Source organism: Mycobacterium sp. PTI7, from assembly GCF_056679845.1.
In genome coordinates this window covers 115343-342106 of sequence record NZ_CM155252.1, presented here as the reverse complement: position 1 = coordinate 342106, position 226764 = coordinate 115343, and the positions used below count along the sequence as shown (strand labels likewise).

At 70.0% G+C, this 226764-nt stretch carries 225 protein-coding genes, 2 pseudogenes and 1 riboswitch (1 of these 228 running past the window's edge); of the genes and pseudogenes, 87 read left to right on the top strand and 140 right to left on the bottom strand.

Annotated features, from left to right (window positions below; genetic code table 11):
- Both AC1MEY_RS01635 and nei2 read left to right on the top strand, forming a co-directional pair.
- Positions 1 to 560, top strand: partial view of an NAD(P)H-dependent flavin oxidoreductase gene (locus tag AC1MEY_RS01635; RefSeq protein ID WP_480229012.1) — the 3' portion only. 403 nt of this gene lie to the left of the window's left edge; the window shows 560 of its 963 coding nt (coding positions 404-963); the start codon falls outside the window, past its left edge; it ends in the stop codon at positions 558 to 560.
- 36 nt (positions 561 to 596) lie between these two features.
- Positions 597 to 1367, top strand: a complete 771-nt coding sequence (gene nei2, locus AC1MEY_RS01630) for an endonuclease VIII Nei2 (RefSeq protein ID WP_480229011.1) — start codon at positions 597 to 599, stop codon at positions 1365 to 1367.
- A 78-nt stretch (positions 1368 to 1445) separates the two neighbouring features.
- Here the strand turns inward: nei2 and AC1MEY_RS01625 are convergent, their stop codons facing one another.
- Positions 1446 to 2615, bottom strand: coding sequence for a fatty acid desaturase family protein (locus AC1MEY_RS01625; protein WP_480229010.1), 1170 nt, complete (start codon positions 2613 to 2615; stop codon positions 1446 to 1448).
- 47 nt (positions 2616 to 2662) lie between these two features.
- Positions 2663 to 3751 carry a flavin reductase family protein gene (locus AC1MEY_RS01620; protein WP_480229009.1) on the bottom strand — a complete coding sequence of 363 codons (1089 nt, stop codon included), beginning with the start codon at positions 3749 to 3751 and terminating at the stop codon, positions 2663 to 2665.
- 71 nt (positions 3752 to 3822) lie between these two features.
- Between AC1MEY_RS01620 and AC1MEY_RS01615 the strand changes: the two genes are divergently transcribed.
- Both AC1MEY_RS01615 and AC1MEY_RS01610 read left to right on the top strand, forming a co-directional pair.
- Positions 3823 to 4488: a TetR family transcriptional regulator gene (locus AC1MEY_RS01615; protein ID WP_480229008.1), complete on the top strand. Its 666-nt coding sequence runs from the start codon at positions 3823 to 3825 to the stop codon at positions 4486 to 4488.
- A gap of 20 nt (positions 4489 to 4508) precedes the next feature.
- Positions 4509 to 5294 carry an enoyl-CoA hydratase/isomerase family protein gene (locus AC1MEY_RS01610; RefSeq protein WP_480229007.1) on the top strand — a complete coding sequence of 262 codons (786 nt, stop codon included), beginning with the start codon at positions 4509 to 4511 and terminating at the stop codon, positions 5292 to 5294.
- On the opposite strand, the gene AC1MEY_RS01605 is transcribed toward AC1MEY_RS01610, so the two are convergent.
- Complete coding sequence (locus AC1MEY_RS01605) at positions 5291 to 6061, bottom strand: SDR family NAD(P)-dependent oxidoreductase (RefSeq protein WP_480229006.1); 771 nt, start codon at positions 6059 to 6061, stop codon at positions 5291 to 5293. The genes AC1MEY_RS01610 and AC1MEY_RS01605 overlap by 4 nt on opposite strands.
- Positions 6062 to 6360: 299 nt before the next feature.
- On the opposite strand from AC1MEY_RS01605, the gene AC1MEY_RS01600 reads away from it, so the two are divergent.
- The gene (locus AC1MEY_RS01600) at positions 6361 to 13761 is read left to right on the top strand and encodes an Ig-like domain-containing protein (RefSeq protein WP_480229005.1); all 7401 of its coding nucleotides are present in this window, start codon (positions 6361 to 6363) and stop codon (positions 13759 to 13761) included.
- Here the strand turns inward: AC1MEY_RS01600 and AC1MEY_RS01595 are convergent.
- Positions 13684 to 14433, bottom strand: a pseudogene (locus AC1MEY_RS01595) (Ig-like domain-containing protein); the annotation flags it as partial. The gene AC1MEY_RS01600 and the pseudogene AC1MEY_RS01595 overlap by 78 nt on opposite strands.
- On the opposite strand from AC1MEY_RS01595, the gene AC1MEY_RS01590 reads away from it, so the two are divergent.
- Positions 14424 to 17069 (top strand): beta strand repeat-containing protein, encoded by a 2646-nt coding sequence (locus tag AC1MEY_RS01590; protein ID WP_480229004.1) that lies wholly within the window; start codon positions 14424 to 14426, stop codon positions 17067 to 17069. The pseudogene AC1MEY_RS01595 and the gene AC1MEY_RS01590 sit on opposite strands and share 10 nt — an antisense overlap.
- A gap of 2 nt (positions 17070 to 17071) precedes the next feature.
- Here AC1MEY_RS01590 and AC1MEY_RS01585 read toward each other — a convergent pair whose 3' ends face one another.
- Genes AC1MEY_RS01585 through AC1MEY_RS01565 form a run of 5 tightly spaced genes read right to left on the bottom strand, consistent with a single transcriptional unit; the run spans position 17072 to position 21849 of the window.
- Entirely contained in the window at positions 17072 to 17458 is a 387-nt protein-coding gene (locus AC1MEY_RS01585) for a DUF1330 domain-containing protein (RefSeq protein WP_480229003.1), read from the bottom strand.
- The gene (locus AC1MEY_RS01580) at positions 17449 to 17748 is read right to left on the bottom strand and encodes an RNA-binding protein (protein ID WP_480229002.1); all 300 of its coding nucleotides are present in this window, start codon (positions 17746 to 17748) and stop codon (positions 17449 to 17451) included. The genes AC1MEY_RS01585 and AC1MEY_RS01580 overlap by 10 nt, the downstream gene beginning before the upstream one ends.
- 49 nt (positions 17749 to 17797) lie before the next feature.
- Positions 17798 to 18643 (bottom strand): pseudouridine synthase, encoded by an 846-nt coding sequence (locus AC1MEY_RS01575; RefSeq protein ID WP_480229001.1) that lies wholly within the window; start codon positions 18641 to 18643, stop codon positions 17798 to 17800.
- The gene (locus AC1MEY_RS01570; protein WP_480229000.1) at positions 18640 to 20385 is read right to left on the bottom strand and encodes a glycerol-3-phosphate dehydrogenase/oxidase; all 1746 of its coding nucleotides are present in this window, start codon (positions 20383 to 20385) and stop codon (positions 18640 to 18642) included. Before AC1MEY_RS01570 ends, AC1MEY_RS01575 begins: the two co-directional genes overlap by 4 nt.
- Positions 20386 to 20433: 48 nt before the next feature.
- A complete protein-coding gene (locus tag AC1MEY_RS01565) occupies positions 20434 to 21849 on the bottom strand; it encodes an NAD(P)H-quinone dehydrogenase (protein ID WP_480228999.1) in 1416 nt (471 codons plus the stop codon).
- Between the two features lie 59 nt (positions 21850 to 21908).
- Between AC1MEY_RS01565 and AC1MEY_RS01560 the strand changes: the two genes are divergently transcribed.
- Positions 21909 to 22391: a gamma-glutamylcyclotransferase family protein gene (locus AC1MEY_RS01560; RefSeq protein WP_480228998.1), complete on the top strand. Its 483-nt coding sequence runs from the start codon at positions 21909 to 21911 to the stop codon at positions 22389 to 22391.
- A 34-nt stretch (positions 22392 to 22425) separates the two neighbouring features.
- Here the strand turns inward: AC1MEY_RS01560 and AC1MEY_RS01555 are convergent, their stop codons facing one another.
- Positions 22426 to 23598 carry an amidohydrolase gene (locus AC1MEY_RS01555; protein ID WP_480228997.1) on the bottom strand — a complete coding sequence of 391 codons (1173 nt, stop codon included), beginning with the start codon at positions 23596 to 23598 and terminating at the stop codon, positions 22426 to 22428.
- Positions 23595 to 24779 (bottom strand): M20 family metallopeptidase, encoded by a 1185-nt coding sequence (locus AC1MEY_RS01550; protein ID WP_480228996.1) that lies wholly within the window; start codon positions 24777 to 24779, stop codon positions 23595 to 23597. The genes AC1MEY_RS01555 and AC1MEY_RS01550 overlap by 4 nt, the downstream gene beginning before the upstream one ends.
- Before the next feature lie 58 nt (positions 24780 to 24837).
- Between AC1MEY_RS01550 and AC1MEY_RS01545 the strand changes: the two genes are divergently transcribed.
- Positions 24838 to 25641 carry a purine-nucleoside phosphorylase gene (locus AC1MEY_RS01545; RefSeq protein WP_480228995.1) on the top strand — a complete coding sequence of 268 codons (804 nt, stop codon included), beginning with the start codon at positions 24838 to 24840 and terminating at the stop codon, positions 25639 to 25641.
- On the opposite strand, the gene AC1MEY_RS01540 is transcribed toward AC1MEY_RS01545, so the two are convergent.
- Entirely contained in the window at positions 25587 to 26687 is a 1101-nt protein-coding gene (locus tag AC1MEY_RS01540; protein ID WP_480228994.1) for an AbrB family transcriptional regulator, read from the bottom strand. The two genes, AC1MEY_RS01545 and AC1MEY_RS01540, sit on opposite strands and share 55 nt — an antisense overlap.
- 88 nt (positions 26688 to 26775) lie before the next feature.
- Between AC1MEY_RS01540 and AC1MEY_RS01535 the strand changes: the two genes are divergently transcribed.
- Both AC1MEY_RS01535 and AC1MEY_RS01530 read left to right on the top strand, forming a co-directional pair.
- A complete protein-coding gene (locus AC1MEY_RS01535; RefSeq protein WP_480228993.1) occupies positions 26776 to 27237 on the top strand; it encodes a MarR family winged helix-turn-helix transcriptional regulator in 462 nt (153 codons plus the stop codon).
- 4 nt (positions 27238 to 27241) lie between these two features.
- Positions 27242 to 28762 carry a phospho-sugar mutase gene (locus AC1MEY_RS01530; protein ID WP_480228992.1) on the top strand — a complete coding sequence of 507 codons (1521 nt, stop codon included), beginning with the start codon at positions 27242 to 27244 and terminating at the stop codon, positions 28760 to 28762.
- 761 nt (positions 28763 to 29523) lie between these two features.
- On the opposite strand, the gene AC1MEY_RS01525 is transcribed toward AC1MEY_RS01530, so the two are convergent.
- Together AC1MEY_RS01525 and upp are read right to left on the bottom strand one after the other, a co-directional pair.
- Complete coding sequence (locus tag AC1MEY_RS01525) at positions 29524 to 29865, bottom strand: hypothetical protein (RefSeq protein WP_480228991.1); 342 nt, start codon at positions 29863 to 29865, stop codon at positions 29524 to 29526.
- Between the two features lie 40 nt (positions 29866 to 29905).
- Positions 29906 to 30529, bottom strand: coding sequence for a uracil phosphoribosyltransferase (upp, locus tag AC1MEY_RS01520; protein WP_480228990.1), 624 nt, complete (start codon positions 30527 to 30529; stop codon positions 29906 to 29908).
- Between the two features lie 50 nt (positions 30530 to 30579).
- Between upp and AC1MEY_RS01515 the strand changes: the two genes are divergently transcribed.
- Positions 30580 to 30876, top strand: coding sequence for a type VII secretion target (locus AC1MEY_RS01515; protein WP_480228989.1), 297 nt, complete (start codon positions 30580 to 30582; stop codon positions 30874 to 30876).
- A gap of 2 nt (positions 30877 to 30878) precedes the next feature.
- A complete protein-coding gene (locus AC1MEY_RS01510; protein WP_480228988.1) occupies positions 30879 to 31964 on the top strand; it encodes a C40 family peptidase in 1086 nt (361 codons plus the stop codon).
- 5 nt (positions 31965 to 31969) lie between these two features.
- Here the strand turns inward: AC1MEY_RS01510 and AC1MEY_RS01505 are convergent, their stop codons facing one another.
- Entirely contained in the window at positions 31970 to 32968 is a 999-nt protein-coding gene (locus AC1MEY_RS01505; protein WP_480228987.1) for a zinc-binding alcohol dehydrogenase family protein, read from the bottom strand.
- A 214-nt stretch (positions 32969 to 33182) separates the two neighbouring features.
- Here AC1MEY_RS01505 and AC1MEY_RS01500 point away from each other — a divergent pair, with 214 nt between their 5' ends.
- From AC1MEY_RS01500 to AC1MEY_RS01490, 3 genes are all read left to right on the top strand, one after another.
- On the top strand, positions 33183 to 33575 hold the full coding sequence (locus tag AC1MEY_RS01500) for a winged helix-turn-helix transcriptional regulator (RefSeq protein ID WP_480228986.1): 393 nt from the start codon (positions 33183 to 33185) through the stop codon (positions 33573 to 33575).
- 291 nt (positions 33576 to 33866) lie between these two features.
- Entirely contained in the window at positions 33867 to 35120 is a 1254-nt protein-coding gene (satS, locus tag AC1MEY_RS01495) for a protein export chaperone SatS (protein ID WP_480228985.1), read from the top strand.
- A 58-nt stretch (positions 35121 to 35178) separates the two neighbouring features.
- Positions 35179 to 36003 (top strand): alpha/beta fold hydrolase, encoded by an 825-nt coding sequence (locus tag AC1MEY_RS01490; RefSeq protein WP_480228984.1) that lies wholly within the window; start codon positions 35179 to 35181, stop codon positions 36001 to 36003.
- On the opposite strand, the gene AC1MEY_RS01485 is transcribed toward AC1MEY_RS01490, so the two are convergent.
- From AC1MEY_RS01485 to AC1MEY_RS01475, 3 genes are read right to left on the bottom strand one after another with little or no spacing between them, the layout of a single operon-like run.
- A complete protein-coding gene (locus AC1MEY_RS01485) occupies positions 36000 to 37088 on the bottom strand; it encodes an adenosine deaminase (protein ID WP_480228983.1) in 1089 nt (362 codons plus the stop codon). The two genes, AC1MEY_RS01490 and AC1MEY_RS01485, sit on opposite strands and share 4 nt — an antisense overlap.
- Complete coding sequence (locus AC1MEY_RS01480) at positions 37085 to 38404, bottom strand: thymidine phosphorylase (RefSeq protein WP_480228982.1); 1320 nt, start codon at positions 38402 to 38404, stop codon at positions 37085 to 37087. Before AC1MEY_RS01480 ends, AC1MEY_RS01485 begins: the two co-directional genes overlap by 4 nt.
- Positions 38401 to 38850 (bottom strand): cytidine deaminase, encoded by a 450-nt coding sequence (locus AC1MEY_RS01475; protein ID WP_480228981.1) that lies wholly within the window; start codon positions 38848 to 38850, stop codon positions 38401 to 38403. The genes AC1MEY_RS01480 and AC1MEY_RS01475 overlap by 4 nt, the downstream gene beginning before the upstream one ends.
- Before the next feature lie 211 nt (positions 38851 to 39061).
- Here AC1MEY_RS01475 and sdhC point away from each other — a divergent pair, with 211 nt between their 5' ends.
- From sdhC to AC1MEY_RS01455, 4 genes are read left to right on the top strand one after another with little or no spacing between them, the layout of a single operon-like run.
- Entirely contained in the window at positions 39062 to 39490 is a 429-nt protein-coding gene (gene sdhC / locus AC1MEY_RS01470; RefSeq protein ID WP_480228980.1) for a succinate dehydrogenase, cytochrome b556 subunit, read from the top strand.
- A 59-nt stretch (positions 39491 to 39549) separates the two neighbouring features.
- A complete protein-coding gene (locus AC1MEY_RS01465; protein ID WP_480231253.1) occupies positions 39550 to 39969 on the top strand; it encodes a succinate dehydrogenase hydrophobic membrane anchor subunit in 420 nt (139 codons plus the stop codon).
- A 36-nt stretch (positions 39970 to 40005) separates the two neighbouring features.
- Positions 40006 to 41784 (top strand): succinate dehydrogenase flavoprotein subunit, encoded by a 1779-nt coding sequence (gene sdhA / locus AC1MEY_RS01460; protein WP_480228979.1) that lies wholly within the window; start codon positions 40006 to 40008, stop codon positions 41782 to 41784.
- A 5-nt stretch (positions 41785 to 41789) separates the two neighbouring features.
- Positions 41790 to 42566 (top strand): succinate dehydrogenase iron-sulfur subunit, encoded by a 777-nt coding sequence (locus AC1MEY_RS01455; RefSeq protein WP_480228978.1) that lies wholly within the window; start codon positions 41790 to 41792, stop codon positions 42564 to 42566.
- A 109-nt stretch (positions 42567 to 42675) separates the two neighbouring features.
- Here the strand turns inward: AC1MEY_RS01455 and AC1MEY_RS01450 are convergent, their stop codons facing one another.
- Positions 42676 to 42813, bottom strand: coding sequence for a hypothetical protein (locus tag AC1MEY_RS01450; RefSeq protein WP_480228977.1), 138 nt, complete (start codon positions 42811 to 42813; stop codon positions 42676 to 42678).
- Positions 42814 to 43217: 404 nt separating this feature from the next.
- Here AC1MEY_RS01450 and AC1MEY_RS01445 point away from each other — a divergent pair, with 404 nt between their 5' ends.
- The gene (locus tag AC1MEY_RS01445) at positions 43218 to 43784 is read left to right on the top strand and encodes a carboxymuconolactone decarboxylase family protein (RefSeq protein ID WP_480228976.1); all 567 of its coding nucleotides are present in this window, start codon (positions 43218 to 43220) and stop codon (positions 43782 to 43784) included.
- Here AC1MEY_RS01445 and AC1MEY_RS01440 read toward each other — a convergent pair.
- Positions 43735 to 44661: a sigma-70 family RNA polymerase sigma factor gene (locus tag AC1MEY_RS01440; RefSeq protein ID WP_480228975.1), complete on the bottom strand. Its 927-nt coding sequence runs from the start codon at positions 44659 to 44661 to the stop codon at positions 43735 to 43737. The genes AC1MEY_RS01445 and AC1MEY_RS01440 overlap by 50 nt on opposite strands.
- Positions 44662 to 44781: 120 nt before the next feature.
- Here AC1MEY_RS01440 and AC1MEY_RS01435 point away from each other — a divergent pair, with 120 nt between their 5' ends.
- From AC1MEY_RS01435 to AC1MEY_RS01425, 3 genes are read left to right on the top strand one after another with little or no spacing between them, the layout of a single operon-like run.
- The gene (locus AC1MEY_RS01435; RefSeq protein ID WP_480228974.1) at positions 44782 to 46299 is read left to right on the top strand and encodes an APC family permease; all 1518 of its coding nucleotides are present in this window, start codon (positions 44782 to 44784) and stop codon (positions 46297 to 46299) included.
- A 16-nt stretch (positions 46300 to 46315) separates the two neighbouring features.
- Positions 46316 to 47176 carry a universal stress protein gene (locus AC1MEY_RS01430; protein WP_480228973.1) on the top strand — a complete coding sequence of 287 codons (861 nt, stop codon included), beginning with the start codon at positions 46316 to 46318 and terminating at the stop codon, positions 47174 to 47176.
- Positions 47177 to 47236: 60 nt separating this feature from the next.
- On the top strand, positions 47237 to 48586 hold the full coding sequence (locus AC1MEY_RS01425; protein ID WP_480228972.1) for an NAD-dependent succinate-semialdehyde dehydrogenase: 1350 nt from the start codon (positions 47237 to 47239) through the stop codon (positions 48584 to 48586).
- Positions 48587 to 48592: 6 nt separating this feature from the next.
- Here the strand turns inward: AC1MEY_RS01425 and AC1MEY_RS01420 are convergent, their stop codons facing one another.
- The 9 genes from AC1MEY_RS01420 to AC1MEY_RS01380 all read right to left on the bottom strand — a co-directional run bounded on the left by AC1MEY_RS01420 (position 48593) and on the right by AC1MEY_RS01380 (position 57983).
- Entirely contained in the window at positions 48593 to 49264 is a 672-nt protein-coding gene (locus AC1MEY_RS01420) for a YoaK family protein (RefSeq protein WP_480228971.1), read from the bottom strand.
- Complete coding sequence (locus tag AC1MEY_RS01415; protein ID WP_480228970.1) at positions 49261 to 50862, bottom strand: gamma-glutamyltransferase family protein; 1602 nt, start codon at positions 50860 to 50862, stop codon at positions 49261 to 49263. The genes AC1MEY_RS01420 and AC1MEY_RS01415 overlap by 4 nt, the downstream gene beginning before the upstream one ends.
- A gap of 29 nt (positions 50863 to 50891) precedes the next feature.
- Positions 50892 to 51656: an amino acid ABC transporter ATP-binding protein gene (locus AC1MEY_RS01410; RefSeq protein ID WP_480228969.1), complete on the bottom strand. Its 765-nt coding sequence runs from the start codon at positions 51654 to 51656 to the stop codon at positions 50892 to 50894.
- A gap of 10 nt (positions 51657 to 51666) precedes the next feature.
- Positions 51667 to 52461, bottom strand: a complete 795-nt coding sequence (locus AC1MEY_RS01405; RefSeq protein WP_480228968.1) for an amino acid ABC transporter permease — start codon at positions 52459 to 52461, stop codon at positions 51667 to 51669.
- A gap of 28 nt (positions 52462 to 52489) precedes the next feature.
- On the bottom strand, positions 52490 to 53338 hold the full coding sequence (locus AC1MEY_RS01400; RefSeq protein WP_480228967.1) for an ABC transporter substrate-binding protein: 849 nt from the start codon (positions 53336 to 53338) through the stop codon (positions 52490 to 52492).
- A 115-nt stretch (positions 53339 to 53453) separates the two neighbouring features.
- Positions 53454 to 54131, bottom strand: coding sequence for a TetR/AcrR family transcriptional regulator (locus tag AC1MEY_RS01395; RefSeq protein WP_480228966.1), 678 nt, complete (start codon positions 54129 to 54131; stop codon positions 53454 to 53456).
- Positions 54132 to 54172: 41 nt separating this feature from the next.
- Positions 54173 to 55309 carry an FAD-dependent oxidoreductase gene (locus tag AC1MEY_RS01390; protein WP_480228965.1) on the bottom strand — a complete coding sequence of 379 codons (1137 nt, stop codon included), beginning with the start codon at positions 55307 to 55309 and terminating at the stop codon, positions 54173 to 54175.
- Between the two features lie 11 nt (positions 55310 to 55320).
- Positions 55321 to 56505 (bottom strand): enhanced intracellular survival protein Eis, encoded by a 1185-nt coding sequence (locus tag AC1MEY_RS01385; RefSeq protein WP_480228964.1) that lies wholly within the window; start codon positions 56503 to 56505, stop codon positions 55321 to 55323.
- Complete coding sequence (locus AC1MEY_RS01380) at positions 56502 to 57983, bottom strand: gamma-aminobutyraldehyde dehydrogenase (protein WP_480228963.1); 1482 nt, start codon at positions 57981 to 57983, stop codon at positions 56502 to 56504. Before AC1MEY_RS01380 ends, AC1MEY_RS01385 begins: the two co-directional genes overlap by 4 nt.
- A 136-nt stretch (positions 57984 to 58119) precedes the next feature.
- Here AC1MEY_RS01380 and AC1MEY_RS01375 point away from each other — a divergent pair, with 136 nt between their 5' ends.
- The 4 genes from AC1MEY_RS01375 to AC1MEY_RS01360 all read left to right on the top strand — a co-directional run bounded on the left by AC1MEY_RS01375 (position 58120) and on the right by AC1MEY_RS01360 (position 62372).
- The gene (locus tag AC1MEY_RS01375) at positions 58120 to 58632 is read left to right on the top strand and encodes an Lrp/AsnC family transcriptional regulator (RefSeq protein ID WP_163797377.1); all 513 of its coding nucleotides are present in this window, start codon (positions 58120 to 58122) and stop codon (positions 58630 to 58632) included.
- Positions 58629 to 60017: an aspartate aminotransferase family protein gene (locus AC1MEY_RS01370; protein ID WP_480228962.1), complete on the top strand. Its 1389-nt coding sequence runs from the start codon at positions 58629 to 58631 to the stop codon at positions 60015 to 60017. Before AC1MEY_RS01375 ends, AC1MEY_RS01370 begins: the two co-directional genes overlap by 4 nt.
- A complete protein-coding gene (locus AC1MEY_RS01365) occupies positions 60018 to 61007 on the top strand; it encodes an SMP-30/gluconolactonase/LRE family protein (protein ID WP_480228961.1) in 990 nt (329 codons plus the stop codon).
- 159 nt (positions 61008 to 61166) lie between these two features.
- A complete protein-coding gene (locus AC1MEY_RS01360; RefSeq protein WP_480228960.1) occupies positions 61167 to 62372 on the top strand; it encodes a D-alanyl-D-alanine carboxypeptidase family protein in 1206 nt (401 codons plus the stop codon).
- Positions 62373 to 62378: 6 nt separating this feature from the next.
- Here the strand turns inward: AC1MEY_RS01360 and yhjD are convergent, their stop codons facing one another.
- From yhjD to AC1MEY_RS01345, 3 genes are read right to left on the bottom strand one after another with little or no spacing between them, the layout of a single operon-like run.
- Positions 62379 to 63404 (bottom strand): inner membrane protein YhjD, encoded by a 1026-nt coding sequence (gene yhjD / locus AC1MEY_RS01355; protein ID WP_480228959.1) that lies wholly within the window; start codon positions 63402 to 63404, stop codon positions 62379 to 62381.
- A gap of 36 nt (positions 63405 to 63440) precedes the next feature.
- Positions 63441 to 64451 (bottom strand): tryptophan--tRNA ligase, encoded by a 1011-nt coding sequence (gene trpS, locus AC1MEY_RS01350; RefSeq protein WP_480228958.1) that lies wholly within the window; start codon positions 64449 to 64451, stop codon positions 63441 to 63443.
- 25 nt (positions 64452 to 64476) lie between these two features.
- The gene (locus AC1MEY_RS01345) at positions 64477 to 64872 is read right to left on the bottom strand and encodes a MarR family winged helix-turn-helix transcriptional regulator (RefSeq protein WP_480231252.1); all 396 of its coding nucleotides are present in this window, start codon (positions 64870 to 64872) and stop codon (positions 64477 to 64479) included.
- 87 nt (positions 64873 to 64959) lie between these two features.
- Here AC1MEY_RS01345 and AC1MEY_RS01340 point away from each other — a divergent pair, with 87 nt between their 5' ends.
- Positions 64960 to 65586, top strand: coding sequence for a TIGR03086 family metal-binding protein (locus AC1MEY_RS01340; protein WP_480228957.1), 627 nt, complete (start codon positions 64960 to 64962; stop codon positions 65584 to 65586).
- On the opposite strand, the gene AC1MEY_RS01335 is transcribed toward AC1MEY_RS01340, so the two are convergent.
- Together AC1MEY_RS01335 and AC1MEY_RS01330 are read right to left on the bottom strand one after the other, a co-directional pair.
- Positions 65556 to 66356, bottom strand: a complete 801-nt coding sequence (locus AC1MEY_RS01335) for an exodeoxyribonuclease III (protein WP_480231251.1) — start codon at positions 66354 to 66356, stop codon at positions 65556 to 65558. The genes AC1MEY_RS01340 and AC1MEY_RS01335 overlap by 31 nt on opposite strands.
- A gap of 31 nt (positions 66357 to 66387) precedes the next feature.
- The gene (locus AC1MEY_RS01330) at positions 66388 to 66702 is read right to left on the bottom strand and encodes a hypothetical protein (protein ID WP_480228956.1); all 315 of its coding nucleotides are present in this window, start codon (positions 66700 to 66702) and stop codon (positions 66388 to 66390) included.
- Positions 66703 to 67218: 516 nt separating this feature from the next.
- Between AC1MEY_RS01330 and AC1MEY_RS01325 the strand changes: the two genes are divergently transcribed.
- Positions 67219 to 68058, top strand: coding sequence for an alpha/beta fold hydrolase (locus tag AC1MEY_RS01325; protein ID WP_480228955.1), 840 nt, complete (start codon positions 67219 to 67221; stop codon positions 68056 to 68058).
- A gap of 3 nt (positions 68059 to 68061) precedes the next feature.
- Here AC1MEY_RS01325 and AC1MEY_RS01320 read toward each other — a convergent pair whose 3' ends face one another.
- Complete coding sequence (locus AC1MEY_RS01320; protein ID WP_480228954.1) at positions 68062 to 70299, bottom strand: NADP-dependent isocitrate dehydrogenase; 2238 nt, start codon at positions 70297 to 70299, stop codon at positions 68062 to 68064.
- A gap of 201 nt (positions 70300 to 70500) precedes the next feature.
- Positions 70501 to 70633, top strand: a riboswitch (SAM riboswitch).
- A 127-nt stretch (positions 70634 to 70760) separates the two neighbouring features.
- On the opposite strand from AC1MEY_RS01320, the gene AC1MEY_RS01315 reads away from it, so the two are divergent.
- Genes AC1MEY_RS01315 through AC1MEY_RS01305 form a run of 3 tightly spaced genes read left to right on the top strand, consistent with a single transcriptional unit; the run spans position 70761 to position 73959 of the window.
- Positions 70761 to 72098: a bifunctional o-acetylhomoserine/o-acetylserine sulfhydrylase gene (locus tag AC1MEY_RS01315; protein ID WP_480228953.1), complete on the top strand. Its 1338-nt coding sequence runs from the start codon at positions 70761 to 70763 to the stop codon at positions 72096 to 72098.
- 2 nt (positions 72099 to 72100) lie between these two features.
- Positions 72101 to 73222 carry a homoserine O-acetyltransferase MetX gene (gene metX / locus AC1MEY_RS01310; protein ID WP_480231738.1) on the top strand — a complete coding sequence of 374 codons (1122 nt, stop codon included), beginning with the start codon at positions 72101 to 72103 and terminating at the stop codon, positions 73220 to 73222.
- Between the two features lie 11 nt (positions 73223 to 73233).
- Entirely contained in the window at positions 73234 to 73959 is a 726-nt protein-coding gene (locus AC1MEY_RS01305) for a class I SAM-dependent methyltransferase (protein ID WP_480231737.1), read from the top strand.
- 8 nt (positions 73960 to 73967) lie between these two features.
- On the opposite strand, the gene AC1MEY_RS01300 is transcribed toward AC1MEY_RS01305, so the two are convergent.
- Both AC1MEY_RS01300 and AC1MEY_RS01295 read right to left on the bottom strand, forming a co-directional pair.
- Positions 73968 to 74261 carry a DUF3017 domain-containing protein gene (locus AC1MEY_RS01300; RefSeq protein WP_480228952.1) on the bottom strand — a complete coding sequence of 98 codons (294 nt, stop codon included), beginning with the start codon at positions 74259 to 74261 and terminating at the stop codon, positions 73968 to 73970.
- Positions 74258 to 75112: a bifunctional methylenetetrahydrofolate dehydrogenase/methenyltetrahydrofolate cyclohydrolase gene (locus AC1MEY_RS01295; protein ID WP_480228951.1), complete on the bottom strand. Its 855-nt coding sequence runs from the start codon at positions 75110 to 75112 to the stop codon at positions 74258 to 74260. Before AC1MEY_RS01295 ends, AC1MEY_RS01300 begins: the two co-directional genes overlap by 4 nt.
- A gap of 26 nt (positions 75113 to 75138) precedes the next feature.
- Here AC1MEY_RS01295 and AC1MEY_RS01290 point away from each other — a divergent pair, with 26 nt between their 5' ends.
- The gene (locus AC1MEY_RS01290) at positions 75139 to 76338 is read left to right on the top strand and encodes an NADH:flavin oxidoreductase (RefSeq protein WP_480228950.1); all 1200 of its coding nucleotides are present in this window, start codon (positions 75139 to 75141) and stop codon (positions 76336 to 76338) included.
- Here the strand turns inward: AC1MEY_RS01290 and AC1MEY_RS01285 are convergent.
- Positions 76335 to 76832, bottom strand: coding sequence for a hypothetical protein (locus tag AC1MEY_RS01285; protein ID WP_480228949.1), 498 nt, complete (start codon positions 76830 to 76832; stop codon positions 76335 to 76337). The genes AC1MEY_RS01290 and AC1MEY_RS01285 overlap by 4 nt on opposite strands.
- A 233-nt stretch (positions 76833 to 77065) precedes the next feature.
- Between AC1MEY_RS01285 and AC1MEY_RS01280 the strand changes: the two genes are divergently transcribed.
- Positions 77066 to 79720, top strand: coding sequence for an ATP-binding cassette domain-containing protein (locus tag AC1MEY_RS01280; RefSeq protein ID WP_480228948.1), 2655 nt, complete (start codon positions 77066 to 77068; stop codon positions 79718 to 79720).
- Positions 79721 to 79733: 13 nt separating this feature from the next.
- Here the strand turns inward: AC1MEY_RS01280 and AC1MEY_RS01275 are convergent, their stop codons facing one another.
- Genes AC1MEY_RS01275 through AC1MEY_RS01255 form a run of 5 tightly spaced genes read right to left on the bottom strand, consistent with a single transcriptional unit; the run spans position 79734 to position 84429 of the window.
- Positions 79734 to 80300: a pentapeptide repeat-containing protein gene (locus AC1MEY_RS01275; RefSeq protein ID WP_480228947.1), complete on the bottom strand. Its 567-nt coding sequence runs from the start codon at positions 80298 to 80300 to the stop codon at positions 79734 to 79736.
- A 1-nt stretch (position 80301) separates the two neighbouring features.
- On the bottom strand, positions 80302 to 80877 hold the full coding sequence (locus AC1MEY_RS01270) for a GTP-binding protein (RefSeq protein WP_480228946.1): 576 nt from the start codon (positions 80875 to 80877) through the stop codon (positions 80302 to 80304).
- Positions 80858 to 81244: a DUF742 domain-containing protein gene (locus AC1MEY_RS01265; protein WP_480228945.1), complete on the bottom strand. Its 387-nt coding sequence runs from the start codon at positions 81242 to 81244 to the stop codon at positions 80858 to 80860. Before AC1MEY_RS01265 ends, AC1MEY_RS01270 begins: the two co-directional genes overlap by 20 nt.
- 6 nt (positions 81245 to 81250) lie before the next feature.
- A complete protein-coding gene (locus AC1MEY_RS01260; RefSeq protein ID WP_480228944.1) occupies positions 81251 to 81658 on the bottom strand; it encodes a roadblock/LC7 domain-containing protein in 408 nt (135 codons plus the stop codon).
- A complete protein-coding gene (locus tag AC1MEY_RS01255) occupies positions 81655 to 84429 on the bottom strand; it encodes a sensor histidine kinase (protein WP_480228943.1) in 2775 nt (924 codons plus the stop codon). Before AC1MEY_RS01255 ends, AC1MEY_RS01260 begins: the two co-directional genes overlap by 4 nt.
- Before the next feature lie 274 nt (positions 84430 to 84703).
- Here AC1MEY_RS01255 and AC1MEY_RS01250 point away from each other — a divergent pair, with 274 nt between their 5' ends.
- Positions 84704 to 85168, top strand: a complete 465-nt coding sequence (locus AC1MEY_RS01250; protein WP_480228942.1) for a tRNA (cytidine(34)-2'-O)-methyltransferase — start codon at positions 84704 to 84706, stop codon at positions 85166 to 85168.
- Here the strand turns inward: AC1MEY_RS01250 and AC1MEY_RS01245 are convergent, their stop codons facing one another.
- Genes AC1MEY_RS01245 through AC1MEY_RS01235 form a run of 3 tightly spaced genes read right to left on the bottom strand, consistent with a single transcriptional unit; the run spans position 85169 to position 89765 of the window.
- The gene (locus AC1MEY_RS01245; RefSeq protein WP_480228941.1) at positions 85169 to 85819 is read right to left on the bottom strand and encodes a nitroreductase family protein; all 651 of its coding nucleotides are present in this window, start codon (positions 85817 to 85819) and stop codon (positions 85169 to 85171) included.
- Positions 85820 to 85866: 47 nt separating this feature from the next.
- Entirely contained in the window at positions 85867 to 89160 is a 3294-nt protein-coding gene (locus tag AC1MEY_RS01240; protein ID WP_480228940.1) for an error-prone DNA polymerase, read from the bottom strand.
- A gap of 32 nt (positions 89161 to 89192) precedes the next feature.
- Positions 89193 to 89765 (bottom strand): dihydrofolate reductase family protein, encoded by a 573-nt coding sequence (locus AC1MEY_RS01235; RefSeq protein ID WP_480228939.1) that lies wholly within the window; start codon positions 89763 to 89765, stop codon positions 89193 to 89195.
- 207 nt (positions 89766 to 89972) lie between these two features.
- Between AC1MEY_RS01235 and AC1MEY_RS01230 the strand changes: the two genes are divergently transcribed.
- From AC1MEY_RS01230 to AC1MEY_RS01200, 7 genes and pseudogenes are all read left to right on the top strand, one after another.
- Complete coding sequence (locus AC1MEY_RS01230; protein ID WP_480228938.1) at positions 89973 to 90065, top strand: twin-arginine translocation signal domain-containing protein; 93 nt, start codon at positions 89973 to 89975, stop codon at positions 90063 to 90065.
- Positions 90062 to 90676, top strand: coding sequence for a histidine phosphatase family protein (locus AC1MEY_RS01225; RefSeq protein ID WP_480228937.1), 615 nt, complete (start codon positions 90062 to 90064; stop codon positions 90674 to 90676). The genes AC1MEY_RS01230 and AC1MEY_RS01225 overlap by 4 nt, the downstream gene beginning before the upstream one ends.
- A gap of 61 nt (positions 90677 to 90737) precedes the next feature.
- Entirely contained in the window at positions 90738 to 91448 is a 711-nt protein-coding gene (locus tag AC1MEY_RS01220) for a DUF899 domain-containing protein (RefSeq protein ID WP_480228936.1), read from the top strand.
- Positions 91445 to 91915, top strand: a complete 471-nt coding sequence (locus AC1MEY_RS01215; RefSeq protein WP_480228935.1) for an SRPBCC family protein — start codon at positions 91445 to 91447, stop codon at positions 91913 to 91915. The genes AC1MEY_RS01220 and AC1MEY_RS01215 overlap by 4 nt, the downstream gene beginning before the upstream one ends.
- A 17-nt stretch (positions 91916 to 91932) precedes the next feature.
- On the top strand, positions 91933 to 92697 hold the full coding sequence (locus AC1MEY_RS01210; protein WP_480228934.1) for an SDR family NAD(P)-dependent oxidoreductase: 765 nt from the start codon (positions 91933 to 91935) through the stop codon (positions 92695 to 92697).
- Positions 92691 to 93332: pseudogene (locus AC1MEY_RS01205) on the top strand (phosphoribosyltransferase); the annotation flags it as partial. The gene AC1MEY_RS01210 and the pseudogene AC1MEY_RS01205, both read left to right, overlap by 7 nt.
- A gap of 49 nt (positions 93333 to 93381) precedes the next feature.
- A complete protein-coding gene (locus AC1MEY_RS01200) occupies positions 93382 to 94626 on the top strand; it encodes an HNH endonuclease signature motif containing protein (protein ID WP_480228933.1) in 1245 nt (414 codons plus the stop codon).
- Here AC1MEY_RS01200 and AC1MEY_RS01195 read toward each other — a convergent pair.
- Complete coding sequence (locus AC1MEY_RS01195; protein WP_480228932.1) at positions 94623 to 95489, bottom strand: MaoC family dehydratase; 867 nt, start codon at positions 95487 to 95489, stop codon at positions 94623 to 94625. The two genes, AC1MEY_RS01200 and AC1MEY_RS01195, sit on opposite strands and share 4 nt — an antisense overlap.
- A 94-nt stretch (positions 95490 to 95583) precedes the next feature.
- Here AC1MEY_RS01195 and AC1MEY_RS01190 point away from each other — a divergent pair, with 94 nt between their 5' ends.
- Together AC1MEY_RS01190 and AC1MEY_RS01185 are read left to right on the top strand one after the other, a co-directional pair.
- Positions 95584 to 97596 (top strand): SDR family oxidoreductase, encoded by a 2013-nt coding sequence (locus AC1MEY_RS01190; RefSeq protein WP_480228931.1) that lies wholly within the window; start codon positions 95584 to 95586, stop codon positions 97594 to 97596.
- Between the two features lie 88 nt (positions 97597 to 97684).
- On the top strand, positions 97685 to 98674 hold the full coding sequence (locus AC1MEY_RS01185; RefSeq protein WP_480231736.1) for a nucleoside hydrolase: 990 nt from the start codon (positions 97685 to 97687) through the stop codon (positions 98672 to 98674).
- A 12-nt stretch (positions 98675 to 98686) separates the two neighbouring features.
- Here the strand turns inward: AC1MEY_RS01185 and AC1MEY_RS01180 are convergent, their stop codons facing one another.
- The 4 genes from AC1MEY_RS01180 to AC1MEY_RS01165 are packed head-to-tail and all read right to left on the bottom strand — an operon-like array spanning position 98687 to position 101926.
- A complete protein-coding gene (locus AC1MEY_RS01180; RefSeq protein ID WP_480228930.1) occupies positions 98687 to 99109 on the bottom strand; it encodes an organic hydroperoxide resistance protein in 423 nt (140 codons plus the stop codon).
- Positions 99106 to 99567: a MarR family winged helix-turn-helix transcriptional regulator gene (locus AC1MEY_RS01175; RefSeq protein WP_480228929.1), complete on the bottom strand. Its 462-nt coding sequence runs from the start codon at positions 99565 to 99567 to the stop codon at positions 99106 to 99108. The genes AC1MEY_RS01180 and AC1MEY_RS01175 overlap by 4 nt, the downstream gene beginning before the upstream one ends.
- A 54-nt stretch (positions 99568 to 99621) precedes the next feature.
- Positions 99622 to 101187 carry a DNA polymerase Y family protein gene (locus tag AC1MEY_RS01170; RefSeq protein WP_480231735.1) on the bottom strand — a complete coding sequence of 522 codons (1566 nt, stop codon included), beginning with the start codon at positions 101185 to 101187 and terminating at the stop codon, positions 99622 to 99624.
- A gap of 31 nt (positions 101188 to 101218) precedes the next feature.
- The gene (locus AC1MEY_RS01165; protein ID WP_480228928.1) at positions 101219 to 101926 is read right to left on the bottom strand and encodes a hypothetical protein; all 708 of its coding nucleotides are present in this window, start codon (positions 101924 to 101926) and stop codon (positions 101219 to 101221) included.
- A 341-nt stretch (positions 101927 to 102267) separates the two neighbouring features.
- On the opposite strand from AC1MEY_RS01165, the gene AC1MEY_RS01160 reads away from it, so the two are divergent.
- The 9 genes from AC1MEY_RS01160 (at position 102268) to AC1MEY_RS01120 (ending at position 111552) form a co-directional block, all read left to right on the top strand.
- Positions 102268 to 102519: a hypothetical protein gene (locus tag AC1MEY_RS01160; RefSeq protein WP_480228927.1), complete on the top strand. Its 252-nt coding sequence runs from the start codon at positions 102268 to 102270 to the stop codon at positions 102517 to 102519.
- A 68-nt stretch (positions 102520 to 102587) separates the two neighbouring features.
- On the top strand, positions 102588 to 104195 hold the full coding sequence (locus AC1MEY_RS01155; RefSeq protein WP_480228926.1) for a S53 family peptidase: 1608 nt from the start codon (positions 102588 to 102590) through the stop codon (positions 104193 to 104195).
- The gene (locus tag AC1MEY_RS01150) at positions 104192 to 105406 is read left to right on the top strand and encodes a zinc ribbon domain-containing protein (protein WP_480228925.1); all 1215 of its coding nucleotides are present in this window, start codon (positions 104192 to 104194) and stop codon (positions 105404 to 105406) included. The genes AC1MEY_RS01155 and AC1MEY_RS01150 overlap by 4 nt, the downstream gene beginning before the upstream one ends.
- A complete protein-coding gene (locus tag AC1MEY_RS01145; protein WP_480228924.1) occupies positions 105403 to 106122 on the top strand; it encodes a hypothetical protein in 720 nt (239 codons plus the stop codon). The genes AC1MEY_RS01150 and AC1MEY_RS01145 overlap by 4 nt, the downstream gene beginning before the upstream one ends.
- Before the next feature lie 194 nt (positions 106123 to 106316).
- Positions 106317 to 107333, top strand: a complete 1017-nt coding sequence (locus AC1MEY_RS01140) for an alpha/beta hydrolase (RefSeq protein WP_480228923.1) — start codon at positions 106317 to 106319, stop codon at positions 107331 to 107333.
- Positions 107330 to 108184, top strand: a complete 855-nt coding sequence (locus AC1MEY_RS01135; RefSeq protein WP_480228922.1) for an SDR family NAD(P)-dependent oxidoreductase — start codon at positions 107330 to 107332, stop codon at positions 108182 to 108184. The genes AC1MEY_RS01140 and AC1MEY_RS01135 overlap by 4 nt, the downstream gene beginning before the upstream one ends.
- Positions 108185 to 108195: 11 nt before the next feature.
- A complete protein-coding gene (locus tag AC1MEY_RS01130) occupies positions 108196 to 109116 on the top strand; it encodes a ferritin-like domain-containing protein (RefSeq protein ID WP_480228921.1) in 921 nt (306 codons plus the stop codon).
- Positions 109113 to 110624 (top strand): flavin-containing monooxygenase, encoded by a 1512-nt coding sequence (locus AC1MEY_RS01125; protein ID WP_480228920.1) that lies wholly within the window; start codon positions 109113 to 109115, stop codon positions 110622 to 110624. The genes AC1MEY_RS01130 and AC1MEY_RS01125 overlap by 4 nt, the downstream gene beginning before the upstream one ends.
- 1 nt (position 110625) lies before the next feature.
- Positions 110626 to 111552, top strand: a complete 927-nt coding sequence (locus AC1MEY_RS01120) for a MerR family transcriptional regulator (protein ID WP_480228919.1) — start codon at positions 110626 to 110628, stop codon at positions 111550 to 111552.
- A gap of 2 nt (positions 111553 to 111554) precedes the next feature.
- On the opposite strand, the gene guaA is transcribed toward AC1MEY_RS01120, so the two are convergent.
- The 5 genes from guaA to guaB form a co-directional block, all read right to left on the bottom strand.
- Complete coding sequence (gene guaA, locus AC1MEY_RS01115; RefSeq protein WP_480228918.1) at positions 111555 to 113114, bottom strand: glutamine-hydrolyzing GMP synthase; 1560 nt, start codon at positions 113112 to 113114, stop codon at positions 111555 to 111557.
- A 20-nt stretch (positions 113115 to 113134) separates the two neighbouring features.
- Positions 113135 to 113815: a hypothetical protein gene (locus AC1MEY_RS01110; protein WP_480228917.1), complete on the bottom strand. Its 681-nt coding sequence runs from the start codon at positions 113813 to 113815 to the stop codon at positions 113135 to 113137.
- A 61-nt stretch (positions 113816 to 113876) separates the two neighbouring features.
- A complete protein-coding gene (locus tag AC1MEY_RS01105; RefSeq protein WP_480228916.1) occupies positions 113877 to 115613 on the bottom strand; it encodes an FAD-dependent oxidoreductase in 1737 nt (578 codons plus the stop codon).
- An 82-nt stretch (positions 115614 to 115695) separates the two neighbouring features.
- On the bottom strand, positions 115696 to 116823 hold the full coding sequence (locus AC1MEY_RS01100; RefSeq protein ID WP_480231734.1) for a GuaB3 family IMP dehydrogenase-related protein: 1128 nt from the start codon (positions 116821 to 116823) through the stop codon (positions 115696 to 115698).
- Between the two features lie 30 nt (positions 116824 to 116853).
- Entirely contained in the window at positions 116854 to 118395 is a 1542-nt protein-coding gene (gene guaB, locus AC1MEY_RS01095) for an IMP dehydrogenase (protein ID WP_480228915.1), read from the bottom strand.
- A 188-nt stretch (positions 118396 to 118583) separates the two neighbouring features.
- Between guaB and AC1MEY_RS01090 the strand changes: the two genes are divergently transcribed.
- Complete coding sequence (locus AC1MEY_RS01090; RefSeq protein WP_163797301.1) at positions 118584 to 118991, top strand: DUF5319 domain-containing protein; 408 nt, start codon at positions 118584 to 118586, stop codon at positions 118989 to 118991.
- A 23-nt stretch (positions 118992 to 119014) separates the two neighbouring features.
- Here AC1MEY_RS01090 and AC1MEY_RS01085 read toward each other — a convergent pair whose 3' ends face one another.
- From AC1MEY_RS01085 to AC1MEY_RS01075, 3 genes are all read right to left on the bottom strand, one after another.
- On the bottom strand, positions 119015 to 120193 hold the full coding sequence (locus tag AC1MEY_RS01085; protein ID WP_480228914.1) for an anti-sigma-D factor RsdA: 1179 nt from the start codon (positions 120191 to 120193) through the stop codon (positions 119015 to 119017).
- Positions 120186 to 120764 carry a sigma-70 family RNA polymerase sigma factor gene (locus AC1MEY_RS01080; protein WP_480228913.1) on the bottom strand — a complete coding sequence of 193 codons (579 nt, stop codon included), beginning with the start codon at positions 120762 to 120764 and terminating at the stop codon, positions 120186 to 120188. Before AC1MEY_RS01080 ends, AC1MEY_RS01085 begins: the two co-directional genes overlap by 8 nt.
- A gap of 89 nt (positions 120765 to 120853) precedes the next feature.
- Complete coding sequence (locus AC1MEY_RS01075; RefSeq protein WP_480228912.1) at positions 120854 to 121642, bottom strand: hypothetical protein; 789 nt, start codon at positions 121640 to 121642, stop codon at positions 120854 to 120856.
- A gap of 441 nt (positions 121643 to 122083) precedes the next feature.
- Between AC1MEY_RS01075 and AC1MEY_RS01070 the strand changes: the two genes are divergently transcribed.
- Positions 122084 to 122374 (top strand): WhiB family transcriptional regulator, encoded by a 291-nt coding sequence (locus AC1MEY_RS01070; protein WP_480228911.1) that lies wholly within the window; start codon positions 122084 to 122086, stop codon positions 122372 to 122374.
- Positions 122375 to 122441: 67 nt separating this feature from the next.
- Here AC1MEY_RS01070 and AC1MEY_RS01065 read toward each other — a convergent pair whose 3' ends face one another.
- The 3 genes from AC1MEY_RS01065 to AC1MEY_RS01055 all read right to left on the bottom strand — a co-directional run bounded on the left by AC1MEY_RS01065 (position 122442) and on the right by AC1MEY_RS01055 (position 124527).
- Entirely contained in the window at positions 122442 to 122834 is a 393-nt protein-coding gene (locus AC1MEY_RS01065) for a hypothetical protein (protein WP_480228910.1), read from the bottom strand.
- Positions 122835 to 122981: 147 nt separating this feature from the next.
- Positions 122982 to 123647, bottom strand: coding sequence for a pyridoxamine 5'-phosphate oxidase family protein (locus AC1MEY_RS01060; protein ID WP_480228909.1), 666 nt, complete (start codon positions 123645 to 123647; stop codon positions 122982 to 122984).
- Positions 123648 to 123660: 13 nt separating this feature from the next.
- Positions 123661 to 124527 (bottom strand): alpha/beta fold hydrolase, encoded by an 867-nt coding sequence (locus AC1MEY_RS01055; RefSeq protein ID WP_480228908.1) that lies wholly within the window; start codon positions 124525 to 124527, stop codon positions 123661 to 123663.
- A gap of 136 nt (positions 124528 to 124663) precedes the next feature.
- Here AC1MEY_RS01055 and AC1MEY_RS01050 point away from each other — a divergent pair, with 136 nt between their 5' ends.
- The gene (locus tag AC1MEY_RS01050) at positions 124664 to 125596 is read left to right on the top strand and encodes a LysR family transcriptional regulator (protein ID WP_480228907.1); all 933 of its coding nucleotides are present in this window, start codon (positions 124664 to 124666) and stop codon (positions 125594 to 125596) included.
- Here AC1MEY_RS01050 and AC1MEY_RS01045 read toward each other — a convergent pair.
- The 9 genes from AC1MEY_RS01045 to alr form a co-directional block, all read right to left on the bottom strand.
- On the bottom strand, positions 125593 to 125769 hold the full coding sequence (locus AC1MEY_RS01045; RefSeq protein WP_480228906.1) for a hypothetical protein: 177 nt from the start codon (positions 125767 to 125769) through the stop codon (positions 125593 to 125595). The genes AC1MEY_RS01050 and AC1MEY_RS01045 overlap by 4 nt on opposite strands.
- Before the next feature lie 343 nt (positions 125770 to 126112).
- On the bottom strand, positions 126113 to 127738 hold the full coding sequence (gene groL / locus AC1MEY_RS01040) for a chaperonin GroEL (RefSeq protein WP_480228905.1): 1626 nt from the start codon (positions 127736 to 127738) through the stop codon (positions 126113 to 126115).
- A gap of 92 nt (positions 127739 to 127830) precedes the next feature.
- Entirely contained in the window at positions 127831 to 128133 is a 303-nt protein-coding gene (gene groES, locus AC1MEY_RS01035; RefSeq protein ID WP_070356489.1) for a co-chaperone GroES, read from the bottom strand.
- 212 nt (positions 128134 to 128345) lie between these two features.
- Positions 128346 to 129371 (bottom strand): tRNA (adenosine(37)-N6)-threonylcarbamoyltransferase complex transferase subunit TsaD, encoded by a 1026-nt coding sequence (tsaD, locus tag AC1MEY_RS01030; RefSeq protein ID WP_480228904.1) that lies wholly within the window; start codon positions 129369 to 129371, stop codon positions 128346 to 128348.
- Complete coding sequence (gene rimI / locus AC1MEY_RS01025) at positions 129368 to 129844, bottom strand: ribosomal protein S18-alanine N-acetyltransferase (protein ID WP_480228903.1); 477 nt, start codon at positions 129842 to 129844, stop codon at positions 129368 to 129370. Before rimI ends, tsaD begins: the two co-directional genes overlap by 4 nt.
- Complete coding sequence (gene tsaB / locus AC1MEY_RS01020; protein ID WP_480228902.1) at positions 129841 to 130470, bottom strand: tRNA (adenosine(37)-N6)-threonylcarbamoyltransferase complex dimerization subunit type 1 TsaB; 630 nt, start codon at positions 130468 to 130470, stop codon at positions 129841 to 129843. Before tsaB ends, rimI begins: the two co-directional genes overlap by 4 nt.
- Complete coding sequence (tsaE, locus tag AC1MEY_RS01015; protein ID WP_480228901.1) at positions 130467 to 130949, bottom strand: tRNA (adenosine(37)-N6)-threonylcarbamoyltransferase complex ATPase subunit type 1 TsaE; 483 nt, start codon at positions 130947 to 130949, stop codon at positions 130467 to 130469. Before tsaE ends, tsaB begins: the two co-directional genes overlap by 4 nt.
- Positions 130942 to 132036, bottom strand: coding sequence for an alpha/beta fold hydrolase (locus tag AC1MEY_RS01010; RefSeq protein WP_480228900.1), 1095 nt, complete (start codon positions 132034 to 132036; stop codon positions 130942 to 130944). Before AC1MEY_RS01010 ends, tsaE begins: the two co-directional genes overlap by 8 nt.
- Entirely contained in the window at positions 132033 to 133208 is a 1176-nt protein-coding gene (gene alr / locus AC1MEY_RS01005) for an alanine racemase (RefSeq protein ID WP_480228899.1), read from the bottom strand. Before alr ends, AC1MEY_RS01010 begins: the two co-directional genes overlap by 4 nt.
- A 67-nt stretch (positions 133209 to 133275) precedes the next feature.
- Here alr and AC1MEY_RS01000 point away from each other — a divergent pair, with 67 nt between their 5' ends.
- Positions 133276 to 134403: a hypothetical protein gene (locus AC1MEY_RS01000; RefSeq protein ID WP_480228898.1), complete on the top strand. Its 1128-nt coding sequence runs from the start codon at positions 133276 to 133278 to the stop codon at positions 134401 to 134403.
- A 6-nt stretch (positions 134404 to 134409) separates the two neighbouring features.
- Here AC1MEY_RS01000 and gad read toward each other — a convergent pair whose 3' ends face one another.
- The 4 genes from gad to AC1MEY_RS00980 form a co-directional block, all read right to left on the bottom strand.
- Positions 134410 to 135804, bottom strand: coding sequence for a glutamate decarboxylase (gad, locus tag AC1MEY_RS00995; RefSeq protein WP_480228897.1), 1395 nt, complete (start codon positions 135802 to 135804; stop codon positions 134410 to 134412).
- A gap of 23 nt (positions 135805 to 135827) precedes the next feature.
- The gene (locus AC1MEY_RS00990; RefSeq protein ID WP_480228896.1) at positions 135828 to 137240 is read right to left on the bottom strand and encodes an NAD(P)H-hydrate dehydratase; all 1413 of its coding nucleotides are present in this window, start codon (positions 137238 to 137240) and stop codon (positions 135828 to 135830) included.
- Between the two features lie 64 nt (positions 137241 to 137304).
- Positions 137305 to 137628, bottom strand: coding sequence for a DUF2795 domain-containing protein (locus AC1MEY_RS00985; protein ID WP_480228895.1), 324 nt, complete (start codon positions 137626 to 137628; stop codon positions 137305 to 137307).
- 69 nt (positions 137629 to 137697) lie between these two features.
- Positions 137698 to 138081, bottom strand: a complete 384-nt coding sequence (locus AC1MEY_RS00980; RefSeq protein WP_480231733.1) for a VOC family protein — start codon at positions 138079 to 138081, stop codon at positions 137698 to 137700.
- A gap of 110 nt (positions 138082 to 138191) precedes the next feature.
- Between AC1MEY_RS00980 and AC1MEY_RS00975 the strand changes: the two genes are divergently transcribed.
- Entirely contained in the window at positions 138192 to 138647 is a 456-nt protein-coding gene (locus AC1MEY_RS00975; RefSeq protein ID WP_480228894.1) for a MarR family transcriptional regulator, read from the top strand.
- A gap of 3 nt (positions 138648 to 138650) precedes the next feature.
- On the opposite strand, the gene AC1MEY_RS00970 is transcribed toward AC1MEY_RS00975, so the two are convergent.
- A complete protein-coding gene (locus AC1MEY_RS00970) occupies positions 138651 to 139118 on the bottom strand; it encodes a CGNR zinc finger domain-containing protein (RefSeq protein ID WP_480228893.1) in 468 nt (155 codons plus the stop codon).
- A gap of 83 nt (positions 139119 to 139201) precedes the next feature.
- Here AC1MEY_RS00970 and AC1MEY_RS00965 point away from each other — a divergent pair, with 83 nt between their 5' ends.
- Entirely contained in the window at positions 139202 to 140065 is an 864-nt protein-coding gene (locus tag AC1MEY_RS00965; protein ID WP_480228892.1) for an alpha/beta fold hydrolase, read from the top strand.
- On the opposite strand, the gene AC1MEY_RS00960 is transcribed toward AC1MEY_RS00965, so the two are convergent.
- Positions 140062 to 140940: an alpha/beta fold hydrolase gene (locus AC1MEY_RS00960; protein WP_480228891.1), complete on the bottom strand. Its 879-nt coding sequence runs from the start codon at positions 140938 to 140940 to the stop codon at positions 140062 to 140064. The two genes, AC1MEY_RS00965 and AC1MEY_RS00960, sit on opposite strands and share 4 nt — an antisense overlap.
- A 7-nt stretch (positions 140941 to 140947) precedes the next feature.
- Positions 140948 to 142816: a glutamine--fructose-6-phosphate transaminase (isomerizing) gene (gene glmS / locus AC1MEY_RS00955; protein ID WP_480228890.1), complete on the bottom strand. Its 1869-nt coding sequence runs from the start codon at positions 142814 to 142816 to the stop codon at positions 140948 to 140950.
- A gap of 65 nt (positions 142817 to 142881) precedes the next feature.
- On the opposite strand from glmS, the gene AC1MEY_RS00950 reads away from it, so the two are divergent.
- From AC1MEY_RS00950 to AC1MEY_RS00940, 3 genes are all read left to right on the top strand, one after another.
- On the top strand, positions 142882 to 143727 hold the full coding sequence (locus AC1MEY_RS00950; RefSeq protein WP_480228889.1) for a dienelactone hydrolase family protein: 846 nt from the start codon (positions 142882 to 142884) through the stop codon (positions 143725 to 143727).
- A gap of 18 nt (positions 143728 to 143745) precedes the next feature.
- Positions 143746 to 144786: an LLM class F420-dependent oxidoreductase gene (locus tag AC1MEY_RS00945; RefSeq protein WP_480228888.1), complete on the top strand. Its 1041-nt coding sequence runs from the start codon at positions 143746 to 143748 to the stop codon at positions 144784 to 144786.
- Between the two features lie 188 nt (positions 144787 to 144974).
- Entirely contained in the window at positions 144975 to 146369 is a 1395-nt protein-coding gene (locus AC1MEY_RS00940) for a DEAD/DEAH box helicase (protein WP_480228887.1), read from the top strand.
- 91 nt (positions 146370 to 146460) lie between these two features.
- Here the strand turns inward: AC1MEY_RS00940 and AC1MEY_RS00935 are convergent, their stop codons facing one another.
- From AC1MEY_RS00935 to rplM, 5 genes are all read right to left on the bottom strand, one after another.
- Positions 146461 to 147639 (bottom strand): hypothetical protein, encoded by a 1179-nt coding sequence (locus AC1MEY_RS00935; protein WP_480228886.1) that lies wholly within the window; start codon positions 147637 to 147639, stop codon positions 146461 to 146463.
- A 3-nt stretch (positions 147640 to 147642) separates the two neighbouring features.
- Positions 147643 to 147945, bottom strand: a complete 303-nt coding sequence (locus AC1MEY_RS00930; RefSeq protein ID WP_480228885.1) for a type VII secretion target — start codon at positions 147943 to 147945, stop codon at positions 147643 to 147645.
- 42 nt (positions 147946 to 147987) lie between these two features.
- A complete protein-coding gene (gene glmM, locus AC1MEY_RS00925) occupies positions 147988 to 149319 on the bottom strand; it encodes a phosphoglucosamine mutase (RefSeq protein WP_480228884.1) in 1332 nt (443 codons plus the stop codon).
- A 112-nt stretch (positions 149320 to 149431) separates the two neighbouring features.
- Positions 149432 to 149899 (bottom strand): 30S ribosomal protein S9, encoded by a 468-nt coding sequence (gene rpsI, locus AC1MEY_RS00920; RefSeq protein WP_480231732.1) that lies wholly within the window; start codon positions 149897 to 149899, stop codon positions 149432 to 149434.
- Between the two features lie 65 nt (positions 149900 to 149964).
- Positions 149965 to 150408, bottom strand: coding sequence for a 50S ribosomal protein L13 (gene rplM, locus AC1MEY_RS00915; RefSeq protein WP_480228883.1), 444 nt, complete (start codon positions 150406 to 150408; stop codon positions 149965 to 149967).
- A 198-nt stretch (positions 150409 to 150606) separates the two neighbouring features.
- Here rplM and AC1MEY_RS00910 point away from each other — a divergent pair, with 198 nt between their 5' ends.
- Positions 150607 to 151977, top strand: coding sequence for a cobyrinic acid a,c-diamide synthase CobB (locus AC1MEY_RS00910; protein ID WP_480228882.1), 1371 nt, complete (start codon positions 150607 to 150609; stop codon positions 151975 to 151977).
- Here the strand turns inward: AC1MEY_RS00910 and AC1MEY_RS00905 are convergent.
- From AC1MEY_RS00905 to AC1MEY_RS00870, 8 genes are all read right to left on the bottom strand, one after another.
- Positions 151963 to 153483: a cobyric acid synthase gene (locus AC1MEY_RS00905; RefSeq protein ID WP_480228881.1), complete on the bottom strand. Its 1521-nt coding sequence runs from the start codon at positions 153481 to 153483 to the stop codon at positions 151963 to 151965. The genes AC1MEY_RS00910 and AC1MEY_RS00905 overlap by 15 nt on opposite strands.
- Positions 153480 to 154262, bottom strand: coding sequence for a precorrin-6A synthase (deacetylating) (gene cobF / locus AC1MEY_RS00900; RefSeq protein ID WP_480228880.1), 783 nt, complete (start codon positions 154260 to 154262; stop codon positions 153480 to 153482). Before cobF ends, AC1MEY_RS00905 begins: the two co-directional genes overlap by 4 nt.
- Positions 154262 to 155779 carry a glycerol kinase GlpK gene (gene glpK, locus AC1MEY_RS00895; protein ID WP_480228879.1) on the bottom strand — a complete coding sequence of 506 codons (1518 nt, stop codon included), beginning with the start codon at positions 155777 to 155779 and terminating at the stop codon, positions 154262 to 154264. Before glpK ends, cobF begins: the two co-directional genes overlap by 1 nt.
- Positions 155780 to 155796: 17 nt before the next feature.
- Positions 155797 to 156603 carry an ethanolamine ammonia-lyase subunit EutC gene (gene eutC, locus AC1MEY_RS00890; protein ID WP_480228878.1) on the bottom strand — a complete coding sequence of 269 codons (807 nt, stop codon included), beginning with the start codon at positions 156601 to 156603 and terminating at the stop codon, positions 155797 to 155799.
- Complete coding sequence (locus AC1MEY_RS00885) at positions 156600 to 157952, bottom strand: ethanolamine ammonia-lyase subunit EutB (RefSeq protein ID WP_480231731.1); 1353 nt, start codon at positions 157950 to 157952, stop codon at positions 156600 to 156602. The genes eutC and AC1MEY_RS00885 overlap by 4 nt, the downstream gene beginning before the upstream one ends.
- Positions 157953 to 158008: 56 nt before the next feature.
- Positions 158009 to 159436: an ethanolamine permease gene (gene eat / locus AC1MEY_RS00880; protein WP_480228877.1), complete on the bottom strand. Its 1428-nt coding sequence runs from the start codon at positions 159434 to 159436 to the stop codon at positions 158009 to 158011.
- Between the two features lie 145 nt (positions 159437 to 159581).
- The gene (gene adh / locus AC1MEY_RS00875) at positions 159582 to 161105 is read right to left on the bottom strand and encodes an aldehyde dehydrogenase (protein WP_480228876.1); all 1524 of its coding nucleotides are present in this window, start codon (positions 161103 to 161105) and stop codon (positions 159582 to 159584) included.
- A gap of 119 nt (positions 161106 to 161224) precedes the next feature.
- On the bottom strand, positions 161225 to 162526 hold the full coding sequence (locus tag AC1MEY_RS00870; RefSeq protein WP_480228875.1) for a helix-turn-helix domain-containing protein: 1302 nt from the start codon (positions 162524 to 162526) through the stop codon (positions 161225 to 161227).
- Between the two features lie 134 nt (positions 162527 to 162660).
- Between AC1MEY_RS00870 and AC1MEY_RS00865 the strand changes: the two genes are divergently transcribed.
- Positions 162661 to 164142: an HNH endonuclease signature motif containing protein gene (locus AC1MEY_RS00865; RefSeq protein ID WP_480228874.1), complete on the top strand. Its 1482-nt coding sequence runs from the start codon at positions 162661 to 162663 to the stop codon at positions 164140 to 164142.
- A gap of 83 nt (positions 164143 to 164225) precedes the next feature.
- On the opposite strand, the gene AC1MEY_RS00860 is transcribed toward AC1MEY_RS00865, so the two are convergent.
- The 4 genes from AC1MEY_RS00860 to eccCb all read right to left on the bottom strand — a co-directional run bounded on the left by AC1MEY_RS00860 (position 164226) and on the right by eccCb (position 169653).
- Complete coding sequence (locus tag AC1MEY_RS00860) at positions 164226 to 164522, bottom strand: WXG100 family type VII secretion target (protein WP_480228873.1); 297 nt, start codon at positions 164520 to 164522, stop codon at positions 164226 to 164228.
- Positions 164523 to 164556: 34 nt separating this feature from the next.
- On the bottom strand, positions 164557 to 164880 hold the full coding sequence (locus AC1MEY_RS00855; protein ID WP_480228872.1) for a WXG100 family type VII secretion target: 324 nt from the start codon (positions 164878 to 164880) through the stop codon (positions 164557 to 164559).
- A gap of 76 nt (positions 164881 to 164956) precedes the next feature.
- The gene (locus AC1MEY_RS00850) at positions 164957 to 166060 is read right to left on the bottom strand and encodes a type VII secretion-associated protein (protein ID WP_480228871.1); all 1104 of its coding nucleotides are present in this window, start codon (positions 166058 to 166060) and stop codon (positions 164957 to 164959) included.
- Complete coding sequence (gene eccCb, locus AC1MEY_RS00845; RefSeq protein ID WP_480231730.1) at positions 166057 to 169653, bottom strand: type VII secretion protein EccCb; 3597 nt, start codon at positions 169651 to 169653, stop codon at positions 166057 to 166059. The genes AC1MEY_RS00850 and eccCb overlap by 4 nt, the downstream gene beginning before the upstream one ends.
- Before the next feature lie 124 nt (positions 169654 to 169777).
- On the opposite strand from eccCb, the gene AC1MEY_RS00840 reads away from it, so the two are divergent.
- Positions 169778 to 170962, top strand: coding sequence for an EsaB/YukD family protein (locus AC1MEY_RS00840; RefSeq protein ID WP_480228870.1), 1185 nt, complete (start codon positions 169778 to 169780; stop codon positions 170960 to 170962).
- Complete coding sequence (gene mycP, locus AC1MEY_RS00835) at positions 170959 to 172290, top strand: type VII secretion-associated serine protease mycosin (RefSeq protein ID WP_480228869.1); 1332 nt, start codon at positions 170959 to 170961, stop codon at positions 172288 to 172290. The genes AC1MEY_RS00840 and mycP overlap by 4 nt, the downstream gene beginning before the upstream one ends.
- Here mycP and eccB read toward each other — a convergent pair.
- On the bottom strand, positions 172243 to 173526 hold the full coding sequence (eccB, locus tag AC1MEY_RS00830; RefSeq protein WP_480228868.1) for a type VII secretion protein EccB: 1284 nt from the start codon (positions 173524 to 173526) through the stop codon (positions 172243 to 172245). The genes mycP and eccB overlap by 48 nt on opposite strands.
- 79 nt (positions 173527 to 173605) lie before the next feature.
- Positions 173606 to 174187, bottom strand: a complete 582-nt coding sequence (locus AC1MEY_RS00825) for a CGNR zinc finger domain-containing protein (protein WP_480231729.1) — start codon at positions 174185 to 174187, stop codon at positions 173606 to 173608.
- Positions 174188 to 174276: 89 nt separating this feature from the next.
- Here AC1MEY_RS00825 and AC1MEY_RS00820 point away from each other — a divergent pair, with 89 nt between their 5' ends.
- From AC1MEY_RS00820 to AC1MEY_RS00805, 4 genes are read left to right on the top strand one after another with little or no spacing between them, the layout of a single operon-like run.
- The gene (locus tag AC1MEY_RS00820) at positions 174277 to 175305 is read left to right on the top strand and encodes an EamA family transporter (protein ID WP_480228867.1); all 1029 of its coding nucleotides are present in this window, start codon (positions 174277 to 174279) and stop codon (positions 175303 to 175305) included.
- 26 nt (positions 175306 to 175331) lie between these two features.
- Positions 175332 to 175991 carry a cutinase family protein gene (locus tag AC1MEY_RS00815; RefSeq protein ID WP_480231728.1) on the top strand — a complete coding sequence of 220 codons (660 nt, stop codon included), beginning with the start codon at positions 175332 to 175334 and terminating at the stop codon, positions 175989 to 175991.
- 43 nt (positions 175992 to 176034) lie between these two features.
- Positions 176035 to 176682, top strand: coding sequence for a cutinase family protein (locus tag AC1MEY_RS00810; RefSeq protein ID WP_480228866.1), 648 nt, complete (start codon positions 176035 to 176037; stop codon positions 176680 to 176682).
- 44 nt (positions 176683 to 176726) lie between these two features.
- A complete protein-coding gene (locus tag AC1MEY_RS00805) occupies positions 176727 to 177395 on the top strand; it encodes a cutinase family protein (RefSeq protein WP_480228865.1) in 669 nt (222 codons plus the stop codon).
- On the opposite strand, the gene truA is transcribed toward AC1MEY_RS00805, so the two are convergent.
- The 8 genes from truA to infA all read right to left on the bottom strand — a co-directional run bounded on the left by truA (position 177392) and on the right by infA (position 182108).
- Positions 177392 to 178285, bottom strand: a complete 894-nt coding sequence (truA, locus tag AC1MEY_RS00800) for a tRNA pseudouridine(38-40) synthase TruA (RefSeq protein ID WP_480228864.1) — start codon at positions 178283 to 178285, stop codon at positions 177392 to 177394. The two genes, AC1MEY_RS00805 and truA, sit on opposite strands and share 4 nt — an antisense overlap.
- 7 nt (positions 178286 to 178292) lie before the next feature.
- Positions 178293 to 178871: a 50S ribosomal protein L17 gene (rplQ, locus tag AC1MEY_RS00795; RefSeq protein ID WP_480228863.1), complete on the bottom strand. Its 579-nt coding sequence runs from the start codon at positions 178869 to 178871 to the stop codon at positions 178293 to 178295.
- A gap of 74 nt (positions 178872 to 178945) precedes the next feature.
- Positions 178946 to 179998: a DNA-directed RNA polymerase subunit alpha gene (locus AC1MEY_RS00790; protein ID WP_480228862.1), complete on the bottom strand. Its 1053-nt coding sequence runs from the start codon at positions 179996 to 179998 to the stop codon at positions 178946 to 178948.
- A gap of 85 nt (positions 179999 to 180083) precedes the next feature.
- Entirely contained in the window at positions 180084 to 180689 is a 606-nt protein-coding gene (gene rpsD / locus AC1MEY_RS00785) for a 30S ribosomal protein S4 (RefSeq protein ID WP_480228861.1), read from the bottom strand.
- Between the two features lie 17 nt (positions 180690 to 180706).
- Entirely contained in the window at positions 180707 to 181120 is a 414-nt protein-coding gene (gene rpsK, locus AC1MEY_RS00780) for a 30S ribosomal protein S11 (RefSeq protein ID WP_163797196.1), read from the bottom strand.
- A 6-nt stretch (positions 181121 to 181126) separates the two neighbouring features.
- Positions 181127 to 181507 carry a 30S ribosomal protein S13 gene (gene rpsM / locus AC1MEY_RS00775; protein WP_480228860.1) on the bottom strand — a complete coding sequence of 127 codons (381 nt, stop codon included), beginning with the start codon at positions 181505 to 181507 and terminating at the stop codon, positions 181127 to 181129.
- Between the two features lie 186 nt (positions 181508 to 181693).
- Positions 181694 to 181807, bottom strand: coding sequence for a 50S ribosomal protein L36 (gene rpmJ / locus AC1MEY_RS00770; RefSeq protein WP_003879483.1), 114 nt, complete (start codon positions 181805 to 181807; stop codon positions 181694 to 181696).
- Between the two features lie 79 nt (positions 181808 to 181886).
- Complete coding sequence (gene infA / locus AC1MEY_RS00765) at positions 181887 to 182108, bottom strand: translation initiation factor IF-1 (protein WP_003418601.1); 222 nt, start codon at positions 182106 to 182108, stop codon at positions 181887 to 181889.
- Between the two features lie 319 nt (positions 182109 to 182427).
- Here infA and AC1MEY_RS00760 point away from each other — a divergent pair, with 319 nt between their 5' ends.
- Together AC1MEY_RS00760 and AC1MEY_RS00755 are read left to right on the top strand one after the other, a co-directional pair.
- Entirely contained in the window at positions 182428 to 182988 is a 561-nt protein-coding gene (locus AC1MEY_RS00760) for a hypothetical protein (protein ID WP_480228859.1), read from the top strand.
- Positions 182989 to 182991: 3 nt separating this feature from the next.
- On the top strand, positions 182992 to 184518 hold the full coding sequence (locus AC1MEY_RS00755) for a flotillin family protein (RefSeq protein ID WP_480228858.1): 1527 nt from the start codon (positions 182992 to 182994) through the stop codon (positions 184516 to 184518).
- On the opposite strand, the gene AC1MEY_RS00750 is transcribed toward AC1MEY_RS00755, so the two are convergent.
- Entirely contained in the window at positions 184515 to 184982 is a 468-nt protein-coding gene (locus AC1MEY_RS00750) for an SRPBCC family protein (protein ID WP_480228857.1), read from the bottom strand. The two genes, AC1MEY_RS00755 and AC1MEY_RS00750, sit on opposite strands and share 4 nt — an antisense overlap.
- Positions 184983 to 185082: 100 nt before the next feature.
- Here AC1MEY_RS00750 and AC1MEY_RS00745 point away from each other — a divergent pair, with 100 nt between their 5' ends.
- The 7 genes from AC1MEY_RS00745 (at position 185083) to AC1MEY_RS00715 (ending at position 192603) form a co-directional block, all read left to right on the top strand.
- Entirely contained in the window at positions 185083 to 186783 is a 1701-nt protein-coding gene (locus tag AC1MEY_RS00745; RefSeq protein WP_480228856.1) for an FAD-dependent oxidoreductase, read from the top strand.
- Positions 186784 to 186809: 26 nt separating this feature from the next.
- Entirely contained in the window at positions 186810 to 188303 is a 1494-nt protein-coding gene (locus AC1MEY_RS00740) for an ATP-binding protein (protein WP_480228855.1), read from the top strand.
- 29 nt (positions 188304 to 188332) lie between these two features.
- Positions 188333 to 189187: an LLM class F420-dependent oxidoreductase gene (locus AC1MEY_RS00735; RefSeq protein WP_480228854.1), complete on the top strand. Its 855-nt coding sequence runs from the start codon at positions 188333 to 188335 to the stop codon at positions 189185 to 189187.
- A gap of 18 nt (positions 189188 to 189205) precedes the next feature.
- A complete protein-coding gene (locus AC1MEY_RS00730) occupies positions 189206 to 190057 on the top strand; it encodes an LLM class F420-dependent oxidoreductase (protein ID WP_480228853.1) in 852 nt (283 codons plus the stop codon).
- 26 nt (positions 190058 to 190083) lie between these two features.
- Positions 190084 to 191079 carry a dTDP-glucose 4,6-dehydratase gene (gene rfbB, locus AC1MEY_RS00725; protein ID WP_480228852.1) on the top strand — a complete coding sequence of 332 codons (996 nt, stop codon included), beginning with the start codon at positions 190084 to 190086 and terminating at the stop codon, positions 191077 to 191079.
- Entirely contained in the window at positions 191076 to 191669 is a 594-nt protein-coding gene (rfbC, locus tag AC1MEY_RS00720) for a dTDP-4-dehydrorhamnose 3,5-epimerase (protein ID WP_480228851.1), read from the top strand. The genes rfbB and rfbC overlap by 4 nt, the downstream gene beginning before the upstream one ends.
- Positions 191670 to 191796: 127 nt before the next feature.
- Positions 191797 to 192603, top strand: coding sequence for a glycoside hydrolase family 16 protein (locus tag AC1MEY_RS00715; RefSeq protein WP_480228850.1), 807 nt, complete (start codon positions 191797 to 191799; stop codon positions 192601 to 192603).
- Positions 192604 to 192680: 77 nt separating this feature from the next.
- On the opposite strand, the gene AC1MEY_RS00710 is transcribed toward AC1MEY_RS00715, so the two are convergent.
- Entirely contained in the window at positions 192681 to 193055 is a 375-nt protein-coding gene (locus AC1MEY_RS00710) for a VOC family protein (protein ID WP_480228849.1), read from the bottom strand.
- A gap of 343 nt (positions 193056 to 193398) precedes the next feature.
- On the opposite strand from AC1MEY_RS00710, the gene AC1MEY_RS00705 reads away from it, so the two are divergent.
- Genes AC1MEY_RS00705 through mmsB form a run of 3 tightly spaced genes read left to right on the top strand, consistent with a single transcriptional unit; the run spans position 193399 to position 196996 of the window.
- On the top strand, positions 193399 to 194931 hold the full coding sequence (locus tag AC1MEY_RS00705; RefSeq protein WP_480228848.1) for a CoA-acylating methylmalonate-semialdehyde dehydrogenase: 1533 nt from the start codon (positions 193399 to 193401) through the stop codon (positions 194929 to 194931).
- Positions 194932 to 194935: 4 nt separating this feature from the next.
- Complete coding sequence (locus tag AC1MEY_RS00700; protein ID WP_480228847.1) at positions 194936 to 196102, top strand: acyl-CoA dehydrogenase family protein; 1167 nt, start codon at positions 194936 to 194938, stop codon at positions 196100 to 196102.
- A gap of 18 nt (positions 196103 to 196120) precedes the next feature.
- On the top strand, positions 196121 to 196996 hold the full coding sequence (mmsB, locus tag AC1MEY_RS00695) for a 3-hydroxyisobutyrate dehydrogenase (protein ID WP_480228846.1): 876 nt from the start codon (positions 196121 to 196123) through the stop codon (positions 196994 to 196996).
- Here the strand turns inward: mmsB and AC1MEY_RS00690 are convergent.
- Positions 196993 to 197760 (bottom strand): HAD family hydrolase, encoded by a 768-nt coding sequence (locus AC1MEY_RS00690; RefSeq protein WP_480228845.1) that lies wholly within the window; start codon positions 197758 to 197760, stop codon positions 196993 to 196995. The genes mmsB and AC1MEY_RS00690 overlap by 4 nt on opposite strands.
- Before the next feature lie 128 nt (positions 197761 to 197888).
- Between AC1MEY_RS00690 and AC1MEY_RS00685 the strand changes: the two genes are divergently transcribed.
- Both AC1MEY_RS00685 and AC1MEY_RS00680 read left to right on the top strand, forming a co-directional pair.
- Complete coding sequence (locus AC1MEY_RS00685) at positions 197889 to 198548, top strand: response regulator (protein WP_480228844.1); 660 nt, start codon at positions 197889 to 197891, stop codon at positions 198546 to 198548.
- A complete protein-coding gene (locus tag AC1MEY_RS00680; RefSeq protein ID WP_480228843.1) occupies positions 198545 to 199744 on the top strand; it encodes a GAF domain-containing sensor histidine kinase in 1200 nt (399 codons plus the stop codon). Before AC1MEY_RS00685 ends, AC1MEY_RS00680 begins: the two co-directional genes overlap by 4 nt.
- On the opposite strand, the gene AC1MEY_RS00675 is transcribed toward AC1MEY_RS00680, so the two are convergent.
- Genes AC1MEY_RS00675 through secY form a run of 4 tightly spaced genes read right to left on the bottom strand, consistent with a single transcriptional unit; the run spans position 199741 to position 202927 of the window.
- Positions 199741 to 200250 (bottom strand): MarR family transcriptional regulator, encoded by a 510-nt coding sequence (locus AC1MEY_RS00675; protein ID WP_480228842.1) that lies wholly within the window; start codon positions 200248 to 200250, stop codon positions 199741 to 199743. The two genes, AC1MEY_RS00680 and AC1MEY_RS00675, sit on opposite strands and share 4 nt — an antisense overlap.
- Positions 200251 to 200258: 8 nt before the next feature.
- On the bottom strand, positions 200259 to 201062 hold the full coding sequence (gene map, locus AC1MEY_RS00670; RefSeq protein WP_480228841.1) for a type I methionyl aminopeptidase: 804 nt from the start codon (positions 201060 to 201062) through the stop codon (positions 200259 to 200261).
- A 3-nt stretch (positions 201063 to 201065) separates the two neighbouring features.
- Complete coding sequence (locus AC1MEY_RS00665) at positions 201066 to 201611, bottom strand: adenylate kinase (RefSeq protein ID WP_480228840.1); 546 nt, start codon at positions 201609 to 201611, stop codon at positions 201066 to 201068.
- Positions 201608 to 202927: a preprotein translocase subunit SecY gene (gene secY, locus AC1MEY_RS00660; RefSeq protein ID WP_480228839.1), complete on the bottom strand. Its 1320-nt coding sequence runs from the start codon at positions 202925 to 202927 to the stop codon at positions 201608 to 201610. Before secY ends, AC1MEY_RS00665 begins: the two co-directional genes overlap by 4 nt.
- Before the next feature lie 271 nt (positions 202928 to 203198).
- Here secY and AC1MEY_RS00655 point away from each other — a divergent pair, with 271 nt between their 5' ends.
- The 3 genes from AC1MEY_RS00655 to AC1MEY_RS00645 are packed head-to-tail and all read left to right on the top strand — an operon-like array spanning position 203199 to position 205977.
- Complete coding sequence (locus AC1MEY_RS00655) at positions 203199 to 204104, top strand: class I SAM-dependent methyltransferase (protein WP_480228838.1); 906 nt, start codon at positions 203199 to 203201, stop codon at positions 204102 to 204104.
- 37 nt (positions 204105 to 204141) lie between these two features.
- Positions 204142 to 205053 (top strand): SAM-dependent methyltransferase, encoded by a 912-nt coding sequence (locus tag AC1MEY_RS00650; protein WP_480228837.1) that lies wholly within the window; start codon positions 204142 to 204144, stop codon positions 205051 to 205053.
- 12 nt (positions 205054 to 205065) lie between these two features.
- The gene (locus tag AC1MEY_RS00645) at positions 205066 to 205977 is read left to right on the top strand and encodes a class I SAM-dependent methyltransferase (protein WP_480228836.1); all 912 of its coding nucleotides are present in this window, start codon (positions 205066 to 205068) and stop codon (positions 205975 to 205977) included.
- A 192-nt stretch (positions 205978 to 206169) separates the two neighbouring features.
- Here the strand turns inward: AC1MEY_RS00645 and sppA are convergent, their stop codons facing one another.
- From sppA to rpsJ, 28 genes are all read right to left on the bottom strand, one after another.
- Positions 206170 to 207957, bottom strand: coding sequence for a signal peptide peptidase SppA (sppA, locus tag AC1MEY_RS00640; protein ID WP_480228835.1), 1788 nt, complete (start codon positions 207955 to 207957; stop codon positions 206170 to 206172).
- Positions 207958 to 208056: 99 nt separating this feature from the next.
- Positions 208057 to 208491, bottom strand: a complete 435-nt coding sequence (gene rplO, locus AC1MEY_RS00635) for a 50S ribosomal protein L15 (RefSeq protein ID WP_480231727.1) — start codon at positions 208489 to 208491, stop codon at positions 208057 to 208059.
- A gap of 15 nt (positions 208492 to 208506) precedes the next feature.
- Positions 208507 to 208686 (bottom strand): 50S ribosomal protein L30, encoded by a 180-nt coding sequence (rpmD, locus tag AC1MEY_RS00630; RefSeq protein ID WP_163797152.1) that lies wholly within the window; start codon positions 208684 to 208686, stop codon positions 208507 to 208509.
- Positions 208687 to 208688: 2 nt separating this feature from the next.
- Positions 208689 to 209387, bottom strand: a complete 699-nt coding sequence (gene rpsE, locus AC1MEY_RS00625; RefSeq protein WP_480228834.1) for a 30S ribosomal protein S5 — start codon at positions 209385 to 209387, stop codon at positions 208689 to 208691.
- 28 nt (positions 209388 to 209415) lie between these two features.
- Positions 209416 to 209829 (bottom strand): 50S ribosomal protein L18, encoded by a 414-nt coding sequence (rplR, locus tag AC1MEY_RS00620; protein ID WP_480228833.1) that lies wholly within the window; start codon positions 209827 to 209829, stop codon positions 209416 to 209418.
- A gap of 3 nt (positions 209830 to 209832) precedes the next feature.
- The gene (gene rplF / locus AC1MEY_RS00615; protein WP_480228832.1) at positions 209833 to 210372 is read right to left on the bottom strand and encodes a 50S ribosomal protein L6; all 540 of its coding nucleotides are present in this window, start codon (positions 210370 to 210372) and stop codon (positions 209833 to 209835) included.
- An 11-nt stretch (positions 210373 to 210383) separates the two neighbouring features.
- Complete coding sequence (gene rpsH / locus AC1MEY_RS00610) at positions 210384 to 210782, bottom strand: 30S ribosomal protein S8 (protein WP_163797144.1); 399 nt, start codon at positions 210780 to 210782, stop codon at positions 210384 to 210386.
- Positions 210783 to 210909: 127 nt separating this feature from the next.
- Positions 210910 to 211095 (bottom strand): type Z 30S ribosomal protein S14, encoded by a 186-nt coding sequence (locus AC1MEY_RS00605; protein ID WP_011778599.1) that lies wholly within the window; start codon positions 211093 to 211095, stop codon positions 210910 to 210912.
- Positions 211096 to 211097: 2 nt separating this feature from the next.
- On the bottom strand, positions 211098 to 211670 hold the full coding sequence (gene rplE / locus AC1MEY_RS00600) for a 50S ribosomal protein L5 (RefSeq protein WP_480228831.1): 573 nt from the start codon (positions 211668 to 211670) through the stop codon (positions 211098 to 211100).
- A gap of 2 nt (positions 211671 to 211672) precedes the next feature.
- Positions 211673 to 211990: a 50S ribosomal protein L24 gene (gene rplX, locus AC1MEY_RS00595; RefSeq protein WP_480228830.1), complete on the bottom strand. Its 318-nt coding sequence runs from the start codon at positions 211988 to 211990 to the stop codon at positions 211673 to 211675.
- Entirely contained in the window at positions 211991 to 212359 is a 369-nt protein-coding gene (gene rplN, locus AC1MEY_RS00590) for a 50S ribosomal protein L14 (protein WP_480228829.1), read from the bottom strand.
- Positions 212360 to 212656: 297 nt separating this feature from the next.
- Positions 212657 to 213538: a formylglycine-generating enzyme family protein gene (locus tag AC1MEY_RS00585; protein WP_480231726.1), complete on the bottom strand. Its 882-nt coding sequence runs from the start codon at positions 213536 to 213538 to the stop codon at positions 212657 to 212659.
- An 8-nt stretch (positions 213539 to 213546) separates the two neighbouring features.
- A complete protein-coding gene (locus AC1MEY_RS00580) occupies positions 213547 to 214227 on the bottom strand; it encodes a hypothetical protein (RefSeq protein WP_480228828.1) in 681 nt (226 codons plus the stop codon).
- A gap of 76 nt (positions 214228 to 214303) precedes the next feature.
- Complete coding sequence (locus tag AC1MEY_RS00575; protein ID WP_480228827.1) at positions 214304 to 215989, bottom strand: ArnT family glycosyltransferase; 1686 nt, start codon at positions 215987 to 215989, stop codon at positions 214304 to 214306.
- The gene (locus AC1MEY_RS00570) at positions 215986 to 217452 is read right to left on the bottom strand and encodes a glycosyltransferase (protein ID WP_480228826.1); all 1467 of its coding nucleotides are present in this window, start codon (positions 217450 to 217452) and stop codon (positions 215986 to 215988) included. Before AC1MEY_RS00570 ends, AC1MEY_RS00575 begins: the two co-directional genes overlap by 4 nt.
- Complete coding sequence (locus AC1MEY_RS00565) at positions 217449 to 218972, bottom strand: hypothetical protein (RefSeq protein WP_480228825.1); 1524 nt, start codon at positions 218970 to 218972, stop codon at positions 217449 to 217451. Before AC1MEY_RS00565 ends, AC1MEY_RS00570 begins: the two co-directional genes overlap by 4 nt.
- Before the next feature lie 9 nt (positions 218973 to 218981).
- Entirely contained in the window at positions 218982 to 220910 is a 1929-nt protein-coding gene (locus tag AC1MEY_RS00560; RefSeq protein ID WP_480228824.1) for a hypothetical protein, read from the bottom strand.
- Positions 220911 to 221076: 166 nt separating this feature from the next.
- A complete protein-coding gene (gene rpsQ, locus AC1MEY_RS00555; protein ID WP_480228823.1) occupies positions 221077 to 221382 on the bottom strand; it encodes a 30S ribosomal protein S17 in 306 nt (101 codons plus the stop codon).
- Entirely contained in the window at positions 221382 to 221615 is a 234-nt protein-coding gene (gene rpmC / locus AC1MEY_RS00550; RefSeq protein ID WP_163797128.1) for a 50S ribosomal protein L29, read from the bottom strand. The genes rpsQ and rpmC overlap by 1 nt, the downstream gene beginning before the upstream one ends.
- Positions 221615 to 222031, bottom strand: a complete 417-nt coding sequence (gene rplP / locus AC1MEY_RS00545) for a 50S ribosomal protein L16 (RefSeq protein ID WP_163797127.1) — start codon at positions 222029 to 222031, stop codon at positions 221615 to 221617. Before rplP ends, rpmC begins: the two co-directional genes overlap by 1 nt.
- Positions 222032 to 222033: 2 nt before the next feature.
- Positions 222034 to 222888, bottom strand: a complete 855-nt coding sequence (gene rpsC, locus AC1MEY_RS00540) for a 30S ribosomal protein S3 (protein ID WP_480228822.1) — start codon at positions 222886 to 222888, stop codon at positions 222034 to 222036.
- A complete protein-coding gene (gene rplV / locus AC1MEY_RS00535; protein WP_480228821.1) occupies positions 222888 to 223406 on the bottom strand; it encodes a 50S ribosomal protein L22 in 519 nt (172 codons plus the stop codon). Before rplV ends, rpsC begins: the two co-directional genes overlap by 1 nt.
- A complete protein-coding gene (gene rpsS, locus AC1MEY_RS00530) occupies positions 223403 to 223684 on the bottom strand; it encodes a 30S ribosomal protein S19 (RefSeq protein ID WP_011558433.1) in 282 nt (93 codons plus the stop codon). The genes rplV and rpsS overlap by 4 nt, the downstream gene beginning before the upstream one ends.
- A gap of 12 nt (positions 223685 to 223696) precedes the next feature.
- The gene (gene rplB, locus AC1MEY_RS00525; RefSeq protein ID WP_480228820.1) at positions 223697 to 224533 is read right to left on the bottom strand and encodes a 50S ribosomal protein L2; all 837 of its coding nucleotides are present in this window, start codon (positions 224531 to 224533) and stop codon (positions 223697 to 223699) included.
- A 37-nt stretch (positions 224534 to 224570) separates the two neighbouring features.
- Positions 224571 to 224873 (bottom strand): 50S ribosomal protein L23, encoded by a 303-nt coding sequence (rplW, locus tag AC1MEY_RS00520; protein ID WP_163797117.1) that lies wholly within the window; start codon positions 224871 to 224873, stop codon positions 224571 to 224573.
- Complete coding sequence (gene rplD, locus AC1MEY_RS00515) at positions 224873 to 225529, bottom strand: 50S ribosomal protein L4 (protein WP_480228819.1); 657 nt, start codon at positions 225527 to 225529, stop codon at positions 224873 to 224875. Before rplD ends, rplW begins: the two co-directional genes overlap by 1 nt.
- Complete coding sequence (gene rplC, locus AC1MEY_RS00510; protein ID WP_480228818.1) at positions 225529 to 226182, bottom strand: 50S ribosomal protein L3; 654 nt, start codon at positions 226180 to 226182, stop codon at positions 225529 to 225531. The genes rplD and rplC overlap by 1 nt, the downstream gene beginning before the upstream one ends.
- A 14-nt stretch (positions 226183 to 226196) precedes the next feature.
- Entirely contained in the window at positions 226197 to 226502 is a 306-nt protein-coding gene (gene rpsJ / locus AC1MEY_RS00505) for a 30S ribosomal protein S10 (RefSeq protein WP_163797111.1), read from the bottom strand.
- Positions 226503 to 226764: the final 262 nt, after the last annotated feature.

Below are 226764 nucleotides of genomic sequence, written 5' to 3'. Positions count from 1 at the left end.
CCCAGGGCTCCGAGGCGGGCGGCCACGGCGAGGGTCGCGGCACCCTCGCGTTCGTCCCCGCGGTGGTCGACGTCGCCGGTGCCACGCCGGTGCTCGCCGCCGGCGGCATCGCCGACGGGCGGGGGCTGGCGGCCGCACTCGTCCTGGGCGCGGCGGGGGCCGTCATCGGGACGCGCTTCGAGGCCACCCACGACGCAGTGCTGACCGCCGCGGAGGCCGACGCCATCGTCGCCGCGACGGCCGCCGACACGACGCGCGACCGGGTGCTGGACGTGGTGCGGGACTCGCCGTGGCCGCATCGTTTCACCGCCCGCACGTTGCGCAACCGCTTCACCGACGCGTGGCAGGGCCGCGAGGACGCGCTGCGCTTCGATGCCGGGGCCAAGGCCGAGTACGCCGCCGGCGTCGAGCGCGGCGACCCCGACTACCTCCCCGTCTGGGCGGGCGAGGCCGTCGACCTCGTCAGCGGGGTGGAGGACGCCGCCCCGCTGGTCGGGCGGATCGTCGACGAGGCGGTGCGCGCACTCGCCCGTCCCGGTGTCGGAACTCCCCGCCTGTAGCGTCCTTCGAAAGCGGCAGAGACGAACGGGGACTGAATGCCGGAAGGCGACACCGTCTATCGCACGGCGACCAAGTTGCGCGAGGCACTCGAGGGCAAGACGCTGACCCGCTGCGACGTGCGGGTGCCGAAGTTCGCGACCGTCGACCTCACCGGCTGCGTCGTCGACGAGGTACTCAGCCGCGGCAAGCATCTGTTCATCCGGGCCGGCGACGCGAGCATCCACTCGCACCTGAAGATGGACGGCTCCTGGCTGGTCGGCGGTCAGATCCGCCGGGTGCCCGAGTACAAGGTCCGCATCCTGTTGGAGACGGCCGACTCCCGCGCCGCCGGCGTCGACCTGGGCGTGCTGGAGATCCTCAAGCGCGCCGACGACATGGAATCCGTGGCGCACCTCGGCCCCGACCTGCTCGGCCCCGACTGGGAACCCCAGGTGGCCTCGGCCAACCTCGCCGCCGACCCGGAGCGGCCGCTTGCCGAGGCGCTCCTCGACCAGCGCGTGATGGCGGGCGTCGGCAACGTCTACGCCAACGAGCTGTGCTTCGTGATGGGCCGGCTGCCGACCACCCCGGTCGGCGAGCTGAAGGATCCGCTGCGGATGGTCCAGCGCGCGCGGGACATGCTGTGGCTGAACCGCTCCCGGGTCAATCGCACCACCACCGGAGACACCAGACCCGGCCGAGATCTGTGGATCTACGGCCGGGTCGGGCGTCCGTGTCGACGCTGCGGGACGACGGTCCTGTCGGATCGGGCAGAGGTCACCGGAAGTGAACGGATCTCCTTCTGGTGTCCGGTCTGTCAGACCTGACGGTCACCGACGCCGAAACTACGGTTGTTGACGGATTCTCGGCGAGAAGCGTCAACAACCGTAGTGTCGCGGTCACTCTCAGAACGGCTTGCGGGCCAGCGTGAAGATCTTGTTGACCACGGTGGCGAACTGCTTGGGCAGCGGTCCCTTGTTGTAGGGCAGGCCGTACCGCTCGCAGATCTCCTGGACCTCGGGCGCCAGCTCGGCGTGCCGGTGGGCCGGGATGTCCGGGAACAGGTGGTGCTCGATCTGGAACGACAGGTTGCCGCTCATCAGGTGGAACAGCTTGCCGCCGGTCAGGTTCGCCGAGCCCAGCAGCTGGCGGAAGTACCACTGTCCGCGGGACTCGCTCTTGGTCTCCTCGACCGAGAACTCCTGCACGCCCTCGGGGAAGTGTCCGCAGAAGATGATCGCGTAGGACCACACGTTGCGGATCAGGTTCGCGGTCGCGTTGCCGGCGAGGGTGAACGGCGCGAACGGGCCGGACAGCAGCGGGAAGGCCACGTAGTCCTTGAGCGTCTGGCGCTTGACCTTGTTCCAGATGCCCGCCGCGATCTCGCGCTTGTCGACGATCGAGATCTCACCGGAGCGGATGCGCTCGGTCTCGAGTTCGTGCAGCGCGACGCCGTACTGGAAGAACACCATCAGGACGAAGGCGTAGATCGGGTTGCCGCGGTAGTAGGGCACCCACTTCTGGTCCTCGCTCATGCGCAGGATGCCGTAGCCCACGTCGCGGTCCATGCCGACGATGTTGGTGTAAGTGTGGTGCATGTAGTTGTGCGAGTGGCGCCACTGCTCGCTCGGGCAGGCCGAGTCCCATTCGAAGTTGCGGCTCGCGAGCGCCGGGTCGCCGGTCCAGTCGTACTGGCCGTGCATGATGTTGTGCCCGATCTCCATGTTGTCGAGGATCTTCGACACGGCGAGCATGGCGGTGCCGGCCAGCCATGCCGGCGGCAGCACGCCCGCCCACAGCAGTGCACGGCCACCGGCCTCGAGGCCACGCTGGGCCTTGATGACGTTGCGGATGTAGGTGAGGTCGCGCTCGCCGAGATCGTCGATCACGCGCTCGCGGATCGCGTCGAGTTCCTTGCCGAACGCCTCGACCTGCTCGGGCGTGAGGCTGACGGTCTCGCCGTTCACGGTCTTGCTGACGCCGCCCCTGCGGGTCACCTCGGGGGTGGCCTCGGCGACGTCCTCGGTGGTCTCGTCGGTGGTCTTGCCGGTGGTCCTGTCGAGCATGGCAGTCATGGCTGATCCTTTCTCGTAGGTCTTCGGTCGTCGTCGGGAAGCGTTGTCTACAGCGCGAGTTCGACGTCTCCGACGGGAGCCGTGACGCAGATCTGCACGTCCTCCTCGTCGGCCGTCGACACCGCGCCGGTGATCAGGTTGCGCACGGCGCCGCTGGTCTTGCGGCGCGTGCAGGTGTGGCAGATGCCCATCCGGCACCCGCTCTCGGGCGTGAGGCCCGCAGCCTCGGCCTGCTCGAGCAGCGACCGGCCGTCGTCGGTGACGTCGACGTCGCTGTCGGCGAAGGTGACCTGTCCGCCGGACACCTCGGTCGGCACGGCGAACACCGGCGGCACGAAGCTCTCCCACATCGCGTCCGGGCAGATCTCCCGCACGGCGTCGACCAGCGCGGGCGGACCGCAGACGAACACCGCGTCGGCGTCGGGAAGCGCCGCCGCCAGGTGGTCGGCACCGAAGCGGCCGGTGAGGTCGCCGGCGTCGTCGCTGCGGGTGTAGCCGTGCAGCACCCGCACTCCGTGCAGGCCCGCCAGCTCGTCGCGGTAGCACGCCTCGTTCGCGGAACGGGCGTAGTGCACGAACGCGATCTCGGCTCCGGGCTGCTCGGCATGCCCCTCGGCGATCAGCGTCCGCAGCATCGACATCACCGGGGTGATGCCACTGCCGCCGGAGACGAGGAGGATCCGCTTCGGCCGCACGGCCGGGAGCACGAAGTCGCCGCCGGAACCCTCCAGCCCGACCACCATGCCCGGCCGCGCGCTGCGGTAGAGGTGCTGGGAGACGATGCCGCCGTCGTGCACGCCGACCGTCAGCTCGAGGAGCCGGCGGTTCTCGCCGCTCGCGGGTGAGTAGCAGCGGGTGTACCGGCGGCCGTCGACCTCGACGGTCAGGTTGACGTGCTGGCCGGCGAGCAGCGCCGGGCCGGCGGTGAATACCGCGTTCGGTTCGAGCGTCAGCGTGACGCTGCGCGGGGTGTCGCGACGAACGGCGACCACCTTGGCGCGGGCGTCGCCGACGGTCCAGGTGGGTTCGACCAGCTCGGTGTAGCGGTCGACGCCGTGGGGTCCGGTCAGGAGGTCCACCAGCGACGAGCGCAGCACTCGATCGCGGAGGCGCAGCTTCGGGGTTTGAGTGAACATGTGTATACCGTGCGCCTCATCAGTGCTGATGCGCAAGGGGTTTCTCCAGGTTGTGGTAGGGTTCACAACCGGTGAACAGTCGTACTCCTAAGTCACACTCGTCCCGCACACCGCGGGACGGCACCTCGCGTGAAGAACGCAAGGAAGCCACCCGCCGCGCGATCATCGCCGGCGCACTGCGACTCCTCGAGGAACGCAGCTTCAGCGCACTGAGCCTTCGCGAGGTCACCCGCGAGGCCGGGATCGTTCCCGCCGCGTTCTACCGCCACTTCGAATCGATGGACGCCCTCGGCCTCGTCCTCATCGACGAGTCGTTCCGCGCGCTGCGCGACATGCTGAGGGGCGCACGCGCAGGGAAGCTGGATCCGAACCGGGTCATCGAGTCGTCGGTCGACATCCTGATCGCCGGCGTCAACGAGCGCCGCGAGCACTGGCGCTTCATCGGACGCGAACGCAACAGCGGCGTCACCGTGCTGCGCTACGCCATCCGCACCGAGATCAGACTGATCACGTCCGAGCTGGCGATCGACCTCGCCCGCTTCCCCGGGCTCAACACCTGGAGCAGCGAGGACCTCAACATCCTCTCGACGCTGTTCGTCAACGCCATGATCTCGATCGCCGAATCCGTCGACGACGCGCACGACGCCGCCGCACTCGAGGACATCCGCGGCACCGCGGTCAAGCAGCTCCGCCTGATCGTCGTCGGCATCTCGGGGTGGAACAGCACCACGGCGTGACCCGCGAATAGGGTCGCGACATGGCGAACCTCCAAGTCACCCGCCCGCGTCCCGACGTCGTCTTGATAACGCTGGACCGCCCCGACAAGCTGAACGCCCTGAGCCACGGCCTGGTCGAGAATCTGCACCGGGTGCTCGACGACCTCCGAGCCGACGACGAGTGCCGGGTGGTGGTGCTGACCGGCGCCGGACGCGGCTTCTGCTCGGGGCTCGACCTCACCGAACCCCTCCCCGAGGATGCGTCGGCCGGTCTGGAGTTCCCGCGGTCCAGCATGCGGTGGCAGGAGCGCATCGCCGAACTCACCACCAAGCTGAGCCATCTCCGGCAGCCGGTGATCGCCGCCGTGAACGGGCCGGCCTACGGCGGCGGGTTCGCCTTGGCGCTGGCGTCGGACATCCGGCTGGCGTCCGACTCCGCGCGGTTCTGCACCCAGTTCATCAAGCTCGGACTTGGCGGCTGCGACATCGGCGTCAGCTACACCTTGCCCCGCATCGTCGGCGCCGGCCACGCATTCGACCTCATCCTGACCGCCCGCACCGTCGACGCCGCCGAGGCGCTTCGGTTGGGCCTGGTGTCGCGCGTTTCCGACGGGTCCGTGGTGGACGACGCCCTCGCGATCGCCGAAACCCTCTGCGGCTACGGCCGTTTCGGTCTCGAATCCACCAAGCAGGTGCTGTGGGCGAACCTCGACGCGTCCAGCCTGGAGGCCGCGTTGCAGGTGGAGAACCGCAGTCAGATCCTCGCGTCGACGAGCGGTGAACTGCGCGAGGCCGCGGCGGCCTTCGCCGCCCGCAAGAAGTCCTAGCGCGGGGTACCGCCGCCATCGACGATGATGACCGTGCCCGTCATGTAGCTGCCGGCATCCGAACACAACAGCAGCGCAGCGCCCACCATCTCGTCGGGCGAGGCCAGACGCTTGACGAGCGTCCCTCCCACCATGTGGTCGATGGCCTGCTGCGGATTGTTGCGCATCATGTCGGTGTCGACGGGACCGGGCGCAATGGCGTTGACGCGGATGCCATCTGATACGAACTCCGCAGCCATGGCGCGGGTGAAGGCCATCATCGCGGCCTTGCCCGACGCGTACAGCGACATCGTCGGGGCGAAGTTGAACGCCCCCACCGAGACCATGTTCAGCACGGCGGCGTGCCCGCTCTTCTTCAGATGCGGCAACGCCCGCTGCGTCAGGAACACCGGCCCGCGCACGTTGACGTCGTTGGACTTCGCCCACGCCTCGGTCGTCATGTCGCCGAGAGGCTGCGCGAGCGCGTTCGCCGCGTTGTTCACCAGGACGTCGAGACCGCCGAACTCCGCGACCGTCCGGTCGACGAGGGCGTCGAGATCCTCGATGCTGCCCGCGTGAGCGGCGACCCCGATCGCCTCTCCGCCGAGCCCGCGCAGGTGCTCCGCCGCCGCCTCGCACGCATCCGCCTTGCGGCTGGCGACGACGACGCGCGCGCCGGCGAGCACGAAGCCCTCCGCCAGAGCGAGGCCGATCCCGCGGGTACCGCCCGTGACGAGAACGGTGCGATCGGTCATGTCGAAGAGGCGGTCGAACGAGCTGCGATCCACGATCGCAAGTAGAACACGGTGCAGCGGGACTTCCGAGGACGAGGCCCGACAGCCCGACACGATGAAGATTTGCGGACACGAAGAACGCGCGCGTCAATTTGCTGACGAACTTTCTGTCAGCGGCGTAAATTACCGTCAGCGCACTCCCCCAGTTGCGACCGGATCGACTCGCTCGACGACGTTCGAGCGTCTGGTTCGCCGCGATCACGGGCGTGAGCTACACGGCATCGTGGCCCACGTTGGACGAGCGTCGCGTCAAACGCACTGCTAGCTCGGGTCCTCAGCAGCAGAGGTGACCCATGAACCCGTCCGCACGCCGCGCCTCGAGTGGCACGAAGCCACGCCATCGCAGAGCCAAGGGGTCCACCGGCGGGCAGGCCATCTACCCCGACTTCCGGCTCGACCTGAACGCCGCGATGCCGATCGGGCTGCCGGTGACAGTTTGCGCTGCGGCGAACGCCGGTAAATACGTCGGCCGGGTGGGAGCATTAGCCGTCGCGCTCGGGGTCGGGGTCGCGATGGCCACCGGCCAGGGGCTCGGGCTGGGATTCGGCTTCGCGGAGGCGCACGCCGAACCGGAGTCCGACGGATCGGATTCGTCGAGTGGCGACACCGGGTCCGACCCTCGACCCGGCGCCGAATCGACCACGCAGTCATCGGCCACGGCGAGCGGCGACGCGGATCCAGCGACCGAGCCGGGCCCGCCGACGACGGCCCCGTCTGGCCAAAACGCGTCGGCGAGCACCTCGAGCGAACCCGCCTCCTCCCCACCTGCGATGAACGTGGCCAGTTCCGGCGGCCTCGACGATTCGACGAACGACGAGGGTCAGGCCACGGATGCCACGGTGCCCACGCCGACGCCGACACCGGTCGACGCCGTCGACCCCACGATCCCGGAGACGCCGACACCCGGCGTTGCCGTCCCTTCACCGACCGACACCGAGCAATCGCCCGCCGGTGCCGTCGAGGACCCCGCCGCCACGGATTCGCCCCAGACGGACCCGTCACCGCCCAGCATCGGCGCCGACTCCGAGACCTCACCGCCGAACCCGGTGCGCATCCAGGTGCAGGTGGCAGACACCCTCGGCGTGTCGTCGGACGGCGGTGCCTCGTCCGACGGGGATGAGCCCGCAGCCTCCGCCCTGGACTCGTCGTCCCTCGCATCCGAGCCGTCCGAGCCGTCCGAGCCGTCCGAGCCGTCCGAGTCAGAGGACACGACGTCGTCCGAGATGATCGACGTCGCGAGCATGCTGGTGTCGGTCATCCTGTCGCCGATCGTCAATCCGGCGGCGCCGACCGCCCCCATGCAACCCAACCTGGTGTGGGCGGTGCTGGCCTGGGTCCGCAGACAGATCCAGTACACGTTCTTCAACAGCGAGCCGCACGTACGCCCGCAGGACATCACCCTGGAACTCGCTCCCGGCCAGATCAGCGACCCGATCCCGTTCTACGGATACGACTCGGACGGCGATCACGTCAGGTATCGGGTACCGAGCCGAGGAGACCTCGGCGGACCCATGCACGGCACCGTCGCCGTCGACCAGGCGACGGGGACGTTCACCTACCAGGCGGACCTCGGATACAGCGGCCCCGATGAGTTCACGGTGATCGTCAGCGACGTGGTCAACTGCTTCCACCTCCACGGGCTGCTCAGTTTCCTCCGCCCCAACTTCGGCCACACCGACCGCGCCGTGATCAGCCTGACGTCGGTCCCCACGAACGCCGTACCCGTCGCCCTCGACGACGCGTACGCGATCGACGAGGACGGTGGACTCGCGGTGACGGCTGCCGCCGGTGTGCTGGCCAACGACGCCGACGCCGACGGCGAACCGCTGACGATCGTCAACACGGGCGTGTTCGCCACGACCCACGGTTCGGTGGACCTGGCCGCCGACGGATCGTTCGTCTACACGCCGACACCCGACTTCGACGGCACCGACTCCTTCACCTACACCGCCACCGACGGAACGGCGACGAGTGCCACGGCCAGCGTCACCATCACCGTCGTCTCCGTCAACGACGCCCCGGTCGCGGTGGACGACGCTTTCACCGTGGCCGAGGACACCGCCTTGGCAGGCCACGTGCTCGGCAACGACGTCGACGTCGACGATTCGCTCCTCACAACGGTTCTCGCGGGCGGTGCGGCCCACGGCACCGTGGCGCTCGGTCTCGACGGCTCGTTCATCTACGCCCCCGACGACGACTACACCGGCACCGACTCGTTCACCTACACCGTGAGCGACGGCTGGTCCGTCAGCGCTCCGGCCACGGTCACGATCACCGTCACCGCCGTCAACGATGCTCCGGTCGCAGTGGGCGACGCCGTCGCCACCGCCGAGGACACCCCCGTCTCGGGAAACGTCCTCGGCAACGACGTCGACCTCGACGACGCGACGCTCTCGACGACGCTGGTGAGCGGGCCGACGCACGGCACCGTCATCCTCGGCCTCAACGGATCGTTCATCTACACCCCCGACGACGACTACACCGGCTACGACTCGTTCAGCTACGCCGTCAGCGACGGAACGGCCACCAGCACACCGGCGATCGTCACCATCACGATCTCGGCTGCCAACGACACCCCCATCGCCGTCGACGATGCCTTCGCCACCGATGAGGACTCCGCACTCGCCGGGTTCGTGCTCGGCAACGACATCGACGTCGACAGTGCGACCGTAACAACGACTCTCGGAACGGGGCCCAGCCACGGCACCGTCATCCTCGGCCCGGGCGGCTCCTTCATCTACACCCCCGACGACGACTACGCGGGCACCGACTCCTTCACCTACACCGTCTCCGACGGGACGACCACCAGCACGCCGGCGACGGTCACCATCACCGTCACCGCCGTCAACGACACACCCATCGCGGTCGGTGACACCGTGACCACCGCCGAGGACTCGGCCGTCACGGGCAACGTGCTCGGCAACGACGTCGACATCGACAACCCCTCGCTGTCAGTGACTCTCGTGAGTGGACCCACTCGCGGCACCGTCATCCTCGGCCTGGACGGCTCCTTCATCTACACGCCCAACGACGACTACCGGGGCGTCGACTCCTTCACCTACACCGCCAACGACGGCACGGCCACTTCCACCCCGGCGACCGTCACGATCACGATCACCGCCGTCAACGACGCGCCAATCGCGAACGGCGACGCCTTCACCACCGACGAAGACTCCACTCTCACGGGCAACGTGCTCGGCAACGACGTGGACGTCGACAGTCCCTCCCTGTCGACGACGCTGACGAGTGGCGCTTCGCACGGGACGGTGGTGCTCGGCGCCGACGGATCGTTCGTCTACACCCCGGACGACGACCACTTCGGCACCGACTCCTTCACCTACACCGCCTCCGACGGGACAGCGATCAGCACGCCGGCCACCGTCACGATCACCATCACCGCCGTCAACGACGCACCGGTCGCGGTGGCCGACGGCTATGCCGTCGCCGAGAACGGCGCCTTGATCGTCACGGCCGCCACCGGCCTTCTCGCCAACGACTCGGACGTCGATGGCGGTTCACTGGTCGTGTCTCTCGCGAGCGCACCGACTCGCGGCACCGTGACCCTCGCCCCCGACGGCTCATTCGTCTACACCCCGAATACGAGCTACTTCGGGACGGACTTGTTCACCTACACGGTGAGCGACGGGACGGCCACCAGTGCGCCCGCGACGGTCACCATCTCCGTCGGCGCCGTGAACGACGTCCCCGTCGCGGTCGGAGACAGCTTCACCGTGGCCGAGGACGGCACGCTCAACGGCGCGGGGCTACTGGCCAACGACACCGACGTCGAGGGCTCGGTACTCACCGTCGCGAACCCCGGCACCATCACCACCGCGCACGGCAGCGTGGTGCTGGCGAGTGACGGGTCCTTCACCTACACTCCGGTGGCCGACTTCAACGGCACCGACTCCTTCACCTACACCGTCACCGACGGTACGGCCACCAGTTCGCCTGCGACGGTGACGATCACCATCACGGCCGTCAACGACGTGCCCGTCGCCGTTGGTGAGTCGTTCAGCACCAACGAAGACGTCCAGTTGACCGGCAACGTCCTGGGCAACGACAGTGATGTCGAAGGATCAACGCTCACCACCACCGTCGTCACCGGGCCGGCCAACGGCACCCTCGTCTTGGCCGCCAACGGGTCCTTCACCTACACCCCGGCTGCCAACTTCAACGGCACGGACTCGTTCACCTACACCGTCACCGACGCCACGGCCACGAGTTCGCCCGCCACCGTGACGATCACCATCACCGCCGTCAACGACGTCCCCGTCGCCGTTGGTGACTCGTTCACCACCAACGAAGACGTCCAACTGGTCGGGAACGTCCTGGGCAACGACAGCGATGTCGAAGGATCTGCGCTCACGACCACCGTCGTCACGGGACCGGCCAACGGCACCCTCACCCTCACCGCCGACGGATCCTTCACCTACACCCCGGCTGCCAACTACAACGGCACCGACTCCTTCACCTACACCGTCACCGACGCCACGGCCACGAGTTCGCCCGCCACCGTGACGATCACCATCACCGCGGTCAACGACGTGCCCGTCGCCGTTGGTGATTCGTTCACCACCGACGAAGACACCCAGTTGACCGGGAACGTCCTGGACAACGACACCGACGTCGAAGGATCTGCGCTCACGACCACCGTCGTCACGGGACCGGCCAACGGCACCCTCACCCTCAACGCCGACGGATCCTTCACCTACACCCCGGCTGCCAACTACAACGGCACCGACTCCTTCACCTACACCGTCACCGACGCCACGGCCACAAGTTCGCCCGCCACCGTGACGATCACCATCACCGCCGTCAACGACGTGCCCGTCGCCGTTGGTGACTCGTTCACCACCAACGAAGACGTCCAACTCGTCGGGAACGTCCTGGGCAACGACAGCGATGTCGAAGGATCTGCGCTCACGACCACCGTCGTCACGGGACCGGCCAACGGCACCCTCGCCCTGGCCGCCGACGGATCCTTCACCTACACACCCGCCGCCAACTTCAACGGCACCGACTCCTTCACCTACACCATCTCCGACGGGACCGCCACCAGCACACCCGCGACGGTCACCATCACCATCACCGCGGTCAACGACACACCCACCGCCGTCGACGACACCTTCACCACGAACGAAGACGTTCAGTTGAATGGCAGCGTCTTGGGCAATGACGTTGACGTCGAAGGCTCGACACTTACCGTCGTCAACGCGGGCACCATCACCACAACCCACGGCAGCGTGGTGCTCAACGGCGACGGATCCTTTACCTACACGCCCACCGCGAACTACAACGGGACTGACAGCTTCACCTACACCGTCACCGACGGGGCGGCGACGAGCACACCTGCCACGGTCACCATCACGATCACCGCCGTCAACGACGTGCCCGTCGCCGTTGGGGACTCGTTCACTACCAACGAGGACACTCAACTCGTCGGGAACGTCCTGGGCAACGACAGCGATGTCGAAGGATCTGCGCTTACGACCACCGTCGTCACGGGCCCGGCCAACGGCACCCTCACCCTCGCCGCCGACGGATCCTTCACCTACACACCAGCCGCCAACTACAACGGCACCGACAGCTTCACCTACACCGCCACCGATGGCACCGCGACCAGCACACCCACCACAGTGACCATCACGATCACGGCCGTCAACGACACACCAGTCGCGAACGGCGACACCTTCACCACCAACGAGGACACCGAACTCGTCGGGAACGTCTTGGGCAATGACGGCGACGTGGAAGGTTCAACGCTTTCGGTCGTCAATGCGGGCACCATCACCACCAACCACGGCAGCGTTGTGCTCAGCAGCGACGGGTCCTTCACCTACACCCCCACCGCGAACTTCAACGGCACCGACTCGTTCACCTACTCCGTCTCCGACGGCACTGACGTAAGCAGCGCGGCCACGGTGACGATCACCATTACCGCGGTCAACGACACCCCGGTCGCGAACGGCGACACCTTCACGACCAACGAAGACACCCAACTCACCGGAAACGTCCTCGGCAACGACACCGACGTCGAGGGGACTACTCTCACGGCGACCGTGGCGACCGGCCCGACGCGGGGCACCCTGGTCCTCAACGGCGACGGCTCCTTCACCTACACCCCGAACGCCAACTACAACGGCGCCGATTCCTTTACCTACACCGTCTCCGACGGCACCGACGTAAGCAGCCCCGCGACAGTCACCATCACGATCACCGCCGTCAACGACACACCAGTCGCGAACGGCGACACCTTCACCACCAACGAAGACACCCAACTCACCGGGAACGTTCTGGGCAACGACACCGACGTCGAGAACAGCAGCCTCACAACCGCACTCGTCACAGGACCGGCCAACGGCACACTCACCCTCGCCGCCGACGGCTCCTTCACCTACACCCCCGCCGCCAACTACAACGGCACCGACAGCTTCACCTACACCGTCACCGACGGCACCGACGTAAGCAGCCCCGCGACAGTCACCATCACGATCACCGCCGTCAACGACGCACCAGTCGCGAACGGCGACACCTTCACCACCAACGAAGACACCCAACTCACCGGGAACGTCCTGGGCAACGACACCGACGTCGAGAACAGCAGCCTCACAACCGCACTCGTCACAGGACCGGCCAACGGCACACTCACCCTCGCCGCCGACGGATCCTTCACCTACACCCCCGCCGCCAACTACAACGGCACCGACAGCTTCACCTACACCGTCACCGACGGCACCGACGTAAGCAGTGCGGCCACGGTGACGATCACCATCACCGCGGTGAACGACACACCAGTGGCGAACGGCGACATGTTCACCACCAACGAGGACACCGAACTCGTCGGGAACGTCTTGGGCAATGACGGCGACGTGGAAGGTTCAACGCTCTCGGTCGTCAATGCGGGCACCATCACCACAACCCACGGCATCGTCGTGCTCAATACCGACGGATCCTTCACCTACACACCCGCCGCGAACTACAACGGCACCGACTCGTTCACCTACACCGTCTCCGACGGCACCGACGTAAGCAGTGCGGCCACCGTGACGATCACCATCACTGCCGTCAACGACACCCCGGTCGCGATCGGCGACACGTTCACCACCAACGAAGACACCCAACTCACGGGCAACGTCCTCGACAACGACACCGACGTCGAAGGTTCGACCCTTACGACGACAGTCGTGGCTGGGCCGGCCAACGGCAGCGTCGTGCTCAACGGCGACGGGTCCTTCACCTACACACCCGCATCCAACTACAACGGCACCGACTCCTTCACCTACACCGTCACCGACGGCACGGCGACAAGCACACCTGCCACGGTCACCATCACGATCACCGCAATCAACGACACACCAGTCGCGAACGGCGACACCTTCACCACCAACGAGGACACCCAACTCGTCGGGAATGTCCTCGGCAACGACACCGACGTCGACAACTCGACTCTCACAACCACTGTCGTCACCGGCCCCGCCAACGGCACCCTCACCCTGGCCGCTGACGGATCCTTCACCTACACCCCGGCCGCCAACTTCAACGGCACCGACAGCTTCACCTACACCGTCACTGACGGCACCGACGTAAGCAGCGCGGCCACGGTGACTATCACCATTACCGCGGTCAACGACGTAGGTGAACGATCCGTTGGTGTTCAGGACGAGGGTGCCGTTGGCGGGTCCGGTGACTAGTGCGGTTGTGAGTGTGCCGCTGTCGATGTCGGTGTCGTTGGTGAGGACGTTTCCGGTGAGTTGGGTGTCTTCGTTGGTGGTGAAGGTGTCGCCGTTTGCGACCGGTGTGTCGTTGACGGCGGTGATGGTGATGGTGACCGTGGCAGGTGCGCTGGTGGCGGTGCCGTCGGTGACGGTGTAGGTGAAGCTGTCGGTGCCGTTGAAGTTGGCGGCGGGGGTGTAGGTGAAGGACCCGTCCGCGGCCAGGGTGAGGGTGCCGTTGGCGGGTCCGGTGACGACGGTCGTTGTGAGAGTGGAGTTGTCGACGTCGGTGTCGTTGCCGAGGACGTTGCCCGTGAGTTGGGTGTCTTCGTTGGTGGTGAAGGTGTCGCCGTTTGCGACCGGTGTGTCGTTGATTGCGGTGATCGTGATGGTGACCGTCGCGGGTGTGCTGGTCGCGGTGCCGTCGGTGACGGTGTAGGTGAAGCTGTCGGTGCCGTTGTAGTTGGCAGCCGGGGTGTAGGTGAACGATCCTTCGGTGTTGAGGGTGAGTGTGCCGTTGGCCGGCCCTGTGACCAGTGCGGTTGTGAGGCTGCTGTTCTCGACGTCGGTGTCGTTGCCGAGGACGTTGCCGGTGAGTTGGGTGTCTTCGTTGGTGGTGAAGGTGTCGCCGTTCGCGGCGGGTGTGCACACCGGCCGCCAACTTCAACGGCACCGACTCCTTCACCTACACCGTCACCGACGGGACAGCCACCAGCGCACCCGCGACGGTCACCATCACCATCACCGCCGTCAACGACACACCAGTCGCCGTCGATGACAGCGTCACCACCAACGAGGACACCCCACTCACCGGGAACGTCCTGGGCAACGACACCGACGTCGAGGGGACCACTCTCACGGCGACGGTGGGGACCGGGCCGACGCGGGGCACCCTGGTCCTCAACGGCGACGGGTCATTCACCTACACCCCGAACGCCAACTACAACGGCGCCGATTCCTTTACCTACACCGTCAGCGATGGCGCCGAGGTCAGTTCACCGGCCACGGTGAACATCACCGTCACGGCGGTCAACGACACACCGGTCACCGTCAACGACACCTACACCGTCGCCGAAGACGGCTCCCTCACCCAAATCGCCGGCACCGGCGTCCTCGCCAACGACACCGACGTCGAGAACAGCACCCTCACAGCCACACTCGTCACCGGACCCACCCACGGCACCCTCACCCTCAACGCCAACGGATCCTTCACCTACACCCCCACCGCCAACTACAACGGCACCGACACCTTCACCTACACCGCCACCGACGGCACCACCACCAGCACCGCAGCCACCGTGACGATCACCATCACCGCCGTCAACGACGCCCCCGTCGCGGTCAACGACAACGTCACCACCAACGAGGACACCCAACTCACCGGCAACGTCCTGGGCAACGACACCGACATCGACAGCGGCACACTCACCGCCGCCGTCGTCACCGGCCCCAGCCACGGCACCCTGGTCCTCAACGCCAACGGAACGTTCACCTACACCCCCACCGCCAACTACAACGGCGCCGACACCTTCACCTATCGGGCCTCCGACGGCACCACCACCAGCAACCTCGCCACCGTCTCCATCACCGTCACCGCCGTCAACGACACACCCGTCACCGTCAACGACACCTACACCGTCGCCGAAGACGGCTCCCTCACCCAAACCGCCGGCACCGGCGTCCTCGCCAACGACACCGACGTCGAGAACACCACCCTCACAGCCACACTCGTCACCGGACCCACCCACGGCACCCTCACCCTCAACGCCAACGGATCCTTCACCTACACCCCCACCGCCAACTACAACGGCACCGACACCTTCACCTACACCGCCACCGACGGCACCAACGTAAGCAGTGCGGCCACCGTCACCATCACCATCACCGCCGTCAACGACGCCCCCGTCGCGAACGGCGACAACGTCACCACCAACGAGGACACCCAACTCACCGGCAACGTCCTGGGCAACGACACCGACATCGACAGCGGCACACTCACCGCCGCCGTCGTCACCGGCCCCAGCCACGGCACCCTGGTCCTCAACGCCAACGGAACGTTCACCTACACCCCCACCGCCAACTACAACGGCGCCGACACCTTCACCTACCGCGCCTCCGACGGCACCACCACCAGCAACCTCGCCACCGTCTCCATCACGGTCACCGCCGTCAACGACACACCCGTCACCGTCAACGACACCTACACCGTCGCCGAAGACGGCTCCCTCACCCAAACCGCCGGCACCGGCGTCCTCGCCAACGACACCGACGTCGAGAACACCACTCTCACAGCCACACTCGTCACCGGACCCACCCACGGCACCCTCACCCTCAACGCCAACGGATCCTTCACCTACACCCCCACCGCCAACTACAACGGCACCGACACCTTCACCTACACCGCCACCGACGGCACCGCGACCAGCACAGCGGCGACGGTCACCATCACCATCACCGCCGTCAACGACGCCCCCGTCGCGGTCAACGACAACGTCACCACCAACCAGGACGTCCAACTCAGCGGGAACGTCCTCACCAACGACACCGACATCGACAGCGGCACACTCACCGCCACACTCGTCACCGGTCCCACTCGCGGCACGCTAACCCTGAACGCCAACGGAACGTTCACGTACACCCCCACGGCGGGCTCCAACGGCGCCGACAGCTTCACCTACCGTGCCTCCGACGGCACCACCACCAGCAACCTCGCCACCGTCTCCATCACCGTGGTCGACAACGTCGCGCCGACGGCAGTCGGGGTGCAGACCACCAACGGCGGCGGCACCAACGGGAGGCCGGAACAGAACGACACGATCGTCTACACCTTCAGCGAGCCCATCGACCCGAGGACCATCCTGGCCGGATGGAACGGCAGTGCGACCAGCGTCGTCGTCCGGATGTACGACGGCGACGTCCTCCTCGGATTACTGGGCGGCAACGACTCGCTGCAGATCTTCGACGCGACGAACTCCACGCAACTCGTGCCCCTGGGGACGGTCAGCCTGGGCCGCACGGATTACGTCACCGGACTGCTCGGTGGCGCGCTCGGATCCAACATCAGATTCGGCGCCACCGGAACGTCCTCGACCATGACGATGAACGGCAACACGATCACGATCACGTTGGGCAGCTATAGCCCGAACGGCCTCCTGGTCGGCCAGGGCACGGCGGGTGGAACCGGATCGATGACCTGGACACCCGGCGCCGGACTGCAGGACCTCGCAGCCAACCCGCTGACGCCGACGCCAGTCACCGAGACCGGTGGGGCCGACCGGGACTTCTGAGGTCAGTCGGCGAGCGACCACACCGACGTCGCGACGAGGTCGCCGTACTCCAGCGCAGCGGAGCGGTGTGCGTGCACGTCGGCGTAGCCAGGCCCGGCGATCATGTCGAGAAAGGCGGCGGGCGATGGGTATTCGACGACGAGTATCGCGTCCCAGCCCGGTCGCTCGCCGTGGCCGATCACCGTCGTCGGCGACGTTCCGGCGTACTTCACCGTCGCACCGACCCGCTCGATGTGCGGCACCACCTCGCGGGCGTACTGCAGATAGCGTTCCCTGCCGCCGTCGACGTGGAACGTCAGCAGATTCACCATGACGACGGGTTCGTCGGCCGGCCGCCGCGCCAGGACCTCGAGCTGCTCGCGCGTGGGTTCCAGCCGGCTCACACGCACCCGCTGACGCTGATCCGCCTGCCGACGTTGGCGCACACGCTGACGTTCGGTGCCGGCGGCACGTACACCGGCGGGGGCGGTGGTGGCGGCGGCGCTTCACCCGGCGGAGGGGGCGGAGGCGGCGGCGCCAGCGCGTCGTTCAGTTCGTACAGCGGATCCGAACAGCCGCTGACGTCGACGTGGCGACCGCCGATGGAGCCGCAGACCGCCTCGGCATCAGGCGCCAACGCCACCGGCAGGCCCGCGGCGAACAGCACGGCACACGCGGCGATTCCCAGCTTTGCATTCACCCGTCCATCGTGCGCTCGAAAGCGACCTCCGCACGCGTGATTGGCCGATCTAGATCGATCTTCCGGTCGTGAAGGTGCGCAACTCGCCCGTCACCGGGTCGTCGAATTCGAGGCGCTGCGCCAGCAGCGCAAGTGGCCGGGAGAAGTCGTCGGCCGCCACGTCGAGCACGTCCGGATACAGCGGGTCGCCCTGGATCGGCAGTCCCAGCGACGCCATGTGCACTCGCAACTGATGCGTGCGACCCGTCCGCGGCGCGAGCCGGTAGAGACCGTCGCCGAGATGCTCGACGAACGTCTCGGCATTGGGTTCGCCGGGTTCCTCGTAGGCTTGGAGCACGCTGCGCTCCTTGACGATCCGGCTCCGCAGCGTCATCGGGAAGTCGACCTTCGGGACGGCCGCCCGGGCGAGGTAGGCCTTGCGCGCCACGCCGCGCGCGAACATCGTCTGGTAGGCGCCGCGCACCTCGCGGCGCGCCGTGAACAGCAGGACGCCGGCCGTCAGTCGGTCCAACCGGTGCGCGGGACTCAGCTCGGGCGCGTCGAGTGCTCGCCGCAACCGCACTAGTGCGGTCTGCGCGACGTGCGACCCGCGCGGCATCGTCGCCAAGAAGTGCGGCTTGTCCACCACCACGATGTCGTCGTCGCGGTGCAGGATCGGCATGTCGAACGGGACCTCGACCTCGTCGGGCAGGTCCCGGTAGAGGTAGACGTGAGCCCCCGCGGGAAGCACGCTGTGCTCGTCGAGCACCTCACCGCCGACCGAGAACACCTCGCCCGCGCGGACTTTGGCGCCGGAGGCGAACCGTCGCTCGAACTCGTCGACCAGGAGGCCACCGTGGACCCGCACCCGCGCGGGTCCTATGCCGTTGCGCACGGGCAGCGGCGCAGGCCTCACGTCAGCGGCACCGGTTCCAGGATCTCGGCACGTGCCTCGGGTGCCGCGGCACGCAGAGCATCGGCCGCTTCGTCGTCGGGCTCCTGCTGCGACTTGACCTCGGCGTCGACCCGCGCGAGGTAGGTCTCCACCTCGCGGTCGACGTCGTCTGCGCTCCAACCCAGCACGGGCGCAACCACTTCGGCGACCTCGCGGGCACAGTCGACGCCGCGGTGCGGGTACTCGATCGAGATGCGCATGCGACGCGCCAAAATGTCCTCGAGGTGCAGCGCACCCTCGGCCGCAGCGGCGTAGTAGGCCTCGACCTTCAGGTACACCGGCGCCTCGGTGATCGGCGCGAGCAGGTCCGGCTTGCCCTCCGCCATCGCGAGCACCTCGCCGATCAGCGAGCCGTACCGGTCCAGCAGGTGCCGCACCCGGTACGGATGCAGGCCGTAGTGCGACCCCACGTGCTCGGTCTGGTTGATCAGCGCGAAGTACCCGTCGGCACCCATGAGCGGCACCTTCTCGGTGATCGACGGCGCGACGCGCGTCGGCACGAACTCCGCCGCCGCGTCGATCGCGTCCTCGCCCATCACGCGGTAGGTGGTGTACTTGCCGCCCGCAATCGCGACCAGGCCCGGCGAGGGCACCGCCACGGCGTGTTCGCGCGACAGCTTCGACGTCTCCTCGCTCTCACCCGCCAGCAGCGGGCGCAGGCCCGCGTACACGCCGTCGATGTCGTCGTGGGTCAGCGGCGTGGCGAGCACGGTGTTGACCGTGCCGAGGATGTAGTCGATGTCGGCCTTCGTCGCGGCCGGGTGGGCCAGGTCGAGGTTCCAGTCGGTGTCGGTGGTCCCGATGATCCAGTGCGTGCCCCACGGGATGATGAACAGCACCGACTTCTCGGTACGCAGGATGATCGCGACCTCGCTGACGATCCGGTCGCGGGGCACCACGATGTGCACCCCCTTGGACGCACGCACCCGGAACCGCCCGCGCTGCTTGGACAGTGCCTGGATCTCGTCGGTCCACACGCCGGTGGCATTGACGACGACGTGTCCGCGGACGTTGGTGACCTCACCGCTCTCGGAGTCGCGGACCCGCACGCCGGTGACCCGGTCGCCCTCGCGCAGCAGCGACACGACCTGCGTCGACGTCCGCACCACCGCACCGTAGTGCGCCGCCGTGCGCGCCACCATCATGGTGTGCCGGGCGTCGTCGACCACGGTGTCGTAGTAGCGGATCCCGCCGATCAGCGAGTTGCGCTTCAGGCCGGGCGCCAGCCGCAACGCGCCACCCTTGAGCAGATGCTTCTGCGCGGGAACGGATTTCGCGCCCCCGAGCTGGTCGTAGAGGAAGATGCCCGCGGCGATGTAGGGCCGCTCCCACAGTCGCTTGGTCAGCGGGAACAGGAAGGGCAGCGGCTTGACGAGGTGCGGCGCGAGCGTGGTCAGCGACAACTCGCGCTCGTGCAGCGCCTCGCGGACGAGTCCGAACTCCAGCTGTTCGAGGTAGCGGAGCCCGCCGTGGAACATCTTCGAGCTTCGGCTCGAGGTGCCCGACGCGAAGTCGCGGGCCTCCACGAGCGCCACCCGCAGGCCGCGCGTCGCCGCGTCGAGGGCCGCGCCGGCGCCCACCACGCCACCGCCGATGACGACGACGTCGAACTGCTCGTCGCCCAGCCGCTCCCAGGCGCGGGCGCGCTGCTCGGGGCCGAGCAGGGTTTGCCCGTTTCCGGGTCCTGGGATCGGATCACTCACGTCAGAGGCTCCTAGTTACTCGTCAGTACGACACCCAGGCTAGCCGCATCAGTCCAGATCGTCGTGTGACATCAATCGGCGGGCCGTCTCGACCATCGACCCCGACAGCGACGGATACACCGACAGCGTCTGCGCCAGGTCCGTCACCGACAGGTTGTTCTGCACCGCGAGCGCGATCGGCAGGATCAGCTCCGACGCGATCGGCGCCACGACGACACCGCCGATCACCACGCCGGTGGCGGGCCGGCAGAAGATCTTCACGAAGCCGCGGCGCAGCAGCGACATCTTCGCTCGCGCGTTTGTGGTCAGCGGCAGCATCAGCGTGCGGGCCGGCACCGTGCCGTCGTCGATCTTGGTCTGCGGCACCCCGACCGCCGCGATCTCGGGACGGGTGAACACCGCCGCGGCGACTGTGCGCAACCGGATCGGCGAGACGCCCTCGCCGAGCGCGTGGTACATCGCGATGCGGCCCTGCATGGCCGCCACCGACGCGAGCGGCAGCAGCCCGGTGCAGTCACCCGCGGCGTAGATGCCGGACGCCGTGGTGCGCGACACGCGATCCACCGACAGATAGTTGCCCCGGCCCAGTTCGATTCCGACGCGCTCCAACCCCAAACCGCTGGTGTTGGGCACGGAACCGACGGTCATCAGGGCGTGGCTGCCCTCGACGGTGCGGCCGTCGGCGATCGACACCTTCACTCCGTCCGCCGTCCGGGTCACCGACTCGGCGCGGGCGTTCTTGACCAGGCGCACCCCGCGCTCGGCGAACGCCTCCTCGAGCACGGCAGCGGCGTCGGAGTCCTCGTGCGGCAGGATCTGGTCCCGGCTGGCGACCACCGTCACCTTCACGCCGAGTTCGGTGTAGGCGCTGCAGAACTCCGCACCCGTCACACCCGAGCCCACGATGATGAGGTGTTCGGGCAGCTCGGTGAGGTCGTAGAGCTGCCGCCAGTTGAGGATGCGTTCGCCGTCGGGCACGGCATTCGGCAGCACGCGGGGGCTCGCGCCCGTCGCGATCAGCACGACGTCGGCCTTGAGCGTGCCGACCTTGCCGTCGCGCGTCGTCACCTTGACCCGGTGGTGCGCCATGCCGGGGACGTCGTCGACGAGTTCGCCGCGGCCCTGGACCACCGAGACGCCGTCGCGCAGCAGGTTCGACCCGATGTCGGCCGACTGCGACCGGGCGAGAGTCTTCACGCGGTTGTGGATCTGCGACAGCGAGATCTTCGCGTCGTCGATGTCGATGTCGAAGCCCAGGCCGTTGGCGCGTCGCAGCTCGGTCCGCACGCCGGTCGACGCGATGAACGTCTTCGACGGCACGCAGTCCCACAGCACGCACGCACCGCCGATGCCGTCCGAGTCGACCACGGTGACCTGCGCAACCTCGGGGCCTCGGGCCGCCGCGACGAGCGCTGCTTCGTAGCCGGCGGGGCCTCCGCCGATGATTGCTATGCGGGTAACCACGCCCACCATCTAACCCCGTGTCGCCACAGCTCTCCCCGCGAACCCTTAGGCTTGCCCCCGTGCCGCTCTATGCCGCTTACGGATCGAACATGCATCCGGAGCAGATGCTTCAGCGCGCCCCGCATTCGCCGGTGGCGGGTACCGGCTGGCTGAACGGCTGGCGACTGACCTTCGGCGGCGCCGACATCGGCTGGGAGGGCGCGCTCGCGACCCTCGTCGAGGATCCCGAATCCAAGGTGTTCGTCGTGCTCTACGACATGACCAAGGAGGACGAGGAGAACCTCGACCGCTGGGAGGGCTCCGAACTCGGCTTCCACAAGAAGATCCGCTGCCGGGTGCACCGGCTGTCGTCCGACACCGACAGCACCGATCCCGTGCTGGCGTGGCTCTACGTCGTCGACGCGTGGGAGGGCGGCATCCCGTCGGCCCGCTACCTCGGCGTCATGGCCGAGGCCGCGGAGATCGCCGGCGCACCCGAGGCCTACGTCCGCGACCTGCGGACCCGCCCGTCCAGCAACGTCGGGCCCGGCACTCCGTCCTGAGCGCCACCTACGTGACGGTTGCGCTGCGCTCCACCTACGTGACGGTTGCGCTGCGCTCCACGATGTTGGCGAGCACCCGCACGCCCACGGCCAACGCACGCTCGTCGAGATCGAACGTCGGCTGGTGCAGGTCGAGCTGCGGACCCTGCCCGGACCACACCCCGAGACGCGCCATCGCACCCGGCACCTCCTCGAGGTACCAGGAGAAGTCCTCCCCGCCGCCCGACTGCCGGGTGTCGGCGAGCGCATCCGCACCCACGTCCTCGATCGCATGGGTGAGGATGCGCGTCGACACCTCCTCGTTCACCACCGGCGGGACGCCGCGGCGGTAGTTCACCGCGTACTGCACCTGCAACGGCGCGAGGAGCGACGCGACGATCTCGCCGACGAGGTCCTCCATGCCCACCCAGGCCTCGCGGCTCGCGGTGCGGATGGTGCCCGCCACCGAGCCGGACTGCGGGATGGCGTTGGCGGCGACGCCCGCGTTGACCGCGCCCCACACCATGACCGTGCTGTTGCGGGGATCGGCACGGCGCGACAGCACGCCGGGCACGCCGGTGATCAGGGTGCCGAGCGCGTACACCAGGTCACCCGTCAGGTGCGGTCGGGACGTGTGCCCGCCGGGTGACTGCAGCGTGATCTCGATCTGGTCGGCGGCCGACGTGATCGGACCGGCGATGGTCGCGACCTTGCCCACCGCGAGCCGCGGGTCGCAGTGCAGCGCGAAGATCCGCGTGACGCCGTTGAGGGCGCCGGCGGCGACCGCGTCGATGGCGCCGCCGGGCATCAGTTCCTCGGCGGGCTGGAAGATCAGCCGGACGCCGATCGGCAGCTCCGGCGCGGACGCCAGCGCCAGCGCCGTGCCCAGCAGTACCGACGTGTGACCGTCGTGCCCGCAGGCGTGCGCCACCCCCGGCACCAGCGACGAGAACGGCAGCTCGGTGCGCTCGGCCATCGGCAACGCGTCCATGTCGGCGCGCAGCGCGACCCGTTGTCCGCCCTCGGGGCCGAAGTCGCACGTCAGTCCGGTGCCGCCCGGCAGCACCTTCGGGTTGAGGCCCGCGTCGGCGAGGCGCGAGGCGACGAACTGCGTCGTCCCGAACTCCTGCCGGCCCAGCTCGGGGTTGGCGTGGATGTGCCTGCGCCAGGCGATCAGCTCGGCCTCGTGCTCGGCCAGCCAGGCGTCGACGTAGGGGCGCAGCGTCATGACGCCACCCGCCGTGCCTGCCGCGCCAGCACCCGGTCGCGCTCCTTCGGCGACTCGGCGAGGCGGACCACCGTGCGGGCCAGCATGACGGCGCCCTCGATGACGGCCTCGTCGGCGCTCGGTCCCGCGGCGGCCGCGGCGAACGCGGGTTGATGCACCGACGCTCCTCCCGCGTCGATGCCGACGATCGGGTGGATGCCCGGCAGCACCTGCGTCACGTTGCCCATGTCGGTGCTGCCCAGCGGGAAGGCGGCCTCGACGTCGGCGCCGACCGGGGTGCGGCCCACGCGGACCATCTCCTCGCGGAAGACGTCGGCGAGCCACCGGTCGGGATTCAGTTCGTGATAGGCGGGTTCGGTCGGCTCCACGCCGTGCTCGCAACCGGTCGCGATCGCACCGGCGAGGAAGCAGTCGGCGATCCGGCTCTGCAGTTCCCGCAGGGATTCGGCGTCGTTCGCGCGCATCGTGTACTCCATCTCGGCACGGCCGGGGATGACGTTGGTGGCCTGCCCGCCGACGGTGACGATGCCGTGCGCCATCTGGCCGGGCGCCATCTGTTGACGCAGCAGTCCGATCGCCACCTGCGCGACGGTGATCGCGTCCGCGGCGTTGAGACCGAGGTACGGCGCGACGGCGGCGTGCGCCTCGCGGCCGAGGTAGGTGACCGCGACCTGGGACAGCGCGAGCGAGCGGGCGCGGGCGATGTCGAGCGGACCGGGATGCAGCATCACCGACGCGGCGACGTCGTCGAACACGCCGGCCTCGAGCATCAGCACCTTGCCGCCGCCGGCCTCCTCGGCGGGCGTGCCGAGCAGCACGACCTTGATGCCCAGTTCGCCTGCCACGTCCGCCAGTGCGAGCGCGGTGCCGACGGCCGACGCGGCGATCACGTTGTGGCCGCAGGCATGACCGATCCCGGGCAGCGCGTCGTACTCGGCGCAGACACCGATCACCAGGGGGCCGTCGCCGAACTCCGCGCGGAACGCCGTGTCCAGGCCCGCGGGCGCCGCGGTCACCTCGAACCCGCGCTCCGCGACGAGCGTCTGCGTCTTCGCGCAGCTGCGGTGTTCGGCGAATGCGAGTTCCGGTTCGGCGTGGATCGAGTGCGACAGCTCGATGAGATCACTGCGACGGTGCCGAACGGTCTCCTCCACGGTCGTCGACGCGCTGGCAGTGGACATGTCTCGCAGTATCTCACCGCGGGCCCGATCGCCTCGGTGGCGGTTAGGCTCCTCCCCTGTGAGCGACCTTCGATCCGCCCCGGACGCCTCGGCGGCAGCCGCCGAGGAACTGCTGCGGCGGACGGGTGTGGACGCCTTCGACGTGGCAGTCGTACTCGGGTCCGGGTGGGCGCCCGCGGCCGCGGAACTCGGCGAGCCGCACGCGGTGGTGCCGATGGCCGAGCTGCCCGGCTTCACGCCGCCCACCGCGGTCGGCCACGGCGGCGAGGTGCGGGCGCTGACGGTCGGCGACACGCGGGTGCTGGTGTTACTCGGCCGCATCCACGCCTACGAGGGGCACGACCTGCGCCACGTCGTCCATCCCGTGCGCACGGCCTGCGCGGCGGGGGCCTCCGTCGTCGTGCTGACCAACGCCGCCGGTGGGCTGCGTTCCGAGTACGGCGTGGGGCAGCCGGTGCTGATCAGCGACCACCTCAACCTGACCGCCCGGTCTCCGCTGGTGGGGGCACAGTTCGTGGACATGGTCGACGCGTACTCCCCCCGGCTGCGCGCGCTCGCGGCCTCCGTCGATCCGACGCTGACCGAAGGCGTCTACGCGGGTCTGCCGGGTCCGCACTACGAAACGCCCGCCGAGATCCGGGCGCTGCGCACGCTCGGCGCCGACCTGGTCGGCATGTCGACGGTGCACGAGACGATCGCCGCACGTGCCGCGGGCGCCGAGGTACTGGGCGTGTCGCTGGTGACGAACCTCGCGGCGGGGATGACGGGACTGCCGCTGTCGCACGACGAGGTGCTCGAGGCCGGGCGTCAGTCGGCGACTCGGATGGGTTCCCTGCTGTCCGAGGTGCTGGCCGGGCTGTAGCGCAACCGCCGGGTCGCAGCGACGAAACCGCGCGCCAGCAGGGGCGCCGCGAACAGCATTAGCAGGACGCGAACCACCTGCGCGGCCACGATGAACGTGACGTTCGAGCCCGTCTCTACGGCCGTGGCGAGAACGGCGTAGATGCCGCCGGGGCTGGTGGACAGATAGCCCTCCAGCGGGCTGATCCCAGCGACGTGGGCGAGCAGGATGCCCAGCCCCGCGCAGGCCACGTTGAGGAAGACGATGAGACCGAGCGCGGCGGGCAGGGCGCGCCCGATCGACTTGACCGACTCCCGGGTGAAGGACACGCCGGCCTGCCAGCCGATGACGGCGTAGCCGATCTGCACCAGCGCCAGCGGTACCGCCAGGCCGAGCGACGTGCCGGTCAGTTCGAGCGCGATGGTGATCGCCATCGGGCCCAGCAGGCCGGCGCCCGGCAGTCGGACGAGCCGACCCGCGGTGGCGCCCACCAGGACGATCACGACCATCAGGCCGATGCTCAAATACCAAGGCAGCGCGTCGGATTGGACCGGCGGCGCGGCGTCCGCGGTCTTCTCGGCGTGGTAGACGAACGTGACGACCAGCGGCATCGACGCGGTGATCAGCGCGACCCGCAGGTACTGGACGACCGCGACCACCCGGTCGTCGCCACCGAGTTCCCGTGCGATCGCGACGAGACCGGACGCTCCACCCGCGACGAGGGCGAGCGCGCCCGTCAGTGGGGTGACGTCGCGGTGCAGGCCGAGCAGTGCGCCGGCGATGATGCTCAGGGCCAGGGTGGCGACGGCGACGCCGAGCACGATGCCCCAGTCGGAGCCCAGTGCGTCGATGGCGTCGCGGTGCACCATCGTGCCGATGTAGACGCCGAGCACGCCCTGCGCCGCGAGACCGGCGCGGCGGGGCACGGCCTTCGGGGCCAGCGACGTCAGCGCCAGCACGATGCCGACCAGCAGTGCGGCGAAGAGCGCTGCCGACGGGACGCCGACCAGCGTCAGCGGCACGGTCACGGCGACCGTGACGACCATCAGCAGAATCCATCGCAGCATGATGCCAAGTATGCGCTCCGCTTTTCACGATCGCAATCCGCGTGTTGGCTGTTCACTTTCTCGCAATACCAAGGCTAAACTTGGCATCATGGAGACACCGTCGGCCACCGAACTTCGCGAATCGGTCGTGGCACTCACCCGTCAGCTACGCAGGCACCGGTCGGACAACGGCCTCACCCTCAGCCAGATGCAGACCCTCGGCGATGCCAGCCGGTTGGGCGTCACCACGCCCGCCGAGCTGGCCGCGCGGCTGGGGGTGCGCGTGCAGTCGCTGACCGACGGGCTCAACGAACTGGAGACGCGCGGACTGATTTCGCGGCGGGCAGACTCGCAGGACCGGCGACGGCAGCTCGTCGAACTCACCGACGAGGGGCGCACGCTGCTCGCCGCCGACCGCGCCGAGCGCGACGCCTGGCTGCAGGACGCCATGGCGCGGACGCTGACCGATCTCGAGGCCAACCTGCTGATGCTCGTCGCGCCGGTGCTCCGCAAGCTGGCCGATGAGGGCCCGCGCGAAGAGCAAGGAATCCGCGCCGACACCGCACAATGAGTCCATGACCGACGAGCCCCTGGTGTTCGGCACCGCAGGACTGCGCGGCCCCATGCGCGACGGGCCCGGCGGCATGAATGTCGAGACGGTGATGCGTGCCACGTGGGCGCTGGCCAAGGTGCTGCACGACCGCTGCCTCGGTGGGTCGACCGTGATCGTGGGCCGCGACGCCCGGCACCACTCCGACGACTTCGCATTGGCCGCCGCCGAAGTGCTTGCTGCCGAGGGGTTCTCGGTTGAGCTGCTGCCGGATCCGACGCCGACGCCGGTGGTCGCCTACGCCGTCCGCGAGCGGGGCGCCGCGGCGGGTGTGCAGATCACCGCGTCGCACAACCCGGCCGCCGACAACGGATACAAGGTGTTCGGCGAAGGCGGCATGCAGATCATCAGTCCGACCGATCGCGAGATCGAGGCCGCGATGGCCCTGGCGCCTGGCGACGTCGAGCGCGCCGAGGTCACGCCGGTCGGCACCGACCTGATCCATGCCTACGTCCGACGGGCCGCGACCGTGCGACGGGCCGACGGCGACGTGCGGGTGGCACTGACCGCGATGCACGGTGTCGGCGGCGAGGTGGCGCTTCAGGTGTTGCGCGCGGCGGACGTCACCGACGTGCACGTGGTGGCCGAGCAGTTCGCGCCCGACCCCGACTTCCCCACCGTCGCGTTCCCGAATCCCGAGGAGCCCGGCGCGACCGATCTGCTGCTCGCGCTGGCGGCGGAGGTGGACGCCGACGTCGCGATCGCCCTGGACCCCGACGCCGACCGATGCGCGGTGGGCATCCCGACCGCGACCGGCTGGCGGATGCTGTCGGGCGACGAGACCGGTTGGCTTCTCGGTGATTACGTTCTCTCGCAGCTGGACTCGGGGTTGGCCGCCGACTGCGTGGTGGCGAGCACCGTGGTGTCGTCGCGCATGCTGGCCGCCATCGCGGCCGCGCACGGCGCACGGCACGTCGAGACACTGACGGGCTTCAAGTGGTTGGCGCGAGCGGACTCGGCACTGCCCGGCGCGACCCTGGTCTACGCGTACGAGGAAGCGATCGGCCACTGCGTCGATCCGTCGGCGGTGCGAGACAAGGACGGCATCACCGCGGCGGTGCTGACGTGCGACATGATCGCTGCGCTGCGCCGCGACGGGCGGACGGTCACTGATGCGCTGGAGCTGCTGTTCCGCCGGCACGGCGTGTACGCGACCGGCGCGGTCTCGCGGCGCTTCGACGACGTGGACGAGGCGCGGTCCGTGATGGCGCGGCTGCGTGAGTCGCCGCCGCGGGAGTTGGTCGGGTTCGCGGCGACGGTAGACGACCTGGCGCAGCGGCGTGGGCAGCAGCAGACCGATGCGCTGATTCTCACGGGCGGCGACGCCGCGACGTCGGTGCGCGTCGTGGTCCGGCCATCGGGCACCGAGCCGAAATTGAAGTCCTACATCGAGGTTCGCCTCACACCCCGGGACGACGTGGCGGCCGCCACCGCCGCGGCCGACCGCGTGCTCGCCGAGCTGACCGAGGCCGTTCGCGGTTGGTGATGGTGGGAGCTGTCCCGCGCCCCGGACCCAGGGGTGCCGCTCCCCCACGCGTCAACGAATGATGACGCCCCCAGGAGCGGGCATGCTCCGGCGCCGGAACGACCACCGCTCAGATAGCACTCAGCGCCACCACTCGCACTTCCGTCACGTCAGCGCTACCCCAACGCACCGGACCCAGGAGTGTCGCTCCCCCACGCGTCAACGTTTGATGACGCCCCCAGGAGCGGGCATGCTCCGGCGCCGGAACGACCGTTCGCATAGCGCCCCGGACTCAGGGGTGCCGCTCCCCCACGCGTCAACGAATGATGACGCCCCCAGGAGACACCACCGTCCGGTCCGGCGCCCCAACGTCGAGATAGCAGTGGGCGCCACCGCCACTCGCATTTCCGCCTCGTCAGCGCTATCTCAACGCCCCGGACCCAGGAGTGTCGCTCCTCCACGCGTAAACAAATGATGACGCGCCCAGGAGACACCATCGTCCGGTGCCGGAACGACCGTTCGCATAGCGCCCTGGACCCAGGGGTGTCGCTCCCCCACGCGTCAACAAATGATGACGCCCCCAGGAGGGGGCATGCTCCGGCGCCGGATCGACCACCGCTCAGATAGCGCTCAGCGCCACCATTACTCGCACTTCCGTCACGTCAGCGCTACCCCAACGCACCGGACCCAGGAGTGTCGCTCCCCCACGCGTCAACGTTTGATGACGCCCCCAGGAGCGGGCATGCTCCGGCGCCGCAACGAGCAGTCCAGCCGCGAAGCGCTCAGATCATGCCGGGCGTCCCGATGCCGCCGCCGATCATCGGTGGCGGCGCGGGTGGGCTCCCCGCCGCAGTGCCGTCGGCGTTGATGCTTCCCGGGAGGCCGCTGCCGACGGCCGGGGGTGCCGGCGGGGCGTACGGCCCTCCGCCGCAGACCGCGTCCGCCGGCGACATCGCACATTGCGGATCCGCGGGACTCGTCGGAATCCCGAACGGCCCACCCTGGCAGGACGCCAGATACGGCTCCACGAAGCAGTTGGAGTCATCGGCGCCGGCCGGGGCCGCCGTCGACACGACCGCAGCGGCGATCGCACAGCACGTCATCATCAGCCGTCCACCGATCACCACTCGATGGTTGCACGGGTCGAGCCGCGACGGGCCCGGTTCAGCGCGGCCCGAATTGCCGATCGCCGGCGTCGCCGAGCCCCGGCAGAATGTAGGCGACGTCGTTGAGCCCCTGGTCTATCGACGCCGTCACGAGCTTGAGATCCGGCACCACCCGCTCCAGCGCCGCGATGCCCTCCGGCGCGCACACCACGCACACGGCCGTGATGTCGACGGCTCGCCGGGCCTTCAACAGCCCCAACGTGTAGGCCATCGACCCGCCCGTCGCCAGCATCGGGTCGAGCACCATCACCGGCCGCGAACTCAGATCGTCGGGCAGCGACTCGAGATACGGCGTCGGCTGCGCCGTCTTCTCGTCACGCGCCACCCCGACGAACCCGACCCGCGCCTCGGGGATCAGCGCATGCGCCTGGTCCACCATGCCCAGTCCCGCGCGCAGCACCGGCACGAGCAGCGGCGGCGCCGCCAGCCGAGAACCGGTGGTCTCGGTCAACGGGGTGCGCACGGAGATCGTCTCCGCGGCCGCATCCCGCGTCGCCTCGTACACGAGCATCAACGTGAGGTCCCGCAACGCCGCCCGGAAGCCCGCGTTGTCGGTGCGCTCGTCGCGCAACGTGGTGAGGCGCGCAGCGGCAAGGGGGTGGTCGATGACCCGGACGTCCATGCCCGGGAACCCTAATGGAACCGATCGCAGCCGGCCCGCGTCCTAACGACGTGCACGCAGACATTCCCGCGCTTCGCGAACTCGCCTCTGCCCATGCGCGCCATGCCGCCGACCTCCAGGACGTTGCGGCGCGCCTGACCGCGGTCGCGCCGCAACCGGAGGCGTTCGGCCCGATCGGGGCCCGCTTCCTCGCAGCCCTCGTCGACGCAGTCGAACGCGACTCCCGGACCGCCGCGGCCCTCGCAACCCGCCTCGTGGACGGGTCGGCGGCGGCGACGTCGACCGCCACGGCCTTCGACGACGCGGACCGGCGCGTCGACCGGGCCGTCGGATCCATCGGGGTCTGACGATGCCCAGCACGATGGCGTCGGCCCTCGCGGCGCCGCTGCACGACCTACGGGCGAGGCTCGGCACCGGCTCGGCGACGGACACCGGTCCGGCACTCGGCGCCACGCGCGACGCGCTCGCCGCGATCTCGCGCGCGACGGCCACCACGTCGACGAACGTGCCGTGGGCGGGCGCCGCCGCCGACGCGGCCCGCGACGTCACCCACGCCACCGTGGCCGGGATCGAGGCGTTGGCAGAACGCGCCGGCCACCTGGGCGCCGCGGCGACGGCCGCCTCCGACGCGGTGGCCCGCGCCCGGGCCCGCATCGACGCGATCATCGAGGAGTTCGAGGCCACCGCGGCGGCAGTCGATCCGGAGGACCCGGGTGCGCTGGAGAAGCTCGTCGCCGACGCGCGCCAGGCCCACGACGAGGCCCGTTCGGTGGTGGCGGAACTGACCGCCGAACTGGACGCGCGCGAGGCGGCCGTGCAGGCGGGCACAGCGCCGGCCCCGGCCGCATCCGGCGCGCAGGCCCCGGAACCCACCGCGACGAGTCCGGCGTCGACGACCGGCGGCGGATGGTCCGGCCTCGGGTCGGGCGCCGGGGCCGCCGCACCGCTGGCGTCGGCCGCGGCAGCCGGCCTCCGACCGGGCGCGAACGCGACGACGGCGGGCCCGAGGCGGCCCACGCCGAGCCCCGACGCGTTCGGCAGCGAGATGGGCGTCCAACTACCCGGCGGCGCGACCGCCTCCGCCCCCAACGCCGTCGCCGCCGACGCGGTGCGGCACGCCCTGACGCAGCTCGGCGTGCCCTACGACTGGGGTGGCACGACACCGGGCGTAGGCCTCGACTGCAGCGGGCTCACCCAGTGGGCGTACGGGCAGGCCGGCCTGGACCTGCCGCGGTTGGCGCAGGAGCAGGACGTCGGGGCCGCGGTCAGTCGCGACGCCCTGCGCCCCGGGGATCTCGCGGTGTGGGACGGCCACGTCGCGATGATCGTGGGCGACGGCCTGATGGTCGAGGCCGGCGATCCGGTCCAACTCTCCCCCATCCGAACCACCAACGCCGGGCAGGGTTTTCAGGGCTTCTGGCGACCGACGGCGTGAGCGTGTCAGCGGTGGACGACCACCTTGCCGACCATCCGCCCGGATTCGACGAGCCGGTGCGCCTCCCGCAGCCCGTCCGCGTCGAAGCCCGCGATGGCGGTGGTCAGGGTGGTCCTGAGGGCACCGGCATCGACCATCGCCGCCGCATCGGCGAGCAGCCGGCCCTGCGCCTCCATGTCGACGCCGAACATCGGCCGGGTGAACATCAGCTCCCAGTGCCACGCGATGCTCTTCGGCTTGAGCACCACCAGCTCCAGGCCCTCGGGCTCGTCGATGGCGGTGATGTGGCCGAAGGGCCGGACGACGTCCGCGTAGACGTCGACGTTGCCCGCGGAGTGCGGAGAGAACAGGTAGTCGACGCCGTCGGGCGCGACCTCGAGGGTCTGGTCGCGGAGGTCGTGGTGGTCGACCACGGCGTCGGCGCCCATCTCGAGCGCCCACGAACGGGAGTCGTCGCGACTGGCAGTGCCGATCACCCGCACGCCGGTGCGCTGCTTGGCCAGCTGGATCATGACGGACCCCACACCACCGGCCGCGCCCACCACCAGCAGGTCGCCGGTGGTCTCCGCCGTCATGCGGAACCGCTCGAACAGCGTCTCCCACGCGGTGATCGTGGTGAGTGGGAGCGCGGCCGCCTCGGCGAAGCTCAGCGAGGACGGCTTGCGGGCGACGATCCGCTCGTCGACGGCGTGGAACTCGCCGTTGCTCCCCTGGCGGGTGACGTCGCCGGCGTACCAGACCTCGTCGCCGACGGAGAACGTCGTCGCGTCCGAGCCGACCGCGTGCACGACGCCTGCCGCGTCGAAGCCGAGGATCGTCGGTTCACTGGACGGCTGCATGCCGGTACGCCGTTTCACGTCAACGGGATTCACCGAGACGGCCTCGACCCGGACGAGGACGTCGCGGGGCCGGAGTTCGGGGATCGGGACCACGACGTCCTGCAGCGCGTCGGGCGAGTCGATCGGCAGGCCGGCGTAGGCGCCGACCGCAGTCATCGTGGTCATGTCGTGTCGTCCTGTATCTCGTCTGGTGCCATCGGTCGTCGGTCGGGAACCCGACCGCGATCGGATGCTATGCCCGTGACGCCGGTGTCCTGCAAGGTCGGTTGCTTCCCCTGCGGGAAGCCATGCAGGTCAGCGCCAGGGACCCCCTTCGACGTTCGTGGAGCACTACGATCCAATCGAAAGCAATACTGGTCACGGGCCCGAGGGGGACGAAATGGCACGCCCATGTCCGAGCGGTGGTCACGACCACCACGACGTCTATTCCGCCACCTGCCCGTGCCGGGCGCTGCTCGATCTGCTCGCCAACAAGTGGTCGGCACTCATCATCGGCCTCCTCGACGAACACGGGCCGATGCGCTTCACTGCCGTGCAGACCGCGCTACCCGGGGTCGGCGCGAGGATGCTCACGCAGACCCTGCGTCGACTCGAGGCCGCATCCCTGGTGACGCGGACCATCTACGCCGAGGTGCCGCCGCGAGTCGAGTACGAGCTGACCGGACTCGGCGTCAGCGTCTCCGAGCCGATCGCCGCACTGCGGGCGTGGGCCGAGGACAACGTCGACCACATCGAGACGCTCAACGGAGCGTGGCTGCAGGGGCCGTCGTGACGAGCGTCACCGCCGCATCCCAAAGAACTTAAGTTCCTCTAACGACTTTCCCCACGCAACTCTCAGGTTGGCTGCGAACGATGGTGGAACACCCCGACCGCACGACACGAACATTGGAGCAACGCATGGTTCTCGGCACGAACTACCGATTCGGCGTCGGCGCGTACCTCCTGCTCGTCAGCGTCGCAGGCTGGATGTCGTCGGTGAACCGGCCCGACTCGAACGGCTCGGCGGAACGCTAGTCGCGGAGGCCGTCACCCGTGCACGAGCGACGTCGTTAGGCTGTGCCGCATGGCTGCGGAAATCGTGCCGGTTCGGCTCGGGCTGACCAAGGGCGACCTCTACACACTGTGGGCTCCGTCGTGGCGCGACGAAGACGACGAATGGCAGGGCTTCCTCGGTAAGGACGAGGACCTCTACGCCTTCGAGTCGGTCGCCGACCTGGTGGCGTTCGTCCGCACCGACACCGACAACGACCTCGTCGACCACCCCGCGTGGCCCGCGCTCGTCGAGGCGAACGCGCACCTCTGCGATCCCGAAGAGGACCACCAGTACGACCTGATCGGCGTCATCGACACCGCCGCCGAGAAGCCGACGGAGGAATCCGTCCGGTCACTGCTGCGCTCGCTGTCGATCGTCCAGGCGATCGGCTCGGTCTGCGACCTGGTGGCGGTCGCCAAGTTCTTCAACGGCAACCCGGTCCTGGGCTCGCTGGGCGGCGGCATCGAGGCGTTCGAGGGACGCCCCGGCAAGAAGCGCTGGTCCGAGATCGGCGCCGTGGTCGCCCGCGGATGGGAGTCCGTCATCGACTCCATCGACGAACTCATCAGCACGCCCGACGTCGACGCGAAGGCCGTCGGCAAGGCCGAGGTGGAACTCGCCGAGGCGGCGCCGGAACGCGAGGACGCCGACGAGCCGGTGATCGACGACGTCGTCGACACCCCCGAGGAAGAGGACGAACTCGCGGCGGTCGCGCAGGACCAGGTGCTCGGTGGCGACGAGGACTTCTGGACGCAGGTCGGCATCGATCCCGTCCGGATCATGAGCCGCGGCGGCACCTACTACACACTGCGCTGCTACCTCGGCGACAGGCCCGTGTTCCTCGGCCGCAACGGCCGCATCAGCGTCTTCGGTTCCGAGCGGGCCCTGGCCCGGTACCTCGCCGACGAGCACGAGAGCGACCTGTCCGAGCTGTCGACCTACGACGACGTCCGCACCGCGGCCACCGACGGCTCGCTGGAGATCGAGGTGACCGACGAGAACGTCTACGTGCTCACCGGTCTCGCCGACGACATCGCCGACGGGCCCGACACGATCGACCGCGAGCAGCTCGAACTCGTCGTGGAACTCCTGCGCGACGTCAGCGACTACGCCGACGACACCACCGTCGACGCCGCGCTGGACGCCGACGAGCCTCTCGGCCGCTTCGTCGCCTACGCGCTGGACCCCTCCTCGGTCACCAAGCCCGCCGGCCCGTACGCCAAGGCCGTCGCCCAGTGGGAGAAGCTCGAGAACTTCGTCGAGTCCCGGCTCCGCGCCGAGTAGTCCCGGAGCCGTCGCCCGTCGGCGATGAGTTTCGCGCCGACGGCCGGTCTGCACGGACATGACCATCACCGACGACCTCGTCTCCCGCACCCTCGACGTCCCCGGCGCACGCCTGCACTACGAGGTGCGGGGCAGCGGACCACTGCTGTTCGTGATCGGCTCCCCCATGGCCGCCGCCGAATTCGCCACGATCGCCCGCGCCATGGCCGCTGACCGCACCGTCGTGACCTACGACCCGCGCGGCTACGCGGGCAGCCCGATGGACGATCCGGACGGCCCGTCCACGGCCGAGATCCGCGCCGACGACGTCGCCGCGATCATCGACGCGATGGGCGGCGGACCCGTGGACGTGTTCGGCAGCAGCGGCGGCGCCGTCACCGGCCTGGCCCTGGTCACCCGCCACCCCGGCACGGTCCGGACCCTCATCGCGCACGAGCCGCCGCTGACGGAGCTGCTGCCCGATGCCGCCGAGCAGCGCGCCGCGACGGCGGAGATCGTCGCGACCTACCACCGCGACGGCTTCCAGGCGGCGTGGGGTCACTTCATGGCCAACGCCGGCTTCGACCTCCCCGACGGCGACGGTCCCGGCGATCAGGGCGCCCCGGAACCCTCGGGCGACCAGGCCGCCGAGTCGGCCCGGTTCTTCCTGCACGACCTGGTCTCGACGACGCAGTACGTCCCCGACGCCGAGGCGTTCCGGTCGACGTCGACCCGCGTCGTGATCGGCCTGGGCGTCGACTCGGGCCCACTGCTGACGACGCCGACGTCGCGCGCCACGGCCGAGGCGATCGGTGCCGAGCTGGCCGAGTTCCCCGGCGACCACGGTGGTTTCATGGGCATGCCGGACGCCTTCGCCGCCCGCCTGCGCGAGGTGCTGGGCTAGCCGACGAGCACGGCGTAGCGCGGCTTTATCACGTCGTCGATGATCGCCAACCGCTCGTCGAACGGGATGAAGGCCGACTTCATCGCGTTGATCGTGAACCGCTGCAGATCGGTCCAGCCGTAGCCGAACGCGTCGACGAGGTGCAGCATCTCGTGGCTCATCGTGGTGTCGCTCATCAGCCGGTTGTCGGTGTTGACGGTGACGCGGAAGCGCAGCCGGGCCAGCCGGTCGAAGGGGTGCTCCTCGATGCTCGGCGCCGCGCCGGTCTGCACGTTGCTGCTCGGGCACATCTCCAGGGGGATGCGCTTGTCCCGCAGCAGCGACGCCAGCCTGCCCAGTTCGACGGTGCCGTCGGGGTGCTCCGTCACGTCGTCGACGATCCGTACGCCGTGCCCCAGCCGGTCGGCCCCGCAGAACGCGATCGCCTCGTGGATGGACGGCAGGCCGAACGCCTCGCCGGCGTGAATCGTAAAGCGCGCGTTGTTGCCTCGCATGTACTCGAATGCGTCGAGATGGCGGGTCGGGGGGTAGCCGGCCTCGGCGCCCGCGATGTCGAAGCCCACGACGCCCCGGTCGCGGAACCTGACCGCCAGCTCGGCGATCTCCCGCGACCGCGCCGCGTGCCGCATCGCGGTGACCAGGCAGCGCACCGTGATCGGCCGGCCCTCGGCGGCCGCCGCCTTCTCGCCGTCGGCGAACCCGGCGAGCACCGCCTCGACGACGGCGTCCAGGGACAGCCCCCCGTCGATGTGCAGTTCGGGCGCGAAGCGGATCTCGGCGTAGACCACCGCGTCGGCGGCGAGGTCCTCGGCGGCCTCGCGCGCGACGCGGTGCAGCGCCTCGGGCGTCTGCATGACGCCGACGGTGTGCGCGAACGGCTCGAGGTAGCGGACCAGGGAGCCGCTGTGGGCGCGGGTGCGGAACCAGGTCGCGAGTTCCTCGACGTCGGTGGCGGGCAGGTCGTCGTAGCCGGTCTCGGCGGCGAGTTCGACGACCGTCGCGGGGCGCAGGCCACCGTCGAGGTGGTCGTGCAGCAGCGCCTTGGGTGCCTGCTGGATGGTCTCGAGTGTCAGCGGTGTGGTCACGACGGGATCCGATCGATGATGAGGGGGCCGATGTCGGGGCCCGGCTGGCCGGGGGCGACGACGTCGTAGCCGCCGTCGAGTTCGGCGACGGCGCCGCCGAACCTCTCGGGAGTATCGGTGTACAAGGTGAACAGCGCCTCCCCCGCCGCGACCGGTTCACCGGGCCTGCGGTGGACGATGACGCCCGCCCCGAACTGCACCCGGCCGCCCGGGGTCGAACGGCCCGCTCCGAGCCGCCACACCGCCAGACCCACCGCCATCGCGTCGATGTCACCCATCGTCCCACCGCGGGCGGCGGTGATGGTCTCGGAGTGGGCACCCGTCGGCAACGGTCGGGTCAGGTCGCCGCCCTGGGCGGACATTAGGGCGCGGAAGGCGTCCATCGCCGTCCCGTCGGTCAACGTGGCGGCCGGGTCCTTGCCGTCGACGCCGGCGGCCGCGAGCATCTCGCGGGCCAGGGCGACGGTGAGTTCGACGACGTCGTCGGGTCCGCCGCCCGCCAGCACGTCGAGCGACTCGGTGACCTCCACCGCGTTGCCCACCGCACGCCCCAGCGGCCGGTTCATGTCGGTGAGCAGCGCCCGCGTCGGCACCCCGTACGCGTTGCCCAGGTCGACCATCGTGCGGGCGAGTTCGCGGGCCTCCGCCTCGGTCTTGAGGAACGCGCCCCGACCGACCTTGGTGTCGAGCACCAGCGACCGGGCGCCCTCGGCGAGCTTCTTGCTCATCACCGAACTGGCGATCAGCGGTAGCGACTCGGTGGTGCCGGTGACGTCGCGCAGCGCGTAGATCTTGCGGTCGGCGGGTGCGAGGTCACCGGCGGCGAAGATCGCCGCGCCGACGTCCTGAAGCTGTTGGCGGATCCGATCTTTGGAGATCTCGGCGGTGAATCCCTCGATGGCCTCCAGCTTGTCGAGCGTGCCGCCGGTGTGGCCGAGGCCGCGTCCGGCGGCCTGCGGGACGGCGGCGCCGCAGGCCATCACCACGGGCACCAGCGGGATGGTGATCTTGTCCCCCACCCCGCCGGTGGAGTGCTTGTCGACCAACGCCAGCGGCTTGCCGTCGCGCCGCAGATCGCCGAAGTCGAACCGGGCGCCGGAGTCGATCATGGCCGACGTCCAGCGGGTGATCTCGCCGGTGGTCATGCCCTTGAGGAAGATCGCCATCAGCAGTGCCGACATCTGCTCGTCGTGCACCGCGCCGCGGGTGTAGCCGTCGATCACCCAGTCGATCTGGCCGTCCGAGAGCACTCCGCCGTCGCGCTTCGTGCGGATGACGGTGGGGGCGTCGTGCGCCTCGAACGCGAACTCGGTCATGGTGTTTGATCTTCGCGCAGCACGCGCTCGAGGTCGTGCGGGCCGAACGCGTCGGGCAGCAGTTCGCGCAGCGCCCGGGGGCCTGCGGGATGGTCGATCAGCATGTCCGGTCCGCCGTGTTCCAGCAGCAGTTGTCGGCACCGTCCACACGGCATCAGCGGGGTGCCCCTCGCGTCGACGCACGCCAGCGCCAGCAGGCGGCCACCACCCCCGGAGTGCAGGGCCGAGACCACTGCGCACTCGGCGCAGAGACCCAGACCATATGAGACATTCTCCACATTGCATCCGACGACGATCCGGCCATCGGCGGTGAGGGCGGCCGCGCCGACCGGAAAGCGGGAGTAGGGCGCATAGGCCGACCGTGACACCTCGACGGCGTTGTCGCGCAACGACTTCCAGTCGATCTGCAGGTCACTGCCAGCCGTTTGGCTGCGTTCTGAATCCATTCCGAAGCCCCCGTCTCGCGTGCCGAACGGTCAGATAGGCAACCCTAACTCGGCGTTCATCAGGACTATCCGGCCGTTCACGCTAGTTCTAAGAGAAGGACTTTTGGGATTAGAGTCGCGAACAGGTAAGGGCTGGTGTCGCAGCCGATTGAAGCACCCGATCGGCCGCCTCGCAGCACACACGTCCACCGATGGCGTTGGAGGTCTTCAGATGAGTACAGCAACAACCGCGGATTCGGCCATCGAGGCACCGCGGTCGTCGCCGCCAAAGCGGCGCACGCTCTATCGCGGCGACCCCGGCATGTGGTCCTGGGTCCTGCACCGGATCACCGGCGCGACGATCTTCTTCTTCCTCTTCGTGCACGTGCTCGACACCGCCCTGGTGCGGGTCAGCCCGGAGGCCTACAACCAGATCATCGAGACCTACAAGACGCCGATCATCGGACTGATGGAGGCCGGTCTCGTCGTCGCGGTGCTCTATCACGCACTGAACGGCATCCGCGTCATCCTCATCGACTTCTGGCAGCACGGACCCAAGTACCAGCGCAAGATGCTGTGGGTCGTCCTCGCCATCTGGATCGCGGGCATCATCGGCTCGCTCGGAGTGATCGGCATGCACATGGCGGAGCGTTTCCTGTGAGCCCCTCGGTGGAGAACCCCTACGACCACGTGACCGAGCGCGGCGGCGAGGCGCCGGTCATGCAGCGCAGCTTCGACCGTCCCGCCGGACTGGACAACCCGCGCGCACCGCGGACGCGCGGCGCCATGCCGAACTTCGAGAAGTACACCTGGCTGTTCATGCGGTTCTCCGGCCTGGTGCTGGTGTTCCTGGCGCTCGGCCACCTCTTCATCATGTTGATGTGGGAGAACGGCGTGTACCGGATCGACTTCAACTACGTCGCCGAGCGCTGGGCCTCCCCGTTCTGGCAGACCTGGGACCTGCTGCTGCTGTGGCTGGCCCAGTTGCACGGCGGCAACGGGATGCGCACGATCATCGCCGACTACACCCGCAAGGACTCAACCAAGTTCTGGCTCAACAGCCTGCTGGCGCTGTCGATGATCTTCACGCTGGTGCTCGGCACGTACGTGCTGTTGACGTTCGACGCGAACATCGCCTAGCAGGACGACGGAAATGCAACGGATGGAGTCGAGAACATGTTGATCGAACACCGCTACGACGTCGTCATCGTGGGTGCGGGTGGCGCAGGAATGCGCGCCGCCGTCGAAGCCGGCCCCCGGGCCCGCACGGCCGTGCTGACCAAGCTGTACCCCACGCGCAGCCACACCGGCGCGGCGCAGGGCGGCATGTGCGCCGCACTGGCCAACGTCGAGGACGACAACTGGGAGTGGCACACCTTCGACACCGTCAAGGGCGGCGACTACCTCGCCGACCAGGACGCAGTCGAGATCATGTGCAAGGAAGCCATCGACGCCGTCTACGACCTCGAGAAGATGGGCATGCCGTTCAACCGGACGCCCGAGGGTCGCATCGACCAGCGCCGCTTCGGCGGGCACACCCGTGACCACGGCAAGGCCCCCGTCCGACGTGCCTGCTACGCCGCCGACCGCACCGGCCACATGATCCTGCAGACGCTGTACCAAAACTGCGTCAAGCACGACGTCGAGTTCTTCAACGAGTTCTACGCCCTGGACCTCGTCCTGTCCGAGACGCCGGGTGGCCCCGTCGCCACCGGCATCGTCGCCTACGAGCTGGCGACCGGTGACATCCACGTCTTCCACGCCAAGGCGATCGTCTTCGCCACCGGCGGGTCGGGCCGGATGTACAAGACCACCTCCAACGCGCACACCCTGACCGGTGACGGCCTGGGCATCGTGTTCCGCAAGGGACTTCCGCTGGAGGACATGGAGTTCCACCAGTTCCATCCGACGGGTCTGGCCGGCCTGGGCATCCTGATCTCCGAGGCCGTGCGCGGCGAGGGCGGTCGGCTGCTCAACGCCGACGGCGAACGGTTCATGGAGCGCTATGCGCCGACCATCGTCGACCTCGCGCCCCGCGACATCGTGGCCCGGTCGATGGTGCTCGAGGTCCTCGAAGGCCGCGGCGCCGGACCCAACAAGGACTACGTCTACATCGACGTGCGTCACCTCGGCGCCGACGTGCTCGAGGCGAAGCTGCCCGACATCACCGAGTTCGCCCGCACCTACCTGGGCGTCGACCCCGTCACCGAACTGGTGCCGGTGTACCCGACGTGTCACTACGTCATGGGTGGCATCCCGACCACCGTCCACGGCCAGGTGCTGCGCGACAACAACTCGGTGGTGCCCGGTCTGTACGCCGCCGGTGAGTGCGCGTGCGTCTCGGTGCACGGCTCCAACCGCCTGGGCACCAACTCGCTGCTGGACATCAACGTGTTCGGCAGGCGTGCGGGCATCGCCGCCGCCGACTACGCGGCGGGACACGACTTCGTCGACATGCCGGAGACGCCCGCGAACATGGTGACGTCCTGGGTGGGCGACATCCTGTCCGAGCACGGCAACGAGCGCGTCGCCGACATCCGCGGTGCGCTGCAGCAGTCGATGGACAACAACGCCGCGGTGTTCCGCACCGAGGAGACCCTCAAGCAGGCGATGACCGACATCCACTCCCTCAAGGAGCGGTACGCGCGAATCACCGTGCAGGACAAGGGCAAGCGCTACAACAGCGACCTGCTCGAGGCCATCGAACTCGGGTTCCTGCTGGAGCTGGCCGAGGTCACCGTTGCCGGTGCGCTGAACCGCAAGGAGTCCCGCGGCGGTCACGCCCGCGAGGACTACCCGAACCGCGACGACACCAACTACATGCGCCACACCATGGCGTACAAGGTGATCGAGAAGACCGACTCCGACGGAGCCACCGACCTCCTGTCCGACATCCGCCTGGACTACAAGCCCGTGGTGCAGACGCGATACGAGCCGATGGAACGGAAGTACTGACCCACATGAGCGCACCCGTCATGGACAAGGTCGATCAGGCGGAGCCGCCCGTGCCCGAGGGCGCGGTGATGGTCACGCTGAAGATCGCGCGGTTCAACCCGGACGATCCGGACGGCGCCGGCTTCCAGAGCTTCCGCGTGCCGTGCCTGCCGACCGACCGGCTGCTCAACCTGCTGCACTACGCCAAGTGGTACCTCGACGGCACGCTGACGTTCCGCCGGTCGTGCGCGCACGGCGTCTGCGGGTCCGACGCGATGCGCATTAACGGTGTGAACCGGTTGGCGTGCAAGGTGCTCATGCGCGACCTGCTGCCCAAGAAGGCCGGAAAGCAGCTCACCATCACGATCGAGCCGATCCGCGGCCTGCCCGTGGAGAAGGACCTCGTGGTCGACATGGAGCCCTTCTTCGACGCGTACCGCGCCGTGAAGCCGTTCCTGATCACCAGCGGCAACGAGCCGACGCGTGAACGGGTGCAGAGCCAGACCGACCGCGCCCGCTTCGACGACACCACCAAGTGCATCCTCTGTGCGTGCTGTACGACGAGCTGCCCGGTGTTCTGGAGCGAGGGTTCGTACTTCGGCCCCGCGGCGATCGTCAACGCGCACCGGTTCATCTTCGACAGCCGTGACGAGGCCGCCGCCGAACGTCTCGACATCCTCAACGAGGTCGACGGGGTGTGGCGCTGCCGCACGACGTTCAACTGCACCGAGTCCTGCCCCCGCGGCATCCAGGTGACCAAGGCGATCCAGGAAGTCAAGCGCGCGCTGCTCTTCGCCCGCTAGTTCCTCCTCCGGCGAGCGTGTGGTGCGGGGCATCTCCTCCGGCGAGCGTGCGTGTCTGCGGGCGACACGCCGGACGCAGACCTGACATCGCGCACGCTCGCGGGCTCGGTCAGAAGGCCAGCTGCCACGTGACGAGTTCGAGGATCGCATAGGGTCCCGCCGCGAGCACGCCCAGCACCGCCACGACGCCGACGGTCTTCGTCGTGCGGAAGGTGAGCGCACCGACGAGCGTGACGAGGGCGACCACCGCGGCGACGACGCTGGTACCCGCGGCCAGTTGCCCGGCCGACCGTCGAAGCCGGCGGGCAGCTCACCGTTCTCGAACTTCGACGCGTAGTTGGTGTCGCCGAGCACGGCGAAGATCTGCAGGTAGGCGATGGCGATGGACGCCAACGCGACGAGCGCCAGCACGTTCGCCACCGCGCCACGCGAGTCCTTTGTCGTCCAGGCACGTGGTCGTTCTTCGAGGTCCATCCGTCGAGATTCGCGTAGCCGCACGGCATCCACATCCGTAGGAATACTCGGCGCCGTCGCGCGAGCGTGCGTGAACTCGGGTTCGCGACCGGCGTGTTGCCCGCAGACACGCACGCTCGCGAAAGAAGCCCACCCACGCCGCTGTCACGGATCGGGGGGCTGCCTCGTCATCGCTACATGACACCGAGAATCCCTCCCCTGCCCCGCACCGACGCTCCCCTGCGCACCCGCCTGATGTGGTGGTACGCGCGGCGGCGGTTCGGCGAGGTGCCCGAACCGTTCGCGATCACCGCCCGGCACCGCGGCCTGCTGCTCGCGGGCGCCGTCCACGAGGGACTGCTGGAGCGGGCGTCGACGGCGCTGCCCGCAAACGTGCGCGAGATCGCCGTCTACTGGACCGCACGCACCGTCGGCTGCTCGTGGTGCGTGGACTTCGGCACCATGCTGATCCGCCTCGACGGCCTCGACGTCGAGCGGCTGTCGCACATCGACGACTACGCCACCTCGCCCGCGTACTCCGACGACGAGCGCGCTGCGATCGCCTACGCCGACGCGATGACCACCGACCCGCGCGGGATCACCGACGAGCAGGTCGCCGATCTGCGCCGGCGGTTCGGCGACGACGGCGTGATCGAACTGACCTACCAGATCGGCGTCGAGAACATGCGGGCCCGCACGAACAGCGCGCTCGGCATCACCGAGCAGGGCTTCGCGACGGGCGACGCCTGTCGGGTGCCGTGGTGAACTTGTCCGGGTTGGCGACGTCCCAGATGGCGGACACCAATCCGTCGCGCACCGTCAGCGCCTGGATGCGGGGCGTCACGGCGGGCCACTCCTCGGTGGCGCCGACGCCGCGGGTGTAGAGCCCGAGATCGCCGTTGACGCGCACCAGTTCGGCCGCCTCGAACAGCCGCGGGCCGTAGCGCGCCACCAGCCCGAGGACGAAGCGCCCCACCTTGTCGGGACCGTGGATGACGCGGGCGGCCGTGGGTGCCCTGCGGTTCGAGTCGCCGGTGAACGTGACGTCCGGGTGCAGCAGCGCGACGACCGCGGCGAGGTCGCCCGACGCCATCGCCGCCATCAGCCGGCCGACCACCTCGTCGTGCGTGCCGTCGCGGGCGGGCACCTCGGCGCCGGCCACCGCACGGCGCGCACGGGACGCAAGCTGGCGGGCGGCGGCGTCGCTCACCTCGAGGACGGCGGCCACGTCGGCGAACGGAACGCCGAAGCCGTCGTGCAGCACGAACGCGACCCGTTGATCCGGGGTGAGCCGGTCCAGGACGACCATCGCGGCGAACCGGGCGTCCTCGTCGGCGACGACCGTCGTCAGCGGATCCGACCCGCGGAGCGGTGTCACCACCGGTTCGGGCAGCCACTGCCCGACGTACGCCTCCCGGCGGCGCGCGGCCGACTTGAGCCGGTCCAGGCCGAGCCGGCTGACGACGGTGGTGAGCCACGCACCGAGGTCGGCGATGCCGTCGCGGCAGTCGCCCAGGCCGTGCCACCGCAGCCAGGCGTCCTGCACGGCGTCCTCGGCGTCGGCGTAGGTGCCCGTCAGCCGGTAGGCGACGGCGAGCAGGTGCGGCCGCCATCGTTCGAAGTCGTCGACCCGGGTGGTCACCTCACCAGAATAATGTCAGCAAACATCCCGCACAACGGATTCCGTCGCCGGGTTACCCCTGAGAAAACAAATCAGTGGTATCGACCCACGAAAACGGCCCAAACCGTATATTCAGCGACCATGGCAATCGCTGAACCGCCGGTGCCGCCCGTCACGGCCGTCACCGGCAAGGGTCTTCAGGCAGGGGCGCTGGGACTCGTCGGGAACGTCGTCATCGGCCTCGCCGCCGTCGCGCCCGCCTACAGCCTCGCCGCGACGCTCGGCTACGTGGTGCTGGCCGTCGGCGAGAAGGCGCCGTCGATGTTCCTGCTGGCGTTCATCCCGATGCTCCTGGTGGCTTTCGCCTACAAGGAGCTGTCGCAGGACACGCCGGACTGCGGCACCACCTTCACCTGGGGCACCAAGGCGTTCGGCCCGTGGATCGGATGGATCGGCGGCTGGGGTCTGGCCGTCTCGGCGATCATCGTGCTCGCCAACGTCGCCGAGGTCGCGGCGATCTACCTGTTCAAGTTCCTCGGTCAGGACGCACTCGCCGAGAACCTGTGGGCCAAGGTCGCGCTCGGCTCGTTCTTCATCATCTCGATGACGTTGGTGAGCGCGCGCGGCGTCGCGGTCTCGGAGAAGATGCAGAACGTCCTCATCGCGATCCAGTTCGGCGTGCTGGTCATCGCGAGCATCATCGCGCTCGTCCGCGTGTTCACCGGTACCGCAGGGGCGCAGGCGGTCTCGCCGCAGCTGTCGTGGCTGTGGCCGTCGGGACTGGACATGTCGTCGATCGCCGCCGCGATCATCCTGTGCATCTTCATCTACTGGGGCTGGGACGCCTGTCTTGCCGTCGGCGAGGAGACCAAGGACCCCGGCAAGACACCGGGCATCGCCGCGGTCGTCACGACGCTGATCCTGGTGTGCACCTACGTCCTGGTCGCCTACGCGATCCAGTCCTTCGCCGGCTTCGGCGAGGTCGGCATCGGGCTCAACAACCCCAACAACACCGACGACGTGCTGACGGTGCTCGGCCGTCCCGTGGCGGGCCCGATCCTCGCGTCGCTGCTGCTGCTGACGGTGTCGGTGTCGGCGCTGTCGTCCACGCAGACCACGATCCTGCCGACCGCCCGCGGCACGCTGTCGATGGCCGTCTACGAGGCCCTGCCCAAGCGGTTCGCCAGCGTGCACCCCAAGTACATGACGCCTGCGTTCGGCACGATCGTGATGGGGTGTGCGGCACTGTTCTTCTACCTGGTGCTGACGTTCCTGTCGGAGAACGCACTGGCGGATTCCGTCGCTTCGCTGGGCCTGGCCGTCGCCTTCTACTACGGCGTCACCGCCTACGCCTGCGTGTGGTACTTCCGCAGGACGCTGTTCACCTCGGTGCGAAACCTCTTCTTCCGCGGCATCTTCCCGCTGCTGGGTGCGATCGCGATGACGCTGGCGTTCGGCAAGAGCGCCTACGACATGATGGCGCCCGACTACGGCTTCACCGCCTTCGGGCCGCTCGGCGGGGTCTTCGTGCTCGGCGTGGGCATGCTGGTGCTCGGCATCCCGCTGATGCTCGCCTGCTTCGCGTTCGGCACGAAGCGGTTCTTCCGTGGCGAGACGCTGAACGCCTCGACCGAGGTCAAGGTCCCGGACACCTACTGATCCCTTGGGAGAGAAGATGCATCTGACCGTTGGCTACCTGGCCACCCCGACCGGCGACGACGGCGTCGCGCTGGCGACCGCGCTGGCCAAGACCTTCGACGCCACCGTGGACGTCCTGCTGGTGGTGCGCGAGGAACTGCCCGACGGCCACCCTGGCCGCGGCGAGTACCAGCAGCTGCTCGTCGACCGTGGCAATACCTGGGCGGCTCAGGCGGTCTCGACGCTTCAGGCGTCGGGCGTCACGGCGGCGGGCACGGTCACCGTCGGCGAGTCGTTCGCGCAGTCGCTCATCGGGTTCGCCGAGGAGAAGTCCTCCGACCTGATCGTCGTCGGCGGTGCCCGCGACGGCTTCTTCGGCGGCCACACCGTCGGACCGGTCACCGGTGCGCTGCTGCACTCCTCGCCCATCCCCGTCGCGCTGGCACCCCGCGGCTACGCCGACGATCCCGACGACGCGTTCACGTCGGTCACCGCGGCCGTGCCCACCCGGCCGGGCGACGACAACCCGCTGCCGTTCGCGCTGACCCTCGCAAGTGCCGGCGGCATCGGCATCCGCATGCTGTCGCTGGTGTCGGCGGAGAACCTGGCCGAGGCCGACAGCGCGCGCGCCGTCCGGCAGCTGCAGGTGACCGCGGCCGAGGAGAACCTCGCGGTGGCGGCCCGCACGCTGCCCGACGCCCCCGAGATCGAATCACTGGTCGCCGACGGCATGACGCTGGAATCGGCGCTGAAGAAGCTCAACTGGGACGACGGCGACCTACTCGTCGTCGGGTCCAGCAGGTTCGCCGCGCCGCGGCGGATCTTCCTGGGATCGACGGCGGCGCGAATCCTCGCCGGCGTCGACGTCCCGGTCATCGTCATCCCCAAGGGCGAGTAGACAGGAGGGACGGGGCGCCCCGCGCGGCCCGTCCGACACGACACGAGGAGTGAATTCGCAATGAGCACGTCCCTGTACGCGGTGGTCGACCCATCGACGGGCGAGTTGGTCCAGGAGTACCCGACTGCCACCGACGAGCAGATCGAGCAGGCCGTCGCCGCCGCCGCGAAGGCGCACCGCGAGTGGTCGCGCCCCTCGACGGTCGCCGACCGCGCCGCGCTGATCCGCAAGGTGGCGCAGCTGCACACCGAGCGCAAGGAGGAGCTGGCCAAGATCATCCAGCGCGAGATGGGCAAGCCGCTCGACCAGTCGATCGGCGAGGTCGAGTTCAGCGCCGCCATCTACGAGTACTACGCCGACCACGCGGAGAAGTTCCTCGCCGACGAGCCGATCGACCTGCTCGAGGGCGAGGGCTCGGCGCTGATCCGCCGCAGCTCCGTCGGCGTGCTGCTGGGCATCATGCCGTGGAACTACCCGTACTACCAGGTGGCGCGGTTCGCCGGGCCGAACCTGGTGCTGGGCAACACGATCGTGCTCAAGCACGCGCCGCAGTGCCCCGAGTCGTCGGCCGCACTGGAGCAGATCTTCCGCGACGCCGGCTACCCCGAGGGCGCATACGTCAACGTGTACGCGACCAACGAGCAGATCGCCGAGGTGATCGCCGACCCACGCGTGCAGGGCGTCTCGCTGACAGGCTCGGAGCGCGCCGGTGCCGCCGTCGCCGAGATCGCCGGCCGCAACCTGAAGAAGGTGGTGCTCGAACTCGGCGGCTCCGATCCGTTCATCGTGCTCTCCGCCGCCGACCTCGACGAGACCGTCGACGCGGCGATCGACGGCCGGTTCGAGAACACCGGGCAGGCGTGCAACGCGGCCAAGCGCATCATCGTCGCCGAGGACATCTACGACGACTTCCTCGACAGGTTCACCAAGAAGGTGCTGCAGAAGGCCGACGGCCTGGCGCCGCTGTCCTCGGTGGCGGCCGCGGACCGGCTCGACGAGCAGGTGAAGCGTGCCGTCGACGACGGTGCGACGCTGGTGTCCGACGGACAGCGCAACGGCGCGTTCTTCCCGCCCGGCGTGCTGACCGGCGTGTCCCCCGACTCGCCGAGCTACCGCGAGGAGCTGTTCGGCCCCGTGGCGACGGTGTTCAAGGTGGCCGACGAGGCGCAGGCCGTCGAACTGGCCAACGACACCCCGTTCGGCCTGGGCTCCTACGTGTACACCACCGACGACGAGCAGGCCAAGCGCGTCGCCGACAAGATCGAGGCGGGCATGGTGTTCGTCAACGCCGTCGGCGCCGAGGGCGTCGAGTTGCCGTTCGGCGGGGTGAAGCGGTCCGGCTTCGGTCGTGAACTGGGTCGCTTCGGCATCGACGAATTCGTGAACAAGAAGCTCATCCGCATCGCCTAGGTGTTCTCACGTGGCGGCTGCGGCGCGCTCCCACAGGACGTGCCCCAGCACCCCGCAGGCGAGCGTCACCGCAGCCGCCACGTACACCGGAACACTGATGTGCAACTTCATCATCAGGCCGCCCGCCAGCGCGCCGGCGAAGATGGCGACGACCGCCCACAGTCGGCGGTGGGTGACCCAGGCGAGCCCGCCCATGAACAGCGTCTCGCTCGCGTAGGACGTGATGGTCGACGTGACCACCACGGTGGTCAGGTCGGTGACCGCGAGGAACCGTGCGATCGACGCCTGCGCTCCCATCACCAGCGCGATGGTCGCCGCGGCCGCGACGCCGCCCAGCGACTGACCCGGCACCGGAACGAGCAGCAGCACCGTCGCGACCGCCGCGAGGATCACGGCGTTCACGCAGATGGTCGCCGTCACGACCGGGGTCCACGCGCGCACGCGACCGCGGATCAGGCCGCCGACGATCGCGGCGCCCATCACGTACCCGATCAGCGCGATCAGCGGGCCGGCGACGGGTAACCCCTCCTCAGCGGCGATGCCCATGCCGAGGATGACGACGTTGCCGGTCATGTTGCCGGTGAAGACGCGGTCCAGTCCGAGGTAGCCGACGGCGTCCAGCGCGCCCGTCACGACGGTGAGCGCCATCATCAGCCACACGTGCAGATGACGGATCACTCTGTCGCCATGCCACTTTCGGGCCGCGCGTACTGCGCGACGGTGCCCGAGCCGTCGGCCCGGGGATCGGCCGCGGCGGTGAACGCACCGTTGGCGTCGACGGCCACCACGTTGGCCTGGCCGAGACCCTCGGTGTGAGGGGCTACCTCGCGGATCGAGAGGCCCGAGTCGCGCAGCGCGTCGATCGCCGCGCGGTCGGCGTCGGACTCGACGACGACGGAGTCTCCCGTCGCGCCGACCACCTGCCGGCCCACGACCGCCCGGGGAGCGGCGACCGCGTCGGCGGCCGACGCGCCGGCCACCATCCGGAGGAACACCTGGGTGAGGATCTGCGGCTGTCCCTGCCCGCCCATCGTCGCCAGCACGTATCGGAGATCACCGCGGTCGGTCACGAGCATCGGCATGAGCGTGTGCAGCGGACGCTTGCGCGGCGCCAACAGGTTCGGCGACTCGGATTGCAGCGAGAAGCTGGTCCCGCGGTCGTGGAACAGGATGCCGGTCACCGGGTCGATCAGCCCCGAACCGAAGGCGTGATAGACGCTCTGGATGAGTGAGACCGCCGTGCCGTCGCTGTCCGCGGCGGCGACGCCCACGGTGTCGCCGCCCGGCACCGATCCGACCGATGCCGTCACGTCCACCAGCGAGGTGGCGGCGCGCAGGTCGCCGTGGACGAGCGCGTCCACGTCGACCGGGCTCAGACGCGGGTCGGCCACGAAGTCCGTCCGAAGTCGGTTGGCGTGGTGGAAGACCCGCATCAGCGTGCCGATTCCCGCACCGAGCGGAGCCTCGGTGCCAAGTTCCTCCAGTGCCCGTAGCGCGCGCAGCATGACGACGCCGTGGGTGTTCGGGGGGCTGGTCAGCACGGTCAGTCCGCCGTAGTCGACCGCGATGGGGTCGGTGACTTCCGGCGCGAAGTCGGCGAAGTCGGCGGCGTCGAGAACCGAGCCCCGGGAGCGCAGGTACTCCACGGTGCGGTCGGCCAGGGCGCCCGCGTAGAAGTCGTCGGGACCACCGCGGGCCAGGGCTGCGAAGGTGTCCGCCAACTCGGGCTGCCGGAAGTTCTCGCCGAGTCTCAGCAGCCGCCCGCCGGGACGGAACACCCGGTCGAAGTCCTCGAGGCCGTGCAGATCGTCGTTCTCCGGGTCGATCAGGTGCGCGTGCAGCGACGCCGCGACCGGCACCCCGTCGCGGGCCACCCGTTCGGCGGGCTCGAGCAGGCGGGCCCAGGGCAGTCGGCTTCCGAAGCGGCGCAACGCGTCCCACCCGCGGACGCCACCCGGAACCGTGACGGTGTCCGCGCCGCGGTCGGGCAGGGCGGCACCGTACCTGTCCTGGATCGCGGCCACGTCGGTGGCGGCGCCCGACCATCCCGAGGCGTTGATGCAGCGCACGTCGCCGTCGGGGGTGCGGACGAGGGCGATCAGGTCACCACCGAGTGCCACGTTGTGCGGGTACACCACCGTGAGGACGGCGGCAGCGGTGATCGCGGCGTCGACGGCGCTGCCACCGTCGCGCAGGACTGCAACGGCGGCATCGGTGGCGGCGACGTGCGGTGTGGCGATCGCGCCGGTGAAGGCACCAGGCCGGGACGTGGGCACGGGTGATCTGCTCCCCTCAGGAGGTGGTGTCAGTGGATCGTCGACAGGAACGCCCGGGTGCGTTCGTTCTTCGGGCCGGCGAACAGCTCGCTCGGTGGCGCGTCCTCGATGATGCGGCCGCCGTCCATGACGACGATCCGATCGGCGACCTCGCGGGCGAAGCGCATCTCGTGGGTGACGGCCACCATCGTCATCTGCTCGCGGGCCAGCTCGCGCATGACCTCGAGGACCTCGCCGACCATCTCGACGTCGAGCGCACTGGTGGGCTCGTCGAAGAGCATCACCTTCGGCCGCATGGCCAGCGCGCGGGCGATGGCCACGCGCTGCTGCTGACCGCCGGACAGTTGACTCGGGCGGGATTCGCCCTTGTCCCCCAGCCCGACTCGCTCCAGCAGCGCCCTCGCGTCCTCGCGCGCCTTGGCCTTCGGCTGACCGAGGACCCGCACCGGGCCGTTCCACACGTTCTCCAGTGCGGTCATGTGCGGGAACAGGTTGAAGTGCTGGAAGACGAAGCCGATCTCGCGCCGGCGGCGGGCCAACTCCGCGACGCCCACCTTGCGGTCCGACCCGATCTCCCGGTGCGCGATCGACACGCCGCCGATCAGTACCTCGCCGGAGTCCAGCGTCTCGAGGTGGTTGAGCGACCGCAGCAGCGTGGTCTTGCCCGCGCCCGACGGCCCGATGAGCACGACGACCTGGCCTCGCTGAACGTCGAGGTTGACGTCGTTGAGCACCCGTCGTCCGCCCAGTGTGCAGCACGCGTTGCGCACTGATACGACCGGTGATTCGCTCATGGCTTCCCCTCTACCCGTGCGGTTGCAGGGTCGCTGTGACCGGACCGGCGGTGCGGCGGGCGCCCAGCAACCGTTGAGTGATCGTGACGCGCTGTTCGATGCCGAGCTGACGGGTCAGCCGGTTCTCGATGGCGGCCTGGATGAACGTCCACACCGTGGTGAGCGCGAGATAGTAGATCGCCGCGACGATGAAGATCTCGAAGGTGTGGAACGTGGCCGAACTGATCTGCTGCGTGACGAGGAACATCTCGCTCACGCCGATCACCGACAGCACCGACGTGGTCTTCATCATGCCGTTGAAGGAGTTGCCCATCGGCGGCACCATCACCCGCAGCGACTGCGGGACGATGATGAACCGCATCAGCCGCGCCGGCGTCATGCCCAGGGACGCGGCCGCCTCGAACTGGCCCTTGGGCACGGAATCCAGTCCGGCGCGGATGATCTCGGCGATGAAGGCGCTCTCGTTGATCGTCAGCCCGATGATCGCGGCCTGCACCGCGGCCTTGACCGACAGGCCGAGCACCGACGCGTCGTGGAACTGGTAGAGGCCGATGGCCGCGAACCCGGTGTAGATGATGACCAGCTGGACCAGCAGCGGAGTGCCCCGGATCACCCAGATGTACGACCCGGCACACCAGCGGACGACGGCGACCCGCGACCGCCGCATCAGCGCGACGGCCAGGCCGACGAGCGTGGCCAGGACCATCGCGATCGCGGAGATCGCGATCGTGAGGACGAGACCGTCGAGGAACGAGTCAGTCGGGGTGACCAGCGACTTCCAGAAGAACGCCCAGTCGAATTGCACGGCAGGTCCTTTCGGTGGGCTCAGGCGATCACTTGGTGATGGAGAGGTCGCCCATGCCCCACTCGTCGAGGATCTTGGCGTAGGTGCCGTTGGACTCCAGTTCGCCGAGCGCCTTCGCGATCGCGTCGTGCAGTGTCGGGTCGTTCTTCAGGGTCGCCGCGCCGATCTGGATGGTGCCGAACGGTTCGCCCACCGGCGTGATCTTCGCGCCGGTCTTGGTGGCGTAGTAGCCCAGGGTCTCGGCGGTGTCCATGTAGGCGTCGACCTGACCGTTCTGCACCTGCTGGATCGACACGTCGGCCTGGTTGCTGCGGGTGATGTCGACCGGCGGCTTGCCTGCGGCCGTGCACTTCTCGGACTGTTCCTGGGCGAGCGACTCCGCCGTGGTGGCGACGGCGAGGACCACCTTCTTGCCGCACAGGCTGTCGTCGAGGCCCGTGATGTCGGCGGGCTTGTCCTCCGAGACCGCGATGCCGGTGCCGGAGAGGGCGTAGGGGACGAAGTCGACGACCGCCTCACGTTCGGGCTTGATGTACAGCTGCGCCATGATCACGTCGCACTGCTTGGCCTGCAGCGTGGGAATGACCGTGGCGAAGGATGATTCGTGGAACTTCGCGGTCAGGCCCAGCTGGGCGGCGAGCGCCTCCCCGAGGTCGACCTCACTGCCGACCAGCTTGCCGGACTCGTCGTGGTAGACGTTGGGCGGCGTGCCGTCGTTGGGTGCGCAGATCGTCAGGGTGTCGGCCTGCAGGATCGCCGGTGGCGACACCTTGGCCGGGCCGGTCGGGCTCGGGGCGGCCTCCTCCGACGACGACGAGCAGCCCACCAGGCTGAAGAGGGCAACGCCGGCCAGGCCCGCGATCAACGTCGTCTTCATGGTTTCCTCCAGAGGTCAGCAGTGCTTCCCTATCGGACGATAGGGCACCTCCGGCCGTGCAGACACCGTTTGACGGAACTCGTAACACGGTTTACCCAGTCGTCACGAGACGAGGTCAGGCGACGGGGCTCGATTCGAGTTCGCCGAGACGTCCCCGGGTCGCCTCCCGGACGTCGGGCAATCGGGACTGGTCCACCAGCAGGGACCGCACCACGAAGTCGGCTGCCTGCAGCGGCCGCTCGTGCCGCACGCGTCCCGACGGGCCACCCTGTTCGCGCAGCGTCTCGAACAGCACGCCGTTGATGGCGCGCTGCACGAAACTCGGCTCGAAGGCCACGAATTCACCCGCCCGGTACCCACCGTCGACCACGCTCTCGACCTGCCGGTGGAACAGGGCGATGCCCTCGCGCTCGGCCTCGAAGTCGTCGAGCCCGAGGACGGCGTCCTGGTACAGACCCCGCGCGTCGAACGGCTGGACCAGGATCTCGCGGATGTCGCACGCGATCGCGAGGTGCAGCTTCTCGGCCCAACTCGACTGCTCGGCGAGCCGCTGGTCCATCCGGGCGATGGAGGGACCGAGGTCGAGTTCGACCAGGGCACGGAAGATCTCGTGCTTGGCACCGAAGTGGTGGAACAGCGAGGGCTGCCGGATCGCGACGGCCTCGGCGATGTCGCGCGTGGACGTGCCGAAGTACCCGCGCTGGGCGAACAGCTCCGACGCCGACAGCAGGATGCGACCGCGCGTCGAACTCCAGTCGACGACCCTCGGTTCCCAGCCCTGCCCGTACTTCACCCGACCACTGTGGCACACGCCCGCCCCAGTCGCGTTGACCCTCAGTGCCGTCCGAGGACGTGCGGACCCAGTCGCTCCGGCATGCCCGTGGCGAAGCGCGCCATCGAGAACGCCCGCACGTCGTCGTCGGGCGTGCGACCCTCGGCGAGGTCGGCGAGCACCTCGCCCATCAGCGCCGAGTACTTGAAGCCCTCGCCGCAGTCGCCGCAGGCGTACACGATGCCGCCGTCGAGCCGGTCCACCACGAAGCGGCCGTCGGGCGAGTCCGTCCACGAGCAGATCTGCTCGTCGAGGACCGTCGGCGCCACCGACCGGAGGTCGCTGCATACCCGGTCCCGAATCAGACTCGTGCGGCGGGCGTCCGGTGTGCGATCGTCGTCGTCCGCGCGGTGGTCGCGCAGCGGGGTGTCGAGCCCGACCTTGTAGCCGACACCCGGCGAGGGCATCGCGTAGATGCCGGGTCGGTCGCCGCGGGGACCGTCGAACAGGCACGGATGCCCGTCGGTCGCCGACGGATGCGACGGGTCGCCGAAGTGGACGACCTGCTCCAGGTAGGGGTGCAGCGCGACGCGCACCCCGAGCGACTCCAGCAGCCGGCCGGCTCCGGCGCCCGCGGCGATCACCACGGCGTCGGCGTGGATCGCGTCGCCGCCGGCGACGTCGACGCGCACTCCGGTGGCGGTGGTCTCAACGCCCGTGACGTGGCGTTCCACGACCGCTGTGCCACCGTGACTTTCGAACACCCGCAGCTGCGCACGCAGCGATGCCTCCGCGAGGACCACACCGGCCTCCGGCTGCCACACGGCGTCGCGGCCGTCGTCGCGCAGGCCGGCGAAGAACCGGCCGACGTCGCGTGCGGCCACCACCTCGTGCCGGACCGACTCCTGCCGCATGGTCGACGTCAGCACCGGCAGTGACACGTCGTCGCGCCACAGCAGGCCGCGGGTGAGGAACACCTCGTGGCCGGCACGGTCGGACAGACGACGCATCGACTCGAGTCCGCGCCGGGCCAGCCGTACCCGTCCCGGATCGGGGTCGGCGAGCCGCCACAGCCGCGTCGGGCCCGAGGAGGACGACAGCTGGTTGAAGGCGCCGTGGCGGTCGACGAGCGTCACCTGGTGACCACGACGGGCGAGTTCGGCGGCCGCCGGGAGCCCCCAGGCACCCGCTCCGATCACGACGCACCGCATCAGAAGTGGAAGCCCAGCCGGGCGGGCACCTCGCTGCGGAAGGCCGCGTCGAGGCGGGCGACATCGTCACCGCGGATGCGGTTGGCCGCCGCCAGCAGCGCCGCCGAGTGCCCACCGAGGTACAGGCTGCCCAGCACGTCGAGGCCGAGAGTGAAGTCCGCGGGAGCGTCGGTGGGCGCGCACTCGGCCCGGCCCGAGCGGATCGACAGCGCGAAACGTCCTCCGTCGGAACGGAAGCCGTCGTCGACCTGCAGGACCGTGTCGAGGTCGGCCGCGTAGGTCCGTGCCGCCAGCGCGGTGGGCACGTCCATCAGCCGCAGCCACAGCCCATCCTCCGAGCCGGTGGTGCGGACCAGCCGGGAATCATCGAGCAGGTAGGGCAGCGGGTCGCCGGGATGGCTGACCACCGTGATGGTCTCGACGAGGTCGAGGCCCATCAGCGCCCGCCAGAGCGCGGCGTGCGCCTCGGGCGTCACGGCCGTGAACTCCTCCACCCGAACGGTTCTCGCCGATCCCCGGAACAACCGGTAGAGCAGGTAGCCGTCCTCGTGGAGGAAGCAGAACCACGCGGTGCCGCCGCCTCGCGAGCCCTCCCAGTCGGCGAGCAGGTCGTCCCACAGCGGTGTCGGACGGGCCAGCCCGCCGGGCGTGATCCGCCGGTACCGGTCGTAGATCGCGGCGAGGTCGTCGCGGTGCTCCCCGGGCCGCACGATCCGGACGCCACCGGGATCGGGTGCGTCGCGGTGGAACCGGGCGAAGCGCCGGTCGAGGCTGAACTCGGTGTCGACCGTCGCGGGGCCGTACCCGAAGCGGCCGTAGATGCCGCCCTCGGTCGCCGTCAACGCGGCCAGCGGATACCCGTTCTCGGCGAACCGCTCGTGCAGGTCGGTGTACATCGCGCGCAGCAGACCGCGACGGCGGTGCGTCGGCGCCACCCCCACCCACGTGATGCCGGCGACGGGCAGTACCGCGCCGCCGGGCACCGTCAGCTCGAAGTCCAGGTAGTGCGCCTGACCAACAAGGTCGTCGCCGTCGACCACCACGACCGAACTTCGCGGCGGCATGGCCGTCCGCCACGCGGCGAACGTCTCGGGACGCCAGGTCGAACCGAAGCTGGTGGCCGTCAGCAGCGGGACGTCGCGCCACTGCGCCTCGGTGATGTCGCTCGGGACGAGGGTGGTCATCGCTTGCTGAAGATGATCCGGTGCCAATCCTTTTCGGCCACCGCGGTGATGTCGCTCATCACGTGCTTGATCGTCAGGTACTCCTCGAAGGAGTAGTCGCTCATGTCCTTGCCGAAGCCGGAGGCACCGACGCCGCCGTGCGGCATCTCGCTGATGATCGGGATGTGGTCGTTGATCCACACGCAGCCCGCATGGATCTCGCGCGACGCCCGCTGCGCGCGGTAGACGTCGCGCGTCCACGCCGAGGCGGCCAGACCGTACTGCGTGTCGTTGGCCTGCCGGATGGCGTCGTCGTCGTCGGTGAAGGGACGCGCGACGAGGACCGGCCCGAAGATCTCGTCGCGGTAGACCTCGGAGCACTCGTCGACGTCGGCGATGAGCGTCGGCCGGTAGAACGAGCCGGGCAGATCCGGTGCGCTGCCACCGGTGACGATCCGCCCGCCCTCGCCGGACGCGCGAGCCACCATGCCGGCGACCTTGTCGCGGTGCGCCATCGTGATCAGGGGGCCGAGGTCGGTGTCGGGGTCCTGCGGGTCGCCGACGACAATCTTGGCCATCAGTTCGCCCACGCCCGCGACGAAGTCGTCGTACAGCGAGCGGGCCACGATCGCCCGGGTCGCCGCGGTGCAGTCCTGCCCGCTGTTGATCAGCGACGCCGCGACCGCACCGTGGATGGCGGCGTCCAGGTCGGCGTCGTCGAACACGACGAACGGCGCCTTGCCACCGAGTTCCAGCTGGGTGCGATGCCCGTGGGTGGCGGCGGCGGCCATCACCTTGCGGCCGACGGGCGTCGATCCGGTGAACGTCACCAGGTCGACGTCGGCGTGGCCGGCCAGCGCCGTTCCCACGTCGTGGCCCGCGCCGGTGACGACGTTGAGCACGCCGTCGGGCAGGCCCGCCTCGGTCGCGAGCCGCGCGAGCGTCAGCGTGGTGAGCGGGGTGATCTCGGCCGGCTTGATCACCACCGAGCAGCCTGCGGCCAACGCGGGCAACACCTTCCACACCGCCATCTGCAGCGGGTAGTTCCACGGGGTGATGGTGGCGACGACGCCGATCGCGTCGCGGCGGATGCTCGACGTGTGGTCGCCCGAGTACTCGGCGGTGGCCTTGCCCTCGAGGTGGCGGGCGGCGCCGGCGAAGAAGTCGATGTTGTCGACGCTGCCCGGCACGTCGAACTCGGCTGCCAGGCGGACGGGCTTGCCGGTCTGCGAGACCTCCTCGGCGACCAGCTCGTCGGCGGCGGCGCCGGCCAGCGCCGCGAGCTTGGCCAGCACGGCCGAGCGGTCCGCCGGGGTGGCCGTCGACCAGCCGGTCAGCGCGGCGCGGGCCGAGGCGACCGCGGTGTCGACGTCGGCGGTCGTGGCCAGCGCATATTCGGTGACCAAGGCGCCGTTCGCAGGGTTGATCACCGCGAACGTCTCACCACCCGTCCGAACCGATTTGCCGTCCACGTACGTCCCCGACACCGTCTCAGCCATGGCGTTCACGCTAGCGGTTGGGCAACGTCGGCGGCTAGAGGAGTCACGACGCATTCCCGCTCTCTCGACCAGTCCGAACGAGCGATTTCGTCGGTCTGGTTGCTTGTGGTGACGGATTCCGTGCACAATCGTGAGCATGGTCACGCCCGACGCCCAGGCTGGGACGCCTGCCGTCTCGCTGCGAATTCGCCCCGGGGCGGCCTACCAGCTCGACGAGTTGTCCAAGGCCATCATCGAGAAGCTGCAGCAGGACGGCCGCCGCTCGTACGCGGGCATCGGCAAGGCCGTGGGCCTGTCGGAGGCCGCCGTGCGCCAGCGCGTCCAACGCATGGTCGACGCCGGTGTGATGCAGATCGTCGCCGTCACCGATCCCATGCAGCTCGGCTTCGCCCGGCAGGCGATGATCGGCATCCGCTGCACGGGCGACACCACGAAGGTGGCCGAGAAGTTGGCCGCACTGGAGTCGGTGGACTACGTGGTGCTCACCGCGGGTTCGTTCGACGCCATCGTCGAAGTCGTCTGCGAGGACGACGGCGACCTCCTCGACCTGCTCAACACCAAGATCCGCGCCGTGCCGGGAGTGATATCCACCGAAACCTTGGTTTACCTCAAACTCGTTAAACAGCAATACAATTGGGGCACACGATGACAATCATCTCTGAAACCGACACCGCCACGTCCAGCGAACTGGGCGCGAAGGCGAACCGCCACCTGTGGGGCCACTTCGCCCGTCACGGCGAGGGCATCACCCCCACGATCATCACCCGGGGCGAGGGCGTCAACATCTGGGACAGCGAGGGCAACCAGTACATCGACGGCCTGTCCGGGCTGTTCGTGGTGCAGGCCGGACACGGTCGCGCCGAGCTGGCCGAAGCGGCGGCCAAGCAGGCCGAGTCGCTGGCCTTCTTCCCGCTGTGGTCCTTCGCCACTCCTCCCGCCATCGAGCTGGCCGAGCGCCTCGCCGGCTACACCCCGGGCGACCTCAACCGCGTCTTCTTCACCACCGGTGGCGGCGAGGCCGTCGAGAGCGCCTGGAAGCTGGCCAAGCAGTACTACAAGCTGACCGGCAAGCCCGGCAAGTACAAGGTGATGTCGCGGTCCATCGCCTATCACGGCACGCCGCAGGGAGCGCTGGCCATCACCGGCATCCCCACGTTCAAGGCACCGTTCGATCCGCCGACCCCCGGCGGCTTCCGCGTCCCGAACACCAACTTCTACCGCGCTCCCGAGATGTTCAGCAACGACCCGAAGGCGTTCGGCCGTTACTGCGCCGACCGCATCGCCGAGGCCATCGAGTTCGAGGGCCCCGACACCGTCGCCGCAGTGTTCCTGGAGCCGGTGCAGAACGCCGGCGGGTGCTTTCCGCCGCCGCCGGGATACTTCGAGCGGGTCCGCGAGATCTGCGACGAGTACGACGTGCTGCTGGTCTCCGACGAGGTCATCTGTGCCTACGGCCGCATCGGATCGATGTTCGCCTGCACGGACTTCGGCTACACCCCCGACATCATCACGTGCGCCAAGGGCCTGACGTCGGGCTACTCCCCGATCGGCGCGATGATCGCCAGCGACCGGCTGTTCGAGCCGTTCAACGACGGGCAGACGGTGTTCGGGCACGGCTACACGTTCGGCGGCCACCCCGTGTCGTCGGCCGTGGCGCTGGCCAACCTCGACATCTTCGAGCGCGAGGGCCTCAACGACCGGGTCAAGGAGAACGCCCCCGCGTTCCGCGCGACGCTGGAGAAGCTGCTGGACCTCCCGATCGTCGGCGACGTCCGCGGCGAGGGGTACTTCTACGGAATCGAACTCGTCAAGGACAAGGCCACCAAGGAGACCTTCGACGACGCCGAGTGCGAGCGGCTGCTGCGCGGATTCCTGACGCCCGCGCTGTTCGAGGCGGGGCTGTACTGCCGCGCCGACGACCGCGGCGACCCGGTGGTGCAGCTCGCGCCGCCGCTGATCTGCGGACAGCGCGAGTTCGACGCGATCTACGACATCCTCAGCGACGTCCTCGGCCGTGCCAGCGAGATGATGTAGTTGCCGCGTAAGCCCTCGATCCATCCCGTCCGCTGGCAGCCGCCACCGGTCGATCCGCTCCCCGGGCAGCCCGCACCACCGGTCACGGTCGTGCCGATGCCCGGGGACGGGCCGGAGGACGTCGTCGTCGACGCCGAGGGCAGGCTGTGGACCGGCCTGGTCGACGGCCGCATCGTGCGGGCGTCGCCGGACGGGTCGAACCCCGTGGTCGTCGCCGACACCGGCGGCCGGCCGCTGGGGATGCACGTCGCCCGGGACGGCCGGGTGCTGGTGTGCGACAGCCACCGCGGCCTGCTGGCGCTCGACCCGGCGAGCGGCCGGCTCGACGTGTTGGTGGCCGACGTGGCGGGCAGGCCACTTCGGTTCTGCTCCAACGTCACCGAGACCGCGGACGGCACGATCTACTTCACCGAGTCCACCAGCGAGTTCCACTTCGAGCACTTCCTCGGGGCGATCCTCGAGGCACGGGGTACCGGCAGTCTGTTCCGGCTCGCGACCGACGGCACGGTCACCACACTGCTGAGCGGGCTGTACTTCGCCAACGGGCTGACGGTCACGGCGGACGGGTCGGCACTGGTGTACGCCGAGACCCTCGCGCGCAGGCTGTCGAAGTACTGGCTGACCGGTGAACGCGCCGGCACCGTCACCCCGCTCGCCGTGCACCTGCCCGCTATGCCGGACAACATCTCGACCGGATCCGACGGCCGGATCTGGACGGCATTCGTCACGCCGGCGAACCCGTCGGCGGAGAAGCTGATGCCGCTCGGGCCGTGGATCCGGCAGATCATCTGGCGACTGCCCAAGCGACTGCAGCCGAAGGTGGTCCCCGAGGTGTGGGTGGTGGGCTTCGACGCCGACAGCGGCGACGTCGTCGGTGGCGTTCGGACCACCCGGCCCGACTTCGGCGGCGTCACCGGCGTCGTGGAGTCGGCGGGCCGGCTGTGGATGTCGACCATCGAGTTCCCCGCGCTGGCCTACGTCGACGTGTAGCGGCGCCGTCTCTCCCCGCGAGCAGACGCGAACTCCCCTGACTCGCCGTGAAACAGGGGACTTAGCGTCTGCTCGCGAGTAACAGCCGCAGCATTGGTCACACCCGTCACAGCGTGCCTCCCGGAGAACGGCCCCCGAATCTCCTACCCTGCACAGACGATGGGTACCACCGGATCGATGTCGCGCCGCCTCGCCTGCCTGGCCGCGGCACTCACCTTCGTCGCCGCCCCCGCGTTCGTCGGCGCTCCCCTCGCGGGCGCCGAACCGGACCCCTGCCCGTACCGGGTGGTGACGCCGCCGGCCGTCGACGACTCCGAGGTGCCGACCGCGGGCCCCGCCCCCGAACCGCTGCCGGTGCCGGCGTCCCCGCTCGGTGGCGACGCGCTGTCCGGATGCGGCATCATCACCGCGCCCGGCACGCCGCCGGTACCCGAGGACGTCTCGGCCGAGTCATGGCTGGTCGCGGACCTCGACAGCGGTGACGTGATCGCCGCGCGTGACCCGCACGGGCGCCACCGGCCCGCGAGCATCATCAAGGTGCTGGTCGCCATGCAGTCGATCAAGGACCTGCCGATCAACAAGCAGGTGGTGGGCACCCCCGACGACGCCGCCGCCGAGGGCACGAAGATCGGTGTCAAGGACGGCAGCGTCTACACCGTCAACGACCTGCTGCACGGGCTGCTGATGCACTCCGGCAACGACGCCGCGCACGCGCTCGCGGGGCAGTTGGGCGGCATGGACACCGCGCTGCGCAAGATCAACGAACTCGCGGGCAAGCTCGGCGGCCGCGACACCCGGGCGGCGACGCCGTCGGGGCTGGACGGGCCGGGCATGAGCACGTCGGCCTACGACATCGGCCTGTTCTACCGGTACGCCTGGCAGAACGCGATCTTCAGCGACATCGTGGCCACCAAGACCTACGAACTCCCCGAGTACGAACTCGAGAACGACAACAAGCTGCTCGTCAACTACCCCGGCGCGCTGGGCGGCAAGACCGGCTACACCGACGACGCCGGGCAGACGTTCGTCGGCGCGGCCGACCGCGACGGTCGCAGGCTGGTGGCGGTGCTGCTGCGCGGCACCCGCCAGCCGATCGCCCCGTGGGAGCAGGCGGCGCGGCTGCTCGACTACGGCTTCGCGACCCCGCCGGGTACCAGTGTCGGCTCGCTCATCGACCCCGACCCGTCGCTGACGGCCAGGAACCCGTCCCCGCTGTCGGCGCTGGACGCCGCGCAGGACCTGGCGTCGGTGCTGCCGCCGGAGGACGCGACCCCCGTGCGCGTGGGCGTGGGCGTGGTCGGTTCGCTCATCGTGTTCGCGCTCATCATGTGCGCGCGGTCGCTGAACCGCCGCAAGGTCTCCTAGAGGCCGTCAGCGCCGGCGCAGCAGGCGGGAGAGCCCGAGCGCACCGACGGCCCCCGCCGCAGCGGCGGTGACGGCGACGCCCGGCGCGACGCCCTCGCGCACCTGCACCCTCGTCGTGATCTGAGCGCCCGCCTCCGGCGGCTCGACCGGTGCGGCAGCCAGGTTCTCGGCCGACGTGGCCGCCCACGCGGTCGCGAACAGGATCAGCCGCGCCGTCACGTAGGCGAACACCATCAGACCCAGCACCGGGCCGAACGTCGCGCCCGCCGGTCCGTTGGTGACCGACGACAGGTACACCGACGCCACCTGCTTGAAGATCTCGAACGCCACCGCCGCGAGCAGGCCGGCCCGGATCGAGCTGCGGAAGCTCACCGACTCGCGGGGCAGCCGGGCGATGATCCACGTGAACAGCAGCCAGGAGACGACGAGCGACAGCACCAGCGATCCGACGAACAGCGCGACGCCCGCGCCCGGCACGTCCTCCAGGCCGAGCAGCGACTGGATGCTGCGCAGCAGACCCGAATTGCTCACCGCCGTCAGTGCGATGGTCACGGCCAGTGCCACGAACGTCGACACCAGCGCCAGCAGGTCCGACAGCTTGGTCGCGACGAAGTTGCCCGGTTCGCGCCGCTGCAGCCACATCTCGGACAGCGCCTCGCGCAGGTTGGCCATCCAGCCCAGCCCCGCCCACGCCGCCGTGGCGAGACCGATGACGCCGACCGAGGTGCGCGACTTGATCGCCGAGTCCATCAGCTCGACGAGCTGGTTGCCGAGATCGCCCGACACGGCGCCGCGGATCTTGTCCTCCGCCTGCGCCAGCAGTCCGGCGTCGTTGGCGAGGACGAAGCCCGCGGCGGCGAACGACACCATCGCGAGCGGGAAGATCGCGAACACCGTGAAGTACGTGATGCCCGCGGCGAAGAAGTCGCCCTTGCAGTCCTGGTAGCGCCCCTGCGCGCGCAACGTGCGGTCGAGCCACCCGAAACGCGCTCGCAGGCGGTCCAGAAAGCCGGGTTCGGCCGTCTCGGTCATCCCGGTCTCCTTGACGTCTGAGGAGGCGTTCGCGGACTATCGGCGGCGCTGCAGGAACCCTAACCGGTCGTAGACCCGTTGGAGCGTCGCCGCCGTCACCTCGTTCGCCCGGTCGGCGCCCGCGGCGAGGATCGCCTCCAGTTCGCTCGGGTCGGCCATCATCTCGTCGACGCGGGTCTTGATCGGCGTGACGAACTCGACGACGGCGTCGGCGGTGTCGGACTTCAGGTCGCCGTAGCCGCGGCCGGCGTACCCGTCGACCAGCGTCTGGACGTCGGTCCCGGTGACGGCGGACTGGATGGTCAGCAGGTTCGAGACGCCGGGCTTCGCCACCGGGTCGAAGCGGATCTCGCGCTCGCTGTCGGTGACGGCCGAGCGGATCTTCTTCGCCGTCTTCTTCGGGTCGTCGAGCAGGCCGATCAGGCCGGCGTCGGTCGCGGCGGACTTGCTCATCTTGGCCGTCGGGTCCTGCAGGTCGTAGATCTTGGCCGTCGCCTTCTGGATCATCGGCTCGGGGATGACGAACGTGTCGGGGAACCGCGCGTTGAACCGCTGCGCGACGTCGCGCGACAGTTCGAGGTGCTGGCGCTGGTCCTCCCCGACGGGAACCTGGTTGGTGTCGTAGAGCAGGACGTCGGCGGCCATCAGCACCGGGTAGGTGAACAGGCCCACCGTCGTGGCGTCGGCACCCTCCTTCTGCGACTTGTCCTTGAACTGCGTCATCCGCGACGCCTGCCCGAACCCGGTGAAACAGCCCAGCACCCAGGCCAATTCGGCATGCGCGGGGACGTGGCTCTGCACCAGGATCGTCGAGCGGGCCGGGTCGATGCCGAGTGCGAGGTACTGCGCGGCGGTGACCAGCGTGCGACGACGCAGCGTCGCCGGGTCCTGCGCGACGGTGATGGCGTGCAGGTCGACGACGCAGAAGTACGTGTCGTAGTCGTCCTGCAGGCCCACCCACTGCTTGACCGCACCGAGCGCGTTGCCGAGATGCAGGGAATCGGAGGTGGGCTGGACGCCGGAGAAGACGACGGGCTGAGTGCTCATGATGGGTCCGATCTTCTCACTGGCGTCATCCCGGGTGGTCGGGGGCCAGTAGACGTAGGACACGCAGGAAGACCCGGCGCTCGTCGGCGCTCAACTGTCCCAGCCAGCGTTCCTCGCCGCGCTGGATGTCCGCCTGCGCGGCGTCCTTGACCTTCCGCCCGGCCGCCGTGATCGCCAGCAGTCGGACCCGGCGGTCGTCGGGGTCGGGGTTTCGCTCGATGTATCCGTCGGCCTGCAGGTCGTCGAGGGTGCGGATGATGCGCGTCTTGTCCGCGTTGATCGCCTCCGCGAGTGCGGACTGGGTGCGCATGGCGCCGCGGTCGAGCGCCGACAGCACGACGTAGCCCCACATGGTGAGGCCGTGCGCCGCGAGGACGGGCCCCTCGGCGGCGACGAGGTCGCGCACCAGGGGGCCCAGCATCGCCGCGAGGTCCGGGCGTCCGGAGGTACCAGTCACCCGACGAGCGTAGGCGTTGCCATATCGTATGCCTGAGCATACGATATGCAGATGCCTACATTCTCGACGCAGCACCGCACCGCCGTTCTCTCGTCCATCGACGTCGTCGCCACCGTTCGGCCGTCGGACCTGCGGCTCCCCACCCCGTGCTCGGCGTGGAATCTGCGAGACCTGCTCGCGCACATGACCGCACAGCACCGCGGTTTCGCCGCTGCCGCGCGCGGTCACGGCGCCGATCCCGCGGCGTGGAACGCCGACGCACTCCTCGACGCGGTGACGCGCGACCCGTCCGGCACCTACGCCGCGGCCGCGCACGACGTCCTCGAGGCGTTCGCGGCCGACGGCGTGGACGAGGCGCCGTTCGCCCTCCCGGAGTTCGGTCCCGACGCCGTGGCGCCGGGTGCGACGGCGATGGGCTTCCACTTCGTCGACTACGTGGTGCACGGCTGGGACGTCGCCGTGACGATCGGTACGCCGTTCACGCTGCCCGACGACGTCCTCGACGCCGTGCTGCCGATCGCCATGGACGTGCCGGACGGCGACTTCCGAAGTGCACCGGCGTCACCGTTCGGACGCACCATCGAGGCAGCCGCAGGCGGCACGCTCGACCGCGTGCTGCGCCACCTCGGGCGGGCGCCGGAGTGGACTCAGCCGTATTCGACGGTCACCGGGGCGTGATCGGACCAGCGCAGCGCGTACGCCTCGGCGCGCTCCACCCGGGCCGACACCACGCGGTCGGCGAGCCGCTGGTTGGCGAGTTGATAGTCGATGCGCCAGCCGGCGTCGTTGTCGAACGCCTTGCCGCGCCAGGACCACCAGCTGTACGGGCCGGGGACCTCCGGATGCAGCACGCGCACGACGTCCACCCAGCCCGTCGCGAGCAGGTCGGTGAGCCACTGCCGCTCGCTGGGCAGGAAGCCGGACTTCTTGCGGTTGGCCTTCCACGCCTTGATGTCGAGTTCGGTGTGCCCGATGTTCCAGTCGCCGCAGATGACCGCGTCGCGCTGGTCGTGGCGTAGCTCCGCCATCCGCTCGGCGACGGTCGCCATGAACCGCTCCTTCTCGAGCTGGCGGTCGGTCTCGGCCTCGCCGGTCGGGACGTAGATGCTCGCGACGGTGAGGTCGCCGGTGTCGACCTCCAGATAGCGTCCGTGCGCGGCGAACTCGTCACCGCCGGGGCCGATCTGGATCCGCGTGATCGGATGCCGGCTGAGCACGGCGACGCCGTTGCGGCCCTTGACGTGCGGGTCCGCGGAGGCGAGGTGCCAGCCGTCGGCGAGGGCGGGGGCGAGTGCCTCCGCGAGCTGCTCGTCGTCCGCGCGGGTCTCCTGCAGGCAGACGACGTCGGCGCGGGTGGCCTTCAGCCACGGCAGCAGGCCGAGGTTGTCCTCGGACCGCTCCTTGACGGCGGCGCGGATGCCATTGACGTTGACGGTGCTCACGATCATCGAATTCATGTCCCGCGGGAGCCTAGTGGCGCTACTCGACGGCGCCGAAGCGGCGGTGCAGCGACTGCTTCGACTCGCCGAGGAGTCGGCCGATCTCGCCCCAGGAGAACCCCACCGCCCGCGCGGCCCGGATGGCGTCGACGTATCGGCGGCCGGCTGCGATGCGCTCGTCGCGTGCGGCGGCGAGTTCGCGCTTGACTCCCCCGGTGACCAACTCGGTGACGAAGGGGTCCGGTGCATCCGGGAGCGGCTCGCGGTCCGGAGCCTGCTCGATGTCCTCGACGGCGCGCCGCGTGGCCGCCAGAATCGCCGGGTCGTCCTTCCACCACGGCCTGTCGCCTGCCATCCCGCCCCGTCCCCTCGCCCGCTTGTGACTCGCCCTCGATGATGTCGCGGTGGTCCGACAGGGGGTGGCCCCGTGCTCCGTCCCAACCACCACCGCTCCCCCGCGCGTCAACGAATGATGACGCGCCCAGGGGACATACCACCCGCCTGCGGCCAACCCCAGCCCCGCACCGACCACCCGAGCCCCCACCCCAACCACCACCGCACCCCCACGCGTCAACGAATGATGACGCCCCCCAGGAGACACACCGCCCGCCTGCGGCCGACCCAAGCCCGACACCGACCACCCGAGTTCCGTCCCAACCACCACCGCACCCCCACACGTCAACGAATGATGACGCGCCCAGGAGACACACCGCCCGCCTGCGGCCAACCCAACCCCGCACCGCGACCCGAGCCCCGCCCCAACCACCACCGCACCCCCACACGTCAACGAATGATGACGCCTCCGGGACACACACCGCGTGCCTGCGGGTCCGCCTTGCGGTACCGGCGGTATCACCTTTAGTGTCGCCGCATGCCAGAACGCGAACCCATCCACGTCGGCGAGGGTGAGCCGATCGTGATGCTCCACCCGTTCCTCTGCTCGCAGAACGTGTGGCGCACGGTCGCCGACCAGCTCGCCGACACCGGTCGCTTCGAGGCGTTCGCTCCGACCATGCCGGGCCACAACGGCGGCCGGCGTTCGGGGAACTGGCTCCTGGACACCGCAGCGCTCGTCGACGACGTCGAACGCCGCATGGACGACTTGGGCTGGGAGACTGCGCACGTCGTGGGCAACTCGCTGGGCGGCTGGGTGGCGTTCGAACTGGAGCGCCGTGGCCGCGCCCGCACGCTGACCGCCATCGCGCCCGCCGGCGGATGGGGTCAGCACTCGCTGACCAAGTACGAGACCGTGCTGAAGTTCCTCCTCGGCGGACCGGCCCTGGCGGCGGCGAGGTTGATCGGCCCGCGGATCCTGGACTTCCCCGGCGGCCGACGCATCGCCACCCTGGCCGTCAGCGGACCGGCCGACGGACCCAGCCACCCCGACCTCGTCGCCCTCATCGACGACGCAACGCACTGCACGGCCTACTTCCAGCTGCTGGTGAAGACATTGCGCCTGCCCGGCCTGCTGGAGCTGGCCGACGTCGCAGCACCGACCCAGTTGGTGCTGTGTGAGAAGGACCGGGTCTTCCCCAGCCCCCGAGGCAACAGGTACCTCGTGGACAACCTTCCGCCCAACACCCGGGTCACCCGCCTCGAGGGCCTCGGACACATCCCGATGCTCGAGGCACCGGGACGCGTCACCGAGCTGATCGTCGACTTCGTCGACGCCAACACCGAGCCGCAGCGGCAGGCACCGCCCGCCGGATAGCGGCTACTTGCGGGCCGACTCCAGCGCCTCGTTGAAGGTCTTGCTCGGCCGCATGACGTCGGCCGCCTTCTCCGGGTCGGGGTAGTAGTAGCCGCCGATCTCGGCGTGCTTGCCCTGCACCGCGTTCATCTCGGAGACGATGGTCTCCTCGTTCTCGGCCAGCGTCTTGGCCAGCGGCGCGAAGTGATCGGCGAGCCCGGAATCGTCGGTCTGGGCGGCGAGTTCCTGCGCCCAGTACATGGCGAGGTAGAACTGGCTGCCCCGGTTGTCGAGTTCACCGGTCTTGCGTGACGGGTTCTTGTTCTCGTTCAGCAACTTGCCGGTCGCGGCGTCGAGCGTCTTGGCCAGGATCTTGGCCCGGTCGTCACCGGTCTTGCTGCCGAGGTCCTCGAGGCTGACCGCCAGCGCCAGGAACTCACCGAGCGAATCCCACCGCAGGTGGTTCTCCTCGACGAGCTGGCTGACGTGCTTGGGCGCCGATCCGCCGGCACCGGTCTCGTAGAGCCCGCCGCCCGCCATCAGCGGCACGATCGACAGCATCTTCGCGCTGGTGCCCAGCTCCAGGATCGGGAACAGGTCGGTCAGGTAGTCGCGCAGGATGTTGCCGGTCGCGGCGATCGTGTCCTCGCCGCGGCTCGCCCGCTCGATCGTGTGCCGCATGGCGCGCACCTGCGACATGACCTCGATGTCGAGGCCCTCGGTGTCGTGGTCGGGCAGGTACTTGGCGACCTTCTTGCGGATCTCGTTCTCGTGCGGCCGCTCCGAGTCGAGCCAGAACACCACCGGCATGCCGGAGTCGCGGGCACGGTTCACGGCGAGCTTGACCCAGTCGCGGATCGGCGCGTCCTTGACGATCGGCATGCGCCAGATGTCGCCGGTCTCGACGTTCTGCGTGAGCAGCACCTCGCCGGTGTCGTTGTCGACGATGTTCGCGACGCCGTCCTGAGGAATCTCGAACGTCTTGTCGTGGCTGCCGTACTCCTCGGCCTTCTGCGCCATCAGGCCGACGTTCGGGACGGTGCCCATGGTCGTCGGGTCGAACTGCCCGTTGGTCTTGCAGAAGTTGATGATCTCCTGGTAGATCCGCGAGAACGTCGACTCGGGGTTGACGGCCTTGGTGTCCTTGGTGCGGCCGTCGGCGCCGTACATCTTGCCGCCGAGACGGATCATCGCGGGCATCGAGGCGTCGACGATCACGTCGCTGGGCGAGTGGAAGTTCGAGATGCCCTTGGCCGAGTCGACCATCGCCAGCTCGGGACGGTGCTCGTGGCACGCGTGCAGATCGCGGACGATCTCCTCGTGTTGCGACGCGGGCAGCGACTCGATCTTGTCGTACAGATCGGACAGCCCGTTGTTGACGTTGACGCCCAGCTCGTCGAACAGCTTCTGGTGCTTGGCGAACGCGTCCTTGTAGAAGACCTTCACCGCATGGCCGAAGACGATGGGGTGGCTGACCTTCATCATCGTCGCCTTGACGTGCAGCGAGAACATCACGCCCGTCTCGTAGGCGTCCTGCATCTGCTCTTCGTAGAAGTCGCAGAGGGCCTTCTTGCTCATGAACATGCTGTCGATGACGTCGCCCTCGTCGAGCTTGACCTCGGGCTTGAGCACGATCGTCTCGCCGCCGGTGGTCACCAGCTCCATCCGCACCGAGTGCGCCTTGTCCAGCGTCATCGACTTCTCGCCGTGGTAGAAGTCGCCGTGCCGCATGGTCGCCACGTGGGTGCGCGACGCCATCGACCACTGGCCCATGCTGTGCGGGTGCCTGCGCGCGTACTCCTTGACCGCCTTGGGGGCGCGGCGGTCCGAGTTGCCCTCGCGCAGAACCGGGTTGACCGCGCTGCCGAGACAGGTCGCGTACCGCGCCTTGATCTCGCGCTCCTCGTCGGTCTTCGGCTCGCCCGGGTAGTCGGGCAGTGCGTAGCCCTTGGCCTTGAGTTCCTTGATCGCGGCCAGCAGCTGCGGCACCGAGGCGCTGATGTTCGGCAGCTTGATGATGTTGGTGTCGGGATCCTGCGTCAGCTTGCCCAGCTCGGCCAGGTTGTTCGGCACCCGCTGGTCCTCGGGCAGGTAGTCGCTGAACTCGGCGAGGATGCGCGCGGCCACGGAGATGTCGGAACTCTTGACCTCGATGCCCGCCGCGTCGGCGAACGCACGGATGACCGGTAGGAACGCATACGTCGCGAGTAGCGGCGCCTCGTCGGTCAGCGTGTAGATGATCGTTGGCTGCTCGGCACTCATGTGAGGCATTCTCCCGGCGTCGTGGTCGGATGTTTCTGCGCAGCCCCGCATCGGCTTCGACCCGCGGCCACCTGTATCGCGTCGGTTACGAACCTACGCGTTGAGCGCGTCCGGGGCGACGGCTCCCCCGCGATCGGTGGCGGGCATTCGGGCCAGCAACCCGCTGGCACCCATACGTGGTGGTGAGTTAGGCTTTGTTTCGGTCATGAGTGCCAGCGTCAAGCCCCGGCTCGCTGGCCGGCAACCCTCCAACCGCGGTGGGGTGCCCCGGGTGATTGACCAGGTTGAGTAGCCAACCGAGACGTTTCGGCTGGCCGCGAGGCAAGCGCGGGTCCGCACCACGGGCCCCGAGAGACAGGGACACCCGGAGGCTCATCATGTGTCGTCGTTCGTGAATCCCACGGGCGCGGTACTTGCCGTGCCTCCGGCATCCGACTTCCCCACCCCGTAGGAGCACCACCGTGACCACACCCGAAGAAGACCCGACCGCAAACTGGGCGTTCGAGACCAAGCAGGTCCACGCCGGCCAGACCCCCGACAGCGCGACCCACGCCCGCGCGCTGCCGATCTACCAGACCACGTCGTACACGTTCGACAACGTCGCGCACGCCGCGGCGCTGTTCGGGCTGCAGGAGCCGGGCAACATCTACACCCGCATCGGCAACCCGACCCAGGACGTCGTCGAGCAGCGCATCGCCGCGCTCGAGGGCGGCGTCGCGGCCCTGCTGCTGTCGTCGGGACAGGCCGCCGAGACCTTCGCGATCCTCAACCTGGCCGCCAACGGCGACCACATCGTGTCGAGCCCGCGCCTCTACGGCGGCACGTACAACCTCTTCCACTACACGCTGCCGCGGCTGGGCATCGAGGTGAGCTTCGTGGAGAACCCCGACGACCTCGACTCGTGGCGCGCCGCCGTCCAGCCGAACACGAAGGCGTTCTTCGCCGAGACCATCTCCAACCCGCAGATCGACGTGCTGGACATCCCCGGCGTCTCCGGCGTCGCCCACGAGAACGGCGTGCCGCTGATCGTGGACAACACGATCCCGACGCCGTACCTGATCCGGCCGATCGAACACGGCGCCGACATCGTGGTGCACTCGGCCACCAAGTACCTCGGCGGCCACGGGTCCGCGATCGCGGGCGCGATCGTCGACAGCGGCAACTTCGACTGGACCCAGGGCCGCCACCCAGGTTTCACCACCCCCGATCCGAGCTATCACGGTGTCGTGTTCGCCGAACTGGGCCCGCCCGCCTATGCGCTCAAGGCCCGCGTGCAGCTGCTGCGCGACCTCGGCTCGGCGGCGGCGCCGTTCAACGCGTTCCTGATCGCCCAGGGCCTCGAGACGCTGAGCCTGCGCATGGAGCGGCACGTCGCGAACGCCCAGCGGGTGGCCGAGTTCCTCGAGGGCCGCGACGAGGTGGTGTCGGTCAACTACGCCGGCCTACCCAGCTCGCCCTGGCACGATCTCGGGAAGTCGCTGGCGCCGAAGGGAACCGGCGCCGTTTTGGCGTTCGAACTCACCGGCGGCATCGAGGCGGGCAAGGCGTTCGTCAACGCGCTGAGCCTGCACAGCCACGTGGCCAACATCGGTGACGTGCGCTCGCTGGTGATCCACCCCGCGTCGACGACCCATGCCCAGCTGACCCCCGAGGAGCAGCTCGCGACCGGTGTCACGCCGGGCCTGGTGCGCCTCGCGGTCGGCATCGAGGGCATCGACGACATCCTCGCCGATCTGGAGCAGGGCTTCGCCGCCGCACGCGCGTTCGCCGGCTCCTCGCACACGGTGGCGTCGGTGTGACGCTGGCCGACATCGTGGCGGCCACCGCCGAACTCCCCGCCGAGGGCGAGATCGGCGTCGTGGACGTCGGAACCCTCACCCTGGAGAGCGGCGCCGTCCTCGACGACGTGACGATCGCCGTGCAGCGGTGGGGCGAGCTGTCGCCGACGCGGGACAACGTGGTCGTCGTGCTGCACGCCCTCACCGGCGACTCGCACATCACCGGCCCGGCCGGTGACGACCATCCGACGCCGGGGTGGTGGGACGGCGTCGCCGGACCCGGCGCGCCGATCGACACCGACCGCTGGTGTGCGATCGCGACCAACGTGCTCGGCGGCTGCCGCGGTTCGACCGGCCCGAGTTCTCCTGCGCCGGACGGCAAGCCGTGGGGCTCGCGCTTCCCCGCGATCACGGTGCGCGACCAGGTGGACGCCGACCTCGCCGCCCTCGCCGCGCTCGGCATCACGCGCGTCGCGGCCGTCGTCGGCGGATCGATGGGTGGCGCCCGCGCACTCGAGTGGATCGTCGGCCATCCCGACACCGTCCGTGCCGCACTGATACTGGCGGTGGGTGCACGCGCGACCGCCGATCAGATCGGCACCCAGAGCACCCAGGTGTCGGCCATCAAGGCCGATCCCGACTGGCAGAACGGCGACTATCACGGCACGGGCCGCGAGCCCACCGCCGGCATCGAGATCGCGCGGCGCTTCGCGCACCTCACCTATCGCGGCGAGGAGGAACTCGACGAACGGTTCCGCAACGACGCCCAGGGCGACGAATCACCCACCGACGGTGGGCGGTACGCGGTGCAGAGTTACCTCGAGCACCAGGGCGGCAAGCTCGCGGCGCGCTTCGACGCGGGCACCTACGTCACGCTGACCGACGCGCTGAGCAGTCACGACGTCGGCCGCGGTCGCGGGGGCGTGCGGGCGGCACTGGCCGGCTGCGACGTGCCGGTGGTCGTCGGCGGCATCACGACGGACCGGCTGTACCCGCTGCGCCTGCAGCAGGAACTCGCCGACCTGCTACCCGGCTGCGTCGAGCTGAACGTCGTCGAATCGGCCTACGGGCACGACGGCTTCCTGGTGGAGACCGACGTCGTCGGCGCACTGATCCGACGGACCTTGGAGCTGGCGTCGAGGTGACCACGAATGACGTGTCCCGGCAGGAGAAGTCGCTGTCGTTCGGATCGGCTGCCTCGGCGTACGAGCGGGGCCGACCGTCGTACCCGCCGGAGGCCATCGACTGGCTGCTCCCCCCGGGTGCGCGCACGGTCCTCGACCTCGGCGCGGGCACCGGCAAGCTGACGGCGCGACTCGTCGAGCGGGGCCTCGACGTGACCGCGGTCGATCCCATCCCCGAGATGCTCGAGGTGCTGAAGGGCTCGCTGCCCGGCACCCCCGCGCTGCTCGGGACGGCGGAGGAGATCCCGCTGCCCGACGACAGCGTCGACTCGGTGCTGGTGGCTCAGGCGTGGCACTGGTTCGACCCGCAGCGGGCTATCAGCGAGGTGGCCCGCGTGCTGCGACCGGGCGGCCGGCTGGGCCTGGTGTGGAACAACCGCGACGAACGCCTCGGCTGGGTCAAGGATCTGGGCCGCATCATCGGCCACGAGGTCGATCCGTTCACCCAGACGGTCACGCTGCCCCAGCCGTTCGCGGACTTGGAGCGGCATCAGGTGGAGTGGACGAGTTACGTGACGCCGCAGGCACTCATCGACCTGGTGGCGTCCCGCAGCTACTGCATCACCTCGCCCGACGAGGTGCGCACCCGGACCCTGGAGCGGGTGCGGGAACTGCTCGGCACCCATCCGGCGCTGGTGAACACGTCCGGGCTGGCGCTCCCCTACGTCACGGTGTGCGTGCGGGCGACGCTGAGCTGAGTCCGGGGCTAGCTGGTGCCCAATGGGTCGATGGTCCACGCGATGTAGAGCATCGCCGCGCTCACGGATGCGGTGGTGGCGAAGTCGATGGTCCGCGACCGGATCACCAGCAGACCCGCACGGTCCTCGGAGAGGGCGAGTCGCATCGCTGCGGCGACGCCCACGCCGATCGCCAGCACCAGGGCGCCGCGTCGCCAGTAGCCCGCCACTACGAGGACGAAGGCCACGACGAAGAGCAGGCCGACCGTCAGGATCGGCCACTGTCCGGCGAACACCTTGCGGGCGAACTCCTTGGCGGTCAACGCACTTTCGCCTCGTCGGCTTCCACGACGTTGGTGAGCAGGAACGCCCGCGTCAGCGGTCCGACGCCGCCCGGATTCGGCGAGACGTGCCCGGCGACGTCCCACACGTCGGGCGCCACGTCGCCGACGAGCTTGCCGGCGTCGTCGCGGCTCACCCCGACGTCGATGACCGCCGCGCCGCGCTTCACCATCTCCGCGGTGACCATGTGCGGCACGCCCGCGGCCGCGATGACGATGTCCGCCTCGAGGGTCAGCTGCGGCAGGTGCCGGGTCGCCGTGTGGCACAGCGTGACCGTCGCGTTCTCCGACCGGCGGGTCAGCAGCAGGCCCATCGGCCGCCCGACCGTCACGCCGCGCCCGATGACCACCACGTGGGCGCCGGCGATCTCCACCTCGTAGCGGCGCAGCAGGTGCACGATGCCGCGCGGCGTGCAGGGCAGCGCGGCGGGCTCGTTGAGCACCAGCCGGCCCAGGTTGGTCGGATGCAGGCCGTCGGCGTCCTTGGCGGGGTCGATGCGCTCGAGCGCCGCGTTCTCGTCGAGGTGCTTGGGCAGCGGCAGTTGGACGATGTAGCCCGTGCACTCCGGGTTGGCGTTCAGCTCGTCGATGGTCTCCTCGAGCGTCGCCTGGCTGATGTCGGCGGGCAGGTCCCGGCGGATCGAGGTGATGCCGACCTTTGCGCAGTCGGCGTGCTTGCCCCGCACGTAGGCGTGCGATCCGGGGTCGTCGCCGACCAGGACCGTGCCGAGACCGGGGGTACGGCCCGCCTCGATGAGGGCCGCGACCCTCGTCTTCAGATCCTCGAAGATCTCGTCGCGCGTGGCCTTGCCGTCCAGAGTGATCGCTCCCACCCGGTCATTGTGGCAGGCTCCGGTGAATGAACACTCAGCCCAATGTGTTCACCGATGTCTTCAGCCCGGCTCGGCTGGGTCCGGTGACGCTGCGCAACCGCATCATCAAGGCCGCGACGTTCGAGGCGTCGACCCCGGACGCGCTGGTCACCGACGATCTCGTGAACTACCACCGGCTGCCTGCGGCGGGCGGCGTGGGCATGACGACCGTCGCCTACTGCGCGGTGGCGCCGGGCGGCCGCACCGACGGCTGGCAGATCTGGATGCGCCCCGAGGCCGTGCCGGGACTGCGCTGGCTGACGGAGGCCGTGCACGCCGAGGGCGCCGCCATCAGTGCGCAGATCGGCCACGCCGGGCCGGTCGCGAACGCCCGCACCAACAAGGCTCCCGCACTCGCGCCGGTGCGGTTCTTCAACCCGCTGTCGATGCGGTTCGCCAGGAAGGCCACCCGCGAGGACATCGCCGAGGTGACGCGGGCGCACGCCAACGCGGCGCGGCTGGCCGTCGACTCCGGCTTCGACGCCGTCGAGGTGCACCTGGGCCACAACTACCTCGCCAGCTCCTTCCTCAGCCCCCTGCTCAACCGCCGCAAGGACGAGTTCGGCGGGTCGCTGGAGAACCGCGCCAAGGTGGCGCGCGGCGTGGTGCGCGCCGTCCGCGACGCGGTGGGCGATCAGATCGCCGTGACGGCGAAGCTCAACATGACCGACGGTGTGCGCGCCGGCATCCCGATGGACGAGTCACTGCAGACCGCCAGGTGGCTGCAGGAGGACGGCGGCCTCGACGCCCTGGAACTCACCGCGGGCAGCTCGCTGGTGAACCCGCTATACCTGTTCCACGGCGACGCCCCCATCAAGGAGTTCGCCGGTGCGTTCAAGCCGCCGCTGAGCTGGGGCATCCGGATGACCGGCAAGAAGTTCTTCCGCGAGTACCCCTACCGCGAGGCGTTCCTGCTGGACAAGGCCCGCCGCTTCCGCGCCGAACTCACGATGCCGCTGATCCTGCTGGGCGGCATCACCAACCGCGAGACCATGGACCTGGCCATGGCGGAGGGGTTCGAGTTCGTCGCGATGGGACGCGCGCTGCTGGCCGAACCCGACCTGATCAACCGGATCAGGGACGACGGCGACGCGAAGTCGGTCCGCTCGGCGTGCACCCACTGCAACAAGTGCATGGCCACCATCTACAGCCACACCCACTGCGTCGTGACGGGAATGCCGGGCTAGCCGCCGCCCGACGTCTTCGAGATCGGTGCGACCTCCGGCGGGCGCAGATCCTCGAACTGCAGCATCGGCTCGTCCCGGATGACCCGCAGACCCGACGTGAGCAGGAGCTTCGTCGACGACACCGTGTAGGCGACGCCGTCCCCGCGAATCCCGAAGCAGCCGTTGGCCAACGGCGTCGCGGGGAGTCGCAGCGGAGCGCGGTCGCGTAGCCGCACGCCGCGGTACTCGAACCGGCCGCGCGGATCGGAGCACATGGCGACCAGCGACAGCGGCGTGCGCCCCACGGCCACGGGCTTCCAGGGGGCGTCGCACCGCGCCGTCGTGCCGACGAAGCCGCGGGCGTCGGTCGGTAGGTCGCCCGTCGCCGCCACGGCCGAGGGCAAAGCCGCACCCGTAGCCACGGCACCGGTCACCGCAGCGCCGGCGAGGAGCACCGCAATCATGGAGCGACCTGCGGCGCGGAGGCGTCCCGCCTGCGAGTTCTTGGCTGCCATGCCGACAACGACACCACGTCTGCGCAGCGCAGCGGCGGTAATCGCCCGTACCTCGACCGAATCGTCACCCGGTTGCAATCAACGCCGTGCGCAACCACGACCGGCTGGCGTTAAAAGCTCTTGCCCGCGTTTGCCGCGCTACGGGCTCAGGCCGGACCCCCACGTAACGGTACGGCCGCCATCGGGTCGCGGACCGGCCGGAGCGGACGGCCCTACCGTTAGAGTCGGTTCCGATGACGCGACCAGTACCGCCCGCTCTTACCGTTCGATACGACGGGTCGGCCCGGACCTTCGCGGCTGGCAACGACGTGGTGATCGGCCGAGACCTCCGGGCCGACATACGCATCGCCCACCCGTTGACGTCACGGGCCCACCTCATCCTCCGGTTCGACCAGGGCCGGTGGCTCGCGATCGACAACGGCTCCCTCAACGGGATGTACGTCAACGGTCAGCGCGTCCCCGTCGTCGACATCACCGACGGGCTGAACGTCAACATCGGCAACCCCGACGGACCGCGGCTGTCCTTCGACGTCGGCAGGCACCAGGGTGCGGTCGGCTCGCCGCCGCCCACCGCCGCGGTGCCCGTCGCCGGGCGCCCGAGCGCGTCCTGGCAGACGCAGCCCCCCGGAACCATGCCGCCGGGGATGCCCCCGCGCCAGCCGTTCCCGTCCGGCCAGCAGCCGCGCTACCCGTCGGGCCCCACCGGCGCACCTCCGGCCAGCGGCAGGCAGGCCTACCCGAGCGGGCCGCAGACCGGCCACCCCGGTGCACCGCAGGGCTACCCCAGCGCGCAGCAGCGGTACGCGCCACCACCTCCGTCGCAGCCCATCTCGGCACCGTCCGCGGAGCCGGTCACGCGGCTCGGTCCGACCGCCGCGCCGCGGCAGAGCGAGGGCAACCTCGCGACCAGCATGATGAAGATCCTGCGGCCCGGACGCGCCCCCGAAGCGCCCACGGGCGCGGTGAAGATCGGTCGCGCGACCGACAACGACATCGTCATCCCCGACGTGCTGGCCGGGCGCCACCACGCCAGCCTGGTGCTCACGCCCGCCGGCACCGAGATCGTCGACAACCGCAGCATCAACGGCACGTTCGTCAACGGCACCCGGGTCGACGCGGCACTGCTGCGCGACGGTGACGTGGTCACGATCGGCAACGTCGACCTGGTGTTCTCCGGCGGCAGCCTCGCCCGCCGCACCCAGACCGAGGCCTCCGCCACCAAGACCGGCGGCCTCGAGGTCAACGGCGTCACGTGGACCATCGAGGGCAACAAGACGCTGCTGAACAACATCTCGCTGGCCGCGCGCACGGGCACGCTGACCGCGGTGATCGGCCCGTCCGGCGCCGGCAAGTCGACGTTCGCGAAGCTCGTCGCCGGCTACACCCACCCGACCAGCGGCACCGTGACCTTCGAGGGCCACGACATCCACTCCGAGTACGCCTCGCTCCGGTCCCGAATCGGCATGGTCCCCCAGGACGACGTGGTGCACGGCCAGCTGACGGTGAAGCAGGCCCTGATGTACGCCGCGGAACTCCGCCTGCCCCCGGACACGACCAAGGAAGACCGCGAGCACGTGGTCATGCAGGTCCTCGAGGAACTCGAGATGACCAAGCACCTCGAGACCCGCGTCGACAAGCTCTCCGGCGGCCAGCGCAAGCGCGCGTCCGTGGCGCTGGAACTCCTGACCGGCCCGTCGCTGCTGATCCTCGACGAGCCGACCTCCGGTCTGGATCCCGCCCTCGACCGCCAGGTCATGACGATGCTGCGTCAGCTCGCCGACGCGGGCCGCGTGGTGCTGGTGGTCACGCACTCTCTGACCTACCTCGACGTGTGCGACCAGGTGCTGCTGCTCGCCCCGGGCGGCAAGACGGCGTTCTGCGGGCCACCCGACCAGATCGGCGCCCAGCTGGGCACCACCAACTGGGCCGACATCTTCAGCACGGTCGCCGGCGATCCGGACGCCGCCAGCAGGCGCTACCTCGAGATCAACGGTCCGCCACCGCCCGCGCCACCGGCGGAGGAACCCGCCGACCTCGGCAGCCCCGCCGCCACCAGCGTGATCCGTCAGTTCTCGACGATCGGTCGACGGCAGATGCGGCTCATCGTCTCCGACCGCGGGTACTTCATCTTCCTGGCGGTGCTCCCGTTCATCATGGGCGTGTTGTCCCTGTCGGTGCCCGGTAGCACCGGCTTCGGTCAGCCGTCCCCGGTCGGCGACGCGCCCAACCAGCCGGGCCAGGTGCTGGTGCTGCTCAACGTGGGCGCGATCTTCATGGGCACGGCGCTGACCGTTCGCGATCTGATCGGCGAGCGTGCGATCTTCCTGCGCGAGCAGGCGGTAGGCCTGTCCACGTCGGCCTACCTGCTGGCGAAGGTCTGCATCTACTCGGTGTTCGCGATCGTGCAGTCCGGCATCGTCACCGGGATCACGCTGATCGGCGTCGGGCTCCCCCAGAACGGCGCCGTCGTCCTCGGCAGCAGTGAGACCGCGGCCGCGATCGAGCTGTTCTTCGGCATGGCCGCCACCACCATCTGCGCGGCGACGGTCGGCCTCGCGCTGTCGGCGCTGGCGAAGACCAGCGATCAGATCATGCCGCTGCTCGTCGTGGCGGTCATGTCGCAGCTGGTGTTCTCGGGCGGCCTGATCCCGGTCACCGGACGGGCCCCGCTCGACCAGATGTCGTGGGTGACACCGGCGCGCTGGGGTTTCGCGGCGACGGCGTCGACCGTCGGCGTCACCGACATGGTGAAGCCGCCGATCATGCCCGACGACTCGCACTGGAAGCACGAGTCGGGCGCCTGGATCCTCGACATGGCGATGCTGGGCGCGCTGTCGGTCTTCTACCTGTGCTTCGTGCGGTTCAAGATCCGGCTCAAGTCCGGCTAGCCCGTCGGCGGTGTCAGTCGCCGATGACCAGGGCGTGCGCCACGGCGTAGGCGATCGCCTGGTCGACGTCGACCTTGGCCCCGCGGATCCGGGCCGTCGTCCAGAACGTCGCATCGACGCGGGCGCCGCGCAGGTCGGCCTCGTCGAACTTCGCGTCCTGCGTACGCGCTCCGGTGAGGTCGGCGCGGCGCAGCACCGCCTTGCGCAGGTCGGCGCCCACCAGGCTGGCCTCGCGCAGCCGGCAGTCGCTGAGGTCCACCTTCTGCAGATCGCACCCGCCGAGGACCGTCAGCGTCAGGTCCACCTCGACGAGCGTGATCGGGCGGAACCGGCAGTCGGTGAAGACCGAGCCGAGCAGCGAGCACTGGCGGAAGACGCCGTGCAGCAGCGACGCCCGGCGGAAGTCGCAGTTGCGGAACGCCGAACCGAGGTGCTCGGACTCGGTGAGGTCGACGCCGCTGAACGTGCAGTCGGTGAAGACGACGCGTTCGGTGCGGATCCGGCTCAGGTCCTCGCCGCGGAAGTCGTGCCCGACGAACTCGCGGTCCACCCACGTCTCGTCGGCGTAGGACTCCGGCACGTCAGCGGGACGGCGAGCCGAGGCTCGCCAGCGAGTACTCGGTGATCGCGATCAGCGCGGCCCGCGCCGACTGCCGGTCGCGCGCGTCGACGCCGAGGACGGGGATGTGGTCGGGAAGCGCCAGCGCCGCACGCACGGCCTCCTCGGGATGCCGAGGGGCGCCGTCGAACTGGTTGACGGCGACCAGGAACGGCAGGTTGCGCGCCTCGAAGAAGTCGACGGCGGCGAAGCTGTCCTGCAGGCGGCGGACGTCGACGAGGATGATCGCTCCGATCGCGCCGCGGACCAGGTCGTCCCACATGAACCAGAAGCGCCGCTGACCGGGCGTGCCGAACAGGTAGAGGACGAGGTCGTCGGCGAGGGTGATCCGACCGAAGTCCATCGCGACGGTGGTGGTGCTCTTGTCGGGCGTGCCGTCCAGCCCGTCGACACCCGACGAGGCGGTGGTGACGATGGCCTCGGTGCGCAGCGGCATGATCTCCGAGACGGCCCCGACGAAGGTCGTCTTCCCGGCACCGAAGCCGCCAGAGATGACGATCTTGGTGGCGGCTGAGCGCTCAGAGTGCCCGTAGGCCACGCAACGTCCTCCCCAGGAGTTCTCGGCGTTCGTCCGCGGTCGCCGTGTCCGACAGCGTCGCGTGCACCCGAAGATACCCCTGCAGCACGAGATCGGAGATCAGCACGCGCGCGACACCGAGCGGAATCGCCAGATGCGCCGCGATCTCCGCGACCGACGGCCCGTCGGCGGCCAACCGGAGGATCCGGGCGCTGACGTCGGTGGCGGGCCAGCGCGGCGCGGGGCCGGCGTCGACGGTCCGGACGGGCGCCTCGAGCGGCAGGTCGACGTGGGCGCTGGTGCGCCCCGCGGTCAGGATGTACGGCCGGACGAGACTGGCCTCAGGCTGCCGTTCGCCGGACTCCCACCCCTCGCGACGACGGTCCATGCCGGCTCACGAACGACGAGCGGAGCGGCGGGCCGACTGGATGACCGTCCCGACCCGCTCGACGAGGATCGCCATCTCGTAGCCGATCTGCCCGATGTCGCAGGAGCGAGTGGCGAGCGTCGCGAGATGCGATCCGTCGCCGACCCGCATCAGCAGCAGGTAGCCGTTCTCCATCTCGACCACGGACTGCAGCACGTACCCGCCCTCGAACAGTTGCGCCGCACCCGCGGACAGGCTCGCCAGACCCGATGACACCGCGGCCAACTGGTCGGCGCGCTCGGTCGGCATGTGCGCGCTGGACGCCATGAGCAGGCCGTCGGCCGAGACCAGGATGGCGTGCGAGACGCCGGACACCTCGTCGGCGAAGCGGGCCACCAACCAGTCGAGTGAGTCGCGCTGGGTGGAACGGGTCATTCGCGGTCTGTCTCCCTGCTCTCGCGGGCGTGGGCCCGTCCGGCGTGCACACCACCGAAGTGGTTGCTGATGCTGGCACGGACGGCTTCGGGGTCACGGGCCGGTTGCGGATGGTCGGCCGGGTGGTCGGCACCGTTGACGAATCCGTTGGCGTGCCTGCCGTTGTGCTCGTCGTCGCCCTCGGCGGCGCCGGGGACCAGTCGGACGCCGGGCTGCCGGACCGGCAGTCCCTCGGCGGTGTGTTCGGCGACCGGCGCCTGCTCGGCGGCCTCGGCGGCGGACCAGCCCTTGTCCCACACCGTCGCCCAGTCCAGGTCGGTGCTCTGCGCCAAATCGTTGGGATCGTCGATGAGCCACTCGGAGAGCATCTTCGAGAAGATGCTGCCGTCGCCGTCGTCGTCGGGCTGCTCGGTTGCTGCCGGCATGGGCGGCTCGGTGGGCCGAACCGGGGGGTCCGCATAGCGGTCCTCGGCCTGCGCGCGCGAGGCGAAGAACGCCGACGTGTCGGTCGGCGCCTGACGCGGTGGCGCGGCCGCGGGCTCGTCGGGCCAGTCGTCGTCGGCCCACTCGTCCCGGGGCTCGGGAGTGCGTGTCAGTTCGGTGAACTGGGGCGGACCGGTCGGGATGTCGGAGATACCGCTCGCTCCGGGGTTGCGCTGCGGCAGGAACGACACCGGCACCTCGGCGGGCCGGGACTCGGGCACCGGCGGCGTGTGATCGGGATAGTCGGAGAAGTCGTCGGTGAACTGGCTGAACTCGTCCTCGACCGGCTCGTCCCGGACCACCGCAGGAGGAGGCGCAGGCGCGGCCTGGACCGGGATGTCCTCGGTCACCGAGCCGTCGCCTGGCGGTTCCGCCACGACGGGGACGCCGCCGCGCAGGAGCAGCTCGGCGGGGACGTACACCCCGGCCGTCGTGCCCGAACCCTGGTCGCCCGCAACGGTGCTGCGCAGCCGCACCACCAGACCGTGCTGGGCGGCGAGCCGGCCGACCACGAACAGTCCCATGTGGCGTGCGGTGTACGGGTTGACCTCGCCGCCGGACTGCAGGCGGGTGTTGGCGACGCGCAGGTCCGCCTCGGCCATGCCGAGGCCGTCGTCGGCGATCTCGACGACCAGTCCGCCGTTGCCCGTGTGCACCGCCGACACCCGCACCTCGGACTGCGGCGGCGAGTAGCGCAGCGCGTTGTCGAGCAGCTCGGCGAGCAGGTGGACCAGGTCACCGGCGACGGCACCGGCGACCTCGCTCTCCGGGACCTCCGCGGTGACGACCCGGGTGTAGTCCTCTACCTCCGACGCGGCGGCGCCGACGAGCGCGGCGACGGGTACCGGTTCGGCCTGCTCGCGCGGGACCTGGGCGCCCGAGAGCACCAGCAGGTTGGCGCCGTTGCGGCGCATCCGTGCGGCGAGGTGGTCGAGGCGGAACAGGCTCTCGAGGCGCTCGGGGTCGTCCTCGTTGCGTTCGAGGCGGTCGATGAGCGACAGCTGCTGGTCGACCAGGGACCGGCTGCGGCGCGACAGCGTCTCGAACATGTCGCCGATCTGGACCTGCAGCCGCGACTGCTCACCGGCCAGCAGCAGCGTCTGCTCGTGCAGTTCGTCGACGGCGTGCGCGACCTGCCCGATCTCCTCGGTGGTGTACACCGGCAGCGGCCTGAGGGCGCCGGGGTCCTGGCCCGCACGCACGCGTTCCAGTTCGCGGACCAGGTCCTCGTGGGCGACCTTCAGGGCGCCGTCACGCAGCCGGCGCAGCGGCAGCACCAGCGTGCGCGCCACCAAAGCGACCAGTAGCAGCGCGATCATCATCGCGACGCCGACGATCACGGAGTCCCGGATGGCCGCGCTGCGCTGCGTGGCGGCCTGATCGTCGACGGCCGTGGTGACCTCGGAGGTCGACCGGTCGATCACCTGCAGCGCGATCTGATTGGTCGCGTCGATCGACTGGGTGATCTCGGGGTTGTTGACCAGCGGCACCGCGGGATCGGACATCAGCGCCATCCGCCGGACCATCTCGTCCTGCAGGCGCTGCGCATCCGACGATCCGACGCCGAGCACCTGGACCATGCCGAACAGCGTCGACGGCTCCGTGCCCGCGAGCGTGATCATCGACGTCCGCAGTTCGGGATCGGGGATCTCGCCGCCGAGGTTGACCAGCAGCTGCTGCATCATCATCTGGCCGCGTGCGCCCATCGCCCGGGACAGCCCGAGCGTCTCGGCGCGGATCCGTTCGTCGTCCACGCGGACCGACCCGTTCACCGCGTCCTCGGCGGTCAGCAGGATGGGCGCGTAGGTGGTGACGCGGTCGCGGAGGCCGATGCTGTTGGCCGTGACCTGATCGAGCAGCGCCTGCCCACCGTCGAGCAGCGAGTCGACGCCCGTCGCGACGTCCGGCACGACGTCGGTGGCGTCGAGCTGACGCCGCAGGTTCTGCTTGCCGGCGTCGAACGCACTGAGCGCGGACTGCGCGTCGCCACCGGTCGAATTGGCGAGCAGGGCCGCCTCGAGCGTGCCCATGTAGTCGACGATCGCGGGCACCATGTCGGCGCGGTCGGCGGCCAGGCGGAGGCCGTTCGCCTCGCTCCACCCGGAGTGGATGCGCAGGCCGCCGAAGACGCCGGCGAGGACCAGCGGCACCAGGACGATCGCGAAGACCTTCCATCCAACGGGCCAGTTGCCGACCGAATACCGGGACGGTCGCTTGGCCGGCTGCGCGAGGTTGTTCTCGAATTCCGCTGCTGCGCTCGACTGCGGCTGCCGGCCGAACGCCGTCATCGCGGACCGGTCGTCGAGCCGGCCGGTCGGCCGTGTGATCGCATGTCGCTCATAGGACTTCCTGCAGCTCTTCGCCCTCGAATGGGGCAGGCGTGATCCGCCCGGCAATGCCTGTGAGTATGACAGCGATGCGCAGGTGAATCCACAATTCCTGGTCAACGGACGCAGTCGTGACCCGGCCGTTGTCAGTTCGTGTGCTATGTGAGCAGGTGTCGTTGCGCAGTCGAGACAACCCCCGTTCGCGTCGCTCGTCGCGCCGATGGATCATCACCGAATGTTCCGCGTGCTGTTCTACTCACCGCGCATTGCGCCCAACACCGGCAATGCCATCCGCATGGTCGCCGCCACCGGGTGCGAACTGCATCTCGTCGAACCGCTCGGCTTCGACCTGTCCGAGCCGAAACTGCGGCGGGCCGGGCTGGACTACCACGACCTCGCGTCGGTGACCGTGCACGCCGACCTCGACGCCGCGTGGGGGCTACTGATGCCGGCGCGGGTGTTCGCGTTCACCGCGCACGCGACGACGTCGTTCGCCGACGTGCGGTACCAACCCGGCGACGTCCTGATGTTCGGGCCGGAACCCACGGGACTCGAGCCGGAGACGCTGGCCGACCCGCACGTCACCGAGCGCGTCCGCATCCCGATGCTGGACGGCCGACGGTCGCTGAACCTGTCCAACGCCGCGGCCGTCGCCGCCTACGAGGCGTGGCGCCAGCAGGGGTTCACCGGCGCGGTGTGACTACCAGGTGTCCCAGTGGCTGAGCTGCTCGGCGGGCAGGCGCTTGGCCTTCTTGAAGTCGGTGCCCTTGGTGTAGGCGACCGGGAACAGCCCGCCCTGGGCGTACTCGTCGAACGGGATGCCCAGCAGGTCGGCGACCTTCTTCTCGCCGTCGCCGACGAGGTGCAGTGACGTCCACGCCGAGCCGAGTCCGCGCGACCGCAGCGCCAGCATGAAGCTCCACGCCGCGGGCATCAGCGAGCCCCAGAATCCGGCACTCGCGCCGGCGGGCGCGCCGTCCGGGCGGCCCTGCAGGCACGGGATCATCAGGACCGGCACCTCGTGCAGGTGGTCGCTGAGGTACTTCGCGGAGTCGATCACCAGCGGCGTGCGCTCGTCGCGGCTGTCGCCGTACTCGGGCTTGGGTGCGGCGAGGTAGGGATTCGCGGCGGTCCGGTAGACCTCGGCGATCGCCTGCTTCTTCTCGGGGTCCTCGACGAACATCCACTGCCAGCCCTGCGAGTTCGATCCGGTGGGCGCCTGCAGCGCGAGGTCGAGGCACTCGAGGAGCACCTCGCGCGGCACCGGCTTCTCCAGATCCAGACGCTTGCGCACCGAGCGGGTGGTGGTCAGGAGTTCGTCGAGGGTGAGGTCCAGGGGCTGCGAGGTCATGTTTCGGAGACTACCGACGAGCGCGGAGTGGCTGATCAGGTGTGGAGCTACTGGAAGTCGCGGGACCTCGAGATCACGCGCAGGTCGACGGGCCGCAACTGGTCGGCGACCACGGTGACCGCCCCGGTCGCGTTCTGCACGATGCCGCGGATGATCAGCGCCGACGCCGTCTGCGCCAACCGGCGTTGCCGGGCCCACACGCCCCGCGAGCACACCACGTTGACCATGCCGGTCTCGTCCTCGAGGTTGAGGAACGTCACGCCCTGGGCGGTCGCCGGGCGCTGCCGGTGCGTCACCGCGCCCGCCACCAGCACCCGGGTGCCGTCGGGCACCGACAGCAGGCGGTCGGCCTGGACGACGCCCAGCTCCCCCAGCCGCTCCCGCAGGAACTGCACGGGGTGGCTGTCGGGCGAGACGCCGGTGGCCCACACGTCGGCCGCCGTGAGTTCGAGGTGCGTCATGCCGGGCAGCGACGGCACGTGCGACGACGACCCGACGCCGGGCAACCGGTCCGGCCGCTGACTGGCCGCCGCGCCCGCCGCCCACAGCGCCTCGCGGCGATCGACGCCGAAGCACCCCAGCGCCCCCGCGGTCGCCAGCGCCTCGGTCTGCGGGACGGACAGCTGCACCCGGTTGGTCAGATCCACCAGGGAGGTGAACGGGCCGTTGGCATCTCGGTCGTCGACGATCTGCTCGGCCAGCTCGGTACCGATGTGCCGGACGCTGCCCAACCCCATCCGCACCTCGAGGCCGGCGTTCTCCAGCGTCGGGTGCGCGAGGCTGGCGTTGACGTCGGGACCGTGGACCAGGACGCCGTGCCGTCGGGCGTCGGCCACCAGCGACTGCGGCGAGTAGAAACCCATCGGTTGCGCCCGCAGCAGGGCGGCGCAGAACACCGCCGGGTGGTGCAGCTTGAACCACGACGAGTAGAACACCAGCGAGGCGAAGCTCAGCGAATGACTCTCGGGGAAGCCGAAGTTGGCGAACGCCTCCAGCTTCTCGTAGATCCGGTCGGCCACCGGACCGGTGATGCCGTGCTTGGTGCGCATGCCGTCGTAGAACCGGTCGCGCAGCCGGCGCATCTTCTCGGTGGACCGTTTGGACCCCATCGCCCGGCGCAGCTGGTCGGCCTCGGAGCCGGAGAATCCCGCGCAGTCGACCGCCAGTTGCATGAGTTGCTCCTGGAACAGCGGCACGCCCAGCGTCTTGTGCAGCGCGGGTTCCATCGACGGGTGGTCGTAGGTGACCTCCTCTTCGCCGTTGCGCCGCTTGATGTACGGGTGCACCGACCCGCCCTGGATGGGGCCAGGCCGGATCAGCGCGACCTCGACCACCAGGTCGTAGAACAGCCGCGGCTTCAGCCTGGGCAGGGTGGCCATCTGCGCGCGGGACTCGACCTGGAACACGCCCACCGAATCGGCCCGCTGCAGCATCTCGTAGACGGCCGGCTCGGAGAGATCCAGCTGGGACAGGTCGACCTCGATGCCCTTGTGCTCGGCGACCAGGTCGATGCAGTAGTGCAGCGCCGACAGCATGCCGAGGCCAAGCATGTCGAACTTCACCAAACCGATTGCGGCACAGTCGTCCTTGTCCCACTGCAGGACGCTGCGGTTCGCCATCCGGGCCCACTCCACCGGGCACACGTCGGCGATCGGCCGGTCGCAGATCACCATGCCGCCGGAGTGGATGCCCATGTGCCGCGGCAGGTTCTTCACCTGCAGCGCCAGGTCGATCACCGACTCCGGGATGTCCTCGACGTCGGGCGAATCGGGCAGCCCGTTCCACCGGCTGATGTGCTTGCTCCACGCGTCCTGCTGGCCCTGGGAGTAGCCGAGCGCGCGGGCCATGTCGCGCACCGCGCTGCGGCCGCGGTAGGTGATGACGTTGGCCACCTGCGCGGCGTAGTCGCGGCCGTAGCGGTCGTAGACGTACTGGATGGCCTGCTCCCGCAGATCCGACTCGATGTCGATGTCGATGTCCGGCGGCCCGTCGCGCGCCGGCGACAGGAACCGTTCGAACAGCAGGCCGTTGGCCACCGGGTCGACGTTGGTGACGCCCAGGGCGTAACAGACCGCCGAGTTGGCCGCCGACCCCCGGCCCTGGCAGAGGATGCCGTTGTTCCGGCAGAACCGGGTGATGTCGTCGACCACCAGGAAGTAGCCCGGAAAGTTCAGCCGCGCGATCACCTTCAGCTCGTGTTCGATCTGCGCGTAGGCCTGGGGTGCACGCTCCCGCGGGCCGTACCGCCGCTCGGCGCCCGTCATGGTCAGCTGCCGCAGCCAGCTGTCCTCGGTGTGTCCCTCGGGCACGTCGAACGGCGGCAGTTGCGGCGCGATCAGCGACAGCCCGAACGAGCACTGCTCGCCCAGATCGGCTGCTGCCGAGACGATCTCGGGACAGTGCGAGAACAACCGGGCCATCTCCTCGCCCGACCGCAGGTGCGCACCGCCCAGCGGCGCCAGCCAGCCGGCTGCCTCGTCCATCGAGTTGCGTGCGCGGATGGCGCCCATCGCCATGGCGAGCCTGCCGCGTGACGGCTCGGCGAAGTGCGCGGCGGTGGTGGCGACGACGTTCACCCCGAAGCGTGGCGCGAGCCCGGCCAGCACGGCGTTCTGCTCGTCGTCGAGCGGATGGCCGTGCCTGGTCAACTCGACGCTGATGCGGTCCGCGCCGAACCTGTCCACCAGGTCGGCCAGCGCCGCGTCGGCGGCGTCGGGACCACCGGTCGACAGCGCCTGCCGGACGTGCCCCTTGCGACATCCGGTGAGGACGTGCCAGTGCCCACCCGCGGCCTCGGACAGCGTGTCGTAGTCGTAGCGCGGCTTGCCCTTCTCACCGCCGGCCAGATGGGCCTTGGCGATCTCCCGCGACAGCCTGCGGTACCCCTCGGGGCCGCGCGCCAGCACCAGCAGGTGCGGGCCGGGCGGGTCGGGATCCTCGGTGCGGGGCACGTTGCCCAGCGACAGCTCCGCGCCGAACACCGTCGACACGTCGAGTTCCTTGGCCGCCTCGGCGAACCGGACCACTCCGTACAGGCCGTCGTGGTCGGTGAGCGCGATCGCACGCAGGTCCAGCCGGGCGGCCTCCTCGACCAGTTCCTCCGGCGTACTGGCACCGTCCAGGAAGCTGTACGCCGAGTGGGCGTGCAGCTCGGCGTATCGGACCGACGAGGTCTGCCGCTTCTCCCCCACCGGCTCGTAGGCGTCACGCTTGCGCGACCAGGCCGGACTGTCGCCACCGTCGCCCGTGGGCTCGGCCATGGGCAGCCCGGCGCGCCGTGGCTTGCTGGTGAGGACGCGGTTCATCTCCGTCCACGTCGACGGCCCGTCGTTCCAACCCACCCCTCGAACCTAGTCGAACATGCGTTCGATCGCTAGGTCGAGTACGTCGCGATCACGACACCGGTGCTCGTCGAGGTGCAGTCGAGCAGCGTCAGCGAGGCGCGTGCCCCGTCACCGAACAGGCGCCGACCCCGGCCCACCGCGATCGGCGCGATCATCAGCACGTACTCGTCGATCAGGTTCGCCGCCGCCAGCGAGGCGATCAGCGCGCCGCTGCCCATGATCACCAGGTTGGCCTCCGAGCGCCGCTTCACGGCGGCGACCTCGGCGGGAACGTCCCCGTGCAGCAGCTCCGAGTTCGGCCAGCGCAGTTCGGTGTCGGCGTGGGCCGAGGCGACGTACTTGCGGGTGCCGTTGAGCGCGTCCTGGAACGGTCCGCCGAGCGCGTTCCAGGACGCGAGCAGATCCTCGTAGGTGCGCCTGCCGAACAGCCACGCGAAGTCGGCCGACATGCGCTCGCCCATCGCCGCGCCGATCGCCGGGTCGGCGAACGGGAGGGCCCAACCGCCGTCGTCGAACCCGTCGCGGGTGTCCTCGTCGGCTCTACCGGGTGCCTGCATCACCCCGTCCAGCGTCACCCAGTTCGTCACCACGACCTTGCCCATGGGGTGAACATATGCGTTCTCGATGAGTTCGTCGACACCCCGGTCCCCCGCGGATAGGCTCGTTTCCAGAGATGCACCGCAGAACGAAACAGTCTGCGGCGCATGTGAATCGCGAACGATTCGCCCGAGGCCCTCCCCGAAACGGGGAGGGCTTCACAATGCCTCCGCCGATGCCGCACACTGGGGTTCCCCAGCGAGAGGCTCCCGATGCCGACCCGTCGCCGCATCCTCGGTGCGCTGGCCGCCCTCATCGTGGCGGCAGGCATGACCACTCCACCGGCATGGGCCGAGCCGACGTGACCATCACGTTCGTCCGCCACGCCGAGTCCGCGGGCAACGCCGGCGGCATCATCGACACGACGGTGCCCGGCCCGACGCTCACCGCGAAGGGCGAGGTGCAGGCCAAGGACGCCGCCGTCGCGTTGGCCGCGACACCGCACGACGGCGTCTACGCCTCGACCATGATCCGCACCCAGCAGACGGCCCAGCCGTACGCCCACGACGTGGGCCGCCAGATCGTCGTCCTGCCCGGGCTCCGCGAGATCGAGGCAGGTGACCTCGAGGGACGGCCCGAGGAGGACGCACTCGCCGGCTACTTTCGGCCGCTGCGACAGTGGCTGGACGGCGACCGGTCGGCCCGCATCCCGGGGTCGATCGACGGCAACGAGTTCGACGCCCGGTTCGACGACGCCGTCGACACCATCTACCGCAGCGGCAACCGGGACCCCGTCGCGTTCTCCCACGGTGGGGCGATCGCGGTGTGGACGATGCTGAACGTGGCCGATCCCCCGCTCGACCTCGTCGAGGCCCAGCCGCTGCCGAACACCGGCCGCGTGGTCGTCCGCGGGAATCCCCGCGACGGCTGGACGCTGCTGGAATGGAACGGCACCCCGGTCGTCCCGCCGCGATGACTTTTCACCGCGCACCCGGTCGATACGACGAGCGACATCCGTGACACTCGAGGAGGCAACCGTGACAGAAGACCTGTTGGCCAAGCCGGCGGTGGTCGACCAGGCGACCTGGCAGTCCGCCCTGGACGACCTGCGCAGCCGGGAGAAGGCCGCCACCCGCGAACTCGACGCCATCGCCGCCCAGCGCAGACGGCTGCCGATGGTGGCGATGCCCGACTACACCCTGATCGGTGCGAACGGTCCGGTGTCGCTGGCCGAGATGTTCGACGGCCGCAGCCAACTGATCGTCTACAACCACATGTGGGCCGACGGCGCCGAGTGGCAGTGCGGCGGCTGCACCGGCTTCACGTCGCAGTTCACCCGGCTCGAGTTCCTCGACTCCTACGACGCCCGCTTCGTCATCGTGACCAACGGGCCGATCGACGAGGCACTCGCCTACCGCGACAAGGTGGGCAACAAGATGGAGTGGTTCTCGTCGTCGGAGAGTTCGTTCGGCGCCGACGTCGGCGCCGGTCCGGGCGAGGGCTTCGCCGTCAACGTGTTCCTGCGTGACGGCGACGACGTCTACCGCACCTGGCACACCAACGGCCGCGGCACCGAGCAGCTCAGCCACACCTTCGCGTTGATCGACCTGTTGCCGTGGGGGCGCCAGGAGGAGTGGCAGGACTCGCCCGAGGGATGGCCGAAGTCGCCGACCTACTCAAAGTGGCTGGACTCCCCCGACGTCGCACGGGCGTACGGCTCCCAGGACCGGAATGGAGCGACCCCGTGAGCGCCGACGAGCGCTGGGCCGTCACCCGAACCATCGCCGCCTCACCGGCGACGATCTTCGCCCTGCTGGCCGATCCGACGCGCCATCAGGACACCGAACCCAATGACTGGGTCCTCGACGCGGTCGACCGCACACCGCTTACCGAGACCGGCCAGATGTTCGCCGTCAACATGTTCATGGACAAGGCCGGCGGCCACTATGTGATGCACAACGTGGTCACCGAATTCGTGCCGGAGCGCACCATTGCCTGGCTGCCCGGCCAGCTCACCGATGCCGGCGAGCACGACCCGGGCGGCTGGGTCTGGCGTTACGACCTCGTGCCCAGCGGCGCGGGAACTGACGTCACGATCACCTACGACTGGAGCGGGACCCCGCAACCGCTGCGCGACGAGATCGGTGGGCTACCACCGTTTCCCGAGTCGTTCCTGGGCCAGTCGCTGGACGCTCTGGAGCGCGCCGTGAGCTGAAAGGGCATCATGGCGACATGAGCGAGCGACTACGCGACACGGTGGCACTGGTGACCGGCGCCAGCAGCGGCATCGGCGAGGCCACCGCGCTGGCCCTGGCCGCCGAGGGTGCGACGGTGGCCCTCGTGGCACGGCGACGCGACCGGCTCGACGACCTCAAGGCCAGGATCGAGACCGTCGGCGGGCGCGCCGTCGCCATCGAGGCGGACGTGTCCGACCGCGAGCAGGCCACCGCGGCAATTGATTCCGTGGTCGATCAGCTCGGCCGACTCGACACCCTGGTCAACAATGCCGGGCTGATGCGCATGGGTCCGGCCGCCGAGGCCAACCCAGCCGACTGGGACCGCATGATCGCGGTCAACGTGTCCGGACTGCTGTACGTCACGCGAGCCGCGCTGCCGCACCTGATCACTGCCGCCGCCGACTCACCGCGCCGGGTCGCCGACGTCGTGAACGTCAGCTCCACCGGCGGCCGCGTCGCGCGGCCGGGCACGGCGGTCTACTCGTTGACGAAGTTCGGGATCGGCGCCTTCTCCGAGTCGATTCGCCAGGAAGTCCTCGCAGACCGGGTGCGAGTGAGCCTCGTCGAACCTGGAACCGTGCAGACCGAGATCACCGACCACCTGCCCGACGCCGACCGCGAGGCGATGGAGCGCCGGACCGAGGGCATGGTGAAACTGCTGCCGATCGACGTCGCCGAGACCGTCGCGTTCATCGTGACCCGCGACCGGCGCGTCGCGGTCAACGAGATCCTGGTGCGGTCGGCCGAACAGACCTGGTGAGTGACCGGGTGTTCCGCGATCGACGGGATGCGGGCCGGGTGCTGGCCGGCGAGCTGCACGCCTACCGCGACGTACCCGGCGTCGTCGTCCTCGGTCTGCCCAGGGGTGGCATCCCGGTCGCGTGGGAAGTGGCTGCCGCGCTGCACGCACCCCTCGACGCGTTCGCCGTTCGCAAGTTGGGCGCCCCCGGACGGCCCGAGTACGCGATGGGTGCGATCGCGAGTGGCGGTCACGTCGTGGTCAACGAGGACGCCCTGAGGGGTCTGCGGATGACCCGCGACGATCTGCGCGACGTCGTCGAGCGGGAGGGCCGCGAACTGGCCCGCCGGGAGAACGTCTACCGCGCCGGGCGGCCACCGGTGGACGTCGCGGGCAGGACCGCGATCGTGGTCGACGACGGTCTCGCCACCGGGGCCAGTACGAGAGCGGCCGTCGTGGCGCTGCGCGCACTGGCGCCCGCCGCGATCGTCGTGGCCGTGCCCGTCGGGCCGCCATCCGCGCGTGCGACGTTCGCGGAGTTGGCCGACGGCTTCGTCTGTGTGACAACGCCCGAGCCGTTCTTCGCCGTCGGCGAGTCCTACGAGGACTTCACGCAAGTCACCGACGACGAGGTGCGGGAACTACTCGGCGGCCCCAACGACTGAGCATCCGGGAGTTGTCGGACCCCCCTGCAATAATGGGGTCATGTCCAGCACGGCAACAGCTTTGGCGCCGCAGGCCACCCCGGCCGAGCGCCTCGACGCGCTGTTCGACCGATTGGCCGAGCTGACCGGACAGCGCAACGCCATCGACGGCCAGATCGTGGACGTCATCGCCGAGATCGACGGCGACGAACTCTGGGGATCCACCGGCGTCCGCTCCATCGCCGCCCTCGTCGCATGGAAGACCGGCGCCGCACCCCGCACCGCCGAGACCTTCGTCGCGGTTGCCCAGCGCGCCGAGGAGTTTCCGCGCTGTGTGGCCGGACTCCGCGAGGGCCGACTGTCTTTGGATCAGGTCGGGGTCATCGCCGAACGCGCCGCCGACGGCTCCGACGACCACTACGTCGACCTCGCCGCCGTCGCCACCGTCACCCAACTCCGCAGCGCCGTCAAACTCGAACCCCGCCCCGACCCCACACCCAAACCCGAATCGCAACGCTCGATCACCAAGACAGTGGGACCCAACGAGGACTACGTCACCTGGAAGATCCGCCTGCCCCGCCTCGACGCCGCTAGATTCGAGGCCGCCCACCAGTCCCACCGCGACGCCCTGATCGCCGGCTGGAAGGCCGACCACGATGCGAACTTCGATGCGGCTCCCCCGTTCCCCGACGGCGTCGACGCCTTCATGTCCCTGATCGAGGCCGGCTGGGACGCCGACGTGGCCCGCCGCCCCCACGGACAGCGCACCACCGTCGTCGTGCACGTCGACGTCGACAAACCCGCCGCCACACTCCATCTGGGCCCGCTCCTGACCGACGACGAACGCCGCTACCTGCTCTGCGACGCCACCTGCGAGGTCTGGTTCGAACGCCAGGGCCGGCCCATCGGTGCCGGACGGACCACCCGCACCATCAACCGCCGGCTGCGCCGCGCCCTCGAGCACCGCGATCAGTGCTGCGCGGTCCCCGGCTGCGGTGCGACCCGCGGTCTGCACGCCCACCACATCGTGCACTGGGAGGACGGCGGCGCCACCGAACTCGACGACCTGATACTGCTCTGTCCGTATCACCACCGGCTGCATCACAGCGGCGGACTCGGCATCACCGGCACCGCCCACCAACTCGTCATCACCGACGCCGACGGCCGCGAACTCAACGGCGCATCGCTGGCCCGACCACCCACCACAGCACCACCGGACGTCCCACCCTGCCCCGGCCCACTCGGCGAACGCGCCCAATGGTGGTGGTACACACCGTTCGAACCACCACCCCCGACCAACGGCTAGACGTACTCGGCGGTGCCGTCGTCGAGGACCACCCGCGAGTTCGATCCGTCGCCTTCGGCCGCCTCCGTGCGGTACACCGCATGTCCGGGCTCGGTGCGCCACACCGACGTCGTCAGCGTCTCGCCCGGGAACACCGGCGAGGTGAACCGCGCACCGACGGCACGGATCTTGGTCGCGTCGCCCCCGCCGAGTTCGGCGACCAGGACGCGGCCCGCGACGCCATAGGTGCAGAGCCCGTGCAGGATCGGGCGCGGGAAGCCTGCGAGGTTCTGCGCGAACCAGGGGTCGCTGTGCAGCGGATTGCGATCGCCGGACAACCGGTAGATCAGCGGCTGATCCTCCGTGGTGGGCAGCGCCACCGTCGCGTCGGGTTCGCGATCGGGAAACGCGGGCGCCGGCGCACGCTCACCGGGCTGACCGCCGAAGCCACCCTCACCGCGAATCACCGCCGTGGACACCGTCTCTGCGACCACCTCACCGGTCTCCGGGTCGGTGCCGACACCCTTGAACACCAGGATGGCGTTCTTGCCCTCGCCCTTGTCCTGGATGTCCACCACCTCGGAGTGCACGTTCAGCTTTCCGGCAGGCGGCAACGGCGCGTGCAGGCGGATCTGCTGGCTGCCGTGCAGCAGCATGCCGAAGTTGAACGAGCCGACCTCGCCGACCGCACCCCACGCCGGGCAGGCGATCACGGCGTAGGTGGGCAGCACCTGCTGGGGGATGTCGTGGCTGTTCTCGGTGGTGAAGGCGAGGTCGTTGACGCCCGCCCCGACGCCGAGCGCGTAAAGCAGCGTCTCGCGGTCGGTCCACTCGTACGGTTGCGGCTCGGTCGTGGCTCCGATGGCGTCGGGATTGATCGGCATGGCGGTCTCCTGAGTGAACGACGGGGTCGGGACGGAAGTCGTGTCGGACGATAGCCGGTTGACGTATGCCGGGGGGAGGGTGACCATGACTCGCATGCGCTATGTCGTTACCGGCGGTACCGGGTTCATCGGACGCCGCGTCGTCTCCCAGATCCTGTCGCGATCCACGCCCGACGACGGCCCGGTCGAGGTGTTCGTGCTGGTGCGTCGGGGCTCGCTGTCCCGCTTCGAACGCCTGGCCCAGCAGTGGGGCGAGCGCGCCACGCCGCTGGTGGGCGACCTGACCGCCCCCGACCTCGGCCTGGACGAGCAGACGATCGCCGACCTCGGCGACGTCGACCACGTGGTGCACTGCGCGGCGGTCTACGACATCACCGCCGACGATGCCGCGCAACGGGCCGCCAACGTCGACGGCACCCGCGCCGTGGTGGGCCTCGCCCGCCGCCTCGACGCGACGCTGCACCACGTGTCGTCGGTCGCGGTCGCGGGCACCTTCCCCGGCGTCTACACCGAGGAGGACTTCGACGTCGCCCAGGACCTGCCGACGCCGTACCACCAGACGAAGTTCGAGGCCGAGATGCTGGTGCGCTCGACGCCCGGGCTGCGCTTCCGGGTGTACCGGCCCGCGGTCGTGGTCGGGGACTCCCGCACCGGCGAGATGGACAAGGTCGACGGGCCGTACTACTTCTTCCCGATCCTCAACCGGCTCGCCAAGCTGCCGTCGCTGACGCCGATCGCGCTGCCGGACGCCGGGCGCACCAACGTCGTCCCGGTGGACTACGTGGTCGACGCCATGGTGCACCTGATGCACGTGAGCGGCCGGGACGGACAGACGTTCCACCTGACCGCGCCGACGTCGACGGGACTGCGCGGAATCTACCGCGGGGTCGCCAAGGCCGCGGGACTGCCACCGCTGCGCGCCACCCTGCCGCGCAGTGCCGCCACGCCGTTCATCAAGGCCACCGGCCGAGTGAAGGTGCTGCGCAACATGGTCGCCACCCAGTTGGGCATCCCGGCCGAGATCCTCGACGTCGTGGACCTCGCACCGGAGTTCACTGCCGAGAACACCGCGGACGCATTGCGCGGCACCGGCATCGAGGTCCCCGCGTTCGCGACCTATGCCCCGCGGCTGTGGCGGTACTGGGCCGAGCACCTCGACCCCGACCGGGCCCGCCGCGACGATCCGGCCGGCCCACTGGTCGGCAGGCACGTCGTGATCACCGGCGCCTCGAGCGGGATCGGACGGGCATCGGCCGTCGCCGTCGCCGAACGCGGCGGGACGGTGTTCGCTCTCGCGCGCAGCGCCGACGCCCTGGACGACCTGGTCGCCGAGATCCGCGAGACCGGTGGCACGGCATACGCGTTCACGTGCGACGTCACCGATTCGGCGTCCGTCGAGCACACCGTCAAGGACATCCTCGGCCGATTCGGCCACGTCGACTACCTGGTGAACAACGCGGGCCGCTCGATCCGGCGCTCGGTCAGCGCGTCCACCGACCGCCTGCACGACTACGAGCGCGTGATGGCGGTGAACTACTTCGGGTCGGTGCGCATGGTGCTAGCGCTGCTCCCGCACTGGCGGGAGCGCCGGTTCGGCCACGTGGTCAACGTGTCCAGTGCCGGGGTGCAGGCCAACAGCCCCAAGTACAGCGCCTACGTGCCGACCAAGGCCGCGCTGGACGCCTTCGCCGAGGTGGTGGGCACCGAGACGCTGTCGGATCACGTCACCTTCACCAGCATCCACATGCCGCTGGTGAAGACGCCGATGATCGCACCGTCGCGGCAACTGAACCCGATCCCGGCCATCACACCGGAACACGCCGCCGCGATGGTGGTGCGCGGCCTGATCGAGAAGCCGTCCCGCATCGACACGCCCATGGGCACGCTCGCCGACCTCGGCACGTACTTCGCGCCGCGGCTGTCCCGACGCATCCTGCACCAGCTCTACCTCGGCTATCCCGATTCCGCTGCGGCACGCGGTGTTCAGGACGACGAACCGTCCGGTCCGCGCCGGCCACGTCGGCCCGCCCGGTCCGGCGTCGCCGGCGTCCGGGTGCCCGGACCGGTCAAACGGGCGGTGCGCCTGGTCCCTGGCGTGCACTGGTAGCGGGTCCGGCCCTATCGTTGGCGGCGTGACAGCGGCTGATGCGGTGATCCCCGTCTTCGCCGACGTCGACACCGGCGTGGACGACGCGATGGCGCTGGCCTACCTGTTCGCCAGCGCCGACGCCGACGTCGTGGGCATCGCCTCGACCGCGGGCAACGTCCCGGTCGACCAGGTGTGCGCCAACAACCTCGGACTGCTCGACCTGTGCGGCACGAGCGGGATCCCGGTGTCGAAGGGGGCGCAGCGGCCGCTGGCGATCCCGCTGCGCACCGCCGAGGACACCCACGGCCCGGAGGGCATCGGTTACGCCCACCTGCCCGCGGGCAGCGGCACGGTCACCGACTACGACGCCGCGGAGGCATGGGTGCGCGCCGCCCGCGAGTACCCGGGCGAGCTGGTGGGCCTGGCCGTCGGTCCGCTGACCAATTTGGCGCTGGCACTGCGGCTCGAGCCCGCGCTGCCCCGGCTGCTGCGGCGCCTGGTGATCATGGGCGGCGCCTTCGGGTACCGCGGCAACACCACGCCGGTGGCGGAGTGGAACGTCAACGTCGACCCCGAGGCCGCCGCCGAGGTGTTCTCGGTGTGGGGTGCGGCGTGGGGCCTGGAGCGTCCCGCACACCTGCCGATCGTGCTGGGACTCAACCTCACCGAGCACGCCGCGATGACGCCGTCGACGTTGAGCAGACTTGCCGCCGCGGCGAATTCGTCGACCACGCCGATGAGCGTGCTCGACGACCGCGGTACCCGTTCGGCGGCCGCCAACCCGCTGATCCGGGTGCTCGAGGACGCGATGCGGTTCTACTTCGAGTTCCACTTCGACCAGGGCGAGGGCTATCTCGCCCACCTGCACGATCCGCTCGCCGCCGCGGTCGCCCTGGACCCCGACCTGGTCCGCTGCCGGCAGGCGACCGTGGACGTCGAGCTGACCGGCACGCTGACCCGCGGCATGACGGTCGCCGACTGGACCGGGCACTGGGGTCGCTACCCCAACGCGCACGTCGGCATCGAGGTCGACCCGGACGCCTTCTTCGATCGGTTCATCGCCCGGGTCGGGCCGTTCGCGGCAGGACTGGCCTGACCGCCGGTCCGCTCAGTCGTCCGAGACGGCGAGCGTGACGTCGATGTTGCCCCGGGTGGCGTTCGAATAGGGGCACACCTGGTGGGCCTTCTCGGCCAGCGCCTGCGCGGTGTCGTGGTCGAGGTTGGGCAGCGTGACCTCCAGCTCGACCGCGAGGCCGAAACCGCCGCCGTCGATCTGGCCGAGCGACACCCGCGCGCCGACGGACGAATCCGAGACGTCGGCCTTCTCCTGCCGGGCGACGAGCCGCAGCGCCGAGTGGAAGCAGGCCGCGTAGCCGACCGCGAAGAGCTGCTCGGGATTGGTGCCGTCGCCGCTGCCGCCGAGTTCGGTCGGCGAGGCCAGGTCGAAGTCGAGCCGGCCGTCGGAGGATCGGCCGTGGCCGTCGCGACCGTCGCCGGTGGCCAGTGCCTCTGCGGTGTAGAGCGTCTTCATTCGGATGTCCCTTCTTCGGGTGTGCGCCGTGCGGATGCACTGAGCGCGTCGTTGAGGCGGCGGACCGCATCGCGGAGGTCCGCGGCGTCCCGTTCGGTCATGCCGGTGGCGGCGAACAACTGCTCCGGGATGCACTGCGCCCGCCCCTCGAGCCGACGACCGGCCGGGGTGAGGGCGACGTCGACGAGCCGCTCGTCGGTGCTCGACCGGCGACGGCTCACGTACCCGTTGGCCTCCAACCGCTTCAGCAGTGGCGACAGCGTGCCGGAATCGAGCTGGAGCCGCTCGCCGAGGCGACCCACGCCGACCGTGCCCTCCTCCCACAGCACCAGCAGAACCAGGTACTGCGGGTAGGTGAGGTTCATCTCGGTGAGGACCGGACGGTAGGCGGCCGTCATGGCCCGCGATGCGGTGTACAGCGCGAAACACAGGTGATCGTCGATCCCCAATGTGGCCATGGGAGCAACGGTAGACCACAATTCAATTGTGCACAACCAGTCAGGACGAGGCGCCTACTCGTAGACCCCCTCCAGGTACCACCTCCGCTGCCGATAGCACAGCAACATCGCGCAGCCGGCACTCAGCACCTGCATGCGGGCCGTGCGACCGGTGGCGGAATGCTCCGGATCCCACCACCTTTCGTCGACCGGCCACGGCCCGGCCCACCAGCTCAGCGTCCCCGGCACCCGGTCGGTGGACAGCGCCGCGACGGCAGGCACCGTCGAGCCGGAGACCCGCAGGCGCGCCGGATCCGCGGAGAGCAGCCCGCGGCCGGTCACCCGTACCGGGTTGTCGTCGACGTCGAGCAGTTCCACCGGATCGTCGAGCAGCACCGTGGGCGACGGCTCGGGAAGCCGGCCCGGCCACGGCTGCGCAGGATCGGCGCGCGGCACCGGCTCGTCGCCCAGCGGGGTGAACGTGATGCGCTCGGCGGGACCCCGACCACCGCTGAGCACCGGCACGCGCACGGCGTCGGGGCCGAGCAGACCCTGCACCCGCACCAGTGCGCGACGGGCGCGCAGCCGGTCCTCGTCGCCCGAGGAACCCCACAGCGGCAGCTGCAGCGCCGCGGCCGACACCACCTCCACCGGATGTAGCCGCAGCAGTGTGATCGGCGCGGTCGGGCGGTCCTGCATGCGCCGGTTGAGCCACCCGTCCAGCTGCCAGCGCACGCGGTCCGCGGTGGCGTCCTCGGTGAGCGGTTCGGCGCACCGCCAGACGCGTTGCAGCTCTTCGCCGTTGGCGGTGACCGCGTGGATGGCCAACCGGGTGCACCCGATGCCCGTGGCCTCCAGCGTGCGGTGCAGCTCCGCGGCCAGCGACCGTCCGGCGAACGCCGCCGCGTCGACCCGGTCGATCGGCGGATCGCAGTCGAGGACGGCGTCGAGGTCGGCGGGGGGTTCGCGACCGGACGGGCCCCGCGACGACTCCCCGCGGGCGAACCGGTGGGCGGTCACCGCGTCCACCCCGAACCGGGACGCGACGTCGGTCCTCGACAGTGCAGCGAACTGCCCGACGGTGCGGATGCCCATGCGCCACAGCAGGTCCGCCAGCTCCTCGCGGCCGGGCTGGGCCAGGCTGGGCTCGGCGGCCAGCTGGCGAATGGACAGCGGGGCGAGGAACCGGGCGTCACCCCCCGACTCGACGATGCGCCCGGCGCGGGCGGCGAACACGGCGGTGGGCAGGTGATCGGCGATGCCGACCTGGCACTCCGCACCGGCCGCGGCCACCGCGTCGACGAGGCGCTCCGCCGCCGCCTGCTCGGAGCCGAAGTACCGGGCCGCGCCACGGACGGACAGCACCAGCAGTCCGGGCCGCAGCACCTCCGCACGCGGCACCACCTCGTCCACGGCAGCCGTCACCCCTTCGAAGTGGCGGGCGTCGCGGGCCGGGTCGGCGGCCACGACGTGCAACTGGGGGCAGCGCGCCTGCGCCTCCCGGCGCCGCAGCCCGCGGCGCACCCCCGTGGTGCGCGCCGCCGCCGAACAGGCCACCACGCGGTTGGCCAGCGTCACCGCCACCGGCGCCGTGGCGGGCAGACCCGCCGCCGCAGCCGCGGCGACGGCCGGCCAGTCCATGCACCAGACGGCCAGCACCCGGCGGCTCACGTCAGCCACCCACCGCGCGCACGGGATCGCTCGACCTGCCGCGACCGCGCATGGCCAACCGCACCCGGCCGATGCGGCCGCAGCCCGGCACCGGCGGCCCGGCACCCGCGCCCGTCACGTCGTAGCCGCTGACCCTGGCCTCCAGCCGGGCCGACGCTCCGGGCCAGTCACCACCCGCCACCAGGAGGGTGCACTGCTTCTGCCGGGCCCGCGCCGTCACCGCCCGCGCGCGGGTCGGCGCCACCGACCGGCCGCGCAGGTTCAGCACCACCAGGTCCAGACCATCCATCAGGACCGCCGCCACCTCGACGGGATCGGCACCCGGGTCGGGGATGACGGCCAGCCTGCTCAGGTCCGCGCCCATCTCGACCGCGGCCAGCAGTCCGACGTCCGGCATGCCGACGATGGCCGCATGACCGCCCGACGACGTCACCGAAGCCACCATCGACAGCATCAGCGACCGGGCCCCCGACACCACCGCCACCGCACCCCTGGGCAACGCGCCCGGTAGCAGATCGGCCAGCGTTTCCGGCATCGGCAGCAAAGTCTCCGAGGCCGGCAGGAGGGGGTCTGGAGCCGTCGCGGTAGGCTGTTCGACACCCCCTCGGGACGGCCCCTTGCCCGACATCGCCGCCATCTTGCGGCGGAGGTGTTCTACCTGCTCAGCGCGGTTGGACGGGAGGTCGTGCAGGCTTGCGAGGCTCGCCACAGCAGTACCTCCCGCACCATCCGAATCACGCGTTCGATCGAACACTTGTTCGATACGACGAGTAAACACTCACCCTCCGACAACCGTCAAGCGATCGGGTGCCGGATGGGCCGTCCGGAACCCCAGCGGCGACGGGCCGGAGGCGCTGCGGGGAGATCGGCGTCACCCAAGATCAGGTGTTCCTGCGGCGACTTGCGTGGTGAGCTAGAGTTTTGATCACCAGAACCCACTTCGGGACGGGGCTGGTGTACGCCCCGTGAGCTAGCGATGGGACGTGCGGAATCGCCTGCGGTTCGCCGGAGATCACATGTTCATTACTCGGGGATGGTAAGGACAGCATCATGAAGTCGAATCGTCGTATGGCTCGTCGCATCGCGGCAGCCGTTGGCGGTACCGCAATCGTCGCAATGGTCGGACTGACCGCGGCGTGTGGCACCGACGAAGAAAAGGCACCCGAAACGTCGACCACCACGAGCACCACGGCTCCGTCCGTGTCGCCCACCGAGAAGTCGATCAACCCCACGGGCGGGAACCTGTTCACGCCTTCGGTCAAGGCGCCTCCCGCGCCGACGGCCATTCCTGGCGACAACTGACATCACGCGGCCCTCGGGAACCCTCGCACCCGTGAGGGTTCTCGAGGCTCTGCTGGTGTCCCCCTCCCATGGCTCGTAGCCGACCAGGGCGCTGGCTGCTGATCGCGGTCGCAGCGGCGGTACTCCTGGTCGCATCGGACATCCGGACGTCACCGCCGTCCGAGGGACCCGGCTACATCGACGGACCGTTCGCACTGCTCCTCGCGGCGTCGACGGACCTCGGTCCCGCACGCGGCGACCACGTGCAGCTCACCGCCTCGCTCGGTAGGGCCGCGTACCCACGCGCCCTCACCGATTGGGCACGGGCACGAGGACTCTCCGTGCACTGGCGGCCGGGCGACGCCTGGGCCGTCGTCGAGGGCACCCCGGCGGCGGTGGCGGAGGCCTTAGACGTCGAGGTGCACGACTACCGCGGGCAGCGCGGCCAGGAGTTCTATGCCTCGCCCCAGCAGCCCCAGGTGCCGGACACCCTGCACGCGGAGGTCGCGGGCCTGGGCCGGATCCTCAGCTACACGCCGCACAAGATGTCGCGTCCGGACATCCTGCCGCTGGACGTCCCCGATCGCGGACTCGATCCCTCGGCGCTGCTCAACACCTACAACGTCACCCCCCTGGCCAGGGCCGGCTTCACCGGCAAGGGCCAGACGATCGTCATCTACGCCTTCGACGGCTACGACCAGGCCGACCTCGACACGTTCGCGGAGACGTTCGCGCTGCCGAAGTTCACCCCGGAGGTCGTGGGCGGACAGGCCGGCAGGCCCCGCGGCGAGCTGACGATGGATCTCGAAGTGGCACATGCCATTGCGCCCGATGCGACCAAGGTCGTCGTCAACGCCCGTCCCACCGTGGAGGGCGAGGGCGGCTACGTGAAGATCGGCCAGATGCTCGAGGACACCGATCGCCGGTTCCCCGGCGCCGTCTGGAGCTTCTCGATCGGCTGGGGCTGCGACAAACTCCTCACCGCAGCCGACCTGCAGCCCGTCCGCTCGGCGCTGGCGCGCGCGCACCTCAACGGCACCAGCTCCTTCAACGCCAGCGGCGACCTCGCCGGCCTGGAGTGCAAGGGCGGCGACGACTGGGACTCGCCGCCCGGGCCCGCGGACGTCGGACTGGACTCCGTGGCGTCGCTGCCCGAGATGACCAGCGTCGGCGGCACCACCCTGTCCACCGACGCGACCGGCCGCTGGCTGTCCGAACAGGCCTGGTTCGACGTCCCGCTGTCCCAGGGCACCGGAGGCGGGGTGTCCACCCTGTTCGACGCGCCGCCGTGGCAGCAGGGCATCGCAGGCGACGTCGACCCCGAGCGGCACGGCGACAAGCGGATGACACCGGACGTCGCCGCGGTGGCCGACCCCTTCACCGGGGTGAAGATCGTGCTGAACCAGGACGTCGTGGTGGGCGGTGGCACGTCGCAGTCCGCACCCATCTGGTCGGCGATGACGGCCGTCATGAACCAGTACCTGCTGGCCAACGGCGGACGCCAGATCGGCGAGGTCAACCCGGTGCTGTACCGGGTCGCGGCCGGCGCACCCCTGCCCGCCTTCCGGGACGTGACCCTGGGCGGCAACGCCGTCGACACCGCAGGGCCCGGCTACGACCTCGTCACCGGCCTGGGCACCCCCGACATCGACAATCTGGTGAGGAACATCCTCCTCTTGCAGAGAGCGACCCGATGAGCACCGACGACACGACCCAGCCCGAACGCCCCGTCATGGAATGCGGCGTGTGCCAACTCGACGTACCCGCGGGCGACTACTGCGGCCTGTGCGGCGGACACCTCGCGAAGAGCCCGCACAACGGTCCGGAGTGGTTGCGGCGCAAGTCGTTCAGCGCGTCACCGGGCGAGCACCTGCTGATGCCGAACATCGTCAGCACGCTGTTCCCCCAGCTGTCGCCGCGCTCCCGGGTGCCGTTCCTGATCGGGCTGGGCCTGATCCTGGCCGCGCTCCTGGCGGCCACGTTCTTCCGGCTCCCCGCGGCACTGGTGACCGTGGCCGCGCTCGGGCTGCCGCTGATCTTCCTGATCTACCTGCAAGAGGCCGACGCCCACCGCGACATCCCGTCGGTGGTCCTGGTCGCCACCGCGACGATCGGCATCGGCCTGGGAGTCGGCTGGGTGCTGATCACCGGCGAGATGGTCTCGAGCGCCTACGACGTGCCGCTGGGCGCCGGGGTCGTCGCGTCGCGCGTCCTGCGCGAGGGGCTCGGCGTTCCCATCGGCGGCATGCTCCTCATGCTGGTACCCGCCGTGCTGATGCGGTTCACGATGCGGCACGACCAGGAATCGTTGGACGGCTTCGGAATCGGCGCGCTGGGCGCCCTGATGTTCACGGCCGCGGCGACGCTCACCAGGCTCGCGCCGCAGTTCAGCTCCGGCATGATCGCCCGCGGCAGGCCGATGGACGGACTGATGGTCGAGGCGGGCATCCGGGGCATCGCGGTCCCGCTCACCGCGGCGTGCGTCGGCGGACTCATGGGCTCGGCGCTGTGGTTCACCCGGCCGGAGAACAAGCGCCACCAGCACCGCAACTACGTCCGTCTGGCGCTGTTCCTGATGGGCTTCGTGGTGATCGCCCTCTACGCCGGCCTCGGGCTCGTCGACATCGCAGGTGTGCCGCAGTGGGTGCAGCTGGGCGTCCACCTCGCGATCGCCGCCCTCGCGCTGCTGGCCCTACGGGTGGGGCTGCACCTCGCGCTGCTCCACGAGGCGCACGACGACGTCGACCAGGACAACCCGATCCACTGCCCGCAGTGCGGTCACGTCGTGCCCGACATGCCCTTCTGCGTGGCGTGCGGTGCCGCCACGCGGGCCGCCTCGCGCACGTCCCGCGTGGCGCGCCGGGAGCATCGGCCCGTCCTGCGCGGCGACGGGACGACCTCGTCATGACGACGATCGCACCCGGCCACCTCTACTTCGCCGGCGACTACGACGTACCCGAGCCGCGCCAGACGTCGCACCGGCACCTCGTCGTCGTCTGGGTGGTGGCCATCGCGCTGGTCGCGGCCGGACTCGTCGCGCTGTCCGGAGCGCTCGACACTCCCCCCGCCCGCTACATCTGCCCGCCGGACTGCGGCACGCCGCCCTTCGGCGAGCCCGTCACCGTCAACCCGCGGTTCACCGCCGCCGACGGCTCGTTCACCGTCGCCTATCCCGCCGAGGGCGCCGCCTACAAGGTCACCCAGAATCCGGACGGGATCACCGCCGACCTGCTGGCCGGCGACGGGGGCACGCTGCAGCTGTTCAGCAGGCCGGCCGAGGGACGCGCGCCGCGGGACATCGCCTACCAGCTGGTGCGCGAAAACATCCCCGACACCAAGACCGCCTACGAGATCCCCAATGCGATGGTGGGTTACCAGCCGGGTTTCGGTGTGGCCGTTGACTGTTGGCCGCAGGGCGCCACGTCCAGCTACACCAGGATGCGGGTGCTGGTCATGGTCGCGGTCAAGAACGACCTTGCGCTCGTCGCGGCCGCGCTCGGGCCGTACCACGCGTTCGGCCCCGACTTCGGCTCCGGCAAGCCGTCGGCCGCCAACCTCCAGATCGCCCTCGACATGGGCAAGTACGTCAACAGCTTCACCTGGCGGGGCGACCCCGCGCGGTAGGGCCCCGGGGTGCGCCTCCTCCGCGAGCGTCGAACCGGAGAGTACGGGCGTGATTAGCGCTCGTCGGCGACGTGACTCTCCAGTTCGGCGTAGATCGCTCACGTGACCTGAACCTCCTCACGCCCAATGGTGACATTGACGAATGTCACCATTGCTGGTGTACTCATCGGACGCTTCGACCAACGGAGGTCCGAATGCCCGCCTATACGGCCGTCGAGAGCACCCATGTGCCCGCCCGCGGCTCCCTGAGATCCCGTGGCGCCGCCACGGTCAGCGGTCTGACACTGCGTCAGATCAGCGCAGTCCTACCCCCCGAACGCGCGTGGGGCCTGTGGGCGTCGCGGCAGATCATCGCCCGGATCATGGACGCCTTCGGTCCGTCGCTCGCCGGTTCGCGCGTCGATCCGGTCGACGTCCGACTGGCCGACGGCAGGCGGGTCAAGGGCGAGTGGGTGTACGGGAGCGGAGTGCACTCCGCGCAAGCGCGGCTCCAAGCCACCGACCGGGCCGTCTACTTCCTGCACGGCAGCGGGTTCGCGCTGTGCTCGCCGCGCACCCACCGCCGGCTGGCCGCGTGGCTGTCGCGACTCACCGGAGTGCCGGTGTTCGTCGTCGACTACCGGCTGGCGCCGCGGCACCGGTTCCCCGCAGCCTCGATCGACGTCCACGCGGGCTGGGACTACCTGCGCACCGAGTGCGGGCTGAACCCCGAGAACATGGTCATCGCAGGCGATTCCGCCGGCGGTCACCTGGCCATGGACCTGATGCTGCAGCCCGACGTCGCGCACCCCGCGGCCGTCGCGCTGTTCTCGCCGCTGATCGACCTGACCTTCGGGCTCTCCCGCAGCCGCGAGGAACTGCGACGCGACCCGGCGATCCGGGCGGCCGACGCCGCCAAGCTGATCGGGTTGTATTGCGGCACCGAGGATCTGACGAATCCGCGGCTGACGCTGGACGTCGCGGGCGGTCGGGTCATGCCGCCGACGCTGATCCAGGCGGGTGGCGGCGAGATGCTCGTCACCGACGCCCGCCGGCTCGCCGCCGACGTCACCGCCGCGGGCGGTGACTGCCACCTCGAGGTCTGGCCCGACCAGGTCCACGTCTTCCAGGCACTCCCCCGGCTCGCCCCCGACGCCGTGCCCGCCATGCGCAGGGTCGCGGCGTTCGTGGCGGACGCGTGGCGTGCCACCGACGAAAGGGCAGTGGGATGAACCCGTTCGGAATCCTCGGCTGGTCCAAGCGCAGCCGCAACGCCGACGCCGTCATCACCGGCGCGGGCAGCGGCATCGGAGCCGCCTTCGCCGCCGAGCTGGCCCGCCGTGGCGGCCGGGTGGTGTGCAGTGACGTCGACGAACCGTCGGCCAGGGCCACCGCGGACGCCATCGTCGCCAGGGGCGGTACCGCCACGTCCGTGCGCTGCGACGTGTCCTCCATCGACGACGTCGCGCAGCTCGCCAAGGAGGCCCAGGCCTTCTTCGGCGGCGCACCCACGCTGGTGATCAACAACGCCGGCGTCGGTGCGGGCGGCACCTCCATCGGCGAGGCGGACCTCGACGACTGGAACTGGGTGCTCGGCATCAACCTGTGGGGACCCATCCACGGCTGCCACGTGTTCACGCCGATCCTGCGCGACGCCGCCGGGCGGGACGACAGGCCGCGCGGCATCATCAACGTCGCCTCGGCGGCCGCGTTCGGCGCCGCTCCCGGCATGGCCGCCTACAACGTCAGCAAGGCCGGCGTGCTGTCGCTGTCGGAGACGCTGTCGGCCGAGTTGTCGGGCACCGGCATCTGCGTCACCGCACTGTGCCCCACCTTCGTGAAGACGAACATCGTGGACGCGGGCCGGATCACTGAGGGGTCGACCCAGCTCGCCGACACGCTGATGCGCTGGACGGGCTTCAGCCCCGAGCGGGTGGCCAGGACGTGCCTGGACACCCACGACCGCGGCGGCCTCTACTGCATGCCGCAGCCCGACGCCCGGATCGGCTGGGGCATCAAGCGATTCACTCCGACGGTGTACACCCGCGCCGTCGGTCTCACCACTCGCATGACGACTTCCTGAGGAGAGTTCGAATGGCCATGGACATGGACGTAATGCTGGCGAAGATCAAGGACAAGCAGTGGGCGCTTGCCGACATCGACTGGGACGCGCCGGGTGCGGAGAACATCACCGATGAGATGCGCCCGAAGCTGAAGGCCTTCATGGCCGACCTGTGCTGGATCGAGAACGTGGGCGCCCGCGGTTTCGCCGCGATGGCCAAGAAGGCACCGACGCCCGCGCTCGCCGAGATCTACCGCTACTTCCACGCCGAGGAGCAGCGGCACGCGAACGCCGAACTGGCGCTGATGAAGCGGTGGGGCATGCTCGACGACGGCGAGATGCCGGAACCCAACGTGAACATCCGGCTGGCGATCGACTGGCTCGACACGTACGCCGACGGCATGTCGCTGTCGATCCTCGGCACCGTCATCCCGATGCTCGAGGTCGCACTCGACGGCGCGCTGCTGAAGTTCCTCCTCGAGGAGGTGCACGATCCGGTGTGTCACCAGGTCTTCGAGAAGATCAACAACGACGAGTCCCGGCACATCGCCGTCGACTTCGAGGTGCTCAACCTCATCGGTCAGGCCGACGCACGCCGGCTGCTGGTCCAGTTCGTCGGCAACGTCGCCTCCCCCGCCCTGATCCTGGGCATCATCATGTACGTGCCGCTGCTGAACCGGATGCGCAACAACATCGTCGACATGGGCCTGCAGCCCGAGAAGCTCTACAACGCGATGAAGCGGTTCAAGACGCTCGGCGAGCGCGGCGAGAGCACCTGGCGGGTGCCCACCTACCAGCTCCTGAAGCTGCACTCCCGCATGGTCGTCAAGCCGAACAACCCGTACCACTGGGTGGCGAACCCGATGGTCTGGGCGTCGGACTACTACCCGAAGAAGCTGCTCAAGCCCATCCCCACGTGGTTCAAGGAACTCACCCACGAGCCGGCGGCATGACGGTGGCCACCCGCGTCTACGACACGCTGATCGTCGGTACCGGCTTCACCGGCATCGGCACGGCCATCAAGCTGACCCAGGCCGGCGTCGACGACTTCGTGATCCTCGAGCGGGACCAGCAGGTCGGGGGCACCTGGCGGGACAACACGTATCCCGGTGCGGCGTGCGACATCCCGTCGCTGCTCTACTCGTTCTCGTTCGTCGCGAACCCGACGTGGTCGCGCGCCTACTCCCCCGCGGGTGAGATCCGGCAGCACATCGAGGACATGGTCGACAGGTTCGACCTGCGCCGCCGGATCCAGTTCGGCGTCGAGGTCACCGGTCTCGAGTTCGACGAGGCCGAGGGCACGTGGACGGTGAAGACGTCGGGCCGCAAGCGATTCCATGCGCGGTCCGTCGTGCTCGCGTCCGGACCGCTGTCCGACCACCGGTGGCCGGAGATCCGTGGCCTGGACTCCTACGAGGGGCACAAGATCCACAGTGCCGCGTGGGACCACGACTACGACTTCACCGGCAAGCGCGTCGCCGTGATCGGCACCGGCGCCAGCGCGGTGCAGATCGTGCCCGAACTGGTGAAGCGGGCCGGCTTCGTCAAGGTGTTCCAGCGCACGCCGGGATGGGTGATGCCGCGCCTCGACGTCGCCACGCCGGAGGCCGCGCAGAACGCCTTCGCCAAGGTGCCCGCGGTGCAACGGGTGGCGCGGCAGGCGCTGTACTGGGGCCACGAGGCCACCGCGACCGCGCTGGTGTGGAACTCACCGCTGACCGGCCTGGTGAAGCGGTTGAGCAGGGCGCACCTGCACCGTCAGGTCAAGGACCCCTGGCTGCGCCGGCAGCTCACGCCGGACTTCACGCCGGGGTGCAAGCGCATGCTCGTCTCCAGCGACTACTACCCGGCCCTGCAGCGCGACAACTGCAAGCTGATCGACTGGCCGATCGCGACGATCAGCCCCGTCGGCATCCGCACCAGTGACGGCATCGAGCACCACCTCGACGCCATCGTGTTCGCGACCGGGTACGACGTGCACCTCACCGGTCCGCCCTTCCCGGTGACGGGCGTCGGCGGGCGGTCGATGGCGGAGGAGTGGACCGGGGGCGCGCAGGCGTACAAGAGCATCAACGCCCACGGGTATCCGAACCTGTTCATCATGACGGGGCCCAACTCCGGGCCCGGCCACAACTCGCTGCTCGTCTTCGTCGAGGGTCAGATCGACTACGCCGTCGCGGGGATCACGACGATCCTGCGCAACGACCTGCGGTTCCTCGACGTCCGCGCGGACGTCCAGCAGCGGCACAACGAGGTGCTGCAGAAGCGGCTGACGAAGACGACGTGGATGAGCGGCTGCAACAGCTGGTACCTGACCGCCGACGGATTCAATGCGTCGATGTACCCGGGATTCGCGACACAGTATCTTCGACAGATGCGCGACTTCCGATTCACCGATTACGAGGCGGTGGCCCGCGACGCGGGATCCCACCGCCTGCGTGCGGTGACGTCGTCGGCCTGACGTGTCCGCTCGGCAGCCCAAGCAGCAGGCAGGGACGTTCTCGACGATCCTGACCGGCCTGCGTCGGGCGCCGCGACAGATCCGGCGTGGATCGCGCGACGTGATCGAGACGGCGGTGTCGCAACTGTTCGACGCCGCCGTCTCACCGCACGGTCTGGAGGCCGCCGGCGAGTACCGCATCGAGGAACTGGCGCGGCTCGCGGGGACGACCACCCGCAACATCCGGGTGTATCGCGACCGCGGGCTGCTCCATGCCCCGCTGCGCGTCGGCCGCATAGCGCTGTTCAACGACACCCACCTGACCCGGCTGCGCCTGATCACCTCGATGCTCGACCGCGGCTACAACATCGCGCACGTCCACGAGATGCTGTCGGCCTGGGAGCAGGGCAAGGACATCGGCGACATGCTGGGCCTCGAGTCCGCGATCGCCGGCAGCTGGGCCACCGAGCGTCCCGAGCGGATGGCCGAGGCCGACGCCCGGCGGCTCGTCGACGACGACGTGGCCTTCGAGCGGATGCTCGGCAACGGCGTGATCCGGCGCGACGGCGACGACCCCGACCGCGTGACGGTGGTGCGGCCCAAGCTGATCGAGATCTTCAACGAGATCCGCCAGTACGGCGTCGCGGCCGACAAGCTGGTCGACCTGCACGAGCGGATCGAACCGCTGGTCGATCAGATCAGCGGGCTGCTGGTGCAGGCGGGCGTGGAGCACGTCGTCGACCGCATCATGCCCGGTGAGTCCCTACCGCCGGACACCGAGATGGCGGAGTTGATCACAATGCTGATCCGCTTCCGCACCCAGGCCGTCAGCGCGGTGACCGCCACGCTCGCGTTCTCGATCGAGACCACCATCGAGTCCGCCGTCAGCCAGATCCTCGGCGCGTACATCGCGAAGGAAGCCGAGGCGGACGCCGAACCCGAGGGCTGACGTCACTCCCACTCGATGGTGCCCGGCGGCTTGCTCGTCACGTCGAGCACCACCCGGTTCACCTCGCGCACCTCGTTGGTGATGCGCGTCGAGATGCGTTCCAGCACTTCGTAGGGCACGCGCGTCCAGTCGGCCGTCATGGCGTCCTCGCTGGACACCGGTCGCAGCACGATGGGGTGGCCGTAGGTGCGGCCGTCGCCCTGCACGCCCACCGATCGCACGTCGGCGAGCAGCACCACCGGGCACTGCCAGATCTGGTTGTCGAGCCCGGCCGCGGTCAGTTCCTCGCGGGCGATCGCGTCGGCCCGCCGCAGGGTGTCCAACCGGTCCGCGGTGACCTCGCCGACGATCCGGATGCCCAGGCCCGGGCCCGGAAATGGTTGGCGCCCAACGATCTCCTCGGGCAGACCGAGTTCGCGACCGACGGCGCGGACCTCGTCCTTGAACAGCAGCCGCAGCGGCTCGACGAGGCGGAACTTCAGGTCGTCGGGCAGCCCGCCCACGTTGTGATGGCTCTTGATGTTGGCCGTGCCCGCCCCGCCGCCGGACTCGACGACGTCGGGATACAGCGTGCCCTGCACCAGGAAGTCGACCTCGCCGCCCCCGTCGGTGACGATGTCGCGCACCGCTCCCTCGAAGGCCCGGATGAACTCGCGGCCGATGATCTTCCGCTTGCCTTCGGGGTTGGTGACACCGGCGAGCGCCTCGAGGAAGCGGTCGGCCACGTCGACGGTCACCAGGTTCGCACCGGTGGACGCCACGAAGTCGCGCTGCACCTGACCGCGCTCGCCGGCCCGCAGCAGACCGTGGTCGACGAACACACACGTCAGCTGGTCGCCGATCGCGCGCTGCACCAGCGCGGCCGCCACCGCGGAGTCGACGCCGCCGGACAGGCCGCAGATCGCCCGGCCGTCGCCCACCTGCGCCCGGATCTGCTCGACGAGGGCCTCGGCGATGTTGGCCGCCGTCCACGTGCTGCCGATGCCCGCGAAGTCGTGCAGGAAGCGGCTGAGGATCTGCTGGCCGTGCGGCGTGTGCATCACCTCCGGGTGGTACTGCACGCCGGCGAGTCGGCGGGTCGGGTTCTCGAAGGCCGCGACGGGTGCCCCGGCGCTCGTCGCGACGACCTCGAAGCCCTCGGGTGCGGCGGTCACGGCGTCGCCGTGGCTCATCCAGACTGGTTGCGTCTCCGGCAGATCGGCGTGCAGCTGACCGCCGGCGACGCTCAGTTCGGTGCGGCCGTACTCGCTGGTGCCGGTGTGGGCGACGGTGCCGCCGAGTGCCTGCGCCATCGCCTGGAAGCCGTAGCAGATGCCGAAGACGGGGACGCCGATGTCGAAGACCGCCGGGTCGAGTTGCGGTGCGCCCTCGGCGTACACGCTCGCCGGCCCGCCGGACAGCACGATCGCCTGCGGGTCCCTGGCCTTGATCTCCTCGACGGTGGTGCTGTGCGGGATCACCTCGGAGAAGACCCGTGCCTCGCGGACGCGACGCGCGATGAGCTGCGCGTACTGGGCGCCGAAGTCGACCACCAGGACGGGGCGTGGTGCGGGGGAATTCACCCGCCCAGTCTAGTGGCGGTTCAGGTGGCGGTCGCCCGCCACAGCACCGACATGCCCTCCTGCGTCACCGCCATCGCGCGGGCGAAGGTCTGCTCGTCGAACCCGGGCAGCGCCTGCAGCCGGGTCAGCAGCGCGTCGTCGGCGCCGAGCGGCACCGACTCGGTGCTGCCGTCCACGTAGCTCAGCACGAAGAACACGTCGTCCTCGAACGAGCCCTGCGACGTCGTCATCAGGGCCACCTGGGTGAGTCCGTCGGGTCCGGGCGCCACGGGTTGCGCGGCCGCGTAGGCGTCGAGCAGACCGTCGACCTCGCGTCCGATCGGTTGCAGCACGGCCGGATCGCGGTCCGGGAACCCGAACCGGATGGCGCGGTAACTGCCGAGCTGCACGGGTCCGAGCGCGCGGTCGTAGGACTGCTCCTCCATCCGCACGTTCTCCAGCCGCCAGCTGCCCACCAGCAGCAGACCGCGGTCGGGGTTCTCCGGCCGCGACTGGATCACGTACAGGTGGTGTCTGCCTGCGGCGATCAGCGACCACGCGGGCAGTCCGCCCGCGAGCTGGTCGCGACTGCGCGAACCGGCCGGCGAGCCCATGCTGCTGCCCACCCGGGTGAAGTTGGCCGCGGCCACGAGCGGCTCGTCGGCGAACGGCTGCGCACGGTTGATCAACAACCGTGCCCGCCGCCGCTGCAGGAAGCTCACGGGAACATGTTCTCAGGTAGTACGGCCGAACCGCCCGTCAACTCGCGTGAAAGCCGAGAAGTCAGCCGGTGGACGTGACCGGCTCGATCGGCAACCGCCGCAACGCCGCCGGTGCGTGGGCGGGAACCACCGGACGCTCCGGCTCGATCGGCGCGAGCCGGCGGTAGGGCTCACCCTGTGCGGGCCGGAGGTCTTCCTCGCCCTTGTTGGGCCACAGCGCCGCGGCACGCTCGGCCTGCGCGGTGATGGTGAGCGACGGGTTCACGCCGAGGTTCGCCGACACCGAGGCGCCGTCGACCACGTACAGCGTCGGGTAGTTGTAGACGCGCTGGTACGGGTCGATCACGCCGTGGTCGGCGTCGCTGCCGATGGCGGCGCCACCGAGGAAGTGCGCGGTCAGCGGGATGTTGAACAGCTCGCCCCAGGTACCGCCGGCGACGCCGTCGATCTTCTTGGCGATGCGCCGCGTCACCTCGTTGCCCGCCGGGATCCAGGTGGGGTTGGGCTGACCGTGACCCTGCTTGCTCAGGTAGCGCCGGATACCGAACCTGTTGCGCTTGGTGTAGGTCGTGATCGAGTTGTCCAGGTTCTGCATGACGAGCGCGATCATCGTCCGCTCGCTCCAGCGGCGCGGGTTGAGCAGGCGCATCGTGCCGCGCGGATCTGTCCTGGCCGCCTGGATCAGCTGCTTCCACCGCGGCACACCCGTGCCGTCGGGCAGCAGGCCGTCGGTCATCAACGTCTGCAGCAGACCCATGGCGTTGGAGCCCTTGCCGTAGCGGCACGGCTCGATGTGGGTGTCCTCGGTCGGGTGGATCGACGACGTGATGGCGACGCCGTGGGTCAGGTCGAGGTCGTCCTTCACCCGCAGGCGGCCGGCGCCGACGATCGACTCGGAGTTGGTGCGGGTGAGCACGCCCAGCTTGTCGGAGAGTTCGGGGAGCTTGCCGGTGTCGCGCATCTTGAACAGCAGCTTCTGCGTGCCGTAGGTGCCGCCGGCGACGATGACCTGGGACGCCGTGTAGGTGGTCTGCTTCCGACGCACCCAGCGGCCGGTCCGGACGGTGTGCACCTTCCACGATCCGTCGGCCTGCGGCTCGAGGTCGGTGACCGTGGTCATCGGGATGACGTCGGCGCCCGCGGACTCGGCGAGGCCTAGGTAGTTCTTGAGCAGCGTGTTCTTGGCGCCGTAGCGGCATCCCGTCATGCAGGATCCGCACTCGATGCAGCCGGTGCGCTCGGGCCCGGCCCCGCCGAAGTACGGATCGGGGACGCGCTTACCCGGCGTCTTCTCGCCGTCGGGGCCGAAGAACACGCCGACCGGGGTCGGCACGAAGGTGTGGCCGACGCCCATGTCGTCGGCGACCTCCTTCATGATCCGGTCTGCGTCGGTGAACGTGGGGTTGGTGACGACGCCGAGCATGCGCTTGGCCTGCTCGTAGTGCGGCAGCAGCTCCTCGCGCCAGTCGGTGATGTCACGCCACTGCGCGTCCTGGAAGAACGGGTCCGAGGGCACGTACAGCGTGTTGGCGTAGTTCAGCGACCCGCCGCCCACGCCCGCGCCCGCCAGGATCATGACGTTGCGCAACAGGTGGATGCGCTGGATGCCGTACATGCCGAACTGTGGCGCCCAGAGGAACTTGCGCAGGTTCCACGAGGTCTTGGCCATGTCGGTATCGGCAAACCGCCTGCCCGCCTCGAGCACGCCGACGCGGTAGCCCTTCTCGGTGAGGCGCAGCGCGCTGACGCTGCCTCCGAAACCGGAGCCGACGATCAGGACGTCGTAGTCAGGATCCATGAGCCCATTATGAACTTACCGATGGGTAACTAGCTAGACAGGCGACCCTAACTTGTAAAGCCGCTCCGGCGTGCGGGCAGGTCTAGCTGCCGACGGTCAGTCCGACCTTCTGGAATTCCTTGAGGTCGCAGTAACCCGCCTTGGCCATCGCGCGGCGAAGTCCTCCGACGAGGTTCAGCGAGCCGAACGGGTCGTCGGACGGTCCCGACAGCACCTGCTGCAGGGACGGCCGCTCGCCGACGGCGACCTGGAGCAGCGCGCCGCGCGGCAACGACGGGTGCGCCGCGGCCGACGGCCAGAACCAGCCGTCGCCGAGCGCCTCCTTGGCCGCCGTGAGCGGCGTGCCCAGGACGACGGCGTCGGCGCCGCAGGCGATGGCCTTCGCGAGATCGCCGGAGGTGTGGATGTCGCCGTCGGCCAGCACGTGCACGTACCGCCCGCCGGTCTCGTCGAGGTATTCGCGGCGCGCGGCGGCGGCATCGGCGATCGCGGTGGCCATCGGCACGCTGATGCCGAGCACCTCGCTGCTGGTGGTGGCACCCCAGGTGGAGCCGTAGCCCACGATGACGCCGGCGGCGCCGGTGCGCATCAGGTGCAGCGCGGTGCGGTGATCGAGCACACCGCCCGCGACGACCGGGATGTCGAGTTCGGAGATGAACGTCTTGAGGTTCAGCGGTTCGCCATCGGTGGCGACGCGCTCGGCCGAGATGATCGTGCCCTGGATGACGAGCAGGTCGATGCCGGCGGCGACGAGCACCGGCGTGAGGGCCTGCGCGTTCTGCGGGCTGACGCGGACGGCGGTGGTGACGCCGGCGTCGCGGATCCGGGACACCGCGGCACCCAGCAGCTCCGGGTCGATCGGCGCGGCGTGCAGCTCCTGCAGCAGTCGGACGGCGGCCGACGGCTCGGGGTCCTTGTTGGCGGCCTCGACCACCTGCGCGACCTTCGCCTCGACGTCGGCGTGCCTGCCGATCAGCCCCTCGCCGTTGAGCACGCCGAGTCCGCCGAGCCGGCCCAGCTCGATCGCGAACTCCGGCGACACCAGCGAGTCGGTGGGGTGGGCGACCACCGGGATCTCGAAGCGGTAGGCGTCGAGCTGCCACGCCGTCGAGACGTCCTGCGAGGACCGCGTCCGGCGGGACGGGACGATGTTGATCTCGCCGAGTTCGTAGGTGCGGCGGGCAGTTCGGCCCATGCCTATTTCGACCATGTCACGCATGACTGTTGTGTTCCCCCAGCCCTATCGGGCGTAGTAGTTGGGCGCTTCGACCGTCATCGTGATGTCGTGCGGGTGGCTCTCCTTGAGCCCCGCCGCGGTGATCTGCACGAACTGCGCCTGCTGCAGGTGCTCGATGGTGGCCGATCCGGTGTACCCCATCGCCGCGCGCAGACCACCCGTCAACTGGTGGACGACCGTGGACAGCGGGCCGCGGAACGGCACGCGCCCCTCGATGCCCTCGGGCACCAGCTTGTCCTCGCTGAGGACGTCGTCCTGGAAGTAGCGGTCCTTCGAGAAGCTCTTCTGGGTGCCGCGGCCCTGCATGGCGCCCAGGGACCCCATGCCGCGGTAGCTCTTGAATTGCTTGCCGTTGACGAAGACCAGATCGCCGGGCGCCTCGGCGGTACCCGCCAGCAGGGACCCCAACATCGCCGTCGACGCACCGGCGGCCAGTGCCTTGGCGATGTCGCCCGAGTACTGCAGACCGCCGTCGGCGATCACCGGCACGCCGTGCGGCGAGCATGCGGCGACGGCCTCGAGGATGGCCGTGATCTGTGGTGCGCCGACGCCCGCGACGACGCGGGTGGTGCAGATGGAGCCGGGGCCGACGCCCACCTTGACCGCGTCCGCGCCGGCCTCGACCAGCGCCAGCGCCGCGGCGCGGGTGGCGACGTTGCCGCCGACGACGTCGACGCGCTCGCCGACCATCGACTTGACCCAGTGGACCATGTCGAGCACGCCGCGGTTGTGGGCGTGCGCGGTGTCGACGATGACGACGTCGACGCCGGCGTCGACCAGGGTCATCGCGCGCTCGCGGGCGTCGCCGCCCACGCCGACCGCGGCACCGACCAGCAGGCGGCCGTCGCTGTCCTTGGTGGCGAGCGGGAACTGCTCGGTCTTGACGAAGTCCTTGACGGTGATGAGCCCGGTCAGCTTGCCGTGACCGTCGACGATCGGCAGCTTCTCGATCTTGTGCCTGCGCAGCAGACCCAGCGCGGCCTCGGCCGACACGCCCTCCTGGGCGGTGATCAGCGGCGCCTTGGTCATCACCTCGCCGACCGGCTTGTTGGTGTCGACCTCGAAGCGCATGTCGCGGTTGGTGATGATGCCGACCAGCGACCCGCGCGCATCGACGACCGGCAGGCCCGAGATGCGGAACCGGGCGCACATCGCGTCGACCTCGGCCAGGGTGTGTTCCGGGGTGCAGGTGACCGGGTTGGTGACCATGCCGGCCTCGGACCGCTTGACGGTCTCGACCTGGCCGGCCTGTTCGGCGACCGGGAGGTTCCGGTGCAGCACGCCCATGCCGCCGGCGCGGGCCATGGCGATGGCCATCCGGGACTCGGTGACCGTGTCCATGGCGGAGCTGACCAGCGGCACGCGCAGCCGGATCCGCTTGGTCAGCTGGCTGGAGGTGTCGGCGTTGGCCGGCACGACGTCCGACGCGGCCGGCAGCAGCAGGACGTCGTCGAAGGTGAGGCCGAGCATCGCGACCTTGGTGGGGTCGTCGCCGCCGGTGGGCACGGGGACGGAGAGGGGAAGGCTGCTTTCAGCGATAGACATGGGGGGTGGCCTCCCAGGGGGCACGACGCGTTGAGACGATGATCGACCATCTTATCGGGACGGGTGGCCGTGCTCGGGTTCACGCTCCGCGAGGACCGCCGGAAACACCCCCGAAACCTCCCCCGACACGCGCACTGCCGTGCGCGAACGGCTGGCGCGATCCCCGAGGGCTTGCGTACTGTGGAGTCGTGCGTGACCACCTGCCGCCTGGTTTGCCGCCCGATCCGTTCGCCGACGATCCCTGCGACCCGTCGGCGGCTCTCGACGCGATCGAGCCGGGTCAGCCACTGGACTCCCAGGAGCGCATCGCCGTGGAGGCCGATCTCGCCGATCTGGCGGTCTACGAAGCGCTGCTGGCGCACAAGGGGATTCGCGGCCTCGTCGTCTGTTGCGACGAGTGCCAGCAGGACCACTACCACGACTGGGACATGCTGCGCGCCAACCTGTTGCAGCTGCTCGTCGACGGCACCGTCCGGCCGCACGAACCGGCCTACGATCCCGAGCCCGATGCCTACGTGACATGGGACTACTGCCGCGGATACGCGGATGCCTCGCTGAACGAGGCGACGTCGTCGGACTCCGACGGCTATCGCTGACGGCGTAACGAGATCCGACTCACCTAACCCGGTACGACCACCGTCGTCGTGACCGGGGTCTCCTCCACCGGCGAACGGCCGGGCACCTGCGTGGGCGACTCGACCGGCGCCTGACCCACGGGTGCCTCCACGCTCGGCGCCGGGGCCTGCGGCCGCGTGGCGGCCACCGTCGTCGTGGTCGTGGTGGTCGGGCTCGGCTGCGGCGCCGCCGTCGTCGTCGTGACCGGCCGTGGCGTCGTGGCCGGTGGCACCGTCGTGGTCGGCGTGGCGGTGGTGGCGGTGGCCGTGGTGGGCACCGTGCTCGTCGGCGCCGGGATGCTCGACGGCGACGTGCTGGTCGGGGTCGCGGTGGTCGGCGACGCGGGTGTCTCGGAACTCGTCGGGGTCGGGCTGGTGACCGGCGAGGTGTCGGTCGGCGATGTCGGCGAGGTCGGCGACGTCAGCACGGCCTCGGGGCCGGGCACGTCGGTGACCGACGTGGTCTCGGTCGTGGTGGTGGTCTCGGTGGTGTCGGTGGTGTCGGTGATGACCGGCACCGGCAGCAGCGTCAGCGGCGAATCGGGCAGCAGCACGGGCGGCGGGTCGCCGACCGGCGGCAGCGTGGCGGCCGGGTCCTGCTCGACGACCTTGTAGGTCAGCGCATTCCACTGCTCGATGAGGTCGTGCTTCTGCTCGACGGTCTCGACGCTCTGCACGGTGTTGGACAACGCGGCGAGCTTGTTCTGGGCCTGATCCCACTGGCCCTGCTCGACCAGCTGCTGCACCTGCGCCAGCTCCTGCTGCGCGGCGAGCACCACCTGGTCGTCGCGGGTGACCTGCTGCTCACCGAAGATCATGGTGCGCATGCCGTACAGCCCGTCCCCGGGTGCCGCGCCGTAGACGGCGACTCCGAAGCCGCCGGCGCACAGCACGGCTGCGGCCGCCGATCCGACCACCGCGAGGGAGAGGCGGTTCGCCCGGCGGGGTGCCCGTGCGGAGTCGAGCGCCAGCGCAGCGTCGCGTTCGGTGACCATCGCCGACACCGGCGTGTCCCGCACGCCGTCGCGCCAGTCCGCGAACAGGAACGCGAGTTCCGCCTCCGCGGGATCGGTCGAGTACACCGGCTGATTCGAACTCAGCGACTCGATGAACCGGTCGACCCGGTTGATGTCGTTGAGGCTGGGATCTCCCCCATTGGAGGTCCAGCGGCCTTGTTCAGGCATGGTCGTGTCCTGTCGCCATGACTTCGTTCTTGAGCCGTGCGAGCGCACGGTGCTGGGCCACGCGCACCGCACCGGCGGTGCTGCCGACGGCCTCGGCGGTCTCTTCGGCGCTCATGCCGACGACGACGCGCAGGATGATGATCTCCCGTTGCTTCTCCGGCAGGATCTCGAGCAGCTTCTTCATGCGTGCCGCGGAGTCCGCGTCGATGGCCATCTGCTCGGGTCCGAGTGCCGACGACGCCCGTTCGGGCAGGGTGTCCGTGGCGTCACTCTTGTTGCGCCCAGCGGCGCGGTGGGCGTCAGCAACCTTGTGTGCGGCGATGCCATAGACGAAGGCCAGGAACGGTCGTCCCTGATCCCTGTAGCGCGGCAGCGCCGTGATGGCGGCCAAGCACACCTCCTGAGCCACGTCGTCAGCTGATAGACCACTTCGGTCCGCGGTTCCGACCCTCGCCCGGACGTACCGGACGATGATCGGGCGGATGGTCGCCAGCACTTCCCGGAGCGCGTCTCGATCGCCGGCCACCGCCTGAGCAACGACAGCATCGAGACCATCTCCCGAAATTGTCATCGTGCGCGATATCTCCAGCGTTACGGATGGGGCGAACCCCAGGCAGGTGTGTCAGTCAAAGACTAATGATCCGTCGGAGACGGTCGGAATCAGCGGACCGACCACACGCCGCCGCCAACTCGTACGGTAGCCGCGGATTCGTCGCGTAGCGCGGCGACGTCCGGCGGCGCGAGCACCGCGCTCCCCACGTCGGCCAGCAGGGAGGCCAAAGCCCAGCTCAGAGGTATCAGACCCAGTCGTCGGGAGCGGTCCAGAGCCGCGTCGGCGACCCTCCTCGAGCCGGCCACGTCACCCACCGAACACAGTGCCGCGGCGAGCACCACCTGGGACTTCACGGCGTGTCGCGCCGACCCGACGGATCCGGCCAGGTCCACCGCACGCTCGGCGTGACCCACGGCGAGTTCTCCGCGACCCGTGAACATGGCCAGTTCGGCGTTCACCCACGCCGACCGGACGCGGACGCGGTCCGTCGCCTCGCCCGCGAGCGGCTCGGCCCGGGTCAGCAGGCGAGCGGACAGCGCGAAGCGGCCGACCCCGAGCGCGTCGGCTGCCAGACCGACGAGTGCGTCGGCGCCGGCGTCGGGGTCACCGCCCGCGAGCGCCCAGGCGTGACCGTCGTACGGCCGCGCCGCCGCGTGGTGGCCGAGCTGGCGCAGGAACGACGCGCGTGTGCTGTGCGCCACCGAGGCAAAGGATGCGGCGCCCGGAGCGCGGCTCAGCGCCTCGAGGTCGCCCAACCCTCGGGCGTACCTGCCCTGGCCGCCCGCGGCGACCGCCCGGTGCCACAGGCCGGCGGCCGTGCGGGCCGCGGGCAGCGGCCACAGGTCGGGCCGTGCGCCGAAGGCGGCGTCCACCAGGTCATCGGCCTCGTCGTCCATCAGCGAACGACGCTACCAACGCCGCGGAATTACGGTCCTGGAGCGTCCGAAACCGGCGAAATCACACCGTGGGTGTTGCCAATTCAACATTCGTTAACAGTTGATGGAGCGCGTGTTACGACCACGTCAACCACCCCCGTTCGATGCGGGTGTGCGTATGGCCGATCTTCGGCGCGAGCAGCCAAAACACGGTTCGTTGCCCAGATGTGCTCGACTCGTGACCACAGGACTCGTTGCGAGCAGGTCCCTTTGATGAACGGGATGTAAATTCCCGAGCAGGCGCTATGCCCCTGAGCAAGTGCGCTGGCTATTGACGCCATTTCCAGCACCCTCATACGTTGTGTTCACGAGAAGTCAGCGGCGACTTGCACTCGGAATGGTTCACGACTCAACGCGATGTCGCGTGACGCGGAAGCATCGCGTAGAGAGGGGATTTTCCCAATGCCTCAGCCGCAACAACTACCCGGACCCAACGCCGACATCTGGGACTGGCAAATGGACGGTCTCTGCCGGGGGGTCGACTCCTCGATGTTCTTCCATCCCGATGGCGAGCGCGGCAGGGCTCGCGCCCAGCGAGAGATGCGCGCCAAGGAGATGTGCCGAAGCTGCCCCGTGATCGCGCAGTGCCGCACCCATGCACTTGCCGTGGGCGAGCCGTACGGCATCTGGGGTGGCCTGAGCGAGTCCGAGCGGGAAATGCTGCTGAAGCGGGGCATCCGCCGCAGCGCCTGACCCACTGCCGTACCGATACGACGACACCCCCGGTCCATCAGGGCCGGGGGTGCCGTCGTATCCGGGGTCAGGGAGCAGGCCGCAGGAGACCCTGCACCGCGAACCGCACGAACCCGTTGGCGCGGGTCACCACGGACGACGTGGCGGGTACCGCCGCCTGCGCTGCCGAGTTGAGCGACGCGACGCCGGCCTGGAGACCGGTGTTGTTGATCCCCGTGACGGCCTGCAGGCCGGTGTTGTTGATCGCGGTGATGCCCTGCAGTCCCGAGTTGTTCTGGTTGACCACGTTCTGCACCGCCCCGTTGGCGCCGCTCACCGCCGCGCTCACGGCGGAGTCGAGCGGCCCACCGTCGGCGAAGGCCATCGCCGCCGGTGCCCCGAGCATCAATCCACCGGCGACCACCGTCACCCCGAGAGTCCTTGCCGCGAGAGCCTTCGACGGCATCCTGTGCTTGGCCACGTTGCCCTGCCTTCCTGTCGACGCCTGACCCTCGGATGGATCAGATGGTTAGCCAAGAATAGCTTTCGGCAATCGTTTCGCAAGGGCCTTCCAGGGACGTTATCGGTATGTAATACCTGCTGCAGGGCAATATTGTCGATTGGACGGTTAGCTGTTGGCTAACTCGTTAGGCGGTTCGCTGCGTTGCTGCTTGGTGAGCGCCGCCTTGAGTGCGGCGTTCTCCGCCTCGAGGTCGGACAGCCGGCGCCGGACGTCGGCGAGCATCGGTTCGAGTTCCTCCACGGTGAACCGCGGCGTGATGTGCTGCGGGCAGTTCCAGTCGAAGGCCTCGACGGTGACGACGACGGCGCGTTCCACCACCGCGTCGTACGCGGGATCGGCCAGCGCGGCGATCAGCTCCGGGTCCTGCTCGGCGGTGACGATCCTGGCGCGCCCGAACACCTTGAGTCGTCGCCGCTGCGCGTAGTCGACGGCGATGATCGCCATCCGGTCGTCGCCACCGAGGTTTCCGGTGCTGATGTACTGCAGGTTGCCGCGGAAGTCGGCCCAGCCGAGGGTGTGTTCGTCGAGCACGCGGACGAACCCCCGCGGCCCGCCGCGGAACTGGACGTACGGCCAGCCGGTCTCGCCGACCGTCGCCAGATAGCAGCCGTCGCGTTCGGCCAGGAACTCCGCCTCGTCGTCGGTCAGCGGGTCGGGCCCCGCCGCGGCACCGGCGACGCGCTTGCGGGAGTAGAACGCCTCACTGCCGCGCTCTCGCTGGACCTTCCGGACGTCGTCGGTGAATGCGATCGCGGGATAGCGCCGGCTCATGTCGCGTCCAGCGTCACAGCGTGCCCATGAATTCCCGGATGTAGCCGCTGATCTCGTCGCCGTGCGTCTCCAGGGCGAAGTGGCCGGCGTCGAGGAGGTGGTACTGCCCGTCGGGGAGGTCCCGCTTGAACGCCTCCGCGCCTGCGGCACCGAAGATCTCGTCGTTCCTCCCCCACGTCACGAGCAGCGGCGGCTGATGGGTCCGGAAGTACTCCTGGAACGCGGGGTAGCCGTCGAGGTTGAACTGGTAGTCCCAGAACAGCTGCAGCTGGATCGCGTCGTTGCCCTTGCGGTCCAGGCCGGCCTGGTCGTTGAGCCAGGCGTCGGGCGCGATGCGGTCGAGTCGGTCGGTGGGGACGCCGTGGGTGTACTGCCAGTACGTCTTCTCGGCCGTCAGGTACCCGCGGACGGCCTCCTCGTTGGCGGCGCGATCCGCCGCATGCGCGAACAGGACGTCCCAGAAGGGGGTGAAGCCCTCGACGTAGGCGTTGCCGCTCTGCGAGACGATCGCCGTGATCCGCTCCGGGTTGGCCGTCGCGATGCGCAGTCCGATGGGCGCGCCGTAGTCGTGGATGTAGATGGCGAAGCGTTCCAGCCCCAGGTGGGCGATGAGCTTCTCGGTGATCTCGGCGAGGTGGTCGAAGCTGTAGGTGAACTGCGTGACCGACGGCATCGACGATCGGCCGAAGCCGACGTGGTCGGGTGCGACCAGGTGGTAGGCATCCGACAGCGAGTCGATCAGGTTGCGGAACATGTGCGAACTCGACGGGAAGCCATGCAGCAGAAGCAGAGTCGGGTTCGCCGGATCGCCGGCCTCTCGGTAGAAGACCTCCAGCCCGTCGATGGCGGCGGTGCGGTAGCGCGTACTGAAGGTGGGCATGGGTGTCCTCTCGAGGGCGGGTAGTGCAGCTCGGCGTCCACATTGCGTGGTCCGCGACGGTCGATAAAGGGGAGAAACGGGAACGCGGCAATCGCGCGGCCCGATCAATTGACGCCGGTCTGACTAACATCACCGAATGGAGTTGCGTCAGCTCGAGGCATTCGTCGCCGTTGCCGATGAACTGCACTTCAAGCGCGCCGCCGAGAAGCTCCACGTAGGCCAGCCGACGCTCAGCGACCTGGTCCGACGTCTGGAGCGTGACCTGGGGACACCGCTCTTCACCCGCACTACGCGGCGGGTGGCCCTCACCGAGGCGGGCGTGGAACTGCTGGGCCGGGCCCGGGCCATCCTCGAGGACGTCGCGGGGGCGGGAGCGGCCGTCCGCCGGATCGCCGGCGGGGACGCGGGGACGGTGCGGCTCGGCATCACGCCGCCCGTCGCGCCGACGCTGGCACCGCATCTCGCCGCGGCCCTCGCGCGCGAGGCACCCGACGTCGAACTGGTGGTGCGCCGCATGTGGCTGCCGGATCTACAGCGCGCCATCCCCGACGGCGAGGTCGACGTGACCATCACGTGCGGCCTGGTGCCGGACCCGCCGGGGATCATCAGCGAGGTGTTCTGCGCGGAACCGCTGATCGCCAGCGTGCGCGGTGACCACCCGCTCGCCGGCCGCGATTCGGTGAGCGTGCACGATCTGAGCGCCGAGACGCTGGGGCTGCGCAGCGGCGATCTCTATCCAGCGAGCCCGATGGCCTTCCGGCAGGTTCTCGAGGCAGTCGGATCGTCGCCCGCCACGGTCGAATTGGTCGACATCGACTTCTCGGCGCGCCGGTGGAGCGAGCAGGCCGAGGTGGACTGGATCCTCACGACGGCGGCGAGTGCGGGCCTCGACTTCCCGAGCCCGCTGGTTCCGCTGTCGCCGGCGCTGTACATGCCGTACACCCTGCAGTGGTGCCCGATCCGGGCCGCAACGGCGGCGGTGGGCAGATTCGTCAACCTGGCGCTCCACGAGGACGTGCCGCCGGGGTGGATCGAACTCCCGGACCACTTCCCCGGCGAGGACGACTAGTCGGGCCAGAGTTGCATGCCGTACGAACTCAGCACGGCGAGCGAACGGTTCCACTCGTCGAGGAGTTCGTCGATGCGCGACACCGTGGGGTTCACGTCGCCTTCGGGTGCATCGTGGAGCGCGGCGGCCAGTGACCGCAGTTCGGCCTCGATCGTGCCTGGGTCACGCAGCATGGCAAACTCCCCGGATCAGTCCCTTTCTCCGAGTATGCGCCGCAATCCGTACCTTGGCAATGTTTCGACCGAAGTCCAGCTAGAGGCCGATGTGGCGGGCCGGATTAGCCGATGCGGTCAATAAAGCGACCTTGAACTGCGCTGATGATCCCCGAGCGGGCCATCATCGTGCATTTGGAAGTAGCCGCCAGCAAAGTGCGCAGGTCGACGGCGGTTCCGGCGCAAGCGGCCGACGATCGACTCCTCGTAGCGCCCGGCAACCATCGGACGCGGAGAAGAGGGCCCAAAACGACGAAAGCGCCCCCGACCCTAGGGGCCGGGGGCGCTCCGTTCGAACGCGCTACTAGTGGGCGTGACCGTGGTGGCCGTGCCCGTGTCCGTCGTCCTCCGCCTCGGCGGGCTTCTCGACGATGGCGGTCTCGGTGGTGAGCACCATCCGTGCGACGGACGCGGCGTTGAGCACCGCGGACCGGGTCACCTTGACGGGGTCCACGATGCCGTCGGCCAGCAGGTCGCCGTACGTGAGGGTCGCGGCGTTGAAGCCCTGACCCGCAGGCAGTTCGGAGACCTTGTTGACCACGACCGCGCCGTCGAGACCGGCGTTGGTGGCGATCCAGTACAGCGGCGAGGACAGCGCCGAGGAGAACACCTCGACGCCGAGCGCCTCGTCACCCGTGACCGACGAGCGCAGACCGTCGAGGGCCGAGCGGGCCTGGACGAGCGCCGCGCCACCGCCGGTGACGATGCCCTCCTCGACGGCCGCCTTGGCCGCCGACACGGCGTCCTCGACGGCTTCCTTGCGCTTCTTGAGGTCGGTCTCGGTGGCCGCGCCGACCTTGATGACCGCGACGCCGCCGGCCAGCTTGGCCAGCCGCTCCTCGAGCTTCTCGCGATCCCAGTCGGAGTCGGTGGACTCGATCTCGGCGCGCAGCTGCGACTTGCGGGCTTCGATCGCGTCCTCGGCGCCGCCACCGTCGACGATCACGGTGCTGTCCTTGTTGACGACGACGCGGCGAGCCGTGCCGAGCACGTCGAGGCCGACCTCGCGCAGCAGCAGACCCACGTCGGGGTTCACCACCTGGCCGCCGGTGACGACGGCGAGGTCGTCCAGGAACGCCTTGCGGCGATCACCGAAGAACGGCGCCTTGACCGCGACGGCCTTGAGCGTCTTGCGGATGGCGTTGACCACCAGCGTGGACAGGGCTTCGCCCTCGACGTCCTCGGCGATGATCAGCAGCGGCTTGCCCGACTCGGCGACCTTCTCCAGCAGCGGCAGCAGGTCCGGCAGCGAGCTGACCTTGTCGCGGTGCAGCAGCACCAGCGCGTCCTCGAGGACGGCTTCCTGCGAGTCGAAGTCGGTGATGAAGTACGCCGACGTGAAGCCCTTGTCGAAGCCGACGCCCTCGGTGACCTCGAGTTCGGTGTGCAGCGTCGAGGACTCCTCGATGGTGACGACACCGTCGACGCCCACCTTGGTCATCGCCTCGCCGACCAGCTTGCCGACCTCTGCGTCCCGCGAGGAGACGGTGGCGACCTGGGCGATGGAGTTCTCGTCCTTGACCGGGGTGGCCGCGGCCAGCAGGGCCTCGGACACCGCGTCGGCGGCCTTCGAGATGCCTGCGCCGAACGCGATCGGGTTGGCGCCTGCGGCGATGTTGCGCAGCCCCGCCTTGATGATGGCCTGCGCGAGGACGGTCGCCGTGGTGGTGCCGTCGCCGGCCACGTCGTTGGTCTTGGTGGCGACCGACTTGACCAGCTGGGCGCCGAGGTTCTCGAACGGATCCTCGATGTCGATCTCGCGGGCGATGGTGACGCCGTCGTTGGTCACGACCGGACCGCCGAAGGCCTTGGCCAGCACCACGTGCCTGCCGCGCGGACCGAGCGTGACGCGTACCGCGTCGGCGAGCTTGTCGACACCCGCCTCCATGGCTCGGCGCGCAGTCTCGTTGAACTCAATCTGCTTGCTCATGAATGTTCTTCCTGCTTGAAAGACAGTGGAACGCATGCCGCCCCGGACATCACCCGTCGACGACGGGGATCTCCGGGGCGGGACACGAGTGCTTACTTGTTGACGACAGCCAGCACGTCACGGGCCGAGAGGATCAGGTACTCCTCGCCGCCGTACTTGATCTCGGTGCCGCCGTACTTGCTGTAGATCACGGTGTCGCCCTCGGCGACGTCCAGGGGGATGCGCTTCTCGCCATCCTCGTCCCAGCGGCCGGGGCCAACTGCGACGACGGTGCCTTCCTGCGGCTTCTCCTTGGCCGTGTCAGGAATGACCAGGCCGGAAGCGGTGGTCGTCTCGGCCTCGTTGGCCTGTACGAGGATCTTGTCCTCGAGTGGCTTGATGTTGACGCTCGCCACGATGGAGCCCTCCACTAGTTCGGGTGTCGTGCCCGGGTAGTCCCGGGCATGGGTCGAATACAAGGTGTTCGGCATGCGTCCGAGCCCCATTGCGCCGTCGTCGCGGGAGCCGGAACACCGGGGTTGGCCGCCTGCCACCTAGCACTCTATACACGCGAGTGCTAGCACTCAAGGCTGGGCCGTGCGCGGTCCGAACGGGTGCGACCGAACGGTCACGCCACCTGGCCCTTGAGCACCGGCAGGCCGGGGTCGCTGGCCACGTCGAGCGGCGACGGCGCGGCTCCCGCCGCGATCAGATGGGCGGCGAACGACGCGATCATGGCGCCGTTGTCGGTGCACAGTCGCGGCCTCGGCACCCGCAGGGTCAGGCCCGCGGCGGTGCAGCGTTCCTCGGCCAATTCGCGCAGCCGGGAGTTGGCGGCCACTCCCCCGGCGATCAGGAGCGTGTCGACGCCGAGTTCGGTGGCCGCGCGGATCGCCTTGCGGGTGAGCACGTCGGCCACGGCCTCCTGAAAGCCGGCGGCGACGTCGGCGGTCGCGGCGTCGGGATTGCGCTCGACGTGGCGCGCGACGGCCGTCTTGAGGCCGCTGAAGCTGAACGCGTACGGGTGGTCGCGGGGTCCGGTCATGCCCCGCGGGAACGCGATCGCGTCGCGGTCGCCGGTGCGCGCCAGGTCGTCGAGCGGCTTGCCGCCCGGGTAGCCGAGGCCCAGCAGCCGGGCCACCTTGTCGTAGGCCTCGCCCGCGGCGTCGTCGACCGTGCTGCCCAGTTCTTCGATGGGCTCGCCCAGCGATCGGACGTGCAGCAGGTGGGTGTGCCCGCCGGACACCAGCAGCCCGATGCTCTCGGGCAGCGGGCCGTGCTCGTAGACGTCGGCGGCCAGGTGCCCACCGAGGTGGTTGACCGCGTAGAACGGGACCTCCCACGCGGCGGCGTAGGCCTTCGCGGCCGCCACGCCGACGAGCAGTGCGCCCGCGAGGCCCGGTCCGATGGTGGCGGCGACGACGTCGGGCCTGTCGATTCCGGCCACCTCGAGGGCGCGGCGCATGGTCGGTCCGAGCGCCTCGAGGTGGGCGCGCGAGGCGATCTCGGGGACGACGCCGCCGAACCGCACGTGCTCGTCGACGCTGGAGGCCACCTCGTCGGCGAGCAGCGTCACCGTGCCGTCGGCCGCGAGGTCGCAGATGCCCACGCCCGTCTCGTCGCACGAACTCTCGATCGCCAGGATGGTGGTCACGCCGTCGCCACCCTCGGGTCGCGCCGCATCGTGTAGGCGTCGGCACCGCTGACGCGGTAGTACCGCTTGCGCAGACCCACCCGCGTGAAGCCGACGCTCTCGTACAACCCGATCGCCGCGGCGTTGTCGGTGCGGACCTCCAGGAACACCGCTGCGCCGTCGGCGATGTCGAGGATCCGGTCGAGCAGGTGACGGCCGATCCCCCGGCCCTGGAACGCCTCGTCGACGCCGATGGTGTGGACCTCGAACTCGAACGGTGCCGTGCGGCCCAGACGCGTGATGCCGGCGTATCCGACGAGGGTGCCGTCGACGCGGGCGGCGACGTAGTGGTTGTGCCGCGATTCGAGTTCGCGGATGAAGGCGACCGCCGGCCACGGATCGTCCCCGGGGAACAGCTGTGCCTCCAGTTCGGCGCAGCGGTCGGCGTCGCCGATCCGCAACCCGTCGTAGACGACGTCCACCGGCGCGGTCACGGTCGCTGCTCGCTGCGCGGCTTGGCGTCGGGGCGACGCAGGTAGAGCGGGACGAGCGCCTCGGGTGGCCGCGAGAAGTCCACGGCACGAACCAGACCCGACGACGTCGGGTACGTCGGGTCGAGCCGGGGCAGGTCGAACAGCGCGGCGTGCTCCGGAGAGCCGGCCACGGCGTGGGCACCGCCGGGGACGTCGGTCGGTGCGCATACGGCGGGCCCGTCGACGCGGACGCCGTCGCGGTAGCGCGCCCAGTACACCTCGCGACGACGGGCGTCGGTGACGACGAGCACCTCGCCGGTGGTGTCGATCCCGATGGCGTCGAGGCTGCACACCCCGTACACCGGCACGTCGAGTGCGTGCCCGTAGGCCGCCGCGGTCGCCATGCCCACGCGCAGTCCGGTGAACGGCCCGGGCCCGCACCCGACGACCACCGCGCCGAGGTCCGCCATCGCCACGCCCGCATCGGCCATGGCGCGCAACACGTTCGGGGTGAGCTGCTCGGCGTGCGCCCGCGGGTCGACGGTGACGTGCTCGGCCAGCACGTGCGCGGCGGCACCGTCACGGCGGACCACGCCCGCGGTCACGGCGGGCGAGGCGGTGTCGATGGCCAGGACCAGGGGGCTCACGGGCGTTCGCTCCAGCGCCACACCGCGGTGCGGGTCTCGGTCTCGCCGCCGCGTTCGAGGCGGACGTCGAGGTGACGGTCGGACAGCCGCTCCGCCAGCCCCTCACCCCATTCGACGACGACCACGGCGTCGTCCAGGTCGGTGTCGAGGTCGAGTGAGTCGAGTTCGCCCAGCAGGTCGGCGTCGACGCCCGCGTGACCGCCGAGGAGGCGGTAGACGTCGACGTGCACCAGCGCCGGACGGCCCGCCTGCCGGGCCGGGTGCACCCGGGCGAGGACGAACGTCGGCGAGGTGACCGCGCCCTCGACGTCCATGGCGCGGGCGATGCCCTTGGCCAGCACCGTCTTTCCCGCGCCCAGCGGCCCGGACAGCACGACGACGTCGCCGGCCCGCAGGTCCGCGCCGAGTTCGGCGCCCAGTGCCAACGTGTCGTCGGCGGTGGGGAGTTCGGCCGTGCCCTCGGTGCGCGCCTCAGCCACGGTGCCAGGTCCGTTCGCGAAGCCGGCGGGTGAGGGCGACGAGCTTGGACGGCGTGGCGCGTTCGACCAGGCGGACCAGCGCGTCGTCGACGATCACGGGCTGTTCGAGCTGCACCAGATGACCTGCGCCGCCGACGATCACCAATTCGGACTTCGGCAGCTTGGCCGCCATCGCCGCGGAGTACTCGTGCGGGGTCAGCAGGTCGCGGTCGCCGCACAGCACCAGGGTGGGGATCTTCTCCAGCGTGGCCAGCGCCGCGGTCTCGTCGTGCACCTCGAGGGCGTGCAGGAATCCGACGATCGTCGGGATCGGCGTGTCGTGCATCATCTTCTCCGAGAACGCCACCACGCTGGGGCTGATCTTCTCGTCGCCGTAGGACGCCGCCCGCAAAATGGGGCCGATCACCGACCGCGCGGCACCGCGGGTGCGGTGCACGGTCTTCGGTGCGTACCGGACGGCGAACCGCACGGCCTCCAGGGCGGGGTTGCGCAGGATCTCACCGAGCGGCGAGCGCGAGACACCCTCGGCCGCAGACGATATGAGCGCGACACCGACGATCCGGCTCCGGTAGTGCCTGGGGAACTGGCGGGCGTGGGACAGCACGGTCATCCCGCCCATCGAGTGCCCGACGAGCACCACGGGTCCGCGCGGCGCCATGACCGCCAGCACGGCCTCGAGGTCCTGGCCGAGCTGCGGCACGGTGAACGTGTCGGGCGGGGCCTCGCCGGACCTGCCGTGACCGCGCTGGTCGTAGAAGACCATCCGGACCTGGGTGCCCCACTGCTCGGACAGTCGCGCACGCTGGAAGTAGAAGGCGCCCATGCGGAGACAGAAGCCGTGTGAGAAGACGACGGTCAGCGGCGCGTCCTCGGGCCCCACCTCCCGTACGGCGAGCGGCACGCCGTCCGCGGTGGTCACCACGCAGCTGCGGTCGGCGTCGAGGAGTTCGAAGTCCTCGCCGCGGTGCAGATCGTCCTCGGTCACGCGGCGGGTCAGCGACTTCGCGATCGTGGACCCCGCGAGGCCACCGACCGCCGACAGTCCGGCGAGGCCCGCCAGCCAGCTCGCGTTGCGGACCCGGCTCACCGGCTCGGACCGATCCCCGCGCCGCCGACGTAGGTGCGGGTGACCCGCCCCCGCGGACTGGTCACGATCTCGTAGTTGATGGTGCCGAGCGTCTCGGCCCAGTCCTGCGCGGTCGGTTCGCCGTGCGTGCCGGAGCCGAACAGGACGGCCTCGTCGCCCTCGCGGACGTCGCCGCCGCCGGGTCCGAGGTCCACCACGAACTGGTCCATGCACACCCGACCGACGTTGGGGTGGCGCCGGCCGTTGATCTGCACGTCGAATCGGCCACTCAGACCGCGGAACACGCCGTCGGCGTACCCGATCGGGATGAGCCCGACGGTGGTGTCGCGGTCGGCGATCCAGGTGTGGCCGTAGGAGACGCCGTCGCCGGCCCGGATCGGACGCACCTTGGCCACCGGGCACCTCAGCGTCATGGCCGGGATCAGCCCCATGTCGCCGCGCGCCGGGATGGGGGTCTGGCCGTAGACGGCGATGCCGGGGCGGACCAGGTCGAACGCGAGGTCCGGCCGGGTCATCGCGGCGGGCGAGTTGGCCAGGTGGGCGATCTCGAAGTCGACTCCCGCGGCGGCCGACCGGCGCCGCAGCTCGGAGAAGCGTTGCACCTGAACGTCGTTGACGGGGCTGTCGGGATCGTCACCGCACGCCAGGTGGGACATGATGCCGCGGAGCCGGACAGCGCCCGCGGCGTGGGCCCGGGCCAGCGTGGGCAGCATGCCGTCGAGTTCGCTGCCGCTCGCCCCGTTGCGACTGAGGCCGGTGTCGACCTTGACGGTCAGCACCGCGGGTCGTCCGGTGCGCTCGACCGCGTCGAGCACGTCGTCGAGCTGGCGCGCCGACGACACGGCGATCTGGACGTCGGCGAGCAGCGCGGGTGCGAAGTCGACGCCCGGGGTGTGCAGCCAGGCCAGCAGCGGGCCCGCGAACCCGTCGCGGCGCAGCGTCAGCGCCTCCTCGAGCGTGGCCACGCCGATCTCGGTGGCGCCGGCCGACAGCGCCGCGCGGGCCACGGCCAACGCGCCGTGTCCGTAGCCGTCCGCCTTGACCACCGCCATCACGGCCGCGGATCCGGCGTGCTCGGCGAGCAGTCGCACGTTGTGCGCGATCGCGTCGAGGTCGACGACGGCGGTGGCCGCGTGCGTCGTGGCGGGGGTGGTGACGTCGGTGGTCTGCATGGTCGCCCTCGATTCTTTCAGAACCGGCGGTCTGTACAACGTCCGGCGGCGACCCTACCGTCAGAAGATGAGCGGTGACCTGGTTCGACGCGTCGGGATCCTGCTGATCATCCCAGTCCTGGCGGCGTGCTCCGACGCCTCCGATCCTCCCGGCGCGGCACCGTCGGCGCGTGACCTGACCGCGTGTACCGCGGTGCTGTCGCAGCCGTGGCAGGAGGCCTTCGCGACGAGCGGGGTCGACACCGGCGGCTCGACGACGACGCTCGCGGTCGGTCCCGGCGGCGAGGTGGCGGCCGCGCGCGACGACGCCGCATCGCGCGACCTGCTGATCGTCTCGCCCGAGGGATCGGTGACGACGGTGTACTCGCCGCCGGATCCCGACCGGGACCGACCCGGATTCGCGGCGCTCGACGACCGATGGATCGTCGTCGGCGTGGAGAGGTTCCGGCGCCCATCCCCGGACGCGCCGGCCGGGACGAACGGCGCGCTGCCCACGCTGACCCGCATCGACGTGATCGATCGCCGGGACCGCTCGGTACGGACGGTCGTGGAGAGTTCCGACGCCGACCACCTCACCGGCGGCCCGACCCTCGACTCCTTCGCACTCTCCGACGACGCGGTCTTCTGGATCACCCGCGACACCTACCCGAGCGACGAGGGCGTCCTGCGTTCCTTCGACCTCCAGACCGGCACCGTGGCTCGGGTCGAGGCGGGCCCCATGCGCGACGTCCGCGCCATCCCGGACGGCATCGCGTACTCGCGAAACAGCCCCGTGGAGCACGTCTTCCGGCCGTCCCGCCGACTGCCCGACGGCGTCGCCGCGGTGGTCCGCCCGGACGATCGGTGGACCCTGGCGACCGACGGCGAGGCATACGCGTGGATCACCGGCGTCACCGACGGTGGCACCGGCGTCGCCTGGTGGTCGCCGGATGGCGGGTTGGTTCGGCTCGACACCGGCAGGATGGCACGCGGCGACGGCGCCTTCAGGCCGACGGTCTGGGTCGACGGACGGTACGTCGCCTTCGGCGCCATGCTCGTCGACGCGCGATCGGGCGCCGTGGCCGACGTGGATCCCGTCGTCGTGGGCATGCGTGGTGGCACCGTGGCCCTTCAGCTGCAGGCCCCCGGAGGCAAGTTCGCCCCCAGCGTGGCCGGGATGATCCGCCTCGACGGGCTGCCGACCCCGGCCTGCTGAGCCGCCTCAGTGCGCGAAGGGCTGCACGCCGTCGAAGTGACCGTTCGGCTTCAGCTCGTCGAGCGTCTTGAGCACCGTCAGCATGTCGTCGCGCAGCGCGCGGGCGAGGTCGGCGGAGAAGCCCTCGCGCACCACCACCCGCAGCACCGTCACGTCGGTGGCGTCGTCCGGCATCGTGTACGCGGGCACCTGCCAGCCGAAGGACCGCAGCGCATGCGACACGTCGAACTCGGTGTAGGCGCGGTCCCCGGCCAGCCGGAAGGCGACGACGGGGATGGCCGACCCGTCGGAGATCAGCTCGAAGTGCTCGCTGGTGCGGAGCTGGTCGCCGAGCCACCGCGCTGTGTCGGACAGGCTGTGCATGACCTGCGAGTATCCGGCCCGGCCGAGGCGCAGGAAGTTGTAGTACTGGCCGATGACCTGGTTGCCGCCCTTGGAGAAGTTCAGCGTGAACGTCGGCATGTCGCCACCGAGGTAGTTGACCCGGAACACCAACTCGTCGGGCAGGTGCTCGGCGCTGCGCCACACCACAAAACCGATGCCCGGGTAGGTCAGCCCGTACTTGTGCCCGCTGACGTTGATCGAGACGACCCGGGGCAGCCGGAAGTCCCACGCCACCTCCGGGTGCAGGAACGGCACCACGAAGCCACCGCTGGCGGCGTCGACGTGGACCGGTACGTCCAGCGTGCCGTCGGCGGCCAGCGTGTCGAGGGCGGCGCAGATCTCGGCGATCGGTTCGAGTTCACCGGTGTAGGTGGTGCCCAGGATGGCGACCACGCCGATCGTGTCCTCGGTGACGGCGCCGAGGACCTGCTCCGGGGTGATGACGTAGCGCCCCTCCTCCATCGGCAGGTAGATCGGCTCGACGTCGAAGTAGCGGCAGAACTTCTCCCACACCACCTGCACGTTGGAGCCCATGATCAGGTTGGGCCGACGGGTGCGCCACCCGTTCTCGCCGTCGCCGACCTTCTGCCGCCACCGCCAGCTCATGGCCAGGCCGGCAAGCATCACGGCCTCGCTCGAGCCCACCGTCGACGCCCCGATGGCACTCGCGGGGTCGTCGTCGCGCAGGCCCTCGGCGTGGAACAGGTCCGCCACCATCGACACGCACCGCTGCTCGATGGCGGCCGTCGCCGGGTACTCGTCCTTGTCGATCATGTTCTTGTCGAACGTCTCGGCCATCAGCTTCTCGGCCTCGGGGTCCATCCACGTCGTCACGAACGTCGCGAGGTTGAGCCGCGAACTGCCGTCGAGCATCAGCTCGTCGTGGATGTAGCGGTACGCCGCCTGCGGGTCCATCGGCTCGTCCGGCAGGCGCAGTGCGGGCACCGGTGCGGTCGACAGCCGTCCGGTGTAGGCGGGGGCGATCGACGACGTCGGGCGGTGCCTGCGTGACGACATGGGTGACGGTCTCCTCGGGTGGGTTAGAGCGCGGCAATCGACGCACGGACGTGGTCGAGAATCCTCGATGCGGAGACCGGTGCCGAGGCCGGACCGGGGTCGGCGGCGGCGATGCCCGCCGCACGGGCGTGCACGAATGCGGCCGACGCGGCCGCCTCGCCGGGCGGCAGTCCCGAGGCGAGCAGGGCGCCGACCATCCCCGACAGCACGTCGCCCGATCCGGCGGTGGCCGCCCAGGACTGCCCGGCGTCGTTGACGTGGACGGTGCCCCCGCCGGGTTCGGCGATCACGGTGACCCTGCCCTTGAGCAGCACGGTCGCGCCGAACGCGTCGGCCAGTCGGCGGGTGGCGGCCACACGGTCGTCGCCCGGCGGATGCCCGGCCAGGCGGGCGAACTCCCCCGCGTGCGGGGTGAGGACGGTCGGCGCGGACCGCCCCGACACCAGGTCGGGGTGGGCGGCCAGGAGCGTGAGGCCGTCTGCGTCGACGATCACCGGCAGGTCGGTGCTCAACGCGAAGGACAGGGCGGCGGCACCGGCCTCGTCGGTGCCCAGACCCGGTCCGACCACCCACGCCTGGACCCGGCCGGCGGCGCCGACGGAAGACGTCGCGATGACCTCCGGCCAGTGCGAGACCACCTCGGCGGCAGCGGTTCCCGCGTACCGGACCATGCCGGAGGTGGCCGCGACGGCGGCGCCGGTGCACAGGATGGCCGCACCCGGGTACGTCGCGGACCCGGCCATCACACCGGTGACGCCCTGGGTGTACTTGTCGTCGCGGGCGCCCGGCATGGGCCAGCGGGCCTCGACGTCGGCGGCGTCGAGTGCGCGGACGTCGGACTCGGGAAGGTCCAGTCCGATGTCGACGAGTTCGACGCGGCCGCACTCGCCCAGCGCGTGAACGGGTTTGAGGCCGCCGAACGTCACGGTGAGCGTCGCGGTGACGTGCGGCCCGTCGGCTGCGCCGGTCTGGACGTCGAGCCCGCTGGGCAGGTCGACCGAGACCACCGGGATCCGGCGGTCGTCGACGTCGGCGAACAGCTCGGCGGCACCGGGCCGCAGCGACCCCGACGCGGAGATGCCGACGACGCCGTCGATCACCAGATCCGTTGCCTGCGGCACGGTCTCGACGATGCGGCCGCCGGCGGCACGGAAGGCGGCCAGTCCACCGGCGTGCGCCCGGTCGGGGTTCAGCAGGACGGCGGTGACTGCGGCGCCGCGGCGCCGGAGGAACGTCGCGGCCCAGAGCGCATCTCCGCCGTTGTCGCCGGACCCGACGACCGCGCACACCCGACGCCCGGCGACCGTGCCGAGTTCCCGGGCGATCGCGACCGCCAGGCCGTAGGCGGCCCGGCGCATGAGGCCCCCCTCGGGAAGCGACGCCAGCAGCGGCGCTTCGGCGTTCCGGATCGCGTCGGCGGAGTAGTAGTGGCGCATCCCCGTCAGGATTCCATGCGGACGGCTACCGCAGGAGAACGTCGGGGAAACTCACAGCGCGCACTCAGGCCTTGCGATTCTCGCCGAGTTCTTCGACGATCGGGTTGACCGGCGGGATGTCCTTGCCGGCCTGCGCCCGCCCCGGGTGATCGGGCAGGGTTCCGGCTTGCGCCTTCTCTGCGTCGGTCAGGCCGTCGTCGTGGGTGACGGAGGCGAGTACCTCGCCGAGGTTGCGGTACTCCTCGGGCGGTATCGCCCGTAGCGCACCGAGGGTGTCCTGGTCTGCGCCGTTGCGGTCGGCGACGGCGAGTAGTCGGTCCTTGTCCGCGGGGAAGTCCGCGTCGTTGAGGGCGTCCTCGACGCGCGCGCGGCTGGTGGAGGCGACCATGTTGCTCCTTGGGTCGTGGGCGGATGCTGACACCCGCTCACATGCCCGGTCGGCGCGGGGAGAAACGCGTCACTCCGGGTGGTGACAGACCGCCTCGAGGTTGATGCCGTCCGGGTCGAGGACGAAGGCGCCGTAGTAGTCGGGTTGGTACTCGGGTCGCAGGCCCGGTGCGATCAGCGAGCGTGCGCCTGCCGTCATCGCCGCGTCGTAGAACGCGCGAACGGCGTCGCGATTCTCGGCGGTGAAGGCGAGGTGCACGTTGTCGCCCACCCTGCCGTCGGCGACGAGCCAGAAGAACGGCTTGGGATGCCGTCCGAAGCCGTGCATCGCGAGTTGGCCTGCCGTCGGGGCGACGGTGAGGAGTCTGGTGATGCCGAGGGTCTCGAGCACGGGCCCGTAGAACGCGGACGAACGGTCGAGGTCGGGTACCGCGATGTTGAGGTGGTCGATCAGGGAGCCGGAGTAGTCGGGCATGGCGAGCCTTCCGCGATACGATTGATTGCACTGAACATCATCTGCATGATGCAACTATTGCGTCATGCAGTCAACCCGAGGATGGCACGGTGGGCGAGAAGGGCCGCGCGGCGGCGGTACGCGACGCACTCGAGGCGCTGGCCGGGTGGCAGGTCCTGGTGGCGCAGTACAACGATCTGGTCGCCCGCGCGATCGGGGTGTCGCCGACCGAGACGCAATGCCTCTACGTCCTGAGCCGCTTCGGGCCGTCGACGCCGGGTGAACTCGCCAAGCGGATCAACCTGACCACCGGTGCCACCACCCGCATGCTGGACCGGCTGCTGGCCGCCGGTTACGTGACGCGCACACCCGATCCCCACGACCGGCGCCGCGTGATCATCGAGGCCGCCGGCGACGGGATCGACCGTGTCGCAGCGCTGTACGCTCCGCTCAACGCCGACCTGGCCGGCCTGATGTCGGCCTTCGACGCCGCGGCACTCGCCGATCTCGCCGCGTTCGCCCGCGCCGCCGAGGACGTCACCGAGAGGCGCATCCGGGACCTCTAGGGCTCAGCCCTTCACCCGGCCGTAGTGGCGCCGGGCCTTCATCCGGTTGCCGCACACCTCCATCGAGCACCACCGCGCGGTGCCCGCACGGCTGCGGTCCAGCAGGAACAGGTTGCACTCGCCGTTGGCGCACGGCCGCAACCGCCCGGGCATGGCCGCCTCGAGGTCGCCCCAGGCGAGGACGAGGCGGGCTGGCCAGTCGGCGTCGAGCCGCCACTCGAGCGCGCCGTCGACGATTCTCGGGACCCGGACGACGCCCACCAGGTACGGCGCGAGCACGTCGGCCGCGACGTCACCGCGGACCACTCGCTGCAGGTCGTCGCGGAGGCGGCGCACGTCGGCGAGGCGCCGCCCGGACGCCCCGTGGGCCCGCAACCACTCCCCGTCCAGCACGTCGGTGGGCCGATCGTCGACGACGGGCGTGGTGTTCAGCAGGTCGAGCAGCACCGCCTCGACGTCGTCCGCGTTCATCTAACCATCATATACCGCTTGACAGGTTAGGCACGGGCCGCTTGACTGGGCCTAACCGCCATACTTGACCGAGGGAGTTAGACATGGTCACCCACCACCGCCACGCCGAGGTGCTCGGACGCCGGCTCTTCTACCGCGAGGCGGGGCCGGCGGACGCTCCCGCGGTGGTGCTGCTGCACGGCACGCCCGCGAGTTCGCACATGTACCGCAACCTGATTCCCGCGCTCGCCGATCGCTACCACGTGATCGCGCCGGACTATCCCGGCTTCGGACACTCCGACGTCCCGGGCACCGACGAGTTCGACTACACCTTCGACGCGCTCGCCGACCACGTCGACGCACTGCTCGACCACCTCGGCCTCGACCGCTACGCCCTCTACGTCCAGGACTACGGCGCGCCGGTCGGGTGGCGGCTGGCGCTGCGCCATCCCGAGCGCATCGCGGCCGTCGTCACGCAGAACGGCAACGCCTACGTCGAGGGCTTCGTGGGCGACGCGATGGAACCGCTGTTCGTCTACGGCCGGGACCGCACCGAGGCCAACGCCGAGCCGCTGCGGGCGCTGATCAGCCCGGACGGCCTCGAATGGCAGTTCACGCACGGCGTCCCGGACCCGGACACCGTCGACCCGGACGCGTGGGCGACGGCCTGGCAGTCGACCGCCTCGACGCCGGAACGGGTCGACGCGCAACTCGCCCTGTTCGCCGACTACATCAGCAACGTGGAGCTGTATCCCGCGGTGCACGAGTACTTCCGGGCGTCCCGGGTGCCGCTGCTGGCGGCGTGGGGTCGCAACGACCAGATCTTCGGACCCGACGGCGCCCGGGCCTTCGCGCGCGACCTCCCGGACGCCGCGGTGCACCTGCTCGACGGCGGCCACTTCCTACTGGAGAGCCGGCTCGACGAGGTGGTCGCGCTCGTCCGGCCGTTCCTGGCGGAGCACCTCTAGCCGTCGACGCGGTCCCAGAACCGGCAGGCGCGCTCGGCGATTCGCTCGGGGAACTCGCCGTTGATGGCATGCGAGGCGTCGTCCCACAGCTCGACCTCGCCGTGGCGCAACACCTCTCGCGCCTCGACGGCCGCCCGGCGCGCGTCGTGGATGACGCTACGCCCCGCGAGCAGCGCCAGCACCGGCACGTCGATGCCTCGCAGTTCGTCTGCGGTGAACCTCGTCGGATGGGGCTGGCTCAGCACGAAGTCGACGGACCCCGCCTCGACGAGCCGGGCCACCGGATCCGAGTCGTCGACGTCGGCGCCGCCCGCGATCCAGCGAAGGATCCTGCGCCGCAGCCACTCCGGTGCACCCGGGAGGCTCACCGGCACCACCGCCACCATGGTGCGCACCGGGATCGGACCGAACACCAGCACCGGGTCGAGCAGGGTCAGCGACGCCACCCGACGTGGACGGCGGACGGCGAGGTTGACGGCGGACCACCCGCCGAACGACACCCCGAGCACGTGCGCCGAGTCGAGGTCCAACCCCGCCAGCAGATCGTCGAGCCAGCGCGCCTGATCCGCCCCGCCGGTGACGGGTCGGCGCTGCCGGGAACGGCCCGGCTCACCGAGCAGATCGACGCAGTGGACGGTCCGACGGGCGAGCAGGCCGGGCAGGTTCGCCGCCCACATCGGCGTCGAGGCGTTGCGGCCGGGCAGCAGGACCACCGGGCGGCCGTCGGGGCCGTCGAAGCGGTACACCCGGACGTCGCCGAACGTCGTCGGGACATCACGGCTCTCCCGATCCGGCAGGACCGCCATCGCCGCCTCGTACGCGGCGTCGAAGTGGGCGCGCGCAGCCTCGCTGCGGAAGTGCCCGACGCCGGTCACGGGACGCCTACTCGACGGTGACCGACTTGGCGAGGTTGCGGGGCTTGTCCACGTCGTACCCGCGTGCGCGTGCGACGCCCGCGGCGAAGACCTGCATGGGGATGGTCGAGAGCAGCGGCTGCAACAGCGTCGAGACGGCGGGGATCTCGATGAGGTGGTCGGCGTGCGGGCGGACCGTTTCGTCGCCCTCCTCGGCGATCACGATGGTGATCGCGCCGCGGGCCTGGATCTCGCGGATGTTGCTCAGCAGCTTGCTGTGCAGCACCGCGGCGTTCTTCGGCGACGGCATCACCACGATGACCGGCAGGTCGTCCTCGATCAGCGCGATCGGGCCGTGCTTGAGTTCACCGGCCGCGAACCCCTCGGCGTGCATGTACGCCAGTTCCTTCAGCTTCAGCGCACCCTCGAGGGCCACCGGGTAGCCGACGTGGCGGCCCAGGAACAGCACCGTCGACGACGACGCGAACTTGCGGGCCAGCTCGGTGACGGGCTCCATGCACGACAGCACGCGGGCCACCTGGTCGCTCATCGCCTCGAGTGCGAGGTACTCGCGTTCGACCTCGTCCGGGTACTTGGTGCCGCGCGCCTGCGCCAGCGCGAGCCCGACGAGGTAGTTGGCGGCGACCTGGGCCAGGAACGTCTTGGTCGATGCGACGCCGATCTCCGGTCCCGCCCGCGTGTAGAGCACGGCGTCGGCCTCGCGCGGGATCTGGCTGCCGTTGGTGTTGCAGACCGCAAGCACCTTGGCCTTCTGGTCCTTGGCGTGCCGGACGGCCTCGAGCGTGTCGGCGGTCTCGCCGGACTGCGAGATGGCGATCACCAGCGTGCTGCGGTCCAGCACGGGGTCGCGGTAGCGGAACTCGCTGGCGAGTTCGACCTCGACCGGCAGCCGCGTCCAGTGCTCGATGGCGTACTTCGCGAGCAGGCCCGAGTGGTAGGCCGTGCCGCACGCGACGATGAAGACCTTGTCGATCTCGCGGAGTTCCTGATCGGAGAGGCGCTGCTCGTCGAGCACGATGCGACCGTCCACGAAGTGTCCGAGCAGCGTGTCGGCCACGGCCGTCGGCTGCTCGGCGATCTCCTTGAGCATGAAGTAGTCGTAGCCGCCCTTCTCGGCGGCCGAGAGGTCCCAGTCGATGTGGAACGGCCGGGCCCGGTCGGAGGCGTCGGCGCCGTCGAAGTCGGTGATGGAGTATCCGTCGGCGGTGATCACGACGGCCTGGTCCTGGCCGAGTTCCACGGCCTCGCGGGTGTGTTCGATGAACGCCGCGACGTCGGACCCGATGAACATCTCGCCGTCCCCGACACCGACCACCAGCGGAGTGGACCGCCGGGCGGCGACGATCGTGCCGGGGTCGTCGGCGTTGGCGAAGACGAGGGTGAAGTGGCCCTCCAGCCTGCGCAGCACGGCCAGCACCGACGCCGGGAAGTCGCCCGCGTGCTCCCCGGTGCGGTACTCGTGGGACACCAGGTGCACCGCGACCTCGGTGTCGGTGTCGCTGGCGAACTCGATGCCCGCGGTCTCCAGCTCGGCACGGAGGACGGCGTAGTTCTCGATGATGCCGTTGTGGACGACGGCGATCTTGCCCGCGGCGTCACGGTGCGGGTGGGCGTTGCGGTCGGTGGGCCTGCCGTGGGTCGCCCAGCGGGTGTGGCCCATCCCGGCGTTGCCGACGAGCGCGTCGCCGTCGGCCTCGTCGAGCGCGGCCTCCAGGTTCGCCAGTCGTCCGGCGCGCCTGCGGACGGTCAGCCCACCCGCGCCGTCCAGCAGGGCGATGCCCGAGGAGTCATAGCCCCGGTACTCCATCCGGCGCAGCGCGTCGACGACGATGCCGCGGGCAGGACGCTGTCCGACGTAGCCGACGATTCCACACACGGGGTCGAGAATAGTGCAGTGGCGGTCGATCACCCGACTCGTCGGCCGTGGGATAGGTTCAACCCGTGGCCAAGACGAAGAAGCTGTTCGCTTCCTTGACCCGGCGGGGCCCGCACCGCGTTCTGCGCGGTGACCTGGCCTTCGCCGGCCTACCCGGGACCGTGTTCACGCCCGAGTCGGGGCTCAACCTGCCCGCCATCGCCTTCGGACACGACTGGATCGCGGCCGCCCACCGATACCACGGACTGCTGGAACACCTCGCGTCCTGGGGAATCGTCGCCGCCGCCCCGAACACCGAGAAGAGCATCGCGCCGTCGGTCCTCAACCTGGCCTTCGACCTGGGCACCACGCTCGACATCGTCTCCGGGGTGCGCCTCGGCGCCGGAAAGATCAGCGTCCACCCCGCCAAGCTGGGTGTCGTCGGTCACGGCTTCGGCGGATCGGCGGCGGTGTTCGCCGCGGCCGGCATGCCGAACCGGCTGAAGGCGGTCGCCGCACTGTTCCCGTCGGTGACCAGCCCGCCCGCCGTACAACCGGCGTCGAGCCTGCGGGTCCCCGGACTGATCCTGGCCGATCCCGGCGATCCGATGTCGCTGCGCTCGAACGCCGTGGAACTGGCACGCGCGTGGCGGCCGGCGACGCTGCGCGCGGTCAAGGACGTGACGGCGGGCGGCGTGGTCGAGGGCCGCCGGATGGCCCGCCTGGTGAAGCTCCCCGGCGCGGACAAGGGCACCCAGAAGATCGTCCGCGGCCTGCTCACGGGATACCTGCTGGCCGAACTGGCCGACGACAAGACCTACCGCGAGTTCGCCGACGGCGAGGCGGCGCTGCCCAAGACCGAGGTGCTCGACCCGTTCGCGGACGACGCCGTGGACATCGAGAACAAGGTCGTCGCGCTCCTGAAGCCGTAGGCCGGGTATAAAGCCATGATGCGCACCGGAATCTTCTTGAGCTACGCCGACGGCTTCCGCGAGGCCGCCGAAGAGGTCGTCGAATTCGAGAAGATCGGCGTCGACATCGCCCTGGTCGCCGAGGCGTACTCCTACGACGCGGTCAGCCAGCTCGGCTACCTCGCCGCCAAGACCTCGACCATCGAACTGGGCACCGGCGTCGTCCCCATCTACACCCGCACCCCCGCCCTGATGGCGATGACGGCGGCCGGCCTCGACTACGTGTCCGACGGCCGCTTCCACCTCGGGCTCGGCACCTCCGGACCGCAGGTCGTCGAGGGCTTCCACGGCGTCCCGTTCGACGCGCCGATCGGCCGCACCCGCGAGGTCGTCGACATCTGCCGCCAGGTGTGGCGCCGCGAGAACCTCGCCTACGAGGGCAAGCACTACCAGGTCCCGCTGCCCGCGGAGCGCGGCACCGGCCTGGGCAAGTCGCTGCACCTCATCAATCACCCCGTCCGCGAACACATTCCGATCACGATCGCTGCGCTCGGACCGAAGAACGTCGAGCTGACCGCCGAGATCGCCGAGGGCTGGCAGCCGGTGTTCTTCTACCCCGAGAAGGTCGACGCGGTGTGGGGCGACTCGCTTCGCGCCGGCAACGCCAAGCGCGATCCCGCACTCGGCGCGCTCGACGTCATGGTCTCGGCGCCGCTGGCCATCGGCGACGACGTCGAGGACCGGTTGGCCTGGGCCAAGCCGCAACTGGCGCTGTACATCGGCGGCATGGGCGCGCGGGGCAAGAACTTCTATCACAACCTCGCCACCCGCTACGGCTTCGGCGAGGTCGCCGACCGCATCCAGGACCTCTACCTGGCCGGCAACAAGGCCGAGGCCATCGACGCCGTCCCCGACGACCTGGTCCGCAACGTCTCGCTCGTCGGCTCGCGCGGCTTCGTGCAGGAACGCCTCGCCGCCTACGCCGAGGCGGGCGTCACCACGATGCTGGTGCATCCCATGGGCGTCGACGCCGCCGAACAGCGCCGTTACGTCGAGGAACTGGTCGCACTGGCGAAGTAGCCGACCGGGGTGATGCGCGTCTCCTAATTGGGGGCCGCACCGTCGGTCGGATAAAGTGTCTGCAGCGGCATCGTCAGTTCTGCCTTTTGCCGCTTCTCGTTCGTTCACACCGAGACCAGCTCTTGGCGCCGCGGAAACACCCGCGCCGGGCAGAACGACCACTCGACTTTCGGAGTTTTCACACCACCATGCCAACTTTCAGTGAATTCGGCCTGCCCACGGCCGTCGTCAACACCCTCACCGCCGCAGGCATCGAGGAAGCGTTCCCCATTCAGGCTGCGACGCTTCCCGATTCACTCGCAGGCCGTGACGTCCTCGGCCGCGGCCGCACCGGCTCGGGCAAGACCTACGCCTTCCTGCTGCCGCTCGTCGCCCGCCTCGCCGCCAACCCGTCGCCCCGCAAGGCCGGCAAGCCCCGCGCGCTGATCCTCGCCCCCACCCGCGAACTCGTCACCCAGATCGAGGCGTCGCTCGCCCCGCTGGCGGCCGCGACCGGCCTCAACTCGGTCATCGTGTTCGGTGGCGTCGGCGCGCAGCCGCAGATAGACAAGCTGCGCAGGGGCGTCGACATCGTCATCGCCTGCCCGGGCCGCCTCGAGGACCACGTCCAGTCGCGTCACGCCGACCTGTCCGCGGTCGAGATCACCGTGCTCGACGAGGCCGACCACATGGCCGACCTCGGCTTCCTGCCCCCGGTCAAGCGTCTGATGGACAAGACGCCGAAGAACGGCCAGCGCCTGCTGTTCTCCGCCACGCTCGACGGCGGCGTCGACGTGCTGGTCAAGCGCTACCTGCACGATCCGATCGTGCACAGCGTCGACTCCGAGCAGTCGCCCGTCAGCGCGATGGTCCACCACGTGCTGCACGTGGACAGCGCCTCGCGCTTCGAGGTTCTCACCGACCTGGCCGCGTCGCCCGGCCGCACCATCGTGTTCGCCCGCACCAAGTACGGCGCGAAGGGCCTTGCGCGCAAGCTGAATTCGCGCGGCGTGCCCGCCGTCGAGCTGCACGGCAACCTGTCCCAGAACGCCCGCACGCGCAACCTCGCGGCGTTCTCCGACGGCACGGCCGCCGTCATGGTCGCCACCGACATCGCCGCGCGCGGCATCCACGTCGACGACGTCAACCTCGTCGTGCACGCCGACCCGCCGGTCGAGCACAAGGCCTACCTGCACCGCTCGGGCCGCACCGCCCGCGCCGGCAATGAGGGCACCGTCGTCACGCTGATGCTCAGCGAGCAGGTCGCCGACGTGCGCAGCCTGACCCGCAAGGCCGGCGTCACCGCGACCATCACCCGGTTCAACGGCGCCGATCACCCGGTGCTGCAGGAGATCTCGCCCGGTGAGCGCAGCTTCACCGGTGGCATCGCCCTCACCGCACCCGAGACCGACGAGCAGCGCGGCATGCAGCCGTCGTCCGATCGTCCCCGCCGGTCCCGCGGACCGCGCGGCGGCGGCAACGGTGGCGGAGCGGGCCGCGGGCGCGCGCCGGCGGCAGGCTCGTCGCGGGGCGGCAGTCGCCAGGGCGGCAGCCGTCACGGCGGCGGCCACCAGAGCGCCGGCCGACAGTCCAGCGGCCGCTAGGTCTCACCGCACCAACGTCGACCGTGGGGTCTGCGTACCGATCTCTCGCGGATCGGCGCGCAGGCCCCACGCTCGTCTTCCGGGCCGGCACTCATTCGCCGACGCTGGGCAGTTCCTCGGCGGCGATCTCGCACGGTGTCTTCTCGGCGGGCAGTGCCTCGGGCACCGCGGCGGGTACCGGTACTGGTACGGCTACTGGTGGTGGCGGTGGGGGTTCCGTCACGACGGGCGGTGGGGGAACCACCTCGGCGGACGGCTCCTCTGCGGACGGCTCCTCGACGGGCGCGTCCTCAGCGGGCGGCTCGTCCTCGGCGGGCGGATCCTCGGCCTCGTCGTCCTCCTCCTCCCCCGGCCCCTCCTGCTCCTCCGGCTCCTCGAGGTCGTCGAACTCGTCGTCCAGGCCGGACCCCGTGTCGTCCTGCAGCCCACCTCCGGTGAACCCGCCGATCAGATCCGCCAGCTGCTGACCGAACCCGGACAGCCCCGAGAGTCCCGGCATCCCCGAGCCCAATGACGGCATGCCGCCACCCATCCCGCCGAGTTCCGGTGGGGCGGGCGGCGCGACCGGTGCTATCGGTGGCGTCGCAGCCGCCGGCACGGTGGCACCGGTCGGCGGGTCGAACGTCGCAGGCGGACACCCCTCCAGGCGCGCGATCGCCGCGTCGAAGGCCGACGTGACCCGGTCGAACGACGCCCGCATCTCCGTCAGCAGCTCGGCGCCGATGTCGTTGTCCACGAACGGCTTCACCCGCTGGTCGACCAGCTCGCTCGCGGTGGCGAGGTCGCCCGCGCCGGTGGTGACGGTGTGGGCGGCGTCGAGCCACTCGGCGCGCTCGCCCGCGGGCCGGTCGTCGACGTCGAGCACCGCGTCGACCTTGGCGTCGACGGCGGCCCACAGGCCGTCCCGTAGCGCGGAGGTCGCTGCGGCGGCATCGCGCAGGGCGTCCCGGGCGGCGTCCGCGGCGGCCGTCTGGCGTCGGAGGACGTCGTCGGCCGTCACCCCGCCCGCGCCCGACCAGGCGCCCGCGAGGCGCGCGGTCAGCGCCGACTGCAACCGGGCCGCGTCGTCCGCCGTCGCGGCCGCGCGGGCCAGCGCGTCGGAATCTGACTGCAGCGCAGCGAGATCGAGACCGTCCTCGGTGCCGTACTGCTCGCGAAGCGCGTCGTCCGCGACGCCCGCGAAGCCCAGCGAGCGGCAGGCCGACACGTACGTGCTGGTGTTCTCCACCGCGGGCAGTCCCTGCGCGAGTCGCGCCGCCACGTCCGCCATCGGTCACACCAGCCTGCGGGCCGCGTCGGCGTCGGTGCGCACGTAGTCGCCGGCGGAGGCCCGCAGCGCGGCGGCGGTCTCGGCGGCGGTGTCGGCCCAGCGGACCATCATCGCGTCGATCCCGTCGATGGCCTGCCGCAGCGCGTCACCCCTGGCGGCGTGCGACCGGCCGGCGACCGTCCCGTCGAACGCGAGGCCGGTGAGGTGCGATCGCGCCGCCGTCACCGTGTCGGCGACGGTGTCGTAGCCGCGAGCCAGGTCGTGCAGAGCCGCGACGTCGATCCGCGCGGCATCGAGTTGTCCCATGTAGGGGTTTGACGCAGCGGCGGGCAGTTCGGTTCCCTCGGGTCAGCCCTGTGCGCTGACCTGTTCGGCGACGCGGGCCGCGAGCAGACGCGCGGTGTCCTCGTCGGCCGCCTCGACCATCACCCGGACCACCTGTTCGGTGCCCGACGGCCGCAACAGGATTCGGCCGGTGTCGCCGAGTTCTGCCTCGGCGTCGGCGACCGCGGTGCGCACCGACGGCGCGTCGGCGACGGTCGCCTTGTCGGCCACCGCGACGTTGATCAGGACCTGGGGCAGCGTGCGCATCGGTTGCGCGAGTTCGGCCAGCGGGATGCCGGTCTGCGCGATTCGCGACATCAGCCGCAGGCCGGTGACGATGCCGTCGCCGGTGGTGCCGAAGCTGGGGATCACGATGTGGCCGGACTGCTCGCCGCCGAGTGCGTACCCGCCGTTGCGCAGCTCCTCGAGCACGTAGCGGTCGCCGACGCCGGTGACGCGGACCGCGATCCCCGCCTCGCGCATGGCGAGATGTAGGCCGAGGTTGCTCATGACGGTGGCCACCAGCGTGTCGGACACGAGCTGACCCGCCTCGTGCATGGCGAGGGCGATGACGACCATGATCGCGTCGCCGTCGACGACGTTGCCGTCGGCGTCGACCGCGAGGCACCGGTCGGCGTCGCCGTCGTGCGCGAGGCCGAGATCGGCGCCGTGCTCGAGCACCGCGCGCTGCAGCACGTCGAGGTGCGTGGACCCGCAGCCGTCGTTGATGTTGTAACCGGTGGGCTCGGCGTTGATGGCGATGACGGTGGCGCCCGCCGCGCGGTAGGCCAGCGGCGCGGCGATCGACGCGGCGCCGTGCGCGCAGTCGACGACCACGGTCAGTCCGTCGGCGGGCGTGGTGACGGCGGTGGCGGCGTGGCACAGGTAGCGGTCGAGGGCGTCGGGTGCGTCGAGGACGCGGCCGATGCCCGCGCCGAGCGGCCTGCTGCCGGGTCCGGTGCGGACGAGGTCTTCGATGCGGTCCTCGGCGGCGTCGTCGAGCTTCTGCCCGCCGCGGCCGAAGATCTTGATGCCGTTGTCGGGCATGGGGTTGTGCGAGGCGGAGATCATGACGCCGAACTCGGCGTCGTAGGCGTGGGTCAGGTGGGCGACGGCGGGCGTCGGCAGCACACCGACGCGCAGCGCGTCGACGCCCTCACTGGTGAGGCCCGCGATCACGGCGGCTTCGAGCATCTCGCCGCTGGCGCGCGGGTCGCGGCCGACCACGGCGACGCGCTTCCCGCGGCCGGCCGTACCCAGCCGGGCAGCGGCCGAGGCCAGCGCGAGCGCCAGCTCCGCGGTCAGATCCTGGTTGGCGACGCCACGGACGCCGTCGGTGCCGAACAGACGACCCATGGGACGCGAACCCTCCTAGACGAACGAGGCCGGAAAACACCGCGAGCAGTGTGCCGCAGGACCGCGATGGGCCCGGCGACACACTGCTCGGGGACGTGCTGCGATCTGCAGATCAGCGCTTGCTGTACTGAGGCGCCTTGCGGGCCTTCTTCAGACCGTACTTCTTGCGCTCGATGGCACGGGGGTCACGCGTGAGGAAGCCGGCCTTCTTGAGCGCCGGGCGATCCTCGGGCTGCACGATGATCAGTGCACGCGCGATGGCCAGACGCAGGGCGCCGGCCTGGCCGGAGGGGCCACCACCGTCGAGGTGGGCGAAGATGTCGACGGACTCGACACGATCGACCAGGACCAGCGGCGCCTTGATGAGCTGCTGGTGCACCTTGTTGGGGAAGTACTCCTCGAGGCTGCGGCCGTCCAGGTGGAACTTGCCGGTGCCGGGCACGAGGCGCACGCGCACCACGGCCTCCTTGCGGCGACCGACGGTCTGGATGGGGCGATCGATGTAGATGGGCTCGCGCGGGGCGGGCTCGTCGGTCGCCTCGATGTCGGCCGGGGCATCGGTGGCGACGGTCTCGGTCACCTCGGGGGCCTCGACGGCCTCGGGGGTCTCGGAGGTTTCCGTCACCTCGGTGTCGGTCACTTCAGTCACTGGGCCACCTGCTTGATCTCGAACGGAATCGGCTGCTGCGCGGCGTGCGGATGGTTGGGACCCGCGTACACCTTCAGCTTCTTCTGGACCTGTCGGCTCAGCTTGGTGTGCGGCAGCATCCCGATGATCGCGTTCTCGACGACGCGGGTGGGGTGCTTGATCAGCAGCTCGCCGATGGTGCGCTTGCGCAGACCGCCGGGGTAACCCGAGTGGCTGTAGGCGAACTTCTTGGTGAGCTTGTCGCCGCCGATCGCGATCTTCTCGGCGTTGATGATGATGACGAAGTCGCCACCGTCGACATTCGGCGTGAACGTCGGCTTGTGCTTGCCACGGAGCAGCTTGGCTGCTTCGACGGCGAGCCGGCCGAGCACCACGTCCTTGGCATCGATGACGTACCACTCGTGGGTGGTGTCACCTGCCTTCGGCGTGTACGTAGGCACAGCGCTTACCCTTCTGTTTCGAGTTCTCACTCGGGTTTCGATCCCGGTTGGTTACCGGGGGCCGGTCTGGCGTGTGTGCAGCGGGGACGGTCTCGGCGACCGGCGGTGACCCGAGGTCCCGGGGTGCTGCACGCCAACGAGGGAGCTTACCCGGGGGCGTCCGCGCAGGTCAAAACGCAACTCTGGAAGACTCGTGGCATGACCAGCACCCCCGCCGTCGTGATCGCCGCGCCGTCCTCCGGCAGCGGCAAGACCACCGTCGCGACGGGGCTGATCGGCGCGCTCCGCCGGGCCGGTCACCGGGTGGCGCCGTTCAAGGTCGGACCCGACTTCATCGACCCCGGCTACCACGGTCTGGCGGCGGGCCGGCCGGGCCGCAACCTCGACCCGGTGCTGGTGGGCGAGCCGCGGATCGGTCCGCTGTTCCGGCACGGCAGCGCCGATTCCGACATCGCGGTCGTCGAGGGCGTCATGGGCCTGTTCGACGGCCGCATCGACCCGCACCGCCAGGCGCCCGCACTCGGATCGACCGCCCACGTCGCCGGCCTGCTGGGGGCGCCCGTGGTGCTGGTGGTGGACGCGCGGGGGCAGAGTCAGAGCATCGCGGCCCTGCTGCACGGCTTCTCGACGTTCGACACCGCGATCCGGATCGGCGGCGTGATCCTCAACCGCGTGGGGTCGCCGCGGCACGAGGGCGTGCTGCGTCAGGCCTGCGAGCAGATCGGGATGCCGGTGCTGGGCGCGATCCCGCGCGACGAGGCGCTGGCCGTGCCGTCGCGACACCTCGGCCTGATCACCGCCGTCGAGCACGGCGCCAGCGCCGACTCCGCGGTGGACGCGATGACCGAGCTGGTGTCCCGCCACGTCGACGTCGCCGCCGTCGCCGCGCTGGCGCGCTCGCACGTGACGGTCGCGCCGTGGAACCCGGTCGACGAGGTGGGTGGCGGCACCGCGGGCCGTCCGGTGGTCGCGCTGGCCGCCGGTCGGGCGTTCAACTTCAGCTACGCCGAGCACCGCGAGCTGCTCGAGGCCGCGGGTGCCACCGTCGTCGAGTTCGATCCGCTGACCGACGGGCTGCCCGACGACACCGCCGGCGTGGTGCTGCCCGGCGGCTTCCCCGAGCAGTACCCGGCCGAACTGTCCGCCAACGTGGCGGCGCGGCACGGGATCCGCGACCTGGCCGCCGCCGGGGTGCGCCCCGTCCACGCCGAGTGCGCGGGCCTGACGTACCTCGTCGACGAACTCGACGGCCACCCGATGTGCGGCGTGCTGGCGGGCCGGGCGCACTTCACCGAACGCCTGGTGCTCGGGTACCGCGACGCGGTCGCCGTGGCCGACTCCTCGCTGCACGAGGTGGGCGGCCGGGCGTCGGGCCACGAATTCCACCGCACCGCAGTCGACTTCGCCAAGGACTACGATCCGGCGTGGGCGTTCAGCGTCGGCGACCGGGTGGTCCGCGACGGCGCGGTCGACGGCCGGGTGCACGCGGCGTATCTGCACACCCATCCAGCGGGCCAACCGGACTCGGTGCGCCGGTTCGTCGACGCCGCCGCGTCAGACGAAACCTAGCGGAGCCATCGTCGGCAGGTCGGCCGGTATGCCGCCGGCGATCAGCGCGTCGACGGCGGCCATGTCCAGCCATTCGTCGAGGACGTCGGCGAGCAGGTCGATCTGCGCAGACCGTGCGGCCTCGAAATCCGTTCGGCCAGCGGTGAATCCGGTGCGTCCGGTGGCGGCGGCGACCTCGGCGAGCAACTCGGCGCGCAGCGCGTCGTTGCCGAGCATGCCGTGCCAGTGCGTCCCGCGGACGCTGCCCCGCACGCTGCCCTCGGGACCGGTCTCGTCGTCGGTGACCCAGGTCGGGTCGTCGGAGGCCACGGCGCGGCCGTGGTGGATCTCGTAGCCGGTCACCCGGTTCCCGAGAGCCGTTCCCGCGCAACGCCGTAGCGTCTTGTCGGCGGCGAACCGCACGTGCAGCGACAACAGCCCGAGCCCCGGCACCCTCCCCGCGCCGGACTCGACGTCGTCGTCGATCGAGCGGCCGAGCATCTGGTATCCGCCGCAGATGCCCAGGATGGGTCCGGCCGCGGCGGCCCGGTCGGTGAGCGCGTCGGCCAGCCCGCGGGTCCGCAGCCAGGCCAGGTCGCTCACCGTTGCCTTGGTGCCGGGCAGCACCACCAGATCGGCGGTGCGGACACTGGCGATGTCGTCGACCCAGCGGACGTCGACGCCGGGCTCGCAGGCCAGCGCCTCGACGTCGGTGGAGTTGGAGATGCGGGGCAGCCGGATCGCGGCGACCGACAGCCGCTGGGTGCCGATCGCGGGGGCCGGCACGCCGACCACCCGTCCGATCGGCGAGGCCAGCGAGTCCTCGGCGTCCAGCCACAGCCCGTCGGTGTAGGGCAGCACCCCGACCACGGGCCGTCCGGTCCACCGTTCGACGTCGTCGACCCCCGGGGCCAGGATGCCGCGGTCGCCGCGAAACTTGTTGATCACGAAGCCCGCCACGCGGCGTTGGTCGTCGGGGCCGAGGACCGCCAGCGTGCCGACCATGTGCGCGATCACGCCGCCGCGGTCGATGTCCCCGACGACGAGCACCGGCAGGTCCGCGGCGGCGGCCAGGCCCATGTTCGCGATGTCGGACGCCCGCAGGTTGGTCTCGGCGACCGACCCGGCGCCCTCGCAGATCACGACGTCGAAAGCCGCACGCAAACAGCGCAGTTCGTCGGCGACGACGCCGGCGAGCGCGGCCCGTCGTGCGTGGTAGTCCCCCGCGCCCACGTAGCCGTCGGCCCGGCCGCGCACGATCACCTGGGAGCGACCGTCACCGCCCGGCTTGAGCAGCACGGGGTTGAAGCGGGTGTCGGGTTCCAGACCGCAGGCCAGCGCCTGCATGGCCTGCGCTCGGCCGATCTCGCCGCCGTCGATCGTGACGACCGAGTTGTTGGACATGTTCTGCGCCTTGAACGGCGCCACCGACACGCCCCTGCGGGCCAGTGAGCGGCACAGTCCGGCGACGACGACGCTCTTGCCTGCGTCCGACGTGGTGCCGCCGATCAGCAGCGCCCCGCTCACGCGACGTCCGCGGTCCGCACCAGGTAGATGTCCATGATCCAGCCGATCCGCTCGCGGGCCTCCTCGCGCACCCGGGCGATCTCGTCGCCGACCTCGCCGACGGTGCCCGCGATCAGGATCTCGTCGGGCGTGCCGAGGTAGGCGCCCCACCAGATCTGGTCGGTGGGTTCGGCGGTGCGCCGGAAGGTGCAGTCGGCGTCGAGCATGACGATCTGGTTGGTGTCGGCGCCGGGCGGCGTGTCCGCCAGTCGGCGGCCGGTGGTGACGTGGATCGGTTCGCCGATGCGATTGGCGAGAATGCGGTGTGCGGCGGTCAGCGCGGATGCACTGGTGACGCCGGGGATGACCTCGACGGCGAGGTCGAGGACGCCGCGGGCGCGGATGTCGTCGACGATGCGCAGCGTGCTGTCGTAGAGGGCGGGGTCACCCCACACCAGGATGCCGGCGACGCCGTCGTCACCGGTCTCGTCGAGCAGGGCCCGCTCGATGCGCTCGGCGCGCGCGAGGTGCCAGCGCCGCACCTCCGCCTCGTAGTCGGCGGGGTCGCGGTCGCGCGGCGGATCGTCCACCTCGACGAAACGCGCCGAACCGCCCTCGACGTAGCGGTCGACGATCTCGCGCCGGATGCCGACCAGCGATTGCTTGACCGCCGGGTTGCCGCGACTGGAGGCCTTGTCGAGCACCAGGAACGCGTCGACACCGTTCATGGCCTCGATCGCCTGCACCGTGACCTGCCGGGGATCGCCCGGGCCGATGCCGATGACGCGAAGGGTGCGCATCAGTCGACGTCCACCCAGTCGAGCGTGCGCTGCACGGCCTTCGTCCAGCCGCGGTAGCCGTCGGCGCGCTGCTCCTCGCTCCAGGTCGGCGACCAGCGCCGGTCCTCCTGCCAGTTGTCGCGCAGCTCGTCGGGGTCCGACCAGAAGCCGACGGCGAGCCCGGCGGCGTAGGCCGCACCGAGTGCCGTCGTCTCGGCCACGACGGGTTTCACGACGTCGACGCCCAGCACGTCGGCCTGGATCTGCATGCACAGTTCGTTGGCGGTGATGCCGCCGTCGACCTTGAGCACCTCGAGGTGCACGCCGGAGTCGGCCTCCATCGCGTCGACCACGTCGCGGCTCTGGTAGCAGATCGACTCCAGCGTCGCCCGGGCCAGATGGGCGTTCGTGTTGTAGCGGGACAGCCCGACGATCGCTCCGCGGGCGTCGCTGCGCCAGTACGGCGCGAACAGTCCGGAGAAGGCGGGCACGAAGTAGACGCCGCCGTTGTCCTCGACCTGGCGGGCCAGCGACTCGCTCTGCGAGGCGCCGCTGATCACGCCGAGCTGGTCGCGCAGCCACTGCACGGCCGACCCGGTCACCGCGATCGAACCCTCCAGTGCGTACACGGGTTTCGCGTCGCCGAACCGGTAGCAGACGGTGGTCAGCAGACCGTGTTCGGAGCGGACGATCTTCTCGCCGGTGTTGAGCAGCAGGAAGTTTCCGGTGCCGTAGGTGTTCTTGGCCTCGCCGGCGGCCAGGCACACCTGACCCACCATCGCGGCCTGCTGATCGCCGAGGATCCCGGTGATCGGGACCTCGTTCTCCAGCGGGCCGCCGGACACGGTGGTGCCGTAGGGCTCCGGTGCGGACGACGACGCGATGGTCGGCAGCATCTGGCGTGGGATGCCGAAGAACGAGAGCAGTTCGTCGTCCCAGTCCAGGGTCTCGAGGTTCATCAGCATCGTGCGGCTGGCGTTGGTGACGTCGGTGACGTGCACTCCCCCGCGCGGGCCGCCGGTGAGGTTCCACAGCACCCAGGTGTCGCAGGTGCCGAAGATGGCGTCGCCGCGTTCGGCCGCCTCGCGGACGCCGTCGACGTTGTCGAGGATCCACTGCACCTTGCCCGCGGAGAAGTACGTCGCGGGCGGCAGGCCCGCCTTCTGCCGGATCACGTCACCGCGGCCGTCGCGGTCGAGCGCCGAGGCGATCCGGTCGGTGCGGGTGTCCTGCCAGACGATGGCGTTGTAGTACGGCCGGCCCGTCTTGCGGTTCCACACCAGCGCCGTCTCGCGCTGGTTGGTGATGCCGAGGGCGACGAGGTCCGACGACGACAGCTTGGTCTCGATCAGCGCGGACTGCAGCACCGACGTGGTGCGCTCCCAGATCTCCACCGGGTTGTGTTCGACCCAACCGGCTTTCGGCAGGATCTGCTCGTGCTCGAGCTGGTGGCGGCCCACCTCGCGGCCGGCGTGGTCGAAGATCATCGCCCGGGTGCTGGTGGTGCCCTGGTCGATCGCCATGACGAACTCGCCCATGGTGGCCGCTCCTCCGCTCAGTCGGTAGGCCACAACGTACCGGGCGCGCCCACCTCCCGAGGTGAGCCGTGCCCATCCAGGGCGACGCCGCGCGAGGTGTCCTTCAGGGCGACGCCGGAACGCCCCAGTTCGATGGCGCCCGCCACCAGGCCGGCGGCGATCCGAGCGGCCTCGTCGTAACCCAGCCCGCCCGGCGGGTGGATGTTGGAGACGCAGTTGCGGTCGGCGTCGGGGCGGCCCACCCGGGGCAGGTGGGTCAGGTAGATGCCGAGGCTGTCGGCGACGGAGAGCCCGGGGCGCTCGCCGATGATCACCAGCACGGTCCGGTAGTCGGCCGCCGCGGCGATCTGGTCGCCGAGCGCGACGCGGGCCTCCATCGCGATCACCGGCGGGGCCAGCGTGTGCCGGTCCCCCAGGCGGGCGACGAGCGCGGCCAGCAGTGCGGCGCCGTGCGTCCGCAGCGCCGTGGGCGAGAGTCCGTCGGCGAGGACGACGCCGATGTCGGCGCCGGCGTGCGGCACCGCCGCGTCCTCGGCGAGGAGCCGGCCCAGATCGGGCCTGCGGAGGTACTCCTCGCGCGACGTCGCCCGGCTGGTCACCACCACCGGCTCGCCGATGCCGATGTCGCGGACCTCGGCGGCCAGACCCGCCACGTCGAGCGGCACGTGCACGGCGTCGCGCGCCGCGGCGTGGGCGGCGGCCAGTGCGAGCACCTCGGAGCTGGGCAGTGCGTTGCCCGCCCGGCCCAGCCCGATCCTGGCCTGCGTGGTCTTGCGCAGCTCGTCCCAGAACTGCTGTACCGCAGGCGGTTCGGCGGCGGTCACGGATGGGCCGACGTCAGTGAGCGCAGCGGTGACCTGCTGACGTCGAACGGCGTCAACCGGCCTGCGTCGTCGACCATCCCGACGGTGCGCAGCCACGCCTCGAACTCCGGGGCCGGCCGCAGCCCGAGCGTGCGGCGCGCCACCAGCACGTCGTGGAACGACAGGCTCTGGTAGCCGAGCATGACGTCGTCGGCGCCCGGCACGGTGATCACGAACGCGACGCCGGCGGCACCGAGCAGCGTCAGCAGGGTGTCCATGTCGTTCTGGTCGGCCTCGGCGTGGTTGGTGTAGCAGACGTCGACGCCCATCGGCAGGCCGAGCAGCTTGCCGCAGAAGTGGTCCTCGAGGCCGGCGCGGATGATCTGCCTGCCGTCGTAGAGGTACTCCGGGCCGATGAATCCCACGACGGTGTTGACCAGCAGCGGTTCGAGTTCCCTGGCCACCGCGTAGGCGCGGGTCTCCAGCGTCTGCTGGTCCACCGGCTTGCCGCCGGTGCCGAGGTGGGTGCCCGAACTGAGCGCCGATCCCTGGCCGGTCTCGAGGTACATCACGTTGTCACCGACCGTGCCCCGCTGCAGTGAGCGGGCCGCGGCGTTGCCCTCCCGCAGCAGCGCCATGTCGACGCCGAAGGCCGAGTTCGCGCCCTCCGTGCCGGCGATGGACTGGAAGACGAGGTCGACCGGCACGCCGTCCTCGATGAGCCCGATGGTGGTGGTGATGTGGGAGAGCACGCAGGACTGGGCCGGGATGTCGTAGCGCGCCCGGATCGAGTCGAGCAGGTGCAGGAGGTCGGCGGTGGCGTGCGGCGAGTCGGTGGCGGGGTTGATGCCGATGACGGCGTCCCCGCAGCCGAGCAGCAGTCCGTCGAGGACGGCGGCGGCGATGCCGCGGGGGTCGTCGGTCGGGTGGTTGGGCTGCAGCCGGGTGGCCAGGGTGCCCGGGGTGCCGACCGTCGTGCGGAACGCCGCGGACACCTGGGTGGCCGCGGCGACGGCGATCAGGTCCTGGTTGCGCATGATCTTCGAGACGGCGGCCGCCATCTCCGGCGTCACGCCGCGCGAGACGGCCGCGATGCGGACGGCACCGTCGTCACGGGAGGCGGCGTCCATCAGCCAGTCCCGGAACCCGCCCACCGTGAGCGAGCGGATCGGTGCGAACGCGTCCGCGTCGTGGCCGTCGATGATGAGCCGGGTGACCTCGTCGGTCTCGTACGGCACCACGACGTCGGAGAGGAACGTGGTCAGTGGGAGGTCCGCGAGAACCCATGCCGCCGCGGCACGTTCGGCGTCGTGTTCGGCCGCGCAGCCGGCGAGCTGGTCGCCGGAGCGCAGCGGCGTTGCCTTGGCCATCAGCTCGACGAGGCCGTCGAACTCGTAGGTGACGCCCGCGAGGTGTTGGCGGAACCTCACGTGACGTCGTCTTCGGCCGCCGCGAGCATCGCGAATTCCTCGTCCGGCGAGTTCGCCACCAGCTTGTGCCGGCTGTACACGGCGAAGTAGACCATGAACGCGGCGAACACGGCGAGGCACCAGCCCGCGGCGACGGGGTTCACCAGGAACGTCGCGATGACGGCCAGTGCGGCGATGACGAGCGCGAAGCCGGTGGTGACCGCGCCGCCGGGCGTGCGGTAGGGCCGCGGCATGTCGGGTTCCCGGCGGCGGAGCACGATGTGGCTGACCATCATCAGCACGTAGCTCAGCGCGGCGCCGAAGACCGCCATGTTCAGCAGCAGGTCGCCCTGGCCGGTCAGCGAGAGCAGGAAGCCGATGACGCCGGGCACGATCAGCGCCAGCGTCGGGGCCTTGCGCTTGTTGGTCACCGACAGCACCTTGGGCAGATAGCCCGCCCGGGACAGGGCGAACAGCTGCCGCGAGTAGGCGTAGATGATCGAGAAGAAGCTCGCGATCAGGCCGGCCAGGCCGATGTAGTTGACGACGGTGGCCGCGGTGCCGTCGCCGAGCGCCTCCACCAGCGGGTTGCCCGACGTCGACATCTCCTGCGCGCCACCGGCACCGGTGGTGAGGAACAGCACCGTCACGCACGTGACGAGCAGGACGGCCATCGCCGCGATGATGCCGCGCGGCACGTTGCGCTTGGGGTCGGCGGCCTCCTCGGCGGCCAGCGGCACGCCCTCGATGGCGAGGAAGAACCAGATGGCGAACGGGATCGCGGCCCAGATGCCGAAGTAGCCGTTGGGCAGGAACTCCGATGCGCCCGTAGCGGTCTCGCTCACCGCGATGTTGGTGAGGTTGGCGATGTCGAACCGACCGATCGCGGCGATGGCGAACACCAGCAGGCCCACCAGCGCGATGGCGGTGATCACGAACATGACCTTCAGGGCCTCGCCGACGCCGGAGAGGTGGATGCCGATGAACAGCGCGTAGGCGGCGAGGTAGACCCACCAGCCGTTGGTGATGCCGAACAGGCCGAGTGACTCGACGTACGCGCCGATGAACGTCGCGATGGCGGCGGGTGCGATCGCGTACTCGATGAGAATGGCCGTGCCCGTGGCGAATCCACCCCAGGGGCCGAGTGCGCGTCGGGCGAACGTGTACCCGCCGCCGGCGGCAGGCAGCGCCGAGGAGAGCTCGGCCATTCCGAGGACGAGCGCGAGGTACATGCCGGCGATCAGGACTGCGGCGATCGCCAGACCGCCGAAGCCGCCCTGCTCGAGGCCGAAGTTCCACCCCGAGTAGTCACCGGAGATGACGTAGCTGACGCCGAGACCCGCGAGCAGCAGCCAGCCCGCGCTGCCGGTCTTGAGTTGTCGGCGGTTCAGGTACTCGTCGCTCTCCCTGTGTTCGGCGACGCTGCGCCGTCCGCTGGCTGCCATCGGGGACTCCCTCGTGCTCGAGCGTTCAGTCGTTTCCCAAAATTTTCAAAGGTATGTTATTGAACCATTGAAGTCGGCTGTGCGCGCTGCGAACACGAAAATGCCCCGGCGCGGAGGTCGCACCGGGGCATCGTCGTGCTGATGTCTAGAAGAAGCCCTGAGCCTTGTTGCTGTAGCTGACCAGCAGGTTCTTGGTCTGCTGGTAGTGGTCGAGCATCATCTTGTGGTTCTCGCGGCCGATGCCCGACTGCTTGTAGCCGCCGAACGCGGCGTGCGCCGGGTACTGGTGGTAGCAGTTGGTCCACACCCGGCCGGCCTGGATGTCACGGCCCGCGCGGTAGGCGGTGTTGCCGTCGCGGCTCCACACGCCGGCCCCGAGTCCGTACAGGGTGTCGTTGGCGATCGACATGGCGTCGGCGTAGTCGGTGAACGACGTGACCGCGACGACGGGTCCGAAGATCTCCTCCTGGAACACCCGCATCTTGTTGTTGCCGGTGAAGATCGTGGGTGCGACGTAGTAGCCGCCGTTGAGGTCGCCGCCGAGTTCGGCGCGCTCGCCGCCGGTGACGACCTGCGCGCCCTCGGACTTGCCGATCTCGATGTAGGACAGGATCTTCTCGAGCTGATCGTTGGACGCTTGCGCGCCGATCATCGTCTCGGTGTTCAGCGGGTCACCCTGCCGGACGGCCTTGGTGCGGATCGCCGCCAGCGCCAGGAACTCGTCGTAGATGTCGGCCTGGATCAGGCTGCGCGACGGGCACGTGCACACCTCGCCCTGGTTGAGGGCGAACATCGTGAAGCCCTCGAGCGCCTTGTCCTGGTAGTCGTCGGCCGCGGCCATGACGTCGGAGAAGAAGATGTTGGGGCTCTTGCCGCCCAGTTCCAGCGTGACCGGGATCAGGTTCTGCGACGCGTACTGCATGATCAGCCGGCCGGTGGTGGTCTCACCGGTGAACGCGATCTTCGCGATGCGATTGCTCGACGCCAGCGGCTTGCCGGTCTCGACGCCGAAACCGTTGACCACGTTGAGGACGCCGGCGGGGAGCAGGTCGCCGATCAGCGACACCAGGTAGAGGATCGAGGCGGGGGTCTGCTCGGCGGGCTTGAGCACCACGCAGTTGCCCGCGGCGAGCGCCGGTGCGAGCTTCCAGACGGCCATCAGGATCGGGAAGTTCCACGGGATGATCTGACCGACGACGCCCAGCGGCTCGTGGAAGTGGTAGGCGACGGTGTCCTCGTCGACCTGCGAGAGCGAACCCTCCTGCGCGCGAATGCATCCCGCGAAGTAGCGGAAGTGGTCGACGGCGAGCGGGATGTCGGCGTTGAGCGTCTCGCGGATCGGCTTGCCGTTGTCCCACGACTCGGCCAGTGCGATCGACTCGAGGTTCTCCTCGATGCGGTCGGCGATCTTGTTGAGGACGACGGCGCGCTCGGCGGGCGACGTCTTGCCCCAGGCCGGTGCGGCGGCGTGCGCGGCGTCCAGCGCCTTGTCGACGTCGGACGCGTCGGATCGGGCGACCTCGCAGAACGTCTGGCCGGTCACCGGGGTGGGGTTCTCGAAGTACTGGCCCTTGGTGGGCGCCACCCATTCGCCGCCGATGTAGTTGTCGTAGCGGCTCTGGAATGACATGAGGGCGCCGTCGGCACCCGGGCGGGCGTACTCGGTCATGGGGTTCTCCTGGCTTTCGAGTGCAGATGTATGGACCCAGGTATCGGATCCTGTGTGTCCTCCGTCACTCACGGTACGGTCGCCACCGTTGCAGCATGGTTGCAATGGAGCGGCCGGTGTCAGCCGATGTCGAGGTCGAGCCCCACCAGGTGACCGTGCGCATTTGCCCGCTGCACCGAGTCGGGTGCCGTGTCGTGCAGGATCCGCCAGCCGTCGCGGTCGTCGCGGCCCTCGGGCAGTTCGAGCCAGCGGCGCAGCAGCGTGAGGCTGCCGGTCGAGAGCACCGCGGCGCGCAGCGCGGTCGACAGTTCGGTCCGCAGCCGGGCAATCGCCGGCGCCACCGACTGGGGCAGCAGCTCGCCGGCGTAGCCGTTGACCGCCGCGGCGACGTCGCCGCGGCGCAGCGCGTCGAACACCTCGCCGACGTCGGAGTCGATGGGGGCCAGCAGGCGGTAGGGCCGGGACGCCAGGTGGTCGGCGCCGATGACCCGGCGCAGCCGCGACATCTCCGCGCGGATCGTGACGGCGTCGAGGTCGTTGTCGTCCAACAGCATCGCGAGGTGGTCGGCGCTGACGCCCTCGGGGTGGCGACTCAGCAGCACTAGGATCTCGGCGTGCCTGCCGGTCAGCGTGCCGACGTGTGGGCGACCGTCGGCGTCGGTGACGGTCCAGCGCGGCCGGTCACCGCCCAGGACGGTCAGCTTCGGGCCGACGGCGACGGGTGCGATGGGCCGGGTGAGCGCGAGCAGCGCGAGGTGACTCTCGACGGCGACGGCCGTGGCACGCACCAGCGCGAGCGTCTGCCGGGTCGCGACCTCCGTACCGCCGGTGAGGTCGATTGCGCCGAGCATGACGCCGGTGCTGGGGTCGTGCACCGGCACCGCGGTACAACTCCACGGCTGCACGATGCGCGAGAAGTGCTCGGTGCCGTGGATCTGCAGTTCGCGGTCGAGGGCCAGCGCCGTGCCGGGCGCGTTGGTGCCCGCGCGCCGCTCGCTCCAGTCGGTGCCCGCGACGAAGTTCATGGCCTCGGCCTTGCGCAGCGCGACGGTGTCGCCCTCCACCCACAGCAGCGTGCCGTCGGCCGCGGTGACCGCGACGACGACGCCGGCGTCGAGCGCGTCCTGGACCAGCAGTCGGCGGATGACGGGCAGTGCGGGCGCGAGCGGGTGGCTGGCACGGAGGTCGTCGAGGGTGCGGGGTGGCGACTGCTCGAGGCCGCCCCGATCCGGGTCGACGCCGATGGCCAGGCTGCGCTGCCAACTCTCGGCGACGACCTTGCGCAGCGGTACCGAGTCCAAGTAGCTGGCGTCGATCTCACCGGCAACGAAGCGCTCGTGTACTGCGCGCACGCTGGAGTCGGGCGACGGGGCCTCCACCTGTCGGAGGGCCCGGCTGCCCTTGCTCCTCGACGCACTCACCGGCAATCACTCTCCTGGCGCGCGGCCCTGTTTCCGCAGGCCACGTCGCGTCTTCCACCCTATCGCAGATGGCTGAGTGGCCCGGTGATTCCGGCTCGGGCCGCTTGTCGGTGGTGCCCAGTAGAATCGAACACGTGTTCGAGTCATCCGATCCCGCGCCGCTGCTGTTGCAGCGCATGGGCGTCGCGGCGCGTGCGGAGGCTCAGGCCGCAGCCCAACGGTTGGTGGCGATCGCGGACTTCATGGCGTTGCGGTTGGCGCAGGACGGTGAGGACACCGAGGAGTGGTGGGTCGATGCGACCGGTGCGGCGACGGTGGAGATCGCCGCCGCCCTCGGGGTATCCCGCAGCCGGGCCGGCGCGCACGTCCGGTACGCCCGCGCGCTGCGGGAACAGCTCCCCCTGCTGGGCGCGCGGTTCCTGGCCGGCGACGTCGACGAGGCGCTGTTTCGGGCGGCGGCGTTTCGGACCGGGTTGATCCTCGACGACGTGGTCCTCGCCGGGGTCGACGCCGTCCTGGCGAAGCGGGCACCACGGTGGGGTCGGTTGAACCGGACCGCGTTGGACGGCCGGATCGATGCGATCGTCGCCGAGGTCGACCTCGACGCGGTGCGCCGCCGCGAGCACCGGGTCACCGACCGTGGGGTGACGGTGGAGGGCATCGAACACGGCCTCGCCTATTTCACGGCCACGATCTTCGCGACCGATGCCGCCGCTGCGTCGGCGCGGTTGAGCGAGTTGGCCGACACCGTCTGCGAACACGACCCCCGCACCCGCGCGCAGCGGCGCGGGGATGCGATCGGCGCGATGGCCGCCGGGGCGGACCGGATGGCGTGCCACTGCCGCCGCGACGACTGCCCCGCCGGCGGGCGGGGTGTGACCAGTGCGGTGGTGATCCACGTCGTCGCCGACCGGGCCGCGCTGGCCGGGGATCGGCGCGGGGTCGCGATCACCGCCGGGTATGAGGGGTTGATCGCCCCGGAGATCATCACAGCGTTGGCGCAGGATGCGCTGATCCGGCCGGTGTTGCATCCCGGTGCGGCTGCGGAGCCGGAGTGCCGGTACCGGCCGTCGCGGGCGTTGGCGGACTTCGTCCGGGCCCGGGATCTGACGTGCCGGTTCCCCGGGTGTGAGGAGCCGGCGTTCGGCTGCGACGTCGACCACACCGTCCCCTGGGCGGCGGGTGGGCGCACGCACGCGTCGAACCTGAAGTGCCTGTGCCGTTTTCATCACCTGTGCAAGACGTTCTGGGGGTGGCGGGACCGACAGCTACCGGATGGGACGGTGCTGTGGACGTCCCCGGCCGGGGAGTGCTATCCGACGTCGCCGGGCAGCGGGGACATCTTCCCGGCGCTGAGCCAACCGACCGGACCGGCCGAACCCACCACCCCCGAACCCGGGGGCGAGGAGTCCGGTGGTGACCGCACGGCGATGATGCCGCGCCGCAGACGCACCCGCGCCGCCCAGCAGACCGCCGACATCGTCGCCGAACGCCACGCCAACCGGGAGTTCCGGATCAATCCGCCGCCCCTGCACCGCTGCGAAGAGGACTACACCTACGAGGAAACCTTCCTCGAGAACAAACGCCGCGAACCCGAACCACCACCGCCGTTCTGAGAACGTGCCTGTGCGGCCCCGCTCGGTCCTCTCCTACCTTGCGGGGCCGCACAGAGTCTGGTGGGCCGCTATTTCTGCAGCGGCTACGTCCCCCACGCCGCGGCGGCGCGGCGGTCGGTGGCCGCGACGTCGTCGGCACCGTCGCGGACGGCGTTGCCCAGCCGGAACAGGATGTCGTTCAGCGCCGCGGCGGACTGATCCCACCGCGCCTGTTCGACGCGGTAGGCCTCGGCCGCCTCACGGCTCCACACCGCGGTCAGCGGGGCGATCTGCGCGCGCAGGTCGTCCAGCGCAGCGTTGAACCGGGCCGACGTGGCATGGATCTGTTGGCGGACGGTGAACTCGATCTCGGTGAAGTCGTAGGACAGCAGCGGATCCACGGGTGCTCCATTTCGGTGGTTGGGATGCCGGCCGCTACAGCGACGCGGCGATGGTCGAGATGCCCTGCGCGTGCGCCTCGGCGGCCTCCCGCAGGGTGGTCTCGTTGTGGCGCATGGTCTCGGCGATGCGGGACAGCGCGGTGTGCAGCGTCATCGACTCCGCGTTCCACCGGTCGACCACGCCGGCGAACCGGGTCGCGGCGGCGCCGCCCCACACCGACGGCGGCACGCTCGACATCTGGCCGATGAACGACCCGAGCATCGCGCGGACCTCCTCGTTGCGGGCGTCGATCCGGCCGGCCACCGCGGACATCACGTCGAAGTCGGTGGTGAGCGCCCCGCCCCCTGGGTTGGTCATGTGGTCTCCTTCTTTATCGGTCCTGTCAATAGGACGCGGTGGACGTCGGATCGGTTCCATTGCCCACGAACCGATTTCACGTGATCGCCCGTGCGGTCCGGACGGCGTGCAGGCAGTGCCCCTCGGGTGCCGGCACCGCGTCGGTCCCCTGGCATCCGATGGCGATCCGGACCGCGCCGTCGAGCACCAGCGTCCAGTCGACGTGCCGACCGGGCCGGGTCTCGCGATACGTCATCGCGGCCACGCCGGCCACCTCCGCCGCCGGGTCGAACGCCGTGAACACGGTCTCGGACTGCGCCGCCAACGCGGTGCGCACCACGTCGGCGGCGGCACTCAACGGCTGCCCCGCAGGGATCGGAGACTGCGTGAGGTGGATGACCTCACCCGCCGGCGACATCACCTCCACCCTCGCCGACCCAGGACCGTCGACGATGCGTTCGGCCACCCAGTCCGCCGGTACCTCGACGGCCACTCGCCCCTCGACCAGCCACGTGGTCGCGGGCGGCTCGTCGGCCTCCGCGCCATGCCACACCGCGGCGCCGCACAGCGCCACGACCACCGCACTCGCGGCCGCGGCCACGGCCACGCGTGGCCCGACCGGCGGCAACCGGAACCGCGACCGTCGCGGGGGACACGACCGCAGCATGTCGTCGTCGGCGACGTCGACCCGCACCCGCCGCATCCGAAGTCGTTGCGCCAGAGCGGAACCGAATCCGCCGACCGGATCGTCGATCAGCACGGCGATCGCGTCGCGCAGCTGCGTCACGACCTCGTCCACGACCTCGGGTTGCCGCCCCACCCTCGGCACCAGCACGGTGTCCCGGCCCGGCGGATGGATCGCGACGACGTCCGGTGCGACTTCGACGACGTGAGTGCCGTTGCGACGCAGCGACTCCGATCGCGGTCTCGACGTCACGGCCAGACCCGCTCGTCGCCCGGCGGCCTCGACGCGCCCGACGCGCTCCGGTGCCCACCAGGACGGCACCACCAGGACGACCTCTCCGGCGGACGGACCGGCCGCTGCCCGCATCACGTCGGCCCAGAGGGCGTCGACCCGGACGGCGCGTTCGTCGACGAGCGCGAGTTCGTCGTCGATGCACGCCAGCGCCTCCGCCGCCGCCTCGGGAGCGACGAACCCGGGACCGCGGACCGCCACCGGACCCATCAGCACGACGGTCACGTCGGCTCCACCCATGCCACCTGGACGAGCAGGTCGGCCCGGCCCCGCCGGATCAGCAGACCGCGTCCAGGCGGTTGCACCGTCGGCCGCAGCGACCCGAACAGCGGTCCCTCGTCGGGCCGGGCGCTCATCATCAGCCCCATCGCACCGAGATCGCGCAGACGCGCCAGCACGGGATCGAACATCGCCCTCGCCGCGCCACCGGAGCGCCGCGCGATGACCACGTGCAGGCCGACGTCACGGGCGTGCGGCAACAGATCCAGCAGCTCGAGCAGCGGGTTGCCGCCGGCCGCGTCGGCGACGAGGTCGTAGTCATCGACGATCACCCACGCGTGCGGACCCGTCCACCACGACCGCTCGCGCAGCTGGCGCTGCGTGACGTCGGGTCCGGGCAGCCGGCCACGCAGCATCGCGCACACCTCGGACACGTGGGCGCGTGCGACGTCGGCCGACGTCGAGTACCGGGCCTCGTCGACGACACCGAGCAGTGTGCGCCGCGGGTCGACGACCACGAGCGACGCGGACCCCGCTGCGGCCACACCCCGACCGACCGTGCGCAGGACGGCAGTCTTTCCGCACCCGGTCTCCCCGAGAATTACCAGGTGCGACTGGTCGTCGAAGTCGACAGTCAGCGGGCACAGGTCGTCGTCGATGCCGAGCGGTACGTCGGTCGCGCCCGGCAGTGGCAGGTCGGCGAGGTCGACCCGGGTGGGCAGCGTGCGCACCGGCGGCGCCGCGCGGCCGCCGTACCGGGCGGACAGCATCGCCGCCGCGGCGACGAGCGCCTCGTCCGGGTCGACCGGCTCGGCATCCAGACGGGGCAGCGCCACCGCGAGTTCCTGCCCGTCGCGCGTGATGCCACGCCCGGGCGGCCTGCCGGCGAGCAATCGCGCCTTCGCGCGGTCCATCTCCGATTCGGCGGGATCGCCCAGCCGCAGCTCCAGCCGTGTACCGAGCTGGTCCTTGAGCGCGGGCCGCAGGTCGGCCCACCGCCCCGCCGACAGGACGACGTGCACACCGACCGCGAGGCCCTGTCCGGCCAGGGCGGTGACGGCCTCGTCCACACCGTCGAGTTCGCGACGCGCGGCCGCCCACCCGTCGATCACCAGGAACACGTCGGCGTCGTCGGCTTCCCCTGCCCCGCTGCGCCTCCGGGCCTCGCGTTCGGACACCAGCGCGGCCGTCCGGGCGAGGATGCGGCGGGCCAGCTCGACGTCGAAGCGTCCGGCGACGGCGCCGACGTGCGGCAGCACCGAGGTCGCCGCCAGGGTGCCACCGCCGAAGTCGAGGCCGTAGACGTGCACGGCGTCGGGTGGGTGCGTCGCCGCCAGCGCGAGCACCAGTGTCCGCAGTGCCGTCGACTTCCCCGACCGCGGTCCGCCCACGACGGCGACGTTGCCGCCAGTACCAGCCAGCTCGACGACGAGGACGTCGCGGCGCTGCTCGAACGGCCTGTCCACCAGCCCCATCGGGATCGACAGCGACGGCAGCGCGCCGGGCGCCTCGAGTACCTCGCCCACCTTGGGCGACGCCGTCAACGGCGGCGACCACACCGCGTGCGCCGGCCGACCGTGACCCGCGAGGCGCTCCACGACCACGTCGACGACGGCCCGGTCGGACGTCGTCGTCTCCGGGATCCGGACGTCGCCCACCCGGGCACCGGTGAACGGCGCGGCCGCATCGGCAGCGGTCGGCGCCGGGCATGCGCTCACGACGCCACCCGACACGTGCGCCGCGGTGAACCTCGTCAACCGACCGTCGACGGTCTTGAGGTAGGCCGCACCGGGCGTGCTCGGCAGGTCGTGCGCGTCGGAGGTTCCCAGCACCGTGCGGGACTCCGACGGCGAGAACGTCTTCAGCGCGATGCGGTAGGACAGGTGCGACTCGAGGCCGCGCAACCGACCCTCGTCGAGCCGCTGACTGGCGAGCAGCAGATGCATGCCCAGCGAGCGGCCGAGCCTCCCGATCGCCACGAACAGCTCCGCGAGATCCGGCTGCTGCGCCAGCAGTTCGGAGAACTCGTCGACGACGATCAGCAGTGCGGGTAGCGGCGGAAGCGCCACGCCTGCTGCCCGCGCCCGGTCGTAGTCGGCGATGCTCGCGAATCCGCCCCTCCCGCGGAGCAGCTCCTGCCGACGGGTCATCTCACCGGCGAGCGCATCCCGCATGCGGGTCACCAGGTGCGCCTCCTCGGCCAGGTTCGTGATGACGGCCGCCACGTGTCGCAGCCGTTCGAATCCGCGGAAGGTCGCCCCGCCCTTGAAGTCGATCAGTGCCAGGTTCAACGCGTCAGGTGAGTGCGTTGTCACCAGACCGAGCGCCAGCGTGCGCAGCAGTTCACTCTTGCCCGAGCCGGTCGCACCGACGCACAACCCGTGCGGGCCCATGCCACCCTGCGCGGCCTCCTTCAGGTCCAGATCGACCGGTTCACCGTCCTCGTGGACACCGATCGGGACCCGGAGCCGCGCGGAGCCGTTGCGCGGCAACCACGTCCGGACCACGTCGACCATCGCCGGGTCGCCGATCCCCACCAGCGACGCCCAGTCGACGCGGCTGACCCGGGCCGCCGCTCCCCGGTCGACCGCGGCGACGCGACGGGCACACGCGGTCGCCTCGGCCAGGGTGAGGCCGTCCGGGCGGGCCGCGGCGATCCGGTGGTCGACGGCCAGTCCACCGGATCCACCGACGACGAGCACGGTGGCGCCCGACTCGACGGTCGACACCCCTCCCCCGTCGGCGACGACCACGACGCTGCGAGCACCCGTCGACGGTGCCGCCCGCGCGCGGCGGTGCAGCATGCGCACCGGACCGGCGTCGTCCGTCCGGCTCGGGTCGCGATGGTGCGGCAGCCACTTCAGCCAATCCCACAGCGGCGCGGTGGAGTCGTCGACCACCGCGACCACGGCGACGTCGTCGGGGTGGTGGAAGACGGCGAGCTGGCAGACGAGCGCGCGGGCCGTGGCACGCGCGGTGTCGGCGTCGCCGTCCACGGCCATCACCCCGTGGTCGGTCAGGTCCACGACGACGGGCAGGTCGTCGACCGTCGATGCGTGGGCGACGAGCGTCGCGGCAGCCTCGACGGCGTACGGGTCGCCGTCGCCGCCGAGTGCCACGCTGGGCGCGATCAGCCGCATCGACGGAACGCCGGGTCCCATGCCCACGCGCACGTGACAGAAGTCCGGCTCCGACCATCGGCGTTCCCAGGTCCGGTCACCACCCGCGACGGTCCACAGCGTGGCCGGGTCGGGATGCTGCCAGTGCATCGACGCATGCTGCGCCTCAGCGCTTCTCGCGGCCATCGCGTCGAGTTCGTCGAGGTAGCGCAGATATCGTCGGCGGGCGACCTCGAGGTCGGCGGCGCGGCGCGTGCCACGCATCCCGTAGGCGAACGATCCCAGCACCGACACCGCCATCATCGCCGGGAACAGCAGCGTCGTCGGACCGCGACTTCCCGTCCCGGAGCCGAAGTACAGCAGCGCCATGCCCCCGACGGCCACGAGCATCACGATCGGCAACACCCGCGCCATCGGGCTGGCCGCCGCGGCGCGCGGCAGGTCCGGCGGTGCGTCGACGGCGACGTCCGCGACGTCCATCGGCGGTGCGGGCACACGGCCCGTCCTGAGCGGCTCCATCGTTGATTGGACGCACCGGGAGCGTCGGCGGTTCCATCGGATATTGCTGCGTCGGACACCCGTCGGGGCGGGTTAGCGTGACGCGATGCCGCTGTGCCTGTTGTCCATTCACACCGACGACGCGACGGTCGACGTCGCGCTCCCCGCGGCCCGGCCCGTCTCGGGACTGCTGCCCGACGTCGTCGCACTCACCGGCCGGCACGCCTCGGTGGACGCCACCCGCTTCCGGCTGCTCCACCCGTCGGGCACGCCCGTCGACGAGCACCTGACGTTGACGGAGAACGGCATCCGCGACGGGGATGCGCTGCTCCTGGTGACCGACATGCCGGTCCCACCGCGACGCCCGCACTGGGACGTGGCGAGGGAGGTGGCCACGGCAGCGGTCCCACCCACCGCACGGGTCGACCTCGGGTCGGGTGCCGTCGCGGTCGGCCTGGTGGCGCTGTGCTGGGCGGGACTCGGCGCCGAGCACCGGTGGGTGCACCTGGCGGTCGCGGCGGTCATTGCGTGCGCGACGACCGGCCGCGGGATGGACCTCGCGGCGGTGGTGGCATGGGCGGTGACCGGATGCCTCGTGGTGCCACCCGGCGTGGTGGCCGGCAACGTGCTGGTGGCCGCCGCCGCAGCGGGCACCGCGGCGGTCCTGCTCATCCGGCTGCGCGGGCCATCGGCGACAGTCGTTGCAGCGACGTGCTTCTCGGCACTCGCGGCGGTGGGGGCCGCGGTGGCGACCGCGTGGTCGATACCGGTCGCCACCGCGGGCGTCGTGCTCGCGACGACGGCGCTGGGCACGCTGGGCCTCTCCGGACGGCTCGCCGTACTTGCCGCCGCTGACCCGAACCGCGCTCACACCATCCTGGACGGGTTGGTGGTCGGAGCGGTGCTCGCCGCAACCCTCGGTGCCGTGCTCGTGGCGGTGTCGGCACCCGACGGCCGGGCTCTCGCGTTCACCGCCGCCCTCGCGGCCGTGCTCGCCCTGCGCGCCCGGTCCCACGTCGACCCGATCCGGCGCCTCGCCCTCCTCGTCGGCGGTACGTGCTGTGCGACAGCAGGTCTCGTCGTCACGGTGCTAACCCTGCCGAGCCTCGCGCCGTGGGCGGCCGCCCTGCTCGCGGCGGCCGGTCTGGCCGCCGGCGTCGGCCGCGAGCCGGGTCCCATGCTCGGACGGATCGTCGACGCCGCGGAGTACGTCGCCATCGCCGCAGTCATTCCGCTCGCCTGCTGGGTGGCCGGCCTCTACGCCGCCGCCCGCGGCTGGCACCTGCCGTGACCGCCCGCTGGGCACCGGTCGCCGTCACGGCGGTCCTCGTCGCCGCCATCGGCACCGCGCCGACGGCGGGCGCGGTGGGGCCGCCCCCGGTCGACGCCGCAGCACTGCCGGTCGCCGACGCACCGTCACCGCCCGGCCGAACGGAGCAGGCCGGCACCTGCCGGTCCGCGGGCGCGCGCGGCAAGGTCACGGGTCGCCCGCGGATGGACCCGACGACCATGCAGGCGCTGTGGAACCTGAGCCGCGGAGCTGGGCAGACCGTCGCGGTCATCGACACCGGCGTGGCGCGGCATCGGCTCCTCCCCCGCCTGGTGCCCGGCGGCGACTACGTCGGCACCGGCGACGGCACACAGGACTGCGACGGGCACGGCACCGTCGTCGCGGGCATCATCGGCGCGGACCCGACCGAGGAGTTCTCCGGAATCGCGCCCGAGGCGACGATTCTCGCGATCCGTCAGTCGAGCGTCGAGTTCCACCGGATCGACGACGGCGGCATGGGCGTCGGGGACGTGCGGACGCTGGCCCGGGCGATCCGGACCGCCGCGGACGCCGGTGCCACCGTCATCAACGTGTCGACGGTCGCCTGCGCGCCCGCCACCGAACCCCTCGACGACCGGGCGCTGGGCGCAGCCCTGGCCTACGCCGTCGACGTGAAGAACGCCGTCGTGGTGGTCGCGGCGGGCAACGTCGGCGGCGACTGTGACGGGCAGAACCCGGTGCGCGGCGGGTCGCCCGACTGGGACGGGGTGGCCGTCGTGGTGAGCCCCGCCTGGTACGACGACCACGTCCTCACCGTCGGGTCGGTGGACGATGACGGGCGTCCCTCGACGTTCGGCGTCGCGGGTCCGTGGGTGGACGTGGCGGCACCCGGCGAGGACGTCCTGTCCCTCGACCCGGCGGGCGACGGCGTGACCGCGGAGACCGCCGACGGCCGGCCGGTGTCGGGCACCAGCTACGCGGCGCCGGTGGTGGCCGCCGTCGCCGCGCTGATCCGCTCGCGGTCTCCGGAATTGACTGCCCGCCAGGTGATGCGCCGCATCGAGGACACGGCCATCCACCCCACCGCCGGCTGGAACCCGCTCGTCGGGCACGGCGTGGTCGACGCGCTCGCCGCGCTCAGCGGGGGCGGCGCCGCTGCCCCCGCGCCGACGGTCCGCACCGTCGCGACGCCCCGACCCCCTATTGCCCCACGCCAGCACGGGGCACGGGCCATGGCGTTCGGGAGCGCTGCGGCGTGCGTCGCGATCGGTGCGGCGGTGCTGACGCTTGCGGCCGGACCGTTACGGCGCCGGCGCCGCGTCGACGCCGAGTTCGGGCCCCCGCGGTAACCAGGCGAGCACCGGCCACGGCGCCGCGATCGGTGGCCCCGTCAGCCCCAACGCCGACGCGGCGGCGTCGTCGCGCACGCCATGGACGGTGCCGTCGTCCGCGACCAGGTACGTCGGCCCCGTCGACCCGTCGTCGGCGAGGACGCGGGCGGCGCGGACGTAGGCCGCACGGCCGGACGGCATTGCCGCGCGGTCGATCTGAGGCCCGGCGCCGTCGGCCCGGGGCAGGACGATCGCGCCCTCGACGTCGGCGGGCGTGCCCACCGACACCACCGGATTCGGCGACGCGCCGGCGCGCCAGCGCACGCAGACCGCGGGTCCGGTGGCAGGCGTCCGGGCGCGGTCGGGCAGGTGGCCGACCGCGAGCCGGTCCACGGTGGGCGTGGCCGCGATGGCCGCCGGGGACACCGCGGGGACCCCGACCGACGCGCCCGCGTAGGTGAGCCTGATCAGATCGGCGGCCACCTCGCCGACGCGCTGGACGCCGTCGGCCAGGACGACGTACAGGTCGGTCGCGCCGGTGCCGACCACCTGCACGACGGACCCCACGGTCGCACCCATCGGACCGACGGAGCCCGACCGCTCGACCGGCGGGGCGGCGATCGGCGCCACCTCGGGCACCGTGTCGAGCAGCGCACGCGAAACCGGTTGCGGCCTAACGCCGTCGAGTCGCAGCGAGCGCACGACGGCGGCGTTGCGCAGGTCCACCGCCGCGCGGCGACCGTCGTACAGCAGGTAGGTGATCGCGGCGCTCTCGCCGCGCGGCGTGACGAGGACGCTGCGGCCCGGGTCGAGCCGCTCGGCGGGGGACGTACCGTCACCGGCGGTCACCAGGGTGTCGCGGCCGTCGCACACGGTCCAGGTGTCCCATGCCGCGGTGGGTCCGAGCGACGACGGCGCACCGGGGATCCCGATGGCGGGGCCGCGCCGGACGCCCTCGAGAGCCGTCGCATTCACCAGCGTCGGCGAGGCGGCCGTGCGCAGGATCAACCGCGCCGAGGCCAGGTTCGGCGTGGGGTGCCAGAGGTCGCCGACGCGGACGTACATCGCCCCGGTCTCGCGTGCGATTACGAGCTGCGCCGATCCGAGGTCACCTCGCGGCCGGACGAGCGCGACGGCGAGACATCCTGCGACCACGACGACCGCCACCAGCGCCCCGATCACCAGCGCGAGGGACTGCGCACGCAGCGGGTCATCGTGCAGCGCAACGTTCCTGCGAACCAGCGCGTGCTCCATGCGCCTGAGCTGGAGACGGCGCGCGCCGACCTCCGACCACGTGGACGTTCGACGAGCCATTGCACCCCCGGCTTAGAACCTAACCGGCGTCGGCACCCCCGTCGGACACCGATTCCTCGCGCAGCCGCTCGCGGTAGGCCGCGACGTGCTGGCGATTGCCGCAGTTGCCGGTGTCGCAGAACATTCGCGATCGGTTGCGGGACAGGTCGACGAGCACGGCCTCGCAGTCGGACGCCGCGCAGACCTTGAGCCGGCGCAACTCCCCCACGCGGATCAGGTCGGCGAGCGCCATCGCCATCTCCGCGCCCATGCGCTGCCACAGCGGGTCGTGGATGGACGCGAGGTGTAGGTGCCACTCGGGCATCTCGGGGTGCCGGGTCAGCCAAGGCGAGGCGCGGGTGTCGCTCAGCAGCGCGTTGACCTGACCGACGGTGCGTTCCTCGTCGCCGGCGACCGCCCAGATCGCGCCGAGCCGTTCGCGCAGGCGATGGACGGACTGCAGTTCGGCGTCGTCCCGGTCGCGGCGGCCGGTCCAGCCGAAGCCGTCCAGGTACTCGTCGAGCGCGGACATGCCGGCGAGGTACTCGCCGTCGACGCGATCGGTGTTGATCAGTACACACGCGGCCCGCAACGTGAGTTCTGTGTCATGACTGAAAATCATTTGACTCATGACTCCCTTCACCGATACCGTCATGACCAACAAGCATTTTACTCCTGACAGCGCCGTCACGACATTCCTGGAGGTGGCACATGACCGCAGCAAGCCTGGACCGCGAACCCGCGGTGGACCACTTCCGCACGGGCCTCCTGTTCGCCGTCGCCTCGGCCTTCGCGTTCGGCATGTCCGGCCCCCTGGCCAAAGCGCTGATGGAGGCCGGCTGGTCGCCGACCGCCGCCGTCACCGCACGTCTCGCGGGCGGTGCCGTCGTGATGGCCGTCGTCGCCACCATCATGCGGCCGGGCTGGGTCCGCGAGGCGTCACGGCACGCCAAGATCGTCGTCGCGTACGGCATCGTGCCCATTGCCGGCGCCCAGCTCTTCTACTACAACGCCGTCGCGCACCTGTCGGTGGCGGTTGCCCTGCTGCTCGAGTACACCGCGCCACTGCTGGTCGTCGGCTACCTGTGGGTGACCACGCGACGCAGGCCCGGCAACCTGGTGCTGGCGGGTGTCGCCCTGGCGATCTTCGGCATCATGCTCGTCCTCGACGTGTTCGCCGGTGCCCACGTCAACCTCGTCGGCGTCGGCTTCGGCCTGGCCGCCGCCGTCTGCGCGGCCTGCTACTTCGTGATGTCGGACGAGGTGGCCACCGGCGACGACGACGACGCGGCGATCCACCCGATCACGCTGGCCGCGGCCGGACTCGTCGTGGGCGCCGTCGCCGTGGCACTGCTCGGGGTCACCGGCATCATGCCGCTGACCTTCACCGCCAACCAGGCCGTCATCGCCGGCTGGACCACGTCGTGGCTGGTGCCGGTGGCGTTGCTGGCCGTCGTACCGACCGCGATCGCGTACACGCTCGGCATCATCGGCATCGCCCGGCTGCGGCCGCGCTTCGCCTCGCTCGTCGGACTCGCGGAGGTGCTGTTCGCCGTGCTCGCGGCGTGGGCGCTGCTCGGCCAGGCCGTCTCGCCGATCCAGGCGATCGGTGGTGCGGTGGTCCTCGTCGGCCTCGCGCTGGCCCGCCTGGGCGACCGCACCGAGACGGTCGCCGCGGCCACGTGGCCCGAGACCCCGCCCCGGCCCGCAGCCGTCGAGCAAAGCGTTCGTCGCCGCTGACGCGGATATGTGAAGATGAGCTAGTGATCACACGCACGACGACGTTCCGGCTGGCCGCGATCGTCTCGGCGGCCGTCTCGGCGGCCACCCTCTTCACCGCCGCGCCCGCCACGGCCGAGCCCGCGGCCTGCTCCGACGTCGAGGTGATCTTCGCCCGCGGGACCAGCGAGCCGCCGGGCATCGGTCGGGTCGGCCAGGCCATGGTCGACGCGCTGATTCCTCAGCTCGGCGGCCGGACCGTGTCGACCTACGGTGTCGTCTATCCCGCCAGCTACGACTTCCTCGCCGCGGCCGACGGCGCCAACGACGCCGCGGCACGCATCGAGTCGCTGTCGGCGACGTGCCCGGACACGCGCATCGTTCTCGGCGGCTACTCGCAGGGTGCGGCCGCGGTCGACATGCTCGCCGGCATCCCGCCGCTGGGCAACAAGATCGGCGACATCGGATCCGCACCGCCGCTGCCCGCGGCATACGACTCCAGCATCGCCGCCGTGGCGGTGTTCGGTAACCCCTCGACGAAGTTCAGCATCCCGATCACCAGCTCGGTGTTCGCCGGTCGGGCAATCGACCTGTGCACCGACGGCGACCCGATCTGTTCGCGCGGCCGCAACCCCTTCGCGCACAGCGACTACGTGGGCGCCGGCATGCCGGTGCAGGCCGCGACCTACGTCGCGGGACTTGTTTAGCCCCCCAAACCATCTTTGTCAGCCAGGCGCGTTACCATTCACCGTGCCCCTTGATCTTGTTCGACGGTCCTTCGTCACCGTCGCCGCAGCAACCCTGACCGCCGGCGCTGCGCTGATCGCGCCGATCGCCACCGCCACTGCAGCGGATTGCCCCGACATCGAGGTGGTGTTCGCACGCGGCACCAACGAGGCGCCCGGGCTGGGCGTGGTCGGCGGCTCGTTCGTCGACGATCTCCGCGGCAAGGTCGGCGGCCGCTCGGTGGGCGCCTATGCCGTGAACTACCCCGCGAGCTACGACTTCCTCGCCGCCGCCAACGGCGCCAACGACGCGAGCGGACACATCCAGTACATGATCGGCGCCTGCCCCGGCACCCGTCTGGTCCTCGGCGGCTACTCGCAGGGCGCCGCGGTCATGGACGTGATCGCCGCAGTCCCGATCCCCGCGATCGGCTTCAACAACCCGCTGCCGCCGAACACCCCGGACTTCGTCGCGGGCATCGCCACGTTCGGCAACCCGTCGTCGAAGATCGGTCTGCCGATCACCTCGAGTCCCGTGTGGGGCGGCCGGTCCATCGACCTCTGCAACGGCGGGGACCCCGTGTGCGGCCCCGGCGAGAACGTCGCTGCGCATCGCGCATACGCCGGCGGACCCACCAACGCCGCAGCTAACTTCATCGCCGGCCTGCTCTGATTTGACCCACAGGAACGTCCAAGCGTTCCGCTAGCATCGGTTTCGTGATCCGTCGCCACGTCACCGCTGCCCTCGCCGTCTGCCTCGTGGCGGGCGCACTCCTCGCCGTGCCCAGCGTCGTCGCACCGAGCGCGACACCGACGGCGGCGGCCGCGTGCCCCGACATCGAGGTCATCTTCGCGCGCGGCCGCATCGAACCCCGCGGCCCCGGTCTGATCGGCAACGCGTTCGTCAGCGCGCTGCGCTCCAAGACGAACAAGAACGTCTCGCTGTACTCGGTGGACTACCCCGCCGACAACCAGATCGACGTCGGCGCCAACGACATGAGCCGCCGCGTGCAGTCGACGATGGCGGGCTGCCCCGACACCCGGATCGTGCTCGGCGGGTACTCGCTGGGCGCCGCGGTCACCGACGTCGTCCTCGCCGTGCCGTTCTCGGCGTTCGGGTTCAAGAACCCGCTGCCGCCGAACGCCGATCCGCACATCGCCGCCGTCGCCCTGTTCGGCAACGGCAGCGCGTGGGCGGGTCCGATCGGCGCGTTCAGCCCGGTGTATCGCGAACGCACCATCGAGATGTGCCACGGCGACGACCCGATCTGCGTGCCCGGCGACCCCAACAACTGGGAAGCCAACTGGCCCGACCACCTCGCGCCCGCCTACATCAAGGCCGGCATGGTGAACCAGGCCGCGGACTTCGTGGCCGGCCGGGTCTAGCGCCGCACGTCCCGCGTGACCGTGGTGCGTGACGCGAGGTCCGCATCGGCGGGGTAGTCGACCGCCACCAGCGTCAGGCCGCGCGCCGGTGCCACCGCGAACGCGCTCGACCTGCTGGTCTCGCCGAGCAGACCCGCACACCACGCCGGGTCGAGGCGACCCTCCCCGACCGCGAGCAGCGCCCCGACCACCGAGCGGACCATCGACCAGCAGAACGCGTCGGCGGTGACGTGGGCGGTGATCAGGTGCCCGTCGGACGACCAGTCGAGCCGCTGCAGCTCGCGGATGGTGGTGGCGCCCTCGCGGGGTCGGCAGAACGCCGCGAAGTCGTTCAGTCCCAACATCTCTCGCGATGCCGCCCGCATGGCGTCGAGGTCGAGCACGCGGTTCCACGGCGTCACGAAGCGGGCGTCGACGGGGTCGACCCCGTACGGCGCCGTCGACAACCGGTACTCGTAGTGACGGCGCAGCGCCGAGAAGCGGGCGTCGAAGCCGTCCGGCGCACGGACCACGTCGCGCACCCGGACGTCCGGGGAGAGGAGCTTCGCCAGCCTGCGGACCAGCGGCAGGAACTCGGCGTCGCCGTCACGGTGGGTTCGCGGGTACGCCCGCGGGATCGCGTCGGCGGGGACGTCGACGTGCGCCACCTGACCGGTGGCGTGCACGCCGGTGTCGGTTCGTCCCGCGGCGCGCGTCACCAGCGGTAGGCGGAACACCGTCGACAGTGCGTCGTCGATGGCGCCGGCCACGGTGCGCTGGTCGGTCTGCGTGGCCCATCCCGCGAAGTCGGTGCCGTCGTAGGAGACGTCCAGGCGGAGACGAACCGGGGCGAGCGCAGCGACGGGAACATGAACATGCCCGCCACCGGAGTCGGTGGCGGGCATGTTCATCGGTTCACTACTTGGCGTCGTCGGCCTTCGCCTCGTCCGTCGAAGCCCCGTCCGTCGTGGCCTCGTCGGCCGAAGCCTCGGGCGCCTCGTCGGTCGTGGTCTCCTCGGCCTCGTCGGCCGTGGGGCCGTCGGTCGCCTCGGGCTCGACGGCGGCCTGCGGGGCGGCGGCGGCCGCGACCTTCTGCGACGCGTCCGCGCGGCGTGCGCGGTTGGCCTCGTTGGTCACGGTCTTCTCGCGAACCAGCTCGATGACGGCCATCGGGGCGTTGTCGCCCTTGCGTGCCTCCACCTTGACGATTCGCGTGTAGCCACCCTCGCGGTCGGCGAAGAACGGGCCGATCTCGGCGAACAGCACGTGCACGACGTCCTTGTCGCGGATCTTCTTCATCACCTCACGCCGGTTGTGCAGCGTGCCCTTCCGGGCGTGGGTGATGAGCTTCTCCGCGTACGGGCGCAACGCCCGCGCCTTGGGCTCGGTCGTCTTGATGCGGCCGTGCTCGAAGAGCGACGTGGCCAGGTTGGCCAGCAGCGCCTTCTGGTGCGAAGACGACCCGCCGAGGCGGGGTCCCTTTGTGGGCTTGGGCATTGCGACTATCTCCTAATGTGGCCGACCCCCGTATCAGGTAGGGCCGGGACGGTTCTTCAGGCAGGTGAAGCGGGTTAGAGCTGTTCGGTCTCGGCGAAGTCCTGGGTGTCGTCCAGGTCGTAGCCGGCATCGCTGTTCCAGGTGCCGGTCGCGACGTCGTAACCGGCGACCTCGGACGGATCGAACGTGGCCGGGCTGTCCTTCAGCGAGAGACCGAGCTGGTGCAGCTTGATCTTGACCTCGTCGATGGACTTCTGGCCGAAGTTGCGGATGTCCAGCAGATCGGACTCCGTGCGCGACACCAGCTCGCCGACGGTGTGCACGCCTTCGCGCTTGAGGCAGTTGTACGACCGGACGGTGAGTTCCAGGTCGTCGATCGGCAGCGCGAACGAGGCGATGTGGTCTGCCTCGGCCGGCGACGGGCCGATCTCGATGCCCTCGGCCTCGACGTTGAGTTCCCGTGCCAGACCGAAGAGTTCGACCAGCGTCTTGCCCGCCGAGGCGAGCGCGTCACGCGGGGAAATCGAGTTCTTGGTCTCGACGTCGAGGATCAGCTTGTCGAAGTCGGTGCGCTGCTCGACGCGGGTGGCCTCCACCTTGTAGGTCACCTTGAGCACGGGCGAGTAGATCGAGTCGACCGGGATGCGGCCGATCTCGGCACCCGACGCCTTGTTCTGCACGGCGGGCACGTAGCCGCGGCCACGCTCGACGACGAGTTCGACCTCGAGCTTGCCCTTGTCGTTCAGCGTCGCGATGTGCATGTCCGGGTTGTGCACCGTCACGCCGGCCGGCGGCACGATGTCACCGGCGGTGACCGCACCGGGGCCCTGCTTGCGCAGGTACATGGTGACGGGCTCGTCCTCCTCCGAGGACACGACCAGGCTCTTGAGGTTCAGGATGATGTCGGTGACGTCTTCCTTCACACCCGGCACGGTGGTGAACTCGTGCAGCACGCCGTCGATGCGGATGCTGGTGACCGCTGCGCCCGGGATGGACGACAGCAGCGTGCGTCGAAGCGAGTTGCCCAGGGTGTAGCCGAAGCCGGGCTCCAGGGGCTCGATGACGAACTTGGACCGATCCTCGGCCAAGCTCTCCTCGGACAGGGTGGGGCGCTGTGAAATCAGCATGGTGTTGCGTTATCTCCTTCTCGACATCCGCTATTTGATGCCGGTCAGTGACCTGTCGGGCCGGTTGGCCCGACAGGAGGCAGCTCTACTTGGAGTAGAGCTCGACGATGAGCTGCTCGGTGAGCGGGATGTCGATCTGGGCCCGCTCGGGCAGCTGGTGGACGAGGATCCGCTGACGCTCGCCGACGACCTGCAGCCAGCCCGGGATCGGGCGATCGCCCGCGGTCTGACGCGACAGCTCGAAGGGCAGCGTGTTGAGCGAGCGCTCCTTGATGTCGATGATGTCGTACTGCGAGACGCGGTAGCTGGGGATGTCGACCTTCACGCCGTTGACGGTGAAGTGGCCGTGGCTGACCAGCTGACGGGCCATGCGACGCGTGCGGGCGAGCCCGGCGCGGTACACGACGTTGTCGAGCCGGCTCTCGAGGATGCGCAGCAGGTTGTCACCGGTCTTGCCGGGCAGCCGGTTGGCCTCTTCGTAGTAGCGACGGAACTGCTTCTCCATGACGCCGTAGCTGAAGCGGGCCTTCTGCTTCTCCTGCAGCTGCTGGCGGTACTCGCTCTCCTTGATCCGCGCGCGGCCGTGCTGGCCGGGCGGGTAGGGGCGCTTCTCGAAGGACTGATCTCCACCGACGAGGTCGACGCCGAGGCGGCGCGACTTGCGGGTGACGGGTCCGGTATAACGAGCCATTCTCTAAATCCTCTTCCCTAGACCCGGCGCCGCTTGGGCGGACGGCAGCCGTTGTGCGGCTGCGGCGTGACGTCGGAGATCGCACCCACTTCGAGGCCTGCGGCCTGCAGTGAGCGGATGGCGGTCTCACGACCCGAACCCGGGCCCTTCACGAATACGTCGACCTTCTTGACGCCGTGCTCCTGCGCCTTGCGGGCAGCGTTCTCGGCGGCGAGCTGGGCGGCGAACGGCGTCGACTTGCGCGAGCCCTTGAAGCCCACGTGGCCCGACGAGGCCCAGGCGATGACGTTGCCCTGGGGGTCGGTGATCGACACGATCGTGTTGTTGAAGGTGCTCTTGATGTGAGCGGCGCCGTGCGGGACGTTCTTCTTTTCCTTGCGGCGCGTCTTCTGGCCCTTCTTGGGGCCACCTGTCTTCTTCGCGGTTGCCATCTGGGGTTACCTGGCCTTCTTCTTGCCGGCGATGGTGCGCTTCGGGCCCTTGCGGGTGCGCGCGTTGGTCTTGGTGCGCTGGCCGCGGACCGGGAGGCCGCGACGGTGGCGCAGACCCTGGTAGCAGCCGATCTCGATCTTGCGACGGATGTCGGCTTGGACCTCGCGGCGGAGATCGCCCTCGACCTTGATGTCGGGGTTGCCTTCGATGTAGTCACGCAGCTGCGTGACCTGGTCGTCGGTCAGGTCCTTGGTGCGCAGGTCCCGGTCGATGCCGGTGCCGGCCAGGATTTCCTGGGAGCGGGTACGGCCGATGCCGTAGATGTAGGTCAGCGCGATCTCCATGCGCTTGTCACGCGGGAGATCTACGCCCAGTAGACGTGCCACAGGGGTGGTTTTCCTTTTTCTATGCGGAGGTCTGTTCCCAGTCCGTTCCCCCCGTGTCGAGCTGTTTGGGGGATCCGGCCTCCGTGCCGGACGTTCAGGGCGGCGCAACCTCTAAAGATTCACGCCGCTCAGTGGTACTGGGAGGTCTGCATTCAGTTGTGGATGGTTCGGGGCCTGAGCTCGCGCTCAGCCCTGCCGCTGCTTGTGACGGGGATCGGAGCAGATCACCATGACCCGCCCATGCCGGCGGATCACCCTGCACTTGTCGCAGATCGGCTTGACGCTCGGGTTCACCTTCACGGCTGTGTCGATCCTTCGTGGTCTAGCGGTGCCGCGCGCATGCGCACGTCACGTGTCGTGGTTGTGGGTAGGACGCGGGTTACTTGTATCGGTACACGATGCGGCCCCGGGACAGGTCGTATGGAGACAGCTCCACCACGACGCGGTCCTCGGGCAGGATGCGGATGTAGTGCTGCCGCATCTTGCCGCTGATGTGAGCGAGTACCTTGTGTCCGTTCTCCAGCTCAATGCGGAACATCGCATTGGGCAGAGGCTCGACCACGCGGCCCTCGACCTCGATGGCACCGTCTTTCTTGGCCATACTTTTTTGGCGATCCTTGCTTTTGGTTTCGTATTTGGTTGCGCCCGTCGGCGCAGCCCTCATTCCGACAAAAAACGTGAGCCGGATCGGGAGAATTCCCCGGGATTCCGAGACCGTGCACGCAAGAAGTCGGCGCGGAAGCCGCACCGTTGGTCCATGGTACGCGCTCGGACGGCCCTCCCAAAATCGCGTCACCACGGGCGGGCGGGAGGTGGGAGGATCTAGATCAGCAGGTCCACCCGGGGGTGTCACCACGCACGTTACGGGTGTTCGGGGAGTGACGCGAGCGGTTGGCGCGACTGCACGGGGAGGGGGACGGGTGACCACGGTCTACCTGGTGGCGTTCGTCGTCGGCGCCGTCGCCGTGCTGGCCTCCCTGCTGCTCGTCGAGATCGACGTCGGTGGCCACGGCCTCGGTCACGGCACCGGCGACGGCATGCCCTTCCTCAGCCTCACCAGCGTCTCCGCGGCCCTGCTCGGCGCGGGCACCGGCGGTCTCCTCGGCACCTGGGCCGGACTCGGTGCCGTGCCGGCGGGCATCGTCGCCGCGGTCAGCGCAGCCGCCCTGCTGGGTCTGCTCCAGGGCGTCGCACTCCCCTACCTACGGCGTCAGCAGTCCAACTCGCACAGGAGCCGGTCGTCCTACGTCGGACTGCTCGGCACGGTCACCCTCGAGATCCCCCCACAGGGCTGGGGCGAGGTCGCGTTCGTCGACGCCGACGGCAACCGGGTGCGATCCCGGGCGATCAGCGACGAAGAGGTGCCGCTGACGAAGGCGTCCCGCATCTACGTCTCCGACGTCGAGGGCGACGCCGTGCGCGTCGTCTCGATCGAGGGAGCCGTCCCCGACTCCGAACTCCCCCACAACGAAGGGTTCTGACACGTGTCTCTCCTCCTGATCGTCACCGTCTCCGTGATCGCGGCCCTGCTGCTGTTCGTGGCGCTGCCCCTCGTCTACGTGAAGAACTACATCAAGGTGCCGCCCAACGAGGTCGCCGTCTTCACCGGCCGTGGCACGCCCAAGGTGGTGCGCGGCGGCGCCCGGTTCCGGGTGCCCGGCATCGAACGCGTCGACATCATGAGCCTGGAACCGTTCAACGTCAGCATCAACCTGCAGAACGCGTTGTCAAACAACGGCGTTCCGGTCAACGTCGAAGCCGTCGGCCTGGTCCGCATCGGATCGTCCGAGGAGGCCGTGCAGACGGCGGTGCAGCGCTTCCTCACCTCCGACCTCAACGAGCTGCAGCGCCAGATCAACGAAATCCTCGCGGGCAGCCTGCGCGGCATCACCGCGACCATGACCGTCGAGGACCTGAACTCCAATCGCGACACCCTGGCCCGCAGCGTGGTGGAGGAGGCCGGCGGCGACCTCGCCCGCATCGGCATGGAGGTCGACGTCCTCAAGATCGCCGGCATCTCCGACCGCAACGCCTACCTGGAGTCGCTGGGTCAGCGCCGCATCGCCGAGGTCAAGCGCGACGCCGCGATCGGCACCGCGGAGGCCGAGCGCGACGCGCAGATCCAGTCCGCGAAGGCCCGCCAGGCCGGCTCGGTCGCCCAGGCCGAGGCCGACACCGCGATCGCGTCGGCCAACCAGAAGCGCGACGTCGAACTCGCGCGGCTGCGTGCCCAGACCGAGGCCGAGAACGCCCAGGCCGACATGGCCGGGCCGCTGGCCAACGCCCGCGCGCAGAAGGACGTCGGCATCGCCACCGAGCAGGCCGAGGCCGCCCGCGTGACCGCCCGCATCGAGGTCGAGCAGCGGCGCAGCGAGCAGGCCACCGCCGCCCTGCAGGCCGACGTGATCGCCCCCGCCGAGGCCCAGCGCCAGGCCGACATCGCCCGCGCAGAGGGTCAGCGTCGTTCCGCGATCCTGGCCGCGGAGGCCCAGGCCGAGTCCGCCATCCGTGCCGGCCAGGCGCAGGCCGACGCCCGCAAGGCGGCCGCCGACGCGCTGCGCGTGGAGAAGCAGGCGGAGGCCGACAGCCTGCAGGCCAAGCTCGTCGCCGAGGCCGCGGGCAAGAAGGAACTCGCCGACGCGCTGCGCGTCGAGCAGCTCGCCGAGGCCGCCGGCATCGAGGCGAAGCTGGTGGCCGAGGCCACCGGCAAGAAGGAGATCGCCGCGGCGCTGAACAGCTACACCGCAGACGCCGCCCGCATGCTGATGCTGCCCGACGTGCTGAACTCGGTCGTCAAGGCCACCGAGGCGGCGTCCGCCCCGCTGGCGGAGATCGACCGGCTGTCGATCATCGGCGGCGCCGGCGACGCCCAGGACGCGGTCGGCGGCATCCTCGGCGTCAGCCCGCTGGCAGTGGCGAAGATCGTCGAGGCACTCAAGACCTCGGGCATCGACGTGGCCGCGATGCTGAACAGTCCCACCGAATCGGTGACGCCGAACGGTCGGGGCTAACCCGCCTCGGCCGTCGCCTTGATCGCGGCGAGGGTCACCGGGATGCCGCTGAGCGCCTGCTCGCTGCGCAGTGCGACCTGCGCCTCGGCGTCGTCGCCGAAGCGCTCACCGAAGCCGGCGACGCCCTTCGGCAGGAACGCCCAGTCCTGCGTCAGCCGGGTGCCGTCGTCCGCCGGCTCGATCCGGAAGCCCCAGCGCACCCAGCCCTCGTTGACCTCCCACGCGAACTCGCGGCCGGGGTCCGCCGCGACCACCTGGCTGCGGGTCTCCCACGTGCGCTCGCGCGTCTCGTTGCGACCGGTGAACCACGCGCCGACCTCCGGGCCCGCCGACTCGTCGTCCCACCAGCAGGCCTTGCAGATCGGGCTCCACTGGCCCATCCGGGTGACGTCGGACACCAGGCCGTACACCTCGTCGAGCGTTCGCGCGATCAGCACGGAGTCGGAGAATTCGAGTGTCGTCATGACTGCAGCCTAGGGAGCCCGTCGACCGGGTTTTCCACCGTCGGCTGAACCCCGGTGCTGACCCGGTATCCGCTGGACGGACGGCGCATAATGATCCGTGATGAGTGGACCCGAGCACCAGCCCCGAAGGCCTGCGATCCTCACCGTGGACGACGACCCCGCCGTCTCCCGTGCGGTCGCACGCGACCTTCGCCGTCACTACGGCGAGCGGTACCGCATCGTGCGGGCCGAGTCGGGCGCCGACGCGCTCGACACCCTGAAGGAACTCAAGCTGCGCGGCGAGACGGTGGCGGTCTTCGTCGCCGACTACCGCATGCCCCACATGAGCGGCATCGAGTTCCTCGAGAAGGCCATGGACGTCTTCCCGTTGGCCAAGCGCGTGCTGCTCACCGCCTACGCCGACACGCACGCCGCGATCGACGCGATCAACGTCGTCGACCTCGACCACTACCTGCTCAAGCCGTGGGACCCGCCGGAGGAGAAGCTCTACCCGGTGATCGACGGCCTGCTCGAGGACTGGCGTGCGATCGGCGACCGCGGCATGTCCGGGACCAAGGTGATCGGCCATCGCTGGAACCAGCGGTCGTGGGAGGTGCGCCAGTTCCTCTCGCGCAACCAGTTCCCGTTCACGGCCTTCATGGCCGACGAACCCAAGGGCGAACAGCTGCTCGAAGCCGCCGGACTCGACGGCCGGAAACTCCCCGTCGTGATCACCGACAAGGGTGAGGCACTCGTCGAACCCACCGACGGTCAGCTGGCCGAACTGCTGGGCCTGTCCACAGAGCCCTCGCTGCCCCTGTACGACCTGGCCGTCATCGGGGGCGGGCCTGCGGGGCTCGCCTCAGCGGTGTACGGCGCGTCGGAGGGACTCGAGACCGTGCTCATCGAGAAGGCCACCACCGGCGGTCAGGCCGGTCGTAGCTCGCGGATCGAGAACTACCTGGGCTTCCCGATCGGCGTCTCGGGCGCCGAGCTGACCAATTCCGCCCGCCGGCAGGCCGAGCGGTTCGGCGCCGAGGTCATCACCACGCGCGACGTCGTGAAGCTGCACGTGGGCGACACGGCGCCGACCATCGAGTTCGAGGACGGCAGCACGATCGGTGCCCGCTCGGTGATCCTCGCGACGGGCGTGGAGTACCAGGAGCTGAAGGTCGGGGGGTGTTGGAGCAACCCCGACGACCCCGATGGCTGCAACTACGTCGGCCGCGGCGTCTACTACGGCGCGTCGGTGTCCGACGCCGAGGAATGTCGTGACGAGGACGTCTACATCGTGGGCGGCGCCAACTCGGCCGGCCAGGCCGCGATGTTCATGTCGAAGACCGCGAAGTCGGTGACGATGCTGGTGCGCGGGCCGTCGCTGGAAGCGTCCATGTCGCACTACCTCATCGAGCAGATCGAGAACAACGACAAGATCAACGTCCTGACGTGCACCGAGGTGGTCGACACGATCGGCGAGGACGATCACCTCGCCGGGCTGGTACTCCTCGACAAGCAATCGGGCGAGCGCACGACCGTCCACGCCGGGCGGATGTGCTGCTACATCGGGGCGACCCCCAGAACGAAGTGGCTCGACGGCGTTCTCGCGCTCGACGACCGCGGGTTCATCCTGGCCGGGCCGGACCTCAAGGACAAGATCGGCTGGAGCCACCGGGACCGTCCGCCGCACCACCTGGAAACAAGTGTGCCCGGTGTCTTTGTTGCAGGAGACGTACGGTCCGATTCCGCCAAGCGCGTGGCGGCGGCAGTCGGTGAAGGGTCGATGGCGGTGATGCTGGTGCACCGGTATCTGGCCGAAGCGTGACATCAGGAACCGAAAGGACGTCCGCCGTGGGCGAGCAGTGCGTACGAGACGAACTCCGCACGCTGTTTCTCTTCGAGAAGCTGAGCGACGAGCAGTTGGACCAGCTGTGCCAGGACGGGAGCATCCAGACCTTCCCGGAGGGTCCGCTGTGCACCGAGGGTGACCCGGCGACGTGCTTCTACGTGATGCTCGACGGCGAACTGATCATGACGAAGCGCTCCGGCGGCGTCGACATCCAGACCGGCCGCACCTCGCAGCGCGGGGTCTACTGCGGCGCCTGGTCGGCGTACGTACCCGGCGAGGAGCACACCTATCAGGCGTCGGTGCGGCTCACCATGTCGTCGCGGTTCTTCGTGCTCGACGCCGACGCCTTCGCGGCGTTCATGCGCTCGGAGTTCCCGATGGCGGTGCACCTGCTCGAGGGCCACATGGTCGGCGGCCGCAGGCAGAGCCAGATCATCGGCCAGCGCGAGAAGCTGCTGGCGCTGGGCACCATCACCGCGGGCCTCACCCACCAGCTGAACAACCCCGCCGCCGCCACCGCACGCGCCACGTCCGACCTGCGCGAGACGGTCGGCAAGATGCGCCACAAGCTGGCGATGCTGGCGAACGGCAAGTTCACCCCCGAGGCGCTGCGCGTGCTGGTGAGCATCCAGGACGAGGTCGCCGAACAGGTCGCGAAGTCGAAGTCGATCGAACTGTCCGCGCTGGAGTCCTCCGACCGCGAGGACGCGATCGGCGACTGGCTCGACGACCACGAGATCATCGGCGCCTGGGACTACGCACCCACGTTCGTTGAGGCGGGCCTGGACACCGACTGGCTCGAGCGCATCCTCGCCTCGGTCGACGAGGTGGACGCCACGGCATCGCTGCAGGGCGCGCTGGGCTGGCTCAAGTACACGATCGACACCGAGCTGCGCATGAACGAGATCGCCGAGGCCAGCAAGCGGATCTCGGCCCTGCTGAGCGACGCCAAGCAGTACTCACAGATGGACCGCGGCGCCTACCAGAGTGCCAACGTCCACGAACTGCTCCGCAGCACGATCATGATGTTCGGCGACAAGATCGGTCACCAGGGCAAGGGCCGGCCGATCACCCTGGTCAAGGACACCGACCAGACGCTGCCCGACATGGTCTGCTACCCAGGCGATCTCAACCAGGTGTGGACCAACCTCATCGAGAACGCCATCCAGGCGATGAACGGCCACGGCACGCTGACCGTCCGCACCGCACGCGAGAACGAGGACATGATCCGCGTCGAGATCTGCGACGACGGCCCCGGCATCCCCGAGGACATCATCGGCCGCATCTTCACGCCGTTCTTCACCACCAAGCCGTTCGGCGAGGGCACCGGGCTGGGGCTCGACCTGGCCTGGCGCATCGTCGTCGAGAAGCACCAGGGCAACATGTCGGTGCAGAGCAAGCCTGGTGACACCCGCTTCGTCGTGACGCTGCCGCTGCAGGCTCCCCCGCCGGTGACGCCGACGCCGGGCGAACTCGCCGCCGCCGGCACGGAATAGGCGTCGTCGCACCCGGGGTTGACCCGACCATGGCTCATACCCTGACACCCAATCTCGGACGGTACGGCGTCTTCGGCCACTACGAGCAGTGGCGCCAGCATTCCCCGCAGCGACTCCGCGAGATCGAGTCGCTGGGCTACGGCGCCATCTGGGCCGGCGGCTCACCACCCGCCGAACTCGAGTGGGTCGACCCGATCCTCGCCGCCACCGACACGCTCGTGCTGGCCACCGGGATCGTCAACATCTGGTCGGCCGCGGCGGGCCCGGTGGCGGAGTCCTTCCACCGCATCGAGAAGGAGTACCCGGGCCGGTTCCTGCTCGGCATCGGCGTCGGCCATCCGGAGGCGAACACCGAGTTCGAGAAGCCCTATGCCGCCCTCACCAGGTACCTCGACGAGCTGGACCGGCACGGCGTACCCGAGGACCGTCGCGTCGTCGCCGCACTGGGCCCGCAGGTACTCAAGCTCTCGGCGCGCCGCAGCGCAGGCGCGCACCCGTATCTGACCACGCCCGAGCACACTGCCCAGGCACGCGAACTCGTCGGCCCGGACGCGTTCATCGCCCCCGAGCACAAGGTGGTGCTCACCACCGACGCCGACGCGGCCCGCGAGGTCGGCCGCAAGGCGCTCGCGGTCTACCTCGACCTGGCGAACTACGTGAACAACTGGAAGCGCCTCGGCTTCACCGACGCCGACGTCGCGAAGCCCGGCAGCGACGCACTCGTCGACGCCGTCGTCGCCCACGGCACGGCCGAGGACGTCGCGACCAGGCTGAAGCAGCACCTCGAGGCGGGCGCGGACCACGTGCCGGTTCAGGTGCTCACCTCACCTGACAAGCTGGTCCCAGCGCTCACCGAACTCGCCGGGCCGCTGGGCCTGCGCTGACCCTCGAAGGACAGACACATGACCGAGTCCGTTTCCCTCAAGCCCGACCTCGGCCGCTACGGCGTCTGGACGTTCGGCGCACCGGAACCCGAGCAGGCTACCGAGATCGAGAAGCTGGGCTACGGCGCGATCTGGGTCGGCGGCTCCCCCGCCGGTGACCTGAGCTTCGTGGAGCCGCTGCTCGAGGCGACCGAGACGCTGCAGGTGGCCACCGGCATCGTCAACGTGTGGACGGCCAAGGCCGCGGAGGTCGCCGAGGCGTACCACCGCGTCGAGGAGGCGTACCCGGGCCGCTTCCTGCTGGGCGTCGGCATCGGGCATCCCGAGCACACCGAGGAGTACCGCAAGCCCTACGACGTGCTGGTCGAGTACCTCGACGCGCTCGACGCCGCAAAGGTGCCCACCAGCCGGCGGGTCATCGCCGCACTCGGGCCCCAGGTCCTGAAGCTCTCGGCACGTCGCAGCGCGGGCGCCCACCCCTACCTGACCACCCCGGAGCACACGGGACAGGCCCGCAACATCCTGGGCAACTCGGTGTACCTCGCGCCGGAACACAAGGTGGTGCTGACCACCGACGTCGACGAGGCACGCGAGGTCGGTCGCGGCGCGGTGGACTTCTACCTGAATCTGAGCAACTACCTGAACAACTGGAAGCGGCTCGGCTTCACCGACGAGGACCTGGCCAAGCCGGGCAGCGACAAGCTGATCGACGCGGTCGTCGCGCACGGCACGCCGGAGGCGATCGCCGCCCGTCTCGAGGAGCATCACGGCTCGGGCGCCGACCACGTCACCATCCAGGTGCTGGGCGGCCCGGACAAGCTGGTGCCCGCGCTGACCGAACTCGCGGGACCGCTCGGCCTGACGGGGTAGTCGGCGTCCGGCTAGGGTTGGCCACCATGCGGTTGCTTGTCACCGGGGGGGCCGGTTTCATAGGTGCGAACTTCGTTCACGCGGTGGTCAGGGAGCATCCGGGCACGGAGGTCACCGTGCTCGACGCCCTGACCTATGCGGGGAGCCACGAGTCGCTGGCGGCGGTGGCCGACGACGTCAGGGTGGTTCGGGGCGACATCGCCGACGCCGACCTGGTCGACCGACTGGTCGCCGAGTCCGACGCCGTCGCGCACTTCGCCGCCGAGACACACGTCGACAACGCGCTGGCCAATCCCGAGCCGTTCCTGCGGTCGAACGTCATGGGCACGTTCGCGGTGCTCGAAGCGGTCCGCAGGCACGGCGTCCGGCTGCACCACGTGTCGACCGACGAGGTGTACGGCGATCTCGAGATCGGCAGCCCGGAGCGGTTCACCGAGTCGACGCCGTACAACCCGTCGAGCCCGTACTCGGCCACCAAGGCCGCCTCCGACATGCTGGTGCGCGCGTGGGTCCGCTCGTACGGCGTGCAAGCGACGATCTCCAACTGCTCCAACAACTACGGGCCGTTCCAGCACGTCGAGAAGTTCATCCCGCGCCAGATCACCAACGTGCTCACCGGGCGTCGGCCCAAGCTGTACGGCGCCGGCGCCAACGTGCGGGACTGGATCCACGTCGACGACCACAATCGCGCGGTGTGGCTGATCCTCGAACGCGGCACCATCGGTCAGACCTACCTGATCGGGGCGAACGGTGAGCGCGACAACCTCTCGGTCATGCGGGCCGTACTGCGCCTGATGGGCCACGACGAGGACGACTTCGACCACGTCACCGACCGCGCCGGCCACGACCTGCGCTACGGCATCGACCCGACGCTGCTGTGCGAGGAACTGCACTGGGCACCCAAGCACACCGACTTCGAGTCCGGACTGGCCGAGACCATCGACTGGTACCGGGAGAACGAATCCTGGTGGCGCCCACTGAAGGACGGCGTCGAGGCCACCTACGCGGGACGCGGCCAGTGACGTTCCGCGAGCTGCGCGTCCCGGGCGCCTGGGAGATCACGCCCGCCATTCACCCCGATCCGCGCGGGCTGTTCTTCGAGTGGTTCACCGACCGCGAGTTCACCGAGATGACGGGCCACCGCCTGGATCTGCACCAGGCGAACGTGTCGGTGTCGTCGGCGGGCGTGCTGCGCGGCCTGCACTTCGCGCAGCTGCCGCCCAGCCAGGCCAAGTACGTGACGTGCCTGCGCGGCGCGGTGTTCGACGTCGTCGTCGACATCCGGGTCGGGTCGCCGACGTTCGGTCAGTGGGACTCCGTCCTGCTCGACGATCAGGACCGCCGCTCCATCTACCTGTCCGAGGGGCTGGCCCACGGCTTCCTCGCCATGGAGGAGAACTCGACGGTGGCCTACATGTGCTCGGCGGGCTACGCGCCCGGTCGCGAGCACACCATCCGCGCCACCGACCCCGCGATCGGCATCGACTGGCCCATCTCCGACTTCGTGCTCTCCGACCGGGACGCCGCGGCGCCGCTGCTGGCCGACGTGGAGGCCGCCGGCCAGCTGCCGACGTGGGACGAGGCCACGGCCTTCACCGACGGCCTGCGCTGACGGATTCCCAGGACATTCGCAGCAACGGGCATCCGCGCTGCTGAGGCGGCCGAACCCGGCTCCGGACGCCATCCGGCGCGCTCGCGCCGGTTGCCCTGCGGTGCCACACCGGCTTCCATGAGCAGTCGTGCCTGACATCGACCGTCGTCGCCTGCTGTCCCTGACCGGTGTGGGCCTGCTCGCGGCCACCGTTCCCCTGCCGCGCGCGACGGCCGCCCCGCCCGCCGCGCGCACGTACGTGTTCCGCGACGAGTTCGACGGTCCCGCCGGGTCCGCGCCCGATCCGTCGAAGTGGCTCGTCGCGAAGGCGCGCGAGTCGATGGAGGACCCCACGTTCTGGGAACAGCCGGGCAACGTCGGCCAGTACCGCAACGACCGTCGCAACGTCTACGTCGACGGCAACTCCAATCTGGTGTTCCACGCGGCGAAGGACGGCCCGACGTTCTTCAGCGGCAAGGTGTTCAGCACGTTCTACGGCGGCATCGGCCACACGTGGGAGTCGCGCATCAAACTGAACTGCCTGACACCGGGAGCCTGGCCGGCGTGGTACCTCTCCAACGACAACCCCGTCGACGGCGGTGAGGTCGACGTCATGGAGTGGTACGGCAACGGCAGCTGGGCGCCGGGAACGGCCGTGCACGCCAAGCTGAACGGCGGCGAACACGTCAGCCAGACCATCTCCGTCGACAGCGCCTGGCACACCTGGCGGGTCACGTGGGACGACGCCGGCATGCGGTTCTGGAAGGACTACGTCGACGGCGCGCAGCCGTACTTCACGGTGGCCGCGGACTCTCTGCCGGACTGGCAGTTCAACGATCCCGGCTTCACGCTGTCTCCGGTGCTCGACCTCGCGGTGGCCGGCTCCGGTGGCGGCGATCCCCGCGGCGGCACCTACCCCGCGGACATGCTGATCGACTACGTCCGCGTCTGGTGAGTCACGCACCCTCACCGGCCACCGTTCCGCAAGCGGCTCCAGTGTCTGCGGGCGACACGCCGCGAAGAACCGCGAGTTCACGCACGCTGGGTGACGTAGAACCGGTTGCCGTCGGCGTCGACGAAACTGAACATCAGCGGCGCCGTCTCCCAGTCGAGAAGGTCGCCCACCGTCAGTCCCTTCGCGGCCAATGCCGCGTGGGCGGCACGCGCGTCGGGGGTGACGAACCGGATGCCCGTATCGATCCCCACCGGCAGGTCAGCACCGGTCTGGACGAGGGCGATCGAGGAGCCGCCGGAGGGTGCCGCGAGTTCCAGCCAGCGGAAGCCGGGCTGCAACTCTGCGTCGATCGTGGTGCTGAAGCCGAGGTCCTCGAACAGGGCCTTGGACCGGTCCTGATCGGTGACGGGCACGGCGACGCACTGCAGTTCCGAGAACGTCGGGTTGGTCATGCGAGTGCTGACCGACGACGTGCGCCGAACTCATCGCTTCTGGGGCGGCGACTCGGGCGACCCTGCGGGCTCAAGATCGGTTGCAACCACTTCATCGCCTTGCGTCGGACCGTAAGCAACCTTTCACCCGCCGCCGCCATCATGATCATATTCCCCTGACCTGCGATGACACCACTGCGGCGGCAAAATTGACGAAGGTCTTCGTTGTCGCCTACACGTCGCCGTGCAGTGACTTCGCTCAGCGGACAGTTGCGGCCTCGACGCACCCTTGCGGACCCTACCGACGAATTACTAGGATTTCCTAGTATCTCCGAGGAGACGTCGCCGTCGAGAGGGTTCCACCATGACCACCACGCAGACCACGCACATCCAGCACTACATCAACGGACAGCGCACCGACGGGTCGTCCACCCGGACCGCCGACGTGTTCAATCCCAGCACCGGCGAGGTGCAGGCGCACGTCGTCCTCGCCTCCGACGCCGACGTCGACGCCGCCGTGGCGATCGCCGTCGAGGCGCAGAAGGAGTGGGCGGCGTGGAACCCGCAGCGCCGGGCGCGGGTGTTCATGAAGTTCGTCGACCTGATCAACCAGAACAAGCAGGAACTCGGCGAGCTGCTGTCGATCGAGCACGGCAAGACCTTCGAGGACTCACTCGGCGACATCCAGCGCGGCGTCGAGGTGATCGAGTTCGCGATCGGCATCCCGCACCTGCTCAAGGGTGAGTACACCGAGGGCGCCGGCACCGGCATCGACGTCTACTCGCTGCGCCAGCCCCTCGGCGTGGTCGCCGGCATCACGCCGTTCAACTTCCCCGCGATGATCCCGCTGTGGAAGGCCGGCCCCGCGCTGGCGTGCGGCAACGCGTTCATCCTCAAGCCCTCCGAGCGCGACCCGTCGGTGCCGATCCGCCTGGCGGAACTGTTCGAGGAGGCCGGGCTGCCCAAGGGTGTCTTCCAGGTGGTGCAGGGCGACAAGGAGGCCGTCGACGCCATCCTCACCCACCCCGACATCCAGGCCGTCGGCTTCGTCGGCAGCTCCGACATCGCGCAGTACATCTACACGACCGCCGCCTCGAACGGTAAGCGCGCGCAGTGCTTCGGCGGCGCCAAGAACCACATGGTGATCCTCCCCGACGCCGACCTCGACCAGGCCGTCGACGCCCTGATCGGCGCGGGCTACGGCAGCGCCGGCGAACGCTGCATGGCCATCAGCGTCGCGGTCCCCGTCGGCGAGGAGACCGCAAACCGCTTGCGCGCCAAGCTGACCGAGCGCGTCAACGAACTGCGGGTGGGACACAGCCTCGACCCGAAGGCCACCTACGGCCCGCTGGTCACCGAGGCCGCACTCAAGCGGGTGCGCAGCTACATCGACGCGGGCGTCGAGGCCGGCGCGGACATCGTGGTCGACGGCCGCGAACGCGCCAGCGACGACCTGGCGTTCGGCGATGCCAGCCTCGAGGGCGGCTACTTCATCGGCCCCACCCTGTTCGACCACGTCACGCCCGACATGAGCATCTACACCGACGAGATCTTCGGCCCCGTCCTGTGCATCGTGCGCGCCAAGGACTACGACGAAGCGCTCGAGCTGCCGTCGAAGCACGAGTACGGCAACGGCGTGGCGATCTTCACCCGCGACGGCGACGCCGCCCGCGACTTCGTGGCCCGCGTCCAGGTCGGCATGGTCGGCGTCAACGTCCCGATCCCGGTTCCCGTGGCGTACCACACCTTCGGCGGCTGGAAGCGGTCCGGCTTCGGCGACCTCAACCAGCACGGCCCGCACTCGATCCTGTTCTACACCAAGACCAAGACCGTCACCCAGCGCTGGCCGTCGGGCATCAAGGATGGGGCCGAGTTCTCCATCCCCACGATGAAGTAAGTAGGTGGACCACTACTTCGGGCTCGACGACGACGCGCGCGTCATCGCCGAGACCGCGGCCGAGTTCGCCGTCAAGCGGATCGCGCCGCACGCGCTGGACTGGGATGCCACCAAGCACTTCCCCACCGACGTGCTGCGGGCGGCTGCCGAACTCGGCATGGCGGCGATCTACTGCCAGGAGGACGCCGGCGGCAGCGGCCTGACCCGGCTCGACGGCGTGCGGATCTTCGAGCAGCTCTCGGTCGCGGATCCGACCGTCGCCGCGTTCCTGTCGATCCACAACATGTGCGCGTGGATGGTGGACCGCTACGGCACCGACGAGCAGCGCAAGACGCTGGTGCCCAAACTCGCGTCGATGGAACTGATCGCCAGCTACTGCCTGACCGAGCCGGGAGCAGGCTCAGACGCGAGTGCGTTGCGCACCAAGGCCGTTCGGGATGGTGACCACTACGTCCTCGACGGGGTCAAGCAGTTCATCTCCGGCGCGGGGGTGTCCGACGTCTACGTCGTGATGGCCCGCACCGGCGGTGACGGACCGCGCGGCATCTCGGCGTTCGTGGTCGACAAGGACACGCCCGGAGTGAGTTTCGGGGCGGAGGAACACAAGATGGGCTGGAACGCCCAGCCCACCGCGCAGGTCGTGTTCGACGGCGCCCGCATCCCCGCCGACGCGATGCTCGGCGGCCCCGAGGGCGAGGGCACCGGTTTCGGCATCGCGATGACCGGCCTCAACGGCGGCCGGATCAACATCGCCGCCTGCTCGCTGGGCGGTGCGAGGGCCGCGTACGACATGGCCGCCGCCTACGTCCGCGACCGCGAGGCGTTCGGCGGGTCGCTGCTAGACGAGCCGACCATCCGCTTCACACTGGCGGACATGGCCACCTCGCTGGAGGCGTCGCGAAACCTGCTGTGGAAGGCGGCGTCCGCGCTCGACGCCGATCACCCCGACAAGGTCGAGCTGTGCGCGATGGCCAAGCGCTACGTCACCGACGCGTGCTTCACCGTGGCCGACCAGGCGCTGCAGCTGCACGGCGGCTATGGCTACCTGAGCGAGTACGGCGTGGAGAAGATCGTCCGCGATCTGCGGGTGCACCGCATCCTCGAGGGAACCAACGAAATCATGCGCGTGGTGATCGGACGGGCCGAGGCTGCCCGCGTCCGCGCGTCCTAACAACGACTGGAGACATCGATGTCGACGATCGCATTCCTGGGGCTGGGCAACATGGGCGGGCCGATGGCCGCCAACCTGGTCGCGGCGGGCCACACCGTGCGGGGCTTCGACCCCGTGGCCGCACTCGCCCAGGCCGCAGAAGCCAAGGGCGCCAGCACGTTCGGCAGCGGTGCCGAGGCGGTCGCCGGCGCCGACGTCGTCATCACGTCGCTGCCCAACGGGGGCATCGTGACGTCCGCCTACGCCGAGGCGCTGCCCGCGGCGGCGCCGGGCGCGCTGTTCATCGACACGTCCACCATCTCCGTCGACGACGCCCGTCGACTCCACGACGACGCGAAGGCGGCGGGCTTCGAGCAGATCGACGCGCCCGTCTCCGGCGGCATCAAGGGCGCCACGGCCGGCACGCTGGCCTTCATGGTCGGCGGCGACGACTCGGCCGTCGAGCGGGCCAGGCCGGTGCTGGATCCGATGGCGGGCAAGGTCATTCACTGTGGCGCCTCGGGTGCGGGTCAGGCCGCCAAGCTGTGCAACAACATGGTGCTGGCGGTGCAGCAGATCGCGATCGGCGAGGCGTTCGTGCTGGCCGAGAAGCTGGGCCTGCCGGCGCAGTCGCTGTTCGACGTCATCACCGGGGCCACCGGCAACTGCTGGTCGGTGCACACCAACTGCCCGGTGCCGGGGCCGGTTCCGACGTCGCCCGCCAACAACGACTTCCGGCCGGGCTTCGCGACGGCGCTGATGAACAAGGACCTCGGTCTGGCGATGGCGGCGGTCCAGTCGACCGGATCGACCGCGCCGCTGGGCACGCACGCCGCCGAGATCTACCAGGCGTTCAACGAGGACCACGCGGACAAGGACTTCAGCGCGGTCATCGAGATGCTCCGCGACTCCTAGCGGGTGATCTGCGCCCGCCGGTGCATCAGCTCGCAACCCCCGGCCAGCAGACCGTCGTATCCGGCGCGGACCTCGACGGCTCCCGTGAAGTCGGTGCCCGCCGAGTAGCCGGTGGTCACCACCAGGGTGGTCAGCTTGGCCGACCGCGCCGCGAGGAACCCGCGGCCGGTGCCCGCGACCGCGAGTGCGCTCTCCGGTCCGATGCCCAACTCCCACAGGGCCTGACCGTGCAGGTCGGGGTCGCCGGAGGCGCGGGGAAGGTCGTCGGGCGTCACGATGGTCTCTGCGATGCCGTCGCCGATCAGCTGGCGGACCAGGGGCGCCACCCAGGACCGCGCGCCCCGGCTGATCACCGCGACCGGCACGCCCGCGAAGAACAGGCTGTTGACCAGGTCGTCGAGACCGGTGCGCGGCGTGACGTCGCCGGCGAGCACCGCGGCCTCGAACAGATCGTCCTTGGTGCGGTGGACGTGCGCCGCGACCTCGCTGCTCACCCGGCCGAATCCGCGCCGGCGCAGGGCGGCGGCGATGCGGCGCTGCTCGTCGCCGATGCGGACCAGGCGGCCGTACTCCCCCTCCGACCAGGCGATGTCCAGCCCGTGCGCGGCGAACGCGGCGTTGAACGCGGCCCGCTGCCCCTGCCGCTCGACGTCGGCCAGCGCCCCGTCGAGGTCGAAGACCACGGCGCCGAGCGCCTCGACCGCGGCATCCGCGGGGCGGCCGGCATCCCACCAGAACGACCGGGTCGCACAGTCAACCGACATGGCCATCAGCGTGTCCCACGTCACAGTCGGCGTCCTCCCCCATCCGGGGGATTGGGGTGGCGAGGTCGGGTGCGCCGCGTCGGCCGACTTGGGCGAACACCGCCCCGACGGCACCTATGGTGAGTCCCATGACGCCCGATCCGGTCCGGCTCGTGCTGGTCGACGACCACGAGATGGTCATCGAGGGTCTCAAGGCGATGCTCGTGACGTTCGGCGACCGCGTCCGGGTGGTCGGGCAGGCCGTCGGGGCCGAGCGGGCGCTGCAGGTCGTCGACGACCTGGACCCCGACATCGTGCTGTGCGACGTCCGCATGCAGGGTGCGAGCGGTCTGGACCTGTGCGCCGAACTCCGCACCCGCAGCCCGGGCCGGAAGGTGGTGATGCTGTCGGTGTACGACGACGAGCAATACCTGTTCCAGGCGCTCCGGGTCGGCGCGTCCGGGTACCTGCTCAAGAGCATCAGCAGCGACGAGCTGGTGCGGCAGCTCGAGTTCGCCCACCGCGGCGAGACGGCGATCGACCCCGTGATGGCGGCGCGCGCCGTCGACACCGCCGCGCGCCTGCAGCGCGACGAGTTCTGGCCCGGCGCCCGCCAGGGACTGACGCAGCGCGAGAGCGAGATCCTCGCGTGCGTGGTCAACGGCCTGTCCAACAAGGGCATCGCGGGCAAGCTGGTGATCGGCGACGAGACCGTCAAGACGCACCTGCGGTCGATCTACCGCAAGCTCGGCGTCAGCGACCGCACCAGTGCGGCGGCCACCGCACTGCGGGAAGGCATCTACCAGTGACCGACGCCGAGGTCCTCACCGCCGACCGCGAGCTGGCGCTGCTGCGCGAACTCATCCAGGCCGCCTCGAGCGGCCCGGGCGTCGAGCCCCTCGCGGCGGCCGCGGCGCGGATGATCACCGCCGCCACCGGTACCGACGTCTGCTTCGTGCACGTCCTCGACGACACCGACCGCTCGCTGACGCTGACCGGTGCCACGCCGCCGTTCGACAGTCAGGCCGGCAGGATCCGACTCCCGCTGGGCCAGGGCGTGTCCGGGTGGGTGGCGAGCCATCGCGAGCCGGTGGTGATCATCCACGACAAGGAATCCGATCCGCGCTACAAGCCGTTCGAGTCGCTGCGCGGCTCGGACTTCACGTCGATGGTGTCGGTGCCGATGGAGACCGATCCGGGCGGTCTGGTGGGGGTGCTCAACGTGCACACCGTCGAGCGGCGCGAGTTCACCCGGCGCGACGTCGAACTGCTGCTGGTGATCGGCAGGCTGATCGCCGGCGCGATGCACCAGGCGCGGCTGCACCGCCAGCTGGTGGCCCGCGAACGCGCGCACGAGAACTTCGTCGAGCAGGTGATCCAGGCCCAGGAGATCGAGCGCCGACGGCTGGCCGGCGACATCCACGACGGGATCAGCCAGCGGCTCGTCACGCTGTCCTACCGGCTGGACGCCGCCAGCCGCGCGGTCGGCGACGACACCGCCACCGCGGCCGAACAGATCGCGCTCGCCCGCGAGCTGGTCGCGCTGACCCTCGGCGAGGCGCGCGCGGCGATCAGCGGCCTGCGCCCGCCGGTGCTCGACGACCTCGGCCTCGCGGGTGGGCTCGCGAGCCTGGCGCGATCGATCCCGCAGGTGATCGTCGACGTCGACCTGACCGACACGCGGCTGCCCGATCACGTCGAACTCGCGCTGTACCGCATCGCCCAGGAGTGCCTGCAGAACGTCGTCAAGCACGCCCAGGCCACCAACGCGCGGCTGACGTTCTCGGTCGCGGCCGACGTGGCGCGGCTCGAGATCGAGGACAACGGCATCGGATTCGACCGGTTCGAGAACCCGTTGGGCGGCGACGAGATGGGTGGCTACGGGCTGCTGTCGATGTCGGAGCGCGCCGAGATCGTCGGCGGCAGGCTCAACATCCGGTCGCGCCCCGGGTCGGGGACCACGGTGACGGCGACCATCCCGCTGCCGTCGCCGCAGGCGGACTAGAAGTCGCCGACGTGGTGGCGCAGCGACTCGATGGCCGCCGCGAGGGTGCGTGAGGCCTCGTCGGAGATCCCGATGTCGGCGAACACCTCGGTGTTGAGCGTCTCGGTGGCGTCCTCGACCGTCGATCGGCCGAGGTCGGTGAGCCGCACCAGCGTGGTGCGCCCGTCGGTCGGATGCGGCGTGCGTTCCACCAGGCCGTCGGCCTCGAGGCGCCGGATGGCGTGCGTGACGCTGGTGACGTGCACCTGCAGCCGGTCGGACGCCTTGGTGATCGGCAGTGCGCCCGTGCTGCTGAACGCCAGCAGGCGCAGCAGCTCGAAGCGCGAGAAGCTCAGGTCGTAGGGCCGCAGCGCCGTCTCGACCCGCGCGAGCAGGATCTGGTGGGCCCGCATCACCGAGGTGACCGCCACCATGCCGTCCGCGACGTCTCCCCAGCCGGCCCGCTCCCAGTTCGCGCGCGCGAGCGCGATCGGATCTGGTTTGGCGTCCGAGCGGTGACTGGGCACGGTCGGCGCTAGGCCGGCAGTGTCAGGATGCGCGGACCGTCCTCGGTGACGGCGACGGTGTGCTCCCAGTGCGCGGCGCGGGAGCCGTCGGCGGTGACGACGGTCCAGTCGTCCTCGAGCACCTCGGTGCGGGTGGTGCCCAGGGTCAGCATCGGCTCGATCGCGAGGACGGAGCCGGGCGCCAGGTGCGGTCCCCGACCGGGTTCGCCCTCGTTGGGCAGGAACGGGTCCATGTGCATCTCGCGGCCGATGCCGTGGCCGCCGTAGCCGGAGACGATGCCGTACTTGCGGCCGTGCTCCCGCTCCGCGGCGTGCGTGCCGGCCTCGATGGCGTGCGAGACGTCGGTGAGCCGGTTGCCGGGGATCATCGCGGCGATGCCGGCCTCCATCGACAGGCGGGTGGCCTCCGACAGCGCCGCGTCGGCGGGGATCAGCTCGCCGACGCCGAACGTGAAGGCCGAGTCGCCGTGCCAGCCGTCGAGGATGGCGCCGCAGTCGATGGACACCAGGTCGCCGACGGCGAGCACGTCGTCGTCGGTGGGGATGCCGTGGACCACGCGGTCGTTCACCGACGAGCAGATGCTGGCCGGGAAGCCGTGGTAGCCGAGGAAGGACGGCACGCCACCGCCGTCACGGATGACGGCTTCGGCGACGGCGTCGAGTTCCAGGGTGGACATGCCGGGCGACGCGGCGGTGCGCACGGCCCGCAGCGCGGCCGCGACCAGGGCGCCGGCGGCTGCCATTGCGTCGAGTTCACCGTCGGAGCGTTGCGCGACGACCTTGCGCCCCCGTAGTCCGGGCAGGCCGATCATGGATTACCTTCCGAGCGCCTGCAGGGCGCGGGCGAAGACCTCGTCGAGGCCGCCGACGGCGTCGACGGTCTTCAACTCGGCCGAGTAGTGGTCGAGCAGCGGCGCGGTCTCGTCGCGGTACACCTTCATCCGGTTGAGGATGACGTCGTCGGTGTCGTCGGCGCGACCGCGGCTCTTGAGGCGGGTGAGCAGTTCGTCCTCGGAGACCCGGAACTCGAGCACGGCGTCGAGCTTGAGGTCGCGCTTGGCGAGGATCTCGCCCAGGGCCTCGGCCTGCTCCACCGAACGCGGGTAGCCGTCGAGGATGAACCCCGAGGCCGCGTCGTCGTCGTCCAGCCGGTCGTCGACGAGCGCGTTGGTGAGGGTGGCCGGGACCAGGTCGCCGGCGTCGAGGTACTTCTTGGCCTCGATGCCCAGTTCGGTCTCATTGGTGATGTTGTGCCGGAACAGGTCGCCGGTCGAGATGTGCGGTACGCCCAGCTTCTCGGCCAGCTTCTCGGCCTGCGTGCCCTTGCCCGCGCCCGGCGGTCCCAACAACACGATTCTCACTTGAGGAACCCTTCGTAGTTGCGCTGCATCAGCTGGCTCTCGATCTGCTTCACCGTGTCCAAGCCGACGCCGATCATGATCAGCACCGCGGTACCGCCGAAGGGCAGGTTCTGGACCGAGCCCGAGTTGCCCATCTCGAGGAAGAGGTTCGGGAGGACGGCGATGACGCCCAGGTAGATGGAGCCGGGGAGCGTGATGCGGCTGAGCACGTACCGCAGGTAGTCGGCGGTGGGCCTGCCCGGACGGATGCCCGGGATGAACCCGCCGAACTTCTTCATCTCGTCGGCACGCTCGTCGGGGTTGAAGGTGATCGACACGTAGAAGTACGTGAAGAACACGATCAGGCCGAAGTAGATGGCGATGTAGACGGGGCTGGCCGGGTTGGTCAGGTAGTTCGCGACGAACTCGTCCCACCAGCCGGTGCTGGGACTACCGCCGCGGACCAGCTGGGTGACGAGCTGCGGCACGTAGATCAGCGACGACGCGAAGATGACGGGGATGACGCCCGCCTGGTTGACCTTCAGCGGCAGGTAGGTGGACGTGCCGCCGTACATCTTGCGGCCGACCATGCGCTTGGCGTACTGCACCGGGATGCGGCGCTGGCCCTGCTCGACGAAGACGACGCCCACGATGATGATCAGGGCGGCGACGCAGACGAGGGCGAAGACGACCCCGCCGCGGCTCTCGAGGATCAGCTGTCCCTCGGACGGGATGCGGGCGGCGATGCCGGCGAAGATCAGCAGCGACATGCCGTTGCCGATGCCGCGCTCGGTGACCAGCTCGCCCATCCACATCACCAGCGACGCGCCCGCGGTCAGCACCAGCACGATGACGGCCAGCGAGAAGATCGAGGAGTCCTGGATGATGTCGAGCGTGCAGCCCTGCAGCAGCCCGCCGTTTGCGGCGAGCGCCACGATCGAGGTGCCCTGCAGCAACGCCAGCGCCACCGCGAGGTAGCGGGTGTACTGCGTCATCTTGGCCTGGCCGGACTGACCTTCCTTGCGCAACTGTTCGAAGCGCGGGATGACGACCGTCAGCAGCTGCACGATGATGCTCGCGGTGATGTAGGGCATGACGCCCACCGCGAACACCGACAGCTGCAGCAGCGCGCCACCGGAGAACAGGTTGATCAGGGAGTAGATCTGCGCGGAGTCGCCACCCTGGACCTGCTCGATGCACTTCTGCACGTTGGGGTAGTTCACGCCTGGGGACGGCAGCGTGGCGCCGGCCCGGTACAGGATGACGATTCCCAGTGTGAAGAGGATCTTGCGTCTGAGGTCGGCTGTCCGCAGCGATGAGATGAAAGCCGAAAGCACTCTTCCTCCTGCGCAGCCGAGTTCGTGCCGCGGCATGCAAATGTGGCTGGTCCGACCAGCGCGTTTGGGTTATGTCCTGCGCGATCCCGCCGCAAGCTGACAGCCTGCGACATCGCGTGTCAAACAGTCTACGAGAGTAACAGTTGCGTTCGCCCCGACCCGCATCCCGTGTGGGTGTACGGCTCCCATGGGGCTCCCAGATTCGGAGCGTACAGTCAGCCGTGTTCATTACATCGGCTAAGTAATTGGAGTCTGCGGTGGAGAACTTCCGGTGACCCGGTCCGACGCCGACAGCTGGGACCTCGGCTCCAGCGTCGGGGCCACCGCCACGATGGTGGCCGCCGCGCGGGCGCTCGCGTCCAAGGAACCCGACCCGCTCATCGAGGACCCGTTCGCCGAACCGCTGGTGCGGGCCGTCGGCATCGACTTCTTCACCAAGCTCGTCTCCGGGGAGATCACCACGACGGACGCGGACGACGGCGGCGCCGCGGCCATGATGACCGCCGTCATGGCCGTCCGGACCCGGTTCTTCGACGACTTCTTCGTCGACGCCTGCCGGGCCGGCACGCGGCAGGCCGTCATCCTGGCCTCCGGCCTGGACTCCCGGGCGTACCGCCTGGACTGGCCCGACGGCACCACGGTGTTCGAGATCGACCAGCCGCGGGTGATCGAGGCCAAGTCCGCCACGATGGCGAACCTGGGCGCCGTCCCGACCTGCGACCGGCGCACCGTCGCGGTCGACCTGCGCGACGACTGGCCCGACGCTCTGCGGGTAGCCGGGTTCGATGCAAGCGTGCCGACGGCGTGGAGTGCAGAGGGATTGCTGGTGTACCTGCCGCCCGAGGCGCAGGACAGGCTGTTCGACGACGTCACCGAGCTGTCGGCCCCCGACAGCAGCCTGGCCACCGAATATCACCCCGACGGCGGGTCCGCCCTGGCCGACCGCGCCGGCGCGATGAAGGACGTGTGGCGCGAGCACGGCTTCACCGTCGACCTCGGCGACCTCTTCTACGGCGGCGATCGCACGCCCGTCGTCGACTACCTCGCAGGCCTCGGGTGGACGTCGACGGCCCGCACGCGCACCGAGATGTTCGCCCACTACGGCCGCACCTTCGCCGGCGGCGAGCCGTTCGCCGCCATGCGCGACTCGCTGGCGGTCGTCGCCACCAGGTCCTGAACCACGTCAACCACCCCGCAGCAGTGAGGAGCACGCCATGACCAGCACCACCGGACGACACGACGGAGACACCTGGGATCTCGCCTCGAGCGTCGGTGCCACCGCGACGGCGGTCGCCGCGTCCCGGGCCGCCGCGTCCAAGGGCCCCGACGCCCTGCTCGCCGATCCCTGGGCGGAGCCACTGGTCCGCGCCGTCGGCGTCGACCACTTCATCAGGGTCGCCGACGGAGAGCCGCTCGACGAGGACGACCCGCTGCTGAACCGTCGCGCGATGATGGAGCAGATGACGGTCCGCACCCGCTTCTTCGACGACTTCTTCGTCAACGCGTCGCGCGACGGCGTGCGCCAGGCCGTCATCCTGGCCGCCGGCCTCGACACCCGCGGCTACCGGCTGCCGTGGCCCGCGGGCACGGTCGTGTTCGAGGTGGACCAGCCCGAGGTCATCGAGTTCAAGACCCGGACGCTGGCCGGTCTCGACGCCCACCCGACCGCGGACCACCACGCCGTCCCCGTCGACCTGCGCGACGACTGGCCTGCCGCGCTGCGGGCCGCGGGCTTCGACCCGAGCGCACCGACCGCCTGGATCGCCGAGGGCCTGCTGCCCTATCTGCCGCCCGAGGCGCAGGACCGGCTGTTCGACGAGATCACCGCGCTGTCGGCGCCCGGCAGCCGCGTCGCCACCGAGCACATGGACATGACGGGCCTGCCCGCCGACTGGGCGGAGAAGTTGACCGCACGCACCCGGCGGCTCGGATCCGACATCAACCTGGCCGAGCTGTTCTACCTCGGCGAGCGCAACAGCGCGAAGGACTACCTGGCCGCGCAGGGCTGGACGACGTCGGTCCGCTCGATCGACGAGGCGTACGCCACCAACGGCTTCACCCGTCCCGACGACGAGTTGGCGTCGTTCGGCGCCAACTCCGGCTACCTGACCGCAACCCTGAGCTGAAGGAGAACGACGATGGCACGTACCGAGGGCGACTCGTGGGACCTGGCCTCGAGCGTGGGCGCCACCGCGACGATGGTGGCCGCGCAGCGGGTGCTGAGCCACCGCGAGCAGCTGATCGACGATCCGTACGCCGAACCGCTGGTGCGGGCCGTCGGCGTCGACTTCTTCACCCGCATGATCGACGGTGACATCCAGTTCGAGGACGTCGATCCGTCCTTCACGGCGCGTCTGGCCGCCGAGAGCATGGCGGTGCGCACGCGGTGGTTCGACCAGATGTTCCTCGACGCGGCGGCGACGGGCGTGCGTCAGGCGGTGATCCTGGCGGCCGGCCTGGACTCGCGCGGCTACCGACTGCCGTGGCCCGACGGCACCGTGGTCTACGAGGTGGACCAGCCGGAGGTCATCGAGTTCAAGAAGACGACGCTCGCCGGCCTGGGTGCCGCACCGACCGCGACGCACCGGACCGTCGCCGTCGACCTGCGCGAGGACTGGCCGAAGGCGTTGCGCGACAGCGGCTTCGACCCCAGCCAGCCCACCGCGTGGAGCGCCGAGGGGCTGCTGATCTACCTGCCGGGCGAGGCGCAAGACAGGCTGTTCGACCTCATCACCGAGCTGTCGGCCCCGGGCAGCAGCCTGGCGACCGAGCAGGTCGACGACGTCGCGTCGTTCGTCGACTCGCGGTCCAAGGATCTCACCGACCGGATGAAGGACCTCGGGTCCGACATCGAGATGAGCAACCTGGTGTACAGCGGCGAGCGCAACGACGTCGTCAGGTACCTGACCGACAGGGGCTGGGCGGTGACGGCGTCACCGGCGCGGGAGGCGCACGCGGCGAACGGCTTCGAATTCCCGGAGAACGGGTTGATGGCGGCGTTCGGAGACCTGAGCTACCTGCGCGCCACGATCGGCCGCGCGTCCGCGTGACCTAGGTCGGATCTCGGCCCACCCTCCCCCAAGGGCGAGCCGAGATCCGACGGTGCCGATCGCTCGGCACTCGGTCGAATCGTGGAGTTCGTCCCCCCGGCGTGGCCCCACGACTCGTACCGATGACGTTATTCGATGCAAAGGGTCCGATGAATCGGGGAAACCCCTACCTTTTGACGGTTGCGTCGATCGTCAGAAGCGGTGCTCCCCCAGCCACAGGGCGGTCGCCCCGGACAGGGACCGCTCCGTCTGGGCCCACGCACCGGCGATCGAACGGCCCAGCAGGGCGCCCATCGCATCGGGCAGCGAGGCCGCCGCGGGCTGGGACGACGCCTTGGGCCGCAGCACGTCGAGCAGCGACGATCCGGGCAGGGTGAGCACCTTCACCTCGGTGTCCTTCTCGAAGCCGGCGAGCACCTTGGCCCGCTCGACCGCGGTGCGCAGTCCGCCGAGTTCGTCGACCAGTCCGCGCTCCTTGGCGTCGGCGCCGGTCCACACCCGCCCGCGCGCCACCGCGTCGACGTCGGCGACCGACATGCCGCGTCCCTGGGCGACCCGCTCGACGAAGTCGGTGTAGAACAGGTCGGCCTCGGCCTCGACCTGCGCCTGCTGCTCCTCGGTGAACGGCGCGTCGGCCGACCACGCGTCGGCGTTGGCGTTCGTGCGCACCGAGTCCGAGCCGACGCCGAGGCGGTCCTTGAGGTCGCGGGCGACGAGCTTGCCGGTGACGACGCCGATGGAGCCGGTGATGGTGCCGGCGTTCGCGACGATCGCGTCGGCGGCCATCGACACGTAGTAGCCGCCCGACGCGGCGACCGCACCCATCGAGGCGACCACCGGCTTGCCGGCCTTGCGCAGGCGCTCGACCTCGCGCCAGATGGTCTCCGAGCCGGTCACCGAACCGCCGGGGCTGTCGACGCGCAGGACCACCGCGGACACGGAGTCGTTGGCGGCCGCCTCGCGCAGCGCCGCGGCGATGGTGTCGCCACCGGCGCTCGACGTGCCGAACGGCGACAGCCCGGGGCCGCCGCGACCGCTGACGATCGGACCGTGCAGCGTGACCACGGCGACGGTGGGCTTCGGCTTTCCTCCCATGCCGGGCAGGGACGGCGCCGACGGGCGCTGCGCGCGGGCGTACCGGGACAGGTACAGCCGCGGCGGGGCAGCGGGGTCGTCGGCGTCACCCGACTCCGGCGAGATGCCCTCGGCGCCGACCAGTTCGCCGATGCGCGCGTAGGCCTCGTCGCGGAACCCGATCCGGTCGACGAGCTTGCCGTCGACGGCGGCGTCGCGCAGCAGCGGCGCGGCGTCGGCGAGCGTGTTCACGTCGGCGGCGTCGATGTGGCGCGACCGAGCGATGGCCTCGAACACCTGGCCACGCAGGCTCTCGATCAGACGCGAGTCGGCCTCGCGGTGCGCGTCGGTGTAGCCGGCCTGGGTGAAGGTGTTGGCCGCGGATTTGTACTCGCCGCGCGCCACGAACTGCGCCTGGATGCCCGCCTTCTCGAGGGCGTCGCGGAGGAACAGCGCGCTGGTCGCGAAGCCGACGAGGCCGACGGTTCCGGACGGCTGCATCCAGATCTCGCCGAACGCCGACGCGAGGTAGTACGACATGGTGCCGGGGTAGGTCTCGGCCCAGGCCAGCGACGGCTTGCGCGCGCTGAACGCCTCGATGGCGTCCCGCAACTCCTGCACCGGACCGGGTGACGCGGCCGACACCTGGACGCGGGCGATCAGACCGGCGACCCGGTCGTCCTCGGCGGCGCGGTGGATGGCGGCGACGGCCTCCCGCAGCAGGATCGGCTTGCCGCCGGACAGCAGCGCCAGCGGGTCGAAGCCGCCGGTCTCGTTGGGCACCGACTGCAGGTCGAATTCGAGCACGCAGCCACCCGGCACCCCGTGATGGCGCGCGGTGTCGACCTTGCGGCCGAGCGCGCGCAGGTCGTCGGTTCCGGGGATGCCGGACAGGAGGCTGAACATGACGAAAGCCTACCGACGGGCCCCGACCCGGCGGTTACGCCAGAAACGAAAAGGGCCCCCGCCGAAGCGGGGGCCCTTCCACGTGTGGTGGCGTCGAGGCTAGGCCTCGGTCGCCGAACCGCCTGCGGCGGTGATCTTCTCGCGTGCGCTACCGCTGAACTTGTGCGCGGTGACGTCGACCTTCGCGGTCAGGTTGCCGTCGCCCAGCACCTTGACCAGCTTGTTCTTGCGGACGGCGCCCGAGGACACCAGGTCCTCGATGCCGATGGTCCCGCCCTTGGGGAACAGCCGCTCGATGTCGGCGACGTTGACCACCTCGTACTCGGTACGGAAGCGGTTCTTGAAGCCCTTGAGCTTCGGCAGACGCATGTGGATCGGCATCTGGCCACCCTCGAACGTCACGGGGACGTTCTTGCGGGCCTTCGTGCCCTTGGTGCCGCGGCCCGAGGTCTTGCCCTTCGAGCCCTCACCGCGACCGACACGCGTCTTCTTGGTCTTCGATCCGGCGGCGGGCTTCAGGTCGTGCAGCTTGATGACATCGCTCACGAGCTACGCCTCCTCAACTTCTACGAGGTGGTTCACCACGGCCAGCAGGCCGCGGGTCTGCGCGTTGTCCTCGCGGACCACGGTCTGGCGGATCTTCCGCAGGCCGAGGCTGCGCAGGCTCTCGCGCTGCTTCCAGCGCGCACCGACGGTGCCGCGCGTCTGGGTGATCTTCAGTTCGGCCATGACTATGCGTTTCCTTCACGTGCGGCCGACGCGGCGAGCGCGTCCGCCTCGCGGCGGGCCTTCAGCATGCTCGCCGGGGCGACGTCCTCGATGGACAGTCCGCGACGGGCTGCGACCTCTTCGGGCCGCTGGATCATCTTCAGCGCCGCGACGGTGGCGTGCACCACGTTGATCGCGTTGTCGCTGCCGAGTGACTTGGCCAGGATGTCGTGCACGCCGGCGCATTCCAGCACCGCGCGGGCCGCGCCACCGGCGATGACGCCGGTACCGGGGCTGGCCGGACGGAGCATGACGACGCCTGCGGCGGCTTCACCCTGCACCGGGTGGACGATGGTCCCGCCGATCAGCGGAACACGGAAGAAGCCCTTGCGAGCCTCCTCGACGCCCTTGGCGATGGCTGCCGGAACTTCCTTGGCCTTGCCGTAGCCGACGCCGACCATGCCCTTGCCGTCACCGACGATCACGAGGGCGGTGAAGCTGAAGCGTCGACCACCCTTGACCACCTTGGACACCCGGTTGATCGCGACGACGCGCTCCAGGTAGTTGCTCTTGTCGCCGCCGCCGTCACGTCCGCCGCGCCCACCGCGGTCGTCACGACGACCCCGGTTGTCGCCGCGCCCGTCACGGCCGCCGCCGCTTGCGCCGCCCCGGTTATCGGACGTAGCCGGACCGGCGCCGGCACCAGTTGCCTGCTCGGCCATCATGCAGTCCTTCCATTGGAGATCTTCATCAGAACTTGAGCCCGCCTTCTCGCGCGGCGTCAGCCAGCGCGGCGATGCGTCCGCCGTAGGTGTACCCGCCGCGGTCGAAGACCACGGACTCGATGCCGGCGGCCTTGGCGCGCTCGGCGATCAGCTGTCCGACGCGGACGCTGTGGGCCTTCTTGTCACCGTCGACCGCACGCACGTCGGCTTCGATGGACGACGCCGCGGCCAGGGTCACGCCCTGCAGGTCGTCGACCAGCTGGACGTGGATGTGGCGCGCCGAGCGGTTGACCACCAGGCGCGGGGTCGAATCGGTGCCGGACACCTTCTTGCGCAGCCGGGCGTGCCGGCGGATGCGCGCGACCCGACGGGTCTGAGAGATGTTCTGCCCGACCGGCTTACGCTTCGCGGTCTCTGTGTCAGTCTTCGTGTTGGCCATCGTTTACTTACCTGTCTTTCCGACCTTGCGGCGGATCTGCTCACCCTCGTAGCGAACGCCCTTGCCCTTGTACGGGTCGGGGCGGCGCAGGCGACGGACGTTCGCCGAGATCTGACCGACCTTCTGCTTGTCGATGCCGGTGATCGAGAACTTGGTGGGGGTCTCCACCGCGAAGGTGATGCCCTCCGGTGCCTCGATGACAACGGGATGGCTGTATCCGAGCGCGAACTCGAGGGTGTTGCCCTTGAGTGCGACGCGGTAGCCGACGCCGAAGATCTCCATCTTCGTGGTGTAACCCTCGGTCACTCCGGTGATGAGGTTGGCCACCAGCGTGCGGGACAACCCGTGCAGCGAGCGGTTGCGACGCTCGTCGTCGGGGCGTGCCACCACGATGGCGCCGTCGTCGTTGCGCTCGACCGTGATCGGCTCCGCGACGGCCAGGTCCAGGGTGCCCTTGGGACCCTTGACCGAGACGTGCTGTCCGTCGATCGTGACGTCGACTCCGGCCGGAATCAGGACCGGCTGCTTTCCAATGCGCGACATGTCTTCTTCCCCTACCAGACGTAGGCGAGGACTTCGCCGCCCACGCCTTGTCGAGCTGCCTGACGGTCGGTGAGCAGGCCCGAGGACGTGGAGATGATCGCCACGCCCAGGCCACCCAGCACCCGAGGCAGGTTGGTGGACTTCGCGTACACCCGGAGACCGGGCTTGGAGACGCGGCGCAGGCCGGCGATGCTCCGTTCCCGGCTCGGGCCGTACTTCAACTGCACCACGAGGGCCTTGCCCACGCGGGCGTCCTCGGTGTGAAAGTCGGTGATGTAGCCCTCGGACTTCAAGATCTCGGCCATGTTCGCCTTGATCTTGCTGTGGGGCAACGTCACCTCGTCGTGGAACGCCGAGTTGGCGTTGCGCAGACGTGTCAAGAAGTCTGCAATCGGGTCAGTCATCGTCATGACAACCGGCTCACCTTCCTCGCGGCGGTTCCCTCAGGGTGTCTGTGGGGCCTGCCGCAATGCTGTTCTAAATGGTCTTTTGGCCTGTGCCCGCGCTGGTCGCGCCGGCGGTATCGCTGGTGCTGGGTTACCAGCTGGACTTCTGCACGCCCGGCAGTTCGCCGGCATGCGCCATCTCCCGCAAGCAGATTCGGCAGAGGCCGAACTTGCGGAACACGGCGTGCGGACGGCCGCACCGGTTGCAGCGGGTGTAGCCCCGCACCTTGAACTTGGGCTTCTTGTTGGCCTTGTTGACCAGAGCCTTCTTTGCCATGCTCAGTTCTCCTTGAACGGGAAGCCGAGCGCACGCAGCAGCGCGCGGCCTTCGTCGTCGTTCGTCGCCGAGGTGACGACCGTGATGTCCATGCCGCGCGGACGGTCGATGCTGTCCACGTCGATCTCGTGGAACACCGACTGCTCGTTGAGGCCGAAGGTGTAGTTGCCGTTGCCGTCGAACTGCTTGGGCGACAGGCCACGGAAGTCACGGATACGGGGAAGGGCGATCGACACCAGGCGGTCGAGGAACTCCCACATGCGGTCGTTGCGCAGCGTGACGCGGGCGCCGATCGGCATGCCCTCGCGGAGCTTGAACTGTGCGATCGACTTGCGGGCCTTGCGGATCTCCGGCTTCTGGCCGGTGATGAGCGCGAGGTCGTTGACCGCTCCGTTGATGAGCTTGGCATCACGGGCGGCGTCGCCGACACCCATGTTGACGACGACCTTGACCACGCCCGGGATCTGCATCACGTTGGCGTAGGCGAACTCCTTGTTGAGGGAGTCCTTGATCTCGTCGCGGTAGCGCTGCTTGAGCCGCGGCAGCGTCTTCTCGGTGGTTTCTGCGGTAGTCATCTCTAGATGTCCTTGCCGTTCTTCTTCGACACCCGAACGTTCTTGCCGGTCTCGTCGTCGCGGCGGTAGGCGATACGGGTGGGGTTGCCGTCGGAGTCGACCACCATCACGTTGCTCACGTGGATGGGGGCTTCCTGCGTGACGATTCCGCCCGAGGAGGCACCACGCTCGTTCTGTGAGACGGCGGTGTGCTTCTTGATCCGGTTCACGCCTTCGACGAGGACCTTCTCGCGGTCGGGGTAGGCCACCAGGACCTTGCCCTTCGCGCCCTTGTCCTTGCCTGCGACGACCAGAACGGTGTCACCCTTGTGCACCTTCATCTACAACACCTCCGGGGCCAGCGAGACGATCTTCATGAAGCGCTTCTCGCGCAGCTCGCGACCGACCGGCCCGAAGATGCGGGTACCGCGCGGATCGTTGTCGGGCTTGATGATGACGGCGGCGTTCTCGTCGAACTTGATGTAGCTGCCATCAGCACGGCGGCGTTCCTTGACGGTGCGGACGATGACTGCCTTGACGACGTCGCCCTTCTTGACGTTGCCACCGGGGATGGCGTCCTTGACGGTCGCCACGATGATGTCGCCGATGCCGGCGTAGCGCCGACCCGACCCACCGAGTACCCGGATGCACAAGATCTCCTTGGCGCCCGTGTTGTCGGCGATCTTCACCCGCGATTCCTGCTGAATCACTCGATCTCCTCGATTACTTACATGCTTGACGCACGGTGAGCAGCACGAAACAACTCGACGTACGCGATCTTCGTCATCTCAAGAGCACGCAGGGCTGGCTTCGGATGAGCGTTCGAGCTTCGGTGCTACATCCAGTGGTCAGCCGAGGTCTGCCCAAGGCAACCCCTACATACTAGGTGAGCACCGGCAATGCACCAAATCACCGCTCCACCCCTCCGGCGAGCGGGCGTGTCTACGGGCGACACGCCGGTCCTGGAGCACACATGACGCACGCTCGCGGGGCTTCGAACCTGGTCTTCAGCCTACGACGCAGCGGAAACCGATGTGCGTGGTGGCGCTGTCCTGCGACTGCGCGGACCGGGCCGCCGGCCGGTAGCGGTGGCAGTACTCCGGCGCACACAGGTGCGAGCCGCCCTTCAACGTCTGGCTGACCGCCGGATCCGGCTCCCGTGTCGGCGGGCAACAGCCCTGCTGGGCTCCTGACCGCCGGTGCCCACCCGAGTACCGCGTCGTCGTCCACTCCCACACGTTGCCGATCACGTCGACCAGCCCGAACGCGTTCGGCGGGAACGCCCCCACCGGCGACGTACCGACCCATCCGAGGGCGCCGTCGTTGCGGTACGGGAACCGGCCCTGCCAGGTGTTGGCCATCAGCGTGCCGCCGGGCGCGGCGTCGTCACCCCAGGGATAGGTGGTGTCCGCTCCGGCGCCGGCCGCGTACTCCCACTCCGCCTCGGTGGGCAGCCTGCGGTCGGCCCATGCCGCGTAGGCCGCGGCGTCGGGGTAGGCCACCTGCACGACGGGGTGGTCGGGGCGGTCGCGCACGTCCACCCCGTCCGGGCCGAACGGCCGACGCCAGTGTGCGCCCGGCGCCCAGTCCCACCACTGCCGCCAGTCGTGCAGGTCGACGGGTCCCGCGGTGGCCCGGAACACCAGAGCCCCCGGTTGCAGATCCCGTTGCGACACACCGGGATACAGCGCGGCATCGAGCGGCCGCTCGGCGACGGTGACGTAGCCGGTGTCGGCGACGAAGGCCTCGAACTGGGCGTTGGTCACCGGGTGGCGCTCGACGGCGATCGGCCCCACGGTCGCGGTGTGGACGGGCGCCTCGTCGGGATAGAAGTGGGTCGACCCCATGGTGAACTCGCCGCCGGGCAGCGCCACCAGGTCCGTCAGCAGGTCGACGCTCAGGGGATTCGGACCTCGAAGTCGCCGGTGAGCACGTCGCTGGCGGCGTCGAGTTCCTCCACCCCGGCGGGTGCCTCGACGTGGACCGCGACCAGGAAGTCGCCCGTGTTGGTCCACACGTGCGCCACCCGGTCGTAGAACTCGACGGCGTTCTGCGGGGTGTTCGACCACGCGCCCATAAGCTTCTGGCCGCTGTACTCGCACAGCTCGCCGGGCAGGACGCTGACGCTGCTGATCGACGACTGCTGCATGACCGCGTCGGCGTACTCGCGGAAGGCGGCGTCCGGCTCGAGGTCGGTCGGCGTGATCGTGATGGTGGCGGTCATGCCCTTCGGCCCGCTCAGCGTGCCCGCCACGGCGTCGGCGCCGCCGGTGAAGCTCCAGCCCTCGGGGACGGCGACGACGATCTGCGGGGCGGAGGCGTCGTCGCTCACCGCGACGAAGCCGACCGGCGGCTTGGGGTCCGGCGCACAGGTGACCGCACCTGCGGGCACCGGCGCCTGCTGGGTCGTGACGACGCCGGGTTGGGGCTGCACGCCGGGCACCGGAGACGGCGACACCGAGAACGGCCCGCCGGAGGACTGCGCGACCGGCGTGCCCTCGCTCACCCGCACGCAGCCCGCGGCGGCGACCGTCGCGGCGACGGCGATCGCTGCGGTCGCGGCGCGCCAGGGTGTCATCGGTCCTTCGAGTTGCCGGTGCTCAGACGATCACCATAGCGAGGCCGCCGCCGGTCAACCCGCGTCTCGCGAAACCTCACCCGGGCGCGGTGTCCGTGCCGGGCTCGTTGACCCGGAACAGCCGCCAGGTGGGTTGGCTGTCGCCGTCGTTGGGGATCTCGAGTTCGAGGGTGGCGACGTCGGCGCCCGTCTCGTACAGCGTGGGGTACCGGGTGTTGAGGGCGTCGGAGACGCCGCGGCCCTCGGGCGGCACGGCGAGCAGGTACTCGACGCCCTCCCCCACCGGATCGTTGAGCAACTCGGTGAAGTCGGGGTCGGACGGGACGACGAAGGTCTTGGGCCGGGTGGACGCCGCGACCACGGCGAAGCCGTACACGGTGTCGACGATCACCGAGCTGTCCGGCAGGTCGAGACCGTCGAGGTAGGCCGCGATCTCGCGTTCGGTGGAGAAGCTCGCCGCGATGCGCCGCTCCACGGCACTGCGATCGGACAACCCGCCGGCCTCCGGCGCCAGCACCGCCGCGAGCGCGTACTCCTGCGGGGCGTACCTGGGCAGCGTCATCGCGTAGGCGGCCGCCGGGACCGTCACCGCGAACACCAGCGCGACGCAGCCGTAGGCCACCCACGGCCGTCGCGCCGGAACGGGGTCGACAGTCGGCGGCGAGTACTTACCGCGCCGCTTGGGCCGGGCGAACCCGCGCTCGGGCACCGCCAGCATCGCCAGGCACGCGCCCATCGGGATCGCCGCGATGTAGAAGCGCAGGAATCCGAACGTCGAACCGGACGCGTAGCTGTAGGTCTGGAAGGCGAGCACCGCGCCGAACAGTGCGAGCGGCACCACCAGCGTCGGCCAGTAGGGCCTGCGCAGGCGGACGACGCCGGCCCACACGGCCAGCGGGATCAGCGTCGGCGCCAGCAGCGTGATGCACGTCGCGGCGAACATCAGCCCGCCGCCGAAGTCGTCGACGGGCTGACCGGTCTGCGCGAGGATGGCCGAGTTGCCGTACTGAGAACTGAACTGCGCGAACAGCTCTCCGGTGATGAGCCAGCTGGTGACCGCCCAGCCGAGGAACGCCGCGAGCCCGGGACCGCTGACGAGCAGCAGGTTGAGGATGGCCCGCTTCCGCCGCGGCTCGGGCGTGGCCCGCCGATAGGTCGTGACGCCGACGACGATGCCCGCGGCGAAGATGCACGCCACCGCGTCGTAGCGGGTCAGGTAGGACAGTCCCATCGCGACGCCGCCGGCGGCGATGAGGTGGTGCACGTCGTCGTCGATCATCCACGAGATCAGCCGGCGCACGGCCCAGGTGACGAAGAACAGGAACGGCGCCTCGCTCATGCCGTTGGACCCGTAGAAGACGATCATCGGGTTGAGCGCGAACAGCGCGGTGATGGTCAGCACGTAGCCGCGCGGCAGGCCGCGGTCGGTGCCCATCGACATCACCTGCACCACGGCGCCGGACATGAACACCGCCGACATGATCGATCCGGCGAACGCCCGGTCGGCCAGTACGGGCCACAGCGGGCTGAGGGTGATCTGCGGGATCTGCAGCATCGCGGTGAGCGGGGTGAAGATGAACCCGATCGCGGCGAGGTGCGGGTCGCGGCTGAACAGCACGCTCTGCGCCGCGGACACCCGGGACAGCGAGTCGCCGAGGATGAAGCCGTGCCGCACCTGCAGCCAGTAGCCGACCGCCAGGTACACCGCGAGCGTCCCGACGTAGGCCAGCGTCTTGAGCCGGCGGTCCGACAGGCGTGTCACGTCGGTTCGTCGTCCTCGTCGTCGGGCCGTTCGGAGAGACCGTGGAACGTCTTCTCCCAGTAGGACGGCTGACGGATCAGCTGGTAGGTGCCCTTCGCGGCGGCGATGCTCATCATCAGCCAGAACAGCGGCACCGTCAGCGCGGGCACCAGCAGGTCGGGCCGGTCGTCCTCGCGGATCGAGATCAGGTTCATGTACAGCGTCGCGAAGTTGCCGAAGATGAGGGCGACGAGCGCGGGAAAGTAGATGTACCAAGGGAAGACGGCGCCGATCACCTCCGGCTGGCCGAGGAACCAGCTCGCGGTGATCAGCCAGAACCCCAGGTTGAGCACCGCGATGATCGGCGTGCCGGCCAGCACCAGGTTGAACCGGATGAAGCTGCGCCACCCGATGGTCCGCACCAGTTCCCGCGGCCGCCGCATGTGCACCAGCCATGTCTGCAGGTAGCCCTTGTACCAGCGGGACCGCTGCCGGATCCAGTTGATCGGATCGCTGTTGGCCTCCTCCAGCGTCACCGATTCGAGGACGGCCGTGCGGTAGCCCGAACCCGCGATCCGCAGGCCGAGGTCGGCGTCCTCGGTGACGTTGTGCGGATCCCACGACCCGATCTTGTCCAGCACCGGGTGCTTGAGGTGATTCGAGGTGCCGCCCAGCGGGATCGGCGACTCGGTGCTCATGAGGCCGGGCAGCAGGTAGCCGAACCACAGGCCGTACTCGGCGGTGAACCAGCCGGTCAGCAGATTCTGGCCGCCGTTGTGGTACGCCAGTTTCGCCTGGATGCAGGCGACGTCCTCGGGGAGTTGGGCGAACGCGGCAACCACCCGTCGGAGCTGCAGTGGCTCGGGCAGGTCCTCGGCGTCGTAGATCGTGATGATCTCGCCGGTGGCGAAGTGCAGGCCGTAGTTGCACGCCTTTGGCTTGGTGCGCGGTTCGGCCGGCGGCACCAGCAGGATCGTGATCGCGGCCGCCTCCTTGCAGCGGCGCGCAGCCCGGATCGTGACGTCGTCGTCGGCTTCGAGGAGCAGCAGGACCTGCAGCTTCTCCCTGGGGTACTCGAGTGCGGCCATCGCGCCGATCAGATCGTCGACGACCTCGGGCTCGTTGTAGGCGGGCACCAGGATCGTGTACGGCGGCAGGTCGACGTCGGGAATGGCGCGGGCCTGCTCGTCGGTGACGACGATGGGCCGCGATTCCAGGCCCCGACGGAACACGTACACCCGGTCGGCCATCGTGCAGACGTAGCCGAGGGTGCAGATGCCGATGAGCGCGACGACGGTGCCCATCGGTGACCAGATGCCGAATCCGACGACGACGGCGAGGGTTATCGCGATCGCGGCCTTCTGCCACCCCATGATCGGGATGGCCGCCGACCGCAGGGGGTCGTCGTCGCGCAGCGCGTTGATCGACCGGTGCAGCGCGCGGTCCTGCTCGGCCTCGGTGAGCGAGTCGACGGCGTAGGTCACGGCGCGAGCCCGAGGGGTTGCAGCTGCGCGGCGACCAGGCCGCGCCCGAACACCGTCAGCAGTTCGGCGTCCTTGAACTCGGGGTTGGTGTCGTCGACCGCGGAGTTGCCGCGGAACAGGACGGTGACGAGGGTGTTGAGCGTGGGCAGCAGCGCACCCGAGGGCCGGGGGAACGGCGCGTCGTCCTCGTGGTTGTCGACGGTGAAGATGAGCACGCGTTGTGCGCGATCGGCGTTGCGCCACGTCCACTGCAGCATGTTCCACGTGACCAGCAGCTTGTCGTCGACACCCGACATCAGTTCACCGGTGACGCCGTAGCCGAGTTCGACGCGCCGCACCTGGCTGAGCCGGGTCGCGGTGACGTCGTAGAGCACCTTGGCCGGGTAGACGAAGAACGAGAACGGCCGGTTGGTGTAGACGTTGTCGACCACGACCGTGCGGGGGCGACTCAGCTTGTCCCACCGGGGGTTTCCGACGTCGGCGACCATGCGCTGCCGGGTGAGCATGGCGGCCTTGCCGTGGAGTCGCTTGACCCACGGGTAGTCCTCGGTGGCGGTGGGTTCCCACCCGGCGGGCGCGGTCAGCGGCCCGGTGATCTGCAGTGCGTCGAACTGCGGGACCGGCGGGCTGCCCTGGGCGGGCAGCTTGACCAGCGTCAGCACCGCGGTCACCACGACGAGCAGCGGCAGCATCGACAGCACGGCCTTGGCGGCCAGCGGTTCCACCTTGCGGTCCAGCGGGCGCTTCGATCTGCCGCGGCGGGCCACCAGGTACATCGTGGTGGCGACCAGGACGATCGCGGTCAGCGACGGCAGGATCTGATACACGAAGATCGGCGCCGAGTTGAAGAAGAAGTGCATCACCAGCAGGATCGCGAGACCGGTGGCCCACGACGCCGCCGCGCCGACCCACGCCCGCCGGGTGGTCCGGCCGACGGCGATGGCCGTGGCCGCCCCCGCGATGATGAGCGTGGCCGCCCCGGCGGCGAGCCTGCTGCCACCGAGCACGATCACCATCACGTGGTACGGGAGCGTGAAGACCATCAGCATCAGGGTCCAGACGCCGAGGAACCGGCCCACCGGCCGCAGCCCGAACATCAGGATGGCCGCGCTGATCACGAACACCCACATGCCGAGCAGGTCGAAGCGCAGCAGGTGGAACCACATGCCGTAGCGCCGCATCAGGACACCGCAGAGCAGCAGGGCGAAGACCAGTCCCATGACGGCGACGATGACGTCGGTCTGACGGTCGTGGATGGGGAGTTCCGTGCGCGGTCTGCGGGCGACGCCCTGCGCGGCGAGGATCCCGGCGAGCGGCACCATCCACACGTAGCCGTTGAGTCCGGACCCACGGGTCGTGTCGTACAGGCTGACCAGTGACGGCCAGAACGCGATCAGCGTCAGCACCACGATCACCAGCCACCGCAGCGTGACCCGGGTCGACGGACGGAGCAGGAAGGCGGCGAACGGGCCGGGTTCCTTCGCGGGCTCGGTGACGTCCGCGCTGATGGTCGCCGTCATCGTCGCCGCCTAGGCACTTCGCCTGCGGCGCAGGACGAGCCAGGCGAGGAGCGCCACCGCGGCGGCCAGACCGGCGCCGATGGCCACCCACGCCGTCGGGTTGGTGCCCGACGCGATCAGCTGCCGGTCCGCCTCGGGCGTGGCGGCGTCGAAGGTCACGGGCTCGCGGTCGGCGGTGGCGATCAGCGCGTCGCCGTCGAGATCGGCCCAGCGCCGCGGGTCGGCGTCGAGATAGTCGAGCAGCGAGTCGAGTTGCGCCGCCGCCCCGTTGGACGTGGCGACCACGACGGTCCTGGAACCGTCGAACACGGTCTGCAGCGAGCCGAACCGCAGCCCCGGGTCGAGCGTCAGGGTGGTCGGGTCACCGCCACCGACGGGTTCGACCGCCAGTTCAGCCCCGCCCCTGGTCGCGACCGGGAGTGCGAGGCGGTCGTCGGACCAGCCGTCGGCGGAGATCAGCAGGGCGGGTCCGGGCGCAGCCGCGGCCTCGTCGAACGGCACCACCGTGGTGTCGAGCGGCAGGTTGGACAACCGCTGCAGCCCCTCCATCAGGGTCACCGCGCGGGCGGTGTCGGCGAACGCGTCGGTCCCGATCCCGATGGTGGTCCGCGGCATCAGCGCCTGCGGCAGGCTCTGGAAGCCGCCCGGTACGGGGGTGGTCGCGGCGGCGCTCTGCACGGCGGTGGCGCCGTCGATGGTGAGCTTGACGGGCTGGAATTCACCGCAGCGTCCGGTGTTTCCGCTGAGGTCGATCGCGACGTCGAGGTTGGTGTAGCGCGTCAGCAGGTCGTTGGGCACGCTCACCCAGCGGTCGATCGCGCCGGAGGACTCGATGGGCCACCGGTCGACGGCCTCGCCGCCGACCGAGGCGACGACCTGTCCCCCGACGCTGGCGGGCAGCGGCGTGTAGGCGCCCTTGAGGTGGACGCGCACGTCCTGGACCGGACGGCCCAGCCGGGTCTGGTCGAGGCCGATCGACACCTGCGGTTCCAGTGCGGTGGCGTTGACGCCGGGCTGCCCGAGCCGACGGATGGTGGTCTCGTTGCCGGGCAGCTGCGGACTCGACCTGATCGGTCCCGCCACGGCCTTCGACGCGAGCGCCAGCCGGGACAGGTTGCTGCTGAGCAGACGCGACTGGTTCACCAGGTCGTTGCCGGTGCCGGTGATCAGCAGCGCGGGAACGCCCTCACCCTGCAGCGTCACGCCGGTGGGGCCGCCCTCGCGGATGACGATCTGGCGTTCGAACGGCTGCGACGGCCCGGTCGGCGACGTCGAGTCGCCGGAGAGCGCGACGACGTCGACGTCGGTGCTCTGCTGGCCGTACCGCGCGACCACGGCGGTGGTGAGGCGCACGGCGGCGTCGGACTCCGCCTGCGATGGCTGCTGAGGGACGAACAGCGTCAGCTTCTGCAGCACCGGCGGCAGGAAGTCGGCGACCACCGTCGGGGGTAGTTCGCGGCCGACGAACGCGACGGCCGGTTGCGACAGCCGCAGCGGTGAGTCGCTGTTGGACAGGCAGTACCCCTCGGGCGGCAGCAGCTGGCTGCGCAGCAGCACCGTGACGGCGTTGCCCTCGATCTCGGCGCCGACGAGCGGGATCGAGATGGGGGTGCGGTCGGCGGGCAGGTCGACGCGCGAGACGGTGGTGCTGCCCTGCGTCACGGTGAGGACGCCGGCGCGCACGTTGGGCGGCAGTTCGACGACGGCGTCCAGTGCAGCGGGGGCCAGACCGGCGGGGACGGGGAAGGTCAGCGTCTGCGTGCCCTGCAGGCCGTACATCGCGAGATCGCCCTCGACTCCGACGGACTCGAGCCGCACCGTCGGTGCGTCCGCCACCATGCCGACGTCGCCGGGCGCCGCGGCGGCGGGCGCGGCGAGGGCGGCCAGGAACGTTCCGACGCAGGCGATCGAGATGGTGCGGAAAACGCCTGTCGCCATTGCCTTCACGAACGGGATGTTAATTGACGCTGCAAGAACATTCTCAGCTAATGGTCCGAACTGGTCGGATCTCGTGCGCTCGACATCCTGCGGAAACACGAAAGCCCCCGGCACGCGGGTGGCGTGCGGGGGCTTCGCGTTGCGACCTTCCGTGAAGGCCGGTGTGTTACTTGGCCTTTTCGAGGACCTCGACGAGGCGCCACCGCTTGGTGGCCGAGAGCGGCCGGGTCTCCATCAGGGAGACGCGGTCGCCGACGCCGGCGAGGCCGTCCTCGTCGTGCGCCTTGACCTTGGTGGTGGTCCGGATGATCTTGCCGTAGAGCGGGTGGCTCTTGCGGTCTTCGAGTTCGACGACGATGGTCTTCTGCATCTTGTCGCTCACCACGTAGCCGATGCGGGTCTTGCGACGTCCGCGGACGGTCTCGGTGCGCGGCGTGTGCTTCGGGCCGGCCTCTTTGCTGGTGTCAGCCATTACGAATCCTCACCTCCGGGTCCGGCGGCCAGACCCAACTCACGTTCGCGCAGCACCGTGTACACACGCGCAATTTCCTGTCGCACCACACGGAGTCGACGATTGTTCGACAACTGTCCGGTCGCCATCTGGAACCGGAGGTTGAACAGCTCTTCCTTCGATTCGCGCAGCTTCTCGTTCAGCTCGTCGTCGGTCAGCTCGCGCAGATCACCAGGCGAAGTTCCCACTGCCATCAGAACTGCTCCTCTCTGGTCACGATGCGGGCCTTGATCGGCAACTTGTGGATGGCGCGGGTCAAGGCTTCGCGCGCGATCTTCTCGTCGGGGTAGCTCAGCTCGAAGAGCACGCGGCCCGGCTTGACGTTGGCGACCCACCACTCCGGCGAACCCTTGCCGGAACCCATGCGGGTCTCGGCGGGCTTCTTGGTCAGCGGGCGGTCCGGGAAGATGTTGATCCACACCTTGCCGCCACGCTTGATGTGCCGGTTGATGGCGATACGAGCGGACTCGATCTGCCGGTTGGTGATGTAGGCATGGCCCAGGGCCTGGATGCCATAGTCACCGAAGCTCACCGACGTGCCGCCGCTGGCGATGCCACGCTGCTGAGGGTGATGCTGCTTGCGGTGCTTGACCTTGCGGGGAATCAGCATGACTAGCTCTCCGTGTTCTCGGGCGCGCCGGCTGCTGCTTCGGTTCCGACCGTCGCCTCGGCGACGGCAGGTGCTGCCGGTGCCTCTTCGGTTGCCGCACGACCGGCCTCGGTGCTCGTCGCCGTGGTGCCCGAGGCGCCACTGCGGCGCGGACGGGTGGCCCCGGTGGGACGCTCACGACGCGGGCGGTCGGCGCCTGCGGGTGCGGCAGCGGCCAGCTCACGCTTGCCACCGACGATGTCACCCTTGTAGATCCAGACCTTCACGCCGATGCGGCCGAAGGTGGTCTTCGCCTCGTAGAGGCCGTAGTCGATGTCCGCGCGCAGGGTGTGCAGCGGGACGCGACCTTCGCGGTAGAACTCCGAGCGGCTCATCTCGGCGCCGCCGAGGCGGCCCGAGCACTGCACGCGGATGCCCTTGACGTTCGGCTGGCGCATCGCGGACTGGATCGCCTTGCGCATGGCACGGCGGAACGCGACGCGGTTGCTCAGCTGCTCGGCGACACCCTGGGCCACCAGCTGCGCGACCGACTCCGGGCTCTTCACCTCCAGGATGTTGAGCTGGACCTGCTTCTTGGTCAGCTTCTCCAGGTCGGTGCGGATGCGGTCGGCCTCGGTTCCGCGGCGGCCGATGACGATGCCGGGACGCGCGGTGTGGATGTCGACGCGGACCCGGTCACGGGTGCGCTCGATCTCGACGTCGGCGATGCCGGCGCGCTCGAGGCCCGTGGCCAGCAGCTTGCGGATGGCGACGTCTTCCTTGACGTAGTCCGCGTACTGCTTGTCGGCGTACCACCGGGACTTCCAGTCGGTCGTGATGCCGAGCCGGAAGCCGTGGGGGTTGATCTTCTGGCCCACTACTCCGAGCCTCCCTTCGCGTCAGACGCTTCGGTAGTCGTGGTGTCGGCCTTCTTGGCAGACGCCTTCTTGGCGGACGGAGCGGAGGCGGCTGCCTTGCTGCCCTGCGCACGGCGTGCGCGGGAGGCGGACGCCGAGGCGCCACGGCTGCCACCCTCGCGGGGCGGCCGGCTCTCCACGATCACCGTGATGTGGCTGGTGCGCTTGCGAATCCGGTACGCACGCCCCTGGGCACGCGGCCGGATGCGCTTGGCGGTCGGGCCCTCGTCGGCGTAGGCCGCGGCGACGACGAGCGTCGACGGGTCGAGGCCGTCGTTGTTCTGGGCGTTGGCCGCAGCGCTCGCGATGACCTTGGCCACCGGCTCGCTGGCACCCTGGGGCGCCCAGCGGAGGATGTCGAGCGCCTCGGCGACGGTCTTGCCGCGGACCAGGTCGATGACCCGGCGCGCCTTGGACGCCGAGACGCGCACGAAGCGCGCCTTCGCCGTCGCAGACGGGAATTCGGTAACAGTGCTCATCGCCGCTTGCTCTTCCGGTCGTCCTTGATGTGACCCTTGAAGGTGCGCGTCGGGGCGAACTCGCCCAGCTTGTGCCCGACCATCGCTTCGGTGACGAACACCGGCACGTGCTTGCGACCGTCGTGGACGGCGAAGGTGTGACCGATGAAGTCGGGGATGATGGTGGACCGACGCGACCAGGTCTTGATGACCTGCTTCGTGTTCTTGTCGTTCTGAACGTCGACCTTCTTGAGAAGATGGTCGTCGACGAACGGTCCCTTCTTGAGGCTCCGTGGCATCGCTGGATACTCCTAGCGCTTGTTCTTGCCGGTGCGACGGCGGCGGACGATGAGCTTGTCGCTCGGCTTGTTCTTACGGGTACGACCTTCGGGCTTGCCCCACGGGCTGACCGGGTGACGGCCACCGGAGGTCTTGCCCTCGCCGCCACCGTGCGGGTGGTCGACCGGGTTCATCACGACACCACGGACGGTCGGGCGCTTGCCCTTCCATCGCATGCGGCCGGCCTTGCCCCAGTTGATGTTCGCCTGTTCGGCGTTGCCGACCTCGCCGACGGTGGCGCGGCAGCGCACGTCGACGCGGCGGATCTCACCACTGGGCATGCGCAAGGTGGCGTAGGTGCCTTCCTTGCCGAGCAGCTGGATGCTGACACCGGCCGAACGGCCGAGCTTGGCACCGCCACCGGGGCGAAGTTCGACGGCGTGGATCACGGTGCCGGCGGGGATGTTGCGCAGCGGGAGGTTGTTGCCCGGCTTGATGTCGGCGTTGGCGCCCGACTCCACGACCGTGCCCTGACGCAGTCCCTCGGGGGCGATGATGTAGCGCTTCTCGCCGTCCAGGTAGTGCAGCAGCGCGATGTTCGCGGTGCGGTTGGGGTCGTACTCGATGTGCGCGACCTTGGCGTCGACGCCGTCCTTGTCATGGCGACGGAAGTCGATGACGCGGTAGGCGCGCTTGTGGCCGCCACCCTTGTGCCGGGTGGTGATCCGACCGTGCGCGTTGCGGCCGCCGGTGCTGTGCAGCGGGCGGATGAGCGACTTCTCCGGCGTGGACCGGGTGATCTCGGCGAAGTCGGAGACGCTCGAACCGCGGCGACCGGGGGTCGTCGGCTTGTACTTGCGAATAGCCATTGCTTCTAAATCTCTCTAATCTCTAGCCCCCGGCCGATCAGGCCGGTGCTCCGAACAGATCGATCGGCTTGCTGCCGGCGGCGAGCGTGACGATGGCGCGCTTGGTGCCCTTGCGCTGGCCGTAACCGGTGCGGGTGCGCTTGCGCTTGCCCGGACGGTTCGCCGTGTTCACGGAATCGACCTTGACGGCGAAGATCTTCTCGACTGCGATCTTGATCTGCGTCTTGTTCGAGTCCGGGTGCACGATGAACGTGTACACGTTGTCCTCGATCAGGCCGTAGCTCTTCTCGGAGATGACCGGGGCCAGGATGATGTCGCGGGGATCGGTGACGTTCGCCATCAGGCCGATGCCTCCTCTTCCTTCTTGGCGTTCGCCGAGATGTAGGCGTTGAGCGCCTCGACGCTGAACACCACGTCGTCGGCGTCCAGGACGTCGTATGTGTTGAGCTGGTCCGGCGAGATCACGTGCACGCCGGGCAGGTTGCGCACGCTCTTCGCGCCGACCTCGTCGCTGCGGCCGATGACCACGAGCACCTTGCGGCGGTCGCTGATCGAGCCCAGGAACGTCTTGACGGCCTTGGTCGACGGGGTCTGCCCGCTGATCAGTTCGGTCACGGCGTGGATCCGCGCGTTGCGGGCCCGGTCCGAGAGCGCGCTGCGCAGGGCGGCGGCGATCATCTTCTTCGGGGTCCGCTGGCTGTAGTCACGCGGCTTCGGGCCGTGCACGATGCCACCACCGGTGAACTGCGGTGCACGCGTCGAACCCTGACGGGCGCGGCCGGTGCCCTTCTGGCGGTACGGCTTCTTGCCACCACCGGAGACCTCGGCGCGGGTCTTGGTCGAGTGCGTGCCCTGGCGCTTGGCGGCCAGCTGCGCGATGACGACCTGGTGCATGAGCGCCATGTTGGGCTCGACGTCGAACAGGTCGGCGGGGAGCTCGACGCTGCCGTCGGTCTTGCCGTCCGGCGTGCGAACGTCAATCTTGGTCGATGCCATTACTTCTCACCTCGTTTGATCGCGGAGCGAACCACGACGAGTCCGCCATTGCGGCCGGGGATGGCGCCCTTGATCAGGATGACGCCGTTCTCGGCGTCGACCTTGTGCACCTTCAGGTTCTGCGTGGTGACGCGGTCGCTGCCCATGCGGCCCGACATGCGCGTGCCCTTGAAGACGCGGCCCGGGGTGGAACAGCCACCGATCGAGCCCGGTCGACGGTGCACGGCCTGCGCACCGTGGGAGGCGCCCTGGCCCTTGAAGCCGTGACGCTTCATGGTGCCGGCGAAGCCCTTGCCCTTGCTGGTGCCGGTGACGTCGACGAAGGCTCCGTCGACGAAGATCTCGGCGGTCAGCTCCTGGCCGATCTCGTACTCGGCTGCAGCAGCCTCGTTCTCGAGCCGGAACTCGGCGAGGTGGCGGCGGGGGTTGACGCCCGCGGCGGCGAACTGGCCGGTGACCGGCTTGTTCACCTTGCGGGGGCTGATCTCGCCGTAGGCGAGCTGGACGGCGCTGTAGCCGTCGCGCTCGGGGGTACGGATACGGGTCACCACGTTGGGGCCGGCCTTGACGACCGTGACCGGAACGACCTTGTTGTTCTCGTCGAACACCTGCGTCATGCCCAGCTTGGTGCCCAGAATTCCTTTGCGTGCCATGGTTTCTGGATCTCCTACTGAATGTTGACGTCGACGCTCGCCGGCAGATCGATGCGCATGAGTGCGTCAACGGTCTTCGGCGTCGGGTCGAGAATGTCGATGAGGCGCTTGTGCGTACGCATCTCGAAGTGCTCCCGCGAGTCCTTGTACTTGTGCGGGGACCGGATGACGCAGTAGATGTTCTTCTCCGTCGGCAGCGGCACCGGGCCGACCACGCTGGCTCCCGTACGGGTAACCGTCTCGACGATCTTGCGCGCCGAGGCGTCAATCGCCTCGTGGTCGTAGGCCTTCAGCCTGATGCGGATCTTGTTTCCCGCCACGCTTCTCCTACCTCACTACTAAACGCCCGAACCCGGGCCTGGATATTCGTGCACGTGCCCGCGGGTCTCCCCGCGATGCGCGTGCTGGCTGTGCCGCCGCTGTTTACGTATCTGTGGTTCACCGACCCCCGCGGTCGGGTGTGTCGCCCTCACGCACACTCGCTCGCGACTGAATTCGTCACGCTCGAGGTTGGGACCGGATGCATCCCTGAGGACACTGGTCGCATGCCATCAACGGGCAGGCCCAGAGGGCACCGTCCCG

What these genes read in the sequence shown, in the direction of transcription:
- AC1MEY_RS00735 (WP_480228854.1), top strand. Translation starts at nt 188,333, where the DNA reads ATGGCTCATACCCTGACACCCAATCTCGGACGGTACGGCGTCTTCGGC.
- AC1MEY_RS01535 (WP_480228993.1), top strand. Translation starts at nt 26,776, where the DNA reads ATGGAGACACCGTCGGCCACCGAACTTCGCGAATCGGTCGTGGCACTC.
- AC1MEY_RS00790 (WP_480228862.1), bottom strand. Translation starts at nt 179,998, where the DNA reads ATGCTGATTTCACAGCGCCCCACCCTGTCCGAGGAGAGCTTGGCCGAG.
- AC1MEY_RS01190 (WP_480228931.1), top strand. Translation starts at nt 95,584, where the DNA reads ATGCGCTATGTCGTTACCGGCGGTACCGGGTTCATCGGACGCCGCGTC.
- rpmC (WP_163797128.1), bottom strand. Translation starts at nt 221,615, where the DNA reads ATGGCAGTGGGAACTTCGCCTGGTGATCTGCGCGAGCTGACCGACGAC.
- glmM (WP_480228884.1), bottom strand. Translation starts at nt 149,319, where the DNA reads ATGGGTCGTCTGTTCGGCACCGACGGCGTCCGTGGCGTCGCCAACCAG.
- AC1MEY_RS00565 (WP_480228825.1), bottom strand. Translation starts at nt 218,972, where the DNA reads ATGACGGCGACCATCAGCGCGGACGTCACCGAGCCCGCGAAGGAACCC.
- AC1MEY_RS01155 (WP_480228926.1), top strand. Translation starts at nt 102,588, where the DNA reads ATGGCTCGTAGCCGACCAGGGCGCTGGCTGCTGATCGCGGTCGCAGCG.
- AC1MEY_RS01140 (WP_480228923.1), top strand. Translation starts at nt 106,317, where the DNA reads ATGCCCGCCTATACGGCCGTCGAGAGCACCCATGTGCCCGCCCGCGGC.
- AC1MEY_RS01070 (WP_480228911.1), top strand. Translation starts at nt 122,084, where the DNA reads ATGCCTCAGCCGCAACAACTACCCGGACCCAACGCCGACATCTGGGAC.
- eccB (WP_480228868.1), bottom strand. Translation starts at nt 173,526, where the DNA reads ATGGAGCACGCGCTGGTTCGCAGGAACGTTGCGCTGCACGATGACCCG.
- AC1MEY_RS01380 (WP_480228963.1), bottom strand. Translation starts at nt 57,983, where the DNA reads ATGGCTGAGACGGTGTCGGGGACGTACGTGGACGGCAAATCGGTTCGG.
- AC1MEY_RS01340 (WP_480228957.1), top strand. Translation starts at nt 64,960, where the DNA reads ATGCCTACATTCTCGACGCAGCACCGCACCGCCGTTCTCTCGTCCATC.
- AC1MEY_RS00745 (WP_480228856.1), top strand. Translation starts at nt 185,083, where the DNA reads ATGAGTGGACCCGAGCACCAGCCCCGAAGGCCTGCGATCCTCACCGTG.
- AC1MEY_RS01105 (WP_480228916.1), bottom strand. Translation starts at nt 115,613, where the DNA reads ATGGATCCTGACTACGACGTCCTGATCGTCGGCTCCGGTTTCGGAGGC.
- AC1MEY_RS01555 (WP_480228997.1), bottom strand. Translation starts at nt 23,598, where the DNA reads ATGACGCTGCGCCCCTACGTCGACGCCTGGCTGGCCGAGCACGAGGCC.
- AC1MEY_RS01325 (WP_480228955.1), top strand. Translation starts at nt 67,219, where the DNA reads ATGCCAGAACGCGAACCCATCCACGTCGGCGAGGGTGAGCCGATCGTG.
- AC1MEY_RS01490 (WP_480228984.1), top strand. Translation starts at nt 35,179, where the DNA reads ATGACCATCACCGACGACCTCGTCTCCCGCACCCTCGACGTCCCCGGC.
- AC1MEY_RS01180 (WP_480228930.1), bottom strand. Translation starts at nt 99,109, where the DNA reads ATGAAGACGCTCTACACCGCAGAGGCACTGGCCACCGGCGACGGTCGC.
- AC1MEY_RS01375 (WP_163797377.1), top strand. Translation starts at nt 58,120, where the DNA reads ATGGTCACGCCCGACGCCCAGGCTGGGACGCCTGCCGTCTCGCTGCGA.
- AC1MEY_RS01620 (WP_480229009.1), bottom strand. Translation starts at nt 3,751, where the DNA reads ATGTTCACTCAAACCCCGAAGCTGCGCCTCCGCGATCGAGTGCTGCGC.
- AC1MEY_RS01335 (WP_480231251.1), bottom strand. Translation starts at nt 66,356, where the DNA reads ATGATCGTGAGCACCGTCAACGTCAATGGCATCCGCGCCGCCGTCAAG.
- AC1MEY_RS01055 (WP_480228908.1), bottom strand. Translation starts at nt 124,527, where the DNA reads ATGCCCACCTTCAGTACGCGCTACCGCACCGCCGCCATCGACGGGCTG.
- AC1MEY_RS00985 (WP_480228895.1), bottom strand. Translation starts at nt 137,628, where the DNA reads ATGGTCGCCTCCACCAGCCGCGCGCGCGTCGAGGACGCCCTCAACGAC.
- AC1MEY_RS01210 (WP_480228934.1), top strand. Translation starts at nt 91,933, where the DNA reads ATGAGCGAGCGACTACGCGACACGGTGGCACTGGTGACCGGCGCCAGC.
- glpK (WP_480228879.1), bottom strand. Translation starts at nt 155,779, where the DNA reads ATGGGCGAGTTCGTCATGGCGATCGACCAGGGCACCACCAGCACCCGG.
- AC1MEY_RS01175 (WP_480228929.1), bottom strand. Translation starts at nt 99,567, where the DNA reads ATGGCCACATTGGGGATCGACGATCACCTGTGTTTCGCGCTGTACACC.
- nei2 (WP_480229011.1), top strand. Translation starts at nt 597, where the DNA reads ATGCCGGAAGGCGACACCGTCTATCGCACGGCGACCAAGTTGCGCGAG.
- AC1MEY_RS01230 (WP_480228938.1), top strand. Translation starts at nt 89,973, where the DNA reads ATGCCGACCCGTCGCCGCATCCTCGGTGCGCTGGCCGCCCTCATCGTG.
- AC1MEY_RS00935 (WP_480228886.1), bottom strand. Translation starts at nt 147,639, where the DNA reads ATGGCGGACGTGGCGGCGCGACTCGCGCAGGGACTGCCCGCGGTGGAG.
- AC1MEY_RS00645 (WP_480228836.1), top strand. Translation starts at nt 205,066, where the DNA reads ATGGCACGTACCGAGGGCGACTCGTGGGACCTGGCCTCGAGCGTGGGC.
- AC1MEY_RS00650 (WP_480228837.1), top strand. Translation starts at nt 204,142, where the DNA reads ATGACCAGCACCACCGGACGACACGACGGAGACACCTGGGATCTCGCC.
- AC1MEY_RS01475 (WP_480228981.1), bottom strand. Translation starts at nt 38,850, where the DNA reads ATGGATTCAGAACGCAGCCAAACGGCTGGCAGTGACCTGCAGATCGAC.
- AC1MEY_RS01410 (WP_480228969.1), bottom strand. Translation starts at nt 51,656, where the DNA reads ATGAGCGAATCACCGGTCGTATCAGTGCGCAACGCGTGCTGCACACTG.
- AC1MEY_RS00855 (WP_480228872.1), bottom strand. Translation starts at nt 164,880, where the DNA reads ATGACCAACCCAGGGGGCGGGGCGCTCACCACCGACTTCGACGTGATG.
- AC1MEY_RS00940 (WP_480228887.1), top strand. Translation starts at nt 144,975, where the DNA reads ATGCCAACTTTCAGTGAATTCGGCCTGCCCACGGCCGTCGTCAACACC.
- rpsE (WP_480228834.1), bottom strand. Translation starts at nt 209,387, where the DNA reads ATGGCCGAGCAGGCAACTGGTGCCGGCGCCGGTCCGGCTACGTCCGAT.
- AC1MEY_RS01170 (WP_480231735.1), bottom strand. Translation starts at nt 101,187, where the DNA reads ATGGACTGGCCGGCCGTCGCCGCGGCTGCGGCGGCGGGTCTGCCCGCC.
- rpsK (WP_163797196.1), bottom strand. Translation starts at nt 181,120, where the DNA reads ATGGCAACCGCGAAGAAGACAGGTGGCCCCAAGAAGGGCCAGAAGACG.
- yhjD (WP_480228959.1), bottom strand. Translation starts at nt 63,404, where the DNA reads ATGACCGAGACGGCCGAACCCGGCTTTCTGGACCGCCTGCGAGCGCGT.
- AC1MEY_RS01150 (WP_480228925.1), top strand. Translation starts at nt 104,192, where the DNA reads ATGAGCACCGACGACACGACCCAGCCCGAACGCCCCGTCATGGAATGC.
- AC1MEY_RS01505 (WP_480228987.1), bottom strand. Translation starts at nt 32,968, where the DNA reads ATGACCACGATGACTGCGGTCGGCGCCTACGCCGGCCTGCCGATCGAC.
- AC1MEY_RS01160 (WP_480228927.1), top strand. Translation starts at nt 102,268, where the DNA reads ATGAAGTCGAATCGTCGTATGGCTCGTCGCATCGCGGCAGCCGTTGGC.
- AC1MEY_RS01085 (WP_480228914.1), bottom strand. Translation starts at nt 120,193, where the DNA reads ATGCCTGAACAAGGCCGCTGGACCTCCAATGGGGGAGATCCCAGCCTC.
- AC1MEY_RS00705 (WP_480228848.1), top strand. Translation starts at nt 193,399, where the DNA reads ATGACCACCACGCAGACCACGCACATCCAGCACTACATCAACGGACAG.
- AC1MEY_RS00885 (WP_480231731.1), bottom strand. Translation starts at nt 157,952, where the DNA reads ATGGCCAAGGCAACGCCGCTGCGCTCCGGCGACCAGCTCGCCGGCTGC.
- map (WP_480228841.1), bottom strand. Translation starts at nt 201,062, where the DNA reads ATGATCGGCCTGCCCGGACTACGGGGGCGCAAGGTCGTCGCGCAACGC.
- AC1MEY_RS01185 (WP_480231736.1), top strand. Translation starts at nt 97,685, where the DNA reads ATGGCGCTGGCCTACCTGTTCGCCAGCGCCGACGCCGACGTCGTGGGC.
- mmsB (WP_480228846.1), top strand. Translation starts at nt 196,121, where the DNA reads ATGTCGACGATCGCATTCCTGGGGCTGGGCAACATGGGCGGGCCGATG.
- rplQ (WP_480228863.1), bottom strand. Translation starts at nt 178,871, where the DNA reads ATGCCCAAGCCCACAAAGGGACCCCGCCTCGGCGGGTCGTCTTCGCAC.
- AC1MEY_RS01045 (WP_480228906.1), bottom strand. Translation starts at nt 125,769, where the DNA reads ATGCTGCGTGACCCAGGCACGATCGAGGCCGAACTGCGGTCACTGGCC.
- eat (WP_480228877.1), bottom strand. Translation starts at nt 159,436, where the DNA reads ATGGCAGCCAGCGGACGGCGCAGCGTCGCCGAACACAGGGAGAGCGAC.
- alr (WP_480228899.1), bottom strand. Translation starts at nt 133,208, where the DNA reads ATGCAGACCACCGACGTCACCACCCCCGCCACGACGCACGCGGCCACC.
- AC1MEY_RS00970 (WP_480228893.1), bottom strand. Translation starts at nt 139,118, where the DNA reads ATGAACGCGGACGACGTCGAGGCGGTGCTGCTCGACCTGCTGAACACC.
- rplR (WP_480228833.1), bottom strand. Translation starts at nt 209,829, where the DNA reads ATGGCCAACACGAAGACTGACACAGAGACCGCGAAGCGTAAGCCGGTC.
- AC1MEY_RS01145 (WP_480228924.1), top strand. Translation starts at nt 105,403, where the DNA reads ATGACGACGATCGCACCCGGCCACCTCTACTTCGCCGGCGACTACGAC.
- AC1MEY_RS01000 (WP_480228898.1), top strand. Translation starts at nt 133,276, where the DNA reads ATGAGCGGTGACCTGGTTCGACGCGTCGGGATCCTGCTGATCATCCCA.
- AC1MEY_RS01050 (WP_480228907.1), top strand. Translation starts at nt 124,664, where the DNA reads ATGGAGTTGCGTCAGCTCGAGGCATTCGTCGCCGTTGCCGATGAACTG.
- AC1MEY_RS01465 (WP_480231253.1), top strand. Translation starts at nt 39,550, where the DNA reads ATGCAGCGCAGCTTCGACCGTCCCGCCGGACTGGACAACCCGCGCGCA.
- infA (WP_003418601.1), bottom strand. Translation starts at nt 182,108, where the DNA reads ATGGCCAAGAAAGACGGTGCCATCGAGGTCGAGGGCCGCGTGGTCGAG.
- satS (WP_480228985.1), top strand. Translation starts at nt 33,867, where the DNA reads ATGGCTGCGGAAATCGTGCCGGTTCGGCTCGGGCTGACCAAGGGCGAC.
- AC1MEY_RS01260 (WP_480228944.1), bottom strand. Translation starts at nt 81,658, where the DNA reads ATGACCCGTTCCACCCAGCGCGACTCACTCGACTGGTTGGTGGCCCGC.
- AC1MEY_RS01400 (WP_480228967.1), bottom strand. Translation starts at nt 53,338, where the DNA reads ATGAAGACGACGTTGATCGCGGGCCTGGCCGGCGTTGCCCTCTTCAGC.
- AC1MEY_RS01540 (WP_480228994.1), bottom strand. Translation starts at nt 26,687, where the DNA reads ATGCTGCGATGGATTCTGCTGATGGTCGTCACGGTCGCCGTGACCGTG.
- AC1MEY_RS01550 (WP_480228996.1), bottom strand. Translation starts at nt 24,779, where the DNA reads ATGTCCACTGCCAGCGCGTCGACGACCGTGGAGGAGACCGTTCGGCAC.
- adh (WP_480228876.1), bottom strand. Translation starts at nt 161,105, where the DNA reads ATGACCGAGTACGCCCGCCCGGGTGCCGACGGCGCCCTCATGTCATTC.
- AC1MEY_RS01435 (WP_480228974.1), top strand. Translation starts at nt 44,782, where the DNA reads ATGGCAATCGCTGAACCGCCGGTGCCGCCCGTCACGGCCGTCACCGGC.
- AC1MEY_RS01510 (WP_480228988.1), top strand. Translation starts at nt 30,879, where the DNA reads ATGCCCAGCACGATGGCGTCGGCCCTCGCGGCGCCGCTGCACGACCTA.
- AC1MEY_RS01600 (WP_480229005.1), top strand. Translation starts at nt 6,361, where the DNA reads ATGAACCCGTCCGCACGCCGCGCCTCGAGTGGCACGAAGCCACGCCAT.
- AC1MEY_RS01445 (WP_480228976.1), top strand. Translation starts at nt 43,218, where the DNA reads ATGACACCGAGAATCCCTCCCCTGCCCCGCACCGACGCTCCCCTGCGC.
- AC1MEY_RS00685 (WP_480228844.1), top strand. Translation starts at nt 197,889, where the DNA reads ATGACGCCCGATCCGGTCCGGCTCGTGCTGGTCGACGACCACGAGATG.
- AC1MEY_RS01360 (WP_480228960.1), top strand. Translation starts at nt 61,167, where the DNA reads ATGGGTACCACCGGATCGATGTCGCGCCGCCTCGCCTGCCTGGCCGCG.
- gad (WP_480228897.1), bottom strand. Translation starts at nt 135,804, where the DNA reads ATGTCGTCACGCAGGCACCGCCCGACGTCGTCGATCGCCCCCGCCTAC.
- AC1MEY_RS00730 (WP_480228853.1), top strand. Translation starts at nt 189,206, where the DNA reads ATGACCGAGTCCGTTTCCCTCAAGCCCGACCTCGGCCGCTACGGCGTC.
- AC1MEY_RS01330 (WP_480228956.1), bottom strand. Translation starts at nt 66,702, where the DNA reads ATGGCAGGCGACAGGCCGTGGTGGAAGGACGACCCGGCGATTCTGGCG.
- AC1MEY_RS01290 (WP_480228950.1), top strand. Translation starts at nt 75,139, where the DNA reads ATGAACACTCAGCCCAATGTGTTCACCGATGTCTTCAGCCCGGCTCGG.
- AC1MEY_RS01255 (WP_480228943.1), bottom strand. Translation starts at nt 84,429, where the DNA reads ATGACGGCGTTCGGCCGGCAGCCGCAGTCGAGCGCAGCAGCGGAATTC.
- AC1MEY_RS01100 (WP_480231734.1), bottom strand. Translation starts at nt 116,823, where the DNA reads ATGGTCGAAATAGGCATGGGCCGAACTGCCCGCCGCACCTACGAACTC.
- rpmD (WP_163797152.1), bottom strand. Translation starts at nt 208,686, where the DNA reads ATGGCCGAACTGAAGATCACCCAGACGCGCGGCACCGTCGGTGCGCGC.
- AC1MEY_RS00750 (WP_480228857.1), bottom strand. Translation starts at nt 184,982, where the DNA reads ATGACGACACTCGAATTCTCCGACTCCGTGCTGATCGCGCGAACGCTC.
- rplB (WP_480228820.1), bottom strand. Translation starts at nt 224,533, where the DNA reads ATGGCTATTCGCAAGTACAAGCCGACGACCCCCGGTCGCCGCGGTTCG.
- AC1MEY_RS01195 (WP_480228932.1), bottom strand. Translation starts at nt 95,489, where the DNA reads ATGCCGATCAATCCCGACGCCATCGGAGCCACGACCGAGCCGCAACCG.
- AC1MEY_RS01130 (WP_480228921.1), top strand. Translation starts at nt 108,196, where the DNA reads ATGGCCATGGACATGGACGTAATGCTGGCGAAGATCAAGGACAAGCAG.
- AC1MEY_RS01385 (WP_480228964.1), bottom strand. Translation starts at nt 56,505, where the DNA reads ATGACCACCCTCGTCCCGAGCGACATCACCGAGGCGCAGTGGCGCGAC.
- AC1MEY_RS00825 (WP_480231729.1), bottom strand. Translation starts at nt 174,187, where the DNA reads ATGATTTTCAGTCATGACACAGAACTCACGTTGCGGGCCGCGTGTGTA.
- rplX (WP_480228830.1), bottom strand. Translation starts at nt 211,990, where the DNA reads ATGAAGGTGCACAAGGGTGACACCGTTCTGGTCGTCGCAGGCAAGGAC.
- AC1MEY_RS01280 (WP_480228948.1), top strand. Translation starts at nt 77,066, where the DNA reads ATGACGCGACCAGTACCGCCCGCTCTTACCGTTCGATACGACGGGTCG.
- rplC (WP_480228818.1), bottom strand. Translation starts at nt 226,182, where the DNA reads ATGGCACGCAAAGGAATTCTGGGCACCAAGCTGGGCATGACGCAGGTG.
- AC1MEY_RS01235 (WP_480228939.1), bottom strand. Translation starts at nt 89,765, where the DNA reads ATGGGCAAGGTCGTGGTGACGAACTGGGTGACGCTGGACGGGGTGATG.
- rpsS (WP_011558433.1), bottom strand. Translation starts at nt 223,684, where the DNA reads ATGCCACGGAGCCTCAAGAAGGGACCGTTCGTCGACGACCATCTTCTC.
- AC1MEY_RS01320 (WP_480228954.1), bottom strand. Translation starts at nt 70,299, where the DNA reads ATGAGTGCCGAGCAGCCAACGATCATCTACACGCTGACCGACGAGGCG.
- AC1MEY_RS01610 (WP_480229007.1), top strand. Translation starts at nt 4,509, where the DNA reads ATGGCGAACCTCCAAGTCACCCGCCCGCGTCCCGACGTCGTCTTGATA.
- AC1MEY_RS01480 (WP_480228982.1), bottom strand. Translation starts at nt 38,404, where the DNA reads ATGACCGAGTTCGCGTTCGAGGCGCACGACGCCCCCACCGTCATCCGC.
- eccCb (WP_480231730.1), bottom strand. Translation starts at nt 169,653, where the DNA reads ATGGACGTCGCGGACGTCGCCGTCGACGCACCGCCGGACCTGCCGCGC.
- AC1MEY_RS01245 (WP_480228941.1), bottom strand. Translation starts at nt 85,819, where the DNA reads ATGACCTCGCAGCCCCTGGACCTCACCCTCGACGAACTCCTGACCACC.
- AC1MEY_RS01430 (WP_480228973.1), top strand. Translation starts at nt 46,316, where the DNA reads ATGCATCTGACCGTTGGCTACCTGGCCACCCCGACCGGCGACGACGGC.
- guaB (WP_480228915.1), bottom strand. Translation starts at nt 118,395, where the DNA reads ATGTCTATCGCTGAAAGCAGCCTTCCCCTCTCCGTCCCCGTGCCCACC.
- AC1MEY_RS01625 (WP_480229010.1), bottom strand. Translation starts at nt 2,615, where the DNA reads ATGACTGCCATGCTCGACAGGACCACCGGCAAGACCACCGACGAGACC.
- AC1MEY_RS01060 (WP_480228909.1), bottom strand. Translation starts at nt 123,647, where the DNA reads ATGAGCCGGCGCTATCCCGCGATCGCATTCACCGACGACGTCCGGAAG.
- AC1MEY_RS01500 (WP_480228986.1), top strand. Translation starts at nt 33,183, where the DNA reads ATGGCACGCCCATGTCCGAGCGGTGGTCACGACCACCACGACGTCTAT.
- rplE (WP_480228831.1), bottom strand. Translation starts at nt 211,670, where the DNA reads ATGACTACCGCAGAAACCACCGAGAAGACGCTGCCGCGGCTCAAGCAG.
- groL (WP_480228905.1), bottom strand. Translation starts at nt 127,738, where the DNA reads ATGAGCAAGCAGATTGAGTTCAACGAGACTGCGCGCCGAGCCATGGAG.
- rfbB (WP_480228852.1), top strand. Translation starts at nt 190,084, where the DNA reads ATGCGGTTGCTTGTCACCGGGGGGGCCGGTTTCATAGGTGCGAACTTC.
- AC1MEY_RS01200 (WP_480228933.1), top strand. Translation starts at nt 93,382, where the DNA reads ATGTCCAGCACGGCAACAGCTTTGGCGCCGCAGGCCACCCCGGCCGAG.
- rpsH (WP_163797144.1), bottom strand. Translation starts at nt 210,782, where the DNA reads ATGACGATGACTGACCCGATTGCAGACTTCTTGACACGTCTGCGCAAC.
- AC1MEY_RS00930 (WP_480228885.1), bottom strand. Translation starts at nt 147,945, where the DNA reads ATGGGACAACTCGATGCCGCGCGGATCGACGTCGCGGCTCTGCACGAC.
- upp (WP_480228990.1), bottom strand. Translation starts at nt 30,529, where the DNA reads ATGGACGTCCGGGTCATCGACCACCCCCTTGCCGCTGCGCGCCTCACC.
- AC1MEY_RS00945 (WP_480228888.1), top strand. Translation starts at nt 143,746, where the DNA reads ATGCGCACCGGAATCTTCTTGAGCTACGCCGACGGCTTCCGCGAGGCC.
- AC1MEY_RS01345 (WP_480231252.1), bottom strand. Translation starts at nt 64,872, where the DNA reads ATGCTGGGCCCCCTGGTGCGCGACCTCGTCGCCGCCGAGGGGCCCGTC.
- sdhA (WP_480228979.1), top strand. Translation starts at nt 40,006, where the DNA reads ATGTTGATCGAACACCGCTACGACGTCGTCATCGTGGGTGCGGGTGGC.
- AC1MEY_RS00965 (WP_480228892.1), top strand. Translation starts at nt 139,202, where the DNA reads ATGGTCACCCACCACCGCCACGCCGAGGTGCTCGGACGCCGGCTCTTC.
- AC1MEY_RS00840 (WP_480228870.1), top strand. Translation starts at nt 169,778, where the DNA reads ATGCCGCTGTGCCTGTTGTCCATTCACACCGACGACGCGACGGTCGAC.
- rplD (WP_480228819.1), bottom strand. Translation starts at nt 225,529, where the DNA reads ATGGCATCGACCAAGATTGACGTTCGCACGCCGGACGGCAAGACCGAC.
- AC1MEY_RS00990 (WP_480228896.1), bottom strand. Translation starts at nt 137,240, where the DNA reads ATGCGCCACTACTACTCCGCCGACGCGATCCGGAACGCCGAAGCGCCG.
- AC1MEY_RS01285 (WP_480228949.1), bottom strand. Translation starts at nt 76,832, where the DNA reads ATGGCAGCCAAGAACTCGCAGGCGGGACGCCTCCGCGCCGCAGGTCGC.
- AC1MEY_RS01370 (WP_480228962.1), top strand. Translation starts at nt 58,629, where the DNA reads ATGACAATCATCTCTGAAACCGACACCGCCACGTCCAGCGAACTGGGC.
- sppA (WP_480228835.1), bottom strand. Translation starts at nt 207,957, where the DNA reads ATGTTCAGCCTCCTGTCCGGCATCCCCGGAACCGACGACCTGCGCGCG.
- AC1MEY_RS01075 (WP_480228912.1), bottom strand. Translation starts at nt 121,642, where the DNA reads ATGGACGACGAGGCCGATGACCTGGTGGACGCCGCCTTCGGCGCACGG.
- rplF (WP_480228832.1), bottom strand. Translation starts at nt 210,372, where the DNA reads ATGTCGCGCATTGGAAAGCAGCCGGTCCTGATTCCGGCCGGAGTCGAC.
- trpS (WP_480228958.1), bottom strand. Translation starts at nt 64,451, where the DNA reads ATGAGCACTCAGCCCGTCGTCTTCTCCGGCGTCCAGCCCACCTCCGAT.
- AC1MEY_RS01455 (WP_480228978.1), top strand. Translation starts at nt 41,790, where the DNA reads ATGAGCGCACCCGTCATGGACAAGGTCGATCAGGCGGAGCCGCCCGTG.
- cobF (WP_480228880.1), bottom strand. Translation starts at nt 154,262, where the DNA reads ATGCGCACCCTTCGCGTCATCGGCATCGGCCCGGGCGATCCCCGGCAG.
- AC1MEY_RS00580 (WP_480228828.1), bottom strand. Translation starts at nt 214,227, where the DNA reads ATGACACCCTGGCGCGCCGCGACCGCAGCGATCGCCGTCGCCGCGACG.
- AC1MEY_RS01250 (WP_480228942.1), top strand. Translation starts at nt 84,704, where the DNA reads ATGTTCCGCGTGCTGTTCTACTCACCGCGCATTGCGCCCAACACCGGC.
- AC1MEY_RS01425 (WP_480228972.1), top strand. Translation starts at nt 47,237, where the DNA reads ATGAGCACGTCCCTGTACGCGGTGGTCGACCCATCGACGGGCGAGTTG.
- AC1MEY_RS01125 (WP_480228920.1), top strand. Translation starts at nt 109,113, where the DNA reads ATGACGGTGGCCACCCGCGTCTACGACACGCTGATCGTCGGTACCGGC.
- rpsQ (WP_480228823.1), bottom strand. Translation starts at nt 221,382, where the DNA reads ATGGCTGACACCAGCAAAGAGGCCGGCCCGAAGCACACGCCGCGCACC.
- AC1MEY_RS01080 (WP_480228913.1), bottom strand. Translation starts at nt 120,764, where the DNA reads ATGACAATTTCGGGAGATGGTCTCGATGCTGTCGTTGCTCAGGCGGTG.
- AC1MEY_RS00820 (WP_480228867.1), top strand. Translation starts at nt 174,277, where the DNA reads ATGACCGCAGCAAGCCTGGACCGCGAACCCGCGGTGGACCACTTCCGC.
- rplV (WP_480228821.1), bottom strand. Translation starts at nt 223,406, where the DNA reads ATGAGCACTGTTACCGAATTCCCGTCTGCGACGGCGAAGGCGCGCTTC.
- AC1MEY_RS00560 (WP_480228824.1), bottom strand. Translation starts at nt 220,910, where the DNA reads ATGGCGACAGGCGTTTTCCGCACCATCTCGATCGCCTGCGTCGGAACG.
- rplW (WP_163797117.1), bottom strand. Translation starts at nt 224,873, where the DNA reads ATGGCGAACGTCACCGATCCCCGCGACATCATCCTGGCCCCGGTCATC.
- AC1MEY_RS01530 (WP_480228992.1), top strand. Translation starts at nt 27,242, where the DNA reads ATGACCGACGAGCCCCTGGTGTTCGGCACCGCAGGACTGCGCGGCCCC.
- truA (WP_480228864.1), bottom strand. Translation starts at nt 178,285, where the DNA reads ATGAACATGCCCGCCACCGACTCCGGTGGCGGGCATGTTCATGTTCCC.
- rplP (WP_163797127.1), bottom strand. Translation starts at nt 222,031, where the DNA reads ATGCTGATTCCCCGCAAGGTCAAGCACCGCAAGCAGCATCACCCTCAG.
- AC1MEY_RS01135 (WP_480228922.1), top strand. Translation starts at nt 107,330, where the DNA reads ATGAACCCGTTCGGAATCCTCGGCTGGTCCAAGCGCAGCCGCAACGCC.
- AC1MEY_RS01265 (WP_480228945.1), bottom strand. Translation starts at nt 81,244, where the DNA reads ATGGACCGTCGTCGCGAGGGGTGGGAGTCCGGCGAACGGCAGCCTGAG.
- sdhC (WP_480228980.1), top strand. Translation starts at nt 39,062, where the DNA reads ATGAGTACAGCAACAACCGCGGATTCGGCCATCGAGGCACCGCGGTCG.
- AC1MEY_RS00605 (WP_011778599.1), bottom strand. Translation starts at nt 211,095, where the DNA reads ATGGCAAAGAAGGCTCTGGTCAACAAGGCCAACAAGAAGCCCAAGTTC.
- rpsD (WP_480228861.1), bottom strand. Translation starts at nt 180,689, where the DNA reads ATGGCTCGTTATACCGGACCCGTCACCCGCAAGTCGCGCCGCCTCGGC.
- AC1MEY_RS00710 (WP_480228849.1), bottom strand. Translation starts at nt 193,055, where the DNA reads ATGACCAACCCGACGTTCTCGGAACTGCAGTGCGTCGCCGTGCCCGTC.
- AC1MEY_RS00690 (WP_480228845.1), bottom strand. Translation starts at nt 197,760, where the DNA reads ATGTCGGTTGACTGTGCGACCCGGTCGTTCTGGTGGGATGCCGGCCGC.
- AC1MEY_RS00910 (WP_480228882.1), top strand. Translation starts at nt 150,607, where the DNA reads ATGACCAGCACCCCCGCCGTCGTGATCGCCGCGCCGTCCTCCGGCAGC.